Raw genomic sequence first — 225858 nt, forward strand, 5'->3', positions numbered from 1 at the left:
TATCCCGATGGCGCAGGTCACCCTGCAATACCTCGTCTATGTCGAGCAGATCCGCAAGAGCAATCTCGAGCTGGCCGCGGAATACCTGTTGATGGCGGCAATGCTGATCGAGATCAAGTCGCGCATGCTGCTGCCCAAGCGCCAGGACGAATTGATCGAGGATGCTGGCGACCCGCGCGCCGAACTGGTGCGTCGTCTGCTGGACTATGAGCAGATCAAGACCGCCGCCGTCGCGTTGGGCAATGTGCCGCAGGAAGGCCGCGACTTTGTCCGGCCCGAGCTGTTCGTCGAACAAGGCCTGGTCCAGCCGCTGCCCGATGTCGATCCATGGGATTTGCAGCGCGCCTGGCTCGATGTACTGCGCCGCGCGAAGCTGACCCAGCATCACCGGATCGGCCGCCAGGAACTGTCGGTGCGCGAGCACATGTCGGCCATCCTGCGCACGCTGCAGTCACAGCGCTTTGTCGAGTTCGGCGACCTGTTCGCGGGCCAGCACACGGTGCCGATTGTCGTCGTGCATTTCGTCGCGATGCTCGAACTTGCCAAAGAAACCCTGATTGAAATTACCCAGGCCGAACCGTTTGCACCGATCTACGTGCGACTGGCCTATTCGCCGGCATAACGCCGGCCTCTCCTGACCCGATCCATCATGAAAATCATCTCTTCCATCGACGAACTGCGCGACCAGCTCAGCGGCCAACTGCGCACGGCATTCGTGCCGACGATGGGCAATCTGCACGAAGGCCACCTGTCGCTGATGCGCCTGGCGCGCCGCCATGGCGACCCGGTCGTCGCGTCGATCTTCGTCAACCGCCTGCAATTCGGCCCCAACGAAGACTTCGACAAATACCCGCGCACGTTCCATGAAGACGTGGCCAAGCTGGAAAAAGAAGGCGTCTACGTGCTGTTCGCGCCGACCGAGAAAGACCTGTACCCGGAGCCGCAAGAGTACCGTGTGCGCCCGCCCGATGGCCTGGGCAGCACGCTGGAAGGCGAATTCCGTCCCGGCTTCTTCGAAGGTGTCTGCACGGTGGTCACCAAGCTGTTCTCGTGCGTGCAGCCGCGCGTGGCGGTGTTTGGCAAGAAGGATTATCAGCAGCTGATGATCGTGCGCAATATGGCGCGCCAGTTCGCCATGCCAACCCAGATCATCGGCGCCGAAACGTACCGCGCCGAAGACGGCCTGGCACTGTCGTCGCGTAACGGCTATCTGTCGGAGACCGAGCGGGCTGAAGCACCGACCCTGTACCAGAACCTGAATGCAGTCGCCGACAGCGTGCGCGCCGGCGAACGCGATATTGCGCAAGTCGAAGCGCGTGCGATGGCGGCGCTGGCCGAGCGTGGCTGGAAGCCGGACTATATTTCGGTGCGCAAGCGTGGCGACCTGCAGGCCCCGGACGCGGCCGACCTGACGAATGGCGCGCCGCTGGTCGTGCTTGCCGCAGCCAAGCTGGGCAACACGCGCCTGATCGACAATCTGGAAATCTGATCGCTTGAGCCGCCCCGCGGGCCTCAGCCCGCCGGGCAGCCCTGGCGCACCAGCGCTGCTTTCAACTCCCGCTTGAACCCGGTGTAATCGACGGCTTTCTGCACATAGTCGTCGACACCCAGCGCCTGGGCGCGTTCACGATCGGCCGCGAGGCCGGAGCCTGACACGACGATGACGGGCATCCCGGCCAGCGCCTCGGCGCGCAGACGCGCCAGCAGCTCGAACCCGTCGACCTGCGGCATCTTGATGTCGAGGAGCAGCAGATCGAAGCGCTGCTCGCGAAGCATCTCGTACGCCTGGGCGCCATCGCCTGCCACGACCAGTTGGTGGTCGAACGCGAATTCTTGCAGGGCAAGTCGCGTCAGCATGACATCGATGCCCAGATCGTCGACCAGGAGAATATTTTTCATCCGGCATGCTAGCAGAGCCACCAAACAGACGCCGCCACGTATGCACAGGGGGCGACAGACTAGCCGTCCAGCCCCACGCTCTGCGCCCACGCCAGCGCCGACAAATGCGCTTCATTGACGTCGGACGGACTCAGCCCCAGCGTCGCCGCCAGCGACGCCACCAGGTTCGAATTGAGCTCGCATGCTTCGGCCAGCGCCAGGTAGGGCCCGTAACTGCCTTCGCGCTTCGTCAGTGCCTTGACGACTTCGTCGGGCAACTGGATCGCATCGAGCACTTCCTGCATGGACAGGCCCAGCAGACGGTCGAGTAGCGAGAACATGCCGGCCACGAACAGGTGTTCACCGGCGCCCCGGCCCAGGGCTTTTTGCCCCAGCAATTCAGCCAGGCGACCGCGCACGACAGCCGTTTCCATCAGCACCGGCGAATAGCCGCTGGCACTGGCCGTGGCCAGCAGCAGCACCAGCCAGCGGTACAGCGGCGCGTAGCCCAGCAGCGAGATGGCCTGGCGCAGCGACTGCACTTCGCGCCCTGCCCCAAAGCCGGCCGTATTGATGTAGCGCAGCAGCTTGTAGGTCAGCGCCGGATCGCGTTTAAGCACGCTTTCGAGCCGGCCAACGTCGTCATTGGCCTGCACCATCTGCATCAGTTGCAGGATGATTTGCTGGCTCGGGTTCATGCCCTTGACGGGATTGCCCGGTCGCGGGGTCAGGTGCAGCTTGCCGACAAAGGCATCGAGCCCGAGCGCGGCGCAGGCATCGAAATCGGCCCACGTGCCCACCGGCCGCCCGACCATGCGCAGCGAAGAATGCTTCGCGCTCGCATAGGTCCGGGCCTGGTCCGCCACGTTGCTACCGGTAAAGCGTACTTCGACATACGAAGCGTACGGTGCCAGATTGCGACCCAGCAGCGTGAGGTCGCAGCCGCGAATGGCCACGCCCACGCCACCGGCGCGCACGGCCTGCACGGCCGAGCGCACGTCAACGTCGGTCAACTGGCGGATATCGAAGGCAAGGACGGTGCGTTCCGGCGGCAGCGCATGCAGCGCATCGGTCGACAGCATGGCGGGGACGGCGTCCAGGAACAGGATCTTGTCACGCAGCAGCCAACCCTGGTCGACATGGTTGACGTGCTCGGCGACAAAGCCGACCAGGCCTTCGAGGTCGGGACCAGTCGGGATACGGCCGTCGTGCTGTTGCCACGATAGCTCGTAACCGAGAACACGCTGCCTGGGATCGAGCAGCGGTTCACGGACAATGAAGTTGGTGCGATGCATGGAGGCGCCGTTTCAAATTGCTCGGCGCAAGCTCAAAACCCGAGACTGTCGAGCAGGTCGTCGACCTGCCCCTGGTTTGCCACGACTTCGGTACCCATCGGCTTGATTTGCGGACCGTTCATCAGGCCATTGTCCAGTTCGCGCTTGATCTCGCTTGGTGCGAAATCGATCAGGACCTGGACCAGCTGCTTTTCGAGGTTCTGTGCAATGCCCGTGATGCGACCGATGACCTGGCCCGTGAGATCCTGGAAATCCTGGGCCATCATGATGCTCATCAGTTCGCTGCGGGTGGCAACCGCCCCCGCCCGCGACTCGTCCAGGCCAGCGATCGTGCGCTGCGCCAGCGCGCGCCATTGCGCATCCGTTGCCTCACCTGCGGGCGCGTCGAGCAGTGCCTGCCAACCTGCCTTGAGCTCGGTCGAACGCGCTTCGATGGCATCCTGCAGCGGGCCGGCCGCGTCGGTTGCGTCCAGCACCTTCTTGGCAGCCTGTTCGGACAACTGCGCCACGTAGTCGAGCCGGTCGCGCGCATCGGGGATGTCGCTTGCGGCCTTCTCGATCAACTTGTCGAGGCCCAGACCGCGCAGATTCTCATGCAGCGCACGGGTCATGTGACCGACCCGGCTCAGCACCTCATCGTGCGTGGACGCGCCGGCAACAGGCGCGGTGTTCTGCTCAACCATTTCAGGCTCCGGCTTTGTCCAGTTTCTCGAAGATCTTGTTCAGCTTTTCGTCGAGCGTCGCGGCCGTGAATGGCTTGACGACATACCCGCTGGCGCCTGCCTGTGCTGCCGCGATGATGTTTTCCTTCTTCGCTTCGGCAGTCACCATCAGCACCGGCAGTTTGGCCAGCGCCGGGTCGGCGCGAATATTCTGCAGCATCGTCAGGCCGTCCATGTTCGGCATATTCCAGTCCGACACGACGAAGTCGAACGATTCACTGCGCAGTTTTGCCAGCGCCATGACGCCATCTTCTGCTTCGTCGACGTTGGCATAACCCAGTTCTTTCAACAGATTCCTGACAATGCGGCGCATCGTCGAGAAATCGTCAACAACCAGAAAACGCATCTTTGGATCAGCCATGAATTACTCCGTTTGAATCTACTAATTTGGTTTGTTGGGTAAGCTACTTTTACAGACGCAAGAATAGCATTTTTGTTGCTCTACGGCGATAAAATAGCCCACAAAGCATGGAAGGATGATGAATTCAGCTCAAACACGCAACGCCCGGCCACCTTGGGCCGCCAGATGGTCGAGTACAAGGCGCGGTAAAGCCTGCAATGGACCGACCTCATGTGCAGCGCCGATGGCAATCGCTTCACGCGGCATACCAAACACCACACAGCTCGCTTCGTCCTGAGCGAAGTTGTGGGCGCCGGCTTCACGCATCTCGAGCATGCCCGCCGCGCCGTCCTTGCCCATCCCGGTCAGGATAACACCAACGGCGTTTTTACCGGCCGCCTGCGCAGCGGAACGAAACAACACATCGACCGATGGACGGTGGCGATTGACGGGCGGACTCTGCTCGATGCGCGTCATGTAATTCGCACCGGAGCGCACCAGCAACAGGTGCGAGTGGCCGGGCGCGATATACGCGTGGCCGGGCAGCACCCGCTCGTTGCCAGCCGACTCGACCACGCTGATCTTGCACAGCGAATCGAGGCGCTTGGCGAATGACGTGGTGAAGCCCTCCGGCATGTGCTGGGCAATCAGGATGCCTGGGCAATCGGACGGCATCTGCATCAAAAATTCGCGGATTGCTTCGGTGCCGCCGGTGGAGGCGCCGATGATGATCAGTTTTTCGGAAGAAATGAGAGGGCTCCTCAACGCCGACAGTTGCGTGCTGGCCACCTGGGGCGTGCGGCTGCGCGGTGCGATGCGCGCACGCGCGGCGCCGCGAATCTTGTCAGCGATCATGTCGGCATACTCGCGCATGCCGCTCTGGATCGATATCTTGGGTTTGGTGACGAAGTCGACGGCGCCAAGCTCCAGCGCGCGCATCGTGATTTCCGAGCCGCGCTCGGTCAGCGACGAGACCATCAGCACCGGCATCGGGCGCAGGCGCATCAGTTTTTCGAGAAAGTCGAGGCCATCCATCTTCGGCATCTCGACGTCGAGCGTCAGCACGTCCGGATTGTGTTTCTTGATCAGCTCGCGCGCGACAAGGGGATCGGGCGCCGTGGCCACCACTTCCATATCGGGTTGCGAATTGACGATCTCGCTCATCACGCTGCGGATCAATGCCGAGTCGTCGACGATCAGGACCTTGATTTTCATGGTGTCTCCGTGGTTGCTCAGAACAGGTCGATCGCGCCGCCGACGGGTTCGACCTTGAGTCGCTTGGCGTAATCGAGTTCGCGCTTGGCCAGCGTGTCGTTATGGGTCTGCATCAGCTTCTTGACCAGCACCTTGCCCGTGCGCGGGAAGAAAAACACCTTGCGCGGGTAAATGTCATTCAGGTCTTCGGCCAGCACCGGAATCCGTTCGGTCTTCAGGAACTGCATGACGAACGCGGCATTGCGCTCGCCGACATTCATCGCGGTGAAGCCGCGCAGCACGGCGCCGCCGCCGAACACCTTCGCCTCAAGATGGTCGCGGCGCGCACCGGCCTTGAGCAGATCGTTGATCAGGATCTCCATGGCGAAGGTGCCATAGCGCATCGAGGCCGATACCGGGTTGTTGGGCTCGGCCGCGCCGTCAGGCAGCATGAAATGGTTCATGCCGCCCAGGCCCGTGACGCGATCGCGGATGCAGGCCGATACGCACGAGCCGAGCACGGTCGCGATCAGCATGTTCTCTTTGGTGTAGAAGTACTCGCCGGGCAGGATCTTGGCGGCATCGATCGCGAACGTGCGGTCGTGGTACAGATTGGTTGCGAATTGGCTGTTCATGGTCGCCCTTCGTTCTTACGCCGTGCGCGCGTCGAGTTCATACACGGTCTTGCCGCGCAGGCGCAGGGAATCGGACACATACAGGAAGTTCTCGGAGTGGCCGGCAAACAACAGGCCATGGCTCTTCATCAGCGGCACGAAGCGGCTCAGGATGGTGCGCTGGGTCGGCTTGTCGAAATAGATCATCACGTTGCGGCAAAAGATCGCGTCGAACTGCCCGTCCAGCGGCCAGCCATCGGCCAGCAGATTGAGCGGCTTGAACGTCACGAGCGAGCGCAGTTCGGGACGGATGCGCACCATGCCTTCGTGGGCGCCCTTGCCGCGCAAGAAGAAGCGGCGCAGGCGCTCCGGCGACACCTTCTCGATGCGCTCCATCGGGTACACGCCATTGGACGCCGTGGCCAGCACATTGGTGTCGATGTCGGTGGCGATGATCTCGACCTTCGGCGTGAGCGTGTTGAACGCTTCGCAGGCCGTCATTGCGATCGAATACGGCTCTTCGCCGGTGGACGCGGCCGAGCACCAGATGCGCAGCGGGCGCGAATCCTTCTTGTGCAGCGCCACGAGGTGCTCGAGCAGCAGCGGGAAGTGATGGGCCTCGCGGAAGAACGACGTCAGGTTGGTGGTCAGCGCATTGGTAAACGACTCCCACTCGCGGTCCATGCGCCCTGCTTCCAGGTCGTCCAGATAGCGCGTGAACGACTGGATGCCGGTCGCGCGCAGGCGCCGGGCCAGGCGGCTGTAGACCATCTCCTGCTTGCTGTCGGCCAGGGAGATGCCGGCGCGCTGGTGAATCAGCGCGCGCACCCGTTCGAAATCACGCCGTGTGAAATCGAACTCTTTGTTGGTTTCTGTTTTCTGCTGCGGCACTGTGCGTGACTTTCTTGGATACGATGGGCGGGCTCGACGAGCTTGCCGGATTGTTGTGCTTCGTGCCGACGCAGACGGGTGGCTTACGCCGCCAGCTTGTCGATCAGGCCCATTTCGCTCGACGACATCAGCTTGTCGATGTCGACCAGGATCAGCATGCGCTCGTCGACAGTGCCCAGACCAATCATGTAGTCCGAATTGAAGGCGCTGCCCATTTCCGGGGCTGGCTTGATCTGGTCTGGCGTGAGCGTGGTCACGTCCGAGACGCTGTCGACCACCATGCCCATGATGCGGCCACCGATGTTCAGGATGATCACGACGGTGAACTGGTCATACACCGGCGTGCCCAGCTTGAACTTGATGCGCATGTCGACCACCGGAATGATGATGCCGCGCAGATTGATCACGCCCTTGATGAATTCGGGGGCGTTGGCGATGCGGGTCACGGCTTCGTAGCCGCGGATTTCCTGCACCTTCAGGATGTCGATGCCGTATTCTTCCGAGCCCAGGGTGAAGGCAAGGAATTCGCTGCCGGCGCCGTCGTGCGCGGTGCCGTCGGTCGAGAGGGTGTTTGCCAGGTTGGACATGGTATTCCTTTGTTTGCAGTGAAAATAGAATTTATTGAACGACGGGATCGTCGGCCAGCTGGCGCGACGAGCGCACCAGCGCTGCCACGTCGAGGATCAGGGCAACACCACCGTCGCCCATGATGGTTGCGCCGGAAATCCCGGCCACTTTTCGGTAATTCGCTTCCAGGTTCTTGACGACCACCTGCTGTTGCCCGACCAGTTCGTCCACGAACAGCGCGGCCTTCTTGCCCTCGGTTTCGAGGATGACGACGATGCCGTCGGACGGGTCGCGGTGCACCGGTTCGATATCGAACATCTGGTACAGCGGGATCATCGGCAGGTATTCGCCGCGCACTTTCAGCACGCGCCCGCGGCCGGCGATCTCGCGCACGTCCTGCGGCGTCGGCTGCAGCGATTCGACGACAAACGACAGCGGCAAAATATAGATTTCTTCGCCGCTGCGGATCGACATGCCGTCCAGGATCGCCAGCGTCAGCGGCAGCGAAATCGAGATCGTCGTGCCGAAACCGGCCGCCGAGCGAATGTCGACCGTGCCGCCCATCGCGGTGATATTGCGCTTGACCACGTCCATGCCCACGCCGCGGCCCGACACGTCGGTGACGGTATCGGCGGTCGAGAAGCCCGGCGCGAAAATCAGTTGCCAGACTTCGGCGTCCGTCATCGTGTCGGTCACGGCCAGCCCGTTCTGGGCCGCCTTGGCGAGAATTTTTTCGCGATTCAGCCCGGCGCCATCGTCGGCCACTTCGATGACGATATGCCCGCCCTGGTGCCCTGCCGACAGGAACAGGCGCCCTGCTTCGCTCTTGCCCGCGGCAATGCGCGCGGCCGGCATTTCGACGCCATGGTCAATGGAGTTGCGCACCAGGTGCGTCAGCGGATCGACGATGCGCTCGATCAGGCCTTTATCGAGTTCGGTCGCGGCGCCATTGGTGATGAAATCGACCTTCTTGCCGAGCTTGCCAGCCAGGTCGCGCACCATGCGCGGGAAGCGCGAGAACACGAAGTCCATCGGCATCATCCGGATCGACATCACCGCCTCTTGCAGCTCGCGCGTGTTGCGGTCGAGCTGGCTGACCGACGACAGCAGGCGCTCGTGCAGGATCGGATCGAGTACGGCGCTGCGCTGTTCGAGCATTGCATTAGTGATGACGAGTTCGCCGATCAGATTGATCAGCTGGTCGACCTTTTCGACCGACACGCGGATGGATGACGACTCGTTCTTGTCGTCCTTGCGCGCGGCTTTCTTTTCCAGCGCCAGTTCGGCCAGGTGCTCCACCACGTTCTGGGCTTGTGTGGCAAGCGCCGCTACCGGTTCTGGGGCGCTGTCGACAATGCCGGCGGCAGCGCGGATCTGCTCGATCGGCTGGAAGAAGCCGTAGCCCAGTTCGTCTTCGGACGGCTCGCCCGCGGCAGGGGCGACATCGTCGTCCGGGCCGAAGAAACCGTAGCCCTGGTCATCTTCGATACGCTTGCGTTCGGCCGCTTCGATCAATCGCTGCTCGGGCGTCAATGCCGGCGCCTCGAAGATTTTCAGGTCATCGGGATCGAGCACGAACGAGCAGATGGCGATGATGTCGTCCAGGCTTTCCAGCGTCGTGATGATGACGGCAGTGCGCCCGCCGTCGAGCGGCGCGACCGAGATCCGGCCCATCAGGCCCAGCTCGTCGACCAGCGCATCGATGTCGCGCTGCGCCACTTGCGGCAATTCGATCTTGTAGCGGTGCGCGCCTTCGGTGGGCACGTCAACGCGTACCGGCGCCGACAGGTACGACGGTGCGACCAATGGTGCCGCCGGCACGAGGCCTTCGGCCAGGTCATGCAGCGCCATGCGCACGTTGGCGACGACTTCGTGGTCGACGTGCTTGCCATGGCGATGACCGTCGAGCTGCATCTTGAGCGCGTCCTTGGCCGCCAAAAACGCGTCCACGTGATTCGACGTCAGTGCCATCTCGCCCTTGCGGATGCGGTCGAGCAGCGACTCGAGCACGTGGGTGACGTCGCACATGTCGGTCAGGCCGAAGGTCGATGCGCCGCCCTTGACCGAGTGCGCGGTGCGGAAAATCGCGTTCAGGTCCTCGGCGTCGGGCGCTGCCAGATCGACGCCCAGCAGCAGGCGCTCCATTTCGGCGAGCAGTTCTTCTGCTTCGTCGAAAAAGACCTGGTAAAACTGGCTGATGTCGATGCTCATGGGGATGTCCGCTCGTGGTTGCCTAAGCCAAAATTCATGGCTTAACCGATCACTTTTTTGACCACCTCGATCAGGCGCTGCGGATCGAACGGCTTGACCAGCCAACCATTGGCGCCGGCAGCACGGCCCTTCGATTTCATTTCATCCGACGACTCGGTGGTGAGCATCAGGATGGGCGTCTTCGCGTAGCCGGGCAACGTGCGCAGCGACTTGATCAGCGCCAGGCCATCCATCTTCGGCATGTTCTGGTCGGTCAGCACCAGGTCAACCGCCTGCAGCTTCGCCTTGTCGAGGCCATCCTGGCCGTCCACGGCTTCCACCACATGGTAGCCGGCGGCTTTCAGACTGAAAGCCACCATCTGGCGTAGCGAACTGGAATCGTCGACTGCGAGAATCGTTTTTGCCATCTTGTGCTCCTGCTGTTTTTACACCGGGCGGACCCGGGTTGAATTGGTTGTTAAATAAATTCGGTGCTGCGGCGGCGCGGTCAGAACAGCTCGACGTCGCCGCTTTCCAGGTGTTTCTGTTCGACCGACCTGCGCAGCTTGCTGCGCAACTGAAGGGACTGGATCGCCAGCGCGACGCTGACCTGGCCCAGCCGGTCAACGATTTCGTCGCTGCCGTGGTCTGGCGTGATCCCTGCGCCATGGTCGTTCAGCGTGCCCAGAAAGTCACGCAAGCCCGCGACGCGGCGCAGTGTACGTTCGATCAGTTGCGCCGTCAGGTCCTGGAACTGCATGCTGGTAATGGCCGTGTTCACGTGCTCGCTCACGTCGTCCGACATCGAGCCCAGCAGCGCGCGATCTTCAAGCGACAGCACGCCGCCGGCGAGCATGCGGTCGATCGCTTCCTGGCGCGCGCCGACGACGGCGTGCACTGCCACGAAGCTGCCGGTGAGCTTGTCGATGGCTTCTTCAAGCAGCAATTCGGTCTGGAGGAGATCGGCTTCCACCTCGGTCAGGTGGCGCCGGCCATGCGCCGACACGCCTGACAGCAGGCGCTTGACGTGCGATCCGAGTATCTTTTTTCTTGTCATCGTGTTCTCTCCAAACCTGCCCGCACAGCGTCGGTCATCGCGGTTTCACCGCATTTAACGTTGCCGTCGCTGCCGCCTCGGCGTCCTCGGCCGGCACGTCCAGCGTGGATGCATCGCGCCGCACCGCGTCTTCCGTGCGCTTGTTCATGACGATGATGCTGATGCGCCGGTTGATCGGACTGAACGGGTCGGTGGCATCCAGGTGGGCGGCCGAGGCCAAACCCACCACGCGCAGTACCTTGTCGTCCTGCAAGCCGCCCAGGACCATCTCGCGCCGCGACGCATTGGCGCGGTCAGCCGACAGTTCCCAGTTGCTGTAGCCGGCGTCGCTGTGATACGGCGTCGAATCGGTGTGGCCCGAAATCCCCAGCTTGTTCGGCACTTCGTTGAGCACCATGCCGATGATGTGCAAAATTTCCTTCGTGTACGGCTGCAGTTCGGCCTTGGCCATCGCGAACATCGGACGGTTCTTTTCATCGACGATCTGAATGCGCAAGCCTTCGCTGGTGATGTCGAGCAGCAGCTGGTTCTGGTACTTCTTGAGCATCGGATTGACCTCGATGGCCGACTCGATCCGTGCCTTCAGGTTTTTCAGGCGCTCGCCTTCTTCGCGCGCCAGCGCAGCCTTGGCCGCCTGCAGGTCGTAGCTCTTGCTGACCGGCGCCGAGTCGCCGCGCTTGACCTGGCCGGCGGTGCGCGTCAGGTCTTCACCGCCGCCCTGGATCACCGACGACGAATCGCCCGAGCCCGAGCCGCCCTGCATCGCCACCTTCAGCGGGGTCTTGAAGTATTCCGAGATGCCCACCAGGTCGCCCTTGGCGGTCGAGCCCAGCAACCACATGAGCAGGAAGAACGCCATCATCGCGGTCACGAAGTCGGCGTACGCGATTTTCCAGGCGCCGCCGTGGTGGCCGCCGGCCACCTTCTTGATGCGCTTGATGACAATGGGACGTGCGTTGTCGTCAGCCACGCTCATGCTCCCTGGTGTACTCCTGCGAAAGATCGAATGCGGTCATCGCGGCTTACTTCTTCTTCTTGATGTGTTCTTCGAGCTCGGCGAAGGTCGGGCGCTCGGTGGAGTACAGCACCTTGCGGCCGAATTCGACGGCCAGCGCCGGCGCATAGCCGTTCAGGCTCGCCAGCAGCGTCACCTTCACGCACTGGAACATCTTGGTCGACTCTTCGAGCTTCTGCTCCAGCACGGTCGCCAGCGGGCTGACGAACGCGTAGGCCAGCAAGATGCCCAGGAACGTGCCGACCAGCGCCTTGGCGATCAGGATACCGAGCTCGGCCGGCGGCAAGCCGACCGATTCCATCGTGTGGACCACACCCATCACCGCCGCCACGATACCGAAAGCCGGCAAGCCGTCGCCGATCTTGGCGATCACGTGGGCCGGAATGGCGCCTTCGTGGTGGTGCGTCTCGATCTCGTTGTCCATCAGATTCTCGATTTGCATCGCGTCCATGTTCCCGGACACCATCAGGCGCAGGTAATCGGTCATGAATTCGATGATGTGATGGTCGGACACGACAGCCGGGTATTTCGAAAACAGCGGCGACGCGTCCGGGGCTTCGATATCGCCCTCGATCGACATCAGGCCTTCCTTGCGGACCTTCGACAGCACGTCAAATTGCAGCGCCATGAGTTCCATGTACATGTCCTTCGTGTACTTCGAGCCCTTGAAAATGCTGGGAAACGCCTTGAGCGTCGCCTTGATTGCCTTGCCGCTGTTACCGACGAACAAAGCGCCGAACGCGGCGCCGCCGATCATCAGCAGCTCGATGGGTTGCCACAGCGATGCAAGGTGACCACCCGCCAGGGCAAAGCCACCAAACACGCAGGCACAGACGATGATGTAACCAACAATAACTAACAAGGGATTTTGCTCCAGAAAACCCGCGCCGTGTCGCGACATGTCGACTCGGAACCGGTAATTTCAGAAAATGTTTATTCAGGGAATTACTTTAGCTGGAGAAGTGCTGTCCGGCAAGCAAAACCACCCCGAAAACTCACCGTTTGTCTCTTAAAAGTCCCATATATACAAAGCGGGCCCGCCTGTGTATGGATGCACAACACGCGTCGGTGTTTGTCCGACAACGATGAATTCGTAACTGAAAAGCATCGAACCGGGGCGCATCTCGCGCGCGGCCTTGCGCCACAGCGCGGTCATCGCGGCCGGCGACAGGTAGGCGAACACGGCGTCGTAGTCGCCCAAGTTCAATTGTTCATAGTCGCCACGGATAAAGGCGGCCGGACTGCGCGCCAGCTTTGCGCGCACGAAACTGGCCAGCCATGGCAGGGGCGCGAGTTCGATACCCTCGATGCGCGCATCTGGCCGGCGGCGCTGCAGCGCCAGCACCAGTCCGCCGATGCCACTGCCAATGTCGATCACGCGCAGTGCCCTGCCCTGCGGCAGCGCGGCGTCGACCGCCTCCCACACCTTGCGCCCGGACGGGTAATACGGCACTTGCGTGCGATAGGTCGACCAGTACAGCAGCAACAGGAAGACAAAGATGACGAGAAATGCCAGCGGCGGAATCGCCAGCGTACTGGTGGCCAGCAGCGCCAGCGGAAAACCGAACTGGATCGCGCGCCACCAGATGGCCAGGCCGCGCCACCAGGTCAGGCCTGCAGCGAGCAGGCCCTGGACCAGGGCCACGTGCCAGTATGAGACGACCAGGCCGCCTGTGGCGAGCAGGTAGACGACGGCGAGCGTAAGGGGAAAGGCCGCGAGTTGCAGCAGCAGCGCCCGGATCGCGGGCGCGCCCAGCAGGCGCCGGGGCGACGGGGAGGAAGGTGATGCTGGCAAGGGTGGCAGCCGGCGGGCTGGATCAGGCCGGGTCCAGGCCTTCGGCCTGCTGCCCCGCCTGTTCGGCTTGTTCGTCGGCCCGGGCCTGGTCGAGCGCTTCCTTGGCCTTGCGCGTCTTGCCGGCGCGTGAAGGCATGTGGCACAGCCCGCACAGGTAGTCGCTGTTCAGGTCGAGGGCATTGACGATGAACTTGCCCTGGCACTTGCTGCAGGGAGCCAGTTGCAGCATGCCGCCATTGAAGAAGCGCACGAGCGTCCAGGCGCGCGTGAGCGAGAGCAACGGCTCTTCGTTCGGCGCCGGCGGCATTTGTTCGAGGTAGAGTTTATAGGCCTTCATGACGGCCTGGATGCCGGTGGCGCCGGCATGCTCCACCAGAAACTGGTGGATATTGATGAACAACGACGAATGGATGTTCGGTTGCCAGGTCAGGAACCAGTCGGTCGAGAACGGCAGCATGCCCTTGGGTGGAGAGACACCCTTGAGCTCCTTGTACAGCTTGAGCAGGCGTTCGCGCGACAGCGAGACTTCGGTCTCGAGCAGTTGCAGGCGTGCGCCCAGGTTGATCAGTTCAATGGCGAGCTGGATTTCCTGCGCCTCGGTGACAACGCTCTTTTTACTCATGGCGATACGGCTCCCGGCACTGTCGGCCTTACAGCAAGACCGCTGACAGCGATTATACGATCTCTTCGACTGGCTGGCCGGCCATCAGGATGGCAGCGTGCGACTGGGCCAGGCTGCGTTCCTTGGTGTGGCTCGTCAGCATCGACAGGATTGCACTGTCGTCGAAGCGGAAGCGGGCCAGCATCATGTTGCCGCCAGCAAGCTTCAGGATTTGCGCATTGCTCATGCCTTCGATCAGGTCGGCGATGTCGGCCGAGACGCCCAGGCGGAAAATGGCAGTGACCTTGTCGGCACGGATCATTTGCTGAGCCAGCATCAGGTAGCTCAGGTTAGCGTCGCGAATTTCAGCCATCATGTCGTTCATCGTCATTTTCTCTCTCCAGTCGTTGTGTCGGCTGCCGTTGTGTTGCCGATGAGATAGATTCTGACCGTGGGGAAACTATTCTCAAATTGGAGAAAGTCTGTATTTTCAGTCAGTGAACGACGAGACGGAACCATAGGAGTTTGTCTGACAAACCCATCTGGTTCCCTATGAAGCCGCCGTGAAAATCGGGGCTGTTTGGTGCAGGAAAGCACCTTGATGATGTACAGCAACAAATCGCGTTTGTCGCAATTTTGCCACTCGGCAATTGCCGCTTATCTCTTTAACGGCAGCTCGCGGAGCAACTTTAGGGTCAGTTTGAAAAAATTTTCACTATTTTTGCTGACCACATAACCTGCCCGACGCCGCCTGCCCTTCCATTTACGGCAGCCTCGCCGCCAACTTTAGGGTAACCCGCAACTATTTTTGAATAATGTGCGCGGTTTGCTGCCTATCTGGGATTGTTATCGGATGGTCCTGCAGGAACTTTAGGGTTCGCTGCAAAAATTTTTGACTTTTTTTTCGACGTGTCCGTCCCTGGCCAAAAATCGTGCAATCGGCGTTTTGCTTTACTATTAATGCAATGCGCGCTCCTCCCATTTCCCTCAACCAGTCGTTCTCGGTGTACCTCGATCTGGTCCGCTTCCTGGCTGCGGTGGCCGTGGTGCTGATGCATATGCGCATGTTCAAGCTGGTCGATATTCCCGGCTCCCAGCACTGGATGCTGCTCGGCCGTGAATCAGTCATGGCCTTCTTTGTGTTGTCCGGCTTCGTCATTGCCTACACCACGCAGATGCGCCGCCCCGATGCAATCGACTTTACCGTCGCGCGCGCCGCCCGGATCTATTCGGTGGCCCTGCCCGTGCTCCTGCTGGGTTTCCTGTGCGCTTACCTGAGCCAGGGGCCGCATGTTCCCGGCATGGGCGCAAGCTATCAGGTGGCCAAACCCTGGTTTTATATACCGTTCCACCTGCTGTTCATGGGCGACTTGTGGACACTGTCGGAGTACCCGCCCTGGCTCGGCCCCTGGTGGTCGCTCAATTACGAGGTCTGGTTCTACGTGCTGTTTGGCGTCGCCTGTTATGTGCGCCAGCCATGGCGCCTGCCGGCGATTGGCCTGCTGCTGGCCATCATGGGCTACAAGCTGTGGCTCCTGCTGCCCGTCTGGCTGGCCGGCGTCGCGCTGTACCACTGGCAGGCGCGCTACAGTCTGGGCCGCACCACGGCGCGCGCCGGCTGGGCTCTGAGCATGGTCTTGCTGGTGGCGTACGAGGCATACGGCATGGAGGAACTGCTGCGCGCGGCAGGCAGGGCCAGCTGGCTCGGGCAGTACGTCGCACTCGGCAACGCCGACCGTTTCCTGGCCGACTACGCCTTCGGCCTGATCGTCGTCCTCAATTTCGCCTGCGCCCGCTTCGCCGACTTCAGAGGCCTGCTGCGCGTGGCGCGACCCATCCGGCTGTTCGCCGCCTATACGCTGACGCTGTACCTGTCGCATGCGCTGGTGCTGATCGGCTGGCCCGTGCTGTATCCGCATGATCCCGCCAGTGTGACTGACGTGCTGGCCCTGTCGGCCGCCGTCGCCCTCGCAACGGCCCTGCTCGGCATGGTGACCGAGCAACGCAAGGACGTGTTCAAGCGCCTGTTCGAGCACGCGCTGCGCCCGCTGCGGCGCCCTGCGCAGAGTGCAGTACTGGCGTCGGCGCCGACCAACCCCATCAAGGAGAAACAAGATGACGTGTGACGTATTGATCCTGCCCGGCCTGTTCAACTCCGGTCCCCAGCACTGGCAATCGCTGTGGCACGAACGCAATCCCGCGTGGCGCCGCGCGGCCCACCGCGACTGGACCAACCCCGACCGCGACGAGTGGGTGGCCGAGATGGAAGAAGCCATTGCCGGCTGCAGCGGCGCCCCGGTGCTGGTGGCGCACAGCCTCGGCTGCATGCTGGTGGCGCACTGGGCGCTGTCGGGTTCTCCCCTGAAAGTGGCCGGCGCCTTTCTGGTGGCGCCCAGCGACGTCGAGCGGCCATCGTTCCCGATCCCTGCCGGCAACTGGGCGCCGGTCCCGCGCACGCCGCTGCCGTTTCCCAGCATGATCGTGGCAAGCACGAACGATCCTTATTCCAGCCTCGAGCGCACCCAGTCGTTTGCCGACGCCTGGGGCAGCAAACTGGTCGAGATCGGCGACGCCGGTCACGTCACCACCGACTCGGGCTATGGCGACTGGCCCGAAGGCTTGCGTCTGCTGGATGTGTTTTGCGCTGATATCACGAAATAAACGATGACGGTCCTGAACAGCGCGCGGCTGCGCTTCGAGCCAATGCAGGACGCGCATTACGACGGCCTGCGCCAACTTAACAGTGACCCGCTCGTCATGCGCTTCATTTCAGGCCAGCCCGAAACACCCGACGACACGCACGCCGTGATCGCCCGGGTCAAGGCGCGCTGGGAAGCGCTCGGCTACGCGTGGTGGAGCCTGATCGAACGCGACTCGGGAGAGTTGATCGGCGCCGGCTGTATCCAGCATCTCGAGCACAACACATCCAACCCGCATGAAATCGGCTGGCGCCTGCGGCCCGATCGCTGGGGCCAGGGTTACGCGATCGAAGCAGCCGAGCGGATGGCACGCTTTGCCTTCGACGATCTGGGCGTGCTACTCCTCTGCGCGATCTGCGACCCCGCAAACGCCGCGTCACGGCGCGTGATGGAAAAATTGGGCATGACGTATCGCGGCGTGGAAACGTGGCATGGCACGTCCGTCACGGCGTACGGCATCGACCGTGCTACCTGGACGCGTCGTCATGGCGTGACTGCCTGAATGACCACCTTTCACGGCAGTTGCCACTGCGGTTCGGTACGCTATGAAGCCGACATCGACCTGGCCGCCGGCACGGTCAAGTGCAACTGCTCGATCTGCACCAAGCTGCGGTTCTGGGCCTGTGTCATCGCGCCCACGGCGTTTCGCCTGTTGGAGGGCCACGAGATGCTGCGCGACTACCGCTTTGGTGCACGCCGTGACGGCCACGCATTCTGCAGCGTGTGCGGCGTCCATGTCTTCACGACCGTTGCTGCGGGTCCGTTCATTGCCGTAACGGTCGCCAGCCTGGATGATCTACCGGTCGATGCGCTCATGGCAGCCCCGGTGCGCTATATCGATGGCCGCAACGACAACTGGCATACGGCGCCAGCCGAAGTGCGCCACCTGTAGGTCGACCAGCAGCGCCGATCAGCGCGCATAAAAAAAGCCGCCGCTCCCGGTAACGGGAACGGCGGCTTTCACACTAAGGGATCAAGCGCTTACTTCGCGCCAGCCAGCAGCATCTCGTTCAAGCGTTTCACGAACGACGCCGGATCGCTCAGGCTGCCGCCTTCGGCCAGCATCGCCTGATCGAACAGGATGTGTGACCAGTCGGCAAAGCGCGGGCTCGTCGTGTCTTCGTACTTCAGGCGCTGCACCAGCGGGTGGTCCGGGTTGATCTCAAGGATCGGCTTGGATTCCGGCGCGTCCTGGCCTGCTGCTTTGAGCATGCGCAGCAGATTGCCCGACAGCTCGTTGTCGTCCGCCACCAGGCAGGCCGGCGAATCGGTCAGGCGGAACGTCACGCGCACTTCCTTGGCCTTCTCGCCCAGCGCGCCCTTCATGCTCTCGACCAGTTCCTTGTAGCCGGCTTCGGTCTCGGCGTGTTCCTTCTTCTCGGCTTCGTCTTCCAGCGCGCCCAGGTCCAGGCCACCCTTGGCGACCGACACCAGTTCCTTGCCTTCGAACTCGGTGAAGAACGACAGCATCCACTCGTCGACGCGGTCGGTCATCAGGATGACTTCAACGCCCTTCTTGCGGAAGATTTCCAGGTGCGGGCTGTTCTTGCCGGCATTGTAGTTGTCGGCCGTGACGTAATAGATCTTGTCCTGGCCTTCCTTCATGCGGCCGATATAGTCGGCGAACGAGACGGTCTGGGCGTCCGAGTCATTGGCGGTCGACGCAAAGCGCAGCAGCTTGGCGATGCGGTCCTTGTTGGTCGCATCTTCGCCCACGCCTTCCTTGAGCACCTGGCCGAATTCCTTCCAGAAGGTCGCGTACTTGTCCTTGCCGGCCTGCTCATCCGAGTTCGCCATTTCTTCCAGCATCCCCAGCACGCGCTTGGTCGAGCCTTCGCGGATCACGCGCACGTCGCGCGACTCTTGCAGGATTTCGCGCGAGACATTCAGTGGCAGGTCGCTCGAGTCGATCACGCCCTTGATGAAGCGCAGGTAGGTCGGCATCAGCTGCTCGGCATCGTCCATGATGAAGACGCGCTTGACGTACAGCTTGATACCACCGCGCTTGTTGCGGTCCCACAGGTCGAACGGCGCGTGTGCCGGCACGTACAGCAGCTGCGTGTATTCGCTGCGACCCTCGACCCGGTTGTGGGTATAGGTCAGCGGTTCCTGGAAGTCGTGCGAGACGTGCTTGTAGAACTCGTTGTACTGTTCTTCAGTGATCTCGTTCTTCGAGCGTGCCCACAGCGCGCTGGCCTGGTTCACGGTCTCGACGTCGTCCTTCAGGACGGTTTCTTTCTTTTCTTCGTCCCACTCTTCTTTCTGCATCACGATCGGCAGCGAGATGTGGTCGGAGTATTTGCGGATGATCGACTTGAGCTTCCAGGCCGACAGCAGTTCTTCTTCGCCGTCGCGCAGGTGCAGGATCACGTCGGTGCCGCGACCAGTCTTTTCGATCTGCTCGATGCTGTAGTCGCCTTCACCAGCCGACTCCCAGCGCACGCCTTCGGATGCGTCGGCGCCAGCGCGGCGGGTCTCGACGGTGATTTTCGATGCGACGATGAAGCCCGAATAGAAGCCCACGCCGAACTGGCCGATCAGCGCTGCGTCCTGCTGCTGGTCGCCCGAGAGCTTGCTGAAGAATTCCTTGGTGCCCGACTTGGCGATGGTGCCCAGGTGCGAGATCACTTCGTCACGGTTCATGCCGATACCGTTGTCCGAGATCGTGATCGTCTTGGCGGCAGCGTCGAACGCCACCTTGATTTTCAATTCGTGGTCGTTGCCGTACAGGGCGTCATTGTTGATCGCCTCGAAGCGCAGCTTGTCGGAGGCATCCGACGCGTTCGAGATCAGTTCGCGCAGGAAGATTTCCTTGTTGGAGTACAAGGAGTGAATCATCAGTTGCAGCAGCTGTTTTACTTCAGCCTGAAATCCAAGGGTTTCTTTTTCGGCGTGTGCCATTTTGTTCCTCGTTAAAGACAAATAGGGGTTGGTCAGACCCGGACGCATATGTGGCCCTACCGGGGGATTTCAAGAGATATTTTTGATAAGCAATATCCAGGCATCCCGACGTCAGGCGCCGCGCGTCTCCAGAAAGCGCCAGACGGCCGGATCCTGAAGCGCCGCCAGGTTCAGGCGCATGCGGGTCGATGGCTGCTGGTCGGGCGAGAACAGGCTGCCTGGCGCCAGCAAGAGGTCCAACCCGAGTGCGCGCGCCGTCAGCGCGTTGGTATCGCAGCCGGCATCGACCCAGACGAACATGCCGGCAGCCGGTGCCGACTCAACCGCCAGGCCCAGCGTTTCAAGCCGGCGCAGCGCCCCGGGCCGCGCCTTGTCCAGGCGCGCCCGGATGCGGTCGAGATGCTTGCGGTAGTGGCCCTCGCTCAGGATCTTGTAGACGATCCGCTCGCCAAGGTCACTCGTGCTGAGCGTGGCGAGCATCTTGCGGTCCGACAATCGCAGAGCGCGCTCGCGCGAGGTGGCGATGAAGCCCACCCGCAGATTGGCCGCCATCGACTTCGAAAACCCGCCCAGGTAGATCACGCGCTGCAAGCCGTCCAGCGCAGCCAGGCGCGTGGCGCCACCCGGGTGCAAGTCGCAATAGATATCGTCTTCGACCACCAGAAACCCGTGCTGCTCGGCCAGGCGCAGCACCTGGAATGCCTTGGCCGCCGATATCGACGACGACGTCGGATTGTGCAAGACCGAATTGATGACGAACAGGCGCGGCCGGTGCAGTGCGGCCAGGTGCTCGAGCTGCGCCAGATCCGGCCCATCGGCCCGGCGCGGCACGCCGACCACCTTCAGGCCCAGGGCCGCGAACGATCCGAACATCAGGAACCAGGCCGGATCGTCGACCAGCACCGTGTCGCCCGGCTGGCAGAATTCGCGCGCCACCAGGTCGAGCGCCTGGGTCACGCCGAGCGTGGTCACAAATTGCTCCGGCACGGCCTCGATTTCCATCTCGGCCAGCTTCAACTGGAGTTGCTGGCGCAGCGGCAAAAAACCGTGCGGCGGGCCATAGCCCAGCAGGCCATCACAATTCTGGCGACTCAGTGCGCGCAGCGCACTGGCCACCGCCGGGCCATCGAGCCAGCCGGCCGGCAACACCCCGGAACCGGGCTGAGAACCGAGCGGCGCCTGGCGGAACATGCTGCGCACCAGCCAGGCGATGTCGAGCGAATCCGGCACCGCGGCTGGTTGCGTCGCCAGGCGCGCCGGCACAGGCTGGCGCTCTCGTACAAAGAAGCCGGCGCCACGGCGCGATTCCAGATAACCCTGCGCCACCAGTCGGTCGTAGCTGGCCACCACGGTGAATGGCGAGACACCGTGGCTGGCAGCGAACTGGCGAATCGACGGCATGCGCGCGCCAGGCCGCAGCAGGCGCTCGTCAACGTGCGCGGCCACCGCGCGCACGATTTGCTCGGCCAGCGGCTCGCCCTCGGCACGGGTGAAGGCAAACGCGGGTGTATTGGTCATCGCTCCACCACAGTGGGTAAATTATCGGGACAACTGTACTGGGACTGTATTGGTCGGTGGTCGTAGGATAGTCCCAAGTACTTGGATGACACAACCCCCGCCGAAGGAACCGCATGACCGCCATTGCCCACCCCGCGTCGTCCACCAGCCACAACGAAACCCGCGGCATGCTGCTCGGGCTGGCAGGCGTGGCCATGTTCAGCCTGACCATGCCATTCACCCGCATGGCGGTCATGGATCTCGATCCGCTGTTCGCGGCGCTGGCCCGGGCGCTGGGCGCGGCCGCGCTGGCTGCCGGCTGGCTTGCCTGGCGCCGCGCCCCGCTGCCGCCACGGGACGCCTGGTTGCCTCTCGGCCTTGTAATGCTGGGCGTGGTGATCGGCTTTCCCCTGCTCAGCTCGATGGCGTTGCGCGCCCTGCCCGCCGCGCACGGCGCCGTGCTGGCCGGCTTGCTGCCGCTGATGACAACGATCTATGCAGCGCTGCGTGGCGACGAGCGGCCTTCGCTGGCCTTCTGGCTCATCGCCGTGCTCGGCGCGGCGATCGTGGTGGCGTTCGCGCTGTTCCAGGGTGGCGGCGCGCTGGCACCGGCCGACCTCTTGATGTTTGCGGCGCTCGCTGCCGGCGCGATGGGCTATGCCGAAGGCGGCAAGCTGGCGCGCACGCTGGGTGGACCCGAGACGATTTGCTGGGCGCTGCTGCTGGCCGTGCCGCCCGCCGCATCGATGCTGGCATGGCATCTTGCGCGCCACCCGGTCGACGTTGCAGCCGTCGGTCCTGCCGCCTGGGTCGGGCTGGCGTATGTCACGGCGATCTCGATGTTCGTCGGCTTCTTTTTCTGGTATCGGGGCCTGGCGTTGGGCGGAATCGCGCGAGTCGGCCAGGTGCAGCTGCTGCAGCCCTTCATGAGCTTGCTCGGCGCGGCGGTGTTGGTCGGCGAGCGGCTGGCGTTGAACAACTGCCTGTTCGCGCTGGCCGTGATCGGCGTCGTATGCGCCGGCCGTCGGCTGCAGGTACGCCGTCAGGCCTCATGATCGGGTAGCACGACGGGCAGCACGGCGGCAGCACGACGGGCAGCATGGTTCGCTCGACAACCTGCGCTCGACGTACAATATCGGATTCATTCACGCACCCTGGAAATTCCATGACCGTCTACGACAAACTCAAAGAACTGAACATCACGCTGGAAGCGCCAGCCACCCCGGCAGCGGCCTACGTCATGTACGTCCAGACCGGCAACCTCGTGTTCATTTCGGGCCACATCGCCAAGAATGCCGACGGTTCGCCGAACGCCGGCATCCTGGGCCGCGACAAGACCACCGCAGATGGCCAGGCCGCTGCGCGCTCGGTCGCCATCGACCTGATCGGCACGCTGCAGGAAGCCGTCGGCGGCGACCTGACCCGCGTCAAGCGCATCGTCAAGCTTATGAGCCTGGTCGCATCGACCCCGGAGTACAACGAGCAGCACCTGGTCACCAATGGCGCTTCGGAACTGATCGGCGAAGTCTTCGGCGACGCCGGCAAGCATGCGCGTTCGGCCTTTGGCGTCGCATCGCTGCCACGCGGCACGTGCGTCGAGATCGAAATGATCGTCGAAGTGGCATAAAAACAGCATTTGCGTGGCAATAACCGGCGCACATTCGCCGGTGTTTCCTTTACTGTCATTACGGGTGGCGCTTACCCGGCGCCGTCCGCCGACAAGAGATCGCCTACCCGGCGTGTTCTATATAATGGCCCGGCACGACCGTGCCCCTTCCTGCGAGACAAGTATGAAAATCGAAAACCCCAATCCTATCCAGTGGCAGTTCTCGGAACGCGCCGCGCAGCTGCAAAGCTCCTTCATCCGCGAAATCCTGAAGATCACCCAGCGTCCGGACATCATTTCGTTCGCCGGCGGCCTGCCATCGCCTGCGACCTTCCCGGTCGAGCGCATGAAAGCGGCCTACGACAAGGTGCTGAGCGAAGCCGGCAAAGTGGCGCTGCAATATGGCCCGACCGACGGTTACGCGCCACTGCGCGAATGGATTGCCAATTCGTTGTCGACCGAAGGCTCGACCATCCTGCCGGAACAGATCCTGATGACGTCCGGCTCGCAACAGGCGCTCGACCTGCTCGGCAAGGTGCTGGTCGACGAAGGCAGCCGCGTGCTGGTCGAAACCCCGAGCTACCTGGGCGCGCTGCAGGCGTTCTCGGTGTACCGCCCAGAATTCAAATCGGTCGACACCGACGAGCACGGCCTGGTGCCCTCGTCGATCGATGCCGTCGCCAAGGGCGCGCGCATGCTGTACTCGCTGCCGAACTTCCAGAACCCGACCGGCCGCAGCCTGTCGCTCGAACGCCGTCGCGAACTGGTGGAAACCTGCGCGCGCCTGGCCATCCCGCTGATCGAGGACGATCCGTACGGTTCGCTGTCGTACCGCGGTGAGCCGATGCCGAAGATGGTTGCAATGAACCCGGACGGCGTCATCTACATGGGCTCGTTCTCGAAGGTGCTGACGCCAGGCATTCGCCTCGGTTACGTGTGTGCCCCGCTGCCGCTGGTGCGCCGCCTCGAGCTGGCCAAGCAGGCCGCCGACCTGCACACGGCGCAGCTCACGCAGATGGTCGTGCACGAAGTCGTCAAGGACGGTTTCCTCGACGAACACATCCCGACCATCCGCAAGCTGTACAGCGACCAGTGCCAGTGCATGCTCGACGCGATGAAAGAACATTTCCCGCAGAGCGTCAGCTGGACCGAACCAGAAGGCGGCATGTTCATCTGGGTCACGCTGCCACAGCAGATCGACGCGATGAAACTGCTCGAGCAGTCGCTGGCCGCCAAAGTGGCGTTCGTGCCGGGTGCGCCGTTCTATGCCAACGATCCGGCGTCGAACACGCTGCGCCTGTCGTTCGTGACGGTGCCACCGGAACGCATCCGCGAAGGCATCGCCATCCTCGGCAAGCTCATCGCCGGCATGCTGTAATACTCCCCGGTTGGCCCGCGATTCGTTCGCGGGCCAATAACGGTTCAGTTGCACTATTGCAACAACCGTATCATGTGGTGGGTTTCTGGCAAGATCAGTTGTCTGATTACCTCGGATTGCGGTTATGATTTCCGCACACTGATGAGGTCTTTCCGCAACTGATGATGTACCCTGCTCTAGCGCTTGCAGCTCCGGCGCGCCAATCCGCCATTTTGATCGTCGACGACGCCCCGGACAGCGTCGGCTTGTTGCAGGACATGATGCGACAGCAGGGTTACCAGACCTTCGTCGCCGGCACCGGCAAACGCGCGCTCGACATTGCGCTGCGCGTACAGCCCGACCTGATCCTGCTCGACGTACGCCTGCCCGACCTCGACGGGCTGGAAATCTGCCGCCGCCTCAAGCGCTCCCCTGACACCGCGCATATTCCCGTCATTTTCATCAGCGACTGTGGCGAGACCGATGACGTCGTCGCCGGCTTCGACACCGGCGCCGCCGATTACATCGCCAAGCCCGTGCGCATGGCCGAAGTCTGCGTGCGCGTGCGCGCCCAGCTGCGCCTGCGCAGCAGCAGCGACAGCCAGAAACAGCAGGCCGAGCGCCTCCAGCTGGTGGTCGACGGGATGGACGAAGGTCTGATGCTCGTCGATGCAAGCGGGTGCATCGCCTTTGCCAATCCGGCCAGCGAAGGCTTCCTGGCACAGCCGCGCAGCCTGCTCGTCGGGCGCCCGCTGTGCGATCTGCTCGAGCCGCCGGCGGCCCACGACTATGCTGCCTTCTTCGCCAACCCGTCGGACGAGCATGCTGCTGCGCGCTGCCGGGGCACGCGCGAAGTGCTGCTGCGCCAGCCCGACGGCGCGCTGCGTGCGATCGACATGGGGCTCTCGCCGATGGCCGGCGACGAAACCCTGTTCGTCATCCTGCTGCACGACATCACGCATCACAAGCAGTCCGAGACGGCGTTGCAGCATGCCGCCCTGATCGACCCGCTCACGCGCATCGCCAACCGGCGCCACTTCGATGCCTTCCTCGAAAAAGAATGGCAGCGCGCGATCCGCAATGGCCAGCCGCTGTCGCTGATCGTGATCGACGTCGACCATTTCAAGGGCTTTAACGACAGCCTGGGCCACGCCGCCGGCGACGCCTGTCTGCAGGCGATCGCCGAAGCGCTGCAATCGCATGCGATGCGCCCGACCGATCTGGCAGCGCGCTACGGCGGTGAGGAATTCGTCGTACTGCTGGCCGATACCAGCGCCGCAAACGCCGCGAGTCTCGGTGAAACCATCCGCGCCCACATCGAGCGCCTGGCCATGCCGAACCCGCGCGCCGACGGCGCCGGCGTCGTCACGGCCAGCCTGGGCGTGGCCTGCATCGTGCCGACGCTGTTCGACGATCTGCGTTCGCTGTTCATCTCGGCCGACCGGGCCATGTACGAGGCCAAGGCGCGCGGACGCAATCAGGTCGTCATGCTGCAGGCGGGGACGACGCTGGACACCGTGCGCGGTGGCCGCGCGCTCTGAGCCTGCGCGTTACGTGGAAGGCGGCACCGCGTGCTGCAACCGCCACGCAGCCAGATAACGTTTTTCCTGCGCCTCCCACTGCGCATCGTCCCACCCAAGCTCCTTCTGGCAGATCGCGCGTACCCGGCCCATGAGGGCGGCGCCGCCGTCGGTCAGCTGGATGCCCAGGCGCGTGCGGCGCAGCAGCAGGTCGTCGAGGCGGTACACCTGTTCGGCGCGCGCCGCCCAGCGCAGCTCGGCCCACAGCGTGTGCGTACCCGGAATGCATTCGAGCTCGCCCGCGTGGGCGGCGGAAAGCAGCGCCTTGACGTGCGCGCCGTGGCGGCCCGTCAGCCGGCGCAGTACATTGGGCGGCAGGTCGCGCCGCGCCGGCGCACTGGCCCGCGCGAACACGGCGCCGCGCTCGGTGCGCATCTGCCAGCCCGGCAACTGGCGGGCCGCTTCGCGCAGCACGTCGCGCGCGGCGAGGCGGAACGTGGTCAGCGTGCCGCCCGCGACCGACACCAGGCCGGGTTCGGACCACACCAGATGCTCGCGCTTGTCGCTGATCGATACGCCATCGGTGCCGCTGTCGAACACCAGGCGCACGCCGGCAAACGTGGCGAGCACGTCGGCATCGACCAGCGCCAGCGGCGCGAACTGGGCCTGCACGGCCGCCATCAGATAATCGAATTCGCCGCGCGTGATGCTCGGCTGGGCGTTGACGTCATCGGCCTGATCGATGTCGGCCGTGCCCACCAGCGTCACGCCTTCCCACGGGAAGGCAAACACGGGGCGACCGTCGACAGGATGCAGCAGACTGACGGCGTCGGTCAGTGGCAGGCGGTCGGCCGGCAGCAGCAGGTGGCTGCCGCGCAGCCAGCGCAGGCGGGGTGCTTTGTCGTTGCCGCCGGCGTTGGCAGGCGCCGGCGGCGCACCGGTGGCGTCGATCACCAGGCGGGCGCGCACGGCCGTCTCGGCGCCCGTACGTTCGTCGCGCAGCAAGGCCCCATGCACCTTGCCGCCATCGCGCACAAGCGATTGCACAGTCACGTAATTGCAGGCCACCGCGCCATGGGTGCGCGCCTCGCCCAGTACGCGCAGCACGAGGCGCGCATCGTCGGTCTTGGCGTCGGTGTAGCGGATGCTGCCGGCGCTGCGCGGATCGGGTGCATCCGGGGCCGGTTTGCGCAGGGCGTCCTGGCGCTGCCATTGCGGTTCGCGCCGGCCCGTGAGCAGGTCGACCACGCGCAGCATCGACAGCAGGCTCAGGCGGCGCGTGAGGTCGGCGCCATGGTTGGCGAACGCGAACGGCTGCGCATCCACCAGACCGGGCGCCGCGCGCAGCAGCGCTTCACGCTCGGCCACCGCGTCGCGCGTGCGGCGCAGGCTGCCTGCAGCCAGGTAGCGCAGGCCGCCGTGCATCAGTTTCGACGAGCGGCTCGAGGTGCCGCAGCCAAAATCGGCCTGTTCGACCAGCAGCGTTTTGAGGCCGCGGCGCGCCGCTTCGAGCAGGATGCCGGCGCCCGTGATGCCGCCGCCAATCACGAGCACGTCCCAGTCGCGTGGCGGCGGGAACGTCATCATGGCCGCACCATCGCGGTGGCGTGCATGCAGCCGTCGGGACCGGACCGGCGCGACACCACACATCGCCGGGCATCCAGCGCCCGGGGCTGGTCTTGCAGTCGCACTGCCATTACTTCGTTACTCCAGCCGTTCCAACGCCGCATCGATACGCTTCCCGTTATACTGGCACAAGTTGCCCTTTTTGCCAGACTAGTCAGGGCTTTGCCAACTGTATTGGGCATTCATGCCATCGCCTTGCTCCATCACGCCACACTTGCCGAATCCTGCCCGCGTGACTGGCGCCTACCTGCAGGCGCTGCTTGACGCTGCCCTCGCCCGCGGTGTCACGCGCGACGCGCTTGCCGCTGCCGCCGGCCTTGCAGCCGATGCACTCGATTCGCTTCCCGCCACCCTGTCGACAGCACGCTACATCGCCCTGCTCGATGCTGGCGCGCGGCTGGCGAACGATCCGTTCTTCGGTTTGCATGTCGGCGAACAGGTGCGGCCCTCAACCTATAGCGCATACGGCCTGCTGCTGCTGGCCTGCAGCAGTTTTGGCCATGCGATGGCGCTGACGCAGCGCTATGAATCGCTCGCGCACGACCTGGGCCGCAGCCGGCTGGGGATCGAGGGCCCGCAGGCACAATATGAATGGATCAGCCGCTATCCGGACGCCACGCGTCACCTGGCCGAGAGCGTGTATGCCGGCATTGCCGTGTTCGGCAGTTGGATGGCGGGCCGGCCACTGATACCGCAGGCGATGCGCTTCCGGCACGCCGATCCCGGCCACGGCCACGACGAATACCGGCGCGTGCTGGGCATTGCGCCCACCTTCGACGCGCCGCGCCACTGCGCCGCCTTCGACGTGGCGCTACTCGACATGCCGGTGCCGAACGCCGACCCCAGCCTCTACCCGGTGCTGCACCAGCATGCCGAGGGACTGCTGGCGCAACACGCCCTGGCCGCCGACGGCATCGTGGCGCGGGTGACAGCGGCGCTGACGCAGCGGCTGCCCGATGGCCAGGCACGCCTGGCGCCGGTGGCGGCAGAACTGGGATTGTCGGCGCGCACAATGCAGCGCAAGCTGGCCGAGGCCGGATCGAGCTTCCAGCAGGTGCTCGATGGCGTGCGCTTCGGGTTGGCGCAAGACTACCTGCGGCGGCGCGAGCTGAGCCTGGCCGATATCGCCTTTTTGCTGGGATTCCAGGACCAGAGCGCGTTCACGCACGCGTTTCGCGAGTGGAGCGGCATCAATCCAGGCGCATGGCGCGCGCAGGCTGCCTGACGACTCAGACCGGGCCGGTAGATTTCGTTCAGGCGTCGTGCCCCGCCCGCCGCCCACGCCCACGCCCGAGCACGCGCAGCGTGTCATCGACCACCGGCACGATCCCCAGCACGCACAGGAACGCCGCCAGTGGAATCGTCGACAGGTAGCCCAGGTGCTTGAAGCCCAGCGCGCCGGCCACGCCGCCGATGCAGAATGCAGCCAGGAGCGCCACCATCAGGCCCAGGCGGCCCAGATTGGCCGTGACCCTCGGCTGGTGCAGGCCGCCATCCCGGTTCCAGTACGCCAGCTTGCCCAGCTCGATGCCGATGTCGGTGACGATGCCGGTCATGTGGGTGGTGCGGATTTCGGCGTGCGAGACCTTGGTGATGACGGCGTTCTGCAAGCCCATCATGAAACACAGCAGCATCACGGTCAGCGGGGTGAACAGCGCATCGATGTCGTTGAGCCGCGCGCCCAGGATGCCGAACACCAGCAGCAGGATTGCCTCGAGCACCAGCGGCAGCGCGTAGCCGCTGCGCAGGCCCTGGCGCCGCACAAGATTGACGAGAATCGCGGTGCTGGCCGCGCCCAGCAAAAAGCTGAGCAAGGCACCCACCGCCGCGAGCACTAGGTCGGTCTGGCCGAGCACGAGATGGTCGGCCGCACTCGAGACGATGCCGGTCATGTGCGACGTGTACTCGCGCACCGCCAGGTAGCCGCCCGCATTGATAGCGCCGGCAACAAAAGCCAGCGCCACGCCCAGGTGGCGGTTGGCGCCCGGCGTGCGGGCGTGTCCAGTCAGGCTGCGCGCGTAATTGATCGGCACGGAAAATCGGCTTTCAGCGTGAACATCACGGGTGGGTATTGACGTTAGATGTTACCGCAAATCACTTTAATCGTATGCCCCGTGGCAGCGATTCCTGGCGCTATAATGAAAAATTAGCGAAAAGCGCACACTGGTATCGCCGTGAATCCCCATCTCGACAAACTCCACTCCTACCCGTTCGAAAAACTGCGCCAGTTGTTTGCCGGCGTGACACCGAACCCGGACTACGCACCCATCAGTCTCGGCATCGGCGAGCCGAAGCATCCGACGCCCCCGTTCATCGAGAAAGCGCTGATGCATGCGGTATCGGGCCTGGCCAGTTATCCGAGCACGATCGGCAGCGAGCCATTGCGCACCGCCATCGCCAACTGGCTCGAACGGCGCTACGGCTTGCCTGCGCTCGATGCGGCCACGATGGTGCTGCCGGTGAACGGCTCGCGCGAGGCGCTGTTTGCCATCGCGCAGTGCACGATCGACGCATCGAAGCCCGATCCGCTGGTGGTGTGCCCGAACCCGTTCTATCAGATCTATGAGGGCGCGGCCTACCTGGCCGGCGCCGCGCCGTGGTTCGTCAATTCGGAGCCGGGCCGCAATTTCGCCCCCGACTACGCGAGCGTGCCAGATGACGTATGGCCGCGCGTGCAGCTGATGTATGTCTGCTCGCCCGGCAACCCGACGGGCGCCACGCTGACACTGGACGACTGGCGCGACCTGTTCGCGCTGTCGGACCGCTGGGGCTTCTTGATCGCGGCGGACGAATGCTATTCCGAGATCTACACGGGCAGCGCGCCCCCGCTGGGCGCACTGGAAGCAGCGCACCAGCTGGGCCGCAGCAGTGGCGAACAGCCCTACCGCAACCTGATCGTGTTCTCGAGCCTGTCGAAGCGCTCGAACGTGCCGGGCATGCGCTCGGGCTTCGTGGCGGGCGACCCGGTCGCGATGAAGCGCTTCCTTCTGTACCGCACCTATTGCGGCGGGGCGATGTCGCCACCGGTGCAGGCGGCATCGATCGCGGCCTGGAACGACGAGCAGCACGTGCAGGACAACCGCACGCTGTACAAAGAGAAATTCCATCTGATCACGCCGCTGCTCAAGCAGGTGATGGACGTCGAATTGCCCGACGCCGGTTTCTACCTGTGGGCCGACGTGCGCCGCACCGGCCTGTCGGATGTCGAGTTCGCACGGCGCCTGTACGCCGACTATAATGTCACGGTCCTTCCGGGCAGCTACCTGGCGCGCGATGCGCACGGGCAGAACCCGGGCCAGGACCGCATCCGCATGGCCCTGGTGGCCAGCGTCGACGAAGGCCTGGAAGCGGCCAACCGCATCGTCCAGTTCTGCCAGGCCCTCTCCTGACGCCTGCGCACCCCTGAAATCATTCCAACCAAGACCAGCACCATGACCCAACAACTCCAGAACATCATCGACACCGCCTGGGAACAGCGCGCCGACATCAGCCCGAACAGCGCCAGCGCCGAACTGCGTGACGCAGTCGCTCACGTGCTCGCCGGCCTCGACGACGGCAGCCTTCGCGTCGCGCAGAAGGACACCGGCACCTGGGTCGTGAACCAGTGGCTCAAAAAGGCCGTGCTGCTGTCGTTCCGCCTCGAGAACAACGTGCCGGTTGTCTCGGGCGACATCCAGTTCTACGACAAGGTCCCGACCAAGTTCGCCGACTACACGCCTGAAGACTTCGCCCGTGGCGGCTTCCGTGTGGTGCCGCCGGCAGTCGCACGTCGCGGCAGCTTCATCGGCAAGAACGTTGTCCTGATGCCGTCGTACGTCAACATCGGCGCCTACGTCGACGAAGGCACGATGGTCGACACCTGGGCCACGGTCGGTTCGTGCGCGCAGATCGGCAAGAACGTCCACCTGTCGGGCGGCGTCGGCATCGGCGGCGTGCTCGAACCGATGCAGGCCAACCCGACCATCATCGAAGACAACTGCTTCATCGGCGCCCGTTCCGAGATCGTCGAAGGCGTCATCGTCGAAGAAAACTCGGTGATCTCGATGGGCGTCTACATCGGCCAGTCGACCAAGATCTATGACCGCGCCACCGGCGAAGTGTCGTATGGCCGCGTGCCATCGGGTTCGGTCGTCGTCTCGGGCAGCCTGCCGTCCGCCGATGGCAAGTACAGCCTGTACTGCGCCGTCATCGTCAAGCGCGTCGATGCACAGACGCGCTCGAAGACGGCGATCAACGACCTGCTGCGCGGCGACTGATTGCGCCGGTAGCCAGGAACAGCCGGTTGAACGGGGCAGCTTGCCCGCCCTCTTCAACCGGCGCTTGTAACTCCCCCGATTGACGGAGACGATGCCATGGCCATGGACCGCCTGTTCCAGCTGATGAAAGAGAAAAACGCGTCCGACATGTTCTTCGCCGTGAACTCACCGGTGCATATCAAGATCAACGGCGCGCTCATCCCCATCAATCAGCATCGCCTCGAACCCGAGAACATCCTGTCGCTGTTGTCCGAGATCGCAACGCCGGAACAGATCGACGAACTCCAGCGCGACAATGAATTGAACATGGGCGTGTCGGTCGCGAACGTGGGCCGGTTTCGCCTGTCGGCGTTCCGCCAGCGCGGCTCGATCTCGGCCGTGTTCCGCTTCATCCCGGCGACCATCCCGCCGCTGGCCGAGCTGGGCCTGCCACCGGTGCTTGCCGAACTGATCATGGAAAAGCGTGGCCTGATGCTGATCGTGGGCGCCACGGGCTCGGGCAAGTCGACCACCATCGCGTCGATGCTCGACCATCGCAACGACCTGCGCACCGGGCATATCCTGACGCTGGAAGACCCGATCGAGTACCTGTTCAAGAACAAGAAATCGATCGTCAACCAGCGCGAGATCGGCAGCGACACGCACGACTTCGGCATCGCGCTGAAGAACTCGATGCGCCAGGCGCCCGACTGCATCCTGATCGGCGAAATCCGCGACCGCGAAACGATGCAGGCGGCGCTGGCCTATGCACAGTCCGGCCACCTGGTGCTGGCCACGCTGCACGCGAACAACAGCTACAACGCGCTCAACCGGATCATCAGCTTCTACCCGCTGGAAAACCGCAACGCACTGCTGCAAGACCTGGCGTCGAGCATCAAGGCCATCGTCTCGCAGCGGCTCGTCAAGGCGGCTGCCGGCGGCGCACGCCGCGCCGCCGTCGAAGTCATGCTCAATACCCGCTACATTGCCGACCTGATCGAACAGGGCGAAATCAGCCAGATCAAGGAAGCAATGGACAAGAGCCTGTCGGCCGGTTCGCAATCGTTCGAAGGCGCCCTGTTCCACCTGATCAAGGAAGGCCATGTGACGCAGGACGAAGGCCTGGCCAACGCCGACTCGGCCACCAACCTGCTCTGGCTGCTCAACAACGGGCCCGATAGCCAGATCCAGCAGCAGCTGGACGACAAGGCCAGCGAACCCAAGGGCGGCGCCTCGTTTACCGAGTTCACGCTCAACTCCTGATGTTCCAGGGCGGCGCTGCCGCCCTCTTTTCCGCATATCCCATGACGACTACCCTCTACGGCATCCCCAATTGCGACACCGTAAAAAAAGCCCGCACCTGGCTGCAGGATCACGGCATCGACTTCACGTTCCACGACTTCAAGAAGCAGGGTCTCACGCCTGAACTGGTGAAGGCCTGGCTGCAAGATCTCGACTGGACCACGCTGGTCAACCGCAAGGGCACCACCTGGCGCAACCTGCCGGACGAGCGCAAGGCGGCCATCGTCGATGCCGACAGCGCCATGGTGCTGATGCTCGAGAACCCGTCGGTCATCAAGCGCCCGGTCGTGCAAGGCGCCGGCCCGGCGACGGTCGGTTTTTCGCCGGCTGCATTTGAAGAGAAATTTGGGACGGCAGCATGAGGCCGTCACGCACCCTGCTGCTCACCGAAGAACTGATCGCGCTGGACTCGATCACGCCCCAGGACAAGGGTTGCCAGCAGCGCCTGATCGAGCTGCTGGCGCCGCTGGGCTTCGTGTGCGAGACGATCGTTTCGAACGGCGTGACCAATCTGTGGGCGCGCAAGGGCGAGAACGCGCCGCTGTTCGTGTTTGCCGGCCACACCGACGTGGTCCCGGCCGGTCCGCTGCACCAGTGGACATCCGAACCATTCATGCCGACGCAGCGCGACGGCAAGCTGTACGGGCGCGGCGCCTCCGACATGAAGACATCGATCGCGGCGATGGTCGTCGCCTGCGAAGAGTTCATCGCTGCCTATCCTGAGCACCGCGGCTCGATCGCGTTGTTGATCACGAGCGACGAGGAAGGCCCGGCAGTCGACGGCACCGCCATCGTCTGCGACCTGCTCGAAGAACGGGGCGTCGCACCCGACTATTGCCTGGTCGGCGAGCCGACCTCGAACCACGTGCTGGGCGACACGATCAAGAATGGCCGGCGCGGTTCGCTGTCGGGCCACCTGACGGTCAAGGGCATCCAGGGCCACATCGCCTATCCGCAACTGGCGCGCAATCCGATTCACCAGGCCGCGCCGGCACTGGCCGAGCTGACGCTCGAAGTCTGGGACGAAGGCAACGAGTACTACACACCCACCAGCTGGCAAGTGTCGAACATCGCCGCCGGCACGGGCGCCAACAACGTGATCCCTGGCAGCGTCAGCCTGGACTTCAACTTCCGCTTCTCGACCGCCAGCACGGCCGAAGGCCTGCAGGCGCGCGTGCATGCGATCCTCGACCGCCATGGCCTGGACTACGATCTGGACTGGACCCTGTCGGGCCTGCCGTTCCTGACCGCGAAAGGCACGCTGTCGGACGCCGTCTGCACCGCAATCAGCGACGAACTGGGCGTGCATACCGAATTATCGACCTCCGGCGGGACCTCGGATGGCCGCTTCATCGCCCGCATCTGCCCTCAGGTGATAGAATTCGGCCCACCGAACGCCAGCATTCACAAAATCGACGAGCACATCGAACTGCGATACATCGATCCCCTGAAGAATATCTATCGCCGTACGCTCCAGCGCCTGCTGGCCGCTTGAAGCCCTACAACCCATCATCCAGGCCATGACCACCACCTCATTCTCCACGCCGCGCGACCTGCTGCGCTATGCGATCACCCGTTTCAATGGTGCCAAGCTGTTCTTCGGCCACGGCAGCGTCGAAGCGTTCGACGAAGCCGCCTACCTGATCCTGCACACCCTGAAGCTGCCGCTCGACCGCCTGGAGCCGTTCCTCGACGCCCGGCTGCTGGACGACGAAGTGCTGCAGGTGCTGGCCGTGATCGAGCGCCGCGTGACCGAGCGCGTGCCGGCGGCCTACATCACCAAAGAGGCATGGCTGGGCGAATACCGCTTCTATGTCGACGAACGCGTGCTGGTGCCGCGCTCGTTCATCGCCGAGCTGATTCCGCAGCAGTTCAGCCCATGGCTGGTGGACCCGGATGGCGTGGAAAACGTGCTCGAGCTGTGCACCGGCAGCGGTTGCCTGGCGATCATGATGGCCGATACGTTTGCCAATGCGGTGGTCGATGCGATCGACATCTCGAAGGATGCGCTGGCCGTGGCCGAAACGAATATCCGCGAATACAAACTCGAAGGGCGCGTGAACCCGATCGAGTCCGACCTGTACGAGAACGTGCCGTTCAAGAAGTACGACCTGATCATCACCAACCCGCCGTACGTGAACGCCGAATCGATGCGCACGCTGCCGCAGGAATACATGGTCGAGCCGCAGATCGCGCTGGCCGGCGGCGAAGACGGCATGGACCTGGTGCGCAAGATCATCGCTGGCGCCGCCGAGCGCCTGACGCCGGAAGGCATCCTGGTGGTTGAAATCGGCAACGAGCGCGAGTACGCCGAAGCCGCATTCGGCCACCTGGGCCTGACCTGGCTGACCACCAGCATCGGCGACGATGCCGTGTTCCTGCTGACGGCCGAGCAGCTGCAAAACGCGTAACAATACCCCTGGCAACATTGATCGTAGGGTGGTCGGCTACGCCGACCACGCGGTGATCGATACCAGCAAGATCATCCGGCTCAAAACCGGAACCCATCACAATCACCGCGTGGACGGCACAGCCATCCACACAACACGAAGCGACACCATGATCCGTATCCAGAACGTCAGCCTGATGCGCGGCACCAAGCCGCTGCTCGTCGATGCCGACCTGACCCTCAACCCGGGCGACAAGATCGGCCTGATCGGCGCCAACGGCGCCGGCAAATCGAGCCTGTTCGGCATGCTCCGTAACGAGCTGCACCCGGACCAGGGCCAGATCGACTTCCCGGCCAAATGGCGCATGGCATACGTGGCGCAAGAGACGCCAGCGCTGGACCGCGCGGCGCTTGACTACGCGATCGACGGCGACGTTGGCCTGCGCAAGCTTCAGGCCGAGCTGGAAGAACTGGAATCGCACCCGGACGTCGACGCCCACGGCATGCGTCTGGGCGAGCTGCACGGCATGCTGGCCGACGCTGACGGCTACACGGTGCAGTCGCGCGGCGAACAGCTGCTGCTGGGTCTGGGCTTTTCGCTGGCGCAGATGAACCAGCCGGTGGCAAGCTTCTCGGGTGGCTGGCGCATGCGCCTGAACCTGGCGCAGGCGCTGATGTGCCCGTCCGACCTCTTGCTGCTCGATGAACCGACCAACCACCTGGATCTGGATGCGATCATCTGGCTCGAAGACTGGCTCAAGCGCTACACGGGCACCCTGATCATCATTTCCCACGATCGCGACTTCCTCGACGAAGTGGTCAACGTGATCGTGCACATCGACGAGCGCAAGCTGAAACGCTACACGGCCAACTACTCGGGCTTCGAGCGCCAGCGCGCCGCCCAGATGATCCTGGCCGCCGGCGCACTCGAGAAGCAGCAGCGCCAGCGCGCGCACCTCGAGTCGTTCGTCAACCGCTTCAAGGCGCAGGCCTCCAAGGCACGCCAGGCCCAGAGCCGCATGAAGGCCCTGGCCAAAATGGAAGAGCTGGCGCCGCTGCGCGCTGCGGCCGAATTCTCCTTCGACTTCCGCGAGCCGCTGTCGGCCCCGAATCCGCTGCTGGTGCTCGACAAGGTCGATGCCGGCTACTTCCTGCTCGACGAACACGGCGACAAGGTCGGCAAGAAGACCATCGTCAACCACATCGACTTTTCGCTGACCATCGGCCAGCGCATTGGCCTGCTGGGTGTGAACGGCGCCGGCAAGTCGACGCTGATCAAGACCATCGCCGGCGAGCTGATGCCGCTGACCGGCGAAGCGACCATTGGTAAAGGCCTGTCGATCGGCTACTTCGCCCAGCACCAGGTCGAGATGCTGCGCCATGACGAGTCGCCGCTGTGGCACCTGGCCAAGATCGCGCCGACCGTGCGCGAGCAGGAGCTGCGCAACTTCCTGGGCAGCTTCAATTTCCCGGGCGATATGGTGACCAGCTCGATCAAGCCGTTTTCAGGCGGCGAGAAGGCGCGTCTGGCACTGGCCCTGATCGTGTGGCAGCGGCCGAACCTGCTGCTGCTCGATGAACCGACCAACCACCTGGACCTGGAAACGCGCGAGGCGCTGACGATGGCACTGGCGCAGTTCGAAGGCACGCTGATCGTCGTGTCCCACGATCGCCACCTGCTGCGCGCGACGACCGATGAATTCATCATCGTCGCCGACGGCCGCCTGCAACCATTCGACGGTGACCTGGACGACTACAAGGACTGGCTGTTCAAGACCAAGCTGGGCAAAGGCACCGACATCCTGCCGCTGGCCAAGGCCGCTGCGCCCGTCGCGCCGGTGCCAAGCGCCACGCCGGCCGAGCGCAAGGAACAGAAGCGCCTGGGCGCCGAAGAACGCCAGCGCAATGCCGCGCAGCGCAAACCGATCGAGAACAAGGTCAAGCGTCTGGACGAGCAGATGGCCAAGCTGCAGGCCAGGAAAGCCACGATCGATGCCGCCCTGCTCGATCCGACGATCTACGATGCGCAGAACAAGGACCGTCTCAAGACGCTGGTGGCCGACCAGGCATTCGTGGCGCGGGATCTGGAAACGTTCGAGATGGAGTGGCTGGAATTGCAGGAACAGCTCGAAGCGCTGGCGTAAGCTGGCAGAGCAACACGCCAACCTGGCAGTACGACGCCGTCAGGCGGCCCTGAGCGGCCGCCGCGGCGACAACGACATCAGGCCATCGATGTCGATCAGGATTACGCACCGGCCATCGATGCGGGCGATGCCGATCAGGTAACTGGCGCCGGCCTCGCCCGGCACGGTTTGCACGGCCTCCGGGCGCACGTGCACGATGCCCGTCACCCCTTCCACGACCATTCCCACCAGGCCGCTCGACAGGCGCAGGATGATCACGTCGGTATCGGGATGCACCACACCGCCGTGCGCATTCACCACTTGCGTGGCAGTGGCACGCATGTCGATCACCGGCAGGATCACGCCATGCGACAACGCCACGCCGCCGATGATGTCGCCGTCTTCCGCGAAGCGTTCAAGGGACTTGAGCAGTTTGAGTTCTTGCACGCGCGCGCAATCGAGTCCGTACTCCTGCCCGTCGAGCATGAAGCTGAGGTAATCCCGTGGTGCGCCAGACCGTGGCGCGCGCGATGTGGTGTGCATGGTGGATCCTTCGTCAGTCCGACCACCATCGTATGCCTGCCTCCCGGCCTGATGTTGACTACCATCAACTTGAACTGGCCGCCCCGGGGCGGAAAGGTTCATCCCGGCGAGGCGGGGGATGCGGAATCCCAGGTCCAGGCGCCGTCGCGGCCGGCATGCAGCAATTCGGTGCCGATGGCATCGCGCAGGCGCAGCCGGATGTCGCGCGGCCCCTGGTCCCAGATGCAGCCAAGATCCGGCTCGTACGGCAATGCGCGCACCTGCACCTCGCCGGCAATGGCCTCGAGTGCAATCTGCGCCGCGCCGACGCGGTCGTAACGCTGCGCTTCCAGGCGGCCCAGCACCGCCATCCCCGACTGCCGTTCGGCGTCGAGCTTTTTTGCTTCGTCCGACAAGCGGCCGAGCTCCTTGAGCGCGGGCCCTGCGGTATCGGTCATGCGCTGGAACTGCGGCACCTGATCGGGCTTGAGCACCAGATCGCCGCTGCGGATGCGCGGCGCGATTTTCAGGTACTTGCTCAGGTGCGGCTGGGCCGTCAGCGTCTCGATCGATGCGCGGTGGCGCGCCGCGAGCTGGCCGAACTGCCCGATGCGCTCGCGCACCTGGGCCATCGCATCGTCGATGCGCGCACAATCGGGCCGCAGCAGATATACCAGCATCTCGCCCTGCTTCCAGGGCGCGGCGCGGCCGATCCGGACGCGCCGGCCGGCAATCGCGCTGCCTTCGGCGTGCGTGACCTCGACGTCGTCGCCCATGATCTCGCAGTTGATCGCGGTCTCGACCCGGATGCGCGCGCCGGAAATCACGCAGTTCTCGGCCCGCCCCAGCACCACGTCGCCCTTGGCCGCCTGGATCGTGGCGCTGGAGGCCACGCCCAGCACACGCACGCCGCCGTTCATGTTGCGCGCGCTGCCGCCGACCAGGTTGCGCTCCAGGCGGATCGCCCCGCCGCGCGAGAGCACGTGGCCATACACGTCCGCATGCACGGTAATGCTGTCGCCTTCGATGGTGCGCTGCTCCTGCACCTCGCCGAATTCTTCGTAGTCGCCGCTCAGGTTCAGGTTGCCCGTGGTCCTGGCGCTGACGCCATCGCGGCTGACGATCTTGTCGGAGATCGCGATGCGACTGCTTTTCGGGTCGACATTCAGAAATCCGTCGCGGCGCGCGATCAGGAATTCGCCGGCAGGAACGACGTCGATCCCGGTGCCTTCGGCGGCATAGGCGGCCAGGTCGAGGTCCTTGCCGATTTCGGCCAGGAGCGGAATACCGGTCAGCTCGAAACCGGGACTGCCCGCCGTGCGGGGCACCTTGCGCAGCAGGCGCGTACCCATGCGCACTTGCGGAAAGCGATTCTGGAAGCTCATGAGGTCGAGCTTGCCATTGGCCAGTTGGAGCGGCGCATCGCTGCGGTGCAGTTCGTTCGTGACTTCCTCGACGCGCGCGGCGTCGCCGTCGACGGGCGGCAAACGGCGCGCCACCACGTAGAGTCCGGCCGCGCCCTTGCCGATGGCCTCCGCGATGGCGGCGACATCGGCGCCGAAGCGGATCCCCTTGATCCACATGTCGGCGACAAATTCGTCGGCATCGAGCGCGGTTGGCCGCTCGCCGCCGTCGGGATCGGGTTCGACCACCGGCTCGAAATAGTATTCGGCCTGGCCGTCCGTGATTTTCACTGAACGGTACAGCGCCTGGCGGGCCGGGGTGAACGGGAGAATGTCAGCGGCAATGCGCACCTGCACCCGGCCTGCGGCATCGCGCGGCAATGCCGGGCCATGGCCATACAGCGCCTTGATGAGTATCGGGTAATCGAGTCCCGCAAGGTAGTTGCCGGCGCGCAGCAAGCTGTCGAGCGCCGCTACGAGTGTCGTGCCGAGCGCTTCCGGGTCGGCATACACGCCGTCCTCGCGCCGGACGATGCAATGCTCGGGTCCGTCAGAGGCAAAGCGTGCTACAGAAGGTAAGGCGACATCGGACACGTTTGCGCTCCAGGTTGCGGATGTTGTTGGTGGCTAACCTTACCAACAGTAAGGCGCTCGCCAACATAGCATGTTGCGCTAACTAAATAAACATATAGCAATAAATTTTGCGAAAAAGAAAATGCACAGTGGTGGACAACGGAATAGCAAGGTGGGCTGGCCGCGTGCGATTGATACCGATCAAACGCCAGATACGACAACGGCGCCAGAGGCGCCGTTGTTTTGCTGAAGCAGCCGCGTGTCAGCGGCGGCGCGAATTGGGATACAGATCCGCACCTTCCTTGATCTGGCGGCGCAGGTCGCGCCGCTCGTCCGGCGACAGGCGCCCGCGAGGCCGCTCTTCACGCACCGTGTCCTGCTGGACCTCGGGATTGCGGCGGCCCTGCTCGCGCACTTCGAATGCGCGCGCGTCGCGCAGGGCCTGCATGTCGTAACGCTCGCGCGCCTGGACGTCGTCGCTGCGGCGGTTGCGGTCCTGGTCCTGGGCCAAAGCGCCGGCGCCGGTCGCTGCAAATGCGCAGGCGAAAACACCAAGGCGCACAAGCCGGGCGAGCCGGCCGCGAGCGGTACCGGGTGCTGCTGGATTGTCGTTGAGCGCGTGGTTCATGGTGTTCCTCTTCCGTGATGCCTGATAAACGGATAAGCTGTGTTGATCACTTGACGCCAGTGTAGGTTGATCGCGCAGGCGGGGTAAGACTAATTGGGTAAAGTTTGTAACACATTGTAATGGTTGAGCTGAGTCGTGCCTGCGGCGCCGCCATAAGAAGTTACCATAGCGACATTCATCTGACAATTCTGGACAGTTCCATGACTTCATCGACTTCGAACATTAACGTGGGTACGGGCACGCAGGGCGGCCACTCCGCCAAGATCATGGTCGTGGATGACGACGTGCGCCTGCGCGATCTGCTGCGCCGTTATCTGACCGAACAGGGTTTCCAGGTCGTGACTGCCGAAAGTGCGCCCGCCATGAACAAGCTGTGGCTGCGCGAACGCTATGACCTGCTCGTGCTCGACCTGATGCTGCCCGGCGAAGACGGCCTGTCGATCTGCCGCCGCCTGCGCGGCGCCGGTGACCAGACCCCGATCATCATGCTTACGGCAAAAGGCGAAGACGTCGACCGCATCGTCGGCCTCGAGATGGGCGCCGACGACTACCTGCCCAAGCCGTTCAACCCGCGCGAACTGGTGGCCCGCATCGGCGCGGTGCTGCGCCGCAAAGGCCCCGACGAAATCCCGGGCGCGCCATCGGAAACCCCGCAAACCTTCGAGTTCGGCGACTTCATCCTCGATCTGGGCACGCGCACGCTGAAGAAAAACGGCGAGACCGTGCCGTTGACCACCGGCGAATTCTCGGTACTCAAGGTGTTTGCGCGCCACGCACGCCAGCCGCTGTCGCGCGAAAAGCTGATGGAACTGGCCCGTGGCCGCGAATACGAAGTGTTCGACCGCTCGCTCGACGTCCAGATCTCGCGCCTGCGCAAGCTGATCGAACCCGATCCGTCCAGCCCGCTGTACATCCAGACCGTCTGGGGCCTGGGCTATGTGTTCATCCCTGAGGGTCAGCCGCGCTAGTGAAGCCTCCTGCATTTACGTCGCTCGCGGCGGCGCATCGCGCCGTGCGCTTTGCCTGGTTCAAGAGCGGCCTGTTCTGGCGCACGTTCTTCCTGATGTCGGTGCTCACCGCCGTCTCGATGGGCGCCTGGATCGGCATGATCAACGTCTACCAGCGTGGCCCGCAAGTGCAGCAGACGGCCGAAACGGTCGTGTCCGTCGTCACCATCACCAAGGCCGCGCTGACGCACTCGGCGCCCGACCTGCGGCTCGAACTGCTGCTCGAACTGGCGTCGAACGAAGGCATCCGCATCTTCACGCTCGAAGACACGGACATCATCGATCCGCCGCCGCACAATCCCCTGATGCCCGAGATCGCCGCCATCGTGCGCGAGCGACTCGGCGCCGACACCCGCTTTTCCAGTGGCGTAAACGGCGTGCCCGGCTTTTACATCAGCTTCAATATCGAGGATGACAAATACTGGCTGATGCTCGAGCGCGAGCGTCTGGCGGGCCTGACGCGCGTACAGTGGCTCGGCTGGGCCGTGGTCGTCGGCCTGCTGTCGGTACTGGGCGCAGCGCTGATCTCGAGCCTTGTCAACCGGCCGCTGGCGCGCCTGACGTCGGCTGCGCGCGCCATCGCCAAGGGCGAGCGCCCGGCGCGGCTGCCTGAAAAAGGCTCGCAAGAGATCATCGAGGCCAATCGCAGCTTCAACCAGATGGTCGAAGACCTGGCCCAGGTCGAGAAGGACCGCGCCGTGATCCTGGCCGGCATTTCGCACGATTTGCGCACGCCGCTGGCGCGCATGGGCCTCGAGGTCGAGATGGCCAACCTGTCGCAGGAAGCGCGCGACGGCATGCAGTCGGACATCGCGCAAATGGACGCGATCATCGGCCAGTTCCTCGACTACGCCAAGCCGACCGAAGCGGCCACGTTCGTGCCGGTGGATCTGTCCGAGTTGCTGGCGGACATCGGCCACCACGCGGGCCGCATTCCGAGCCTGCGTATCAGGACCGACCTGGTGCCGGACGTGCACGTGCAGGGCAACGCCACCGACCTGCGGCGCGTGATCAACAACATCATCGAGAACGCCCGCCGTTACGGCGTCACGCCGGGGCAGGACTATACCGAGATCGACATCGTGCTGCGCGTGAAAGCGACAGGCCACGGCCGGCGCGCCGTGATCGAGATCGGCGACCATGGCGTCGGCGTGCCGCCAGACCAGATCGCGCAACTGATGAAGCCCTTCACGCGCCTCGACAGCGCGCGGGGCCAGGCCAATGGCGCCGGACTGGGCCTGGCCATCGTCGAGCGGGTGCTCACGCGTCACAATGCGGGGCTCGAAGTGAGCAACCGCGACGGTGGCGGATTCCTGCTGCAGGTGGCGTTGCCGCTGGCGGCCTGAGAGTTTAGCGGGGTCAAGCCCCGATCAGGCTCGCAAACCGGGCCAGATCGATATTCCCGCCGCTGACCAAGACCCCGATCCGTTTGCCACGCAAGCTATCCTTCATCTTGCGCGCCGCCGCAAAGCCCAGGCACCCCGTCGGCTCCACGACGATCTTCATGCGCTCGGCAAAAAACCGCATGCACGCCACCAGTTCATCGTCGCTGACGGTCAGGATGTCGTCGACGTCGCGCTGGATGATCGGGAACGTCAATTGCCCCAGGTGCTGCGTCTGCGCACCATCGGCAATCGTGCGCGGCGTGTCGATGTGCACGATCTGCCCGGTACGGAACGACTGCTGGCCATCGTTGCCCGCTTCGGGCTCGACGCCATACAGCAGGCACCCCGGCGACAGGGCACGCGTGGCCAGCGCCGAACCCGACAGCAGCCCGCCGCCGCCCAGGCACACGAAGAACGCGTCGAGCGGGCCGACTTCGTCGAACAGTTCCTTGGCCGCGGTGCCCTGCCCTGCAATCACGTCCGCATGGTCGTATGGCGGGATCAGCGTCAGGCCATCACGCTCGGCCAGTGCGCGGCCGATCTGCTCGCGGTCCTCGGTATAACGATCATAGGTGACGACGGTGGCGCCATAGCCGCGCGTAGCGGCGACCTTCGCGGCCGGCGCGTCCTCGGGCATGATGATCGTGGCCGGGATGTCCAGAAGCCGCGCCGACAGCGCGATCGCCTGTGCGTGATTGCCCGACGAGAACGCCACGACGCCGGCGCGCCGCTGCTCAGGGCTGAATTTGGCCAGGGCGTTATAGCCGCCCCGGAACTTGAAGGCGCCCATGCGCTGCATGTTTTCGCACTTGAAGAACACCTCGGCGCCGAACTCCTCGTTGACAGTGCGCGAAGTCAGCACCGGCGTGCGGTGCGCGGCGCCGGCAATGCGTTCGGCGGCCTGGACGACGTCGTCATACGTGGGAAGCTGGAGCATGGTCATGCGGGTGGTCCTTTCAGGGGCATGGGTAAGGAAGACGATGGCGCAGTCTATCGGCCACCCGGACGAACGTCAAACCCGACGGCAAGGTGGCTGAACAATCGTATGCAGACGTTGCCAATTAGATAGTTTTACGATGTGATTGTTGGTACAGTCATCGATCGTCCCAGAAGACGCCACGTTGTACACACCGAGGAAGCATATGTATCCGTTGCATTTTGCCGTCACCAGTTTGTTCGCTTTTCTGCTGTTGGGGCAAGCTGCCCACGCCGCGCCCGTCATCACGAAACAAGCGCTGCAACAGGATATCGATCTCGTGCTCAGGACCGTCCGCGAACGACATCCGGACCTGGGTTTTTCGACGAGCGACGCGGCCGTGACTGCTGCGCTGGCAGCGATCGGGCGCGACCTGCCGGTGTCAATGACGCGCGATGAAGCGTGGCGCCAGCTGGCCCGCATCAATCCGCTGCTGGCCGACGGACATCTTGCGATCACGCTGACCGACTGGCGCGCCGATACCGCAGCGCACCGTGCTGCCGGCGGCGCCCTGTTCCCGTTCAACGTGGCGTTCGATCCGCAGGGCCGGCTCGTCATCGATGCTGCACTGGGAGGCGCAGCGTCCCCCCTGGCCGGCGCGCGCATCGTCGCCATCGACGGCATGCCGGTCGACACGCTCGTGGCCAGTCTGGCGGCCCGCGTCCATGGTGATACCGACGCAATGCGCATGGCCCTGCTGGCGCAGCGCTGGTGGCTGTATCACTGGAAAACGCTCGGCCCGGCGCAGCAGTACCGGCTCGTGATCGAACGCGATGGCCAGCGTAGCGAGGTTGCTGTCCCCGGCAGCACGGACCAGCCGCGCATGCTGCAGGACGAGGTGGACATCGCGCGCCTGTACCGGCTCGACACCGTGCCCGGCTGTTCGGCGGTCCTGACCGTCAACTCGTTCGATAGTGCCCACCTGGCCGATTTTGTCGCTTTTACGCAGGCCGCGTTCACGCGCATGCAGCGCGAACACATCAGGAACCTCGTTATCGACATCCGCGCCAACACCGGCGGCGACGACGTCATGTGGCTCGACGGCTTGATGCCGTATCTGGCAACGGCGCATTACCGTACCGGCTCGAGCGCCGTCAAGCGCGTGTTGCGCGCCAACCCCGAGCGCGGCGAACAGGTTGGCCAGATCATCCACACGCAGATCGCCACCTGGCGCGAACCGCAACCCGACCACCCCGCCCGCTTCAACGGCAAGGTCCAGGTGGCGATCGGTCCGCTGACCTACTCGTCGAGCGTGCTGTTTGCGAACGTGATGCAGGACTTCGGCTTTGCCACCCTGGTCGGATCCGGCGGCGCGGCCAGGCGCAGCCAGTCGGGCGGCGTGTATGGCGTGCCGCTGCCACAGTCGGGCCTGACGCTGTGGATACCGCGGTTCGTGCTCGATCCACCGGGCGGCGCACCGAAGGGCGCCCTGCTCAGCGCGCAGGGGCCGTGGGATCCGGGTGCCGCGCCTGCGTGTCAGGCGCTGTGACCGTGCGCGCCTGATCCGGCGAGACGGCAAGCAGCGCTCGCCCGATCCGGCGGTTGTGCAGGGCGCAGACAATGACGATGGTGCAGGAACCCCCCACCAGCGCAATGAACGCCACCAGGGCGGCCCAGGGCCCGCCGAACACCAAGGCCGCGGCAAGAAGCACGATGCCGCTGAAGCACATCTCCAGCAGCAGATCGGTGGCAATGAACCAGGGGCTGCGCTTGAGTCCGATTCTTGAGGACGAGAGGTCGCGCCAACCGATCACGTTCTGCCAGTTGCCTGGCTCGCTCAGCGCAACAGCGAAGGTGGATCCTGCGGTGGGCACGCTCTTGTGATCGAACACAACGGAAAACTCGCGTTTGCCGTTCGCTTGAAAACTGAACAGCCCCCCGTGGACGTCGAATACCCGCTCGAAGCGGACCGTCTCGATGTGCATGTGCTCTCCTCCATGGCTGCCTTGACCCGTGCACCGTAGCGCAGACCGGGTGGCCTGTCCAGCAAACGGGGCGATTCATGCGCCCTGCATCAGCCGGGAATGCGGTTGACCAGCGCTTCGCCGCGTTCGAAGGCGCTGATGCTGTCGATGGTGGTGCGCATGATCTGGCCAATCGCTTCGACCGTGAAGAACGCCTGGTGGCCGGTGACAATCACGTTCGGAAACGACACCAGGCGCTGGATCACGTCGTCGAGGATGATCGTCGACGACAGGTCCTGGAAGAACAGGCTCGCTTCCTGCTCGTAGACGTCGATTGCCAGCCCGCCCAGCTGGCCGGTCTTGAGCGCCTGGACCACGGCATCGGTATCGACCAGCCCGCCACGACTGGTGTTGATCAGCACACAGCCGCGCTTGACGCGCGCCAGTGCGGCCGCATCGACGATGTGGTGCGTCGCGTCCAGCAGCGGGCAATGGAGCGAGACCACGTCGCTGCAGGCGAGCAGCTCGTCCACGCCCATGTAGCGGCCACCCAGCGCCTCGAACGCCGGCGTCGGGTACAGGTCGTGGCCCACGAGCGTGCAGCCAAAACCGGCCATGATGCGGGCAAAGATCAGCCCGATCTTGCCGGTGCCGATCACGCCGACCGTCTTGCCGTGCAAGTCAAAGCCCATCAGGCCGTCGAGGTCGAAGTTGCCTTCGCGCGTGCGCACGCTGGCACGCGCGATCTTGCGGTTCACGGCCAGCAACAGGCCGACCGCGAACTCGGCGACCGAATTCGGTGAATAGTCGGTGACGCGCACGACTTCGATGCCGAGCCGGCGCGCGGCGGCGGCGTCGATATGGTTGTAGCCGGTCGAGCGCGTGGCCACGAGGCGCGTGCCCTGCCGCGCCAGGATCTCCAGCACGGCAGCATCGACCGTGTCGTTGACGAACACGCAGACCGCCACGCACCCGGCTGCCTGGCTCGCCGTCTGGACACTGAGCCGCTCTTCGATGAACAGCAACGCATGGCCGACGCCGTCGTTGGCCTGCGCCAGCATGGTCTTGTCATAGCGACGTGCACTGAATACGGCTGTTTTCAAACGATTCTCCTGCTGGATGATGGTCTGGTTCTTATACGCCCTCGGACGCGATAAGGACAGTCATACCGTCGCACGCTGTCAAACGGACGGCGCGCAGGCCTACAAGCCTGTGTGAATTGGCGCACAGAGTCCAAATGATGCAAATAAGACAATGAAATTGTCGAAATTAAAACAAAGCCGAGGAGTCGATCATGAAGCGTCATTTCTGCCAACTGTGCCTGCTGGCCGCCACCATGATGGCTGCACCGGTCGCGTTTTCCGAGACCAGCATCGTCAAGTGCGTCGATGACGAAGGGCGCGTGACGCTGACCGACCGGCCTTGTGAAGTCGGCGCAACGACCGTGCACATGGCGAGCGAACCAGCCAACGAAGGCGTGACCCGTGTCCACGCGTACCCTCTGGTCGCCGAGGCCAGCGTCTTGCCGCCTCCGCGCGCGATGCAACGTAGTTATGTTCCGACCCCGCGTGCAGCCGCAAAACCGCTGGCCAGTGACGTTGCCACGCTGAAGGCGGCGCGCGCCCAGTTCGTATTGAGTGACGTGCGGTCGACCCCGGCATTGGCGGGCCTCGACTGACGCCCAATGCAAAAAATGCCGTTCAGTGCAAACTGAACGGCATTTTTATTGGCTGAACGAGCTACTGTGAGCGTGACCGGTTAATGCAAGCGCGTGACGCTGGCCAGATGTGACGTGGGCGGCTTGTCCCACTCGCTCAACAATGCCAGCAACGCGGCATCCTGGATGAAGCTGGCGCTGGAGCGGCCCTCCAGAATGCGCTCGGGCGGCATCGAGCGCGCCACGACGAACCCCTGCACGTAATCGACACCGATTTCCTGCAGCGTCTGGACCGTGGCCGCGTCCTCGGCCCATTCCGCGATTGTCTTCATGCCCAGATTCACGGCAAGGCTCACGATCGCCTCGACGATCGCCACATTGGCCGGATGCGCATTGATGTTGACGATGAAATTGCCGTCGATCTTGAGCACGTCCGCCGGCAGCTCTTTCAGGTACGAGAACGAGGTGTAGCCAGCGCCGAAGTCGTCCAGCGCCACCTTCACGCCGAAGCCACGTACCTGGTCGATGAAGCGGCGCGTGTTGTCCAGATCGTGCAAGGCAACGCTTTCGGTGATTTCGAGACACAGGCGGCTGGCCACGTGCACATAGCGGCCGAGAATGTCGAACGTGTCCTGCACAAAGCGCTCGTCATTGAGGGATGCGCCCGACAGGTTCATGCAGACGAAGCGGGTATTGACCAGTTCGTCGTTGTGCTCGGCGATCCAGGCCAGCGTACTCGTGAGCACCCAGCGGTCGATCACGCTCGCGCGCCCACTCTTTTCGGCGGCGACAATCACGGCGCCGGCCGGCACGATGCGGCCATCCGGCTCGCGCATGCGCAGCAGCACCTCGAAATTGAGCGATTCGAACGGCGTGCGCAGCGACATGATCGGCTGCATCTCAAGCAGCAGGCCATCGGTGGCGGCCGGCCCCGACAGGCGCTCGACCAGGTCGAGTTCGGCGGCGCGCTGACGGAACGCATCGGCGTCGCGCTCGTACACGACCAGGCCGTCACCCGTGCCGGTCTTGGCTTCGCGGCAGGCGCGGTCGGCGGTGGAGACGGCATCCTTCATCGGCATGCCCGGCACCACTTCGATCAGGCCGACCGACGCGCGCACGTGGAACGCCTTGTCACCGACGCGGTATGGCGTGCTGCCGAGCCGGTCGACGATGCCGCGAATGATGATCGAGGCCAGCGGAATCGCTGTCTCGGGCATCACGATCACGAATTCGTCGCCGCCCACGCGGCCCAGTTGCTGACCGCCGGCCAGCATCGCGCCCATGCGTTCGCACACCTGCTTGAGCACTTCATCGCCGGCGCCGTGACCGAACAGATCGTTGATCAGCTTGAAGCGGTCGAGGTCGACATATGCCAGCGCCATCGGCCGGCCGGCGGCCAGGCTTGCGCTGGCATTGCTGAACTCGCGCTCGATGCCGCGCCGGTTGAAGACCTTGGTCAATGGATCGTTGTTGGCCATGAAGCGCAGTTGCTCGGTGGCCTTGTGTTTTTCGGTGGTGTCCTGCAGCACGCCCTCGATGCGCGACCTGGCCAGCGTGGCGCTGACCTGGAAACGCTGGCCGCCGTCGCGGCTCGTGAGCTCCATCTCGGCTTCGACTTTTGCATGGACCTGTTCGTGCAGCGCGGCCCAGCTCGCTTCCGTGAAGTACTGGCGCCACGCCGTACGGCCAGCCGTGAAGTCGGTCATGCCCAGCATTTTCTGCAGCGCCGGATTCACGCTCAAAAAGTGGCCGTAGATATCAAGCGTAAACAGGCCCACCGGCATCGCCTTGTACGCATGCTCGAGTTCTTCCTGCGCTTCCTGGCGCTTCTCGGTTTCCATGCGCATCTGTTCTGCCACCGCCAGCGCCGCCAGCAGGCTCGATGCGAGCGCGGCGGTGACGCTGTTGATCACGCCCAGCAGCTCGCGCATGCCGAACGCGGCCGACGCGACTTCGGCCAGCGACGCCATGAAGGTGACGGCGAACGACGCCGCGAACCAGGCCGCGACCCGCGTGCGCGATTCGACGATGATCTTGAACAGGCCGATCGTCATCAACGAGAAGCAGCACGCCAGGATGCCCCACATCAGCGGCAGGTACATGCCATACGGGACCAGGATGGCGGCGGCCAGCATCGGCATGCACAGCCATTGCATGACGCGCATCGGCACCACGTAGCGCATCTCGGCCAGGTGATCCTTCAGCAGCGCCTGGTACAGCGTCAGCGTCGCGATGCCGTACATCGTGAACGTGACGGCGCGGCTGCGCAGCAGCCAGTCGGACGGTACCGCCTGGCCGAGCCACTGGATGTCCCAGCCGGCCGACAGCGCCCCCACGCGCAGGTTCAGGATCAGCCAGCCGGCAAACATGACGTACACCGGCTGCCGGTTGATCAGGGCCGTGATCAGGATGAACAGCGCCAGCACGATCATGCCGCCATCGAGCAGCCCCGACTTGCGGTGGTACTGCTTGACCGACAGCGCGTACTGTTCGATGGGCCACTGCACGACCGTCAGGCGCGCCGGGCCCGCGAACGTGCCGCGGCACAGCAGCTGGCGCGGCAACGGCGCGACGCTCAGCGCGAAGCCGGCCTTGTCGGCGCGCAGCAGGCCGGTGCTGTCGCTGCGGCTGGCCGTGCCCAGCGGGGCCAGCGAGGCGGCATTCCAGCAGGCGATATCGAGTGCATGGCGCGACGGGAATTCGAGCACCTGTGCGCCCGGGCGCGGCATCGGTTCGACGACGAACCAGACCGGTGCTTCGGACAGATGGGTGTCATGGGTGTTGGTCAGCGGGCGCTGGCGCGCCTGCCCGAGTGCGCTGGCAGGATCGAGTGTGCCGGCCGGATCGGCCAGCACATGCATCGTCAACGGCACGTCGCCGCTGGTGCGGTATTCGTCGTGCCAGAAAACGAGCGCGATCAGCGACACCACCGCGATCCCGATCGGGATGAGGTAGTAAGAAAATATCTTGAGAATCAGTTCGACCGCCGCTTGCAACGCGGATGGCAGCGAAGCACGAAACTGATGGGAAAGCTTGGGCATGAGCGGCCTTGGTAATGCGCGTGACCACCGTGCAGACAACGACGGCCATTAAAGCGCAAGGATACAGCTTTAGCGTAGTGCCGTCATGCCCTTCGTAGTTGAACAAACGTCGATACCGCGCCGTGTGACAGGGTCTCAGGCAACGGCCAGTTCTTCCCGCGCCGGCCATTCCTGCACCGATGGGACGACGACCGGACCGATGTCGATATCCGGGTGCAGCGTGTTGAAGAAGAAGTCGAGCATCGGATGCCGCGCCTCGGTCCAGCGCTGCTGGAAGGTGGCGATCTCGAAGGCCATCACGCGGTGCGGGATATTGCCGACATGGCGCAGCGGCACCAGGCCATCTTCCGGGAACACGTCGACGAACAGCATCTGCTCGTACTGCCGGTCGACCGGCGGGCGGCCCGTCGCCACCGAGAAGTCGATAGCGTTGTCTTCGCAATACATGAAACACGCCTTGACCAATGCAATTTTTACCATGCGCCCCACCCGCCCTTCGTCGACGGCCAGCCGGGTTGCCTCGACCAGCCGCTTGCCCTGCAGCCAGTCAGGCAGCACCACCGATTCTTCGACACCCAGCGGCCGGTGCAAATTGGTACGGATGCGGGTACTGCCGATCGCCGTGCCATCGAGCTTGGACTCGGCCAGCAGCACGATCGTGTCGGCATCGAAGTCAGCCGCTTCAGGCTGCGCCAGCGTGCGTGCGAAATCCGGCACGTGGCGCGCATAGGCGGCGTGCCGGATCCGCACGGCCTTCTGCAGGTCGGCCTGGGTCTGTACCCGGCGGATCGTGAACGGCAATCGTTCGGTCACGCTGCCGGCGGCCGGGGGACGCACGGAACGTGGTCGCGACAGCGTGGCTGGGTTGATGACGGCGGCGGTGAACTGCTCCATGGCGGGACTCCTGGGTTGATTGATTGAAACAGAAATTTACTGGAGTCAATTATCAATCCGCTTACGGAGAATCTATTTGCGGAGCAGGCGTACTTTTCACCTTCAGTTTGAATGAGCGGGAAACCGGGAAAAATGGCTGCGTCACGAGGACCATGTGCACTGCATAACGGCGGCGATCATCACAGCATCCGCGCACTGCCCGAGACCCGTATCGAGCCGCCAGTTTCATTGCCGAATTCGGCAAAAATGAGCGAGCGCATGCCCATGTCTTCGCCCTGCACGACCTCGATCCGGCCGCCATGGGGCCAGCCGAGATCGCGCAGATAGCCGGCAAGCGCCGCCGTCGCAGCACCCGTCGCCGGATCTTCCAGCACGCCACCGGAGGCAAAAGCGTTGCGCGTATGAAACAGATTATCGTGTTCGGCCCAGGCCAGCACGATCGTGACCAGGCCGTGGGCGGCCATCAGCGTCCGGCCGGCGTCGAGCGCGTACGCCATCGCCGCCAGCGCAGCGCGGCTGGACAGCGCCAGAAACAGGTGGTCGGCGCCGGCGTGGATAGATGCGGGTGGCAGGCGCGGGTCGAGGTCAGCGTGCACGTAGCCGAACAACGCGAGCGCGGCGTCGACCAGATCGGCCGGCGCGGGCCGGCTGCGGGTGGGCGGCGACTGCAGGGCCGCCTGCAGCCGGGCGCCATCCTGCCACCCCTCGACGCTGATGGCGGCGGCGTTCAGCGTCAGCGCAAAGCGGCCAGCGCCATGTCGGCGCGCCAGCGCAGCGCCCAGGGCGATCGTCGCATGGCCACAGAACGGCACTTCGGAAGCAGGCGAAAAATAGCGCACGCGCCACCCCTCGCCTTCCGGCGCAGCAAACGCGGTTTCGGAAAAACCGACGTCGCGCGCCATCGCGGCCATCTCGGCAACCGGCGGCAAGGCAGCGCCGATCCAGACGCCGGCCGGATTACCGCCCTGACCGTGGTCGTCGAAGGCGGCGATGCGTTCAATGTCCTGGCGCATGGATGCTTCCTCAGTCGTTGGAAACACCCATCATAGCGCCAGGCAGCTAGCGCCGGGCGTCGATGCGCGGCAGCAGCACGGCCAGGATGCCCAGCAGTGGCAGGAACGAGGCAATCTGGTACACCTGCGCAATGCCGTGCACGTCGGCGATGGTGCCCATTGCGGCCGCGCCCACGCCGCTGATGCCAAACATCAGGCCGAAGAAGATGCCCGAAATCAGGCCGACCTTGCCGGGCACCAGCTCCTGCGCGAACACGACGATGGCCGAGAATGCCGACGACATCACGAGTCCGATCACGACCGACAGCACGCCGGTCCAGAACAGGTCGGCGTACGGCAGCGCGATGGTGAACGGCGCCGCGCCCAGGATCGAGAACCAGATCACGCGCTTGCGCCCGATCTTGTCGCCGATCGGCCCGCCCGCAAACGTGCCCAGCGCCACCGATGCCAGGAACAGGAACAGGTACATCTGCGCGGTGCCAACCGGCAGCTTGAACTTCTCGATCAGGAAGAAGGTGTAATAGGTCTGCAGGCTCGCCATATAGATGTACTTGGAGAACACCAGCAGCGCCAGCACCACCAGCGCCTGGATCACCTTCTTGCGCGGCAGCGCCGGACCGGCATGCAGCGCGGCCTTCTTGACCATGTTCATCAGGTGGTTGCTGTACCAGCGGCTCACGCCCACCAGCACCGCCACCGCAACGAGCACCAGCAGCATGAACCAGGCGATCTCGGCCTGCCCGCGGCCGACGACGATCGCCGCCGCCAGCAACGGCCCCAGGGCCGAGCCGGCATTGCCGCCAACCTGGAACACCGACTGTGCAAACCCGAAGCGCCCGCCCGACGCCAGGCGCGCCACGCGCGAGGCTTCCGGGTGGAAGGTCGACGAGCCCACGCCGATCATGCCGGCAGCCACCAGCAGCATCGGATAGCTGTTCGCCCACGCGAGCAGGCCCACGCCGAACAGCGTCACGCACATCCCGGCCGGCAGCAGGAACGGGATCGGCCGCTTGTCGGTGTACAGGCCGATCCATGGCTGCAGCAGCGAGGCAGTGCACTGGAACGTCAGCGTGATCAGGCCGACCTGGGTGAAGGTCAGGTTGAATTCGTGCTTCAGGAGCGGGTAGATCGACGGCAGCACCGCCTGCACGCAATCGTTGAGCAGGTGGACAAAGGCAACCGAGAGAAGGATTTGCATGACCGCACCCGGGACGGCCGGGGTGGTAGCGGAGGTGGTGCTGGACGGCGAGGAAGATGTGGACATGGACGACGCGGGTGGACAGAACAGTCCGACAGGATATGCGAAAACCGGCGCCCGCGGGCGCCGGTTCTTTGACTAACGGTTGGTCAGCCGGCCGGCACCAGCCGGACCGCCTGCCCACCGCCCGGCGCCAGCACCATCTTGATGGTGTCAGTGCTCTTCACATTGCGCTTCTCGATCACCAGGTCGAAGCGGCGCTCGCTGCGGTAATCCGCCTTGTCGCCATCGCGGTAGATTTCGGCCACATACGATTTGCCGGCATCGAGGAACGACAACGGCAGATCGAGCGTGCGCGCATTGCCGTCGGTGACCGAGCCGACGTACCAGGCGCTCGAGTTGCGGTCCTTGCGCGCGATGGTCGCGTATTCACCCACGGCGCCATGCAGCACACGCGTATCGTCCCAGTCGGTCGGCACGTCGCGGATGAACTTGAACGCGCCCGGATAGCGGTCGTAGTGCTCGATCAGATCGGCCGCCATCACCACCGGCGAATAGATCACGACGAAGTTGGCCAGCTGCTTGGCCTGGGTCGAGTTGAACGGCTTCTTGTCCTTGCCCTCCAGGCTCAGGATGCCCGGCGTATAGTCAAGCGGACCGCTGAGCATGCGGGTGAACACCAGATTGGCCTCGTGCTCGACGCTGTTGACCGGATTGCCCCAGGCGTTGTACTCCACGCCGCGCGCACCTTCACGCGAGATCCAGTTCGGATACGTGCGGCGCAGGCCCGTGTCCTTGACCGGCTCATGTGTGTTGATCGCGATCTTGTAGCGCGCCGCATCCTCGACCACCTTCTGGTAGTGGCGCACGCCCTCTTGCGAATCCGTATAGCCAAAGTGGACCTTGCCATTCTTGCCCATGAACTGGGCGGCGCCGCCGTCGGTCACGTAGCCGGTCTTGATGCTGTCCACGCCGTTCTTTGCATACAGGCGCAGCGCCGCATCCAGCTGCTTCTCGTAGTGCGCGATATTGCCGCCGGTCTCGTGGTGACCGATCAGGTGCACTCCCTTCTGCTTGCCATACGCTGCCAGTGCCGGCAGGTCGAAGCGCGGGGTGGAACGGGTGAAGTCCATGTCCGCACCGTTGCCGGCCCAGTCGCTGTCCCAGCCCGGATTCCAGCCTTCGACCAGCACGCCACGGAATCCGTTCTTCGCAGCGAAGTCGATGTAGCGCTTCGTGTACTCGGTGGTCGCACCGAGCCGATCGCCCGCGGCCCAGGTTTTGGTTTCGAGGTGCATGTCCCACCAGACGCCGACATACTTCGATGGCTTGACCCACGAGACGTCGCCCAGTTTGTTCGGTTCGTTCAGGTTCAGCACGAGGTCGGACATGTACAGGCCCGCCGCGTCACCCGCGATCTGCATCGTGCGCCATGGCGTCGTGAAGCTCCCAGTGCGCACGACCGGCGCGCCATTGGCGGACGGGGTCAGGTGCGCGCGCAGGCGCTGGCCTTCGACCCGGCGCAGCCACATCGACGCGTAGTCGACCAGCGCCGCTTCGTGGAAGGCGATGTGCGTGCCGTTTTCCATGCGCACCGTCATTGGGGTGTTGGCCATGCCCACTTCGCGCAGCGGCGTCTTCTGGATCGGGTATTCGAGCGCCCAGACTTCACCGGCCTGCTGCCACCAGGCGGTGGCTGGCTGCGCCACCACGAATTCGGTCAGCTCGTCAGCGATGTGCACGGCGCGGTTGTTGGCCTGCTTCGGGAATTCGTAGCGAAAGCCCACGCCATCGTCGAACACGCGAAACACGATCGCCAGGCGCCGGCCATCCTTCTTCTGGTGCACATCCACGCGCATCTGGCTGTAATGATTGCGCACCGTGCGGCGCTCGCCCCACGGCTGCTCCCAGGTGCTGTCATGGGCCGTGACCAGGTGACGCTCCATTGCGAAGCCGGCATCGAGCGGCTTGTCGCTGGCCAGCACGAAGCCCAGGCGCGACGGGGCGATGACCGGCTGGCCATTGCGCTCGACCTGGTACGACAGGCGCCCGTCCGGGGCGACCTGCAACGACACCTTGAGCACCTTGCCGGGCGACTCGACGGTGGCCATCAGATCTTCAGCGGCGAACGCGCCGGTACTGATCACCATGCCCAGCGCCACGAGGCTCATCTTCAATAAACTGGTACGCATCCTTCGTCTCCTGTCTCGTCTTGTTTTCTATTGCATTTTCAACCTGAAAGCGGTCGCCCCGGATAGTCCGGCATCGGGGATGCGCGGTCAACGTATGGCTAAAGCGAATCTGAAGATTCGCTGCGACGCCCGAAGCGCAGCGCACTGCTACACTTCCGGCATGAAAATTCTGATGATCGAAGACGATCTGGCGATCGGCCAGGCACTTTTGTCGGTGTTCCAGGACGAAGGCCACACGGCAGTCTGGCTGCGCCTGGCCCAGGGCGCGGCCGCGCGCATGCGCACCGAATCGTTCGACGCCGTGGTGCTCGACCTGGGCCTGCCCGATGGCGACGGCACCGACGTGCTGCGCGCGCTGCGCGATGAAGGTGTGCGCCTGCCGGTCCTGATCATCAGCGCGCGCGACAGCCTGCAGGACCGCCTGAAAGGGTTCGACCTGGGCGCCGACGATTACCTGATCAAGCCCTTCGAGATTCCCGAACTGCTGGTGCGCCTGCGCGCGATCGTGCGCCGCAGCCACGGCGCGCTCGAAGAAAACCTGTGGGTGGCGGGCGACATCGAACTGGACGAAAACCGCATGCTCGTCACGCGCGCCGGCCAGAGCGTCACGCTGTCAAAAACCGAATTCGCGCTGCTGCTTACCTTGATGAAGCAGGCCAACCGCGTGCTCACGCGCGTCGAACTCGAACGGCGCGCCCTGCCCTCCGGCGAAGGCCAGAGTCAGACGCTCGACGTGCACATCTTCAATCTGCGCAAGAAAGTGGGCGACGGCGTGATCCGCACCGTGCGCGGCGTCGGCTACATGGTGCAGCGTGACGTTTAGGCAGTCCTCGCTGTTCCGGCGCCTGATGTTCAGCTTTGCCGGCGTAATCGTCAGCGTCGCGATCATCGGCGTGCTGTGGATGTTCTACGAAGCCAAGGTCACGCAGCGCACACGCACCTTCAGCGAAAACAAGGCGCACACGCTCAACATCCTGTCGCACCTGGTCGACACCGGCGCCCGGCCCGAACGCATGCTGCCGGCCCTCGCCGCGGTCGAGGTGAACCGCGAGCGCATGTTCAAGGAGCTCGATTACCACTCGCGCGTGCGCGTACGGGTCTGGCTCGATGGCCGCCTGCTCTACAACTCGATGCCAGAGCTGCCGGACGTGCTGCCCGAGGTGGCCGCGCGCGGCGCCTACGCGTGGGTGGGCTGGACGGCGCATGACGCGGCCAACCGCATCGTCGTCGAGCGCCGCCACGAAGTCGATGACGAGTGGATGCTGACCATCTGGGGCGTGAGCTTCCTGCTCTCGTCGACCTTTTTCAGCCTGCCGCTGCTGTTGATTCCGGCGTGGCTGATCGTCGGCATCGGCCTGCGGCCGCTGCGCTCGATCGCATCCAGCATCGCCCAGCGCACGGACGCCGACCTGACGCCGCTGCCCGACTCGAAGTACAAGGAACTCTCGCCGCTGGTGGTGGCAATCAACGGCCTGATGCATCGCCTGAGTCAGCGCATCGAGCACGAACACGAGTTCCTGACCGATGCCGCGCACGAACTCAAGACGCCGCTGGCGGCCATCCAGATCAACGCCCACGTCTTGATGAGCCGCGCCGGCGCCGAAATGGCCGAGCGCTGCGCCGAACCGGCGGCCGGCTTGCGCAGTGGCGTCGCGCGCGCCACGCACACGGTGCACCAGTTGCTGGCGCTCGAACGCGCCCGGGCCGAACCGCAGGTGGCGCAGGCGTGTCCGCTGACGGACGTAGCCGACTTCGTGCGCGAGCGCGTGGCGACGGCGGCGCACCTGGCGGTGCAGCGCAATATCGAGATCGAATTCGACGCTGCCCCGGACGCCGGTGGCGCGCTGCCGCTGCACCTGGAAAGCATGGCGTCGGCGGTCGATAACCTGATCAGCAATGCAATCAAGTATTCGCCGCGGGATGGCCGCATCACCGTGCGCCTGACCCGCGCGGCTTCTGGCTACCGGCTGGCGATCTGCGATGGAGGGCCGGGCATTGCGCCCGATCTACGCGACAAAGTGTTCGAGCGGTTCTACCGGGTGCCGGGGCAGGAGCAGCTGGGTTCAGGACTGGGGCTGGCGATTGCGGAACGGGGCGCAGCGAGAAACGGCGGGACGATTTCGCTGGAGGATGGCGAGCATGGGCGCGGGGTGTGCGCGACCATCACGCTCACTGGCGCTGTGGGCTAATTTTCCTATCAAGCTGACGCATTGAGATCGGCTTGCTCCTCCCTCGTAAGACCGGGAAGGGATACCGACTTTACTATAACGTCACCTGCTGCCTTTATCTTGGCAAAATTGGCCTTGACGGCTTCAGCATCGGATCTACTGTCCAGCAGGCTTTGGTGAATGTGTGCTGCCGCATATGCGGATGAGAAAGCCTCACGTGCTGACGGCTCAAGGTACAGGCAATTATCTTCCCACCACGTTTGGCACTCCAGGACGACAGCAGCGCAATGGCGAGAGTGAGTCGAATTAACCAATTCGCGCCATAGCGTAAAGGCTTGTTGCGCCTTTTGCAGACGGGCATCCAATGCAGCCACGCGAAGTTGATTGTCGACCTTAGCTGCCTCTACTAGAAGAGCGTACTGTGCTTTTATCGCTTCGATCTTGTCAGTAATGTGCCCGATGTCTTCCTTTGTTGCCAGGTTTTTCCCCTTCTCTCCCAAATAACCAGGTAGGAGGAATTTCAACATAACCCCGATAATTGAGGATGCTACAACACCACCGATCGCGGCTGCAGACAGTAAGTCGACGTTCATCCTTGGTCTTTTCCGGGCTCAGTTTGGCTTATGCTTTTTAACGATTGCCACAATCTCGGCGTTCAGCCGATTTTGCTCGTCTTCGAGTCGGTTTGCAGCTTTCTGCTGCAATTCACGTTGCGAGTTGACGGCTGCAGGATCGAATTTCCCGCCCACATAGTTGCCCGGATTTTCCTCTGAAAAGTCCTCAAAATATTCTGACCACTCGCCCATGTCTTTTCTCCAGATTACCGGCAACCGGCCGGTGCGGGGCGCCGTGGCGGCGCCAAGGAGTTTTCCTAGTTTGGCCGGGTAGTCGTGGGGTAATCCCTCCCCCCAAACAAAAAAAGCGCGATCAGAAATAGAATTTTCTACTTAAGGCACAGAAAGCTCTGCATGAAGACCTCCCGCTCTACCGACAGCCAGATCATCGCCATCCTCAAGCAAACCAAAGCCGCCAGCCCAGTACCAGAGCTGTGCCGCGAGCACGGCATCAGCAATGCTACATTCTACAAGTGGAACTCCAAGTTCGGTGGGATGGATGTCTCGCTGATGGCACGCATGAACGAGCTAGAAGAAGAAGAAAACCGTCGCCTCAATAAGATGTATGTCAAGGAACACCTCAAGGCCGAGATCGTCTCGGAGGCACGCAAAAAAGAAATGGTAGCGCTATCTCAGGAGTGAGAGATGGCCCAATAGGCCGTGACAGAGCGGTCAGCTACGGTGAAGCTCGCGTGCGCAGCGTTTGGCATCAACCAGACCTGCAACCGGTACAGCCGGCTTCCTCGGAAAAGCTTGCTATAGCTGGGAGAGAGTCCGATCAGCAACTTGGACTAGCTTGTGGCAAGCCAAATTTCACTGCAAGGGATGAGTTCAAAATTTGCTACCTCCCATTTTTTGAAAGCTCAACATGGCAATCGACGTCTATTTGCATATCGAGGGTATCAAAGGTGAGTTTGCCGATTCCACGCATTCAGGACGGATCGAAATTATGTCAGTCCAATGGAGTGCGAAGCAACCTTTAATATCGGCCGGCTCGGGTGTCGGCGGACGCACGGCGGGCCGCAGCGAGTACTGCGGCATGTCGCTGGCTAAGTCGTCGGATCTAGCGTCACCGGCGCTGATGCAGCATTGCGCAAACGGAAAGACGATCCCTAAGGCTAAGCTCGAATTCATGCGTGCCGATGGAGACAAGCGCGTGAACTACTCCGAGGTCGAACTGGAGAATGTAATGATCGCGGACATGGAACAGATGGCGACCGAGGGGATGCTTCTGCTTGACCACGTCTCCCTGCAATTTAGCGAAAAAAAATGGAAAAACTCGCAGCAGAGAATCGGCGACGGCGTAGTCGGCCAAACTGCTGATGGATGGGATCTGTCCTGCAACAAATCGTGTGCTTAGCCGGAGTGATCATGACTGATCTGAAACCTGATCCGCTGCGACCCACCCAAGATTCGTGCGGGTTCTTCATGCTGCCGCGAGCGGCTCGTGACGTTGGTTATTACACCTACGGCACGATGGATAAAAGACCTGATCGTGGCGGGTACCAATACGCCCACCCGATTATGATGACCGCCATCCTGCGTGTAGCGCACGAATGGCAGAAGATAGACCCGCGCCGCGTTGGTGTTGGCAATATCAGCCGAGCCGACATGCGCGACGATGGCGAGCATGCTACTCATTTGGATGGGCTACAAGTTGACTTACGGCCTATTCGCAAAGACGGCGTCGAATGTCCGGTAAGCTGCTTCTCTCCAGAGTAAGACCGAGCAGCAACGACCAAAATTATCGAGTTGTTTCGTGCGTTCACACCAGTCCAAGTGGTCTGGTTCAACGACATGTTGATACCGTTCGTTCGCACTATGCGGGGCCATCACGACCACTTTCATGTCGGACTAAGGGGATGATATGCGACGCGCTATCTCAGCAATCGCCGTGTGCGGATTGGCCACGCTGTCTGCGCTGGCGTCCGATACGCTAGGAGGGTGGACTCCGATACCCGGGGCGAATTATCGAATATTTTCCGGTGAAACTGTCGCGTACAGTGAGCCCCCTACGGCGAAAGATCGCAAATTGAGCATCCTGCTCAGGGGGCAGGCGGCCAAGGAAATTTTTGACTCGATTGGTCCCGACGCACGTGCGCAAGATATGTGCAGCACATCGAACGGCGACCGTGAGCGGGCGAAAGGGGCAGTTCAGTGTACCTTCACAGCGCTCAAGGCTTCGGAGACGGGCATGGGCTATCGGTGCTGGGTCGGTGTCGATCTAATCAGTGGAGAGGGTATTCCTAGCGTGCCCTGTTAGAACAACGCCGACATGGTCAAAGTTATCTCCCACCTAACCCGGACCCGGACTATGCGATCTCGGGAGAACAAGCAGGTGCACTTTAGCAGGCCTCTATGTCGTCAGCGCTACCATCATCGTTGGCGGTGAGCTGAGCCACGTCGATCTGGTGCGCGCGGAGCAAGGGGCCGACGGCGGCCTGGCCGGTCAGGTTTCCGCCGACGGATCTACTGGCCAACAAGGCGCTCGCACAGAATCGCATGCTGGCTGTCGTTTTTTATTCAAGCAGACACCAAACGTGTTTTCGCGAATACCATTCGTGATCGCGAAATGCTAGGGCGATCGCGCAAGTTTTTCGTGCTCGCCGACAAGCCACTCCGCCCCGCATTCGGTGAGGGTCGCTACTGCGCAGATATCGACTGCCTATCTCGATGCTGTTTATCCTCAGGTTCAGTGTTGCGCGAGAAACGGCAGCACCCGTTCAAGCAGCATATCCGGCGCTTCCTCGGCAATGTAGTGCCCACACGGCAGCGCCCCGCCCTGCACATCAGCCGCCACCCGTTGCCACTCCGCGAGCGGATCAAAGCAGCGTCCGACCACGCCCTGCTCGCCCCACAGCACCATCAGCGGCAGCGCCAGACGGCTCCCGGCATCGCGATCGACCCGATCGTGCTCGAGGTCGATCGTCGCCGCAGCGCGGTAGTCTTCGCAGATGCCGTGCGCGGCGCCTGGCAACGCCAGGCAGCGCTGGTACTCGGCCAGCGCGCGCGGGTCGAACGGCGCCAGGCCCGCGCTGCGCTTGCCCATCACATCGCGCACGTAGGCGGCGGGGTCAGCCTCGATCAGGCGCTCGGGCAGCGGCGCCGGCTGGATCAGGAAGAACCAGTGCCAGTAGGCGCGCGCAAAGGCGTCCGACGTTTGCTCGTACATCGCCAGAGTCGGCGCGATGTCCAGCAGCGCCATCCGCTCGACGGCCTGCGGATGGTCCAGCGCCATCCGGTGCGCAACGCGCGCGCCGCGATCGTGGGCCAACACGTGGAAGGTGGCAAATCCCAGTGACTGCATCACCGCCACCATGTCGGCCGCCATCGCACGCTTGCTGTAGTTGGCGTGGTCCGGCGCGCCCTGCGGTTTGGACGAATCGCCATAGCCGCGCAGGTCGCAGGCCACCACCGTGAAGTACTCGGCCAGGCGCGGTGCGACGCGGTGCCAGATGGCGTGCGTTTGCGGGTGGCCGTGCAGTAGCAGGAGCGGAGGGCCCGAGCCGCCGACGATGGCGTTGATGGTAACGGTCGGGTCGACCTCGACTTGCAGGGCGCGGAAATTCGGGAACAGGGCTGTCATCGTCTCTGGTGGTTGGTTTCTGGTTGGCGGAACCTGCCGCGCTATCGAATATACACGGGGCCGGCACGAAAAAAAAAGACCGGTCCGCGCGTGCGCCTTTGCCCTTACACGAACCTGACATTCGGCAACTGTTGTAATTACGTCATTCGCGATTAGCACGAATTGACACCCCGGCGAGCGCTGTCCAGTATGGAATCGAGGTCCCGGCCTCGACCTTCCCAGTGGACTACCGTGTCAGAACAAAAAGGATCAGCACCATGCAGAGAGCAAAGACGGAAAAGACAGCAGTTGCCCTTGCCATTGCCGCGCTGTGCGCAGGCTTTGCCCACGCCCAGGAGGCGCCCCAAGCCGAGACCACCGCAGCGTCCGCGACAGTCGTCGTCACCGGCACCCGGGTGGCCAACCGCACCGTGCTCGATACCACCGCACCTGTCGACGTGATCTCGGTCGAAACCCTCAAGAACTCGGGCAGCACCGAACTGACGCAGGCGCTGTCGATGGCCCTGCCTTCGCTGAATTTTCCGCGCCCGGCGCTGACCGACGGCACCGACACCATTCGCCCTGCCACGCTGCGCGGCATGTCGCCCGACCAGACCCTGGTGCTGGTGAACTCCAAGCGCCGCCATGCGTCGTCGCTGGTGAACGTGAACGGCTCGATTGGCCGCGGTTCGGCAGCGGTCGACCTGAACACCATCCCCACCGCCATCGTCAAATCGGTCGAGGTGCTGCGTGACGGCGCTGCGGCCCAGTACGGCTCGGACGCGATCTCCGGCGTCGTCAACATGCGCCTGCGCACCGACCGCACGGGCGGCGAAGCGACCGTCAACTACGGCACCAACAAGACCGAATACGATCTGTACAACGCAGCGCCACCGGCCGGCGGCACCTGGACCGCGCCGGCCTCGCGCAAGCGCACCGATGGCCAGACCGCCACGGTCAGCATCTGGAAAGGCCTGGCGCTGGGCGAGACTGGCTACCTGACGATCGCCGGCGAATTCCGCGACCAGAACCGCACCGAGCGTGCCGGCTACGACATGCGCCAGCAGTACGCACTGGTCAACGGCGCGTTCGATCCGCGCGAGAACACGATCAACCGTTTCAATGCGTGGACCGGTGAACCCGACATGAAGCAGTCCACGCTGTTTGCCAATGCGGGCAATGACATGGGCGGCGGCGTCAAGGTGTATGGCTGGGCGAGTTACCAGGACCGCGATGCCACGTCGGCCGGCTACGCCCGCATCCCGCAGGACGCGCGCAATATCCAGTCGATCTACCCGGACGGCTTCCTGCCATTGATCTCCCCGACCGTGAAAGACTTCTCGGCCACCGGCGGCGTGACCTGGGTTGCCGGCGCGTGGGACATGGATGCTTCGCTCGGCTACGGCAAGAACAAGATGGAGTACACCATCGAGAACACGCTGAACCGCTCCCTTGGGCCGACCAGCAAGACGGCGTTCTATGCGGGCGGCTATTCGTACGACCAGGCCGTGCTGAACCTGACCGGTGTGCGCAGCGTCGAGATGGCGTCAATCTCGTCGCCGCTGAACGTGGCCGTCGGTATCGAAGCGCGCCGCGAAGGCTATGAGCTGTTTGCCGGCGAAGAGCAGTCGTACAGCTTCGGTGGCGCGCTGCTACCGAACGGTACGCCGACGGCGCCGGGCGCCCAGGTGTTCCCGGGCTTCCGGCCATCGAATGAAGTCGATGCGCACCGCAATGCCATCGGCGCCTTCATCGACCTCGAAGCGAATGTCACACCCGAGCTGCTGGCATCGGTGGCCGTGCGCGGCGAGCGCTATTCGGACTTCGGCAACAGCCTGGCCGGCAAGCTCGCGCTGCGCTACGACTTCAACCCCAACTTCGCCGTGCGCGGCGCGATCCAGAACGGCTTCCGCGCGCCGTCGCCGCAGCAGCAGAACTTCACCGCGACCTCGACCAACTTCATCAACGGTGTACCGTTCGAGATCACCACCTTCCGCCCGGACGATCCGGTCGCCGTCGCGCTGGGCGCCAAGCCGCTCGACGCCGAGAAATCGATCAACGCGTCGCTCGGTGCCGTGATGCGGTTCGGCGCCGTCAGCCTGACGGTCGACGCCTACCGCATCGACATCGACGACCGCATCATCCTGTCCGAGAACCTGACGCAGACGAACGTGCGCAACTACATCGCCAGCCAGGGCTTCATCGGCGTGGGCGGCGGGCGCTTCTTCATCAACGGCGTCGACACCACCACCAAGGACGTCGACATCGTGCTGAGCATGCCGTACAACGCCGGCGATGCGGGCAAGCTGGACTTTACGCTGGCCGCCAACTTCACCGATACCAAGGTGACCAAGACGCCGACGACCGAGCAGCTCTCGAACCTGAGCCCGGCACCGGTGCTGTTCGATCGCCTCAACGTGCTGTCGCTTGAAAAAGGCCAGCCGAAGAACAAGGTCAGCGCCAACGTGAACTGGAAGCTGGGCCAGTGGGGCGCGACGCTGCGCGCCACGCGCTACGGCGAAGTGCTCTCGCCAGGCACCACGGCGGCATTCGACTTCGAGATGGGCGCCAAGACTACGGTCGACCTGGAAGGCCGCCTGGCGGTCACGCCGAAGCTGACCCTGGCGCTGGGCGCGGACAACGTGTTCGACCAGTATCCCGAGACACTGCCGCCGTCGCTCAACACCACCGGCAATACGCCATTCTCGACGTATGCGCCGTTCGGTCGGTCGGGCCGCTATATCTACGGCCGCGCCACCTACGCGTTCTGACCTAGCGTTCCAGCACCTCGCCCAGCCTGTGGGCGAGGAAGTCCACCAGCGCCGCCACCCGCGGCGCCAATGCACCCTGCTTGTAGAACACGGCCCACACGGGCTGTGTCCACGGCAGGGTGTGTTGTTCCAGCACCGGCACCAGCCGCCCCGCCGCGACATCCGCGCGCGTCAGAAAATCCGACAGCGATGCAATCCCCGCGCCATGCAGCGCCAGCTGCCGCAGCGTCTCGCCGCTCGACGCCACCACCTGCGGCGTGATCGTCCAGCCTTCGCCGCCACCATGACGCAGCGGCCAGGTATTCAACAACGCCGGCGCCGTGAAGCCCAGCGTGCGATGCCTCGCCAGCGCCGCAGTGTCAGGCGGGGCGCCATGGCGTTCGAGATACGCGGGTGAGGCCAGCACGCGCAGCCGCGCCGTGCCCAGGCGGCGCGCATTGAGCGTCGAATCGGGCAGCGCGCCGATACGGATCGCCAGGTCGGCCCGCTCTTCGATCAGGTCGACATAGGTTTCGCCGCTGACCAGTTCCAGCGCGATCAGCGGATACGCATCGAGGAACTCGGCGACCAGCGGCGCGAGCAGGTGGCCCAGCGCCGGCGTGGCGGCATTCACGCGCACCAGGCCCGCCGGCTGCGAACGGCGCGCCGCCGCTTCGGCCTCGGTATTGGCCAGGTCGGCCAAAATCGTCCGCGCCCGGCCCAGCAGCCAGGCGCCCTCTTCGGTCAGTTGCAGGCGCCGCGTCGTGCGCTGGATCAGCGTCATGCCCAGGCTGCCCTCGAGGCGCGAGATCGTGCGCGAGACACCCGACGGCGTCTGCCCCAGGCGCTCGGCAGCACGCGAAAACGAGCCCGTATCCATGACTGCCGAAAACACAATCAGCGCATCCACGTCGATCATTGATGACTCCGAATCAAAAGTCCATTGTAGCCGGACCTGTTTTTCCGGGCTGGCAAAGGCGGCACACTGCACGCCTGCCATCTCTCAGAAAGAACACCATGCCACTCGCACTCTGGGCGCTCGCATTGAGCGCTTTCGCCATCGGGACGACTGAATTCGTCATCGTCGGCCTGATCCCCACCATCGCCGCCAGCCTGCAGGTGTCGGTACCCTCGGCAGGCCTCCTGGTCAGCCTCTACGCACTGGGCGTAGCCATCGGCGCGCCCCTGCTCACGGCCATGACGGGCCGCGTGCCGCGCAAGCAGCTCCTGCTTTGCCTGATGGTGCTGTTTACGATCGGGAACCTGGTGGCCTGGATGGCGCCGGACTACACGGCGCTGATGGCCGCGCGCGTGCTCACTGGCCTGGCGCACGGCGTGTTCTTCTCGATCGGCTCGACCATCGCCACCAGCCTGGTGCCGAAGGAAAAAGCGGCCAGCGCGATCGCGCTGATGTTCACCGGCCTGACCGTGGCGCTGGTCACCGGCGTGCCGCTCGGGACCTTCATCGGCCAGCACTTCGGCTGGCAGGCGACGTTCCTGGCGGTGTCGCTGCTGGGCGTGATTGCCGTCATCGGCAGCGCCATCCTGGTACCGTCCGATATCGCCGGCAGCAAGCCGGCGCCGCTGTTGACGCAACTGGCGGTGCTGAAGAAGCCGCGCCTGCTCTTGGTGTACGCGATCACGACGCTCGGCTACGGCGGCAGCTTCATCGCCTTCACCTACCTGGCGCCGATCCTGCAGCAAGTGTCCGGCTTCGCCGCGTCGACCGTCAGCCTCGTGATGCTGGTGTATGGCGTGTCGGTCGCGGCCGGGAATATCTGGGGCGGCAAGCTGGCCGATCGTCTCGGACCGGTGCGCGCACTGCAGATCGTGTTCGCGCTGCTGGCGCTGGTGCTGTTCGTGCTGACCTTCACAGCGCCCAGCAAACCGCTGGTGCTGATCACGGTATTGGCCTGGGGCGCGGTCGCTTTCGGCAACGTGCCGGGCCTGCAGGTGTATGTGGTGCGGCGCGCCGAACGCGATGCGCCGCAGGCGGTCGATGTGGCGTCCGGCCTGAACATCGCCGCCTTCAATGTCGGCATCGCGCTGGGTGCCTGGGGCGGTGGCCTGATTGTTGCGCACCTCGGCCTGATGGCCACGCCGTGGATCGGTGCGCTGGTGGTCGTGGGCGCCCTGCTGCTCACGACGCTGGCCGGGTGGCTCGACCGGCGCGATGGCGTGCCAGCTAAAGGTGTGACCACCGCAGCGGTCGTACTGCACTGACCTGCTTACGCGTCCAGCTCAGGATAGCGGCGGAAGATGCCGTCCTGGTTGAACGGTATGCGGCGCGGCGATGCCAGGTAGGCCGCAATCCTTGGCCGCGCCGCCACCCGGTCGCGCAGGCCGGTGAGCTCGGGATGCTCCTGCTCGACCTTCTTCATCGCGTTGGGAAATGCATAGCGCAAGCCCTCGATGACCTGGAACAGCGACAGGTCGGCATAGCTCACGCGCTCGCCCAGCAGGTAATCGCGTGGCTCGGGATTGGCCAGCAGTCGCGCAAAATAGGCCATGAACTTGGGGATGCGCGTCTCGACGAAATCGGCCGCGCGGCGCTTGGCCTCGGGCTTCTGGTCTTCGTAGTACAGCATCGAGGCGATCGGGTGGTGCGTGTCGTGCGCCTCGGTGACCAGGTCGGCGATCGTCAGTTGCAGCTGGTGGACCCAGAGCCGGCCAGGTTCGGTGCGTGGCGCCAGGCCATGCTGCTCCCCCAGGTACAGCAGGATGTTGGCCACCTGGCCGATGGTCTGCTCACCGGCTTTCAGGAATGGCGGGGCAAAGGAAGGATGGTCGCCGACTTCGAGCGCGGACATCAGCAGATCGACACCGCCATCGCGGCGCGCCACGTCGACGTAATCGGCGCCCGCTTCTTCCAGCGCCAGTCGTACGAATTCGCCGCGGCCCTGGATTGACGGCCAGTAAAACAGTTCGTAGGGTTGCACCATGATTGCTTTTCCTGTTGATGGAGAAAAGTCATGGTAGACCGAACAGGAAGGCCGGGAAGCACGGTACGCCGGCCATGCGGACTTTGCCTGGCTTCAGGCGACTGCGCACCACCGTTTGGCGATCGTTGGCGGCAGGTTGAAATGCTTGGCCGTTTCTGCAATCGAGGCCTTGTTTTCTTTCTTCCATGCCGAAACCTGGGTGGCGTTCGGCCTTTGCGGACTGCCCGTGCTGTCCTTGTCCTTGCCCTTGGCCGTCTTGGCGGTCGCAGCGCGCGATGCCTGGCCGACGACGCGACTGGACGCCGTGCGGTGCATGCTGCGGGACTGCGTGTCATTCACAGATTCGTTCTCGGTCACAGGGCCCTGCGCGAGGGCGCCGTCCGGCGGCTGGTTGTGCGTCATGGATGTTCTTTCGTGCTGATAAATAAGTGCCGCCATTATGACCTGCTCCCGATGGCAAGCGGGTATTCGCGGCGGTCAACGTAACCCGACAAGCGTGGCGCGCCACAGACATGGACCGATTGTGGCTATTGAGCAACGTCCTTTCGGGCACTGAACCCCGTCAGCAGGGCCACTGCCCCGAATCGTGTTGGTTCCTGACGAATCATTACACTTTCTCCAAGCACACGTTGGCAATCGGGAACATAATTGCACTGAGGAACTAATTTAATAAAGTTCGCCCGTCACTTTCTGTCCAATGGAGCGCCCATGATCATCGCGCGATTGACCCAACGCTGGCACGCCCTGCGCCACTGGCGCGCGCACCAGTCCCTCGATTCCCACGGCCGCTTCGAGGAGACGACCTTCAACCGGACGTACCGGGATGCGGTGCATGGCAGTGCCGGCCTGATCTTGTGGCAGCACGATAGCGAGCATGGGCGCTTTGCGCTGCAACTGCGCACGGCGCAGCGCGACGATTCGCAGAATGGGTTGACCTTGACGCTGCTCGCCAATGACGCGGTGTTGCATCGCCTGTCCTGGACCTGGACCGACGGCGCGCAACTCGCGCTGCCGGTGGCGAGCGTGCCGCTGGTGACCCACAACGCGGGCCTGTGGCGCAATGCCGGTCCGGCCTTCGATGCGTTCGAACGCGCCTTCCCGAATAACTCGCCCAGCTTCTTCGCGTTCGCCGCCCTGCAGGGCGCGGCGCAGGCGCTGGGCATCGACCGCGTGCTCGCGCTGCGCGCCACCGCGCACCCGGCGTACCGGGCAGACCAGCACGCGACCTTCGAGAGCGGCTACGATGGCTTCTGGCGGATTCTCGGCGGCGCCGAACACGATGCGCGCCACTACCAGATCACGCTGCCGTTCTACCTCAAGCCACTGGCCGACATGCCATCGAAGCACCGCAAGCGCGCCGCCCAGCGGCGCGAACAATGGCGCGCGATTGCCGAAGCCGCCCACAGCGCGCTGCTGCGCTGCATGGCGTCGGTCCCCACGACTGCCGCCGCGACCAGAGCGCCCACTACCGCACAAGCCTGAAGCTTCACGACGCTTGCCAGATTCACCACGGCCGCCAAGCGCCGTGCTACACTCGCGCCTTCGCTAGGGGTCCTGGAACATTGTTCCGGGTGAGACATACCCTTCGTACCTGATCTGGATAATGCCAGCGAAGGAAAGCGCAAAGCAGCCCTCCCGTTCGTTTGCCCTTCCCCCACGTTGGCTCCGGCTTGAATTTAAGCGGCGCGCCCTCGTGGCGCGCAAACACGAGCACACCATGACCTTCACTCTGAAGCACCCAGTCCTTGCCTGCGCCATCGTGCAGGCCTTCGTTGTCACGCCTGCTGCATTTGCGCAGGACGCCATCCCCTCGGTCGTCGTCACCAGCAGCAAATGGATCGCGCTCGACCGCGCCAGCGTCGGCGGTTTCGCCGAAACGCAGCTGCTCGACGCGCCGGCGTCGATTACCTCGATCGGCCAGGGCCAGATGCAGGACCTGTCGATCCGCAGCGTCAGCGATGCGAGCCGCTACGACGCCTCGATCGGCGACGCCTACAACGCCATCGGCTACGCCGAACAGTTTTCGGTGCGCGGCTTTACGCTCGACAATGCGACCAGCTACCGCAAGGACATGATCGCGATCTCGGGCGACACGCAGATCCCGCTCGAGAACAAGGAGCGCATCGAAGTCCTGCGCGGCCTGGCCGGCCTGCAGGCGGGCGTCGCGGCGCCCGGCGGCATGCTCAACTTTGTCACCAAGCGCCCGACCAATGCGCCGCTGCGCTCGGCCACCGTCGAAGTGCGCGAACGCGGCACCGTGTACGGCGCGGTCGACCTGGGCGGACGCTTCGCCGACCGCCGCTTTGGCTACCGCTTCAATGCGGCCGCCGAAGACCTGAAATCCTACGTGCGCGGCGCCGACGGCAAGCGCCAGTTCATTTCGGCCGCCTTCGACTGGCAGATATCGCCCGACGCGCTGTTCCAGATCGACGTCGATCACCAGCACAAGGAGCAAGTTACCGCCCCCGGCTACCAGTTGCTGCGCAACGAAGTCCTGCCCACCGGGATCTCGGCGAAAACGCTGCTCAACGACCAGCCATGGACGCGCCCCGTCGACACCGACAGCAGCAACCTTGGATTGCGCTTCGAGTACCGCATCAGCGACGGCTGGACTGCGACCGTCAATGCCAACAAGCACTGGTTCAAGCGCGACGACTTCACCGCCTTCCCGTACGGCTGCAGCAACGAGGGCGACGGCTACTATCCGGGCTACTGCTCGAACGGCGACTATGACGTGTATGACTTCCAGAGCACCGGTGAGCGCAAGACGCCGTGGGGCGCGCAAGCGATGCTGCAGGGCCGCTTCGACACGGGCGCCGTGCGCCACGCGCTGACGATCGGCAGCGCTTACGCCGAACGTCACGACAGCTTCGGCGAATACGTCTACGACTACGTCGGCTCGAGCAATATCTGGCAGAACCAGATCGTGCCGCCGGTGGACAGCAGCCGCGTCACCGGCCCGGTGATAGAGCGCCGCGCGACCGAAGAACGTTCGCTGTTTGTGCAGGACATCCTGACCTTGTCACCGGCCTGGACGCTGCACGCCGGCGTGCGCTACGTCCAGCTCAAGCTCGACGCGCTGGAAGAAATCGACCAGGCGCGCGTGAAATCAAAAGACTCGTTCGCGCTGCCGAACGTGGCGCTCGTGTATGCACCGGCGCCGGACTGGCGCGTGTACGGCTCGATCAGCCACGGCCTGCAATACGGCGGCATCGCACCGATGGAGACCGTCAACCAGAACACAGTGCTCTCGCCAAGCCGCTCGAAGCAATTCGAATTTGGCGTCAAGCGCAATGTGAACGAACAGCTGGCGCTGTCAGGCGCCGTGTTTGAAATTACCCAGGGCCTCGAATACACGAACGCCGCCAACGTCTTCGTGCGCGCGGGCGAGCAGACGCACCGCGGCGTCGAACTGTCGGCGCAGGGCCGCGCCCTGCCCGGCCTGAACTACAACCTGTCGCTGATGGCGCTCGACACGGACCAGAAGAACACGGGCGACGCCAGCACCGAAGGCAAGCGCGTGACCAATGTGCCGGAACTGCGCACGTCTGCGTGGATCGAGTACGAAGTGCCGCAAGTGGCGGGGCTCAAGCTGGACGCGCAGTGGCAGTATTCGGGCAACAAGGTGTTCGATCCGGCCAATCGCGTCAAGGTGCCGGGCTATCACGTGGCCGGGTTTGGCGCATCGTACCTGCTGCGTGCGGGTGGTTTGAACACGATCATCCGGGCGCGGATGGACAATGCGTTCGACAAATTCTACTGGCGCGACGTGACGCAGTCGCTGGGTGGGTATTTGCTGCCGGGGGCACCGAGGACATTCAGGGTGTCGGCGCAGATTGATTTTTGATGTTCAGGAATCGATCACCGCTTATTTGACGGCCAGCGCAGTTGCTTTCTTAAGCAATTGCATGGCCTTTGCTAGCACGGGGATCAGTAGCGTTTCGACCATTATGCTCGTCTGAATAGACGCCAGTAACCGCCGTTCACCGATTACTTCGCCGATCGTTTTGACGCTTCCACCCCGATTTTTACCCAACGGGCCATCTCTTCAGCATCGTGGTAAGCGCTGTCGGGAACCGACCAGTAGGGCAAGTAAATCTTCTGGCGGTGGCCTCTACGACTTCGGTAGAACATGCGCGTGCCGCCTGCCTTCTCGATCTTCGCAGCGACCTTTTTGTCGCCTTTCACCAGCAGCTCGTCCTTACGCTGAAAGGCGATGATCTTGCCATGAAGGTAGATGCCCTTCCCACCAAAAACGGGTTTGATCGATACTTTCCCGACCGAGACGAAGAAGTCGGAGATGCGTGTATCGTCCATTACGCCGCCGCTTCTACGTCAAGCAGTACACGGCCAACCGGACGCTCGTTTTCGGCGTAGGCGTGAGCATCGCCTGCATCCGCCAATTTGAAGGATCGTTCGATAGGCATGGTCAGCTCATCCGCTGCAGCACGCGTCATCAGGTCAGCGATCAGGGCGCGCACACGTGGCGTGCCCATTTCTTTGCCGAACATGAAGCTGAACACGGTGAGACTTTGCGGTAGCAATTCCTCGAAGCCGAACTTGGCAGATGCGCCCCCCGATGCTCCAATGAGGCCGTAACGGCCTTTGAACGCGCACGCGCCAAACAGGGGATTTCCGCCCGCCATATCGAGCACGAGATCGACGCCACGACCGTTGGTCAGCGCCTTCACGCGCTTTACCACATCCTCGACCTGATAGTCGATCAGGTAGTCGGCGCCCATCGTTGCGATGCGTTCCAATCGTTCCCGCGTTCCTGCGACTGCGATCACCTTGGCGCCGGCTTGATGTGCGAGCTGCACCGCAGCGACGCCGACACCGCCTGCTGCACCTCGCACCAGTACCGTTTCGCCCGGCTTCAGCCGGCCATACTCGAATAGCCCGTCATGTGCGGTGCCGAACTCGACCGGTATTGCGGCGGCAATCGCGAGATCCAGCCCATCTGGCACCGCATAGGCATGATCGCGCTCGACCGCAAACAGTTCAGCATGACTCCCAGAAAAGGCGAAGCCCGCCACACGGTCGCCCGGCCGTAGGTCGGTAACCTCTGTACCAACTTTCTCGATTACACCTGCTGCCTGATAGCCGACGACATGCGGGGCGTCGCCTGGCGGAGGCGTGTTGCGGCGGTTGAGCAGGTCGCCGCCCTGGAGCGCGGCGTGCACGACGCGAATCAATACGGTGCTCGGGCTGATTTCAGGGTCCGTGACATCCTGATAGGCCAACACGTCTGGCTCGCCATTGCGGTAATAAGCTGCAGCTTTCATATTCGTGTCTCACCCTTCTTTCAGGTTATCAGCAGAAAAGTTCGCAGCCAAATAATCGGCAAAACGCTGTGGAGGACGGCCGGTAATGGTCTCTACCGAGTCACTGACAGGTGCGTCGCGGCGGTCAGCGAAAGGCATTAAGGTTGCCGTGGTAACTTCCGCTTCCATCTTCGTCATTGGTGTGTGCTCGGTCAGCCAGTCGACATAGCTGTCGGGTGTCAGGTCGGGCACGTCGACCGGGCAGTCGAGGGCGGCGGCATAGTGGCCTGCGATTTGGTCGATGGTCAGTGCCTCTGGTCCAGTCAGCGGCAGGATGCGCGTTTCGGGCGTAGGACTGAGCAGCAGCGCAGCGATCGTTGCCGCAACGTCGTCGGGCGCGATCGGTGCGAGCGACGTGTCCCGGCGTGGCCAAGCGAATACGTGTTGCGCCAACCCCACCTTGACTGAGGGCAGCTGGTCCAGACTTGCCCACCAAGTTGGTCGCACGATGGCGTAGGAGGTGAAGAGCCGTCGTACATCCGCCTCGTTAGCAGTATGGCGCGCGGCGACCGGATCGGTTTCGCCAGGTCGTCCCTCAGTCAGCGGCACTGATTCACTGGACAGCTTCACTGCATAGCTGACACCGGCCTTTGCGGCGGCCTCCAACGCATTGCGCTCACGATCGGGCTTAGCGTCCCCAGCGGTAATGACACACACTGCGTCCGCACCGACGAACAGGTCTGCAAGGCCATCAGGCTGGTCGAGGTCGACGACGTGCGTCTCAGCCGCGCCCTGCGCTTTTTCTCGGCCTTCTTCCGAGCCAACCAGTGCAATGACATGTGCTTTGCCAGCGATTAGCGTACAGACTCGCGCACCGATATGGCCGCTCGCTCCGGTGATGACGATTTTCAGGCTCATAGTTCATCCTTTTGCTGTAATTACTGATTCTAGGGGGAGAGAATTGGAACTTCAGAACGCTGCTTAGAGTGCTAACGCCAACAGTGGCGCATCGACGAAAGACTGAATAAACCAGGGGCGACCACGCAGATCCCAAGACATTTGCGAGGGCATTTCTCACAAAAGCTTATTACCTGACATGCAAGTCTCTTGCTAGCAAGGTAAATGAGTCTAGAAAATGTGTCAAGGCGCGCACGAATGCAAAACGGCTTCACACGAAATTTCTTGTGAGTTAAGCCCTAGTACAATAGAGAGTATGACTTCGAGACAAAATCGCCTTCGCAAGCAACTGTCGTTCGCCCTGTACAGCGCGGCGAATCGCATGGTGCGTATGCATAGACCTCTACTGGAACCATTGGGTCTTACATTTTCGCAATACTTAGTAATTCTCGAATTGCTGGATAGTGCGCCGGTTACTGTTGGTGAATTGGGAAACCGGCTGGGAATGGATACAAGCACGATTACACCGCTGGTCAAACGTATCGAGATAGCTGGTTTCGTCACTAGAACCAGAGACGTAAACGACGAGCGTCGTGTGATGGTGGACTTGACGGTAGCAGGGCGTGCCCTTGAATCGGACGTTCGTGGTATTCCGGATAAGATCGAGTCGGTCTGTCGGCTTACCGAAGACGATGTCGAGCGCCTGCATGCAGACCTCGATGAGCTTGGGCATCCGACAACTAAATAGTTGCTTTCTACCCTCACGGGCGGTTGTGGAAGGCTTAGGAGACGGTTTAATGTCGGCTCCCGGCCGAACCAGGCCGTGTACGCTTTGATGAAGGACTCACCCATCCGCGGCCAAGGTTGAAGGACCTTAATGACCGGTTGCAGACAGTTGGCAGAGCTCAATCTACTCGGCTTTAGTTTACTGACCAACTAGATGGTTTGTCAGACGCACTTAATCGGACAACTCCAACAACTTCCCCAAACACCGCCGCTCAAACCCATTCAACCCCTGCATCACCAGCGGATCATCATCACCGATCACGCCCGCGTCCAGCAGCAAGCGCAACGTGGCAATCCGGTCACCCAGCGCCAGCGCCTGCGCCGGATGCGAGCCCTCTGGCTCATGTGCATGCGCGATCGCCTTGACGACATCCGGCGGAAAATCCCAGTGGCTGGCGATCACCGATGACAGCTCGCGGCTGGCGGCAAAGAACGCGATGCCGAATTCGCCGGAGCCCGGCACCTTGCCTTGGCAGACGCGGTCGGCCACCTGAAACGCCACCTGCAAGCCGAGGTTCTGCATCAATCCGGACAGGTAGGCTTCGAACACGCCGGCCGACAGCCCCGGCGCCATGACGCTGGCGGCAAACGCGCAGCGTTCGGCATGCTTCCACACGATCGGTGCAACCTGGCGCGCCACGCCCTGGGTCGTCACGCGCAGCAGCGGGCGGAACGCGATGCGCGCAAGCAGCATGCGCAGGCCGTTCAGGCCCAGCATCGTCACCGCGCCTTCCAGCGTTTCAATCGGCGTCACCGGGCGGTAATAGGCGCTGTTGGCTTCGCGGATCACTTCGGCGACCAGCACCAGGTCTCGTCCCACCTGGGCCGACAGCGCGCCGGTCGAGATGTTCTCGTCCGACAGCGAGGTCAAGAGCTGCGCGATGAGTTCGGGGATACGTGGCACCAGGCCGGCCGCGCAGACGGGATCGGCGGCGAGCGAGCGCACTTCGCGCAGGATTTGCGCCTCCTGTTCGGGGGACGCCTTGCAGCGGCTGCTGGCCGCCAACCAACGGTAATAGGTGGCCTGGACCTCGGTCGCGACGGCTTGATCGTCGTCGAACGTCAGCGTTGCGCTGACCGGCGTCGGCGCGATGGTTTCCTTCTCGGCGCTGCCCAGCAAGCGACCAATCCAATTTTTCATCGCGTCCCGCCCCGTGTTCAGAAAGTGGCATATTGTAATGCCACAAAGAAACAAAGCGACGTGGCCATGAAACTATTTGCCGTCACCCTGCACGTCTCTGTCTTATCGGCGCAGCGCGCGACAAGCACATGATGGCGATCAAACGTCGTGGCAAGCTTGCCGACGATATGACTTACGGTGCGCCGAGCAGCTGTTCCACCTGCCCCAAGCGTTGCGGCAGGTCCCCTGCCAGCAAGGTATACGCGATGCCGCGCGCGTCGAGCGTCTCGAGCAGCAGCCGGTGCACCATCTGGCGCACCTCTTCCGATTCGCGCTGCAGGCCATCCGGTTCCCACGGACCATCGGGCGCCGTCACCAGCGTGATGGCGTAGGCGTGATCCGCGGCGAGCTGCGCCAGTTGCGCGTCCACACGGTCCCAGTACACGCGGCTGTACAGCACCGTCATCAACGCGGTCGTGTCGCAGAACAGGTAGCGCTGCGCGACACGGGCTGCCGCATCTTCGCGCGCCAGTTGCGTGCGCGCGATGCCGAACTGGTCTTCTTCGCGCGGCACGCGCGCATGGACGTCGACGAATTCGCGCAGGTACTCCGGCACCCACACAGTGCTGTAGCGGCGCGCCAGCGCTTCGGACAAGGTGGACTTGCCCGACGATTCCGCGCCCAGGATCGCAATCCTGGCTACTCCGTCAACACCGGCAACGGGCATCTTCATGCCCGCTGCTCCACATGCGCCGCCCAGGCGCGCAGCCCGGCGATGGCCAGCAGCACGAACACGCCATACAGCACGGCGGTGAGCATCAGGCCCTTGTAGACATACAGGCCGACATACAGGATATCGACCGCGATCCAGATGTGCCAGTTCTCGAGCTTCTTGCGCGCCAGGAGCAGTTGCCCCATCAGGCTGCCGGCGGTGAGGAAGCCATCGGCGTGTGGCACGTCGGTGTCGGTGAAATGATCGAGGAAGGTCGAGAGCACCACGAAGCCGGCGAACCAGGCGACGAGTACCCAGGCGCGGGTGCCCGGGTTAAGGCGCTTGACGACCAGCGGCCCATTGCCGGCGCCGCGCAGCCACATGGTCCAGCCCCAGATCGACGCGACGATGAACACGAACTGCAGTCCCATGTCGCCATACAGCCGCGCGTCGAAAAACACCACCGCGTAGGTGGCGGACGACGCGATCGAGAACAGCCAGGCCCAGTGTTTCTGGCGGATGTTGAGCACGACGGTGATGACGGCCAGCAGGAACGAGATCAGTTCGAGTGGCGACGTCGTCAGGCCGGCAAGGACAAGGGGTTCGTTCATGCGTGGATGTACCCGGCTTACTTCTTCGCTTACTTCGTCGGATACTTGATCGTCATTTCCTTGAGCAGGTTGTCGGCATGGTCGACCTCCTTCATCACCCACAGCATGTAGCGGATATCCACGTGGATCGCGCGCGTGATGGCGGTGTCGAAGTACCAGTCCTTGGTGATCGATTCATAGGTCGAATCGAAGTTCAGGCCCACCAGTTCGCCCCGCCCGTTCATGACGGCCGAACCCGAATTGCCGCCCGTGGTGTCGGCGCTCGACAGGAAGTTGACCGGCACGGTGCCCAGTGCCTTGTCCTTGAACACGCCGTAGCGCTTGCCCTGGATGGCTTGCTTGAGCGCGGCCGGGACGATGAACGGATCCTTGTCGGTTTCTTTTTCAAGAATGCCTTCGACGGTCGTGAACGGCCCTTTCAGCAGGCCGTCGCGCGGTGAGTATGGCGACACCGTGCCGTAAGTCACGCGCAGCGTCGAGTTGGCGTCCGGGTAGACCGGCTTGCCCTGCGACGTCTTGAATGCGATCACGGCCGCCATGTATTGCGGGATCACGCGTTCGAGGTTGCCGTCGATCTCGTTGCGCCCGTTTTCCAGCGCCATGCCGGCGTCGTGCAGGCGCACGGCCAGCGCGATGAACGGATCGTTCGAGGCGCGGAATGCCTGCGGGTCCTTGCCGATCCAGGCCAGGCGCTTGGCGGTGTCGGCCAGCTCGCTGCTGCGGTACATCGCCGGCAGCGCCGCTTCGGTCGGCAGCAGTGCGCCCAAGCCCTGCGGGCGCACGGCGCCGTCGATGCGGGCATAACGGGCCAGCGCGGCCTTGTAGCGCGCTTCGTCCACGCTCGGCACGAACGATTGCTCGAGCCGCGTCAGGCGCGCCTTGATGAACGACAGGTCGCGTTCCTGGTAACCGCCTTCGCGCTCTGCATCCGGCTTCTGGCGCTCAAGGGCCAGGCGATACAGCGTGCGCGCGCTCTTGAGCAGGTCGCTGTGGGTCGCCTCATTCCAGGCGGCTTCCTGGCGTTGCAGCGCCATGTCGCGGGCGATCACGGCGTCCAGTTCGGTCAGCAGGTTCTTGTTGGCGCCGGCATGGCTTTGCTGCCAGGTGCGGAACTCGGCGTCCTGCACGTCCTTGATGGCGGCGATGTCCTTGCGCGCAAAGCCGTCCATCAGGCCCTGCGTCTTTTTCAGCACGTTGTTCAGGCTCTTGGCCACGCTCGCATAGCGCACGTCCCAAGCGGGATTATCCTTGGTTGCAGCGGCGATGATGGCCAGGTCGGCGGTGATCGTGGCTGCCTTGGCCGGGAAATCGACGTCGCGCGCGAAGCGGATCTCGCTTGGCAGCTTGTAGCGGCTGGTGCGGCCCGGATAGCCGGCCAGCAGGATCGGATCGCCGTTCTTCAGGCCTTCGGCCGACACCACCAGGAAGTCCTTCGAGCGGTACGGCACGTTGTCCGGCGACGGGTCGGCCGGGCGGCCGTCCTTGCCGACGTAGGCGCGCAGGAACGAGTAATCGCCCGTCTGGCGCGGCCACTCGTAGTTGTCGATGTCGCCGCCGAAGTTGCCGATGCGGTCGGATGGCGCGTGCACCAGGCGCACGTCGCGGATCATCAGCTGCTTGATGCGGTAATACTCCAGGCCGCGGTGAAAGGCCGGTACCGAGCAGCGCGTCGATTTGTAGGTCTCGCATTCGGCGATCAGGGCTTTCACGCGCGCGGCCACCAGCGCATGGCGCTCGCTGCCCGACAGCGTGGGGGTCAAACCATCCAGCACGCGCTTGGTGACGTTCTCGACCTTTTCAGTCACGTAGATCAGCGTGTTCGGGCCGCCCGGCAGTTCTTCGGCGCGGGTCTTGGCCAAAAAGCCATTGACGATGTAGTTCTGTTCCGGGGTCGAATTGCGCTGGATCGCGCCGTAGGCGCAGTGGTGGTTCGTGACCACCAGGCCATCGGGCGAGACGAACGAGGCCGAGCAGCCACCGAGCGACACCATGGCGCTCATCGGATGCTTGCTCAGGTCGGCCAGCTTCGAGGCCGGCATCGTGATGCCGATGCGCTTGAGTTCGGACGAGAGCTGCGGCAGCTGGTGCGGTTGCCACTGGCCTTCGTCGGCGAAGGCGGCGGTCGCGGCGCCCAGGAGGGCGACAGGCAGGAAAATCGATTTGAACAAGACAACACCCTGGATGAAAAAAGCAATGCGGGAGTATATCGCCGTTGTATCCCAACCGTGTCGATTTATGGCGATGCGACCGCCGCACCGGTCGCGTCAACACTGCGTCATATTGGTCTGGCAGGATGTAATATTGTCGTTTTGCAAGACGGGCATCCAGGAAAGGCATGCAAACATGACAAGCGAGGCATCACTGTACCGACATACTGTTCTGTATCTTTGCCAGAGTTTCTTCATCAAGGACAACCGGGCAGAGTTGCTGCTGCACGCGCACAAATACGATTTCGACATCCGCTTCTTCAGCGAACTGGCGCAATTTATCGCAGCCATCGACGCCGATCGCGGCAACAGCCTGTTCGTAATCGACCTCGACACCCTGCACAATATGCAGGCCGACCTGCAGGATGCGCGCAAGACGCTGATGCTGGGTGAATTGCTGGCGCGCCTGCCGCCCGGTCACAGCTATGTGTACCTGCAATCGAGCCGCCAGGGCAGCCGCTTCCTGCTGCAGCAACGGCTGGTCGACAGCCATTGCCTGGCGTATGCCGAAAAACCGATCGCCAACGATGTGCTGGTCGACAAGCTGTTCAACCTGTTCGTGCAGAGCAAGCGGGGCGACGCCGTCACACTGGTCACGCTCGGCCTGCCCGGCAGCCTGGATGACGCGGCGCTGCGCGACCAGCGCATCGACGTCAGCTACCACGCCGACCCATCCACGTTGCACCTGCGCGTCAAGGAATTGCAGCCCGACCTGGTCTTGATCCCCGATAGCGACTACCTGCGGGCGGATGCCCTGGCACGCGTGATGCAAAAGAATATCGAGGCCGACCCGGTGCGCGAAATCGTGCTGCTGCAGCGCCGGCCCGACGACGCCCTGGCCCGGCGCGCACTGGGCGATGGCTTTGACGCCGTCCTGCCCGACACCGGCTCGGGCATGCTCGAAGCGCAACTGGCCAACCGCGCGGCCAAGATCCGCGTCAACAAGGATTTGATCGGCAAGGACCGCGCTACCGGCCTGCTCAACAAGGTCGGGCTGCGGCGTAAAACACAGGACCTGATCCGCCAGGCCACGCTGGAAGACAAGCCATTGGCCTTCGGCGTCATCGACATCGACAAGTTCAAGACCATCAACGACACCTGGGGCCACCATTTCGGCGACATCGTCATCAAGCGGCTATGCCTGTGCCTGGCGCCGCAGATGGGCGAGCGCGATCTGCTCAGCCGCTTTGGCGGCGAGGAGTTCGTGGTGGTGTTCTGGGATTGCACGCTGGCGCAGGCCTGGCCGCGGCTGGACGCCCTGCGCGCCGCCTTCGGCGCCATCGCGTTCCAGGTGGCCCCGGGCAACGAGCGGCGCTTTTCGTTCAGCGGCGGCCTGGCCGCGTTTCCCGCGCAGCGCAGTGAAAACGAACTGTTCGTACAGGCCGATGCGATGCTCTACACGGCCAAGCAGGATGGGCGCAACCGGATTTGCCCGGCGCCTTGAGCTCAAGCGCGGCCGTCGACCAGCTTGCCCAGGCAGCGCCGTTCGAAGCTGTTCAGGCCAGCGGTGACGAGGCTGTCGTCCTCTGCGACGACGTGCGCATCGATCAAGAGGCGCAGCTTGGCGATCTGGTCGCCCCGCTCCAGCGCCCGGGCCAGCGCCGATGCGGCCGGCGTGCTGGACGTAGCGATGGCCTGCACGACATCCGGCGGGAACTCCCAGTGCGCCGCAATCGACGCCGACAGCCCCCGGCTGACGGCAAACAGCCGTGCGCCGAATTCGCTCGAGCCGGGAATCTTGCCAGCTTCAGCCGCGCGCTCGGCCAGGCGGAAGGCCACCAGCAAGCCCAGGTTCTGCATCAGGCCGGCCAGGTAGGCCTCAAAGACGCCGGCAGCCATGCCCGGCGCCATCAGGCTTGACGCCAGCGCACACTTCTCGGCCTGGTGCCACACGAGCGGCGCAGCGTGGCGCGCAAAGCCAGTGTCGGCCATGCGTAGTAGTGGCCGGAACGCGATCCGCGCCAGCAGCATGCGCAGACCGTTCTGACCGAGCATCAACAGCGCCGCATCGAGTGACTTGATGGGCTGCAGCGGGCGGTAATAGGCGCTGTTGGCTTCGCGGATGACCTCGGCCACCAGCACCGTGTCGCGCTCGACCGAGCGTGCGAGCGCGCCCTGCGACACGGTGTCGTCAGCCAGGTCGCGCAGCAGTTCGGGGATCAGCTCGGGAATCCGCGGCACCAGGCCGCTGGCCGCGCCAGGGTCGAGCGCCAGCGTGCGCACCAGATCCAGCAGGTGCTCTTCGACCTCGGGCGTGGCATCGTAGCCGGCCGAAGCGGTCAGCCAGCGGTAATACGCGGCGTCGACCTGTACGGCAAGGTCGTGCGCCGCTTCGCCGGCCGGCACTTCGCTGGCATCAGGGGCCGGCGTCTTGTCGGCGCCCAGCATACGGTCAATCCATTTTTTCATAAAGTCGCTCGGGCCTCGGATGCGTCATTGTAAGCCCTGGCGCGGCTTAATTGACAATTGGCGGTGCGTTGTTGACGCTACCCTCGATCCAGCCGCCGCCCAGCGCCTGGATCAGCGATACCGCCGCCGTCTGGCGGTCGGCCTGCACCTGCACCAGCTGGCGGCGCGCATTGAGCGCCGTGACCTGCGCCTGCACTACCTCGGTATAGCTCACCTGCCCCGCCTGGTAGCGGTTCAGTATCTGCTGCTCGACCAGGCCCGCCGCTTCAGCGGCTTCGACCCGCAACTGCTGTTGCTGCTCGAGCACGCGGGTGGCGGCCAGGCCATTCTCGACATCGGCGAATGCCGTCAGCACCACCTGGCGGTAGTTGGCCACGGTAGCCTGCTGGCGCGCCTCGGCACCTTCGACGCTGGCGCGCGTGGCGCCGGCATTGAACAGCGTCTGCGCCGCCGACAGGCCGAACGACCAGGCCGCATTCGACAGCGAGAACAGGTCGCCCACGCGGCTCGTGTTGTTGCCGTACGAAGCCGACAGGCCGAAGGTCGGGAAGTAGGCCGAGCGGGCGATGCCGATGTTGGCATTGGCCACGGCCACATCGCGTTCGGCGGCGGCGATGTCGGGCCGACGCTGCAGCAGTGTGGATGGCACGCCGACCGGTACGGCCGGCACCACGACCTGCCATGGCGTGCTTGCCAGCGCAAAGCTCGACGGACTCTGGCCGACCAGCACCGCGATCGCATGTTCGAGTTCGGCGCGCGAGCGCTGCAGGCCAAGCGCATCACTGCGCGCCGTGGCCAGCTGCGTCTGCGCCTGCAGCACGTCCGAGCGCGCCGAGACGCCGGCCGCAAAACGGTTCGACGTGATTTGCAGCACGCGTTCGTAACCTTCGATGGTCGTCGCAAGCATGCCGATCTGCGCATCGGTCTGGCGCAGCGAAAAATAGTTGATCGCCAGTTCGCCAAGCGCCGCAAGGCGCACGCTGGCCAGGTCGGCGGCGCTGGCCTGGGCGCTGGCTTCGGCCGCATCGACCGCCGTGCGCAGGCGGCCGAACAGGTCCGGCTCCCAGCTTGCGCCGATCTGCAGGCGGTAGGCGCTGGCCGCGCCGCGGTTATTGTCCCCGCTTCCGCCACCAGCGCGGTCGCCCCCGGCGCCAAGCGACACCACCGGGAACAGCGATGCGCGCTGCTGCGCGACGATCGAGCGCGCCTGGGCATAGTTGGCCACGGCGACGGCGATGTTCTGGTTGGCCGCTTCCACCTGGCGGCTCAGGCGATCGAGTTCCGGGTCGTTGAACAGCTGCCACCAGGGACCGCGCTCGAGCGCGTCGGCGGGCGCGGCAGGCTCCCAGCCCGGCAAGGGCGCGTTGACGCCCTTGTACGATTCGGGTACCGGGCCGGCCGGCAGCGCGGCAGGCCGTTCATAGGCCGGACCGACGGCGCAGCCGCCAAGGCCGAGGGCCATGGCAAGGAGGGTCAGGCGCAGGGAGGTAGAAATTTGCATGGGCATCATGGTTTGGCGAGCGATGGACCGGCCCCCGGCGTCGGATCGACGTCGTGCGGATGGCGGGTCAACGCGTGTTCATCGGGTTTGCGGGTGCGCAGCTTGTCGAGCAAGACATACACAACCGGCGTGGTGAGAAGCGTCAGGAGCTGGCTGGCGACCAGGCCGCCGATGATGGCGATGCCCAGCGGCCGGCGCAATTCGGAGCCTTCGCCGAAGCCGATCGCCAGCGGCAATGCGCCCAGCGCGGCGGCCAGCGTCGTCATCAGGATCGGGCGGAAGCGCAGCATGCAGGCCTCGCGCACCGCTTCCATTGCGGTGAGGCCCCGCGCGCGCTCGGCCTCCAGCGCGAAGTCGATGATCAGGATCGCATTCTTTTTCACGATGCCGATCAGGAGGAACACGCCGATCAGCGCAATGATCGAGAACTCCATCTTGAACATCAAGAGCGCCAGCACGGCGCCCACGCCGGCCGACGGCAGCGTCGAGAGCACGGTGATCGGGTGGATCAGGCTTTCGTACAGAATGCCGAGCACGATGTAGATGACGACGATCGCGGCCAAGATCAGCAGCGGCTGCTCCTGGCTCGACGCCTGCGCTGCCGCAGCGGTGCCCTGGAAGCTGCCGCGCACATTGATCGGCATGCCGATGTCGGCTTCGGCCTGGCGCACGGCGGCTTCGCCGTCGGTCAGCGTGAAGCCTTCGTTCAGGTTGTACGATACCGTGGTGGCCAGTTCGCCATCCTGGTGGCTGACTGACGTTGCCGTGGCGCTGTCGGCGAAGCTGGCAATCGCCGACAGCGGCACCATCGTCGCGGCGTTGTCGGCCAGCGCCTGGCCACCGGACGGATCGCGCGCCGCCGTCAGGCTCGCTGTCGCCGAGGTCGCCGCACCCGCAGCACCGGCAGCAGCGGCCGTGCCGGTACTGGAGGACACGACGTTTTCGCTTCCGCCAGCGGCCCGCGCCGGCACGTACACGTCCTTCAGGGCTTCGGGCGACTGCGCATACTTCTGCGCCACGCCCATCACCACGTGGTACTGGTTCAGTTCATCGTAGATGTTCGCCACCTGGCGCTGGCCGAACGCGTTATAGAGCGCATTGGTGACGTCGCGCGTGGTGATGCCCATGCGCGCGGCGCTTTCCTTGTCGATCGTGACGTAGGTTTCCACGCCGTTTTCAGCCTGGTCGGTGTCGACGTCGACCAGCGCGGGCTGCCCTTTCATGGCCTCGGCCAGTTTGGCGGCCCATTGTTTGAGGTCTTCGGCGTTGTCGCTCTTGAGCGTGTACTGGTAGGTCGAGTTGCTCGAACGCCCGCCCATGCGCAAGTCCTGCACCGGGTTCAGGAAGATCGTGATGCCGGTGACCTTGGCCAGTTGCGGCCGCAGGCGCGCAATCACGGCCTGCGCCGCGACATCGCGCTCGCGCACTGGCTTGAGGTTGACGAACATGAAGCCGCCACCGGCGCGCCCGCCGCCCGTGAACGCGACGACCGTCTCGACCGCCGGATCCTTGCGGATGATCTCGACGAGCTGGTAAATCTTCTTCTGCATGGCCTGCGACGAGATGCTCTGGTCGGCGCGGATGCCGCCATTCATCTGGCCCGAATCCTGCTGCGGGAAGAAGCCCTTGGGCGCATTGGTGAACAGGTAGATGTTCAGGCCAACCGTAAACAGCAGGATGACCATGACCAGCACCTTGCTGGCCAGTGCCCAGTCCAGGGCATGCTCGTAGACGCGCAGCACGCGCGCAAAGCCGCCTTCGGACCAGCGCGCGAGGCGCCCCGGCTTCTTGTCCTTGTCTTCGGGACGCAGCAGCCAGGCGCACATCATCGGCGTCGTCGTCAGCGAGATCACGAGCGAGATCAGCACCGCAGCCGACAGCGTGACGGCGAACTCGCGGAACAGGCGCCCCACCTGCCCGCCCATGAACAGCAGCGGGATGAATACGGCCACCAGCGACAGCGAAATCGACAGCACGGTGAAGCCCACTTCGCGTGCGCCAAGCAATGCAGCCGCCATGCGGTCCATGCCGTTCTCGATATGGCGCGCCGTATTTTCCAGCACCACGATGGCATCGTCGACGACAAAACCGGCCGCCACCGTCAGCGCCATCAGCGACAGATTGTTCAGCGAAAAGCCCAGCGCATACATGACGCCAAAGGTGCCCAGCAGCGAGACCACCGTCGCCACCGCAGGAATTACCGTGGCGCGCAAGCTGCGCAGGAACACGCTGACCACGGCCACCACCAGCACGATCGACAGCACGAGCGTGAATTCGATCTCGTGCAGCGAGGCGCGGATCGAGTTGGTGCGGTCCGATGCGATCGCCAGCTGGATGTCGCCAGGCAGCTGCGCCTGCAGCGATGGCAGCAGGTCGCGGATGCCGTCGACGGTTTCGATGACGTTGGCGTCGGGCTGGCGCGTGACCAGCACGATCACGGCGGGCTGGCCGTTGAACAGGCCCAGCGTGTAGATGTTCTCGGGCCCGTCGAACACGGTGGCCACGTCGGACAGGCGCACGGCGGCGCCATTGCGCCACGCGACCACGAGGTCCTTGTAATCGGCGGCGCTGCGGCCATCGCCCCCGGCCGGCTGCGAATAGATCTGCAGGCGGTTGCCATTGCTGTCGATCTCGCCCTTGGGGCGGTTCGGGTTCGTGGCCTGGATCGCGGCGCGCACGTCCTCGGCCGAGACACCATACCGGTTCAGCGAATACGGCACCAGCTCGACCCGCACGGCCGGCAGCGAACCGCCGCCGATTTCGACTTCGCCCACGCCTTTGACCTGCGCCAGGCGCTGCTGCACGAGATTCGAGACCGATTCAAAAATCTCGGCCGGCGCCTTGGTTTTGGACGTCAGCGCCAGGATCAGTACCGGTGCATCCGACGGGTTGGCTTTGCGGTAGGTCGGATTGCTGCGCAGCGTGGCCGGCAGGTCGGCGCGCGAGGCGCTGATCGCCGCCTGCACTTCGCGCGCGGCGGAATCGATCTGGCGATTCAGTTCAAACTGCAGGTTGATCCTGGTCGAGCCGGTGCCGCTGCTGGACGTCATTTCGTTGACGCCGGCAATCGCGCCTAGACGCCGCTCGAGCGGCGTGGCCACGCTCGATGCCATCGTGTCGGGACTCGCGCCCGGCAGCGAGGCCGACACCGAAATGGTCGGATAGTCGACCTGCGGCAGCGGCGCCACTGGCAGCACGAAGAAGGCGGCGATGCCGGCCAGCGCGATGCCGATGGTCAGCAGGACCGTGGCGATCGGCCGTTCGACGAAGGGGCGCGACAGGTTCATGCGCCCGCTCCCTCGGTTTTGTGCGGGGCTTTACCCGTCAGGCGCCGCGCGGTGCGGTCGAACGCCAGGTAGATCACCGGCGTGGTGAACAAGGTCAGGAGCTGGCTCAGGACCAGGCCACCGAACATCGCCAGGCCCAGTGGGCGGCGCAGTTCGGCGCCCTCGCCCGTGCCCAGCATCAGTGGCACCGCCGCGAACAGCGCCGCCAGCGTCGTCATCAGGATCGGGCGGAAGCGCAGCAAGGCCGCCTGGCGGATCGCGTCCAGCGGCGACTTGCCTTCTTCGCGCTCGGCCTCGATCGCGAAGTCGATCATCATGATCGCGTTCTTCTTGACGATGCCGATCAACAGGATCATGCCGATGATGCCGATCACACCCAGCCCCTGGCCGCTGACCCACAGCGCCAGCAGTGCGCCCACGCCGGCCGACGGCAGCGTCGACAGGATGGTCAGCGGGTGGATATAGCTTTCATACAGCACGCCCAGCACGATGTAGACGCAGACGACGGCCGCCATGATCAGCCACAGCTGGTTCGACAGCGACGACTCGTAGGCGCCGGATGCGCCCAGGAACGTCATGCTGACCGACGCCGGCATCCCGATGTCCACCGCAGCGGCGCGGATCGCAGCCACCGCATCGCCCAGCGAGGCACCGGCTGCAGTATCGAAACCGACCGTGGCAGCCGGGTACTGCGCCACGTGGATCACCTGCAGCGGCGCCTGGCGTTCAGTGATCGTGGCCACCGCCGACAGGGGCGTCGACTGGCCCGAGCCGGTGCGCAGTTGCAGCCGGCCCAGCGCGGCGATCGACATCGCCTCGTCCCGCTGCGCCTCCAGAATCACGCGATATTGATTGGTCTCGGTGAAGATGGTCGAGACGATGCGCTGGCCGAAGGCGCTGTAGAGCGCATCGTCAATGGACGCGGCCGTGATCGACAGGCGCGACGCCGTGTCGCGGTCGATGTCGATGAAGGCGGCGGCGCCGGTCGCGCCGGCATCGGTCACCGCCGTGCGCAGCTCGGGCAAGGTGCCGATCTTGGTCGTGAGCTTGCGCGCCCATGCGTTGACCAGCTCCGTATCGGCGCCTTCGACCGAGAAGCGGTACTGGGTCGGGCCGCTTTCGGCATCGATCGTCAGGTCCTGGGTCGGCTGCAGGAACAGCTGCAGGCCCGCGACATTGGCGACACGCTCGCGCAGCCGCAACATCGTCTCGGCCTGGTCGCCGCGGTCCGCCTTCAGGTTGATCAGCATGGTGCCGGTATGGAGCATCGTGTTGTTGGCGGCGTCGACGCCGACATACGACGCGACCGACTCGACCGCCTCGTCCTGCATGATGCGGCGCGCCGCTTCCTGCTGCAGCTTGGCCATGTCGGTGTACGAGATCGACTGGCGTGCCTGCACGCGCGCCTGCAGCTGACCGGTGTCCTGGGTCGGGAACAGGCCCTTCGGGATGACGGTCCACATGACGGCGGTCAGCACCACGGTGGCCAGGGCCACCAGCAGGGTCAAGCCCTGGCGCTTCAGCACCCAGCCCAGCATCACGTCGTAGCGCGCGATCACGCGGTCGAAGAAGGCCTGGAACTTGACGGCAAAGCGGCTCGGCTTGTCGTTCTCGTGGCTGCGCAGCCAGCGCCCGGCCATCATCGGCACGAGCGTGAGCGACACGACGCCCGAGATCAGGATCGTGATGGCCAGCGTGACGGCAAATTCGCGGAACAGGCGCCCGACCACGTCGCCCATGAACAGCAGCGGGATCAGCACGGCGATCAGCGAAACGGTCAGCGAAATGATGGTAAAGCCGATCTGCGTGGCGCCCTTGATTGCGGCGGCCATCGGGGCCTCGCCCTTTTCGATGTAGCGCGCGATGTTCTCGATCATGACGATCGCATCGTCGACGACAAAGCCGGTGGCGATCGTCAGCGCCATCAGCGACAGGTTGTTCAGGCTGTAACCGAGCAGGTACATCACGCCGAAGCTGCCGATCAGCGAGATCGGCACGGCCAGGCTGGCAATCACGGTCGCACGCAGGTCGTGCAGGAACGCGAAGATCACCAGCACCACCATGATCACGGCCAGCACCAGCTCGATCTGCACATGCTTGACCGAGGCGCGGATGCCCGTGGTACGGTCGCTCAGCACATCCATGCGCAGCGCGCTCGGCAAGCCGGCCTGCAGTTCGGGCAGGCGCGCCTTGATCGCGTCAACGGTGGCGATCACGTTCGCGCCCGGCTGGCGCTGCACGTTCAGGATGATCGCCGGCTTCATATTGGCCCAGGCGCCCAGGCGCACGTTCTCGGCGCTGTCGACGACCTTGGCCACCTCGAGCAGCTTGACCGGCGCGCCATTGCGGTAGGCGACGATCAGGTTCTGGTAGTCGGGCACCGTGACCAGCTGGTCGTTGGCATTGATCGCGTACGAGCGCGTCGGGCCGTCGAAGCTGCCCTTGGCGCTATTGGCGTTGGCGGCGGTGATCGCGGTGCGCAGCGTGTCGAGGCCCAGGCCATACGATGCGAGGGCGTCGGTATCGGCCTGGATGCGCACGGCCGGCCGCTGGCCGCCCGACAGCGACACCTGGCCCACGCCGGAGACCTGACTGATCTTCAGGGCCAGGCGCGTGTTGACGAGGTTCTGGACTTCGGTCAGCGGCAGCGTGTCGGACGTGATCGCGAGCGTGAGCACCGGCGCGTCGGCCGGGTTGACCTTGGCATACACCGGCGGCGCCGGCAGGTCGGTCGGCAGCAGCGAGCCGCCGGCATTGATCGCGGCCTGGACTTCCTGCTCGGCCACGTCGAGCGTCTCGCCCAGCGCGAACTGCAGCGTGACCATCGACACGCCGGCGGCGCTGGTGGAACTCATGCGGGTCAGGCCGGACATCTGACCGAACTGGCGTTCGAGCGGCGCGGTAACGGTGCGCGCCATGACCTCGGGGCTGGCGCCCGGATACAGCGTCTGCACCTGGATGGTCGGGAAGTCGACCTGCGGCAGCGCGGCCAGCGGCAGGAAGCGGTAGCCCACCAGGCCGGACAGCACGATCGCCAGCATCAGGAGGGCCGTGGCGACCGGCCGCTGGATGAAGGGGGTCGAGGGACTCACGCGTTGCTCCCCTGCGCCGGATACGGCACCATCATTGCGGTGCTCCCCGCGCTGGCCGGCCTGCGCCCTCGCGCCCGCCCTGCCCCGCGCCACGCGCGCCGCCTGGCTTGTCGCCCGGGAGCACCACGCTAGCGCCATCGCGCAGGCGGTCGGCGCCTTCAGTGATGACCTGCTCACCGGCTTTCAGGCCGCTGGCGATCTGCACCTTGTCCACGGTCGCCTGGCCGCGCTTGACGGTGCGCAGCAAGACGGTGCGTTTGGCGGCGTCGAGCACGTAGACGAAGTCGCCGTCGGTGCCGTGGCGCAGCGCCGTGACCGGCACCTGCACCGCATTCTGGATCGTGTTGACGGTCAGGCGCAGGTTGACGAACTGGCTCGGGAACAGCTTGCCATCGGTATTCGTAAAGCGGGCTTTGGCGCGCACGGTGCCGGTCGACGTATCGACCTGGTTGTCCAGCGCGATGAAGCTGCCCGTGGCCAGTGCATCGGTGCGGGTGCGGTCCAGCGCGGTGGCCGGCAGCTTCGCGCCCTGCGTGATGCGCTGCTGCAGCACCGGCAAGCCATCCTGCGGCACTGCGAATTCAACGTCGATCGGGGCCAGTTGCGTGATCACGGCGATGCCGGCGGTGTCGCCGCTGCCCACCAGATTGCCCACGTCGACCGTACGCAGGCCAACGCGCCCGCCGATCGGTGCACGCACCGTGGCGTAATCGAGATTGAGCTGGGCCGTGCCTTCATTGGCGCGGTCGATCGTCGCCGTGCCTTCGAGCTGCTTGACCAGCGCGGCTTGCGTGTCGACTTCCTGGCGCGCGATCGAATCCTGTTCGAGCAAGGTCTGGAAGCGCTTGAGCGTGACGCGCGCGCTGTCGAGCTGCGCTTCGTCGCGCTGGCGCTGGCCACGCGCCTGCAGCAATGCCATCTGGAACGGGCGAGGATCGATCGTCGCGAGCACCTGGCCCGGCTTGACCAGCTCGCCTTCGGTAAAGTGGATCTTCTGGACCACGCCCGAGACCTGCGGACGCACCGTCACGATCGCGGCCGGCACCACGGTGCCCAGCGCTTCGAGCGTGACCGGGATGTCGGCCACGGTTGCAGTGGCGACACCGACCGTTGTCGCCGGGCCGCCCCGTCCGCCACCGGGGCCACGACCACCGCCGCCACCACCGCCAGGCCCGCCTGCTGACATTCCCGGTCCGCCCGGGCCGCTGGCAGGTGCCGGGTTGATCAGCGTCCAGGCCAGGTAGCCCAGGGCGGCCATCGACAGCACGGCGATAGTGCCGCCAATGACACGGGTGCGCTTCTTGCGCGGCGGGCGGCTGGTGGCGGGAGGGATCGGAGAATGCTGGTCCATGCTTGTCCTTGTCGATTTTTTTTTGTCAATGCGCGCTACGCACTACTACTCACGCCGACTGTAGCATGCGAATTTCGCATGGAATGTTTCGTAACGTACATAGAATAGGGGGCGAACCGGCCTTGAAACGCCGCCCTGCCATCCTGGTTAACGCCGATTTACACGGTTAGCCCCTGAATGACGGCAGTAAACAGCAAACGGGCGCGACACCAAGGTGTTGCGCCCGTTCCGGCCTTGTATTAATCAGTTACAAAGTCGCTACATGTGGACCATGCGCGCGCTGCCGTGCTTTACCAGTTGCCGCAGAAGCAGTGCGTGACGGCCGCAAACGGTTTGCGCTCGGTCGTCAGCTCCGACAGGAACGCCATGTCGGCCGCGACCTGGTTCACGGGGCCTGCCGGAATTGCGTTCTCGATCAGGCCCAGCTTGACCTGAATGGTCATGGCCTGGACCGCCGAGGCGCCCGCCATCTGCAGGAAACGCTCGACGCGCGTGACCGGCCGCTCGACATACACGACGCGGTAATCCTTGCCCAGCTTCGCGCGGCCCGCAGCCGATGCCAGTGCATCGTTGTAGCCACCCAGGCGATCGACCAGGCCGCGTTCCTTGGCCTGGACACCAGTCCAGACGCGGCCCTGCCCCACTTCATCGATCCTGGCCGGCGTGGTCTTGCGCGCTGCCGCCGCCTTGGTGGTGAAGTCGCTGTAGACGTTGTTGATGCTCGACTGGACCAGCTGCTCGAAACGCGGATCGAGCGGACGCAGCGGATTGTAGGCATCGGCCAGCCAGGTGGTGGTGACGCCATCGGTGTGGATGCCCAGCTTGGCGGCGGCCTTGTCGGCCGTCGGCAGCAGCGCGAACACGCCGATCGAACCGGTGATGGTGGCCGGGTCGGCGATCACTTCATCCGACGCCATCGAGATCCAGTAACCGCCGGACGCTGCCACACTGCCCATCGACACCACCACCGGCTTGCCGGCGGCGCGCGTCAGTTCCAGCTCGCGCCGGATCAGCTCTGAACCGTAGGCACTGCCGCCCGGCGAATCGACGCGCAGCACGAGCGCCTTGATATTGTCGTCCTCGCGCGCCTGGCGAATCAGGTTGGCCATGCTGCGCCCGCCGATCACGCCGGGACCGCCGTCGCCATCGGTGATGGAACCGGCGGCAACCACGACGCCGACCGCATCGCCGAACTGCTTCTGCGGATGGCGCGACAGGTAGTCATAAAAGCCGATCTGGCGGAACGACTTGTTGTCGTCGTCCGGCGCGCCGCGCTTGATCATCAGGTCGCGCAGTTCGTCGCGGGTTTTCAGGCCATCGACCAGTTTTGCCTGCAGTGCCACCTTGGCGGCGCTGCCGCCGGCATTCTCCATGCGCTCCGGGAGCGATTCGATCATGCCCGCGATCGCGCCATCGGGCAGCTTGCGGTTTTTCTCGACCAGGCCCGTGTAGCCGGACCACAGCGCGTTGTACAGATAGGCGTCGGCTTCGCGCGCGGCGTCGGACGGGCCGTTGGCGATGTACGGCTCGGCGGCGCTCTTGTAGGTGCCGACCTTGATCAGGTTGACCGTGACGCCGACCTTGTCGAGCGCATCGCGGTAATAGTTGCGGCGCCCGCCGAAGCCTTCGATCATGACCACGCCCATCGGATGGACATAGACTTCGCTGGCGTGCGAAGCCACCAGGTAGCGCTTCTGGTCGTAGCTGCCGCTCCAGGCCACGACCGTCTTGCCGCTCTTCTTGACACGGTCGACCGCCGCGCCGATCTCGCGCAGCATGGCCATGCCGCCGCCCTGCATCTCGTCGAGCAGCAGCACGACGCTCGAGATGTTCGGATCGCGCGCGGCCGCGTCGAGCACGACGATCACGTCGCGCAGGCGCACGGTGCGCTTGGAATCGCCGCCGACGTTGTCGAGCACCGCGTCGCGCAGCGTGGTTTCATACTGCTCAACCAGGTCGCCCCGGATTTCGAGCACCAGCGCCGTCTTGTTCGAGAGCGGCTTGACGCCGCCGCTGAAGAACAGCGAGACGACGATGATCACGATCAGCAGGAACAGCAGGTTGACGAAGGTGCGGCGGGTCACGTCGAGCGCGGTCCACAGCATGACGAACCCGCGCCGCAGGGCGCTCAGGGGCTTGAAGGCCATCGATACTCCATAAAAGGTTGATGCATGGAAGGTTGATGCATGATTAAGCAGACTGCATGGAATGACGGCCCTGGTGGCGCAGCGAAATCGCGTACAGCCCCGCAAACACCAGCATGCCGTTGATCATCAGGAGTTCCAGCCCGAGCCGGTACGAGCCGAGCAGATACGCCTGATTGTACTCAAGGATCGCGCACAGGACCGGCGCGCCGATCGTGACCAGCGGTACAAGGCGATTGCGCGGCACGCGCGCCGTGAACATGCCGAACGCGAACAGGCCGAGCAACGGGCCGTAGGTGTACGCCGCGAGTTTAAGGATCACGCCGATCATGCTGGGATTGTCGGCCGCCTTGAAGCCCATCACGAGCAGCAGGAACAGGAACGCGTAGCCCAGGTGCACGCGACGGCGCAGGCCCTCGGCCTGCGCCTGGGTCAGGTCGGTACGCCGTTTGATGCCCAGCAGGTCGATGCAGGTCGACGAGGTCAGCGCCGTGATCGCGCCGTCGGCGCTCGGGAACAGCGCCGAGATCAGCGCGATCAGAAAGATGATCTGCAGCGCCGGTGGCAGGTGGCCCATCACGACGGCCGGGAAGATCTTGTCGCCGGTGGCTGTCACGCCCACGGTCGGCGCGTACAGATACAGCAGGCCGCCCAGGAACAGGAACGACAGCAGCACGACGACCAGCACCCCCGTCAGCGCCAGCAGGTTCTTTTGCGAGTCGGCCAAGGTCTTGACCGAGATGGTCTTTTGCATCATCTCCTGGTCCATCCCCGTCATGGTGATGGTGATCAGCGCGCCTGCGACGATCTGCTTGAGCCAGAAATTCGGGCTGTTCAGGTCTGTCGTGAACACGCTGGCCAGGCCGCTCGAGCGCATCTGCTCCAGGCTATCGGGCACCGACAGGTTCAGTTCACCCAGCAGGAACCAGGCGCACGCGAACAGGCCGAACAGCATGCCGGTCGTTTGCAGCGTGTCGGTCCAGACGATGGTCTTGACGCCGCCCTGGTAGGTGTAGAGCAGGATCATCCCCAGCACGACGAGGGTGCTGAGCCAGAACGGCACGCCCAGGCTGTCGAGGATGACCGCCTGCAGGATGTTGACCACCAGGTACAGGCGCGCAGTGGCGCCGAGCAGGCGCGAGATGATGAAGAACCCGGCCCCGCTCTGGTAGGCGCGCCGGCCAAGGCGCACGTCGAGGTAGTGGTAGATGGAGGTCAGCTGAAGGCGGTAGTACAGCGGCAGCAGCAGCCAGGTGACGGCGAGGTAGCCGATCACGTAGCCGATCAGGATCTGCGCGTAGCCAAAGCCATCGGCGCCAACCGCGCCCGGCACGCTGACGAACGTCACGCCCGAGAGCGTGGTGCCGACCATGCCGAAGGCGACCAGCACCCAGTTGCTGCTCTTGTTACCGATGAAGAAGCTGTCGTTGTTGGCGCCGCGCGAGGTGGCCCAGGCCACGGCCAGCAGCAAGGCGAAGTAGCCGATGAGAATGCAAAACAGGAGTAACGGGGACATGAAAAGCCGGGGATGATCGTTTTGCCCAGCAATATACACTGCCGGGCAACCGGCGCTCAAACCTCTTCGCTACGCACCCGCCGGAATGGCCCGATACAGGTTTGCATCGTCTGGTCGGCGCACATCAGGAAAATTGTGCGTGACGGGTGAAACTGAATGAAGTTGATGACCTGCGCGCCCGGCTTCATGACGTTGCCCGAACAATCGGGCTTGCCATTGTCTTTGACGATGCGGTCCTGCAGGCGATAAAAGCCCTGCTTGTCGGGCTGGGCGGAAACGGTGTACACGCTTTCGGAGACTTCGGCGGCGCTGGTGACGAACGTGGTGCCGTCGGCGCGAAAGCGGTAGGTCTCGGCGCATTCGGTGCCCGGCACCGTCAGTCGCCAGATGCCCAGGATCGGATGACCGGCGGCGACGTCCGCCGGCGCAGCGGCCAGCGCAGGCGCGCCCAGGCAGGACAGCAGGAACAGGACGGCACGTGTTCGCATGCGAGGCTCCATCAAACGACAACGCCTGCCCGAAAACCGGACAGGCGTCGTGATTATGGCATCGCGCAGCGGTGCGCGGCGCGCGGCAGTCTGTGATTAGCCGTTGTCGGAACCGGCCTTTGGCTTGGCCGGACGACGGCTGCGCGGCGCGGCCTTGCGCGCCGGGCGGGCGCCCTTGGTGCGTGCCGGCGTGGCCGATTCAGCATCCGCTTCTGCTTCTGCTTCTGCTTCAGGCGCGACCTCTTCCTGCGCTGCGGCAGCCGCAGCTTCGGCTTCAGCCGCAGCAGCAGCTTCGGCCGCAGCCTGCTCCGCCAGCTTCTTGGCCGACGGCTTGCGTGGTGCGCGGCGACGCTCCTTCTCGACCGGCGCCGGCGCTGCTTCAGCTTCCACCGGCTCGGCGTCGCTCACGACCAGCGTCGGTTGCGATGCCGGTTCGTCGAAGGTGTCGTCCTGTGCTTCCGGTTCGAAAGCAACCGGCTCCAGCAGCGCCGGCACGTTCGACGCGTCGTTGCGGTTGCCGCCCTTGCGCCCGCCTTGACCACGGCCACGACGGCCGTCGGTCCTGGCCGGTTGCGCTTCCAGTTGCGCTGCCGGTTCCTCGAACAGTTCTTCCTGTGGTTCCAGCTCGACCGCCACCGGTTCCATCAGCGCCGGCACGTTCGACGCTTCATTGCGGTTGCCGCCCTTGCGGCCACCGCGGCCACGGCCACGACGGCCATCGTTCTTGGCCGGCTCGTCGTTGCCCTCGACCGGCGCTGCCGCGTCGAGCATGTCCTGCACCACGGCGTCCGGCGCCTGCGTGCCGTCCTGCTGGGCTTCCTGGCTGGATGCCACGTTGCCCGCATGCGCACTGCGGAACACATAGGTGCCGGATTTTTCGTCGCGGCCGAATTCGAACAGGCCACGGGTCTGCGCTTCTTCGAGCAGGTTGCCAAAGGTACGGAAGCCGTAATAGGTTTCCGAGAAATCGGGACGGCGGCGCTTGAGCGTGTCCTTGAGCAATGAAGCCCAAATTTTGCCGGTGTCGCCACGCTCGGACGTGAGCGCATCGAACGTCTCGACCACCATGTCGAGCGCCTGCACCTTGCGCGCTTCGAGTTCTTCCTTGCGCTTGTCGTCGCCGACATTCGTGTTGGTGTTGTTGCTGGCATTCGAGCGGCGCGGTTGCGGCGCGGCCTTGCGCTCGTCGCGCTTGGCGGCGGTGCGGCGCTGTTCGCGCACGAGGTCATCATAGAAGATGAATTCGTCGCAGTTTGCCACCAGCAGGTCGGAGGTCGACTGCTTGACGCCCACGCCGATCACCTGCTTGTTATTTTCACGCAGCTTCGACACCAGTGGCGAGAAGTCGGAGTCGCCGCTGATGATGACGAAGGTGTTGACATGCGACTTCGTGTAGCACAGATCGAGTGCATCGACGACGAGGCGGATGTCGGCCGAATTCTTGCCCGACTGGCGCACGTGCGGGATCTCGATCAGCTCGAAGTTCGCTTCATGCATCGCTGCCTTGAAACCCTTGTAGCGGTCCCAGTCGCAGTACGACTTCTTGACCACGATGCTGCCCTTGAGCAGCAGGCGTTCCAGCACTGGCTTGATGTCGAATTTTTCGTAATTGGCGTCGCGAACGCCCAGTGCGACGTTTTCAAAGTCGCAGAACACCGCCATGCTGATGTTGTCGGAAGAAGAGGCCATGAGTTGTTTTTTCTGTAGTGATAGGGCAAACGTATGGCGATTATACGCACGCCCTTCCGTTTCGCGCCGTATGACATTGCCTGGCGGCCAGTTTCAGCGATTGGGTGTGGTGCGTGGGCAGCATCGGCCAAGGTTCTTTATGCTATGCCATCCGATCCACTCGAAGGAGCTCAACACATGACCGCAACAACCAACCGCCGCATCGTCCTCGTGTCGCACCCGAAGGGCAAGCCGACCGCAGAGAACTTCCGCATCGAGGATGCACCGATCCCCACGCCGGGCGACGGCGAACTGCTGCTCGAAACCCTGTTCCTGTCACTCGACCCGTACATGCGCACCCGCATGAACGGCACCGCCACCTACGCCGCCGCCCTGGAGCTGGGCGACGTGATGGTCGGCGGCACCGTCGCCCGCGTCAAGCAGTCGAACCACCCGGACTGGAAAGAAGGCGACATCGTCGTGGCCTACTCCGGCTGGCAGTCGTTCGCCATCTCGGATGGCAGCAACCTGCGCCGCGTCGATCCGGACAGCGCGCCCGTCTCCACCGCCGTCGGCGTGCTCGGCATGCCGGGCTTCACGGCGTATGCCGGCCTGCTCGAAATCGGTCAGCCGAAGGCAGGTGAAACCGTCGTCGTGGCCGCTGCCAGCGGCGCCGTCGGCTCGGTCGTTGGCCAGATCGCCCGCATCAAGGGCGCGCGCGCCGTGGGCATCGCCGGCGGGCCCGAGAAATGCGCGTTCATCAAGGACGAGCTGAAATTCGACGCTGTCGTCGACCACCGCGCACCGGACTTCGCCGAGCAGCTGGCCAAGGCCTGCCCGGACGGCATCGACGTGTATTTCGAGAACGTCGGCGGCCAGGTGCTCGAAGCGGTGAAGCCGCTGCTGAACAACTTCGCGCGCATTCCCGTGTGCGGCCTGGTGTCGCATTACAACGATGCGGGTGCGGGCGCCTCGATCGACCTGAGTCTCACGCTGTTCAAGAGCCTGACCGTGCGCGGCTTCCTGCAGAACGAATTTGTCGAGCGGCTCGAGCCGACCTTCCTGAAAGAAGCCGCAGGCTGGATCAAGGATGGGTCGCTGCGCTACCGTGAAGACATCGTCGAAGGGCTGGACAAGGCGCCCGAGGCGTTCATTGGCCTGCTCGATGGCAAGAATTTCGGCAAGCTGGTGGTACGCGTCGCAGAATGATCAAAGGCCACAATTGACGTTTGGAATTGGTGCAGCATCCGTCAAATGTGGCCTATAATTATTTAACCTTTTGCAACCATTTGTCGAACATCGATGCTGCCCACCAACCTGTTCGAGTCTGTCTTCAACCGATCGCCCTTCGGGCATTACCTGCTGTCTCCTACGCCCGAAGCGACGATCCTGGCCGTGAACGACGCTTTCCTGAAGGCCTCGGCGCGCACGCGCACCGAACTTGTGGGCCTCAGCCTGTTCACGGCATTCCCCAATAATCCGGCCGACCCGGCCGACTTCGGCGAGGCGCTTCTGCGCGACTCGCTGGCCCGGGTCCGCGCCAGCAGGCATCCCGACACCCTGCCCGCCCTGCGCTATCCGATTCCGGTCGTGCTGCCCAACGGCGAAACGGGGTTCGAAGAACGCTTCTGGACCGCCACCAGCACGCCGATCTTCGGCGCCGATGGTGAACTGGTCTGCATTTCCCACAGCAATATCGACGTCACCGACCAGGTCAACTCGGAAGCGGCCGTGCGCGAAAGCGAGAAACGCTTCCGGGCGCTGACCAATGCGACGGCCGACGTCATCTACCGCATGAGCGCCGACTGGTCCGAGATGCGCCGCCTCGAAGGACGCGGCTTCATGAAGGACACCGATGCGCCCACGGGTGATTGGCTCGACGCGTACATTCCGCCTGGCGACCATGCGCTGGTCCAGGCCGGGATCGCACGGGCAATGGAGGGTGGCGCGGTCCTCGAACTTGAGCACCAGGTATGGCGCAGCGACGGCAGTTGCGGCTGGACGTTGTCACGCGCCGTGCCGATGTTCGACGCGGCTGGCAACATCTATGAATGGATCGGCGCCGCCAGCGACATCAGCGAGCGCAAGGCCTGGGAAGACAAGCTGCGCGAAGCCGACCGCCGCAAGGACGAATTTCTCGCGATGCTGTCGCACGAGTTGCGCAACCCGCTGGCGCCGATCGGCGCAGCGGCCGAACTACTGCAGCGCACGAAGCTCGACGATGGCATGCTCAAGCGCACCAGCCAGATCATCGGGCGCCAGGTGAAACACATGACAGCGCTGATCGACGACCTGCTCGACGTCTCGCGCGTCACGCGCGGGCTGGTGGAGCTCGACCAGGCCGTGCTGGACGTGGGCGCCGTGCTGCACGAAGCGGTGGAACAGGTCACGCCGCTGATCGATTCACGTGGCCATTCGCTGGCGCTGAACCTGCCCCCGCCCGGCACGCAGGTGCTGGGAGACCGCAAGCGCCTGGTGCAGGTGGTGGCCAACCTGCTGGGCAATGCCGCCAAGTACACGCCCGAGGGCGGCCGCCTCGCCGTGAGCGCCTTCGCGCGTGGCGACCGCCTGCACATCGATGTCCTCGACAACGGGATCGGCATGGCGCCCGAGCTGGCAGCGCGCGCTTTTGACCTGTTCACGCAGGCCGAGCGCAGTTCGGACCGCTCATCGGGCGGACTGGGGCTGGGCCTGGCGCTCGTGAAAAGCCTGATCGGGCTGCATGGGGGCGAGGTCGCCTGCGACAGCGCAGGTGCGGGCCAGGGCAGCCGGTTCTCGGTCTGCCTGCCACTGCTGCAGGCGCCTGAGGCGGCTGCGCCAATGCCCGATGCGCAGCCGGGCGCGGACACGGCGCTGCTGCGCGTGCTGGTGGTCGACGACAATGTCGACGCTGCCGTCATGCTGGCGATGCTGCTGGAAGCAAACGGGCACCAGGTGCAGGTCGAACACGATCCGCTCGAGGCACTGGCCGCCACGCTGGCCAGCCCGCCGCAGGTTTGCCTGCTCGATATCGGCCTGCCCGGCATCGACGGCCTCGAACTGGCGCGCCGCCTGCGCGCCCGCCCCGGCACCGCCCACGCGCTGCTGATCGCCATCACCGGCTATGGTCAGGACAGCGACCGCCAGCAGATCATGCAGGCCGGATTCGACCATCACCTGGTCAAGCCGATCGATATCGCACAGTTGTACACGCTGCTGGACGGCGCCTACTCAGCAGCGCTCCCTGCCACGTGACCTTGCGCCGCAGCCACAAAAGCTGCCAGGTCACGTGAAAAGCGTTCCGGCTCTTCCGCGAACGGTGCATGTCCGGCCGCGGCGTAGATAAGTTGCGTCACGCGCGGATTCACCTCCCGCGCACGCGCCATGGCAGCGTCGGGATCGACCAGCGCATCGCGCGCGCCATACAGCAGCAGCACCGGCACGCGCGCCTGCGCCAGGCCGCCCAGCGGCGCATCGAGCTTGAACACCGCTGCCTGCATGTCCCACGACGCCATCGCCGCGGCGCCCAGCAATCGCTCGAACGTGGGCTGGTCCGGCCGTGTGGCAAAGCACAGCGCGAGAAAGGCCCGCTGTGCGTCCAGCCGCGTGGTCAGCACGCTTGCATTCAGATCGCGATACACCGCCGGATGCGGCTTGATCTGCTGGGGGTGGCCCAGCTCGATCACGCCATCGACATAGACCGCCCCGCCAATACCGCGGTCGCCGTGCGCCGCCAGATAGTTCGAGATCACGACGCCGCCCAGCGACCAGCCGACCAGTACCGGCCGGCGTGCGCCGGTAGCAGCGATGACGGCGGCGAGGTCGTCGCCCCAGCGTCGTCCTTCGCTGTACGCAGTGGCGGCGCGCGGCTGGCCGGAGCGGCCATGGCCGCGCAGGTCGTAACTGATCAGGCGGTACCCCTGCAGGGCCGGACTGGCGCGCTGCGCCTCCCAGTTCATGTGGCTGCCCAACAGGCCATGAATGAAGACGATCGCCGGGCCGGCTGGATTGCCGGACTCCTGGACCGCCAGCGTCACGCCGTCGGGGGCGGTGACGGTGAACTGCCGCGTTGCCGCGTGCACGAGCGACGACGCGCCAAGCAGCGCAAGAAACAATATCTGCGCCAGGGCGCGGATGGGTGAAGAAAGCAGAGGCATGATGTACTCCAGAGTCGATGAACTGCTATCCTCGAGCCTGACATTAGTGTGAGGGTCAAGCGATATGTGTGCAATGCCATCGGACGAGCAGACTCGGCTGTCGATCGGCGAACTGGCGCGCCGCAGCGGCGCCAGTGTACGGTCGATTCGTCACTACGACGCGCAGGGCTTGCTGACATCGGGCCGGGCAGACAACGGCTATCGGGTGTTCCCGGTTGCAGCCGTCACGCAGGTGCGCCAGATCGGCCGCCTGATCGCGGCCGGGTTCAGCCTGGCCGACATCGCGGCATTCCCGAACTGCATGCTGGCCGTCGACGGCGCCGCCATGTGCCCGGAAACCGCGCCGGCACGACGCAAGCTGCTCGCCGCCATTGAAGCCGAAATGAGCGCGCTCGAACACCGGCGCCTGCGCCTGCGCGCCATGCTGATCGATGGCAGCATCCCCGCCGATTGAGCACCGGCGATCGTCGCAGCGCCCGCCAGCTGCGATAATGACGCCTTTGAACCACCGACCCGGCACCGACACCATGCAAGCCAAAGCCCATTACCTGCAACTACGCCCACACGACGCCCTGCCCGACCTGACCGCCCTGGCGCCGTTCATGGCCATCGTCGTCATCGATGACGACAGCGACGAAATGTGGCGCTGGGAGGTGGCGCGCTGGCTGGTCGCGTCGGGCTGCCGCAGCATGCTGGCCTGGGGCAAGGAATGCGAAAGCTGGCACGACGCTGTCGAGGATGCCGCGCTCGAAGCATTCGACTACGACGACATCCCGCCCGAGCAGATCGTGACGGTGTCGCAGCACGCCGACGAAGACCTCGACGAGGTGTTCTGGTTTGCGCGCCACCGCGCGAGCCATCCGGCGCTGCGCCTGAACACGGCAGTGATCCTGCACGTGGCCATGCGCGGGCGTCCGGACGACCTGCTGGCGCAACTGGCCGAGGCCTGAGCGCCCCGGCAGCTACCCGGTTACAGCCGGTCCAGCGTAGCCGGGTCGGCCTGGCCGTCGAAGTATTTGTCGATGCAGGCCTGGAACACGGCTTCATCCGGCGCCACGTCGGCGAACAGCGTCATCGACGAGTGAAATTTCAGCTCGTCCGGATGGCTGAAGATGGCGCCGGCTGAATCGGCGTCGAGCGCGGCGACGATGCCGGCGCACTCACGCAGGCGCTTTCCCAGCACGGGGTGCGCCAGATACGCGGCCGCCTCGTCAGCGGACGCAATGGCATAGCGCTGCGCCATGGCGCTCGTGCCCAGGCCGGCGATTTGCGGAAACACGAACCACATCCAGTGCGTGCGCTTGTGGCCGGCGCGCAGCTCGGTCAACACCGCGGCATATACCGGATCCTGCGCCTGCACAAAACGGTCGAGATCAAATTGATTGTTCATGGTGGCCTCCCTTGTCATCGAAATGCTACAACGTCGCCGTTGTTTGCTAAAGTGCCGCACAATGAATGCTGACCATTTAGCCCTCCTGTTGGTTCGGGAAATGCCTTACGGTAAATACAAAGGCCGCAAGATTGCCGATATGCCCGGCCATTACCTCGGCTGGCTCGCCCGCGAGGGCTTTCCACGCGGCGAACTGGGCCAACTGCTGGCCCTGATGTATGAACTCGATCACAACGATTTGCGCGGCTTGCTCGATCCACTGCGCGGCGCGCCCGGCCGTCGCGGGTAATTGATACTTTGTGGCAATTTTCGTGGCATACCGGGCATCCACATCGGTATAATCGAACATTCACTGACGGGTTCATCATGCCGAACGAACAAGCATCATCGCCGCTGGTTCTGGTTGTCGAAGACGATGACCATATCGCACAGGTACTGCGCTTCATGCTCGAACGCCAGGGCTACCGTGTCACGCACCTGGCCGATGGCCGTGTCGCGAGCGCGCACATCGCCGCCGCTGCCGAAGCCCCGGCCCTGATCCTGCTCGACGTGATGCTGCCCTACCTGGACGGCTTCGAGCTGGTCGCGCTGGTGCGTGCACGGCCCGACTGGAACGCAGTGCCAATCCTGATGCTGACGGCAAAAAATACCGAACGCGATACGGTGCGCGCGCTCGACGCCGGCGCCAACGATTTCGTCAGCAAGCCGTTCGAACCCAATGCCCTGCTGGCGCGCGTGCGGCGCCTGATCCAGGTCCAGGGCGCCTGAAGGGGTCCGAACCGTACGCGCCGATTCGGGCTCTTGACTTAAAATCAAGTCATGTCCCGTTCGCTCCCACTCCTGTTTGTTGTCTCGCTGTCGATCACACCCGCGTTTGCTGCCAGCCTGCAGCTGTGCCCGGGTCCGCTGGTCGTCTCCCCTGGCGCCATCACCGCGCAGACCACCGCGCCCGACGGCACCATCCTGCACGCCATCGTGACCGAAGAACCTGGCAAGCAGCAGGCGAATTGCCGCGCGCTGCCACTGCCGACGGCCGTCATGGGTGTGCAGGCGCTGCACTTCCTGCCGCCCGACGCCAGCCCTGGCAAGACCATCCTGCTGCGCGGGATCGAGGCCGACAAGGGCAAGTCGTTCAGCGTCAGCGAACACACGCTGGTGAGCGACCAGCCGGCGCCGCGGCCCCAGACCCCGATGCCGTTCGGCGCCAGCCTGCTGGGAGCGATGCAGACCCGCACCCATGGCGATACGGCGCGCATCAGCGCCGACGTCAAGGATGGCCGGCTGTACCTGACCTGCCGCGCCGGCGCCAAACCGGCCAGTGTCACACTGCTCGGTCCATGGTTCATGCCACGCGCACGCGCCGTACTGCAGGCCGCGTATTCCGGCGAAGGCCGCTTTGCGCTGCAGGTTTCAAGCGGCGCGCCGGGCAAGCCGGACCAGACGTTCGACCTGGGTAGCCTGGACGCCGGCCAACCCGTGCAGACAGCGCGCTTCGACCTCCCCGAAAAACTGGACCGTGCCAATTGGCGCGCGCTGTCGCTGGCCTGCCCGCAAGGCGCCGCGAAACTCACGCTCGCCGCGCTGACGCTCCAGCCTGCCGGTGACGCCGATGCGGCTGCGGCAGCGCGCGCGACCTGGACCTGGAGTCCGAACGAATGGCGCGAACGCGGCGCAGCGTTTCTGGACTGGGCGACCGAGCAAAAGATGGGCGCGGTCTTCATTACGGTCCCGCTGCGCGATGGCAGTGTCGATGACGCGGCGCAGCTGGGCGCCTTCGTGCGTCAGGCCGGCAGCCGCGGCATCGCGGTCAGCGCGATGGAAGGCGCCCCCGAGATGGTGCTGCCTGCATCCCAGGACGCGGCCATCGCCCGCATGCGTGCCTACGCCGCCTACAACGCGTCTGCCGCCGAAGGGGCGCGCCTGAAAGGTGTCCAGTATCACATCGAACCGTACCTGGTCCCGGCCCACGTGCTGCCGCAGGCGCAGCGCGACCGGCGTTACCTCGAACTGGCGGCAAAACTGCGCCAGGCGGCCGGCCCGCTGACACTGGACTTCGTCGTGCCCCACTGGTGGGCCGACAAGGGCGCGCTGCTGACCGGGCTGGCAAAGCACGCTGACATCCTGACGGTCAAGAGTCCCCGCACCGATCCGGGGCAGATCTACCGCCTGGCCGTCCCGTTCCTCGACTGGGGCGTCGAGCATGGCAAGACCGTGCGCGTGGCGCTCGATGCAGGGCCGATTGGCGCCGGTGTCCAGCGCCGCTATGAACGTCGCCCACCCGGGGCGCGCGGCGACCTGCTCGTGTTCACACTGGGTGGCCAGAAGATCCTGCTGCTGCAGCAGGTGCCGGCGGCGCACGACAAGGCGCAGGCCTATGCGCTGGCCGCCAGCCAGGAGATCGATGCCGCCGACGCCAGCTTCCATTCGGACAAGGGCGCGCTGATGCGGCTGTTGCCGCAGCTCGAACGCACGTTCGGCGCCTGGGAAAGTTTTGGTGGCATGGCGCTGCACGACCTGCGCTAAGCCACGGTCACGCCAGCGGTAACTCCACCGTAAACCGCGTCCCTGCGCCGGCGCGGGTTTCGAACCCGATCGAGCCGCCATGCTCTTCGACGATCGCCTTGCTGATGGAGAGGCCCAGGCCCGAGCCGCTGCGCTGGCGCGAGTCGGCGGCGTCGGCTTGCGCGAAGCGTTCGAACACCCGGCTCTGGAACGCCGGCGGGATGCCGGGCCCTTCGTCGGTCACGCTCAGGCGCGCCCAGCCCGGCCGCTGCGCCAGGCCCAGAATGACGTCCCTGCCGCCAGGTGTGAACTTGATCGCATTCGATACCAGATTGGTTAGCACCTGCACCATGCGGTCGTGGTCGATCTCGGCCTGGACAAATTCGGCGCCTGGCGGCATGTCGAGGCGCAGCGTCACGCCCGCCTGGCGCGCCTGGCCTTCCATTGCATCGGCCACGTGATGCATCAGCGGCGCCAGCAACTGGGCGGTGCGCTGGTATTCCATATGCCCTGCTTCGATCTTCTGGATGTCGAGCAGGTCGTTCACCATCCGCATCAGCCGATCGCAGCTCTGGCTGGCAATTGCGACCAGCCGTGCCGCATCGGGCGGCAGGTTGCCGGCCATGCCGCCGTCGAGCATCGACAACGACGCGTGGATCGACGTGAGCGGCGTGCGCAGTTCGTGCGAGACGGTCGAGACGAATTCGTTCTTCATGCGCTCGACCTTCTTGCGCTCGGAAATATCGTGCAGGAAGATCGAGAAGAACGCATCCTCGCCCTCGCCAGCCAGCGTCACCGTACTCTCGACCGTGAACTCGAAGCCCTGGCGGTTGATCACGGTGCGTTCCATGCGGCGGGCGAGCATGAACTGGCCGTTCTGGCGGAATGCCTGCAGCGCCTTGCCGATGCTGTCGCGGTAGCGCTCGGGCAGGATCATTTCTGCCAGCGGCCAGCCCACGGCCTCGTGCCGGGTCCAGCCAAACATGCGCTCGGCGGCCGGGTTCCAGTCCACGATCATGCCGCGCAGGTCGACCGCAATGAATGCATCCTGCGCCGCCTCGACGATGGCGATGATGCGGCCCTCGCTGGCGCGCACCGCCACCAGCGCGCGTTCCAGTTCGCGGGTGCGGCGATCGACCCGCTGTTCCAGCGTGTCGTTCAGGGTCTGCAGATCGGCGCGGCGTTGCACCAGCGCCGTCACCAGCGCATTGAGCGCGCCCGACAGCTGATGCACTTCGGTATAGCTGCTCCCGGCCGGCACCAGTTCATGCGTGTCGCCGCGGCGCAGGCCGTCGGCCGAATGGGCCAGCGCCGCAAGCGGGCGCGTGATGCGGCGTGCCAGCAGCCAGCCGCCCAGCGAGAACAGCAGCGCCAGCGCGCCGCCGCTCCAGAGGGCGCGCGAGCGTAATTGCCGTACCGGCGCGTAGGCGTCCTCGAGATCCTGGCGCACCAGCACGTGCCAGCCCAGGCCGGGGTAGTCGCCCACAGCCTTGGTGGACGTGTAGCCGACCAGGTAGTCGCGCCCGTCCGGCCAGTGCTCGACCGTGTATCCGGTGCGCCCTTCGCGCGCCGCGTTCAGGCTGCCCAGTCTGACGGTCGTGTCGAGCAGGTCTTCGGGGCCGAGCAGCACCACGCCTTCAGCGCTGACGATCAGCGCCTGCACCTTGTTGCGGGTCTGAACCGGCGCGATGATCGAACGCTCGACCTCGCGTGCCCATTCCCACGACAGGTGCGTGCCCATCACGCCGGCCGGCTGGCCATTGGCATCCAGGTAGGGAAAGGCAACGTCGACAAACCGGCGCGGCTCGCCTTTCTGCACCGGCAACAGCTTGGCCAGCAGCACCGCCTCGTGCACGTCGCCGACATGTTTACCTGCCAGGGCATTGCTGAACCAGGGCCGCTTGGCGACGTTCTTGCCTTCGAGCAGCCCGCGCGCCTCGACCAGCACCGTGCCGTCCATGGCGGCCAGGCCGATCCATTCGTAATAACCGTAGGTGGACTGCATGTCGGCCAGGATGCGGCGCCGTTCAGCCTGGCTCGTCGCGGGGGAAATCAGGTCGTTGCGGCGCGCCATCAGGCGCACTTCGCGGAACCGTTCGTACATGCCGCGATCGAGCTTGTCAGCGGTCTGCATTGCCATCTCGCCCAGGCCCCCGCCGATACTGGTCTTGACCTGCGCCGTCGCGGAACGTTCGACCACTTCGACGAGCAGCAGCGTGAGGATGCCGCTCATCAGCGTGAACGCGAGAGCAAGCCGTGCACCCAGCCCGCGCGGGGTCAGGCGCTGCCAGAAGGATTGTGAATTCTGCATGGAAGACATGAGAGTATCGATTGTCCGAGCGTAGCACGCAGATGATGTTCCAAAGCAATACTACACTTGGTAATCGACCGAGAATTACAGGAAAATCTGACGCAATTACCCAATTTGCTTAAAAGTGTTGCGATAGTGTCTTGTCAGGTCATCTCCACGTCAGGTGGCATTGCAGCGTCGGCCGGGGTGATTCCGCACGGCCACGCCCGATTTCCGATAAACTTGCGCCTTACAAGTCTATCGTCATCGATTGGAAACACCGTCATGCAAGCCGCCGCCATTCCCGCCAACGTCCCGCCCGCCCTGCTCGACTACGCCACTTCGTGCGCGCTGCCGACGCCGTGGGCCGAGTTCACGCTGCACGCCTGGGTCGAGGCTTCCACCGGCAAGGAACACCTGGCGATGGCACTGGGCGACCTGGGCAACGGCGAGCCGGTGCTGGCGCGCGTGCATTCCGAATGCCTTACCGGCGACGTGATGTTCTCACAGCGCTGCGATTGCGGCGCACAACTGGAAGGCGCACTGCGCCGCATCGCCGAAGAAGGCCGCGGCATTGTGCTGTACCTGCGCCAGGAAGGGCGCGGCATTGGCCTGCTCAACAAGATCCGCGCCTACCGGCTGCAGGAAGCCGGCGCCGACACGGTGGAAGCCAATCTGCAACTGGGGTTTCACGCCGACGCCCGCAACTATGAACTGTGCCGGCCGATGCTGGCCCAGTTCGGCATTGGGGCCGTGCGCCTGATGACCAATAACCCGCGCAAGATCGACGCCCTGACCCGCCTGGGGATCACGGTCACCGAACGCGTGCCGCTGCTGGTGAACCGCAACGCCCACAACAACAGCTACCTCAATACCAAGCAGGCCAAGCTGGGCCACATGATGGCGCCCCTCACATCGCTCGAGCAGGGCGAGCCGGTCGCCCCGGCCACGCCTGCTCCGGTTGCCTGACCGTGGGCGCGCTAACGCGCGCAGCGCTGGCCGCCCCGATGGCAAGATAGCGGCTTCCCTCTGCTTCCTGGTAACCGCATGAACCGGACCGTCGTGGCACGCCTGGCCGCACTCCTGACCACCTGCCTGGCGCTTGGCGCGGGGCTCGATCTCGTCACGCGGCCAGCGAGCGCGCAGACGGGCGCGGGCACCGTCGCGCGGGCCGGACTGGCTGCGCCGGCAGGTGCCCCCGTCGCCGCGCCCGTGCCGCAGATTGCCGTCGACACGCCGCCGGCCGCGACGCCGACCGAGCTGATTGCGGGCGAGGCGGACACGCAGGACGCCCTGCCCCAGCCTTCGTCGGCCGCGCAGGACCTGTATGAATCGGCGCGCAGCGACCTGCTGCAGATCCGCATGCTGCTCAAGAATGGCCGCACGCAGTCTACGGTCGGGTCGGGCTTCTTGGTCGGCACCAGCAATCTCGCGCTGACCAATTACCATGTGGTGTCGCAAATGGCGCTTGACCCGGCCATCTACACGGCCGAATACATCGACACCGACGGCAATACCGGCCCGGTCGAACTGCTGGCGGTCGACGTGCTGCACGATCTTGCGGTCGTGCGCATCAACCGCAATGGCAGCGGCTTTTTCAAGGTGCCCGAGCAGAAAGTGAAACTGCGCCAGGGCCAGCCCCTGTACTCGCTGGGCAATCCGCTCGACCTGGGATTTGCGATTTCCGAAGGCGCCTACAACGGCGTGCTCACGCGCAGCTTCTACGACCGCCTGATCTTCAGCGGCCCGATCAACTCGGGCATGAGCGGCGGCCCGAGCGTGACCGCCAGCGGCACCGTGGCCGGCATCAACGTCTCGCGCCGGCGCGATGGCGAATCGGTCAGCTTCCTGGTGCCCGTGATGTACGCACAGGAGCTGCTGCGCAAGGTGGCCGAGCAGGCCGCGCCACCGCCTGATTTCAATCCGCTGATCGGCAAGCAGCTGCTGGCGCATCAGGCCGGCATGGTCGACCGGCTGCTCGAAGAGCCGCTGACGCTCAAGGGCATGGGGCCGTACCTGGTGCCGGTGCGCGAGTCCGGCCAGGTGCGCTGCTGGGGGCGCTCCAATGCGCGCGGCGCCGCCTACGCGGTCGACGCCATGAGCTGCGTGATGCAGTCGGCGGTGTTCGTCTCGGACGTCCAGCAGACCGGTAATGTCTCGATGACGCACCGCTACATCCGCTCGGGGACGATGGACCCGATGCGCTTTGCCGCGCTGGCCACCGACATCTTCCAGGTCGATAACCTGGGCAGCACGGGCGATCCGCGCCTGACCAAGCCGTTCTGCACCGAGCGCTTCGTGCATACGCGCACGCTGCCGCTGCGCGCCGTGACCTGCGTGCGCGCCTACCGCAAGTTCGAAGGGCTGTACAACTTCACGCTGCTCACGGCCAGCACCGACGCCTCGCAGGCCAGCCTGCAAAGCCGGCTGGATGTCTCGGGCGTCTCGTACGAAAACGGCATGCGCGTCACGCGCGCCTATCTCGGCGCCTTCGGGCGCCCGGTGCGCAAATGAGCGGCCCCTGGACCATCGAGACGCTGGCGCGCAATGGCGAGGTGCTGCACCGGCATCGCGTGACCACGCTCCCGATCCGCCTCGGTCGCGCCTACGACAACGACTTCATCGTCGACGACGAGTACGCCGCCGCGCACCATGCGCTGGTCGAGCTTGGCGCCGATGGCGCCCTGCTGCTGCGCGACCTCGATACCCGTAACGGCATCAACCACAAGGGCCGGCGCGTCAAGGAACTGACGCTGGGCGGCGACACCGTCGTGCGCATGGGGCACACGTCGCTGCGCATCCGCTCGGCCGCGCACCCGGTGCCGCCCGAACTGGTCGACCGCACGATGCACGGCTGGGAAGGCATGCTGCCGGGCGGCGCCGGCATCGTCCTGTGCCTGCTGACCGCGCTGTTCGTGGCATGGCTGCTCGACGCCGGGGGCGACCCCGAACGCTACGGGGTGTACCCGGCGGTGGCCGTGGGCGCGGGCCTGGCATGGAGCGGCATGTGGGCGTTTTCCAACCGCCTGTTCGGGCGCCGCGCGCGCCTCGGGCGGCATCTGTTCATCGTCGGCTTTGGCCTGGCCGCGCTGGTCGGTGTGCGCCTGCTGGCCAGCGTGGTGGCCTATGCGTGGTCGCTCGAATGGCTGACCGGCTATGGCTCGCACGCGGTCGTGGTGACGGTGTCAATGATGATCTACTTCCACCTGGCCACTGTGACGCCGCAGTTCCGGCGCCGGCTGCGCCTGTCCTGCGCCGGGATCGCGGTGCTCGTCTCGCTGTTGATCCTGGCCGGGAACATGCAGCGCAACGGCCGCACCGCCGACGAGCTGTACATGCCGGTGCTGCTGCCGCCCGAACTGCGCGCCAGTCCCGCTGTGCCGGTGGCCGAGTACATGGGCAGCGTGGGCGCGATGAAGCGCGAGATCGACGCCGAGCGCCGTGGCAACGCCGAGTAAAGTAAGGACCTAGTCCAGTGCCGCCAGCAGGCGGCTCACCGTTTCGGCTGCGATCGGCTTGGTGAAGTGCTGGTCGAACCCGGCCTCGCGCGAGCGCGCCTGGTCTTCTTCCGAACCCCAGCCGGTCACGGCGACGATGGTCATCCGCGCCAGTTCAGGTATCGCGCGCAGGCGCGTGGCCAGCTCGAAGCCCGTCATGCCGGGCATGCCGATATCGAGGAACGCGACGTCCGGCACGAACGCCTCGGCCAGGGCCAGCGCATCGCGGCCATTGGTCGCGGTGCAGATCTCGTGCGAGTTCAGTTGCAGCAGCAGCGACAGGCTTTCGGCGGCGTCGGTGTTGTCGTCGACCACCAGGATGCGATAGGTGCGGCGCTGCGCCGTGCGGCGGTCCTGGCGCGCCGTGTCGTCACCCGCCACCGCCATGCGCGCGCCCAGCGGCAGGCGCACGGTGAATGTGCTGCCAAGGCCGGTGCCGGGACTCTCGGCGCTGACGCTGCCGCCATGCAGCGCCACCAGCTGGCGCACCAGCGACAGGCCGATGCCCAGCCCGCCCTGCGCCAGGCCCCTATTGCGGCCGACCTGATTGAACATCTCGAAAATCGTGTCCTGGTGCTCGGGCGGAATGCCCACGCCGCTGTCGGTCACTGCCACCACGGCCTGTCCGCCATCGCTCCGGTCCTTGTGCACCGTGAGGCGGATGCTGCCGCCGGGCGGCGTGTACTTGGCCGCATTGGTCAGCAGATTGTTGATCACCTGCGCGACGCGGGTCGGGTCGATGTCCAGCAGCAGCGGCTCGGCCCACATATCGACGTCGAGCACATGGCGCGCGCCCTGGATCATCGGGGTACTGGTCTCGACCGCGCTCGCCACCACGCGATTGAGGTCGACCAGCTGCTTGCGGATCTCGATCTTGCCGCTGGTGACACGGGCGACGTCGAGCAGGTCGTCGATCAGGTGCGTCATCTGGCGCGTCTGGCGCTCGAGCATTTCGCGTACGCGCTCGATCGTCTCGGGACTGTCGGCGCGCAGGCGCATGATTTCCAGGCCGGTGCGGATCGGGGCCATCGGGTTGCGCAGCTCATGGGCCAGCACCGCCAGGAATTCGCTGCGGTGGCGGCTGGCCTCGGCCGATTCGTGCGCCTGGCGCTGCAACGCTGCTTCGACACGGCCATGTTCGCCGGCGTCGCTCGCGAGTGCGGTATGGAAGAAGCCGTGCACGGTGCCGGCCGCGTCGCGCAGTGGCGAGAAGGCGGTGTCGACGTGGCGCGCGCTAGGCCCGAGCAGCACATCGTCGAGCCAGGCCGGCGTGCCGGCAAGCGCAGCGTCGACCAGCGGCGCGAGGTGCGGCCAGGCGGCGGGCAGAATGTCGGCCAACGGCTGGCCCAGCGCCTGCGCGGGTTGCTCGCCCAGCAGGCTGGCGTAGGCATCGTTGAACAGTACCGGCATGGCGTCCGACGCAGGGGTACGCCAGCCAACCAGCGCCGGATGCCGCGCGTCGAGCATCAGATCGACGGCCACCCGCAGTTCCGGCGGCCAGCCGGCCGCGTCGCCCAGTGGGGTTGCTGCCCAATCGTGGTTGCGCACCAGCGCGCGCATGCCTCGATTGTCGGAGGACATGGAAGAAGGTCGGCCCGGATCGCTCATGGTTTGATTGTCGCATGAAGTCCAATTGACGGTAGGCAATTGCTTTCTCGATGATGCAATTGCACACTGCCGGTACGCACCATGCATGGCGCTTTGACATGCGCCCGGGAATGCTTGAAGATCGGCCGTTCCCCTTCCGGTCTGCCCCATGCCATCACGCCGCACCATGCTCGTCGCCGGCATTGCCTGGCTCCTGTTCTGGACGCTGATGGTGCTCGTCGCCGTGGAAGACTACCGGCGCGACGGGGGCAGCGCGCCCTGGCAGCCGGTCCTGTGGGAGACCTCCTCGGCGCTGGTGGCGACCTGTCTGTTCGCGATCCAGCGCCGCTTCAGTGCGCAGCATGACGTGCTGGTCGCCACGCCCTGGCGCTGGTTCGGCCAGCAGGCGCGCTGGCTGCCGCTGTACTGGTTCGGCTTCACGCCGGTCGTGTTTGCGCTGCGCCACGCCGTCTATGCCCTGGCCGGCACTCGCTACGAACACGAGGCCTGGGCCGAGGTATTCGTCTACGAGGCGCTCAAGATTTCGCTGTTCTTCGGGCTGTTTACGACGATCGGCTTCGGCCTGCTCTCGTACCGCGAGATGATGAAGGAACGCGTGCGCGCCGAACAGGCCGGCGCCCTGCTGCGCGAAGCCCAGCTCGAACGCCTGACGCGCCAGATGCAGCCCCACTTCCTGTTCAATGCGCTCAACACGATTTCCTCGCTGATGCATACCGATGTGGCGCGCGCCGATGCAACCCTCGTGCGGCTGGCCGACGTGCTGCGCGCGACACTGGCGCTGGGTGACAAGCCGCAGGCGAGCCTGGAAGACGAATTGCGCCTGGCCCAGGGCTACGCCGCCGTGATGCAGGAGCGCTTTGACGGGCGCGTGACGCTGACCTGGGCCATCGCGCCGGCGGCCCTGGCGGTGCGGCTGCCCGCCATCAGCCTGCAGCCGCTGCTCGAGAACCTGTTCAAGCACACGGTAGCGCACCGGCGCGCGTCGACCGCGATCCGGGTCGAGGCCCGGATCGTCGACGGCGCGCTGCACTTGTCCATCGAGGACGATGGCGGCGTGTTGGCGCCATTCGGCACGCCCGGCACGCCCGGCATCACGGTGGTCAACCTGCGCACCCGCCTGGCCGCGCTGCATGGTGAGCGCGCGGGCCTGGCGCTCAGCGCCCTGCAACCGGCCGGCGTGCGCGCCGAACTGAGGGTGCCATGCGTCTCCTGATCGTCGACGACGAACGGCCGGCGCGCGAGCGCCTGCGCCGCATGCTCGCGCACGAACCGGGCGTCACGTCGGTGACGGAAGCGGCGGACGGCGTGGAAGCGCTGGCGCTGATCGCGCGCGACGCGCCCGACGCGCTGCTGCTCGATATCGAGATGCCGGAACTGTCGGGCATCGATGTGGCTGCCTCGCTGGTGGCGCCGGCGCCACTGGTGGTGTTCGTGACCGCGTATGACGACTACGCGCTGCGTGCGTTCGATGCCGAAGCGGTCGACTATCTGCTCAAGCCGTTCGATGGCGCGCGGCTGCGGCGCACGCTCGACCGGCTGCAGATTCGGCTGCAGAGCCGGCTGACCGCAGCAGCAAGCGCGCCGGCACTCACCTGGACGCCACCGCGCCAGTTGCTGGTGACCGAGCGCGGGGCCACCCGCATCGTGCAGGTCGCCGATATCGAATGGCTCGAAACAGCCGACAACTACGTCGCGCTGCACACACGCGACGGCGCGCCGCTACTGCGCCAGTCCCTGGGCACGCTGCTCGGGCAACTCGGCCCCGCGTTCGTGCGCTGCCACCGGTGCGCGGCGGTGCGCCTGACCGCTGTCAACCGCATCGTCCCGCACAGCAAGGGCGATTGCACACTCGTGCTGCATAGCGGCGCCGTCGTTCCGTGCAGCCGGCAATACCGGGCCGCCCTGCTCGATCCGCTTCGCCCCGTCTGAAGTCCGGTTCACCCCATCGCGCTGGCGCCGTCATGCACGGCTGCGCGATGCTGGGGCCTTCACATTCCGAGGACACCCCATGCAGCCATCTGTTCCTGCCACCAGCGAGCGCCTGTATTTTCTCGACTGGGTACGCATCCTGGCGTTTTTCGTGCTGATCGCCTATCACGTGGGCATGTATTACGTGAGCTGGGACTGGCACGTGAAGAGTCCGTACGCCAGCGAAGCGGCCGAGCCCTTCATGCTGCTGTCGTCGCCCTGGCGCCTGACGCTGCTGTTCTTCGTCGCCGGGGTGGCCTCGCATTTCATACTGGGGCGCCTGGGCCCGCGGATGTTCCTGCGCCGGCGCAGCCTGCGTTTGCTCGTGCCGCTGCTGTTCGGGATGCTCGTGATCGTGCCGCCGCAGCCCTATCTCGAAGTCGTCGAAAAACTCGGCTACACGGGCGATTACCTGGCGTTCATGCGACTGTATATCGTCGGCTACGACGGCTTCTGCCGCGAAGATTGCCTGTCGCTGCCCACCTGGAACCATCTGTGGTTCGTGCTGTACCTGTGGTGTTACACGGCGGTGCTCGCTGCCGGCGCGGCGCTGCTGGGAGAAGCGCGCAGCGCCGCGCTCGCGCGCCGGGTCGGCGCCGTGCTGGATGGCTGGCGCCTGATACTGCTGCCGGTCGTCTTCCTGGGCCTGGTACGCATCCTGTTGCTCGACCGTTTTCCGCAAGACCATTCGCTGACGAACGACTGGTACAACCATGCCACTTACCTGCCCGTCTTCGTGCTCGGCGCGCTGCTGGCGCACACGCCACGGATCTGGGCCATGATGACGGCGCAGCGCTGGCCTGCGCTATGCCTCGCCCTGGCGGCCTGGGTCGGGATCGTGCTGTGGCTGCTGGGGCCACACGAGACCAGGGCGCCGCACGACATCGAACGCTGGCGCACTGGCATGCGGTTCGTGTACGCGCTGTGCGCCTGGAGCGCCATCATCGCTGCCTGCGGCTTCGCCCGCTTCCACCTGAACCGTGACGGCCCGGCCCGGCGCTACCTGACTGACGCCGTGTTCCCCGTCTATATCGTGCACCAGACGCTGATCATCGTGATGGCGCACGCCTTCAAGCCGCTGCAACTGGCGCCTGGCCTTGAAGCGGTGCTGTTGATGATCCTGACCGCCTGCGGCAGCTTCGCGCTGTACGAGACGGTGCGGCGCGTGCCGCCCATGCGGCCGCTGTTTGGACTGGCGCGGCAAGCGCGCCCCGTTCGGCCGAGCATATCCGTGACGGGAACCGCAGTGCCGCAGTAAGCAGCATCCCGCGCATTCGGCGTGCACCAAAAGTGGTCGCATCAAGGCGGGCCAGTCGGTCAACCGGGCTGGCCCGATCCTTGCATATATAAAAGCACACTGAACTGCGGGAGAAGTCGATGTTTACCCAAAACGATGTGCTCGAATACACGGGCATGCAAGGCCATCTGATTCGCGTGCTGTGGATCGACCGTTCGCAGGCGCTGGCCTGGACGTACCGCCTGGGCAGCCACTCGGCCCTGCCCGAGCCGGTGCTGTTGCACGAACTCGAGGAAGCATTGCATGCCGGCGGAGTGCGCCGGTTGCTGGTCGATCCGTTCGCGGCCGCGCCGCCCCAAGAGCCGGTACCGCAAGGCTATCTGGCCCTGCAGGCCAAGGCCTGGTCGGCCGTGCGCGCCCTGCACGCCGACCGCCAGGCGCTGTACCAGCCGCGCGAGCGCGCCATCCTGATGGCCGGGTACGCCGCTGCGCACGGCATCTCGAAGTCCAGCATCCTGCGCTACCTGCGCCGCTACTGGGAACGGGGCCAGACACCGGACGCGCTGCTGCCGGACTATGGCAACTCGGGTGCACCGGGCCGCACGCGCGCCGTCACCGCCGGCATCAAGCGCGGCCGGCCACGCAAGGGCGAGGCCACCGGCACCAATGCCGATGAACGGATGCGCGCCATCTTTCGCGCCGCTGCGGCGCGCTACGCGGCGAGCCACGACGATTTTTCGCGCCGCGCAGCGTACCGCCAGATGCTGGGCGACTTCTTCCAGGGCCAGGATGCAGGCGGCCTGCCGAGCTTCGGCCAATTCAATTACTGGCTCGAACGCGACGCCGCTGCCCCGCCAGCGGTCACGCTGACGCGCCCGTGTGCACCATTGCCGGGCCGCGCTGCACCACGCTTTGCCCACCACGCGGCCATGCCATAAGCCACCAATCCGGTGCGCCGCACGCCACCGTGGTGCGCACCGGACACTCGTCTAACGTGGCCGGTGCATCTGGAACAACTGTTCCGGCCCGACCGAGAAGTAATCGGCCGGGCCGCCCGCGCGCAGGATGTGGCCGGCAGTGGCCGTGTCGTAGATGCCGTCCTTCAGCGACGCTGCAGCGATGTGCACGCCCACCACTTCACCCAGTACCAGCCAGGTCGGCACCGTCTCGCCGCTGACCTGCTGCAACTGGATGATCTGCGTGACCTTGCATTCGAACGCGACCGGGGTTTCGGCCACGCGCGGCGCTGCGACCAGGCGCGACGGTGCGGGCGTCAATCCGGCCAGCGTGAATTCATCGACCTCGGGGCCGACGGCGGCGCACGACGCGTTCATTGCCTCGGCCAATGGGCGGGTCGCGAGATTCCACACGAATTCGCCCGTCTCCTGCACATTGCGCAGCGTGTCCTTGGCGCCGATGCTGGCAAATCCGACGATCGGCGGCACATAGTTGAACGCGTTGAAGAAGCTGTACGGTGCCAGGTTGCGCACGCCGGACTGGCTCAGCGATGAGATCCAGCCGATCGGGCGCGGTCCGACGATGGCATTGAAGGGATCATGGGGCAGCCCGTGGCCTTGACGGGGTTCGTAGAAATGGATCGACATGGTTTGGTTTTTCGTGAAGGGTTCGGATTGGTGTGCGCTCAAGCCCCGTTGATCGCGCGGGCCGCATCGGGGCTCAGGCAACTGGCCAGCAGCCTGACCGGGGCCGGCAGCGCCAGCGTGCTGCGCAGCGCAAGCAGCAGCGTGCGCTCGGCCCAGTCGTCGGTCAGCGTGATCAGCTTCAGGCCCATCGAGCGCACGTGGGGTTCGGCGGCCAGGCGCGGCAGCACGCCGATGCCCAGGCCGACCATCACCATGCGGCAGACGGCGTCGAAGCTGCGCACCTGAATACTGAGCTTCAACGGCTTTTCAAGGCGGCTGCATTCGGTGCGCAATCGTTCGGCCAGCGACGTGGCTTCGGACAGGCTGACAAATTCATAGTCCAGCGCATCGGCCAGCCGTACGCTGTCGTGCGTGGCCAGCGGATGATCGTGCGACACGATCAGGACCAGCCGGTCCTGCCGGTAATCGAAGACATCGATGTCGCCGACAGCGGTGCGGTCGGCGAACAGGCCGATGTCGGCGCGGTTCTCGCGCACTGCCGCTACCACGTCGCCGCTGTTGCGCTCTTCCAGGCTGACGCGGATGCCCGGATGCTCGCGCCGAAAGCGCGTCAGGTCGTCCGGCAGGAACTGCGTGACCGCGGAGGTGTTGGCCCAGATGCGCACCTGGCCCCGGCCGCCGGCTGCGAAGTCGGACAGGTCGCCCGACATCCGGTCGACATCCTGCAGGATACCGAGCGCATGCTGGAAACACGAGCGGCCCGCCTCGGTCAGCGTGACGCCATTGGCGTGGCGGTACAGCAGCCGCGTGCCCAGGTGCGCCTCCAGGTCGGATACACGCTTGCTCGCTGCGGCAACGGCGAGATTGGATTGCTGGGCGCCGCGCGTGATGCTGCCGGTGCGCGCAATCTCGATGAACAAGTTGAGCGTGACCAGATCAAAACGCGCGTAGTTCAACAGCACTCTCCTTGGATGGCCGACAGGGTGGACAGCGTGCATCTTGCCACAAGCAGGCGCAGTCGTTGCGCGCCGCTTCAGAACACCCAGTCTTCTTCCTTCCTGCGCCATGCTTCGTAGGCCTTGATCTTGTCGGCGTGGCCGATCGTCAGCGCGATATCGTCGAGGCCATGCAGCAGGCGATCCTTGCGGGCCGGGTCCACCTCGAACCGGCTGACGCGTGCTTCGCCCGGCCAGGTGACGGTCTGCGCCGGCAGGTCGACCTTCAGCGAAAATCCGGGCGTGGCATCACATGCCGTGAACAGCGCATCGACCTCGTGGTCCGCGAGCACGATCGGCAGCAAGCCGTTCTTGAAGCAGTTGTTATAAAAAATCTCGGCGAACGACGGCGCGATGAGTACGCGAATGCCAAAGTCGGCCAGTGCCCACGGCGCATGCTCGCGCGAACTGCCGCAGCCAAAGTTGTCGCGCGCGAGCAGGATGCTGGCGCTCTGGTAGCGCGGCTGGTTCAGCACGAAATCCGGGTTGAGCGGCCGGCCGCTGCAGTCCTGGTCGGGTTCGCCGGTATCGAGATAGCGCCAGGCATCGAACAGGTTCACACCGAAACCGGCGCGGCGGATCGACTTGAGAAACTGTTTGGGGACGATGGCATCGGTATCGACGTTGCCGCGATCGAGCGGCACGACCAGTCCTTCGTGTACGGTAAATTGTTCCATCAGCACCACTCCCGGATATCGACGAAATGCCCCATGACGGCAGCGGCCGCTGCCATTTCCGGACTGACCAGGTGCGTGCGACCGCCCGCGCCCTGCCGCCCTTCGAAATTGCGGTTCGAGGTCGAGGCCGCGCGCTGGCCGGGCTGCAGCTGGTCGGCGTTCATGCCCAGGCACATCGAGCAGCCCGGCTCGCGCCATTCGAAGCCGGCCTGACGGAAGATGGCGTCCAGCCCTTCTTTCTCGGCCTGCTGCTTGACCAGCCCCGAGCCCGGCACCACCATCGCCAGTTGCACGTTGTGCGCGACCTGCCGGCCGCGCACGATGGCGGCTGCAGCGCGCAAATCCTCGATGCGCGAGTTGGTGCACGAGCCGATGAAGACGACGTCGACATGGATATCGGTGATGCGCGTGCCTGGCGCCAGGCCCATGTACGACAGCGCGTGCACGATCCCGGCGCGCCGGGTCGGGTCCGGCTCGTGCGCCGGATCGGGCACCACGCCGTCGACGGTCGTGACCATCTCGGGCGACGTGCCCCACGTCACCTGGGGCTTGATCGTGGCCACGTCGATCGTCACCACCGCATCGAACACGGCCTCAGGGTCGCTCACGAGGGTGCGCCAGTACGTCACGGCCCGCTCCCATTGCGCACCGCGCGGCGCTTCCGGACGGCCCTCCAGGTAGGCGAGCGTCTTGTCGTCCACTGCGATCATGCCGCAGCGCGCGCCTGCCTCTACCGTCATATTGCACAAGGTCATGCGGCCTTCCATCGACAAGGCGGTGACTGCCGCGCCAGCATACTCGATCGCATAACCCGTCGCGCCTGCGGTGCCGATCTTGCCGATCATCGCGAGCGCCATGTCCTTGGCCGTCACGCCAGGTGGCAGCACGCCGTCGTAGCGCACCAGCAGGTTCTTCGACTTCTTGCCGAGCAGGCACTGGGTCGCCAGCACATGTTCGACTTCGGACGTGCCGATGCCGAATGCCAGGCAGGCAAACGCGCCGTGCGTGCTCGTGTGGCTGTCGCCGCAGACGACGGAGAGGCCCGGCAGCGTGACGCCCTGCTCCGGCCCGATCACATGCACGATGCCCTGGCGACGGTCCGTCATGCCGATTTCGTCGATCCCGAATTCGCCGCAATTTTTCGTCAGCGTTTCCACCTGCAGGCGCGAGACGGCATCGTCGATGCCGGCAGCGCGGTCGGTGGTGGGAATATTGTGGTCGGCCACGGCCAGGTTCGACGCGATGCGCCAGACCTTGCGCCCGTGCGTGCGCAGGCCTTCGAAGGCCTGCGGGCTCATGACTTCATTGAGCAGATGGCGGTCGACGTACAGCAGCGTGGTGCCGTCGTCCTCGACATGCACTTCGTGCCGTGCCCACAGTTTATCGTACAGCGTGTCGCCTGGCTTGTCTGCCATGATCTGTCGTCTCCATCGCGATCGTTCGATTGCCGGCACTGCCCGCTCTGCGGCGGGGTTGCCGGTGGACCGAGTGTGGCCCGAATTGCGATGGCCAGGGAATCCCTGAATCGGCAATTCCCGTTTCGCGGATGACGAAGGCTTCGCGGAATGCGAAGACTGCACGACCGATAATACGAATGCCGGCCCGGCGATAAGTCAGTACATTGGCTTGTACCTTGCTGCACCCAAAGCCCGCCCCAGAGAGCGGGTCATGACAGACATATTCACAGGAGACGTACGATGCTTCGCACCCTTGCCGGCAGCCTGCTGCTGCTCGCTTCAGCCACAGCCCTTGCCCAATCGCTGCCATCCAAGCCGATCACGCTGATCGTTCCCAACCCGCCCGGCGGCGTGGTCGACACGGCCGCGCGCGTGGTCGCGCAACCGCTCGGGCAGCTGCTCAAGCACACGGTCGTCGTCGACAACCGGCCTGGCGGCAGCGGCAATATCGCCTACCAGACGGTGGCCCGCTCGGCGCCGGACGGCGCCACGCTGCTGGTATCGTATTCGGCGTATCACACTGCCAATCCGTCCCTGATGACGAAGCTGCCATGGGCGCCGAAGGATTTCACGCCCGTCGCGCTGCTGGTCACCGCGACCAATGTCGTGGCCGTGCACCCGTCCCTGCCGGTGGGCACGCTGGGTGAACTGGTGGCGTACCTGAAAAAGAATCCCGGCAAATTCAGCTATGCGTCGCAGGGCAACGGTTCGCTGTCGCATATCGGCACCGAGCTGTTCAAGCAGCAGACCGGCACCAATATGCTGCACGTCCCGTACAAGGGTTCGGGCCAGGCGATCGCGGACGTGCTGTCGGGGCGCGTGCACGTGTTCATCACGACGCCACCGTCGGTGATGCAGCATGTCCAGTCCGGCAAGCTGAAGGCGCTGGCCATCGCCGGCAAGGCGCGTCATCCGATGCTGCCGCAGATACCGACGACGGCCGAAGCGGGCTATCCCGAGTTCACACTCGAAGCCTGGGTGGGCCTGTTCGCGCCGGCGGGCACGCCGCCGGCCCTGGTCACGCAATTGACCAATGGCGTGAAGGGCGCGCTGGACACGCCGGAGGCGCGAAAGCAGGCCGATGCACAGGGTGTCGAAATCCACTACCTGAATCCGCCTGCCGTCGCCAGTCTCGTGACAGGCGAACTTGATTACTGGAACAAAGTCATCAAGAAGGCGAACATCACGCTGGATTGAAGCCCCTGCCGTCAGGCCTGGTCCGCCGCCAGGCCCGCGCCGCAATCCTTGCAGAACTGCGCGCGCGGATCGTGCCCCGTGCTGCCGCAGGCGCTGCAGCTGCGGGGTTCGCCGCGCGGCGCATGGCGCGACAGCTTCTGTGACGTCATCTCGGCGCTGACGATCCCGGTCGGCACCGCCAGGATGCCCCAGCCGAGCAGCATCATGAACGAGGCAATCGCCTTGCCCAGATGCGTGTGCGGCGTGATGTCGCCATAGCCGACCGTCGTGATCGTCACGGTGGCCCAGTACATCGCCATCGGGATGCTGGTAAAGCCGCTTTCCGGTCCTTCGATCACGTACATCACGGTGCCCAGGATCAGGATCAGCATCAGCACGACCGACAGGAACACCATGATCTTGCGCTTGCTGGCCACGAGCGCCTCGCCCAGGCGCGTATATTCCTCGACGTAGAGCGTGAGCTTGAAGATGCGGAAGATACGCAGCAGGCGCAGGATGCGCACATCAAGGAATACCTGGCTGCCCGGGACCAGCAGCGAAATCCAGGTCGGCAGCACCGAGACCAGGTCAATCACACCATAGAAGCTGCGCACATAGCGCATCGGGCGCTGGACGCAGACCAGGCGTGCGATGTACTCGAGCGTGAAGAAGAGCGTGAACGTCCACTCGAGCACCGACATCTGCACCGCATAGCGCCGCCCGATGCCCGGTACGCTGTCGAGCACCACGGTGAGGATGCTGAGCAGGATGATCACCACCAGCGCAATGTCGAAGCGACGGCCTGCCGGCGTGTCGATACCGAAGATGACGTCGAACATGCGCGCGCGCCAACCACCTGGCGGCCGGCCCAGCAAGCTGTTCAGGTCGCGCGGCGCGGTCGGAACGATCTGGCTGTCGGTCGCCCGGCTCATCGCGCGTGCTGCGTGACCCAGGCGCCAAATGCGGCCATGAATTTTTCAAAGAATGCGCGCGCGCTGTCGTCGACCAGCCGGTCGCCTTCGTACTTGCTGGCGACGCCGCCAATATAGGCCTCTGGCGCCGGCATCGTCGGCATGTTCAGGAACGGCAGCATCTGGCGCAGGTGGTGGTTGGCGCCGAAGCCGCCCAGGGCGCCGGGCGAGACGCTGACCACGGCGCACGGCTTGTCGGCGAACGCCGCCTTGCCATACGGGCGCGAGCCGACGTCGATCGCGTTCTTGAGCGAACCTGGCACCGAACGATTGTATTCGGGCGTGCAGAACAGGATACCGTCCGCGCTCTGGATCGCCTCGCGGAACACCGTGAATGCCGGCGGCGGCGTGTCGGTTTCGTCGTCCTCGTTGTACAGCGGCAGGTCGCGCAATTCGACGATCGTCAGCTCAAAGCCGTCCGGGGCCACGGCGATGAGGCTGTTGGCAACGCGGCGCGTGAACGATTCCTTGCGCAGGCTGCCGACGAGGACGGCGATTTTCTTGGTGGTCATGAGGATCCTTTGATTGTGCATGATGTGTTATCGATCTCTCATGATACCCATTTTCCTTGCGGCGCTGGGCCGTTACAGGCGCAGGCGCCGGTACATCTGCAGGAAGCGCTTGCGCCGTGCCTTGGTCAAGACCACCACCGGATCGCCATGCCACGCGTACAGGAACGGCGCACCACCCTGGCGATCGCTGATCCGCACCGACAGTAGAAAGCTCGTGCCAAGCGGGTACTGCGCCAGGTCGAGCAGGCGGCGCGAGCATTGCACCCGCATGCCCGTCGAAAACGCCTGCCCCGAGACAGGCGAAATGCACGGCCGGCCGCGCCAGTCCAGCCTTGACTCCACCGCCACCTCGCGGTATGCCCACGCATCGCGCGCCATCGTTACGCCTTCGCCAGCGCGGGTGCGCGCACCACGTGCGCCTCGCGGATCGGCAGATTGATCAGTGCGGCAGCCGCCGCCAGGACCATATCGGCGTACCACATCCAGCTGTAGTCACCCGTGTGCACAACAGCCAACCCGCCCAGCCAGGCGCCGAAGAAGCCGCCGATCTGGTGCGAGAGCAAGGTCATGCCGAACAGTGTGGCCAGGTAGCGCACGCCGAACAGTTTGCCGACCAGCCCTGCGGTTGGCGGCACCGTGGCCAGCCAGGTAAAGCCCAGCGCGCCGGCGAAAATATAAAAGGTCCAGGCCGTCTTGGGCGCCAGCAGGTACAAGGCGACGATGACGACGCGGCTCGCGTAGATCCAGAACAGCAGCGACTTCATCCGGTAACGCGAGGCCAGCATGCCAGCCGACAGGCTGCCGGCGATGTTGAACAAGCCGATCAGCGCAAGCGCCGTGGCCGACACGGTCGTCGGCAAGCCGCACATGGCGACTTCACCCGGCAGGTGGGTGACGAGAAAGGCGATGTGAAAGCCGCAGGTGAAGAAGCCCGCATGCAGGCACAGGTAGCTGCGGTCGCGCAGTGCCTGGCGCAGTTGCTGGCCGAGGGCGACAGGTGGTACCGCCGGTGCTGCCGGTGCTGCGGCCGTCAATGCGGGTGCGACAGCAGCGCGTTTGCGCCGCAGCGGCCAGGCCAGCGGAATGGTGAGCAAGGTGGTTGCCGCCAGCGTCAGCATCGCCACGATCCAGCCAGCGCCGGCGATGATCGCGCCCATCAGCGGGGCCAGCGCGAACTGGCCGAAGGATCCACCCGCATTGATGAAGCCGGATGCGAACGCGCGGCGCTCGGGCGGCAGGCGCTGGGCGGTAGCGCCGATCAGGATCGAGAAGCTGCCCGCCCCTGCCCCGGCCGCCGACAGGAAGCCCATCGTCAGCAGCAGCGCCCACTCGGACCCGACGAACGGCGTGGCGGCCGTGCCGACCGCCAGCATCACGCCGCCCAGCGCAATCACGCGGCCCGGACCATACTTGTCGGCCACGGCGCCAAAGACCGGCTGCGCCACGCCCCACATCAGCTGCGCTACCGCCATCACGAAGCTGATCGTGGCCACGCCCAGGCCGGTGGCCGTGTTCAGTGGCGGCAGAAACAGGCCGCTCGTCAGGCGCGTCCCCGTCGTGATCATCATGACGGCGCTGGCGACCAGGATCAGTGTCCAGGCCGCGCGCGGCGACAGGTGGGCGGGGGTGTTTGTCATTTGGCAATTATAGAGCCACCGCCCCGGCCATGGGCAACGATCGGTTGACCGATCAGTCGACCGATTAGTCGGCTGGCGTGCGGATCAGCAACGCGGTCGATTGCGCGGCCATGCCTTCTTCGCGTCCGAGATAGCCGAGCTTCTCGTTGGTCTTGGCCTTGATGTTGACCTGCTGCGGCGAGACGCCCAGGTCTTCGGCAATGCGCGAGACCATCAGCGGGATGTGTGGTGCCATCTTCGGTTGCTGCGCGATGATGGTCGCGTCGATATTGCCGATCGTGTAGCCGGACTGCAGCACGCGGTGTCCCACTTCGCGCAGCAGCGTGCGCGAATCGGCGCCGGCGAACATCGGGTCGGTGTCCGGGAAGTGCTTGCCGATGTCGCCCAGTGCGGCCGCGCCCAGCAGCGAATCGATGATCGCGTGCAGCAGCACGTCGGCATCCGAATGGCCTTGCAGGCCCAGGCGGTGCGGGATGGTCACGCCACCGACGATGAGCTTGCGCCCTTCGACGAGCGCGTGGTTGTCATAGCCGGTGCCGATGCGAAACGGTGGAGTGGGATTGTAGGATGCGAGTGCCATGATGGTCGTTTCTTGTCTTGGTCAAATGGAGTCGTCGGCGGCCAGGTACATCTCGGCAATGCGGATGTCCGATGGCAGCGTGACTTTGAGGTTGCGCGGGTGCCCTTCGACCAGCCTGGGGGCCAGGCCGAGGGCTTCCACGGCGCTGGCGTCGTCGGTGATCGCGGCAGGGTCGGTCGCCGCGTCGAGCGCGCGGCACAGCAGCGCGTAGGTAAACATTTGCGGGGTCTGGGCCAGCCACAGGTTGGCGCGGGCGACGGTGGCGACGTCGCCGTCGCTGCGCCGCTTGACGGTGTCGACCACCGGCAGGGCCAGCAGCCCGCCGGCCGGATGGTCGCCCGTCTCGGTGATCAGGCGTTCGATCAGCGCGGCATTCAGGCCGGGACGCGCAGCGTCGTGCACCAGTACGTGGTCGGCATCGGCCAGCGCGGCGCGCACGGCGTGCAAGCCATTGCGGATCGATTCCATGCGCGTCGCGCCGCCGCAGCGCAGGACCGTGACGCGGCTCGCGTCATCGCTGGCGTTTGGCAGCACGGCGTCGATGAACGGGTCGTCGGCGCTGACGACCACATACGTGTGCGCAATGAGCGGGCTGGACAGAAAGGCATCGACCGTGTGCCGCAGCATGGGCTTGGCGCCGATCGGCAGGTATTGCTTGGGACTGCCGGCAGCCATGCGGGCGCCGACACCGGCGGCCGGAATCAGGGCCACGTGGCGGCGGGTCAGGTCGGATTGTTCATTCATGTTCTCAACTGCCTATCAACGACGTTTTTTCACTGCGTTTTTTCATCCACTGCGGCGAGCAGGTCTCAGCAACGACTGTACCTCACCTGCACAAACCTTGCCCAGGCGGGCGTACTCCTGCGGCGTATCGATCGCGGCCTGCAGCACTTCCACTTTCGCCATCTCACCCTTAATGTAGGGCATCCAGCTGCGGTCGATCTCGCGCTGCAGCAGACCCCGCGCCTGGCCGATGGGCGCATACAGCGGCTTGCCGGCAAAGCGCGCCGCCAGCCGGGCGCGCACGGTGGCTTCGGCTTTCGGCATGAAGGTCTGGTAGGTCGTCAGGTGGCGCATTTCGTGCGCCAGCACTTCGCGGTAGGCGCACGACGCGGGCGGAAATTCGCGACTCACATACACGACGATGGGCGCGTAATCGAGACTGACGTCAATGCGCGGCGCCACGCATTCATAGCCCGTCGCCGCGTCGATCAGCATGCGACCGTCGACCTTGATGCGCACGCGTGCTTCGGTGTGGGTCAGGCCCAGCACCCACGAGCCGCGCCGCACGCTGGGCATCAGGCGCGTGAGGTCGTGGTACGAGCGCGTGTTGTCGATGCGATAGCCCTGCTCGCGCGTCGACAACACCGAGATGCTCTCGCCGATCGTGTCTTCGCAGCGTGCCTGCAGCGGCGTGCGGGTCTGGGCCGACGCCGCCGAAACCAATAACGACAGCAGTGCTGCCAACAACAGGTGCTGCATCGTGATCAGGCGGGGGTCCAGTCGCCGGCCAGGATCTTCTCGAGCCAGAACGTGCCGATGATCGTCTTGACGTCGGTGATCTCGCCGCGGCGCACGAGCTCCAGCAGTTCGGGCAGCGTGACACTGAACAGTTCGAGGAATTCGCCGGCATCGAGCTGTTGCTCGCCGTGCGTCAGGTCTTCGGCCAAGAAGATCTCGAGGTGCTCGTCCGAGTAGGCGATGGCATTGTGGATGGTGCAGACGAAGCGCCACTTGGCAGCCGTGTAGCCGGTTTCTTCGACCAGTTCACGTTTGGCGCAATCGAGGTGGTCTTCGCCCGGATCGATTTTACCGGCCGGGAATTCGATGAAGACCTTGCCGTTCGGGTAGCGGAACTGGCGTTCGAGCAGAATGCGCCCATCGGGCAGTAGCGGGAGGATGACGACGGCGCCGGGGTGGCGGATGAATTCGCGGTGGCTTTCCTTGCCATCCGGCAGACGAATGCGGTCGCGTTCGACCTTCAGGAAGTGACCATCGTAGACGACGCCACCGTCGAGGCGGGTTTCTTTCAGTTCCGACACTATGTGCTCCTTATCGTTGAGGCTGCGATACGAAGCATCATAAGCGAACGGCTCGATCTCTACCTGCGTGGCTTGTGCAGATACCGCAGCACGAAGCCGGGAAACGCCAGTACCAGGAACAGGCACCCGGTCACGGCATGAAACTCCCAGGTCTGCACGGCCACCGACCCGATGCGCGATTCGAGCAGGCGGGCAATGAAGCCCACCACGAAGTACAGCACGATCAGCTCGAGCAACCGCACCGGGAACGGCTTGGTGCGGCGCTCCCCGGCCGGCTTGCGGCTGGGGAGCGTCACGAGCCCGAACAGGCGCTCGTTGATGAACGGCAGGTTGGCGGCGGCCAGTGCAAGCAGCACCACCAGCCAGGCGGCCAGGTTCAGATCCACGCCTTATTTGGCCAGCGTGGCTTGCATGGCGGTGTAGCAGACGGCCAGCAGGCTGCCTGGAATCACGCCCATCACGACAATCGCCACACCGTTGAGCGACATGATGATGCGCATGTCCAGCGGGGTCGAGATGGCCGAGGTGTCGACGGCTTCGTCGAACCAGATGGTCTTGACGATGCGCAGGTAGTAGAACGCACCGATCAGCGAGAACATCACGGCGACGACCGCCAGCCACACCATGCCGGCATTGGCCACGGCCTGCAGCACCGCGTACTTGGCGATGAAGCCCACCATCGGCGGCACGCCAGCCAGCGAGAACATCAGGATGGTCATGACAATCGCGAACCATGGGCTGCGCTTGCCGAGACCCTTGAAGTCGCTGATCAGCTCGGCTTCATGGCCGGCACGGGCCAGCATCATGATCAGGCCGAAGGTACCGACCGTCGTGAGCACATAGATGATCGTGTAGTACATACCGGCGCTGTAGGCAGCGGCAGCATCGGTCGTATCGCCACCGATATTGCCCACCACCAGGGCCAGCACGACAAAGCCCATCTGGGCAATGGTCGAGTACGCCAGCATGCGCTTGAGATTGGTCTGCGCGATCGCGGTGATGTTACCGAAGGCCAGCGACAGCACGGCCACGACCATCAGCATCTGCTGCCAGTCGAATGCCATCGATGGCAGTGCTTCGACCAGCAGGCGGATGATGATGGCGAACGTCGCCAGCTTCGGCGCGCCACCCAGCAGGATCGTGACGGCCGTCGGGGCGCCCTGCACCACGTCCGGCACCCACATGTGGAATGGCACGACGCCGAGCTTGAACGCCAGGCCAGCCACCAGGAACACCAGGCCGAAGACCAGGATCATCGGATCGGCCTCGCCGGTGCTGGTGACCTGGCCGATCGTGGTGATATCCAGCGAACCGGTGGCACCGTAGATCATCGACATGCCGTACAGCAAGAAGCCCGAGGCCAGTGCGCCGAGGACGAAGTACTTCATCGCCGCTTCGGTCGAGATCGCGTGATCGCGGCGCAAGGCCACGAGGGCGTAGGTCGACAGCGACATCAGTTCCAGGCCGAGGTAGATCGACAGCATGCTGTTACCGGAGATCATGATCATCTGGCCCAGCATCGCGAACAGCGCGAGCACGTAGAACTCGCCGCCCAGGTTGCCCGACATCATGTCGCGCTCGCCAATGTACTGGCGCGAGTAGACCAGGGTCATGGCCGTGGCTGCGTAGGTGAACAGCTTGAGCAGGTTCGACATCGGATCGGACACGTACATCCCGTTGAAGGTGAAGACGGTCGTGCCGGCATTGAAATCGACGAAGGAGAACACGGCGCAACCGGCGATTGCCAGCAGCGACAGCGCATACGTCAGATTGCGCTTGCCGGCCTTCAGGTACATGTCGATCAGCAGGATCGCCGAGGTGGCGATCAGGAGGAAGATCTCGGCGTAGACCGGCACCAGATTGGTGTCGACCGCCGATAACAGGGTTGTGTTCATCTCGTTCATGGCGTTTTATTGAGGCACTTTGCTGACTGCGACATGTTGCAGGAGATCGGTGACCGACACCTGCAGGGTCTCGGCGATCGGCGCCGGGTACAGGCCCATGGCCAGGGTGGCGATGGCCAGCACCGACAGGATGGCGAACTCGCGGCCGTTCAGGTCGACCAGCTCGGCGACATGCTTGTTGGCGACCGGGCCGAAGATGACGCGCTTGACCATCCACAGCGAGTAGGCGGCGCCCAGGATCAGCGCGGTGCCCGAAGCAAGACCGGTCCAGAAGTTGAACTCGACCGCGCCCAGGATGACCATGAACTCGCCGATGAAGCCCGACGTCGCCGGCAGGCCGGCATTGGCCATCGAGAACAGCACGGCGAACGCAGCGAACTTTGGCATCGTGTTGACGACACCACCGTACGCAGCGATTTCACGCGAGTGCACACGGTCGTACAGCACGCCGATACACAGGAACATCGCGCCCGACACGAAGCCGTGCGAGATTGCCTGCATCAGGCCGCCCTGCACGCCCAGGTCGTTGAACATGAAGAAGCCCAGCGTGACGAAGCCCATGTGAGCAATCGACGAGTACGCCACCAGTTTCTTCATGTCTTTCTGGACCAGTGCCACCAGGCCGATGTAGATCACGGCGATCAGCGACAGCACGATGACGACCGGCGCCAGGTACTGGCTTGCGTCCGGGGTGATCGGCAGCGAAAAGCGCAGGAAACCATAGGCACCGAGCTTCAGCATGATCGCAGCCAGCACGACCGAACCGCCGGTTGGCGCTTCGACGTGGGCATCCGGCAGCCACGTGTGCACCGGCCACATCGGGACCTTGACGGCAAATGCCATGAAGAACGCGCAGAAGATCAGGATCTGCTCTTTCATCGTCAATGGCAGCAGGTGCCACTCGAGGATGTTGAACGAGCCCGACGCATTGTACAGGTAGATGATCGCGACCAGCGTCAGCAGCGAGCCGAAGAACGTGTACAGGAAGAACTTGAACGCCGCGTACACGCGATTCGGGCCGCCGAACACGCCGATGATGATGAACATCGGGATCAGCGTCGCTTCGAAGAAGAAGTAGAACAGCAGGCCGTCCAGCGCACAGAACACGCCGATCATCAGACCCGACAGGATCAGGAACGAACCCATGTACTGGGCGACACGTTCCTGAATCACTTCCCAGGCCGCCAGCACGACGATGATCGTGATGAAGGCGGTCAGTGGCACGAACCACAGCGACAGGCCATCGACACCCAGGCGGTAGAAGATGTTGAAGCGATCGATCCAGGCCGCTTCTTCAAAGAACTGCATGCCGTGGGCGGCGTTGTCGAAGTTCGTGATCAGGGGAATCGTCGGCAACAGGCTGACGATGGCGCCCACGAGCGAGAGCATGCGTACCATGCCGGCGTTCTTGTCGCGGCCGACGGCCAGGACCAGCACGCCGAACAGGATCGGGAGCCAGATGGCCAGGCTCAGGTACGGTGGAAATGTTGAAATTGTAGACTGCATCATTTTTCGTTATCTCTGCCTGTGATTAACCGCGCCAGAACGGGAAGAAGTACAGCATGGCCGCCAGCACGCCAACGATCATCACGAACGCATAGTGGTAGATGTAACCGGTCTGTGCTTTACGGGTGATGGTCGAGAACCAGCCGACTGCCTTGGCGCTGCCGTTGACGACCAGGCCGTCGATCAGGCCGCGGTCGCCCACTTTCCACAGGCCGCCGCCCAGCAGCAGCGAGCCGCCGGCGAAGACTTTCTGGTTGAACGCATCCATGTAGTACTTGTTGTCCAGCAGGGTGTGCAGCGGCTTGAACTTGGCATAGAACCAGGCCGGCACGCGTGGGTTGATCATGTAGCAGTAGTAGGCAGCAACGACGCCAGCCAGTGCCAGCCAGAACGGTGCGGTCTGCAGACCGTGCAGGGCCATCGCGGCAGCGCCGTGGAACATCTCGCCCAGTTCGGCCATGGCCGGGTGGTTCGGGTTCACGGTGATGACGCCATCGAAGAACGTGCCATGCAGCATCGGCTGGATCGTGAAGAAACCGATCAGCATCGATGGAATTGCCAGCAGGACCAGCGGCACCGTCACGACCCAAGGGGACTCGTGCGGCTTCTGGCCCGGGGCCAGGCCGTGGTGGCCATGGTCGTCGTGCGCGTCTTCTTCGTGGTGCGAACCGGAATCGTGCAGTGCGTGCGGATCCGAATGATCGTTGGCAGCTGCCTTGTGATGCGCGTGATCGTCATGATGATCATGTGCATGGGCTTTGCCGAAACGCTCTTCGCCGTGGAACACGAGGAAGTACATGCGGAACGAGTAGAACGCCGTGACGAACACGCCGGCCAGCACTGCGAAGTTCGCAAAGCCGGTGCCTGGCAGGTTACTTGCGTGCACTGCCTCGATGATCGAATCCTTCGAGTAGAAGCCCGAGAAGAACGGCGTACCAATCAGGGCCAGCGAGCCGATCAGCGAAGTGATCCAGGTGATCGGCATGTACTTGCGCAGGCCGCCCATATTGCGCATGTCCTGGTCGTGGTGCATGCCCATGATGACCGAGCCGGCGCCAAGGAACAGCAGCGCCTTGAAGAACGCGTGCGTCATCAGGTGGAATGCGGCGACCGAGTAGGCCGACACGCCCAGTGCAACGGTCATGTAGCCCAGCTGCGACAGCGTCGAGTATGCGACAACGCGCTTGATGTCGTTCTGGATGATGCCCAGGAAACCCATGAACAGCGCGGTGATCGAACCGATGACGATGATGAACGACAGCGCGCCGTCGGACAGCTCGAACAGCGGCGACATGCGCGACACCATGAAGATGCCGGCGGTAACCATCGTTGCGGCGTGGATCAGTGCCGAGATCGGGGTCGGGCCTTCCATCGAGTCAGGCAGCCAGACGTGCAGCGGGAACTGCGCCGACTTGCCCATCGCGCCGATGAACAGGCAGATACAGGCGGCGGTCAGCAGTGGCCAGTCGGTGCCCGGCACGGTCATCAGGGCCAGCTGGTCGGCCTGGGCGAACACTTCGGCGTAATTCATCGTGCCGGCAGCGGCCAGGATCAGGCCGATACCGAGGATGAAGCCGAAGTCGCCGACGCGGTTGACCAGGAACGCCTTCATGTTGGCGAAGATCGCCGTTGGACGCGTGTACCAGAAGCCGATCAGGAGATACGAGACCAGGCCCACTGCTTCCCAGCCGAAGAACAGCTGCAGGAAGTTGTTGGACATGACCAGCATCAGCATGGCGAACGTGAACAGCGAGATGTACGAGAAGAAGCGGTTGTAGCCGTCATCCTCGGCCATGTAGCCAATCGTGTAGATGTGGACCATCAGCGACACCGACGTGACGACGCACATCATCATCGCGGTCAGGGTGTCGATCTGGAAGCCGACGGCCAGCTTGAGCGTGCCGACGGTCATCCAGGTGTACAGGTCCTGGTTGAGCGTGAAGCCGTCGAGCGCGGCCATCAGGGTCATGACCGAGATGACCAGCGCGATCGCCACGCCGAGGATGGTCGCGGTATGCGACACCTTGCGGCCGACGACATTGCCCAGGAACTTGGTACCCAGCAGACCGGCAATTGCCGAGCCTGCGAGCGGTGCCAGTGGCACTGCCAGTAAGAGTGAGGTTGAAATTTGCCCCGCCATGTTGAACCTTATTCGTTATAAGTTATCGAGCGAGACCGATCAGCCCTTGAGGCTGTCGAGGTCTTCCACGTTGATCGTGTCCAGATTGCGGAACAGGACCACCAGGATCGCCAGGCCGATTGCGCTTTCGGCGGCCGCGACGGTCAAAATGAAGAACACGAAGATCTGCCCCGCCGCGTCGCCCAGGTAGTGGGAAAACGCGATGAAGTTCAGGTTCACCGCCAGCAGCATCAATTCGATGGCCATCAGCAAGATGATGATGTTCTTCCGGTTCAGGAAGATACCGACCACCGAGATCGCGAACAGGATCGCGCCCAGGATCAGATAGTGTGCGAGGGAGACGGTCATTTGCTTTCCTTCGGTTCGGCTGGCGCGGCTGCAGCAGCGGCTGCAGCGGCCTTGGCCACGTTCGCGGCATCGATCGCCGGCTGGTTCACGGTCGCGACCTTGATGATCTTCAGGCGGTCGTTGCGTTTCACACGCACGGCGTCGGCCGGATCGATGGCCTTGCTGTCCTTGCGGCGGCGCAGCGTCAGGGCGACAGCAGCAATGATCGCCACCAGCAGCACCACGGCGGCAATTTCAAAGCCGTAGATATAGCGGGTATAGATCTGCAGGCCCAGTTCCTTGGTGCCGCCGATGTTCAGGGCAGCCGCTTCCGGCGTTTGCTGGAAGTTGCTGTAGCCATGCCACAGCACCGCGCCCATCTCGAGAACGATCAGGGCGCCGACGCCGGCTGCCAGTGGCAGGAAGCCCCAGAAGCCTTCGCGCATGCGGTCGATATTAATATCGAGCATCATGACGACGAACAGGAACAGCACCATGACGGCGCCGACATAGACCAGCACCAGCACGATGGCGAGGAATTCGGCCTTCAGCAGCAGCCAGATACCGGCGGCGTTGAAGAAGGCCAGCACCAGGAACAGCGCGGCGTGAACCGGGTTCTTGGCGGTGATGACGCGCAGGCCTGCCAGCACCATCACGGCCGCGAACACGTAGAACAAAATATCAGTAAATGTCATGACTAACCCAGGAGCCTCTTGTAATTAACACTTAGCGGAACTTGGCGTCCGCCTCGCGGGCAGCGGCAATCTCGGTTTCGTAGCGGTCACCCACGGCCAGCAGCATCTCTTTGGTGTAATAGAGGTCGCCGCGTTTTTCGCCGTGGTATTCCAGCACGTGCGTTTCGACGATCGAATCCACCGGGCACGATTCTTCGCAGAAGCCGCAGAAGATGCACTTGGTCAGGTCGATGTCGTAGCGCGAGGTGCGGCGGGTGCCGTCTTCGCGCTGTGTCGACTCGATCGTGATCGCCATGGCCGGGCAGACTGCTTCGCACAGTTTGCAGGCGATGCAGCGCTCTTCCCCGTTGGGGTAGCGACGCAGCGCATGCAGACCGCGGAAGCGGTTCGACATCGGGGTCTTTTCTTCCGGGTACTGGACCGTGATCGAGCGCGACAGAGCGTAGCGGCCGGTCAGGGCCAGGCCCTTGATCAACTCGGTCAGCATCAGGCTGCCGAGGATTTCTTTCATACGTGACATGTGCGTCCCCTTACTTCCAAATATTCCACGACGTCTGCATCCAGGCGGCGATGAACACCAGCCAGATCAGCGTGATCGGAATGAACACTTTCCAGCCCAGACGCATGATCTGGTCGTAACGGTAACGTGGGAACGTACCGCGCACCCAGATGAAGAACGTGACCAGGCAGAACGTTTTCAGGAACAGCCAGAAGAAGCCGATGAAGCCGCCCAGGGTGCCGCCCACTTCGAGGAAGCTGAATGGTGCCGACCAGCCGCCGAGGAAGAACAGCGATGCCAGGCAGGCGATCAGGATCATGTTGCCGTACTCGGCCAGCATGAACATCGCGTACGACATGCCCGAATATTCGACCATGTGACCGGCAACGATCTCGGATTCACCTTCGATCACGTCGAACGGGTGACGGCCGCACTCGGCCAGGCCCGAAATCAGGTAGATGATGAACAGCGGGAACAGCGGCAGCCAGTTCCACGACAGGAAGTTCACACCCATGCCGGCGAACATGCCAGTCTGTTGCGCGAAGACGATGTCCGACAGGTTCAGGCTGCCCGTCACCATCAGCACGACCACCAGCACGAAGCCCATCGGGATTTCGTACGAGATCATCTGGGCCGATGCGCGCATGGCGCCCATGAACGAGTACTTCGAGTTCGACGCCCAGCCGGCGATGATGATGCCGTAGACCTCGACCGAGGTAATTGCCATCAGCAGCAGCACGCCGGCGTTCACGTTGGCCAGTGCAAACTGCGGACCGAACGGAATGACCGACCAGGCAGCCAGTGCCGGCATGATCGTCATGACCGGACCGATCACGAACAGGCTCTTGCTGGCCTTGGCCGGGATCACAATCTCTTTGATCAGGAGTTTCAGGCCGTCGGCCATCGGCTGCAGCAGGCCGCCAGGACCGACACGGTTCGGGCCGACGCGGATCTGGATCCAGCCGATGAACTTGCGTTCCCACAGCGTGGCGTAGGCAATCGCGATCATCAAAGGTGCCAGCACCGCGATGATCTTGATCAGGGTCCAGGCAATCGGCCAGACCGGGCCGAGCAGGTCTGCACCGCCGGCGTTGAATGAATCAATGTAACCGGGCGCGGCCATTACTTGCTCTCCCCTGCTTTTGCAACTTGGATGGAACCGAACATGGCGCCCAGGCCTGCCACGGCCGGATGGCCGGCGGCGACCCGCACTGCGTTCGATGGCAGCGTGGCGTCGACATCGGCCACCAGCACGGCCGAACCACTGCCTTGCGTGACGGTGACGCTGTCGCCGGCCTTGACGCCGATCGATTCAGCCACCGCTTTCGACAGCGTGACCAGCGGCGCGTTCGCGTCGGCGGTACGCTGCAGCGGCTCGGCGCGGCGTGCCAGCGCATCGGTGAAGTACACCGGCACGTCAGTCACGCGCTCGAGCTGGCCCGCTGGCGCGTAGGCGCCAACGGTCGGTGCCAGCGTGGCTTTGTTGTTCAGCTTGCCCGACAGGTCGGTGACACCCTTGCCGAACAGCTCATCGCGGATCGATTCGGACGTGTCGTAGTCGAAGCCTTGCAGGCCCAGCAGGTTACCCAGCACGCGCAGCACTTTCCAGGCAGGACGGGTGTCGCCCAGCGGACGCACGGTGCCGTTGAAGCTTTGTGCGCGGCCTTCGCAGTTGACGAACGTGCCCGAGGTTTCCGAGAACGGTGCGATCGGCAGCAGCACGTCGGCGTAGTCCAGGCCATGCTTGAAGGCCGACATGACGACGACCATCTCGGCAGCAGCCAGCGCAGCCGTGGCTTGCTGCGGGTTCGCGGCGTCCAATTGCGGCTCGGCGTTCAGCAGCACGTAGGCTTTTTTCGGCGTGGCGAACGGTGCTTCGTTCTTGCCCGACGTGGCGCCCACAAGGTGGCCGCCGATCGTGTTGGCCGATTCGACCAGGTAACCGAACGAGCAACCGGTCTGCTCGGCGATCCACTGCGCGGCGGCGTGAATTTTCGAGGCTTGCGGATGTTGCGCAGCAGCGTTGCCCAGCAGGATTGCGCCTGGCAGTTCAACGTCGCCGACGACGACCAGCGAGGCGGCGATGGCTTTTGCGATGTCCGATGCTTCGATCTGTTCGAAACCGGCTGGCGCCGCGATGCCCTTGTCGGCAGCGATGGCAACGACGATTTCCGACAGCGCGACGAGCCAGTCGCTCGGTGCAGCGATCAGTTTGTGCGCGACCTTCATCAAGAGTTCGTCGTCCGCGCCGGCAACCAGCGACAGGCGCAGGCCCGACTTGGTGGCGGCGCGCAGACGCGTCGTGACCAGCGGGTGATCCTTGCGCAGGAACGAACCGATGACCAGCGCGCGCTTGAGCGTGCTCAGCTGGGCGATCGGCATGCCGAGCCATGGCGTGACCTGGCCGTCGAGCGAAAAATCGCTCTGGCGCAGGCGGAACTCGACGTTGTCCGAACCCATGCCACGTATGGCCTTGTTCAGCAGGTGCAGTTCTTCAACGGTCGAGTGCGCAGTCGCGACAGCAGCGATCGCATCGGCGCCGTGCTCGTGACGGATATTGCGCAGGCCGTGGGCGACGTATTCGAGGGCGGTCTGCCACTCGGCTTCCTGCCACATGCCGCCCTGCTTGATCATCGGCTTGGTCAGGCGGTCGGTGTTGTTCAGCGCTTCGTACGAGAAACGCTCTTTGTCCGACAGCCAGCACTCGTTGACCGCTTCGTTTTCGAGCGGCAGCACGCGCATGACGCGGCCACCCTTGACCTGGACGATCAGGTTCGCGCCCAGCGAATCGTGCGGCGAGACCGACTTGCGGCGCTGCAGTTCCCATGGACGGGCCGAATAACGGAATGGCTTGCTGGTGAGCGCGCCGACCGGGCACAGGTCGATCATGTTGCCCGAGACTTCCGAGTCGACGGTCTTGCCGACAAACGTCGTGATCTCGGAATGCTCGCCGCGGCCCAGCATGCCGAATTCCATGACGCCGGCCACTTCCTGGCCGAAACGCACGCAACGGGTGCACTGGATGCAACGCGACATCTCTTCCATCGAGATCAAAGGGCCCGCTTCTTTCGGGGCCACCACGCGCTTTTCTTCTTCGTAGCGCGAACCGCTCTTGCCATAGCCCACGGCCAGATCCTGCAACTGGCATTCGCCGCCCTGATCGCAGATCGGGCAGTCGAGCGGGTGGTTGATGAGCAAAAATTCCATCACCGACTTCTGTGCCTGCACGGCCTTGTCGCTGTGGCTGCGCACGATCATGCCCGGCGAGACCGGAGTCGCGCACGCTGGCAAAGGCTTCGGCGCCTTTTCCACTTCGACGAGGCACATGCGGCAGTTCGCAGCGATCGACAATTTCTTGTGATAGCAGAAGTGCGGAATGTACGTTCCGAGCTTGTTTGCGGCGTCCATCACCATCGAACCCGGTGGGACTTCAACTTTCTTGCCGTCTAATTCAATTTCAACCATGGGATCGTTACCTGACCTGGTTTAAAGGTATGAGGGCACGAGGCAGTGCTTGTGCTCAATGTGATATTCAAATTCTTCGCGGAAGTGCTTGATCATGGCCTGCACTGGCATCGCGGCCGCATCGCCGAGCGCGCAAATCGTGCGGCCCTTGATGTTGTCAGCGATGTTGTTCAGCAGATCCATGTCGTCCGGTCGGCCCTGGCCATGCTCGATGCGGTGAACCATGCGGTACATCCAGCCCGTGCCTTCACGGCATGGCGTGCACTGGCCGCACGATTCTTCGTAATAGAAGTACGACAGGCGCAGCAGAGACTTGACCATGCAGCGCGTCTCGTCCATCACGATCACGGCGCCCGAACCCAGCATCGAGCCGGCCTTGGCGATCGAATCGTAGTCGAGATCGGTTTGCATCATCTGCTCGCCCGGCACGACTGGCGCCGACGAACCGCCCGGAATCACGGCCTTGATCTTCTTGCCACCGCGCATGCCACCCGCCAGTTCCATCAGGGTCGCAAATGGCGTACCCAGCGGAACTTCGTAGTTGCCTGGCCGCTCGACGTCACCCGAGATCGAGAAGATCTTGGTGCCGCCGTTGTTCGGCTTGCCCAGCGCCATGTAGTTCTCGGCGCCGATGTTCAGGATGAACGGGACCGCAGCGAAGGTCTCGGTGTTGTTGATCGTCGTTGGCTTGCCGTACAGGCCGAACGAGGCCGGGAACGGCGGCTTGAAGCGCGGCTGGCCCTTCTTGCCTTCGAGCGACTCGAGCAGCGCGGTTTCTTCGCCGCAGATGTAGGCGCCGTAACCGTGGTGCGCGTGCAGCTGGAACGAGAACGTGCTGCCCAGGATGTTGTCGCCCAAAAAGCCCGCGGCGCGCGCTTCTTCCAGCGCTTCTTCAAAGCGCAGGTAGTCTTCGAAGATCTCGCCGTGGATATAGTTGTAACCCACGGTGATGCCCATCGCGTAGGCGCCGATGGCCATGCCTTCGATCAGCGCATGCGGGTTGTAGCGAATGATGTCGCGGTCTTTGAACGTGCCCGGCTCGCCTTCGTCGGTATTGCAGACGAGGTATTTCTGGCCCGGGAACTGGCGCGGCATGAAGCTCCACTTCAGGCCGGTCGGGAAACCGGCGCCGCCGCGGCCGCGCAGGCCCGACGCCTTCATGTCGGCGATGATCTGCTCGGGCGTGATCTTTTCTTCGATGATGCGGCGCAGCGCCGAGTAGCCGCCACGGTTGACGTAGTCGGACAGGTGCCAGTTGGTGCCGTTCAGATCCTTCAGGATCAGCGGCTTGATGTGACGATCGTGCAGGCTGGTCATTTGTTCAGTTCCTCAAGCAGGGCGTCGATCTTGGCGTCGCTCATGAACGAACACATGCGGTGGTTGTTCACCAGCATGACGGGTGCGTCGCCGCAGGCGCCCATGCACTCGCCTTCCATCAGCGTGAACTTGCCGTCCGCCGTGGTGTCACGGAAGTCGATGTTCAGGGCGTCCTTGATGCGCTGGGCCGCGCGTTCGCCGCCCGACAAGGCGCATGGCAGGTTGGTGCACACGGTGATCTTGTGCTGGCCAACCGGCTTGACGTTGAACATATTGTAGAAAGTCGCCACCTCTTGCACGGCAATGGCCGGCATCTCGATGTAGTCGGCGATTTCCTGCATCGTCTCTGGCGACAGCCAGCCCAGTTCGACCTGGGCGTGGGCGAGCGAGGCCATCACGGCCGACTGGCGTTGATCGGCTGGGTACTTGGCCAGCTCCCGATCGATTTTTTGATAGCACTGCGGGGATAACATATTCTTCTCTGCCTTTCGGACTAGCGATCAATACTGCCGAACACGATGTCTTGCGTACCGATGATGGCGACGGCATCAGCGATCATGTGTCCGCGTGCCATTTCGTCGAGGCTCTGCAGGTGGACATAGTCCGGCGTGCGGATTTTCAGGCGGTATGGCTTGTTGGCGCCGTCGGAGACGATATAGATGCCGAACTCGCCCTTCGGATGCTCGACCGCAGCGTACGCCTCGCCCTCTGGGACGTGGAAGCCTTCGGTGAACAGCTTGAAGTGGTGAATCAGCGATTCCATATTGGACTTCATGTCCATCCGGTTCGGCGGCGCAATCTTGTTATTGTCGATCATGACCGGGCCCGGATTCGCGCGCAGCCAGGTGATGCATTGCTTGATGATGCGGTTCGACTGGCGCATCTCTTCCACGCGCACCAGGTAGCGGTCGTACGAGTCGCCGTTGGTGCCGACTGGAATGTCGAACTCGACCTTGTCGTACGCTGCATACGGCTGCGTCTTGCGCAGGTCCCAGGCGATGCCCGAACCGCGCAGCATGGCGCCGGTGAAGCCCATGGCTTTCGCATCTTCCGGCGTCACGACACCGATGCCGACCGTACGCTGCTTCCAGATACGGTTATCGGTCAGCAGGGTTTCGTATTCGTCGACGTAACCATCGAAGCGCTTCGTGAACGCATCGAGGAAGTCGAGCACGGAGCCCTGGCGGTGTTCGTTCAGTGCGTCGATTGCCTTGGCGCTGCGGATCGGCGAAGCCTTGTGCTGTGGCATCGTGTCCGGCAGGTCGCGGTACACGCCGCCCGGGCGGTAGTAGGCCGCGTGCATGCGCGCGCCGGATACCGCTTCGTAGACGTCGAACAGGTCTTCGCGGTCGCGGAAGCAGTACAGGAACGGGCCCATGGCGCCGATGTCCAGCGCGTGCGCGCCCAGCCACATCAGGTGGTTCAGGATGCGGGTGACTTCGTCGAACATCGTGCGGATGTACTGGGCGCGGATCGGCGCCTGGATGCCGAGCAGCTTTTCGATCGCCAGCACGTAGCCGTGTTCGTTGCACATCATCGACACGTAGTCGAGACGGTCCATGTACGGCACCGACTGCAGGTAGGTGCGGGTTTCGGCCAGCTTCTCGGTGCCGCGGTGCAGCAGGCCGATGTGCGGGTCGGCGCGCTGGATCACCTCGCCGTCGAGCTCGAGCACGAGGCGCAGCACGCCGTGCGCTGCCGGGTGCTGCGGACCAAAGTTCAGGGTGTAGTTCTTAAGCTCAGCCATTATTTCGTCCCGTAAGTCTCTTCGCGAATCACGCGGGGAATGTTCTCGCGCGGTTCGATCGTGACGGGTTGATAGATCACGCGTTTCTGCTCGGGGTCGTAGCGCATCTCGACATAGCCCGAGATCGGGAAGTCCTTGCGGAACGGGTGACCGATGAAACCGTAGTCAGTCAGGATGCGGCGCAGGTCGCCGTGGCCATCGAACAGGATGCCGAACAGGTCGAACGCTTCGCGCTCGAACCAGTTGGCGGCGCGCCAGATCGGCGTGATCGATTCGACCAGCGGCATGTCGTCGTCCGGGCAGAACACCCGCACGCGCACGCGCCAGTTGTGGGTCAGCGACAGCAGGTGCACGACGACCGCAAAGCGCGGTCCTTCGTAAGTGCCTTCGCCATATTCCGAATAGTCGACGCCGCACAGGTCGATCATCTGCTCGAACGCCAGCGCAGGGGTATCGCGCAGGGCCGTCATCGAGCGGATGTAGTCGGCGGCCTTGACCACCACCGTGACTTCACCCAGCGCCGCCGAGATCACGGCGCCCTCGCCCAATGCAGTCTGCAGGGCGAGTTGAAGGGTTTCGAGTTTTGTCGTCATGGAGTACGCCGTCCGTTTTTAGCGCGCGATGGTATTGGTGCGCTTGATCTTGTTCTGGAGCTGCATGATGCCGTACAGCAGAGCTTCGGCGGTCGGTGGACAGCCTGGCACGTAGACATCGACCGGCACGATGCGATCGCAGCCACGGACGACCGAATACGAATAATGGTAGTAGCCGCCACCGTTGGCGCAGGAGCCCATCGAGATGACCCAGCGCGGCTCGGCCATCTGGTCATAGACCTTGCGCAGTGCCGGCGCCATCTTGTTGCACAGCGTGCCGGCAACGATCATGACGTCGGACTGGCGTGGCGACGGGCGGAACACGATACCGAAACGGTCCATGTCGTAGCGGGCCGCGCCCACGTGCATCATCTCGACCGCGCAGCAGGCCAGACCGAACGTCATCGGGAACATCGACCCGGTACGTGCCCAGTTGACCAGCTTGTCGGCTGTGGTGGTGATGAAACCTTCGTTTAGTACGCCTTCAATAGCCATGGCTTATTCCCAATCAAGGGCACCTTTCTTCCAGATGTACCAGAAGCCCACGACGAATTCGGCGATGAACACCATCATCGTGATGAAACCGGTGAACCCCAGTTCGCGCATCGAGACGCCCCATGGGAAGAAGAATGCCGTTTCAAGATCAAACAAAATAAACAGGATCGCGACCAGGTAGTACCGGACGTCGAACTTCATGCGCGCGTCTTCGAAGGCTTCGAAGCCGCATTCATACGGAGACAGTTTGGCATCGTCGGGTTTGTGCGGCCCGAGCAGGCGACCAAGCACCTGAGGGGCGACACCGACACCGATGCCAACCAGGATAAAGAGAAGAACGGGGAGATAACTTTCGAGGTTCACGATGAAGCCTTCTGAACGATCGGTTAATGGAACGCTGCAGAGATGCAGCACCGAATCGTGCGAACCTGGCTTCGAGCCTGCCGCCAGGATCGTACGACAGATCCTCGTAAAAAAGCCAGCTCAGGCATGAGGTAAAAACTCGTGCGCCCTTGCTGGCTTTCTTTCTAAATTTTGGTGCCGACGGCGAGACTCGAACTCGCACAGCTTGCGCCACTACCCCCTCAAGATAGCGTGTCTACCAATTTCACCACGTCGGCTGGAGAACAGTATTTTAACCTGCTTTAGCACTATCTTTCAATGCTCAAATTGCGCAATCACAAAGATATTTGCCAATTATTTGAATCATATCGCCGAACAATCTATTGGACGCTCTTTTACTGACATGAGCATGACAAAGTTCGTTGCGACACGACCGTCAATATTGCGAGGCTGCACAGACCGGTTGTTCAACCCTGTCACGCGCCGCAGTATTCTACGCCTAAAAACGACAATGCGCCCGATAAAAAGGCGCATTGTTCTGGAACAGCATTGGCGCGCATGGCGCCGGGACTGCGTGGCTTAGTTCGTGGCTGGTGCCGGGGCTGCCGGGGCTGGCGCCGGGGTTGCCGGAACAGCCGGGACACCCGCTGCCGGCGCTGCCGGAACGGCGCTGCCCGCTGGCAGCGTCGGAACGTCGGCTGGCGCCGTCTGCACCGGGGCCGTGACGGGGATGCCGGCTGCAGGCGCCTGGGCACGGCCCATCACGCCGGCGTTGTCGCCGCCGCTGCGGTCGTTGCCGATGTAGGCCAGCGTCAGCGTGGTGCCGAAGAACACCGCGGCAGCCACTGCCGTTGCCTTGGACAGGAAGTTCGACGATCCGGATGCACCGAACAGGCTGCCAGAGGCGCCGGAGCCGAAGGCCGCACCCATATCAGCGCCCTTGCCATGCTGCATCAGGACCAGGCCAATAATGGACAGGGCCGAGATAACCTGCACGACGATAATAAGATTAGACCAGATCATTGCAATTCCATTCCAAGGTTTAACAGCGTTTCAAATTTTTTGTAATTCCAAAATCTTCGCAAAACTATATGCGCGAGATTATGTCGTTATGCGGCGCGCAGAATGGCGAGGAAATCGGCCGCTTTCAGTGCCGCCCCGCCGATCAGGCCGCCATCGATATCCGGTTGCGCCAGCAGCTCGCGTGCATTCTCCGGCTTCATGCTGCCGCCGTAAAGGATTTGTACGGTTTCCGCGGCATCAACGTTGCACTTGCGCACTAACGCGCGCATGTCGGCGTGGACTTGCTGCGCCATCTCGGGCGTGGCCGTCTTGCCGGTACCGATTGCCCACACCGGCTCGTAGGCGAGCACCAGGCGTGCGACATCTTCAAAGCCCACCAGTTCCAGCACCGCGTGCAGCTGGCCACCGACAACGTCGTTGGTCTCGCCCGCTTCGCGCTGCTCCAGTGTTTCGCCGATGCAGACGATCGGGGTCAGGCCGGCGTCCAGCGCTGCTTTCGCCTTGCGCGCGACCAGCTCGTTCGACTCGCCGTGGTAGCCGCGGCGCTCGGAATGGCCGACGATCACGTAACGACAGCCGAAATCCTGCAGCATCGAGACGCACACTTCGCCCGTGAAGGCGCCGCACGGCTCGGTCGCGACATCCTGCGCGCCCCAGGCCACGCTGCTACCGGCCAACAATTGCTCGCACTGGAACAGGTACGGCGCGGGGACGCACACCGCGCACGACGCCTGCGTGCCAGCGCCAGCATCAGCGTCGAGACCAGCGAGAATGCCTTGCAGCAGCTCGGCATTGACTGCCCGGCTGCCGTTCATTTTCCAGTTACCTACTACGAGTGTGGGACGCATACTACCCCATGTCAAATAACCCGCTATTCTAGCGGTCGATATTGTGGCGGTCAAACAATGGCTGGGAGCGCCAATCTGCCTGAAACCGCCCGTGGATGCGCCGCGCAGAGCTTGTCGTCCCCGCCGGCGCGCCTGTTGTTTTTATGGTCAGTCGGCCAGCACTTGCAGGACGATCTTGCCCACGTGGGTGCTCGATTCCATCATCGTGTGCGCTGCGGCGGCTTCTTCGAGCGGAAACACGTGGTGAATCACCGGCTTGATCTTTTTCTGCGCAAACAGCGGCCAGACCTGCTCGCGCAACTGGCGCGCAATGGCCGCCTTGAAGGCAACCGGACGCGGACGCAGCGTCGAACCGGTGATCGTCAGGCGGCGGCGCAGCACGTGGTTCATGTCCAGATTGGCCTGTGCGCCACCCAGCAGCGCGATGACGACCAGGCGACCATCGTCGGCCAGGCACTCGATCTCTCGCGCCACGTAGTCGCCCGCGACCATATCCAGAATCACATCGACACCACGGCCGTCCGTGAGTTCCTTGACCACGGCGACAAAATCTTCATCGCGGTAATTGATGCCCCGCTCCGCGCCGAGCGCCTCGACGGCGCGGCATTTGTCCTCGCTGCCGGCCGTGATGAACACGCGGTGACCCAGTGCGCTGGCGACCTGGGTGGCGGTCACGCCGATGCCCGAGCTGCCGCCCTGCACCAGCAGGCTCTCGCCTTCGCTCAGGCGCGCGCGGTCAAAGACATTGCTCCAGACCGTGAAATAGGTTTCCGGCAAGGTCGCCGCTTCCAGTGGGGTCAACCCTTCTGGTACCGGCAGGCATTGCTCGAGCGGCGCGGCGCAGTATTCGGCGTAACCACCGCCCTGCACCAGAGCGCAGACGAGGTCGCCCTTGGCAAAACCGCTGTCACCCAGGTCGCCGTCGACGATCTCGCCGGCTACTTCGAGGCCCGGCAGGTCGGAGGCGCCCGGCGGCACCGGGTATTTTCCCAGGCGCTGGAACACGTCGGGGCGGTTGATACCGGCAGCATGGACCTTGATCAGGACTTCGCCGGTTTTCAGGACCGGCAATGGCCGTTCACACAGTTGCAAGACGTCGGGCTGGCCCGGTTTGGTGATCTCGATGGCGCGCATGGAAAGCTCCCGCATTAGCAAAACCGCAATTGTACGGGAGTCGGCGGCGGCTTGCCGACGGCCGGGCGATCGTACGCGCCGCGAGTGAAGCGTCTACGAATAGGTCGTGACCGTCACGCCCTGCTCGACCGCATCGAGCGCCTGGCGCGCCATGATGCGAATGCCGTCGTAGCTGCGCGCGGCGGCAATAAAGCGCCCCGTGTGGCAGAACACGGCGTCCGGCACGCCCGTCACGGCGGCCAGGTCCGCTTCGCGCAGGCCTGCCCAAGTTTCAGGCAGGTCGGCGCGTGCATCGAAGCTTTCGGTGTCGACCGACACCGTGTGCAGGATGTAGCGGTTTTCAGTCAGGCTGTGGCTGATGACGAACAGGATCTTCGGCATTTCCTTGCGCACGATGCTGCTCCACGGCAGCGCCGCGTTCTTCAGGAACAGCAGCTTGCCGCCCTCGAGCACCTCGGCCTGGCGCACTTGCGTGACGGCCAGCATGGCGCCCACGCGGTAACGCACGGCATTGCCCATGATATCGGTGAGGAACTCCACGGCGCGCATGAACTGGCCCATGCGGTATACGTCGACCGCTTCGCCATAGCCCAGGCGCTGCTCGTCGAGCCAGCCCGGATTGAAGCCCGAGACCACAGCCGACAAGCCATAGCTGCCCGGCGCGTTCTTAGCCACGCCGACGTCCGACAGATCGAGGTATTGGACGATATCGACGTCGATCGCGTACGCGATCTGCTGCGCGGTATCGTCGGATAATGTCTCGCCTGTGTGCCGCAACGCGAGCGCAGCGACGCAGCGCGCGCCGTGGTCACGCCAGACGAGGCCGGCGCTGGCATACGGCACGCCGGACGGCCGGGTGGCATTGAATTCCTTCTGGTGGTGGTCGAACCGGCCGGTGGCCGGGTCCCAGACCCCGCCAACGTCGATCGCAAAGTCGGCGGCATCGATCCGGGCCTGCTCGCGGGTGCGAATCACGTCGGCATCGGGGAACAACACCTTCAGGACGGCGACGGCCCACGCATCGTCTGCGTGAAATTTGCCGCCGTGAGTGGCAATCAACATACAAGCTCCAAATTGCTGCAACGCCGCGATGCAATCGGGCGCGCGAATGAGTCAAAGCCGAAGCCTACCATGCGGGGACGCATCTCAGCCTGTCTCAGCGTGCTCTGCCGGCTGCGCCACGGGCTGCGACAGTAGCTCCACGGACACCCAGCGCCTGCGCCAGCTTCTTGTGACGGTGCGCGAAAAACAGCTTGACGAGGTAGCGCACGACCGGCGTGGCCAGGCGTGGCGTGAACGCCAGATGGTCGGTGACCTGGGCGCCCCGGCCATCGGCCGACGGCGTGATCACACGTTCATGGCGCCAGGAACGCATCGACAGCAGGTCGGATTCTTCGACGAAGCGATGGCCGGGTTCCATCTCGGTAAAGCGCAGCTTGGACATGTCGATGGGAAACAGACCGAACAGCAAAAACTGGCAGCGGCCCAGGACCGTGTTGAGCGCGGTATCGGGGCCAATATGCGTCATTGCCTTGGGAAAGACGACCTTGAGCAACGGGCGCATTTCGGTGCGCACGCCTTCGAGCGATGTCGACCAGGCCCAGGCTTCGCCGGTCGAGACCGGTACGTGGGTCGTCATCGTCAGTGTTACCTTGGCCATCGGGGACTCCTTGACAGTGTGTTCACACCATCATGGCTTGCCCTGCACCCCGGTTCGGTTCGCCAACCCGCATAACGGGACGATTGCCAGGCGATTACGCATGCCGCCCTGACGCGTCACGCGTCGCCGCCCGTTTTCGACGTCGTCGGCAGCGGCGTGCCCGGTTTCCAGGTACGCGACAGCGCCTGCGCTTCTTCGATCTGTTCCTGCGTCATACGTTTGGCGATGGCAGCGCGCTGGTCGACGGCGTTGCGGTTGCCGCCGGCCGCGGCCAGGTTATAGAGCATGTACGCCAGCACGACATCCTGCGGCACGCCGGCCACGTGGTAGCGGTACATCAGCCCGAGGGCGTTCTGCGCCTCGGCATGCCCCTGCTCGGCGGCCTTGCGGAACCAGGTCACGGCGTGCTTCTGGTCTTGCGGCACCGAATTGCCCGTGTAATACATGGCGCCGACGACGTACTGCGCATCGGCCTTGCCCTGGAGCGCGGCCTTCTGATGCCAGGCGAATGCCTGCTTGTAGTCGCGCGCCACGCCCCGCCCCATGTAGTACATGAGCCCCAGCAGATGCTGCGCTTCGGCGTGGCCGGCCTTGGCCAGCGGCGTGACTTCCTTCAGCGCAAGCGCATAGTTGCGGGCGTTGTAGGCACTGGCGCCTTCGGGAAAACCGGCGTGGGCGCTGCCGTGCAGGCCGAACTGCAGGCACAGCGCCAGGAGAACTGCAAAGAATGGTGTCTTCATGGTTCGCACACAGAATCCAGGTCGTTGCCGATGCCGCCGGGGTATCCCCGGCCAGCGTGGTTGTCGCGTGTCCGTCATTTCCAGTTGACCTTGCCCAGCCCGTCGAGCGCTACCTTGCGGTTGACCGGCTTGCCCAGTACCGTCACCGATCCCATGCCCGACAGCGATACATTGATGCTCTGGCGCACATTCACGGTGGCATTACCCAGCCCCGACAGATCGAGCGCGACCGAGTCGACGCTGCAGCCCTGCGCATCGAGCCCGCCCAGGCCGCCCAGCTCGGCCTTCAGGCGTTTGCTGCGGCCGGTCAGTGTCACGAAGCCGGCGCCGCCCAGGTTCAGGTCGATGCCCTCGCTGTCGATGCCATTGATCTTGAGGTTGCCCACGCCGCCCAGGTTAGCGGTGATAAAACGATAATTCGATGATGATACCGACATTGACCCGGCGCCATCGAGATTGATGTCCAGTGACTGGCCGGCAAACCCGCTGACCGTGGTGGCGCCGATACTTTCGGACGAAACGGCGCGCAGGTTTGGCAGCACGAGTTCGGCCTGGATGCCCGATGAACGCCCGAAGTTGAAGCCCCCGCGGCGGCCTTCGGTCTCGATATTGAGCGTGTCACCGCGCTGCGTGGTCGTGGTGCGCGACAGCAGGCGCGCATCGCCTGTCAGCACCAGCGTGGCCGTCGCACCCTGGCGGATGACCAGATCCCCGACCCCTTCGAGCGTCACGCGCACGACTTGCGCATCGACGGGCCGCGTCTCGCTGGCCGTGTCCGGCGCGGCGCGCACGAGGCCGGCCGTGGCGCCCAACAACGCCGCCACGGCGCCCAGCTTGAAAAGATGATTCATCGAGGTTCTCCAGTGTGTTGCGGCCCGGGCCAATGCCGAGACTTGTCATGATGAAACTATAGCCGGAAAGTCAAGCGCAGCCGCCGCCCATGCGATGAACTGCAAAAAACGGCGCCCGAGCTGCGCGGCGGTGGCGGTTTGCCTCAGAACGATGGGGGCCCATGCGGCACGCATCCCCCCAGATTATCCTGCGCTGCAACAACAAAAACATTCTTTTAAAGCATGCCATTGCGCTAAGATGTTTCGCCGGTGGCGCACCCCGCCCCGGTCACATTCATTTCATTGCGATCCATTTCGAGGTCCCCATGCGCATGCGCCACTACCCCGCCCTGCTGGCCGGGTTCACCCTGTCGATGTCGGCATTTGCCGCACCGGCCGACGGGTGGACCTTGCCGGTCACCATGAAAAAACTCGACAACGGCCTGACCGTGATCGTGTCGGAAGACCGCACCTCGCCCACCGTCGGCGTCTCGGTCGTCTACCACGTCGGCATGCGCCTCGAGCCGAAGAACCGCACCGGCTTTGCGCACCTGTTCGAACACCTGATGTTCCAGGGCACGCCGAATGCACCAAAGGGCGTCTTCGACACGACGATCACGGGCGGCGGCGGCTGGAACAACGGCTCGACCCGCCCCGACTTCACCAACTACATCGAGACCGTGCCAAGCTCGGCGCTCGAGCCCATCCTGTGGCTGGAAGCGGACCGCATGAAGACGCTCGACTTCAGCGCAACCACGCTGAAGAACCAGCAGGACGTCGTCAAGGAAGAAATCCGCGTCAACGTGAAGAACCAGCCGTATGGCGGCTTCATGTGGATCGACATCAGCCAGCACGCTTTCCAGAAATGGGAAAACAACCACGACGGCTACGGCAGCTTCGAAGACCTGGAAAACGCCAGCCTGGACGACGTGCGCGCGTTCCACCGCGATTACTATGGCCCGAACAACGCAGTGCTGGCCATTGCCGGCGACATCACGCCGCAGCAGGGCTTCGCGCTGGCCCAGAAATACTTCGGCGCCATTCCCGCGCGGCCGGTACCGAAAGGAACCGATTTCAGCGAGCCCCTCAACACGGCCGAAAAACGCCTGCAGCAAAGCGATGCGCTGGCCCAGGTGCCGGCGATCGCGGCAGCCTGGAAGGTGCCGGAACGCGGCAGCCGCGACCAGGCGCCGGTCGCCGTGCTGGCCGAACTGCTGGGTGGCGGCGATGCGTCGCTGTTCTACCAGGGCCTGGTCAAGGGCCGCGAAATCGCGCTGAACGTCGACATCCTGTTTGGCCTGACCAGCCCATGGGAATACAACGGCCCTACCCTGATGACCGTGCATGCGCTGTACAAGCCCGACAGCAGCGCGGATGCCATCCTCAAGGCCATGGATGAAGAGATCGCCAAGGTGGCAAAAGACGGCGTCGACGACGCCACGCTCAAGCGCGTCAAGACGCGCATGCTGGCCGACTGGAACAACAAGCTGGAAAGCTTCGTCAACCGCGCCGACACGATGGCCAAGCTGCAGGTACTGTGGGGCGACGCCAATGTCGTCAACAAGATTCCGGGCTGGATCGATGGCGTGACCTCGAGCGACATCCAGCGCGTCGTCAAGACCTATCTCGTGCCAACCAACCGCACCGTCATCGACCGCAAACCGGCTGCGATGATCGAGGCCGCAAAGACCGCCGCCACCGCCACCACTGCGCCTGCTGGCGCGAACAAATAAGGAGCGCATCATGAACAAATTGATGCTCGCGCTTGCCGTTTCGCTGGCGTTCGCGCCGCCACTGCATGCACAAACCAAGGCGCCAAACGGCATGCCTGCCTATGGCCAGGAAAAATCGATTCCCGCACCGAAGATCGCCAAGCAGACGCTGGCCAACGGCTTGACCGTCTGGGTCGTGCCGCGCCAGGGCTTGCCCCGCGTGGACTTCGTGCTGGCGCTGCGCGGCGCCGGCTTCGCTGCCGACGCCCCGGCCCAGGGCGGCTTCGCGGCGATGCTCGCCGGGATGCTCAACGAAGGCACGGCCAAGCGCGATTCGCGCGCGATTGCCGAAGCGGCGCAAGGCATGGGCGGTGAAGTGGCCGCCAGTCCGGCTTCCGACGGCATCATCCTGTCGGCCAACGCCGTCGCCTCGCAGGCGGGCGGCATGCTGGATTTGATGGCCGAGATCGCGCGCCAGCCATCGTTCCCCGAGAACGAAGTGGCGCTGGCGAAAGCCAATGCGCTGCAGGCGCTGCGCGTGGCCGAAACCCAGCCGGGTTTCCGCGCCGAGCGTGCGATCAAGAAAGCCGTCTACCTCGATCACCCTTACAGCCGCACCGATCCGACGGTCGAGTCGATCAATGCCGTGAATGCCGCGCTGCTGCGCACCGAACACGCGAAACGCTTCCGTCCGGACCGCGCGCTGCTGGTCATCACCGGCCGCATTACCGAGGCCGAAGCAATGAAGCTGGCGCAAGCTGCGTTTGGCGACTGGAAGGCCAGCGGCGCCGCATTGCCGGACACGCCGGCCGTCGCCACGAACGTGAAGCCAGCGCGCATCCTGCTCAAGCGCGACGGCAGCGTGCAGTCGACACTGCGCGTGGGCAGCCCCGGCATCGCGGCCAGCGCCGCCGACCAGATCCCGCTGCGCCTGACCAGCACCATCATCGGCGGCGGCTTCTCGAGCCGGATCAACACCAATCTGCGCGAAGAAAAAGGCTACACCTATGGCGCCTCGGCCGGGGCGCGCATGAGCCGCGCGGGTGGCATGATGGTCGGCGGCGCCGACGTGCGCAACGAGGTGACGGGCGCAGCGCTGGCCGAATACTTCAAGGAGTACAAGCGCCTGGGAAGCGAGCTGGTCACGACAGCCGAGATGGACATGAACAAGCGCTACGTCGCAGGCGGCTACCTGCTGAATAATCAGTTGCAGCGCTCGGTGGCCAACACGCTGGCCGCGAACTGGCTGGTGGGCTTGCCGCCCGAGTTCCTGGGCGACTACGTGCCGCTGATCCGCAAGGTCACGCCGCAGCAGGTGCGCACGGTGGCACAGAAATATTTCGCGCCCGAGAACCAGTCGATCGTGATCGTTGGCGACCCTTCCAAGCTCGATGCGCAGCTGGCGCCGTATGGCGAGTTTACGGTGCAAGACAAGTAACCCGACCAGCGCAGTCACCATGCATGCCCCGTGTCACTCACGGGGCATTTTTTTTTGGGGCGCAGTCAACGTTAAATAGAGGCGAGCTTTGAACTGATGAGCAGCCCGGTGGTCCAACCCCTGTCCCCAAGCCAGGAGTCGATCATGAAAGCGCCACGTTTCAAGAGCTGGTTCGCCAGGCTGCCATCGCTGAATCAGCCGCAGCGCCGGCAAGTGCTCGACGCCTTGCATCCTGTGGCCGGCCTCGCCCAGGTGGTAGCACTGATCGCCCAGGCCAGAGCGCCTGGCCGTTGCTGTCCCAGCTGCGGCAACGGGCGCTGCCACCGGCATGGCTTCGCCAACGATCTGCAGCGCTTTCGCTGTTGTGCTTGCGGCCGCACATTCAACGACCTGAGCGGCACACCGCTGGCACGGCTCAGGCTCAAGGCCAGGTGGCTCGCGTATTCCCAGGTGCTGCTCGATTCACTGTCCGTGCGCAAGGGCGCAGATCGGGTTGGCGTGCACCGCAATACCGCCTTCCGGTGGCGCCACCGCTTCCTTGATTGGGTCAAGTTCGACCGGCCTGCATCCCTGAATGGCATCGTCGAGGCTGACGAGACGTTCCTGCTCGAATCACAAAAAGGGTCGCGCACGCTTGATCGCCCGCCACGCCGGCGCGGCGGGCACGCCACCCAGCGTGGCATTTCAACGCAGCTCGACTGCATCCTGGTGACGCGCGACCGCAACGGTCGCACGGTCGATGCCGTCACCGGCCGCGGCGCACTGACCGCGGCCCAACTCGAGCGCGATCTGCTCCCCAGGCTCGATCCCCAAGCGCTGCTGGTCAGCGACAGCCATGCCGCGTATCGCGCCTTTGCACGCAAGCACCAAATTGCGCACGAGGCGGTCAACCTGCGCGCCGGGGTCAGGGTCCGGCATTCGGGCAGCCGCGCCATCCACGTACAGAACGTGAATGCCTATCACCAGCGCTTCAAGGACTGGCTGTTGGGTTTTCGTGGTGTTGCGTCACGTTACCTGCCCAATTATCTGGGTTGGCGCTGGGCACTGGACGGCGGGCGAGTTAGTTCCGCAGAACAATTACTAAGCATCGCAATCGGCGTCATCAACAGATAACGTTGAATGCGCCCTTTTTTCTCGTCTCGATCTTTATTGATCGACAAGTATGCAAATGGAATAGTCGTGCATATTTAGCATGATGAAACGCCATGAGCCAGCGCCACAATTGACCAAACCAATTATTTCAACAGGATTACAACAAGAAAGTATTTACTTGCGTTCAATATCAATGCAGCAATAATATCAATGCGCCCGCATTGCATTATTTTCATCGCGAAATTCGATGTGCAACGCATCGCTGGCACCACGAGGAAGCTCCGGAAGACGCATCAACGCTTACCACACCGACACACGCCCACCAGTCGCGAAAGGACTACGCATGAGAACGAAGCCTTCGAGCTCGCCGTACCACGGCAAGCAAAGCCAGCTGCACACCGCCCCCCTGAAAAAAGGTTCGCTCGCGCTCTGCGTCGCGCTGGCCCTGGTCGCCGGCACGCCATCCGTGCTGGCGGCGCAGGTCGGCCCTGTGCAGGTGCAGAACCAGCGCGCGGCCGCGTTCTGGCAAGACGTGACGGTGCCGGCTGCATCAACCACGGCACGCACCAGCGGCGCCAGGACGCCGGCGTTGCAACTGCGCCGGGTACGCGCTGCAAGCCTCGATCTGGCCGGTATGCGGGGCGTTGCCCGCGAAGCGCCGATGGCGCGTGCGGGCGACCTGTCGGCGAGCAGCCTGACCATCTCGCTGCCGCATCCGGACGGTGGCTACCAGCGCTTCACGCTCGAAGAGTCGCCGGTCATGGAGCCGGGCCTGGCCGCCAGGCACCCCGACATCAAGACCTATCGCGGCAAGGGCGTCGACGATCCGCGCGCCACGCTGCGCATGGACATCACCCAGCTTGGCCTGCACGCATCGGTGCGCTCGCCGAACGGCGGCTGGTATGTCGATCCGTACTACCGTAATGACACCAGCGTGTATGCCAGCTACACGCGCGCCGACCTGATCAATCCACGCGGCCCCCTGATCGAGGACTCGATCGAGCCGCAGCTGAGTCTGTCGCGCTCGTTCTACCAGGAAGGCGACAGCGTCGTGGTCACCGGCGCCGGCTTTGCCCCGGGCGCAAGCGTCAGCCTGAACATCGCGGCCGATGGCGATGGCGTGGCGCTGCACAATGCCACAGCCACTGCCGACAAGAACGGCGCGATCAACGTGACACTGCCGGCCGCCGCAGCGCGCCAGGGCGCGTTCGACATCACCGCCAGCGACGGCCGCAACAGCACCAGCGCGCCCTACCGCGTGGTCGACGCCAGCATGGCGGCCAATGCCGTCGTCGGCAACGCCCTGCGCACCTACCGCCTGGCACTGGTGACCGACCCGAGCTACGCGACCTACTTCGGCCCTGCCAACGTCACCGCTGCCAAGGTCACGCTGATCAACCGCGTGACCCAGGTCTATGAAGACGAAACCTCGATCAGCCTGGTGCTGATCGACGCCACCGATGCGCTCAACCTGAACACGGCGGCCCAGATGACCGGCACCAATGGCCCCTGCGGCGGCGCGGCCTGCTACACGCCAGCCCAGGCATCCGGCTGCACGGGCAGCACCCTGTCCCGCAACCGTATCGTCACCGGCCTGCTGGCGGGCGCCAGCAACTTCGACGTGGGCCACATCGCCCTCGGCCTGAACGGCGGCGGCGTCGCCAGCCTGGGGGTTGTGGGCGGCAACGCCAAGGCCCAGGGCTGCACCGGCATCCCGACCCCCGTCGGCGATTTCTTCGCCGTCGATTACGTCGCGCACGAACTCGGTCACCAGTTCTCGGGCAACCATACCTTCAATGGCACGGTAGGCAATTGCAGCGGCGGCAACCGCAGCGCCACCACCTCGGTCGAACCCGGCAGTGGCTCGTCGATCATGGCGTATGCGGGCATCTGCGGCACCGACAACCTGCAGCCGCACAGCGATCCATACTGGTCGCAGCGCAGCTTCGACGAGATCGTGGCCTATACCTCAAGCGCCGAGATCAACCTCAACGAAGTGCAGGCAGGCGCCCTGACCGGCTTTGCCACCGACGGCCAGCAGTTCCAGCTAAGCTATAACGGCAACCTGTCGGCCCCGATCGTGCGCGGCCCCAACTACACCGCTGCGGCCGTCAAGGCGGCCATCGAAGGCATTGCTGGCTGGCCAGCCGGCGCCACCGTGTCCGTCACCGGGCTGTCCGACACGGCCTTCACCGTGACGTTCAACGGCACGCTCGCCGGCACCGACGTGCCTTCGCTGATGGTGAGCAATGTCACCGGCGGTGGCGCCGGCTTCATCGGTGAAGTCGCACGCGGCGGCCCGACCACCCGCGGCGGCAGCGTCGCGGGTACGACCAATTCGGCGCCGAGCGTCACCGTGCCACCGAGCTTCACGATCCCGGTGCGCACGCCATTCGCCCTGACCGGCAGCGCCGTTGACGGCGACGACGATACCGTGACGTATATGTGGGAGCAGAACGACCGGGGCGGCAGCGCCGGTACCTCGCTGATCGATAACGTCAAGCTCAACGGTCCACTGTTCCGCCAGTTTGGCACGCGTGCCGTCGTGACCAGCGCCGGTACGCTCGAGTACTCATCGCCAGGCCAGAACCAGGTGACGACCGATCCGACCCGCGTGTTCCCGGACATGGCGCAAATCCTGGCCAACAACACCAATGCCGCGACCGGCGCCTGCCCAGCGGCCAGCACACCGCTGACGGCTGCACAGATCGACTGCTTCTCGGAGTTCCTGCCAACGGCCGCCTACGTGGGCTTCGGGGCCAACGCTGCGCCGGCGTCGCTGAACTTCAAGCTGACGGCGCGTGACGGTCGCGGCGGCGTCAACAGTGCCACCACGACGCTGGTGCTGGCGCCTGCGGCCGGTCCGTTCCTGGTCACGTCGCCCAACACGGCAGCCACCATCAACGCCGGCCCGCAGACCGTGACCTGGAGCGTGGCCAACACCAACGCGGCGCCGGTGAGCACCGCGAACGTGAAGATCACGCTGTCGACCGACGGCGGCGCGACCTGGCCACACCTGCTGGCGGCGAGCGTGCCGAACACGGGCAGCGCCAATGTCACGTTCCCGGCACTGCCAACCACGCAGGGCCGCATCAAGATCGAGGCCGTGGGCAATGCGTTCTTCGACGTCTCGGACGCCAACTTCACGCTGGCGAATGCGCCGGTCGCGGGTGACGTGACCGGTGACGGCGTGGTCGATTGCGCCGACGTGGCAGTGGTGCGCGCATCGATGAACAGGCGCACCGGCCAGGCTGGTTTCGACGCGCGCGCCGACGTGAACGACGATGGCGTCGTCAACCTGCGGGACTTGAACGCCGTAACGCAGCGCGTGCCGGCAGGTACGGTCTGCGCCTGATGCGACCGGCCGGCCGGGTGACGACATCCGGCCGGCGTCAACCATTCAACAAAAGGGATACACAATGAGCACATGGAAACACTTCATCGCCGCAGTCCTGCTTGGTGCCAGCACGCAAGCCTGGGCTGCGCCCATCCTGAGCATCAACACCGGCCCTGCCGCGCAGGTGGGCACGACGGTGACCTATAACGTGGAAATTGCCGATATCGCCGATCTGGCGGGCTACCAGTTTTCGCTTGTCTACGATGCGCGCTATCTGCGCGCACTGGACGTGACCGAAGGCGGCTTTCTGGCCACTGCAGGCACCACCACCAGCGGCGTCGACGCAGTCGGCAACGAGCCGGGACTGATCTCGTTCATCTACGGCTCCCTGTTTGGTTCTGGCCCAGGCGCTTCGGGCAGCGGCCTGCTGGCGAGCATTCGTTTCGAAGCAATTGGCGTCGGCAGTTCGGCACTGTCGTTCCTGACAGCTGATACCTTGTTCCTCAGTACCACCAATGACATCGCCGTGATCGAACAGTCCGGCATCAGCAATATCATCGGACCGGACCTGCCCGTCGATGTGCCGGAACCGGCCAGCATCCTGCTGTTCGGCGCCGGACTGGCGGGCGCCGCCGCGCTGCGTCGCCGCAGCACGGGCGCCCGCGTCTAAATAGCCACGCGCACAAGCAAACAGGCCTGCACCGCGGTGACGCGGTGCAGGCCTGTTTTCAATGACACTACTGTCGTTACGCCAGTGCTTCCTTGGCCGCCTCTTCAGGCGTGAGCGAATCGTAGAACTGGTCGGTGAACCATTCGATTTCTTCCTCGATATGGTCTTGCGCCTGCCGTACGGTCGCGCCGCCCGCGACTAAAAACCCCTCGACCTCGATACACCAGTTGACGAACGCCAGCGTTTCTTCATCGAGTTCTTCTTCCTTCTTGGCCATGGCAAATCCCCGTATCACGTTACCGCCGGTCGGCGCGACCGGCGTTGGCGTGATTCTACCGTAGCCGGTCAGCGCTCGGTGGCCACTTCCGGCATCAAGCGATTCATGACGCTGTAGTTAATCGCCGTCCACCACTCCGAGCCTTCGCCGGTCAGCGCCGCTTCGGATTGCGCGATCGCTTCGTGGTCGTTGCTGACCAGGTAATCCTCGACATCGTTCAGTGACGCGAACGACAGGATCGAGACGGCATCGATCTTGCTGCCTTCCGGGTCCTTCTGGGTCGAGCCGATATTGAGCAGCACCGCGTAGCGCTTCACGAACTCGGTCGTCGCCGACTGGCCCATGACCAGCGGCGCGTGCTCGTCCAGCAGGCGGCGCTGGAATTCTTCGCGCGACAGGTCGGGGTTGCGCATGTGGATCTTGACCAGGCTGATCGGATCGCGGTGACGCGCGCTCGGGATCAGGATGTATTCGCGCGTGATTTCACGCGTGACCATGCGAAACGCCACCTGCTCGTCGGCGATGATTCGCTCGGCAAATTTCTCCTGGCCCAGCACGCGCTCGATATCGTCCTGCTCGGCATACGTGATGTAGGCCAGGCCATCCCAGCGCGGGCGGTTGTACGGCGGCACGCACTTTTCTGGCTCGGCCGGCAGCTTGCCGTCCTCGCCGATCATCGCGCGGTACGGTGGCGGGAAGAACGACGACGGGCCCGATGCGATACGGTGCACCTGGTCGTAGCGCAGCACGCGCTCGGACGAACTGCCCGGCTCATCCCACGCGAATTTCGGGCCGTGGACCTTGCGCCAGTATTCGTCCCAGTGCTCGAACGCCAGGTTTTCATTGCCTTCCAGCGCCAGCGCGCCGGGACGCCAGTTCGGCAGATGCACCTCGTTGCCGTGCTTGCTTTTGGCCGAGCCGGCGTCTTGCGGACGCTCGCCCCGCGGCGTGCTGTCGACACGGCTGACGAAGGTCGCCGTGACGATCAGTGGATGCGTAATCGGATCGCGGGTCTGGCCCATCGGTGGGCGTTGCAGGTTGTCGCTACGGTCGAAATCAATGGTCATGACATTCCTTTTCTTGATCGTGCGTTAAAAGACAATGGTAAAAAATCAGTCAGCGTTAAACAGCGGCAGCACGTGCTCCGCGAGTTCGGCCAGCGCGTCCTGCGCCGGCCGGCGCAGCGGCTTCAGGTTCAGCGCCACGTGGCTCACGCCTTGTTCCTGCTGATGGTAAAACAGCTCGACCAATGCATGGCGGCCGCTACGAATGCCATTGCGCACGAAGCGCATCGGCTCATCCGGGTCTTCCGCCAGGTCGAACATCGTGCCGTAGCCGTACGGGCGCACCCACTGCCCCGGCTCGTGGCTGGCGCGCCATGCCTCGATCAGTTGCGCGAGGCGGGTAAAGTCGCTCAGGTGCCAGATCCAGCCGTCGCTATGACGGGCGATCCATGCCATGTCCTGGCGTGCACGGCCGACGACAATCATCGGCAGGCGCGGCGCCGCCGGCTTGGGCACCAGATCAATGCCCCCATCGAGGTTGCCGTAGTGCGCCGTGCGCGCATGCGGAAAGTCCTGTTGGGTGACGGTCTTGATCAAGCCAAACGCTTCGCGAAAACGCTCACCGCGGTTATCGAAATCCAGGCCAAACGCCGGATACTCGACGGGCCGGTCACCGGTCGACAGGCCCAGCACCAGGCGCCCGCCCAGCAGCTGGTCGACCGACACGGCCTGCTTGGCCACGATCAATGGCTCGCGCAGCGTCGCCACGATGCCGGCGGTGCCCAGCGCGATGCGGCTCGTGTGCGCTGCCAGAAAGCCCATGTACACCATCGGATCGAGCACCTGGCCGGTGTCGCCGAAGTTCGGGTCATAGAACGGCACATCGCGCAGCCACAGGGTCGAGAAGCCAGCCTCATCGGCCATGCGCGCCATCGTCTGGTGATTGGCCAGCGTCGGAAACGGCGAATCCGGATAACCTTCGAGCGGCATGATGAAGCCGAAGGTCAGCTTGCCCGGCTTGAAAATCCGCTGGTAGCCGGCATGGCTTGCCAGTTCGGCCGGCAACGGGCCAATGGGTGCAATCGTCATGATCGTTACGCCTTGGCTGCCGGGGTCATACGCGCGACCAGGCTGGTCGCCAGTGCAGCCAGCACGGCGATGCCCGCAGCCACGTAACCGAAATTGCCCGCGCCCCAGTTGGCCACTGCAAGGCCACCGATCACGGCGCCCAGCGCGATGCCACCGTTGGCTGCCGACACATTGATCGTGCCGGCCAGCGCCTGGGCGCCGGTTGCCGCCTTCATCACGCGGATCTGGCAAATCGGATACAGCGCGGTATTGGCGATACCCCACACGCCCAGCGCGACGGCAAAGCCGATGCTCAGGCCGGCGAACAGCATCGACGCGGCCATGCCGGCTGCCAGCACGAGGCTGAAGATGGCGGTGGTGGCCAGCGGTTTCTGGTCGACCCAGAGACCACCCAGCCAGTTACCGATCAGGCCAACCGCGCCAAAGCCCATCAGCCACCAGCCCACCTGCGCCGGCGCCACGCCGGCCGATTTCTCCAGCATCTCGGCCAGGTAGGTGTAGCCCGTGAACATGGCGGTAAACACCAGGATCGACAGCGCCACGTTGGCCATGAAGAACGGGCTTTTCAAAATCTTTGCCTGTTCGCGCATGGCAACCGGCTGCGATGCACGCACCGTCGGCATGCTGAAGAACATCAGCACGGCCACGAGCAGCGACAGCGCGGCCAGCAGGCCGAACGCGCCGCGCCAGCCGATCGCGTCCGCTGCCAGCGTGCCGAGCGGAATACCAAACAGCATCGCGGCCGAAATGCCGAGATACACGGTCGAGACAGCGCGACCGGCTTTTTCTGGGCCAGCGATCTGGGCTGCGGTGTCGCTCGCAGTGCCCCAGAACACGGGCAGCGCCAGCGCCGGCAGCAGGCGCGCCAGCGCCAGCACCCAGATGTTTTGCGCGACAGCGGCCAGCGCATTGGTTGCCGCAAACAGCACCAGCACGGCGATGAACAACTTCTTGCGGTCGACGTTGGCCAGCCACGCCGTCAGGAACGGGCCGCATACCATGACGACCACGGCAAACAGCGTGACCAGCTGCCCGGCCGTGGCCACCGTGATGGACAGGTCGCGTGCCAGTGCCGGCAGCAGGCCCACGATCAGGAACTCGGTAGTCACGATCACGAACGCGGCGATGGCAAGAATCGTGATCGATAGCGCGCCGCCGGTGGCCTGGGGCTTGTCGGCCATCGCGTCGACGGTGGTAGTAGATGAATTGGGCATTGCAAAAAACTCCTGTGGATAGTTGTCTAACATGATATAAAAGATAAAAATTCTCGTGTTGGATAAGAATTCCTGCATCATGTGGAATAAATTTCCAGGAGTAAGCCAATGACGCCCGCAGAACGCCTGAAAGGCCTCGAAACCTTCGTCGCCGTCGCCGACGCCGGCAGTTTTACGGCGGCCGCTGACCGGCTCAACCTGACCAATTCCGCCGTCGGCAAGGCCATCGCCCGACTGGAAGGGCGATTGAAACGGCCGCTGTTCGACCGCACCACCCGCAAGCTGGAGATGACGGACGCCGGCAACGTCTTCTACAAGGTCTGCGTGCGCGTCCTGGACGAACTCGAAGCGGCCGAGCGGCTGCTGGCACACGACCATATCGCCCCGTCGGGCCGACTGCGCGTGGACATGCCGGCCACCTTCGGCCGCATGCACGCCGTGCGGTCATTGCTGGCGTTTGCCGAGCAGTATCCGCAGGTGCAGCCGCACGTGTCGTTCACCGACCGCTTCGTCGATCCGGTTGAGGATGGCCTGGACGTCGTGGTGCGCATCGGCGGCTCGGACACCTGGCCGGCGGCACTGTGCTACCAGCACCTGGGTGACGAAGAACTCGTCTTCTGTGCGTCGCCCGCCTATGTGGCGCGCCACGGTGCGCCGGCGACGCTCGAAGCGTTACTGGGCCACGACGCCATTCTGTACGGTCGCGCGGACGGCAGCACGAGTCCATGGCTGATCAAGGATGGCGAGCTGCCACTGGCGCGCCAGCACGTGAAGAGCCGCATCGTGCTGGGGCAGGCCGAGGCGCAGGTCACGGCGGTGGAGATGGGATTGGGAATCGCGCAACTGGCGACCTGGCTCGTCGAGCAGCAGCTGCGCGATGGCAGCCTGGTGAAAATCCTGCCCGAGCTGGCCACGTCCGGCCTGCCGCTGTATCTGGTGTGGCAGCGCAGCCGCCAGCACGCGCCCAAGGTAACGGCGCTGATCGCGCACTTTGCGCAGACGCTGACGATCCGGCCTGCAGCGGCCGACGCGCCGGGCGCGCTAGCGCCGCAGCCTGTCGCGCCAGCCTGACGGGGTCACGCCGACACAGCCCTTGAAGCGCCGGGTCAGGTGACTCTGGTCGGCAAAGCCGCATTCGGGCGCCACCGCCGCGAGCGGCATCCCGCCCCGGATCAGCGTGCAGGCATGGGCGACGCGCACCGAATTGAGGTACACGTGCGGCGGCGTGTGATACGTCGCGCTGAACGCGCGCGTGAGATGCGTGCGCGACATCCCGGCCACGGCGGCCAGGTCGGCCACCGTGATATCGCGCTGGAAGTACGTGCGGATATAGTCCCTGACCTGCACCATGCGCGCATCGGCGGCGAACGCGCCGGCACATGCGAGGGACACCTCGCGACGCTCGCCATGGCGCGCCAGCATTGTGCCAAGGAACGCACGCAGCAGCGTTTCCGCCCGCAGCGACTCGGCTGGCGTCGCCAGCAGGTTGATGGACAGCTGCGCAAATGCCGCAGCCATCCGGTGGTCGGTCACGCATGGCCGGGTGAAATACCGGCCGTCGGCGCGCTCGCCCTCGGGCGCGATGCAGCTTGCCACTAACGCATCCGGTACATACCAGATCGCATAGCGGAAACCGTCGGCGCTGCCGGCGCTGCCATCATGGTCTTCATCCGGGTTGAACAGGACCAGGTCGCCCACCTGGCTGTCGTACTGCGCGCCCTTGCAGCGAAACCGCTGCACCCCGGCGGTGGTCACGCCGATCGCGAAACCATCGTGGCTATGGCGCTCAAACGCGTGATCGGTGAAGCTTGCCTGCATCAGCGTGACGCCGCCGGTCAGCGCCGAAAAGGTGGCATCGTTAACTGGCCGGGCGGGTGCGGGGTGCATGCAACAATTGTACAAGACCCCTGGCCACCCAAAGGCGCACCATGACGTTTTCACTTTTTCACTTAAGGAGAACGCATGAACGCTGCAATCGACCTGGCCGGCAAACTGGCCACATTCAACGAAGCCTGGCAACCGCGCACGGTCAGCCTGTTCAACGGCCACGACGTCATGGTGGCCAAATTGCGTGGCGAATACCACTGGCATGTGCACGACGATTCGGACGATTTTTTCCTGGTGCTGGCCGGCAGTCTGGAGATCGACCTCGACGACGGCACGACCGTGGCGCTGGGGCCGGGCCAGTTGTATGTCGTGCCGCAAGGCGTGCGGCACCGGCCCCGTGCGTCCCATGAGGCGCAGATCATGCTGATCGAGCGTACCGGCACGCCCAACAGCGGCGACCTGGCCACGGCGGCCACGCGTCGCGTCATCTAGCGTCATTACAGAACAGGCTGATTTTCGATTTTGTGTTAAAAATAAGGCAACTGAATCAATCTCGCATTCAGTTGAACAACGTATCGAATAACACTACTCGCTTAGGAATTACCATGAAATCTACCAGCCTGCTTTCTTCCGCCCTGATTGGCGCCGTCGCCAGCGCCCGCTCGATGACCCCCATGGCCACCCTTGCCGCGGCACGCCTTGCCGGCCGTCACACGTCTGGCAACCTCATGCTACTGGACCGCCCGCTGTTCAAGTACGGCGCACTGGCCATGGGCGCCGGTGAACTGTACGGCGACAAAATGAAGTCGGCGCCGGACCGCACCGTGTTCCTGGGTCTGCTGGCGCGCATCGCCAGCGCGGGCATTGCCGGTGCGGCGCTGGCGCCAGAGGGTCGTGAAAAGGCAGGCGCTGCGGTTGCCGTCGCGACCGCCGTGCCGTTGGCCTATGCCACGCTGGCCGCTCGCAAGCAGGCGATCGCAAAAATTGGCCAGACCCGCAGCGGCCTGATCGAAGATGCATTGATCGTCACGGCAGGCATTGCCGTGGTGGCGCTGGCAACGCGCGCTGCACGCGACTACTGATGTACCTGGGCCGGCATCAGCCGCCGGCCCGCTTCGCCCGATGCCCGAGTTTGGCCAGTGCCTGCAGAACGGTGTCGCAATGGTCACCCTGCACTTCGATCACACCGTCCTTGACGGTGCCGCCAGCGCCGCAGGCCGTGCGTAATTGCTTGCCGAGCACGGCCAGGGCCATCGGATCGAGCGCCACGCCCTTGACGAGCGTGACGCTCTTGCCGCCCCGCCCCTTGCTCTGCAGCGATACACGCACATTCCCATCACCGACCGGCGCAGCACTGGCGCCCGCCTTGCACGTGCACTGCGCCACAGGCTGGCGACAGGTTGGGCACATGCGGCCCGTTTCCGTGGAGTAGACGAGACCGCCGTTCGAACTACGCATGGCGATCAGTCCAGCCGCTTGAGGCGCTGCCCCATGATGCCCCAACGGCAATCCACGCCGTCGACCCGGCCGATCAGCGCCCAGCCGGTGCCGATCTTTTCGACAGTGACGCGGCTCTCGATTTCTTTCGCAAGCTTCTCGGCCCAGCCAGTGGCGGCGCCCTGCCCCTTGAAGAGTTCCTTGCCGTCGTAAATCACGGTTGCATCGAAGACGGACATGGCGAATATGGTCATTGCTTCCTCTGGACTTCTGAACGAAAGCAGCATCCTACCACCGGTCACCGTCGCGTAACCTCGCCATGCATGACGCATCGCAGGCACGCTGCCTGAACGTCGATTGATCTTCGTTGCATGGCAATCGACTTATTCGGCGGCATCGATCAATTTGAGGAGATTCGCCTTGCCGGTGTCTGACCAGCCGGTGCGCCGGTCGACGACCTTGCCGTTCCTGAGCAGATAAAAGGACGGTATGCCTGTCACGTCGATGCTCTCCCATTGCGCGGCACTATACGGCGCGTGGATTGCCATCGACGGATTGACGCCGTTCCACTCGCTGATCAGATGCGTGTCGATAGGTGCGTTGGGGGCAGTGACCAACACGAGATGTACCTGTTGCAAACGCCGCTGGAGTTCGGGGTCAGCCTGTAGCGCTTGCAGCGCGTTGGCGGAATGATGGCAGCCAGCGCCGACGACCATCACGAGTTCCGTACCGGACCGACTCGGCATGGCAACGCGGGTCAGGGTATTGTGCTTCGCGTCGTACGCGAACGCGCTGCGGCCTGCGAAAGCTGGGCCAAGCGAATCCACGACCTGAGGGATCGTGACGTCCGCGAGATCGGGACGCACGGCAGCAAACGCCTGCGCATTCGCGAAACGACGCGCAGCGAGCAAGGCGTACAGCATGGCGTCATCCAGCGTGCGCCGGGTATTGATGGCGCGTGCGGTGAGTTCGTGATGCAGCTGCAGCATGTCGTCGACTGCTGACGATGCCGGGTTGTCGTTAGCGGCCAGGCTGGCGGCGTCGAACAGGGCCACGAGATTGCCTGACGGCTCGTTGCTCAACGTTGCCGGGTTCAGACGGTTTCCGAATAGCTGCTGGTAGCGCCGGAGGACAGCCGGCGCGCCGATCCCGGTCGCGGTCACTGAAGCTGCAGCGCGTCGTGTCGCTTCGGCATCCGCGAATTGACGGAGGCGTTGAAGATCCTGCTCCGTCTGGCTGGATAGCGCCGACAAGCGCAGTGGCGGGCCAACCAACTTTTTTTCCAGCATGGGCAGATATTCGCTGGCGCCGAGGAAACTGAGCAGCGCTGCAAGTTGTCCGTGGCCCAGTTTACGGATCAGGGGCGTACTACTAAAACCAGCCAGGCCGTTTTCGTTCCAGCGGAGTTGTCGAACGACCTCGCGCTTGCCATAGGGTGTCAGGGCATCCAAGGGCGTCGGTTTGCCTGAAGCAATCGTTGCGCGCAGCGCCTCCTGCGTGTACACAGCCAATGGCGCAGGCGGCGTCACAACCGGTTCAGCTGATGTACAGCCGGCCAGCTGGCAACACAGGCAGAAAAGCAGGTGACGCGCTGGGAAATTCACTGACACTGCGTCTCTTGGCTTACTTTTCTCTGTTTTTGCCAGGCCATATAGCCAAGCATATTCCACAGAAAATCCCCACGAATGCAGCACGGCCCCAATCGAGCTCGTCTGTACTGCTCAGGAAACCGGTGTAAAGAAGTGTGCCAACGGCAACTCCTGACGCATTAAGAAAAAAGTTTTTCATCGTTTGCAAAAGTCATCTGGACGTGAAGTCAGTAATCTGCCAAGAGCAGATATTCAAGATCTTTTTCTATTTCCAAGTAATAAAAAGGTGACTGATGCAAAACCGCAAAGTATTCCTATACCAATACCTCGCACCAAAAAATTGGCAGATATCGGTCCAACGACATGCTCGTAGACGAGAACAAGCAGCGCTACAAGCAATCCAGCAAGCACGCTCTGGACAATCAATTTTTTTGTAATATTCATGCCCTGTTTTCCGTACTGAATCTGCGTTGTTCTTTGTTTCAGAAATGAGCGCTAAAGTCATCCGACTTTATCCAGCATAGCAGACACACAAGTTCCATAAGTCACAGAATGTCACAATGACTGCCTTTGGCGCTGGATTAGAATGTCGATAGGCTTTGTTGCACAAATAGGCCCCGTTCAGCGGTCTAGCGTGGGTGCGGGGTAAACTGACGGCATGACTGCCCCAGCAAAACCAAAGTACCGAACGACCAACTGGAAAGACTACAACACGGCGCTGAAGGCGCGCGGCTCGCTGCTCATCTGGCTGGAAAAGGACATGCGCTGGCACGGCAGTGCCAGCGGCAAGCGGGGCCGGCGACCGAAGTACAGCGAGGCGGCAATCCAGTTCTGCCTGACCATCAAGGGCTTGTTCAATCTGGCCCTGCGCCAGGCGATGGGCATGGCGCAAAGCCTGCTCAAGCTCGCTGGCCTGGACTGGCAGGTGCCTGACTTCAGCACCGTTAGCCGGCGCCAGAAATATCTACCGGTAACGATCGGAGCGCAGCCGACTGTAACCGGATTGCACCTCCTAGTCGACAGCACGGGCATTAAGATGCTGGGCGAAGGCGAGTGGAAGACCAAAAAACATGGGACCGACTATCGTCGTCAGTGGCGTAAGGTCCACCTTGGCATTGATGCGGCCACGCTGGAAATCCGGGCCATTGAAGTGACCGACAACGCCACAGGCGATGCGCAGATGCTGCCATACCTGCTCGACCAAATTCCCGCCAGCGAGACCGTCGCAAGCGTCAGCGGTGATGGTGCCTACGACACCAAAGACTGTCATGAAGCGATCGCGCAACGTGGGGCACAAGCGGTTATTCCAACTCGTAAGAACGCCAAGCCATGGAAGGATCGGCGCCCAGGCGCCACAGCCCGCAACGCCATCCTGGCGGCCACGCGTCTACTGGGCAGGAAAATCTGGAAGAAGTGGAGCGGCTATCACCGGCGCAGCCTTGTCGAGACCAAGATGCGTCGTTTCAAGCTGCTCGGTGAACGCGTTATGGCACGTGATTTCGACCGTCAGGTCGCGGAACTACAGGTCCGTGCCGCCATTCTCAATCGGTTCACCCGGTTGGGCACGCCTACGACTATGGCGGTGAGCATGCCGTAATTCCGCCTGGGGTTTGGGGAATTACGAACTCTGCTGATTTATGCAACAAAGCCATGTCGATATATCAACAGCGAATTGCTGGTCGCGCTGGAAAATGGCCGACCAGCCATTATCGGCATGGCTGTTGTTTGAATTCTCCGCGTTAGCGCAGCACGGCCAGCCTGACCTTCTTGCCTTTGCGGAAGGTATAGATCGTCATCGCGGCGTCGCGCAAATCGCCCTTCTGATCGAAGGCAATGCTGCCAGTGACACCTTCGTGCCTGACGGCCGCCAACGCCGGCAGGAACCTGGCTGGATCGCTCGAATTTGCCGTCTGCATCGCTTTGGCGAACACCATCACCGCATCGTAGGCATAGGGCGCATACGTCTGCAGCGGGATCTTGTAGCGCTGCTGGTAACGCTGTGTGAATGCATTCAGGCCCGCTTCCTGCGCAGCGCCAACGCCGCCCGCCACGACGCAGTACACCTTGTCGTCGACCAGCGCGTCACCTGCCAGCAGCGGCATTTTTTCCGAGCAGACGCCGTCGCCCGAGATAAGCTTGGCGCGCAGACCGAGCGCCTTCATCTGCTTGAGCATTGGCCCGGCCACCGCGTCCATGCCGCCATAAAAAATCACGTCCGGATCGCGCGCACGGATCTGGGTCAGGATGGCGCTGAAATCGGTGGCCTTGTCACTCGTGAACTGGCGACTGACGACGCTTGTGCCCGCCCCCGCCTTCTTGACGCCCTTGACGAATTCTTCCGCCAGTCCCTGGCCGAAGGCGGTGCGGTCGTCGATCACGGCAATTTTCTTTGCCTTCAGGGTGCCGAGCGTGTACGTGGCCAGCGTACGGCCGATCAGGTTGTCGTTGGCGACGACGCGAAACGCTGTCTTGAAACCCTGGTTGGTGTAGACGGGCGTCGTGGCCGCCGGCGAAATCTGCGGAATGCCGGCGTTGGCGTAGATCTTCGAGGCCGGCACGGTCGTGCCCGAATTGAGGTGCCCCACGACGGCCGCCACTTTCGCATCGACCAGCTTTTGCGCGACCGTCGTGCCGGTGCGGGGATCGGCGCCGTCGTCCTCGGGCTGCAAGACCCATTGGACCTTGCTGCCGCCAAGCACGATCCCTTTCGCGTTGAGGTCATCAATCGCCATGCGGGCGCCGTTTTCGATGTCCTTGCCCGCATGGGCGCTGGGGCCGGACAGTGGAGACACCGTACCAATTTTGACTTGCACAACCTTGCCTGCAGGCTGGGCCTGGGCAAGCGGTACGGCGGCAAGGACGAGCGAGGACGCAGCGGCGAGGACAAGAAAATGCATGACGGGCCTTATGATGATGCGCTTAGCGCTGCGGTGCCATCAGGTCGAGCAGGATCGCCGTCTCGGCCTTGATGGTATTGGTGAGCGTCGGCTTCAGATCCGGCGCCCATTGTGGCGAATGGGTGCCCGGCAAGGGTTTGCCAGCCTTTTTCGCTGCCTCGAGACGGCCGGCATCGACCGCGCCCACATGCAGCAGCAGCGCTTTGACGCCGGGCTGCTGGCCGTACATGGCGAAGTCTTCGGACGTCATCTTGGCCAGCATTTCTTTCACAAAATCAGGGCCGACGGCCTGCTCGACCGCCTTGACGGCGCGCGCCACCAGTTGCGGATCGTTGACCACCGAGTCAGTGCCGGTCTTGACTTCCACCAGCGGCTCCTTCGGCGCGCCGGCGGCGATCGCTTCGCCTTTGGCTTCGCGGGCGATGCTGGCCAGCACGCGCTGGCGCACTTCGGGCCGGAAGGTACGCACGGTCAGCGCGAGCTTCACCTGATCCGGGACGATATTGGCCTGGGTGCCGCCCTGGATGCTGCCGACCGTGATCACGACCGGGTCGAGCGGATTGTTTTCGCGCGAGATCAGGGTCTGCAGCGCCATGACCAGCCGCGCCGCCATCACCACCGGGTCGCGCGTTTCATGCGGCACGGCGCCATGGCCGCCCTGCCCGAACATCGTGATGGTGACGGTGTCGGCCGAGGCGCGAAATGGCCCGGCGTGCCACATGACCGTGCCCGATGCCATCGACGCGTCGTCGTGCATCGACAGCGCGTAATCCGGTTTCGGGAAGCGCGTGAACAGTCCGTCCTTGAGCATGGCGGCGGCGCCGGTCAACGCTTCTTCGGACGGCTGCCCGATCAGCATCAGCGTGCCGCTCCAGGCCTTGCGGTTCTCCGCCATCAATTTTGCCGTGCCATACCAGGCAGCCATGTGCAGGTCGTGACCACAGGCGTGCGCTACCGGCACGGTGTCGCCAGCGGCATTTTTTGTCGTGACCTTGCTGGCAAACGGCAGGCCGGTCTTTTCCAGCACCGGCAGCGCATCCATCTCGGTGCGCAGCATCACGGTCGGCCCCGGACCATTCTTGAGGATCGCCACGACGCCGGTGCCGCCGACGCCGGTGGTCACCTCGAAGCCGAGCGCCTTGGCCCGTTCGGCCAATTTGGCCGCGGTCTTGTGTTCCGCAAACCCGAGTTCGGGGTTGGCGTGCAGGTCACGGTAGAAGGCTTCGAGCTTGGGAAAGTCGGCCGCCAACTGGGTGTCGAATGGCGCCGGAAGCGACGCGGCGTGCGCGCCTGCCTGGGACAGGCCGGCCAGCAGGCTGGCGGCAAGAATGGTGTGGCGGAAGGTGCGTGAAAATGACATCGTGACTCGCTTCAAGAGTTGGGAAGAGGCAGTTCCGATTCATTCTACCTGCATGCTGCCGCGCACGATTACCTGGCAAATCGAGGGCAATTCAACACCAAGCGGCGTGAAAACTTATGCCTGCTCCTGCTGGAACTGGTCGCGCTGCATCGCGATTTCCTGCATATAGCCCTCGAATTCGGCTGACGTCTCGATGCGCCGCACGACCTGGTCGTTGCTGTCTTCTACCGTGAAGGTCCCACCGCTTTCCAGCACGCCGAGAATCGCGGCCCGTACGTTGTCCAGCGATGCATCACTGCCTGTCGTCGCCAATGCGGTCCAGGTATCCTGGTCGATTGCGACGTTATTCTCAAGAAATTTAAGGTTGAACATCATGGTGCTTGTACTCCGGAAGGAAATGGGAACCCAACATAGCATGGACACACCAGCCGCACGCTTGCAGGCAGCCGTACCGAATCGGGGGCTGCATCGACAAGGAGGATGCGGCTGCTGACTGGCTCAATCGAACGATTTGGTTGTACCGACGTCGCGATCTGCCCGGACCACAAAACGCAAGCTGTAATTGTCCAGCGTTCCCGGCAAGCGCGCCGGGTCCAGCCGCCCCTGCTGCGACGGCGTCAGCCCGTGGATCCCGTCATCCTCGCCAATCAGCGCGCCGAGCATCACGCTGGTCAGCATCAGCACCAGATTGCGCGCCGGGCACATCACCGGCCCGCTGCTGAACGGCACCAGCGGCCAGTCGCGGTCCTGCACATCGCGTACCTTGTCATCCTTCAGCCACAGCTCGGGCGCAAAGCGGTCGGCGCACGCCATGCGCCCGTCGTCGCGGTGGAAGAACGGCGTGAACAGCAGGATGCCGGTGCCCTCTGGCATCGTGCCCCCTTCCCACTGCGTTGCGCGCGTGCTCTGGCGCAGGATCGCCGGCGTCGTCGGCCACAGGCGCAGCGACTCCAGCACGGTCGAACGCAAAAATGGCAGGTACTGGCGCTCGATGCCGGGATGGCTGCGCAGCTCGGCGCGGGCGCGCGCTGCCTGCTCGGGATGCGCCGCCAGCAGCGCCAGCGCGCGGAAGGTGGCCATGCCGGCAGCATCGAACGCGAACAGCCACTGCGGCACCTGATGGTTGGCCATCGTGTCGCCGCTCTGGGGCACGCTGGCCGCGACCGCCGCCAGGCTGCCCGGCTCGGCCCGGTCGAGATAACCCTGGATGCGCGCCAGGAAGCGTGACCGCAGGCCGGTCTTCTTCGGATGCATGAAGGCCCAGTTGGCCGCCTTGCGCAGCTCGATGATCATGTCGCTGATGGTCTGGTCGCCGGCAGCAGCGTCGCCGAACACGACGCGGCGCACCATGCGCGTCCAGCCGGCGTTGAAGGTTTCCCAGTCGAGCTCGCCCTGGGTACGCGCCTTGGCCAGCAGGCGCCCTGCTTCGTCGTCGACCACCGGCAGGAATCTGTCGACCATGTGGTGCACCGCGCGTTCATGCTCGAGCACGTCTTCGTTGAAACGGCGTCGTGCAGTCCGCTGGGGACATTGCGAGATCAGCGAACCGTGCGGTTCAAAATGCGACAACGCGGCGCGCTTCTCGCTGCTGGCGGCGGAAAACGGTTCGGGCGACTCGTCCAGCACGCGCCGCGCGTGTTCGGGCGTCAGGATGACCGCCTGCTTGCGGATCGGCAGTGGCAGCATCAGCGGGCCGCTGCCATATTTGTTGCGCAGCTTTTGCATGCGGCCAATTGCGCGCCGGTCGAGCTCCAGCCGTTCGGCCAGCGCCACCACGGCCGGGCGGCGGATGATCACGCCCTTGGCAAAGGTCGGGGCCAGCACGTCCACGGCCAGGGCCAGCGTGTCGAGCACGCCGGCGGTCGGCAGCTCGCCCTCCCGGGCGCCTGGGGCGCCGCGCGAGCGCGTCATCAATTTGGTGGCAACCAGGCCGCCAGCCAGGCCAAGGGCACCTGCGAGCAGCAGGTTACGATGGTGTTTGTTCATCTCAGCATCTCTTTCAAAACAGCGTGTTAATCGGCGCTCTCCGGCTCGGGCCCGCGCGTCTTGCCCGCCGGCGGCTTGAGCTTGACCACCCGGCCGCTACGCGCCGATTCGTAGATCGCGTCCATGATGCGCTGGTCCTGCAGCCCCTCCTCGCCCGGCGTGTGCACGTCCTTGTTTTGCTGGATGCAGCTGGCGAAGTGGTCGATCATCAGCGTGAACTGGTTGGTCTTGCCGGCCGGGATCTCGGTGGTCTGGTCCTTGCCATCGACCACGCGCGTGATCCGCAGCTTGTTGCCGTGATAGGCGTAGGCAGGGTCCATGTCGGCCCATGCTTCAAACCCGTTCAGGCGGAACATCTGGGACTTGTGCGCCGAATAGCTGGTGCTGCAGGTGGCCGAAAAGCCGCTGGGAAAGCGCAGGACGAACTGGCACGATTCCTCGACTTCGCGAAAGCGCGCATCGCCTGGCGTCGACCAGATGCTGCCGAATACCTCGGTCGGTTCTTCGCCGCTGAGAAAGCGCGCGGCATTGATGCAATAGATGCCGATGTCCGGCAGCGCGCCACCGCCCGCCATCGCCTTCTTGAGGCGCCAGTGCTGCGGGTCGCCCATATTCTGCGAATTGACCGAGTTGAATTCCTTCAGCGCGCCCAGCTTTTTGTCGCGGACCATTTTTATCAGTGTGCGATCAAGTGCTTCGTACTGGCTGCGGTAAGCGATCATCAACTGGCGCCCGGCCTTGCGGCAAGCATCGATCATCTGGCGGCACTCGGCGGCGCTGTTGGCCATCGGTTTTTCGCACAGCACGTGCTTGCCGGCACGCGCCGCGCGCACGGTGTACTCCAGATGCAGATGGTTGGGCAGCGCGATATAGACGCTTTTCACATCGGCCATCTGGGCCAGCTTGTCGTAGTCCTTGTAGTCGAGCACTGCGCTCTCGGGGATGTTGTACTGGCGGGCGACCTTCAGTCCCTTGTCACGGTCCCCTGTGACCAGCGCCACGACTTTTGCATGCTTGCTTCGCTGGAACGCCGGCAGCATCTCGTCGATGGCGATGCGGCCCAGGCCCACCACGGCAACGCCCACCCGCTCATCCCACGAGTCGCCCGGCGGCTCGGTCTTCTCGGGCTTTTCGGACTTGTCGAAGATGGGCGGGAAGCTGACCCGGTTCTGTTCGCTGGCCGCGGCCTGCAGCGCCGGCGCGGACAGGGCGGCCATGGTACCGACATAGCGCAGAAAATCGCGGCGCGGCGGCTGATCGTGCTTCATGAGGATTCCTTTCGCGTAGAGGGGATGGATCCTCGCATGCGATTCGGAACAGCAGCGCTCGCTTGCCGGGCGGAAAATGGCGGTCGCATCTCCAAAACAAAGGCGTGACCGTGGCGCGATACGGGGCGTGTAAAAGTAGTGTCGCACGGCATGGCGCCCGGCTGTTGCCGCAGCCGGCCTCTCCCGCGCTCCTGCCGTCTCCGGAATCGGTACGGTCCTTGCCAGCATCTGAATGTTCCGCCCGGAATCGTGAGGCCCCGGTGAGCAGGCATCCATTAGAATTGTTGGCGCGCTGATCGACGGGCAACCGGGGATAAACAAGGACGATATGGCCTTGGACTGGCCGCGGTCGAGAGTCCATATGGATTGCACATGCCTGTTGGTTTGCCGGTCGGTGTCGCCCAGCCAGACCAACAACCCGGATGTCAACCGGGGCGTGTCCGCCCGCTTCTGTCATGCACACGGACTTATCTGAAAGGACCTGAGCTTCAATGCGTCGAATTACACAACTTCATCTCGACCATCTCCAGGCGTTGTTCATGAGCGAGCGCTCCCGTCGCGAACAAATACGCGGTAGTCTCAGCACCCCGGTTGCTTCCATTTCTTTCGCCGTGTTCGCCTTCAGCAGCCTGTCGGTCGAGGTGAACCCGGAGCAGTGGCGTGACGTTCCCACGCTTCTCATCTTCTTTCTTGGCGGCATCGCTGCGCTTGCCCTGTTTGCGTCGGCCTGGCAGGTTCTGATGGCCGAATGGCTCTTTGTCTACCACGAGCCGCCCCGCTTGATCGACCTGGTCGACGATACAACCGGCCGCAGTGTCGAACAGGAAGAAGAACATGTACGCTCGCTGCTTGCTGCCAGCTATTCCGTGGCGTATGAGCAATACCTTCAAGGCAATGCCATTAGCGCCCGCCGCCGTACATGGGCTTTGCGACTGATCCTGCTGTCGCTGCTCACCCAGGCATTGGCGTTCGTGGTGCTGCCATTTCATCGTCTAGGTTGATCCATGCGATTTATCGACAAATTCATGACCAGGGGACGGCACCGGCCCCGCTTCGCCACCTTGGCAAAACGCGTCCAGGATCGGCTTGCTCCCGTCTGCCAGGATCTGGGCAAAGCCGAGCAGGCGCTGGCGGAGCACCTGGATATGCCGCAGCCTCCGCGGCTACTGATCATCGACGAGGAAAATGCTGCCGTCCTCACCTACGATGAGCGTCCCGGAACTGACTGAGAATCCTTCCATCAACAGCTTTCTGGCATCGCTGCGCCTGATGGCCCGGTTTTGCGGCGGCGTTCATCGGCCGCCTGATTCTGATATCGGTTCGACCGGGGCCGGGTCGTGAGGCCGGCAAAAGCCGGCGTGACGCTCGATACCAGCGGCTCTGCCGTGCGCGTCTCCGGATTGCCATCATCACGGGGTAATTTCGCTAGTTGCAGAAGATGCGAAGCTAATGATCGCTAAGCTATTGCCAATTTTTTGATGGAAACGCGAACATCACAATAACCCGGCCTATAGCGGAAAAAAGGCGGTTGAGGGCGTAAAAACACATGAGGAAAACCAGCCCCTGAGCCAAGCCGGTGACAGGCCACGTGCCAGCGCCAATTAGCAAGGGAATCGACGTAAGCGCAGTGGCAAAAGAGACCATGCCAATGAACCACCATTTCTTTTCAATATTCAAATCCATACTCCGTGAAAGCTAAGTTTGGTATATCAGGCTGAAAGTACGAAAAAGTCGCAGACGCCTCAACACGGCCCGGACTGCCCCAGCCCTGAGCCTGCGGAACTGTCGTCGCCGTCGGATACACCATGGTTCTGTAGCGAGCCTTCCAGGCCCGCCACCACCCCCTGATCAGTTGTGAATGTACTTGGTGTACACGTCGCTGAAATCGCGCTTGGTATAGGTATCGAGCATCGCAGTATTCAACGCCGTCAGCAATTCATCGAACTGGCTGACGAGACCACCGGCGCCCGGTGCGATATTGAGCTTGTGCACCGATGCAGTAGCGTCCAGCGTGCGCAGCGCATTGTTGCGGCAAACCGCATCGCGCTGCTGGCGCTTGCCGATCGAAATCAAGGCTTTATAGATGTCCTTGAGCTGTTCGATGAACGCTTTCTTGACGTCGATGGAGAACTTCGTGTCGTCCAGATTGAATTTGAGCTCGATATCCATATCGAGCGTGCCAGCGGTTTCGATGGTCACGCCACTGATCTGGTGCGACGCATAATCGTAGCGCTTGATCGCGCGCTTCGACGAAATGGCCGAGTCGCCATCCACATGGATCAGGCCAAGATTGGTAAAGCAGTATTCGTCTTTCTTGCTTTTGATGAGAAAGAAGATCTGTTCGCCGTCCTCGGTGAACAGGTAGTCATCCGCATCGACATTGCCGTAGTCGGCCGGGCCGACAATGATGCCGATATCGCTGATGCCGAGTGCCTCTGCCGCCATACGCTTGAACATGATCGCCTTTCAGTGGTGGGGAAAAAAGATACATTACCACCGTTTATTCGGGCACCCCGAGAATCACGCTCGACGCCTTGAACAGGGCGGTTGCAGCCAGCCCTTGCGCCAACCCCAGCGTATCGACACTCTCGTTGGTCACGGTCGCGGCGACCGTGCCGCCACCGCCCAGTGCAATCACCACCTCGGCATTGACGGCGCCGCGCGTCAGGCGCGCAACAGTACCGGCGAGCTGATTGCGCGCCGACAGCCTCACGCCCTCGCCGGCCGTCATGACGATCACTGACGACGACTTGATCAATGCAAACACTTGCCGGCCCGGCGCCAGCGCCAGGTTGTCGGCGCTCTCGCGCGTGACGATGGCGACGATCTTCTGCCCGCCGGCGATGGCAAGTTCGATCTCGTCATTGACCGCGCCCGGCACCACGCGCGTCACGGTGCCAAAGAACTGATTGCGCGCGCTCGTTCGCATCCTGAACCTCGTGAATAAGGCGACATCGTCGGCCACGCCCTCTGCCTGCCGATTGAGCCGCTCCAGAAAATCATGGTGCAGTTGCTCGACCATGGTGAAGTTCTCGACCAGTTGCGCGCCGCGCGCCGTCAGCCGCGTGCCGCCGCCGCCCTTGCCGCCGGTCGAGCGCTGCACGAGCGGTTCGCCGGCCAGGTTGTTCATCGTGTCGATCGCTTCCCACGCCGCCTTGTAGCTCAGGCCGACCTGTTTCGCGGCCGCGGTGATCGAACCGCATTGCGCGAGGGCTGCCAGCAAGCCGACCCGGTTCGTGCCGCCTAGCTGCTCGCCACCGACCGTCATCCAGACGGTGCCCTCGAGAGCGATGTGCCTGTCATCCATGTGCGCTCCAGAATCCGTTATATACTTTCGACTATAACGCTTTTTACGACTCGGGGATGACATGAAATTCTTTGCCAGTGTGCTTGCCGTGGTGACCTGCCTGGGAACGGCGCATGCTGGCGAAGTCCAGGTGGCGGTGGCCGCCAATTTCGCCGGGCCGATGGAAAAGCTGGCCGCGCAATTCCAGAAGGACACGGGCCACAAGGCCATCCTGGCGAGTGGCGCCACCGGCAAATTCTATGCGCAGATCCGCAACGGTGCGCCGTTCGAGGTGCTGCTGTCGGCCGATGATGAAACGCCGGCGCGGCTGGAAGCCGAAGGTCATGCCGTCGCCAAAAGCCGCTTCACCTACGCGGGAGGCCGCCTCGTGCTGTGGTCGGCCAGGGCCAACTACGTCGATGCGGCTGGCGCCGTGCTCAAGACCGGCAACTTCAAACACCTGGCCATCGCCAATCCGAAGACGGCCCCGTACGGCGCGGCGGCAACCGCCGTCATCGACAAGCTGGGCTTGACCGCGCATTTGCAACCACGCCTGGTCCAGGGCGAAAACATCGCGCAAGCGTTCCAGTTTGCCAGCACCGGCAACGCCGAACTGGGCTTCGTGGCGCAGGCGCAGGTCTGGCGCGATGGCAAATTCACGGCCGGCTCGGGCTGGATCGTCCCCGCGACGATGCACGCGCCGATCCGCCAGGATGCCGCGCTGCTGACCAGGGGTGCCAGGAACCCGGCCGCGCAGGCGCTGCTGGACTATCTGCGCACCGACAAGGCCAAGGCGCTGATCCGCGCCTACGGCTACGAAGTCTAGGCACATGCTGGACGCGTCCGACTTCGCCGCGATCTGGCTGACGCTCAAGCTTGCGACCCTCGTCACGCTGCTGTTGCTGCTGTTTGGCACGCCGCTGGCATGGTGGCTTGCGCGCACCCGCTCGCGCGCCAAACGCGTCGTCGGCGCGCTCGTCGCCCTGCCTCTCGTGCTGCCACCGACCGTGATCGGCTTCTACCTGTTGCTGGCGATGGGCCCGAACGGCCCGCTCGGGCAGCTGACCGGCGCGCTGGGCCTGGGTACCCTCGCCTTCACCTTCACGGGCCTCGTGATTGCATCGGTCTTCTATTCGCTGCCATTCGTCGTGCAGCCCCTGCAGAATGCGTTCGAAGCCATTGGTGAACGCCCGCTCGAAGTGGCCGCCACGCTGCGAGCCGGGCCGTGGGACACCTTCTGGTCGGTGGTCGTGCCGCTGGCGCGTCCCGGCTTCGTCACCGGCGCGATCCTGGGCTTTGCACACACGATCGGCGAATTCGGCGTGGTGCTCATGATCGGCGGGAACATCCCCGACAAGACGCGCGTCGTCTCCACCCAGATTTACGATCACGTCGAAGCGATGGAATATGCGCAGGCCCACTGGCTCGCCGGCGGCATGCTGGTGTTCAGCTTTGTTGTGCTGCTCACCTTGTACACGCTGTACCCGCAGTCGATGCGGGGGACGCAGCGATGACGCCCATCTCGCTGGCATGCCGGATCGAGCGCGGCGCGTTCAAGCTCGATGTCGACCTGGCCCTGCCCGGGCGCGGCGTGACCGCGCTGTTCGGGCACTCGGGCTCCGGCAAGACCACGCTGCTGCGCGTGCTGGCGGGCCTGGAGCGCGTGGCCGGCGCCCGTGTCGCGCTGGGCGACGAAGTGTGGCAGGACGATGCGCGCAAGGTGTTCGTGCCGACCCACGAACGCGGTATCGGCTACGTGTTCCAGGAAGCGAGCCTGTTCCCGCACCTCTCCGTGCGCGCCAATCTCGAGTTCGGGCGCAAGCGCCTCAAGCCCGCCGAGCGCCGCTTCGACCTGCTGGCGGTGGCCGACCTGCTCGGCATTGAACGCCTGCTCGATGCCAGTCCCGCCACGCTGTCCGGCGGCGAGCGCCAGCGCGCGGCCATTGCGCGCACGCTGCTTGCCTCGCCCCGCCTGCTGTTGATGGACGAGCCGCTCGCTGCGCTCGACATGCGGCGCAAACTCGAGATCCTGCCCTACCTCGAACGCCTGCACGACGAACTGGCGCTGCCGGTCGTGTATGTCAGCCACGCGGCCGACGAAGTGGCGCGCCTGGCCGATCATCTGGTGGTACTGGAAGAAGGCCGCGTGCTGGGCAGCGGCCCGTTGGCCGCGACGCTCGCGCGGCTGGACCTGGCGGCGAATTTTCAGGACGATGCCGGCGTGATGATCGAGACCACGCTGCAAGCGCACGACGCCGATGGCCTGTCGCACCTGGCCTTTGCCGGCGGCGTGCTGCTGGTGGGCCAGCGTAACGCCGCCGTCGGCACCCGCGTGCGCTGCCGCATTCACGCACGCGATGTGAGCCTGGCGCTGGAACGGCCACGCGGCAGCAGCATCACGAACATCCTGCCGGCGCGGGTCGATGCCGTGGGCCCGAGCGGCACGCCCGGCCAGGTGCTGGTGCGCTTGCTGGTCGGTGACACGGCGCTGCTGGCACGGATCACCGAGCGTTCGCGGCGCGAACTGGCGATCGCGCCGGGCTGCGCGGTGTGGGCACAGGTGAAGGCCGTGGCGCTGCTGGCCTGAGCCTGAACCGGGTTAGCCCCGGAGCGCCGCTTCCAGATCCGACAACTCGGCCGGCTTGACCAGGTGCGCATCGAATCCGGCCTCGTGCGCGCGGCGGCGGTCTTCCGGCGACCCGTAGCCGGTATGCGCCACCAGCCGGATGTGCGCCAGTTGCGGATTGCTCTTGATGCGGCGCGCCACCTGATAACCATCCACACCGGGCAAGCCGATATCGAGCACGATCACGTGCGGCTCGTGGCGCGCGGCCAGCTCTTCGATCTCGTTGGCGTCGGCCGTGGTGTGCGCCTCGTAGCCCATCTCGGCCAGCAAAAAGCCCATCATCTCCATCGCATCGACATTGTCGTCCACCAGCAGCACGCGCATGCCGCCGCTCTGCGACTCGGGTGCGGATGACGGCGCTGAAGCATCATCCGCGCCGGCGCCAACATGCAGCAGCGGCAGGTCGACGGTGAACGTGCTGCCAAGGCCGATGCCTTCGCTGGTGGCCGACAGGTGCCCGCCATGCAGTTCAAGCAGGTGCGACACCAGCGACAGGCCGATGCCCAGGCCTTCCGGCGCGCGGTCGGGCGGCACCTCGACCTGGGTGAACATGCCGAAGATGCGCGGCAGGTTGTCCCTGGCGATGCCGATGCCGTTGTCGCGCACCGAAATGCACACGCGCGCACTGTCGGTAACGCGTACGGCCAGGTGGATTTCGCCGCCAGTGGGCGTGAACTTGGCCGCGTTGTGCAGCAGGTTGCCGACCGACTGGGCCAGGCGTACCGGGTCGCCCGAGACCCAGATCTGGTGGTCCGGCTGCTCGACGCTCAGGTGGTGCCCGCGCGCGTTGATCAGCGGTGCGGCCGTCTCGATGGCCTGGGCGATCACGCCGTTGATGTCGACTTCTTCATTGCGCAGCACGATTTTTCCTTCGGAGATGCGGGCCACGTCCAGCAGGTCGTCAACCAGGTGCGCCAGATGATCGACCTGGCGCGTGATCACGTCGCGTGCATGCGCCTGGCGCTCGGCCGCCCCTTCACCGATGGCACCCAGCAGCGCGGCCGCGTTGCGGATCGGGCTCAGGGGATTACGCAGCTCGTGCGCCAGCGTCGCCAGGAACTGGTTCTTGTTGCTGTCGGCGGCGCGCAGCAGCGCCTCCATCTCGCGCCGGCCCGTGATGTCGCTGGTCACGCGCGCCACCCGCACCACCTGGCCGCGCGCATCGCGCACCGGGAACACGCGGTCGCGTACCCAGCGCACCTGGCCGTCGGCGCCGGCGATGCGAAACTCGTCATCGTAGTGGGCTTCGAACGCCACGCGTTCCCAGCGCGCCGCCATGCGCGCACGGTCGTCCTCGTGCACGGCGGCGAGCCAGTCGTCGGGCTGCTGGCCCAGCGCCTCGGCGCTGCGGCCCCACACGGTGGCATACGCCGGGCTGACATACACCACCTCGCGCGCCGGCACCGAGAACATCCAGAACACGTCGTCGATATTGTCAGTCAGCTGGCGGAAGCGTTCTTCGCTGTCGCGCAGGTCGACCTGGATCTGGCGCATGCGCAGCAGCGCGTTGACGTTGGCGATCAGTTCATCGGCCTCGATCGGCGCGGCCAGGTAATTGTCGGCGCCGCCTTCCAGGCCGCGGATCTTGTCGGCGCGGCCCGTCAGCGCGGCCGACGTCTGCAGCACCAGCACCGTGCTGCTGTCCGATTCGGCCTTGATGCGGCGGCACACTTCGATGCCGTTGATGTCGGGCAGCTTCACGTCGAGCAGCACCAGCGCCGGCAAGGTGTTGCGCACGATTTCCAGCGCATCGGTGCCGTTGGCCGCTTCCAGCACCTCGAAGCCGGCGCTTTGCAGGATGCGGGTCTTCGCGTAGCGCGCGCCGTCGTTGTCGTCAACGTTGAGAATCTGGGTCGGATGGGAGTTCATGATCCTGTGGTATCAAATGCTGATGGCGTCGGCGCCAGGCTGCGCGGCAGGGTCAGCGTGAAGGTCGAACCGACACCGACGGTGCTGGCCACGTCGACCCGCCCGCCAAGCAGCTCGGCCAGCTTGCGGCACAGGGGCAGACCGAGACCGGTGCCCTTGCTGCGCCGTTGCAGCGGATGCTCGATCTGGCTGAATTCTTCAAAAATGAGTTGCAGGTTGTCGTGGCTGATGCCGATGCCGGTATCGGCCACGGCAAATGCGATGGTGTCGGCCTCGGGATCATGCGCGGCAAACACCAGCACCGAGCCCTGCTCGGTGAATTTCAGCGCGTTCGAAATGAAGTTGCGCAGGATCTGCGAAATCTTGCCTTCGTCCGAGTACAGGGGCTCGTTCACGCCCGACGGCTCGAACACGAGTTCGACGCGCGCCTCGTCCACCAGCGGGCGCAGCATCCCCTTGAGCGCGCGGAACAGGTTCTCGACCACCACCGGCTCGACCTGCACCTGCACCCGCCCCGCTTCGATCTTGGCCAGATCGAGCAAGTCATTCACCAGCTCGGACAAGTCGCTGGCCGCGGTGGCGATGAAGCTCACCTGGCGCTCCTGCTCTTCGGTCAGGTCGCCATCCATCCGGTTGAGCAGCAACTGGGCCAGCGCGCGGATCGACGACAGCGGCGTGCGCAGCTCGTGGCTCGTGTTGGACAGGAAGCGCGACTTCATTTCGTCGGCGCGGCGCAGGCGCTCGGCCTTGTCTTCGATCTCGGCGTACAGCGCCACGATGCCGCGGTTGGTGTCTTCGAGTTCGCGCGTGAGCGACATCAGGTCCTCCTGGCGCTCGCGCAGCTCGGCCAGTGTCGACAGCAGTTCCTGGTTCTGCATCTGCAGCTCGTGCAGGGGACTCGCGTCCGGGCTGTCGGCCAGGCGCGCGCCGATTTCAGCCAGCCGCGCCGGCGTGATACGCTCATGCGCCGGCAGCGCCTTGCGCACCGTGACGTTGGCCGCGCCGGTTTCACCGGGGTCGACTTCGCACGCGTCCATCAGGCGATGGGCGGTGACGATCGCCAGTTCGCGCAGCGACTCGGGACCTGTTTCGCCGAACGTCGGATCGCTCGAGCGGCCATTGCGCGGCCGCCCGGCGCTGACCAGGACTTCGAGATGCTGGCGCCCGTCGCGTTCACACAGCTGGAACACGGCGCGCCCGCCGGGGCCCTGGTAGCTGGCGCCGCGCGCTACTTCGGACACCGCCGTGCCAACGCGCACCTGGTCCTGTTGCGACAATCCCAGCATGGCCGAGATCTGGCGCGCACGCTGGCGCACCAGCACCACATCCTGCTCGCTGTCCAGGCCAACGCTGAGGATGCGCAGAGATGTCATGCGAGGCCTGCTACCCGGCGCACGACAACGACCATCGCGTCGTCACGGCCGCGAATGAAGTCGCGCATCAGCACCGCGGCGATCAGCGCCGGCGCGCGCCCGTGCAGGCCCGGATACTTGTGCAGATCCCACTGGGTCTGGATGCCGTCCGAGCACAGGATGCACAGCGCCCCGGGCGGGAACGGCACCGAAAACTCCTGCACCTTGCGCATATTGGCGCCGACGATGCCGTTGTGCGACACCAGCGCGCGCCGGTCGTCGTCGATCACGACGCCAGCAATATTGCCCACGCCGGCGAAACTCAGTTCGTCCTTGTAGAAATCGATGCGCGCCGCCGCCAGCGCCGCGCCGCGCGTACCGCGCAGCGCCTCGTGCGCCACGTGCACCATCTCGCCGGCGCCGACCGGGCCACGCTCGGCCAGCGCATCGATCGCTGCATTCGTGGCCGCCGCTGCGTTCGGGCCGTGACCCAGCCCATCGCACGCCAGGATGGTGGCGCCATCGTCGCCGCACGAGACGGCCCAGCCGTCGCCGCATTCGTCTTCGCCGGCGATCGGCGCCCACAGCGCGCCCACTTCCACGCCGCTCGGATGCGGGGCCGGCTCGTCACGCCACAGGCGCATGAAGAATGCCGTGCCTTCGCCGCGCCGCGTGTACACGTCGAACTCATCGGACAGGCGCAGCAGCGCGCCCAGACCCGTGCCAGAGGTGCCGGCACTCGAAACGCCATCGAGCAGACAGTTATCGATGTCGGCGATGCCGGGGCCCTTGTCGAGAGCCAGCACGTCCACACCAATGCCGGCCGGCGACTGCGCCGGACCGACGTGCATGGCGCCTTCGCCGGCGTGCTTGAGGATATTGGTGGCCGCTTCGGTGATGATCAGGGCCAGCTGGCCGGCCTTGACTTCATTGAAGCCCAGCGAGTCGGCGACCTTCTGGCCGGCGCGGCGCACGGCCGCGACATCGCTGGCATGGGTGAGGTTGAAGACGAAGTGCGACGACTGAGAACTGATCAGCGTTTCCATTTGATAATCAGCACCGCGGTGCCCTCCTTCGGACGGCTGTCGATGTCGAATTCGTCGACCAGCCGCTTGGAGCCGCCCAGGCCGAGGCCCAGGCCGCCGCCAGTGGTGAAACCGTCACGCAGTGCGCTTTCGATATTCGGGATGCCCTGGCCGGCGTCGACGAACAACAGCCCGATGCCAAGGCGCGCGCCGTCGTCGAAGGCATCGAGATGCACCTCGCCGCCGCCGCCGTATTTGATGGTATTGCGTGCGAGTTCACTGGCCGCCGTCACCAGCTTGGTCTGGTCGACCAGCGAGAGACCGATCGCCACCGCGCGTTCACGCACCTGCTTGCGCACGCCCACCACATCTTCATCCGAGCGCAGGCGCAAGGTCACGCGGCCGGTACGCTGCGCGCGGCGATGCTCCAGCAGCGGTGTCTCGAACAGCACCGTCTGGGTTTGCGCGTCGACCATTATCGATAGCTCTTTCCGAGCAGGGCCATGCCCTTCTCGACATTGAGCGCCGTCTGAACGCCATGCAGGGTCAATCCGAGTTCGACGAGCGTGATCGCCACTGCCGGCTGCATGCCCACCACCACGGTACGTGCATCGAGCACGCGCGCCATGGCGGCGGTGTTACTGATCATGCGGCCGATGAAGGAGTCGACCAGGTCGAGCGCCGAGATGTCGATCAGGACGCCTTTGGCGCTGTCGCTGACGATGCGCTGGGTCAGGTCGTCCTGCAGTTGCATCGCCAGGCGGTCATGCATGTCGACCTGGATCGTCACCAGCAACAGGTCGCCCATGCGCAGGATCGGGATACGTTCCATAGCAATCGCCTCAGGCTGCGTTCTTGATCATGATCGACGCGCCGGTGCGTTCGAGCGCGACCAGGAAGGCGTCGGCCAGCGTGGCCTTGGTGATCACGTCTTCCAGGTTCACGCCCAGGTGCACGATGGTTTGTGCGATCTGTGGCCGGATGCCGCTGATGATGCAGTCGGCGCCCATCAGCCGCGCGGCCGCGATGGTCTTCATCAGGTGCTGCGCGACGAGCGTGTCGACGGTCGGCACGCCGGTGATGTCGATGATGGCGATGATGGCGCCCGTGTCGACGATCTTTTGCAGGATGTTTTCCATCACCACCTGGGTGCGGGCCGAATCGAGGGTGCCGATCAGCGGCAGCGCCAGGATGCCGTTCCACAGCTTGACCACAGGCGTGGACAGCTCGAGCAGCTCCTGCTGCTGGCGCACGATGATCTGGTCCTTCGTTTTCTGGAACACTTCGATCGTGTACAGGCCCAGCTTGTCGATCAGCGTGTTGACGGTCCAGGAAGCGATGGCCAGGCCATCGGCATCGGTCTCGAACACGTCGCGCAGGCGCGCGAACAGCGGCTGCTTGAGCGAGAACACGAGCGTTGCCGTTTCGGCCGGGGTGGAGCCGGCCTTGGCGCGGGTGGCCGAGATTTCGCTGAGCAGGTCGCGCACTTCGTCCCACGAACGGTGCTCGATGTTCTCGAGTTCACCGCTGCGGGTCGCGACAGCGAACGCCTTCAGCAGCTGCTGGCAATGGGCGCGCAACTGCTCGCGCGCCGCGCCGCTGCTGCGCACCGTGATCGACTCCAGCTGGGCGAGCCATTCTGCGCCAATCCCTGATTCTTCTGCAAGAATCGCCTGGCTGATACGGTCCGCATAATCGTTCATGCTCATCTGTCGTGTCCTCAAATAATAGGTGGCGCCGCACAATATCCCGCCCATTCCGGGCTGATGTGGCAGAGTGCTGGTAAAAATCCAACTATACCATTTTCAATGTAGACAATCCTCCTTGTTCTGTTGGCTAGAGGATATTTTTGCGCACCCCGCGCACTCTTGCGCGATGGGCCCATTCATACAGCACGGGCAGCAATAACAGGGTCAGCACGGTCGACGACAACACCCCGCCGATGACCACGGTGGCGAGCGGGCGCTGGACCTCGGCGCCGGTGCCGGTCGCCAGCGCCATCGGCACGAAGCCCAGCGAGGCCACCAGCGCCGTCATCAGCACCGGCCGCAGGCGCGCCAGGGCGCCATCGCGCACCGCCTCGGGTAGCGCCATTCCCTCTTCGCGCAGGCTGCGAATGAACGCGATCAGCACCAGGCCATTGAGCACCGCCACACCCGAGAGCGCGATGAAGCCCACCGCCGCCGACATCGACAGCGGGATATCGCGCGCCCACAGCGCGGCCACGCCGCCGGCCAGCGCAAACGGAATCCCGGTAAACACAAGCAGGCCATCGCGCAGGTTGTTGAAGACCAGGTAGAGCAGCACAAATACCAGCAGCAGCGAGGCCGGCACGATCAGGCGCAGGCGCTCGGCGGCGGCGGTCAGGTGCTCGAACTGGCCGCCCCAGGCCATCCAGTAGCCGGGGGCAATCCGTACGTCTTCGGCGATGCGTGCCTGCGCCGCGGCGACGAACGAGCCGATGTCGCGCCCGCGCACGTTGGCGGTGATGACCACGCGGCGCTTGCCTTCTTCGCGACTGAGCTGGTTCGGGCCAGGTGCGACGTCGAAGGTGGCGATTTCGCCCAGCGTGATGAAGCTGTGTCCTGCCTCCCTCGTGCCGGGCAATGCCACCGGCAGCCGGCGCAGCGCGTCGATGTCGCCGCGCAGGTCTTCCGGCAGGCGCACGACGATGTCAAAGCGGCGGTCACCTTCGAACAGGGTCCCGGCCACGCGCCCGGCGGTGGCGGTCGCGATCATTTCCTGCACATCGCCGATGTTCAGGCCCATGCGCGCGGCGCGTTCGCGGTCGACCCGGATCTGCAGGATCGGCAAGCCGGACGTCGCCTCGACCTGCACCTCGCTCGCACCGGGCACAGTGCGCAGACTGGCCGCGATCTGGCCGGCGGTTGCTTCCAGCACCGCCAGGTCGTCGCCGAACAGCTTGACGGCGACGTCGCTGCGCACGCCCGAAATCAGCTCGTTCACGCGCAGCTGGATCGGCTGGCTGAATTCGTAGCTGTTGCCGGGCAGGCGTTCGAGCGCCGTGCGGATCGCCTCTTGCACGGCGGCGCGCGAACGCCTCGGCTTGGGCCACGCGGATTCGGGCTTGAAGATGATGAAGCTGTCGGCAACGCTCGGCGGCATCGGGTCGGACGCGATTTCGGCCGTGCCGATGCGGGCGAACACGCGCGCGATCTCGGGCACCTCGCGCATCAGCGTCGTCTCGATCTGCTGCTGCATCCTGACCGACTGGGTCAGGCTCGTGCCCGGCACACGGACCGTCAGCACGGCCATGTCGCCCTCATCGAGATTCGGCGCAAATTCGGTACCCAGGCGCGTGGCCATCAGCACCGCCAGAGCGATCACCAGACCGGCGAACACCAGCACCACGGCGCGGTTGGCCAGCGCATAGTCGAGCGCCGGCGCGTACCAGCGGCGCGCGGCCAGCATGACGCGGCTGTCCTTTTCGTCGACCTTGCGGCCGATGAACAGCGCCACCGCGGCCGGCACGAACGTCACCGACAGGATCATCGCGCCCAGCAGCGCGAACACCACCGTGAACGCCATCGGATGGAACATCTTGCCCTCGATGCCGGTGAGCGCAAAGATCGGCAGGTAGACGATCATGATGATCAACTGGCCATAGATCAGGGGCCGCCTGGCTTCGCGCGCCGCGGCGAAGACTTCGGCAAAGCGCTCTTCGCGGCTCAAGAGGCGCCCGAGCCGGTGCTGGGCGCCCGCCAGCCGGCGCACGCAGTTTTCGACGATGACGACGGCGCCGTCGACGATGATGCCGAAATCGAGCGCGCCCAGGCTGAGCAGGTTGGCGCTGACACCACCGGCCACCATGCCCGAGAATGTAAACAGCATCGCCAGCGGAATCACCAGCGCGGTGAGCAGCGCCGCGCGCAGGTTACCGAGGAAGAAAAACAGCACCGCGATGACGAGAATCGCGCCCTCGACCAGGTTCTTGCGCACGGTGGCAATCGCCTTTTCGACCAGCACCGTGCGGTCGTAGACGGTGACCGCCTTGACGCCCTTGGGCAGGCTACGGTTGATCTCGAGCATGCGCGCGTCGACCGCCTGCGCCACCTTGCGGCTGTTCTCGCCGATCAGCATGACGACGGTGCCCAGTACCACCTCGACGCCGTTCTCGGTGGCCGCACCGGTACGCAACTCGCGCCCGATGCCCACTTCGGCGACGTCGCGCACGCGCACGGGAATCCCGTTGACGCTGGTGACGACGATATTGCCGATGTCGTCCATCGACGCGGCCTGGCCCGGTGCGCGCACCAGGTACTGCTCGCCCTCGCGCTCGATGTAGCCGGCGCCGACATTGCTGTTGTTGCGCTCGAGCGCGTGCACGATGTCGATCAGTTCCAGCCCGTACGACGACAGCGTGGCCGTGTTCGGGGCCACCAGGTATTCCTTGTCGAAGCCGCCAATGGAATTGATGTCGGTGACGCCCGGCACCGTGCGCAGCTGCGGCTTGATGATCCAGTCCTGGATCTCGCGCAGGTCGGTCGGTGTGTAGGGCGTGCCATCGGGCTTCTTCGCCCCCGGCTCGCTTTCGACCGTCCACTGGTAGATTTCACTCAGGCCCGTGGCGATCGGGCCCAACGCCGGTACCACGCCGGCCGGCAGGTTCTCGCGCGCGTCCTGCAGGCGCTGGCTCACGAGCTGGCGCGCAAAGTGGATGTCGGTGCCTTCGTCAAACACCACCGTCACCTGCGACAGGCCGTAACGCGACAGCGAGCGGTAGGTTTCCAGGTGCGGCAGGCCGGCCAGCACCGCCTCGACCGGATACGTGATGCGCTGCTCGACCTCGAGCGGCGAGTAGCCCGGAGCCGCCGTGTTGATCTGCACCTGGACGTTGGTCACGTCGGGCACGGCGTCGATCGGCAGGCGGCCATAGTTGTAGATGCCGATGGCGGCCATCGCCAGCACGGCCAGCAGTACGAGCCAGCGCCGTTCGATACTGAGCGCAATGAGACGGTCAAACCACGTGGTGGCTTGCAGGTCAGTGTTCATGGCTGGCCTCACCCTTGCCCTGCTCGGCCTTGATCGTGAAGCTGCCGCTGGCGGCGTAGGTGTCGCCCGCGCTCAGGCCTGCCGTGATTTCGGTGAAGCGTCCGTCCGAGCGTCCCGTGCTGACAGGCTGCGCGATGAAGCCTTCCTTGACGCGCTTGTAGACCACCTGGCGTGCATCGAGCGTCTGGATTGCTTCGCGCGCGACCGCCACCGGCACGTCGCTCGAACCGGTCACGATGTCGACGTTCACGGCCAGGCCTGGCCGCCACGCGGCGCCCGGATTGGCCAGCACCACGCGTGCCTTGGCCGAGCGCGACGCCTCGCCTACCAGTGAACTGACAAAACTCACCTTGCCGGGCGCCGTCGTGCTTGATGCGATCGAGCGGATCACGGCGGTCGTTCCGACGCGCACGATGTCCAGGTCGCGCGCCGGCACCACCACATCGGCCCACACGGTCGACAGGTCGGTCAGCGTGAACACACGCGTATCGGCGCCCACCACTTCGCCCAGCGTGATGTGCTTTTCGACGATGATGCCGTCGAACGGGGCGCGGATGGCGAGCAGGTTCGAAGCGCCGCCACCGCCCGCGCCCAGCGCCTGCAATTGCTGGCGCACGGTGTCGCGCGCAACTTCGGCCTCGATCAGTTCCTGCTCGGCTTTCAGCAGATCCTGGCGGGCCGTGATCTTTTCTTCCCACAGCGTGCGCTCGGTCGCAACAATCCTGCGCGCATAGTCGACGCGCTTTTGCGCGGCCGTCAGCGCGCCCCGCTGGCTGGCGATATCGGCGCTGGCGATGCTGGCAAGGATCTGGTCCTTGTGTACCTGCTGGCCCAGGTCGGCGCTGACATCACGCACCGAACCGGCTGCGCGCGGCGTGACGTGGGCGGTGCGGTCTTCGTTCAGCGCGATCTGGCCCGGCATGCGGATGAAGGTGTCCAGGTGCTTCGGGCCGGCCGTGGCAACCGTGATACCGGCCACAGTGATCTGGTTGGGCGTGAAGTGGATGACGCCATCGTCGGCGTGCGCTTCTTCTTTTTCCTCAGCGTGTTCGGCATGCTCGTCCCCTGCCGGCTGCGCGCGCTCGCGCAGCATGACAAAGGCGGCCAGCGCCAGCGCGACGGCCAGCATGATGACGATGATGCGGGTTTGCTGCTTGTTCATGGGTTCTCCTGCACGGCTGCCTGCCCCAGCAGGCGTGCGATATCGGCCTGCGCGCGATGGCTTTCGGCGACGGCATTGAGGTATTGGTAGGTGGATTGCGCCAGCACGCGCTGGGCGTCGAGCACGTCGATCAGGCCGAACTTGCCAAGCTCGAAGCCGCGGCTGGCGGCGCGCTGCGCGTCCTGCGCGCCCGGCAGGATGTCGGTCGCGATCAGCGCGCATTCGGCCAGCGCTGTAGCAAGGCGTGCATGCGCCTGACCCAGTTCAGCGCGCAGGCGCGCAGCTTGCGCATCCTGTTCGTCCTGCGCCTTGTCGACGCGGCGCAGCGCATCGAGGACGGCGCCGTCGTTGCGATTGAACAGTGGCAGCGGCACCGACAGGCCCAGCACGGTGCGGTTACGGGCATCCGGCCCTTCGCGCTGGGCGCCGACGATCACGCTGACGTCCGGCGTGCGGCGCGCCTGTTCGAGCCGGGCCAGCGCCTGCCTGTGCTCGATGTTCACCTTGGCCTGGCGCATGCCGGGTGCGGCGTCCAGTTGTGCCAGCAACCGGTCGAGCGGCGGCAACGTGGGCAGCGTGACGGTATCCGGTTCGACGACCACGAGTCCGCGTGCATCGCCTGCCCACAGCGCCGCGAGCTGGATCCGCGCGGCCTCCAGCGCGCGCGCCGCCTGCAGCGCCTCGATGCGCGCGCTACCCTGCGCCACACGGGCGCGGGTCTGCTCGACCGGTGACAAGGTGCCGGCATCGACCCGCTTGCCGGCGGCATCCAGCGCGCGGCCAGCGAGATGCACCAGTTCCTGCGCCATGCGTTCGCGCGCCAGCGCAGACACGACGTCGTGGAACGCGGCAATCACATCGGCGCGCACGCGTGCCTGCTCGGCGTTCAGCGCCAGCGCCGCCAGCTGGCCTTCCTGGCGCGCCGCATCGATGCGCGCGGCGCGCTTGCCGCCCAGTTCCACTGGAATGGTCAACAACGCCGTGGTCGTGCGGCTGTCTCCCCGCGTTCCCTCACGCAGCAGCTCGAGTTCGGGGTTGGGGCGCGCCCCGGCCTGGGTCAGTGCGCCCTGTTGCGCGGCGACTTCCTGGCCGGCCGCGCGCAGCGTCGGGTTCAAACGCAGGGCCAGCGCGACGGCGGCGTCGAGCGTCAAGGGCTGCATGGGTACGGCCACGGCGGCAGCCATGGGCGCGGCCTGGGCGGCAAGTGGCAGGCCAATGGAGGCCAGCGCGCACGCCATGGCGAACGCCGCCAGCGGCGGTGTCAAACGGTGTTTCATGATGGTGCTCCGAACGGGTGAATGTCCGGCGAAGGCAATCGGGCGGCCGCGCGTGGCGGGCCGGCGATGGATGTTCGCCGCGCTAGATGCGCAGCAGGCGGTCGGGCGGTGGGATCAGGTCGGGCACGTGCGAGACGTAGCGCCGTGTTTCGCCGCGCAGGTGCGGCGCCCCCTTGGGCAGGGGCAGATTGGGTTGCGACGACAGGACCGCACTGGCCGACAGATGGTGGCAGGCGTCGCAGTCGTTGCAGGGGTCGACCGGGCTGGCGTCGTCCTGGCTGGCAGCCGATGACGCGCTCGCGGTCGAGGACGAATGCTTGTGGGTATGGTGGCCCGGGTGCATGGTCTTTTCACTGTGCGTGCAATAGGCAGCGCCCGCCGCCCAGGCAGCCTGGAAAGGCATGGCAAACAGCAGCAGGATAAGGAAAAGACGGCGCATCGGATCGGTTGTTGTCGAATGGCGCGCGACCGGATGATCGCGCGCCAGATGCCATTAAATACCCTGTAGCGGCTTGAGGGTCAAGGATTATCGTCAGGCCGCGCCATACGCGTTGCAGACAGGCTCCGCTTAACCGACCAGCACGCTCGCACGCGACTGCGGTACAGGCTGCGCTGATTGCGGTACAGGCTGCACTTCCTGGGCGCTGCTGCGTGCAGGCACCGGCACATCGAACTGATAATCGGCCGCGGCATGCACTTCCCAGCCGCCGTCGCCCGTCAGCCACAGCACATGGGTATGGTGGCGCAGCACGCCGGCGCGGTGCGCGACGCTCACCAGCGTCGTGCCCTTGTCGCGCAGGCGCTTGTACAGCGACGATTCGTTGGCACTGTCGAGCGCGCTGGTGGCTTCGTCCAGGATCACGATGGCTGGCTCGTGCACCAGCACGCGGCCGAATGCCAGGCGCTGCTGCTCGCCGATGGACAGCAGCTTTTCCCAGTCGAGGACGGCGTCCAGCCCCCCGACGCGCCCGGCCAGGTATGGCAGGTGCACCTGCTCGAGGATGTCGGTCAGCTGCGCGTCGCTCAGCGACGTGCGGGTGCTTGGATAGATGAGCTGGCTACGCAGGGTGCCCGGCTGCAGATACGGTTGCTGCGGCAGGAAGAAGAAATCCTCGCGCGGCGGATGATGAATCACCCCGCTGCCCTTGTGCCAGAGCCCGGCAATGGCGCGCAGCAGCGAGCTCTTGCCGCAGCCGCTGTCGCCGTTGATCAGCAACGCGTCGCCCGGCTTCAGGGACAGCGTCAGATCCTTGATCAGCACGCGGTCGGACTGCGGCGGGCACAAGGTCAGCGACTCGAGTGCCAGATGGTCGCCAGGGGTGCGCGTGATGCGGGCCTGCGTGTCGCACGGATTGCCGGCCGGCGGCTCGGGCATCACGTGCATGGACAGAGTCTGCAGGCGGCCGATGCCGGCGACGAAACGGCTCAGGCTCTCGAAGTTGTCGACGATGACGCCCACCGCCGCCAGCACCGCCGTGAACGCGCCGGCCGCCTGCACCGCACGACCCACTTCGAGCTCGCCCGACAGGACGGCATCGGCCAGGATCACGAACGGCAGCACGAGTGTGAGCTGGCTGAAGGTACGCTGAAACAGGTTCAGTGCGCGCTGCTTCTTGATCAGGCGCGAAAAATTATGGATGACCTTGTTGAACTTGCTGTCGATGTGCGCGCGCTCCTGCGCTTCGCCGCCATAGAAGGCAATCGACTCGGCATTCTCGCGCAGCCGGATCAGGCTGAAACGGAAATCGGCTTCGCGCCGCAACTGCCAGAAGTTCAGGTGGATCAGCGGATTGCCGAAGACCACCAGCGCGATGATCGTGCCCAGCAGCGCATACCCCACCAGTACGGCCACCAGTACATGAGAGATCGACCACAGCACGGCGCTGAACGCCACCAGCTGCATCAGCGACCCCAGGAAGATCAGCATGAAGTGGACCGAGCGGCCGGTGAACGTGTTCACATCCTCGCAGATGCGCTGGTCGGGGTTGTCAATCTCCTGGTTCGAGCCCAGCTCATAGTATTTGCGGCCGCCCACGTAGCCATCGAGAAAGCGCCGCGTCAGCCAGCGGCGCCACTTGTTCGCGAACAGGTCGCGCATATAGTAATAGAACGCATAGATCGGCACGGCGAACGCCAGCACGATCAAGCAGGCCTGGACCGCGCCCCAGAAGCGGTTGCGGTCCTTGCCGGCCAGCGCCGACGTCAGCTCACCGGCCTGGTCATTGAGCATCACGGCGAGCTTGGTTTCCACCAGCATCAGCACGATCAACAGCGCCAGCAGCAGCCAGGCCCGCTTGCGCTCATCACCCAGCCAGTACGGCTTGGCGACGCTGACGAACTGCTTCCACGCTGCCACCGACAAGGGCGGGCCTCTACGCTTTTTCTTCGTGTTGCCAGGAATGCCGCGTGGCGTTCCCTCGTCAAGCGTCTGTGTATGGTCCGTCATGATTCTGCAATGCCTGTTCCCGGCGCGTCCGACCACGAAAACGCGTCCGGTGGTACGTTGATTCGTGCTGGCATCGGCAGCGGTGATCGCCGATGTCTGCAAACCTGCGAACTGTATTTACCCAGTTCACGTACGCAGCATACGGTCGTGTCAGGAAGTAATCCGTGCGGAAACAGACATAACTACACTATCTTGATGGAATCCTTACGGGACGCAACATCAACGGCGGCGAGCGGATCGACGCGCGTACCGTCAATGCACTTTTAGCAGGGCCAGGTCGGGAAACTGCGTGACGCGGTAGCGGATCGGGTAGGTGTCGGGCTGCGGTGTCATCAGGTGCCCCGCGACCGCGCTCACCGTATCCCAGTCATAGGTGCCGGCACGCTGCGCCTCCCCCTGCTCATTGAAGCGTACCAGGGCGATCCTGTCTGCTTTGGGAAGCAGCGCATCGACACCCTCTGACCAGGTACAGAGGCTGAATTCCTGGCGCGCATGGTTGTCTTGTGCCAGCATGAAGCTCGCGACGAACAAGTCGAGGTCGTGCTTTTCATGCAGATCGTCGAGAAGTGTTTTCTGGTCCGCATAGTCTTCGGCCAGATAGCGTTGGCGCAACTGGGCCAGGCCGCGTGCAACTTCCTCGTCTTCAGGCATATAGATTTGTGCGCTGCCGTTCCGAAAATGGTACATCGCCGCCGATACCGTGCGGCCCTGCTCTTCACTGGCAGTGTGGGCCAGGGCAAGCATGGCCAGTAACGCACGGCGATCTCCAGCCGGGGCCAGCAAGATGCTGTCGCGCGTGGGAATCATCGCGACCGGGTCGCTGATGCCGGCGCGGTGGATCACGTCCGACAGCAGAAGGCGCGACGAGTCGTAGGCATCGTTCCAGTCGCCGACCATCACGCCATCGGGTTGGCGTACGAATCCGCCACCCGGCATGGCACGCAGATTGTCGAGCGCCACATCCAATGCCACTGCAAACGACACCCCCCATGCTTCGAGCTGCGTTGCAGTCACGATGCTCATCGAATCGGCGTCATCGACGGCAATCACGGTCACGACATCGTCGCCAAGTGGCGCCGCGGACGTACCCGGCAATGCCGTTCCCGCAAAACGAGCCGACAGACGTAGCGACTCGGCGTACGAGCGCGCCCGAACGGCCGGCAGCAGGTTGGCCCTGACATCCTCGAAGCGCTGCGGAAGCGAAGTGTCGCGCAAGATGGCCATGCACATCTCGAGAAAGCGCGGGCGATCGGCGCGCGCAGCATCACAATATTGTTTATGCAGGTTGGTGAGATTGACGATCTGGTCGCCGTTTGCACCGGTGAGGATGCGGGCCCGGTCCGCGTCAAAGTGCATCGGATGGGCAAAGCTGCTGTGCTGCGCATGTGCCATCAGCGCCTGAGCGAACTTTTTCAGGGATGGCTTGAACTGGAAGAGTGTCAGCATGGCGCGCCTTGATCGTGGTGATCCACGAATGTAGCGTATTGGATTGCCGGCGTCGAATCACCTTGCATAACGCATCGATCCGGCGCGTCAAGCTGGCAACGCCGTCCGATTTTCTCCCGCACACCGGTGTAAAAAAACCGCCAGGCTCACGCACTGGCGGTTTTTTCACATTGCAGGGTGATTAGACCGCTGCGCCTTCGACCGGATCGGCAGCCTTCATCGACAGCTTCAGACGACCGCGCTCGTCGGTCTCGAGGACCTTGACGCGCACTTGCTGGCCTTCTTTCAGGTAATCGGCAACAGCGTTGACACGCTCGTTGGCGATCTGCGAGATGTGCAGCAGGCCATCCTTGCCTGGCATGACTTGCACGATCGCGCCGAAGTCCAGCAGTTTCAGCACGGTGCCGTCGTAGGTCTTGCCCACTTCGACCGACGCGGTCAGCTCTTCGATGCGGCGCTTGGCTTCCTGGCCTGCAGCAGCGTCGACCGATGCGATCGTGACCACGCCTTCGTCGCTGATGTCGATCTGGGTGCCGGTCTCTTCGGTCAGCGCGCGGATGACGGCGCCGCCCTTGCCGATGACGTCACGGATCTTCTCTGGGTTGATGCGGATGGTGATCAGGCGTGGCGCGAAGTCCGACAGTTCGGTCTTCACGGTTGGCATGGCCTTCTGCATTTCGCCCAGGATGTGGTGACGGCCTTCTTTGGCTTGCGCCAGTGCCACCTGCATGATTTCCTTGGTGATGCCCTGGATCTTGATGTCCATCTGCAGCGCGGTGATGCCTGCTGCGGTACCGGCCACCTTGAAGTCCATGTCGCCCAGGTGATCTTCATCGCCCAGGATGTCCGACAGCACGGCGAACTTGCCGCCTTCCTTGATCAGGCCCATGGCGATACCGGCCACGTGCGATTTCATCGGCACGCCGGCGTCCATCAGTGCCAGGCAGCCGCCGCAGACCGAAGCCATCGACGACGAACCGTTCGACTCGGTGATTTCCGAGACCAGGCGCACCGAGTAGCTGAAGTCTTCCGGATCCGGCAGCGCAGCGATCAGCGCGCGCTTGGCCAGACGGCCGTGGCCGACTTCGCGGCGCTTCGGCGTACCGACGCGACCGGTTTCGCCGGTGGCGAACGGAGGCATGTTGTAGTGCATCATGAACGAATCGGTGTACTCGCCCATCAGCGCGTCGATCTTCTGGCTGTCGCGGGCGGTGCCGAGCGTGGCAACGACCAGCGCCTGGGTTTCACCGCGGGTGAACAGGGCCGAACCGTGGGTGCGTGGCAGGACGCTCGAACGGATCGAGATCGGACGCACGGTGCGGGTGTCGCGACCGTCGATGCGTGGCTCGCCTTCGAGGATCTGCGAACGCACAACCTTGGCTTCCATGTCGAACAGGATGTTGCCGACGTCGCCAGCATCTGCCGTCACGCCAGCGGCGTTCAGGTCAGCCATCACTTCGGACGACAGCGACTTCAGCTTTTGCTGACGCGCCGATTTTTCGCGGGTCTGGTACGCATCGCGCACTTTCGCGCCGGCCAGTTCGCCGATACGGGCGATCAGCTCTTCGTTCTTCGGCGCCGGCGCCCATTCGACTTCCGGCTTGCCGCCTTCGGCGACCAGATCGTGGATCGCATCGATCACGACTTTCATCTGGTCATGGCCGAACACGACGGCGCCCAGCATGATTTCTTCGGACAGTTGCTTGGCTTCCGATTCGACCATCAGGACGGCGGTTTCGGTACCGGCCACGACCAGGTCCATCTGCGAAGTCTTCAGCTCGGTGGTGGTCGGGTTCAGGATGTACTGGCCATTCGCGTAGCCGACGCGCGCGGCGCCGATCGGGCCGCTGAACGGGATGCCGGCGATGCACAGGGCAGCCGAAGCGCCGATCATCGCAGGGATGTCCGGATCGATTTCAGGGTTGACCGACAGCACGTGGATGATGACCTGGACTTCGTTCAGGTAGCCTTCCGGGAACAGCGGACGGATTGGACGGTCGATCAGGCGCGAGGTGAGCGTTTCTTTTTCGGAAGGACGGCCTTCGCGCTTGAAGAAACCGCCCGGGATTTTACCCGCAGCATACGTTTTCTCGAGGTAGTCGACGGTCAGCGGGAAGAAATCCTGGCCCGGCTTGGCATCCTTGCGTGCGACCACGGTTGCCAGCACGACGGTATCTTCGACCGACACCACGACGGCGCCGCTTGCCTGGCGCGCGATTTCGCCCGTCTCCAGGGTGACAGTGTGTTGACCGTACTGGAAGGTTTTCGTAACTTTGTTAAACATGGGGTATCCCTTTCATTTTGCCGACAGATTTTCAGGTGCTGTCGTTCACCTCTCACCACGGGCCGTTCACGAGCAGAACAGCCTTGCAACAACAAACAAACCGCTCAAAAACGAAAAATGCCCGCGACAGAGAACTGGCGCAGGCATCTTCAGACTTAAACCGTCTGGCGCAAACGAATTACTTACGCAGGCCCAGTTTGGCGATCAGGTCGCGGTAACGGTTCAGATCCTTGTTCTTCAGGTACGACAGCAGGCTCTTACGACGGTTGACCATCATGATCAGACCACGACGCGAGTGGTGATCTTTCTGGTGGGCCTTGAAGTGGCCGTTCAGGTCGTTGATGCGTGCGGTCAGCAGTGCAACTTGCACTTCTGGCGAACCGGTGTCTTTTTCGCCGCGTGCGTTGTCCGCGATAATCGCGGCTTTGTTCAGAGTTTCTACGGTCATGATGTTACCTTTCACATGCGGTGCAAGAGTCGCAACCCAGCGCACCGTGATTGATTGAATGCCTGCCCGGATTCGGACAGACCGGCAAGTATAGTGCAAAACGCGGGTACCCACCAGCGTTTGCCTGCCCTGCCGCCACGTAAAGGACAAAATAATGCACCCAATGATGAAAATAACAACGCTGGCCGCCACGCTGCTGCTGGCGGCGTGCGCCACCCGCCCTGCCCCGCTGCCGGGTGAAACAGCCGATGTGGTCCAGGCCAAGCTCGGCAAGCCGACGTCCATCTATGTCGATCCCGATGGCGCGGCGCGCTCGCTCGAATACGCGACGGGGCCGATGGGCCAGTACACGTGGATGGCGCGCATCGGGCCCGATGGCCGCTTGACGGCTTACGAGCAGGTGCTTTCCGGTGAAAAATTTGCCACGCTCAAGGTCGACCAAGCCACCAAGGAGCAGGTATTGTGCACGATCGGGCGCCCTGCCGAACGCTCGCGCGTGGCGATGCAGAACTACGAGGTATGGTCGTATCGCTACAAGGAGGCTGGCGTCTGGAACTCGATGATGCACGTTCACTTCGACGAACAGGGCGTCGTGCGCCAGATGATGAACGGGCCGGACCCGATGTACGAGCCAAGGGAACGCAGCCCCTGGTAGGGGCTGCTGTTTAAAGCGACTAGCGCGCGGGCGGCAGCTTGCGCCCGCCGTCGCTGTGCACGAAGTCTTCGATCGCGTCGAGCGATGGCGCCAGACGGCGCAGCGAGCTCGATAGCGTCGCGAGCAGCGTGACGTGATTCACGCCGGTGAAGCTCACCTCGCGCACCGGCACACCCGTCGCGCGCAGCCGGTCTGCCAGCGCGCCCGTATTGCGCTCGGGGTCGACCGTCGAATCGTTACGCGCCGCGATCAACAGCGCGGGCGGCGCATTGACCGTCACGTGGTTGATCGGCTGGGAGTCGCGCGGTGTATTCGGGTACAGGAACACCGGGCGCGTCGTTTCATTTTCTACGGGCAGGAAGTTATAGGGGCCGGCCATGCCGATCCAGCCACGCAGGATGCTCGGCGCCGTACCCTGCGCCCGCAGCCAGCGCGGGTCGAGCGCCAGCATTGCCGCGTTGTAGGCGCCGGCGCTGTGGCCCATCGCATAAATGCGCTTCGGATCGCCGCCATACGCCTTGATCCGGCGCGACGTCCAGGCCAGCGCTTCGGCGCTGTCGGTCAGGAAGTCCGGATAGCGCACTTGCGGGTACAGGCGATAGTCGGGAATGACCACGACGAAACCACGCGCGGCCAGCGCACGGCCGACGAAGGCATAGTCGCCCCGCTCGCCGTCGACCCAGTTGCCACCGTAGTAGAACACGATGACGGGCGCCGGGCCGGTCCAGTTTTCAGGGCGGTAGATATCCAGCACGTGGCGCGGATTGGTACCGTAGGCGGCCGAGGCCACCGTGCGCGTGGCGCCGCTCGGCGAGACCGCATTGACCAGCGACAGCGGCGAGCAGGCCGCGAGCAGCCCGGACAGCAGCAGGACGGTGGCGGCGCAGGCGGCGAAGTAAGGAGCTCTCATGGTTCAGGCAGCCTGTGATCAGCGGTGGAGGTCGTCGTCGGCGTCGTCGAGCGGGATGATGCTGACCCGCTTGCCCTTTGCACGCTGCCACACATACACGGCGTAACCCGACAGGCCGTAGATCACGAAGATCGGCCACAGTACCTTGGGCGGATCGATCGCCAGCAGCGCCAGCACCAGCGCGATCAGGAACACGGCGATGAATGGCACCGACTTGCGGAAGTTGATGTCCTTGAAACTGTAGAACGGCACGTTCGACACCATCGTCAGGCCGGCGAAGACCGTGATGCCCCACGACACCCACTCGACCTTGCGCGGGATGACGCTGATATCGGGATCGATCATCATCATGATGAAGCCGATCACCAGCGCCGCTGCAGCCGGGCTGGGCAAGCCCTGGAAGAAGCGTTTGTCGACCACTTCGATATTGGTATTGAAGCGTGCCAGGCGCAAGGCGGCGCAGGCGCAGTAGATGAAGGCGGCGACCCAGCCGACCTTGCCAAGGCCGTTGAGCGACCATTCGTACATCACGAGCGCCGGCGCGGCCCCGAACGAGACCATGTCGGCCAGGCTGTCGTACTGGGCGCCGAATTCGGACTGGGTATTGGTCAGGCGGGCGATGCGCCCGTCCAGGCCGTCGAGGATCATCGCGATGAACACGGCCCAGCAGGCCTGATCGAAACGCTGGTTCATCGCCATGACGATGGCGTAGAAGCCGCAGAACAGCGCGGCGGTGGTAAAGGCATTGGGCAGCAGGTAGATGCCGCGGCTCCGCTCACCGGCCGCGCGTGCTTGCGTACGGGGCGCGAAACGCTTTTTCAGGCGGGAGAATCGTGGACCTTTGGGCGGGGTCCCTGGCTTTCTTCTTCGTGGAAAAGTTGGCATAAGCAATCGTATTCAAGTGAGCCGCCGAGCGACTGTTCCCAACCATTATAGAGGCGGGACCCGTGTTAGCGAAACACTACGCTAACCCAGCTGGCAATTGCATGGCGCCTACTTGAAGGCGCAGTCAACGTTAAATGGAGCCAAGCCATGAACTGATGAGCGGTTTCGTGGTCCAACGCCGGTCCCCAGCGTCAGGAATCGCTCATGAAAGCGCCCCGTTTCAAGAACTGGTTTGCCAGGTTGTCAGCGCTGAACCAGCCACAGCGCCGCCAAGTGCTCGACGCCCTGCATCCCGCAGCCGGCCTCGACCAGGTGGTCGCGCTCATCGCGCAAGCCAGAGCGCCAGCGCGCTGCTGCCCCAGTTGTGGCAACGAACGCTGCAATCGGCACGGGTTCGCCAACGATCTGCAGCGCTTTCGCTGCTGCGCCTGTGGGCGTACGTTCAACGACCTGAGCGGCACGCCGCTGGCGCGGCTCAGGCACAAGGCCAAATGGCTCGCGTATTCGCAGGTGCTGCTCGATTCACTGTCCGTGCGCAAGGGCGCAGACCGGGTCGGCGTGCACCGCAACACGGCATTCCGGTGGCGTCACCGCTTTCTCGATTGGGCCAAGCTCGACCGGCCTGCATCGCTCAATGGCATCGTGGAGGCCGATGAGACATTCCTGCTCGAATCGCAAAAAGGATCACGCACGCTCGACCGCCCGCCACGCCGACGGGGCGGCCGCGCGCCCACACGTGGCATTTCCCGCCATCTCGATTGCATCCTGGTGGCGCGCGACCGGAATGGCCGCACTATCGATGCCGTCACTGGCCGTGGCGCACTGACGGCCGCGCAACTCGAACGCGATTTGCTGCCCAGACTCGATCCGCAGGCACTGTTGGTCAGCGACAGCCACGCCGCGTACCGGGCCTTTGCACGCAAGCACAGGATTGCGCACGAGACTGTCAATCTGCGCGCCGGCGTGCGCGTCAGGCATTCGGGTAGCCGCGCCATCCACGTACAGAACGTGAACGCGTACCACGGGCGCTTCAAGGCCTGGCTACTGGGCTTTCGCGGGGTGGCATCGCGCTACCTGCCCAACTACCTGGGGTGGCGCTGGGCACTGGATGGCGGGCGGGTCAGCTCCGCAGAACAATTGTTTTGCATCGCAGTCAGCGTCATCAACAGACAACGCTGACTGCGCCTTATTTGAACTTGACCTTGCCCACCAGGCGCATCTGCAGCGTGGTTTCGCCTGGCTCAAAGCTCGGTTCGGCCATGCCGTCATCCATCTCGCGCTTGGCGCTCGAACGCATCATCATCGGCGCAGGCGCGGCTGCATCGCCGGCGTAATTGCCCGAGCCTTCGAAGTCGACCGTATCGAGCACCGCGTCGCCCGGCTGGCGGCCCATCGCCTTGGCGATCGATACGATGCGCTCGTTCAGGTTCTGGTACGTGGCGGCGATGCGCTGGTCGTCGAGACGCTTCTCGGTCGCCGGGGTCAGGCCGAAGTTGATGTTATTGATCTGCAGGACCTTCTGCGCGGCGGCGGCCGTTTTTGGCAGCGCCGCCAGGTTCGTGGTCTTGACTTCCAGGTACTGGCCGACGCGCCAGGCGATCGGCACCGGCTTGACCGGCGCAACCACGCGCCCAACCGGCTGTGGCTGCACTTCCGGGTACACCGGGTACGTGTAGTAGCCCTGGGTTTTCAGTTCGGCTTTCGGATCGGCGCGGCGCACGATCTCCGTGCCCTCTTTCATCTTGCGGTTGACGCGGTCGGCGGCGGCGTTCTTGTCCTTGTCGTGTTCTTCGACGGCGAAGGTGATCGTTGCTTCGTCATTGACATGCTTGACTTCGCCGAAGGCGGGGACGATGACCATGGTGCCGGTGGTCGCAGTCGACGGAGCGGTCTGCGCCTGGGCAGCGCTGAAGGCCAGCACGAGGGCGGCGGCGACGAGGGATTTGGTGAATGCCATTGTTGTTCTCCTGTGAGTTGCGACGTATGTCCGACTTGGTTATACGATACCTTGCACAGGGAAAACATCGGTATTTTGTAATGGACAGTTGTAAATGAGTAGCTTTTGAAACGTGTTGGCACCGTCAGACGAACGCGTGGACGGGAGACCCGTCCACCCTACGGTCGGGCGTGGCGTGGAGAACCCGGCCATACGCAGGTCGTAGGGTGGACGGCTCGCCGTCCACGCGTTGATCGCCAACGCCACACCACCGCACGCTATGGTCTGGCCACAAACTTAATTCTTCGACTGATCCACCAGCTTGTTCTTCGCAATCCACGGCATCATCGCGCGCAGCTTCGCGCCGACTTCTTCGATCGGATGCTCGGCGGTCAGGCGGCGACGCGAGATCAGGGTCGGTGCGCCGGCCTTGTTTTCCAGGATGAAGCTCTTGGCATATTCGCCGGTCTGGATGTCCTTCAGGCACTGGCGCATCGCGTTCTTGGTGTCTTCGGTCACGACGCGCGGGCCGGTCACGTACTCGCCGTATTCCGCGTTGTTCGAGATCGAGTAGTTCATGTTGGCGATGCCGCCTTCATAGATCAGGTCAACGATCAGCTTGAGTTCGTGCAGGCACTCGAAGTACGCCATCTCCGGCGCGTAACCGGCTTCGGTCAGCGTCTCGAAGCCCGCCTTGATCAGTTCGACTGCGCCACCGCACAGCACGGCCTGCTCGCCGAACAGGTCGGTCTCGGTTTCTTCGCGGAAGTTGGTTTCGATGATGCCGGCGCGGCCGCCGCCGTTGGCCATCGCGTACGACATGGCGATGTCACGGGCAGCGCCCGATTTGTCCTGGTACACGGCGATCAGGTGCGGCACGCCGCCACCTTGCGTGTAGGTGCCGCGCACCGTGTGGCCCGGCGCTTTCGGTGCGACCATGATCACGTCGAGGTCGGCGCGTGGAACGACCTGGCCGTAGTGCACGTTGAAACCGTGGGCGAAGGCCAGCACGGCGCCCTGCTTCGCGTTTGGCTCGATGTTCTGCTTGTAGACCTCGGCGATGTTTTCGTCCGGCAGCAGGATCATGATGACGTCGGCGTTCTTCACTGCTTCATCGACTTCCGCCACTTTCAGGCCGGCTTGCTCAACCTTGCCCCACGAAGCGCCGCCGCGGCGCAGGCCGACGGTGACGTTGACGCCCGATTCGCTCAGGTTCTGTGCGTGCGCATGGCCTTGCGAGCCGTAACCGATGATGGCAACGTTCTTGCCCTTGATGAGGGAGAGGTCGCAGTCCTTGTCGTAGAAAACGTTCATTTTTTTATCCTGTTATTTAATTTGAATTGTGTAATGTTGAGCGTCGCTCAAACTTTCAGAATGCGTTCGCCGCGGCCGATGCCCGAGCCGCCGGTGCGCACCGTCTCGAGGATCGAGGCGCGGTCGATGGCGTCGATGAAGGCATCCAGTTTCGATTTGGCGCCGGTCAGCTCGATCGTGTAGGTCTTTTCGGTGACGTCGATGACGCGGCCCCGGAAGATATCGGCGGTGCGCTTCATTTCTTCGCGCTCCTTGCCGACCGCCCGTACCTTGATCAGCATGAGCTCGCGCTCGATATGCTGGCCTTCGGTCAGGTCCACCACCTTGACGACCTCGATCAGGCGGTTCAGGTGCTTCGTGATCTGCTCGATGATGTCGTCCGAGCCGGACGTCACGATCGTCATGCGCGACAGCGTCGCGTCTTCGGTCGGCGCCACGGTCAGCGTTTCGATGTTGTAGCCGCGCGCCGAGAACAGGCCAACCACCCGCGACAGCGCACCGGCTTCATTCTCCAGCAGGACAGAAATAATATGGCGCATTTACAGGTCCTCCGAGCCGAGCAGCATTTCGTTCAGGCCGCGGCCCGCCTTGACCATTGGCCACACGTTTTCACTCTGGTCGGTAATGAAGTTCATGAATACCAGGCGGTCTTTCATCGCGAATGCATCGTGCAGCGCGCCATCGACATCGCCCGGTTTCTCGATCTTCATGCCGACGTGGCCATAGGCCTCAGCCAGCTTTTCGAAGTCGGGCAGCGAATCCATGTACGACTCGGAGTAGCGCGAACCGTAATCGATCTGCTGCCACTGGCGGACCATGCCCAGGAAACGGTTATTGAGCAGGATGATCTTTGGCGTCAGGTGGTATTGCTTGCAGGTGGCAAGCTCCTGAATGCACATCTGGATCGAACCTTCGCCGGTAACACAAGCGACGGTGGCGTCCGGATTGGCCATCTGCACGCCCATCGCGAATGGCAGGCCCACGCCCATCGTGCCCAGGCCACCGGAATTGATCCAGCGGCGCGGCTTGTCGAACGGGTAGTACTGCGCGGCCCACATCTGGTGCTGGCCGACGTCGGACGTGATGAACGCGTCGCCATCGGTGACCTTGTGCAGCTGCTGGATCACGGACTGCGGCTTGATCAGCGTGTCGGAGCTCGCATACGCCAGGCAATCGCGGCCACGCCATTCGGCGATCTGCTTCCACCAGCTTTGCAGCGCAGGCGCATTCGCGTGACCAGTACCGGCCTCGAGCTGCGAGAGCAGTTCGATCAGCACGTCCTTGACGTTGCCGACGATCGGGATATCCACTTTCACGCGCTTGGAAATCGACGACGGGTCGATGTCGATATGGATGATCTTGCGCGGATGCGAAGCGAAGTGCTTCGGGTTGCCGATCACGCGGTCGTCGAAGCGGGCGCCGATGGCGATCAACACGTCACAGTGCTGCATCGCCATGTTCGCTTCATACGTGCCGTGCATGCCCGGCATGCCGACGAAGTGCGGATCGGACGAACGCGACCCGCCCAGGCCCATCAGCGTATTCGTGATCGGGAAGCCGGTGGTCTCCACCATGCGGTTGAGCTCATTCGAGGCATTGGCCAGGATGACGCCGCCGCCCGCATAGATCATCGGCCGCTCGGCGTTCTGCAGCAGCGCGACGGCTTTGCGGATCTGGCCGGCATGGCCCTTGTCAACTGGACGGTACGAGCGCATCTCGATCTCGCGCGGGTACTCGAACAGGCATTTGTTGACCGTGATGTCCTTCGGAATATCGACCAGCACGGGACCGGGCCGGCCGGTGCGGGCGATGAAGAAGGCTTTCTTGATCGTTGACGCCAGATCGCGCACGTCCTTGACCAGGAAGTTGTGCTTGACCACCGGACGGGTGATGCCGACCGTATCGCATTCCTGGAACGCATCCTGGCCGATCGCGTGGCTTGGCACCTGGCCGGAAATCACGACCATCGGTACCGAGTCCATATAAGCGGTCGACAAGCCGGTGACGGCATTGGTGACGCCCGGACCGGACGTGACGAGGGCAACGCCCACGGTGTTCGAGCTGCGCGAATAGGCGTCGGCGGCATGCACCGCGGCTTGTTCGTGGCGAACGAGAACGTGCTGGAATTTATCTTGCTGGAAGATCGCGTCGTAGATATACAGAACTGCGCCGCCCGGATAACCGAAAACGTGCTTGACGCCCTCTTCTGCCAGACAACGGACAACGATTTCAGCGCCCGTGATGGGGACTGTTGGATCGAAACTCATAACCATTCCTTTCAAAACCCATAGGGTTGATTGATCGGATGCTCGTTCCTGGCGATATGCGTGCTGCGCTTACAACCCTCAGGCTCCACTTCTTTCTGCGTGCACGTCGATGGTTCGGGTCGCCGTAGGGACCGTACGCATTGACGCTGGGCGCAACTCGTTAGGCTTGAGTGTTTGTAGCGGTTGGACGCATCTCTCGCGCTTGTGGCACGGGTCGGAGCAAACTGCCTACAAATGAAAGCGTGCCATGGCGGACGGGGCGTTGTGGGCGACTCCCGCATGACGTTGATGCTTTGAGGGTGCAAAGCGTGAGGAACACCATACCGCGCCGCACCATTCTGGTCAAGCTTTGTCTTTCGACAAGGTGCGACCTTTGTTGGCGCAATAACTGCAGGGCGCTCTTGCAGAGTGGCCGCTGTAACCGAAGCACCGCACTGCGGCGTAGCGCGCAGGATGCTGACCCGCTCGTTTTTGGTGCAAGTCACGTGCGCGTGTTGTAAATCGGGCGCAACGCAGTAAAATTCGATCTATTGCTACATGGAAATCATACCCTAAAGAAAAAAACGCTTAAGATTATTGCCTCGGAAATGCCGTTTTTTTTGCTCACCTTCTGCCCCGGATTCAGCTATGCAAGCGCCCCACGACAATCTCCAGGAAATGGCCATCGCCGCGATGACGGCCATCGACCGCGCACAGGCGGTGATCGAGTTCGATCTCGAAGGCCGCATCCTGCACGCCAATCGTAATTTCCTGCTCACCCTCGGTTACGAGCAGGATCAGGTCATCGGGCGCCAGCATGCGATGTTCTGCGAACCCGCCTACCAGCGCTCGCCCGAATACAAGATGTTCTGGCACAGCCTGGCCAAGGGCGAGTTCCATACCGGCGAATTCAAGCGCATCCGCAGCGATGGCGCACCGGTCTGGATCCAGGCTACTTACAGCCCGATCTTCGACGCCGACGGCAAGCCGGTCAAGGTGGTCAAGTTCGCCACCGACATCACCGAGCAGAAGCTGCTGGCCGCCGAATCGCGCGGCAAGCTCGACGCGATCGGACGCTCGCAGGCAGTCATCGAATTCGATATGCGCGGCAATGTCTTGTCTGCTAATGAGAATTTCTTGCGCACCATGGGCTATACCGAAGACGAAATCGTCGGCTCCCACCACACGCTGTTCTGCGACCCGGAACTGGCAAAAAGCGCCGAATACCGTCACTTCTGGGCCGATCTGGGCCAGGGCCGGTTCCAGGCCGGGCGCTTCCAGCGCCGTGGCAAGCACGACGCCGACATCTGGATCCAGGCCACCTATAATCCGATCCTCGATGCCACCGGCAAACCATACAAGGTCGTCAAGTTCGCGATGGACGTGACGGCCCAGGTGCGGCGCGAAGAACTGGTGAGCGCCAAGATCGACGCCATCGGTACGGCACTTGACGGCCTGGGCCGCTCGATCACCACGATCGCCGACGGCGCGCGTGACTCCGCCGCGATGGCGGCGCGTACCCAGGACGGTGCGGCCAACGGCAGCCGCCTGCTGGAACGCTCCAAGGGCGCCATGCAAGCCATCCAGACATCGTCCGGCGACGTGCGCGAAATCATCGACACCATTACCAGCATCGCCGGCCAGACCCATTTGCTGGCCTTCAATGCTGCGATCGAGGCAGCGCGCGCGGGCGAACATGGGCGCGGCTTTTCGGTGGTGGCCAACGAAGTGCGCAAGCTGGCCGAGAAATCGGCACTGGCGGCGCGCGAGATATCCAAGCTGATCAACGAGACGGTCAGCCGGGTCGACGAAGGCACCCGCCTGGCTGGCGATGTGGAAGATGCGTTCGAGCGCATCCTCGAGTCGGTCGCCGCTACCAGCAGTTCGATCGCCGGCATTGGCAATGCCACCCACCATCAGGCCGACTCCACCCGCGACGCTTCACGCCTGCTGGCCGAGCTCGAGGCAGTGGCGCGCGAGCGCTAGGCCATGCCGGCCACTTGCAGCGCGCAGCTGACGCTGGCGCGCATCAGGATCGGCGAGGTCGGGATCGGCGTACGGATCGAGGCCGTGCTCCAGGCGCTGCCATTGCCAGAGAATTTCAGTCGCTTGCCCCTGCGCACCCACGCCCTGCTCGGCATGGTCGACCACGACGGCATGGCCGTGCCGGTGGTCGACCTGGCGCGCTGGCTCGACGTCGGTGCGGCGCCGGCGGGCGCCGTCCCGCAACTGCTGTTGCTGCGCGACGGGGACCGCACGGTCGGCCTGCGCGTCGATGCGCTCGAGGAGCTGGTCGAGGTCGAGGCAGCGGCGCTGCAGCGCCTGCATCACGGCGACGATCCGGACGACGTGTTTCACAGCGCCGTGCCGGTCGGGAACGGCGTGCTTCTGAGCCTGCTGGAAGTGACCCGGCTGACCGATCTGGCGCTGTGCTGGAGCACGGACCCGGCGGCCACCACCGCCGCTGGGCCCGCTGCCCCGCCCGCGGCCGACACGCTGCAACGCACCTGCTACGCGCTACTCGACACCGGCCACGGCCTGATCGGCGTGCGGCCGGACGCGCTGGCCGAAGTGCTGGCCTTGCCGGCGCTGACGCATATCGGCAGCAGCGCCTGGTGCCGCTGGCACGACAGCCAGCTGGCGCTGATTGCCAGCGCAGCGCTGTTCCACGAGTCAGGCATCGACACGCGTGTCGCTGCTGCGCCCCTGCTCGCCGTGCTGCAGCAGGCAGACCTGACGCTTGGCGTGCCGGTGCAGGCCGTGCTGCGGCTCGAGGAATTCGGGCCCGGCGTGCCCAGCACGGACGGGGTTGGCGAGAATGTGATTGATGCCAGCGGCGCTACCGTGCTGCTGGTCGACGTCGCGCGCCTGCTGGCGCGGCATCCCGAGGCGGCGCTGGCGCGCGGCGACAGCGTGACGTCCACCGCCAGCACCAGCGCCGGCACCAGCAATGCCGAAGCCTATGTCGTGTTCGATGCCGCCGGCCTGCAGGCGCTGCCGCTCGCCGCGATCGAACAGATCGTGCCGCTGGACGCACCGCTTGGCACGACGATGGCCTGGCATGGCGCGGCCATCCCGCTGATCGACCTGCGCGGGGATGCGCCAGGCACGGATGGCGGGGATGGCACGGTACTGGTGGCGCAGGGCACGCAGGGGCTGGCCGGTCACGTCGTGCGCCGCGTGCAGTCGCTGATTCCGGCCGGGGCCGGCCGCATGTTCAACATGGGCGCTGACGGCACCGAGTTCATCATGACCGACGACGGCGGACAGAAAGCCACTTACCGGATTGCGTCGCTGGGCTCTGCAACGGGCATGCCGCAACGGGGGACCTGAACCCGCCCATCTGCCAATCAGGCACGGTGGTCCCGATGCAGCGGGCATGGCGGAACTGGCGGCTGAGCGATTCCGATGCAGGCCGGGTGGTTTTTTGCTAGGATGCGACAGTTTTCCCTAAAGCACGACCCACTTGCGCGCCTCCCCCTGAACCTGCATGGCCACAGACAAAGAACTTAACGACTTTCTGCAGAATGTCGAACGGCGCGCGTTCAAGCAGGCAGTCTATGCGGTTCGCAAGGACGAATCGGCGCTGGACATCGTGCAGGACGCGATGATCAAGCTCGCCGAAAAATACGGCGACAAGCCGGCAGCCGAGCTGCCGATGCTGTTCCAGCGCATCCTGCAGACGACGATCCTCGATTACTTCCGCCGCGAGAAAGTGCGCAATACCTGGGTCAGCCTGTTCTCGGGCTTCGGGCGCGGCGACGGAAACGACGATGATGACTTTGATATACTCGCCTCACTCGAGGCCGAGCAGGGTTCGGCGGCCGCAGAGTCGAGCGCGGACCAGGTCGAGCGTACCCAGACCTTGCGCTTGATCGATGACGAAGTACAAAAACTCCCGACGCGTCAACGGGAAGCCTTCCTCATGCGTTACTGGCAAGATATGGACGTCGCCGAAACGGCGGCAGCAATGGGATGCTCGGAGGGCAGCGTCAAAACGCATTGCTCGCGCGCCACCCACGCCCTCGCGGCAGCGCTCCAGGCCAAGGGAATCACACTATGAACATCGACGACATCAATCTGGCGTACAAGATACGCCACGCGCTGGACGAACAGCTCGACCACCTGCCGGCTTCGACGGTTGACAGGCTGGCCGCCGCACGCGCTGCGGCCATGGCGCGCAAGAAGCCCGACGCCAGAGCCGGCTTCGGCTGGCGCGGGTTGGGCGCATTTCTTGCCGGGCCGGCCGTGTCGCGCCTGGCCATCGCCGTGCCGCTCCTGGCGCTGGTCATTGGCATGGGTGGCTTCTACGAGCATGAACAACAGCAGCAACTGGCCGCACTGGCCGACATCGACGCCGCTGTGCTGGCCGACGAATTGCCGCTGACGGCCTATCTCGACCCGGGTTTCAACGCCTATCTGGAGTCGCAGCAGCGCCAGCAATGACCAAGAAGAACGTCTCGACATCGCGTTTCCCCGTGCTGAAGACCGTCATCGGTGTGGTAGCCGCTGCTGCGCTGGCCTGGGTGATCGTCGATCGCTTTGAGACACCGTCCATCCTGCCTGCAGCCACCGAGACGATCGCGAGCGTGCGCCCGCTGCGCAAGGCCCCTGACAAGCCGCTGTGGCGCGACCTGAGCAGCGCCCAACAGGTGGCGCTTGCACCGCTCGCCCCCGAATGGGACCGCATGGAAGGCGCGCGCAAGCGCCGCTGGATCGAGGTGTCGGCCCGCTTTGCCTCGATGGCTCCGGCCGAGCAGCAACGCGTGCAGGAACGCATGCGCCAGTGGATGAAACTCACGCCCCAGCAGCGTGACCTGGCGCGCGAGAACTTCAGCAAGACCAACAAGCTGGCCCAGGGCGACAAGGCCGCCAACTGGGAAAACTACAAGCAGTTGTCGGCCGAGGAAAAGCGCAAGCTGGCTAGCAAGCCTTCCACGCTGCAAAAGAGCGTGCCGATCGCGTTGCCGGACTCGCCGCAACTGGTCGTGCCGATGCCGTGTGCGGCAAACACGACGCGCCGTGGCGCCGAGTGCGTGCTGATCGGCACGCCCGATGCGGCGCCGCCGTCGGCGATTGCCGTCGTACCGGCGCCCGTAGCGCCCACACCGAGCACCGTGCCGCCGCCCGCGCCTGCCCCGGCAGCGCCCGTGAATGGCGGCGCTGTCGCCACATCAGGCGTCCAGCCCGGTACCGCGCAGGCCGCCAATGCCAGCAACTGAGCCGCCGGTCGTGCTGCCCGAGGCTGCGCTGGCGGCCTCCGGCACGCCCACGATCAAGCGGCGCCTGACGGTGATGGTGTATGAATTTTTCCTGCTATTCGCGGTCGAGATGCTGGCCGTCCTGCTGTATCTGCTCGTTACCGGCAACCGCCAGGATCCCCTCTTCCAGCACGGCCTGAAGGTCTACCTGTTCGTGATCACGGGCCTGTACTTCACCTGGTGCTGGCGCGACAGCGGGCATACGCTGGCGATGAAGACCTGGCGCATCAAGCTCGTCAAGCCCGGCCATGCCCGCCTGCCCTGGCGCGTCGCCATCGTGCGCTACCTGGCAGCCTGGGGCTGGTTCGCGCCCGCGCTGATCGTCTGCGCGGCCTTCGGGCTGCATGCAAAAACCGACATTGCGATCGCGCTTGCACTCGGCGTTGCTGCCTGGGCGGCAACGGCCTGGCTCGACCGCGACCGGCAGTTCCTGCATGACCGCCTGGCCGGTACGCGCCAGATCAGCCTGCCCAAACCGGTACGGCGCGACGGCAAGCAGTGAAGCCGACCTGCCAGCGCCGTCCGGCATCATGCACCTGGCATGACCAGCGTGGCATCCACGCACCAACGCAATGATCGTCGCAACAAGGTGGCCAGGCTGTGACATCATGCGGGTCGCGAAATACCAATCAGCGCGAGTTTGCTTTGTCTTCTACCGCGCACCCCACGTTCTTAGAATCAGAATCAGCCAGCATGCCCGACACCCGTTTCCAGGCCCTGTTCGAACAGGCGCCAATCAGCATCCAGATCCTCGCGCCATCGGGGCGCACCACGCGTGTCAACAAGGCCTGGGAAAACCTGTGGCAGATCCACGAAGGCACGCCACTGATGGCGTATGTGCTGGGCGAGTACAACGTGCTGCACGACCCGCAACTGGCCGACAACGGCATCGCCGCGCTGCTGGCGCGGGCGCTGCAGGGAGAGCGGGTTGAATTGCCGGCGGCGCTGTACGACGTCAGCGCGCTCGATGGTCACGGTCCGAAGCGCTGGGTTACCGCGAAGGCGCGGCCGATCAAGGACAAGGACGGCAATACGCTCGAAGTAATGCTCATGCACGAGGACATCACCGAGCGCATGGCGGCCGACGGAGCGCTGCGCCTGCGCGAGCAGCGCTTCCGCTCGCTCGTGATGGCCACGTCGCAGATCGTCTGGTCGAATACTCCGGATGGCCGGGTGCTGGAAGACTCGCCGTCCTGGCGCGCCTATACCGGCCAGACCTACGACGAGTGGAAGGATTTCGGCTGGGTCGATGCCTTGCACCCCGACGACCGCGCACCGGCCCAGTCTCTGTGGCTGGCCTGCGTTGCCGCGCGCTCGGTGTTCGAGACGAAGTACCGGCTGCGCAGTGCCGACGGCAGTTACCGCTGGACCGCGGTCAAGGGCATCCCGATCCTGGCCGACGACGGCACGATCCGCGAGTGGATCGGCGCCAACAGCGACATCCACGACATGATCTCGGCCGAGCTCGAACTGGCCCAGCGGCTCGACCGCGAAAAACGCAACAGCGCCCTGCTGGCCAAGGTCGCGCAGGCAGCCCGCACGCTGCACACGGTGCTGGCGGCCGAAGACATCGCGCAGGCGCTGGTGACGGCCGTGCGCGACATCCTGCAGACCCACCAGGCGGTCGTCTCGCTGACCGAAGCGGGCGGCTGGACCCAGGCAATCAACGCCGTCTCGCTATCGGACAAGTACGCCGCTTACCGTGGCTACGATGCCAAAACAGATGGCTCCGGAATCTACGCGCAGGTGTGCCGCGACAACCGCGTGATGCGCCTCACGCAAGTGCAGCTCGAGGCGCATCCGGCCTGGCGCGGCTTTGGCGAGCATGCCGGTGCGCATCCGGTGCTGCGCGGCTGGCTGGCCGTGCCGCTGATCGACCGCATGGGCAAGAACATCGGCCTGATCCAGGCATCCGACCGGTTCGAGGGCGACTTCACCGACGAGGACGAAGCCATTCTCGTGCAACTGGCGTCGATCGCCGCGACCGGTTTCGAGAACGCGCGGCTGTACGGTTCGCTGCAGGATCAGGACCGCCGCAAGGACGAGTTCCTGGCCATGCTGGCGCACGAACTGCGCAACCCGCTCGCGCCCATCGCCGCAGCGGCAGAGATGCTCAAGTTCGGCACCGCCAACGAAGAGCGGGTACGGCGCTCGAGCGAAGTGATCAGCCGCCAGGTGCGCCACATGACGTCGCTGGTCGATGACTTGCTCGACGTGTCGCGCGTGACCCGGGGCCTGATCAAGCTGGACCGGGCGCTGCTCGACCCGATGCAGCTCGTGGCCAATGCCGTCGAGCAGTCGCAGCCGTTGATCACGGCGCGCGGCCATACCCTGAGCGTGACGGGCGACGCCGCCGGCGCCCACATTGCCGGCGACGCGCACCGCCTAGTCCAGGTGCTGGCCAACCTGCTCAACAACGCAGCGAAGTACACGTCCCATGGCGGACGCATCGAGGTAACGGTGGCGCGCGAACCGGACACTGTGGCGATTACCGTGCGCGACAATGGCGTTGGCATCGATGCGTCGCTGTTGCCGCGCATGTTCGACCTGTTCACGCAGGCCGAACGCTCGCCGGACCGGGCCCAGGGCGGCCTGGGTATCGGGCTGGCGCTGGTCAGGAGCATCATCGACCTGCATGGCGGCGACGTCATCGCCGCCAGTGACGGTATCGGCCGCGGCAGCACGTTCACGGTCCGGCTCGCGATTGCCGACACGGTCACCGGCGCCGTCGATGCGACGGACGCGCTGCGCTTGCAACAGCGTTAACTTGTCACGCGGAATTCGAAATACGTCGTCGCGGAAATACCCCAATAATTGAACGGTCTACGAACTCGTCAATTATTGAATAAGGGTACGCCATGCACCAATCACATCTTCGCGTCGTCATCATGGGCGGCTCCAGCGGCATCGGCGCCGCCACTGCCATCGCCTTCGCCCGCCAGGGCGCCCATCTCGTGCTCGGCGCCCGTGGCAAGGAAGGCCTCGACGACGTCGCCCGGCGCTGCCGCCAGGCCGGTGGCCATGCCGACGTGCTGGTCGTCGACGCTACCGATGCCGACGCCGTGGCCGCGTTTGCGCAGGATGCACGCGACCTTCTCGGCCAGATCGACCTCTGGTTCAGCAATGTGGGCAGTGGTGTCGTCGGCAAGTTCGCCGATGTGCCGATCGCGCACCACCGCCAGGTGATCGAGACCAACCTGATCACGCACATGAACGACGCGCACGCCGTGATCCCGATTTTCCTGGAACAGGATTACGGCATCTGGGTCAACATGATTTCGTCGGGCGGCTTCGTCGCCACCCCGTACGCAGCGGCCTACGGCGCCAGCAAGTTCGGGCTGCGCGGCTTCAGCGAGGCGCTGCGCGCCGAACTGGGCAAGAAGCGCGACATCCACGTGTGCGACATCTACCCGTCGTTCGTCGACACGCCGGGCTTCAAGCACGCCGCCAACTATACGGGCGCCAAGCTGTCGTATCCGCCGGGCGTGCTGGCCCCTGAAAAAGTGGCCAACGCCGTCGTCGCCCTCGTGCGCAAGCCGCGCGCCGTCACGCTGCTGGGCGCGCCCGACGTGACGAAAAAGCTCACGCAACTGGCGCCCGACCTGCTGGCATCCGGCATGAACCGCTTCATGGAAACCTGGGCCAAGCGTGCTGACCCGACCGAAGACACGGTGGGCGCGCTGTACGAGCCGCAGCAAGGCGCCAGTGGCGTGCACAGCGGCATGGTGAAGCGCCCTGCCCCTGCCCGGCCACGGCGCGACGTTCAGCCAGCTGCGCCCTCGAATGACCGCACGCTTGCCGTGGGCGCCGCGTTGATCGCGGCCGCCATCGGTGTCAGCCTGCTGGGCAAACGCTCTGACAATTAATACGTCAGATTGACCTGCATGACGGCAGTCGTTCCGCTGACCTCGTTACCGACGATCAGCAACGGCTTGCCGTTGGGTGACTTGTGTGCCGGGATGAATGTCAAGCCTTCCGGTCCCAGGTCGCCCTTGTCGCCATCACGCGTGTTCAGGTAGGTCACGAACGATGCCGACGCCGGTTTCGTGATGTCGTAGACCATCACGCCGCCGATGCGCTCCAGGCCGACGAACGCATACTGCTTGTCGCCGAACTTGCCGACCACGACGCCTTCCGGCTCCGGGCCTTTCGAGCCACTGCGGTCTTCGAGATTGTTGTTGTCGTTGCTGGCGTTGAAGCGCGCATTCGTTAGCGTGCTGGTGCGGCGCTCGAACTCGTCGCCCGAATCGTAGACGCGCTTGATATCGGTGTCCCAGATCGAGAATGAACGGCCGCCAAACGTGTACAGCTCGGTGCATTGGCCGGCGGCGTTCTTGCCGGTCATGCCGCCACCGTTGGGCGTCGTCGTCACGCGCAGCCGGCCCAGGTTCGAATCGAACGTCGCGTTGCCGGCGTTCGGGAACACGCTCGGGTCCAGCCCTGCCGTGCAATGGGCGCGGATGCGCGTCTCTTCATTGAAGCCCGGCCAGTCGGCGCGGGCGTCGCCTTCGTTTGCAGTCAGCAGGTAATGCTTGCCGTCGACCGTGTAGCCGGCAATCGCGTCCGGCAGATACATGCCCTTGACTGGCTGCGGGCCGATCTTCGTGGCCGGCGTGCCGCTGTTGGTATTGGTGCCGCCATCTTCGTCCGATGCGTCCAGACCGAAGCCAGCAACGTTGTGGTCCTTGAAGCCGAGCGGCTTGATCGACGTGACCTTCGCGCTTGCCACGTCGACGATGGCAATGGCATTGTTTTCCTGCAGCGTGACCCAGGCCTTCTTGCCGTCTTCGCTGACGGTGATGTATTCCGGCTCGAAGTCCTGCGCCGCGCTGGCATTGGGGCCAAAGATGCGGATGCCCTGCGCGCGCAGCGCCGTTTCCTGGCCATTGAAGCTGCGAAAGTCAGCAGTGGCGACACTTGGCGCGCCGCCGCGATTCACGGTGATGATGCTGACCGCGCCTTCCGGATCGCTGGTACCGGCCACGCCGTAGCCGCTTGGCTCGCCTTCATTCGCGACCAGCACCTTGCTGCCGTCCGGCGTGAACACCAGCATGTCGGGCAGCGCGCCAACCTTCACGCTGTTGATCAGCTTGAGGTCGGCCGCATTGTAGAACGCCACGGTGCCGGGGTCGGTCTTGACCGCCGCTTCGATGGCAAGTGCGACCAGGCCGTCATGCACGGCGACGCTGTTGACGGCCTTGCCGAGGCCCGCCACGCTGATCGTGCCCAGCAGCTTGGGCGCATTCGGCGCGCTCAGGTCCAGCACGTCGACGGTGCCATTGGCGCCGTTGACGACGAACAGGCGCTTGCTGGCCGCATCGTAGGCGGTGATTTCGGCCGCGCCAACGGCGCCGCCGTTGTAGCTGCCGATTTTTTCCAGCGTCAGCGTGGTGGGCGTCGGTTCGTCGTCATGGTCGCCGCCGCAGGCTGCGAGCGTGCAGGCCAGCGCAATCGTGGCAATCATCGGAAGGTAGCGGGTGGTAGCAGGGGCAGCAGGGGCAGCAGGGGCGCGGTGCAGCATGATGGTCGGTTTTCCAGGGATGAAAAACCGCCAGCATAGGACGCGTCGATGACACCAGCATGACATGTCATCAACACGTTCCCCGTCACGGGATCAGAACTGGTCGGTGTCGCGCAGGAAGCGCCAGCCGCCGGCCGGCATCGGGCCCATCGAGATGCGGCCGATGCGCAGGCGGCGCAATGCGGTCACGCGCAGGCCGACGTCGCCGCACAGGCGCTCGATCTGGCCGCGCTGGATGTTCTTGCCGGCGATGCGCAGGCGCTGCTCGCTTTGCCAACTGGCCTTGAACATGCGGCCGAGTTTGGCCATGCCATTGTCGGCGATCTGGCCGTCGACCTCGACGACGTATTCGGACTCGTTGCGCGATGCATCGTCGACCAGCTTGCGGATCACGCGGAAATCCTGGCTGAACACGATCAGGCCCGAGGCCATGGTCTCGAGCGGTGTGGCGGCCGTGGTCTTGAACAGGTGCCGCCGCAGGAACGGCTTGCCGCGCCCGTGTTCCAGTACCTGGTTCTCGGAGGTGATGCTCGCGAGCGCCGCCTCGATTTCCATACCGGCCGGCTTGTGCATCAGGATCGTCACCGGATCCGGTTCAACGGGCGTCGCGCCCGGCAGCAGCTCGACCTTTTGTTCCGGCGTGACGCGGGTGGCAGGATCTTCGGCCACGGTGCCATCGACGCTGACCCAGCCGCCGGCGATATAACGCTCGGCATCGGCGCGCGAGCACCCTGCCACGTCGGCCACGCGCTTGGCCAGGCGGATTGCTTCTTCAGTTGTCATGCACGCCAATCAGTAAAAAATGCGGTGAAGACGTCGACCGTGCGCTGGACATCGCGCGCGGAGACATCGAGGTGCGTCACGAGACGCATTCTGGGGCCGACCGTGGCGCGGATCTGCGCCCGTTCGAGCGCCGCGCGCAGCGGTGCGCAGGCGGCAGCCGGCACGTCGATCCAGAAGATATTCGTTTGCGGGGTGCTGACGGTGAGCGCCGGGATCAGGGCCAGGCCACGCGCCAGTTCGGTGGCGTTGTCATGGTCCTGCGCCAGCAGCGCGACATTGTGTTCGAGCGCGTAGTGCGCGGCGGCGGCGATCACGCCGGCCTGGCGCATGCCGCCGCCCAGCATCTTGCGCCAGCGCTTGCCCTGCTCGATGAAGGCCTTGGGGCCCAGCAGCACCGAGCCGACCGGCGCGCCCAGGCCCTTGGACAGGCAGACCGACACAGTGTCGAAGCCCTTGACGGCGTCCGCAAGGCTGATGCCCTGCTTGACGGCGGCATTGCAGATGCGCGCGCCGTCCAGGTGCGTGGCCAGGCCCTTCTCGTGCGCCAGCGTCGTGGCCGCAGCCACGTACTCCTGGCTCAGCACACGGCCGCCGATCGTGTTTTCCAGCGCCAGCAGGCGGGTGCGCGCGAAGTGCATGTCGTCGGGCTTTATGTAAGCCTCGATGTCGGCAAGCAGGATCGAGCCGTCCGGCTGGTTGGCAATCGGCTGGGGCTGGATACTGCCCAGCACTGCGGCGCCGCCGCCTTCGTACTTGTAGGTGTGCGCTTCCTGGCCGACCAGGTATTCGTCGCCGCGACCGCAGTGCGTCATCAGGGCGATCAGGTTCGTCTGCGTGCCACTCGGCGCGAACATGCCGGCCTCGTAACCGAACAGCTCCGCCGCATAATCCTGCAGGCGGTTGACCGTGGGGTCGTCGCCATACACATCGTCGCCGACGTGGGCAGCCACCATCGTGGCGCGCATCGCGGCGCCCGGCTGCGTCACCGTATCGCTGCGCAGGTCGATCCAGCCTTGCGTGTTGTCGCTCATGCTTGTTGTCACTCCGTGGTGGCGGCTTGTGGGGCGTAGAAACGTTCGGTCATCTCTGCCAGGCCCAGTTCGCCCAGCACCTCGTGCAGGCGTTCGGTCGGGCGGCGGCGCGGCAGGTTCTTGTAGGTGGCGATGATCAGTTCGTTCTTCATCGAGTGCTCCCAGCCCACCAGCTCGGTCACGGTGACCTGGTAGCCATGGGCCTCGAGCTGCAGGCAGCGCAGCACATTGGTGATCTGGCTGCCGAATTCGCGCGTGTGGATCGGGTGGCGCCAGATTTCGGTCAGCGCGTTGCGTTTCACGTCCTTGCCCTTGTTCTTGCGCAGGACAGTGGCGACTTCGGCCTGGCAGCACGGCACCAGCACCATGTGCTTCGCGTTCTTCTTCAGTGCAAAGTCGATGGCGTCATCGGTGGCGGTATTGCAGGCGTGCAGCGCGGTGACGATGTCGATCGATTCAGGGAGCGCGCTCGACGTGGTCGATTCGGCCACCGACAGCGGCAGGAACGACATGCCCTTGAAGCCCAGGCGCGCGGCCAGCTCGGTCGATTTGGTGACCAGCTCTTCGCGCGTCTCGATGCCGTAGATGTGCGAGCCTTCGCCTTGGGCTTTCACGAACAGGTCGTACAGGATGAAGCCGAGGTAGGACTTGCCGGCGCCATGGTCGACCAGCGACACACTGCCCTTCGCCCCCTGCACATCGCGCAACAATGGCTCGATGAAGTTGTACAGGTGGTAGACCTGCTTGAGCTTGCGGCGGCTGTCCTGGTTCAACTTGCCGTCGCGGGTCAGGATGTGCAGCTCCTTGAGCAGCTCGATCGACTGGCCCGGGCGAACCTCGGGTGGCAGCTCCGGCGCAGCCGGGGCTTTCTTGACGTTCTCGACACGCTTCATGAAGATCAGTGGTTCTTTTCGGCGGCGTGGTTGATCGTGTACTTCGGGATCTCGACGACGAGGTCTTCGTCGGCGACAATCGCCTGGCACGACAGGCGCGAATTGGGCTCCAGGCCCCAGGCCTTGTCGAGCATGTCTTCTTCCTGCTCTTCTTGTTCGTTCAGCGAATTGAAACCTTCGCGCACGATCACGTGGCAGGTGGTGCAGGCGCAGACGCGGTCGCAGGCGTGTTCGATGTCGATGTCGTTTTCGAGCAGGACGTCGCAGACCGATTTGCCGCTAGGCGCGTCAAGCACGGCGCCTTCTGGGCACAGCACTGGGTGGGGGAGGATGACGATTTGTGGCACTTGGGTTACCTCGGTTGATTGTTGTAGTTTACGGTGTGCGGATCAGATTTCGTCCAGCGACTTGCCCGACAATGCCTTGCGCACGCTCTTGTCCATGCGGCGCGCCGCGAATTCTTCGGTGCCGTGCGCCAGCGCCTGGACCGCATCGTGTACCACGTTCTGGCGCAGGCCCGGTTCGAGCGTGGTGTCGTTCGACATCGCCACCGCGTCGCGCACCATTTGCAATTGCCCGGCAATCGTGGCCTGCTCGTCGGGCGACAGCAGATCGGTATCGCTGTCCAGCGCCGACTGCGTCGCCAGCAGGATGCGCTCGGCCTCGACCTGCTCTTCGCGTAGCGCGCGCATCTGCATGTCGCTCGAGGCCGACGTGTACGAATCCTGCAGCATGCGCGCCACCTGGTCGTCCGCCAGACCGTACGACGGCTTGACCGTGATCGATGCCTCGACGCCCGAGCGCATTTCGCGCGCGGCCACCGCCAGCAAGCCATCGGCGTCGACCTGGTAGGTCACGCGGATGCGCGCCGCGCCGGCCGCCATCGGCGGGATGCCGCGCAGCTCAAAGCGCGCCAGCGAACGGCAGTCCGACACCAGCTCGCGCTCGCCCTGCACCACGTGCACTGCCAGCGCCGTCTGGCCATCCTTGAAGGTCGTGAATTCCTGTGCGCGCGCGACCGGAATCGTCGAGTTGCGCGGAATGATTTTTTCGACCAGGCCGCCCATCGTCTCGATACCGAGGGACAGCGGGGTCACGTCCAGCAGCAGCCAGTCTTCGCCGTCGGCGCGGTTGCCGGCCAGCAGATTGGCCTGGATCGCCGCGCCCAGCGCTACCACGCGGTCCGGATCGATATTGGCATGCGGGATGGTCTGGAAGAATTCCGACACCGCCCGGCGCACATGCGGCATGCGCGTCGCGCCGCCGACCATCACCACGCCGTCGACGTCTTCGACGCTTGTGTCGGCATCGCGCATCGCCTTGCGGATCGCATTCATCGTCTTGCCGACCAGGTGCTTCGTGATCTCGACAAACTCGGTGGCCGTGATCGTGACCTGCACCAGCTCGCCCGATTTCAGGATCGCCTCGATCGTCGTTTCTTCATTCGTCGACAACAGTTCCTTGGCCTGGCGGGCCTTGACCATCAACGTTGCGGTGTCCTGGTCCGACAGCGGCGCCAGGCGCGCTTTTTCCATGATCCAGCAGAACAGTCGATGGTCGAAATCGTCGCCGCCCAGGGCCGAGTCGCCACCGGTGGACAGCACTTCGAACACGCCTTTCGAGAGCTTGAGGATCGAGATGTCGAACGTGCCGCCGCCCAGGTCGTAGACGGCGTACACGCCTTCCTTGCCCTGGTCGAGGCCATACGCGATGGCGGCGGCGGTCGGCTCGGACAGCAGGCGCAGGACGTTCAGGCCGGCCAGCTGGGCCGCATCCTTGGTTGCCTGGCGCTGTGCATCGTCGAAGTACGCCGGCACCGTGATCACGGCGCCAACGAGGTCGTCGCCGAGCGAATCTTCGGCGCGCTGGCGCAGCGTGGCCAGGATCTGGGCCGAGATTTCGACGGGGCTTTTCACGCCGGCGACGGTGTTCAACTGAACCATGCCCTCGCCATCGACGAAGTCGTACGGCAGGTTTTCTGCGTGCGTGATGTCTTTGAGGCCACGGCCCATGAAGCGCTTGACCGAAACGATCGTGTTCTTCGGGTCGGTGGTCTGGTGCGCGCGCGCCTTGTGGCCGATGTGGGCATGGCCGTTGTCCAGGTAGCGCACGATCGACGGCAGCAGCGAGCGGCCCTCCTCGTCGCTGAGCACTTCAGGGCTGCCGCTGCGAACGGTGGCGACGAGCGAATTGGTGGTGCCCAGGTCGATGCCCACGGCCAGGCGGTGCTGGTGCGGGGCGGTGGACATGCCGGGTTCGGCGATTTGGAGGAGTGCCATAGTCGTGATACCAGTGTTATTTTTGCGTGCCGGGACGGTGCGGACGCTATTTTACGCGTACGGCCGGAATAGCGGGGCGTGGACGACACCGCCGCCCACGATGAAGAGCAGGAAGGTTATGCCTCGATCGCTTCGAAGGCGTACTGCACTTCGTCGCCGAACTTGTCGAGGAACATCAGCGAGCGCACGCCCTGCGCGGCAGCGGCGTAGTCGCCCGCATCGAGCTGCTGGCCAACGGTGACCAGCATCTGCTTGCGTTCGGCCCGCACCTGCGCATCGAGGGCGTCGAGCGCGGCAGCATCCTTGCCAGCACGCGCATCGCCAAGTTCTTCGCGCCATTCCATCTGCTGCATCAGGAACGCGGTGGGCATCGCGGTATTCGATTCGGTCTGCAGGTCGACGCCGTTCAGCTCGCATAGATACTGCGCGCGCTTTTGCGGATTGCGCAGGGTCTGGTAGGCGTCGTTGGCGCGCGTGGCCCATTGCATCGCGACGCGTTTTTCGCCGTCGCTGCTGCCGACAAAGCGGTCAGGATGGACACGGCCCTGGATCTCGCGGTAGGCGGCATCCAGGGCGCTCTGGTCGACCTCGAAGCGGGCCGGCAGTTGAAACAGTTCGAAGTGATTCTGCATGCGCGATCAGATGCGGAAGCTCTCGCCGCAGCCGCAATTGTCCTTGACGTTCGGATTATTGAAGCGGAAGCCCTCGTTGAGGCCTTCGCGGGCGAAATCGAGCTCGGTACCGTCGATGTACGGCAGGCTTTTCGGGTCAACGAATACCTGCACGCCATGCGATTCGAAGACGCTGTCTTCGTTGGCGCTTTCATCGACGTACTCGAGCTTGTAGGCCAGGCCGGAGCAGCCGGTGGTGCGCACACCGAAACGCAAGCCAATGCCCTTGCCCCGGCGTTCGAGGTAACGGTTGACGTGCTTTGCAGCTTTTTCGGTCAGGGTGATTGCCATGTTGTGCTTCTCCAGCTCAGTTCTATTACCAGGGATTACGCTGCTACCAGGGATTACGCTGCTGCTTTGTCGGCGTGCTTTGCCTTGTAGTCGGCCACAGCGGCCTTGATCGCGTCTTCTGCCAGGATCGAGCAGTGGATCTTGACTGGCGGCAGTGCCAGCTCTTCAGCGATCTGCGTGTTCTTGATGGCCAGTGCTTCGTCCAGGCTCTTGCCCTTGACCCACTCGGTGATCAGCGAGCTCGATGCGATGGCCGAACCGCAGCCATACGTCTTGAACTTTGCGTCTTCGATCAGGCCCTGGTCGTTGACCTTGATCTGCAGCTTCATGACGTCGCCGCAGGCCGGCGCGCCGACCATGCCGGTGCCGATGTCATCGTCGCCCTTGTCGAACGCGCCGACGTTGCGTGGGTTTTCGTAGTGGTCCAGTACTTTGTCCGAATATGCCATGGTGATGCTCCAGTATGTTTAGAAAATGCGCGCTCGGTATGAGCAGATCAGTGTGCAGCCCACTGGATCGAGCTGATGTCGATCCCGTCCTTGAACATGTCCCACAGCGGCGACAGTTCACGCAGCTTGCCAACTTTGCTCTTGAGCAGGTTGACGGCAAAATCAATTTCTTCTTCGGTCGTGAAGCGGCCAATCGAGAAGCGGATCGAGCTGTGCGCCAGCTCGTCGCTGCGGCCCAGGGCGCGCAGCACGTACGATGGTTCCAGGCTGGCCGAGGTACAGGCCGAACCGGACGACACGGCCAGGTCCTTGATCGCCATGATCAGGGACTCGCCTTCGACATAGTTGAACGAGACGTTCAGGTTATGCGGCACGCGGTGGTCCATGTCGCCGTTGATATAGACTTCTTCGATCTCCATCAGGCCACGGGCCAGGCGATCGCGCAGTGCGCGCACGCGTGCCAGCTCGCTGTCCATCTCGACCTTGGCCAGGCGGAATGCTTCGCCCATGCCGACGATCTGGTGCGTCGGCAGCGTGCCCGAACGCATGCCACGCTCGTGACCGCCACCGTGCATCTGCGCTTCGAGGCGCACGCGCGGCTTGCGACGCACGTACAGGGCGCCGATGCCTTTCGGGCCATAGGCCTTGTGCGCGGTGAAGGTCATCAGGTCGACCTTCAGGACTTCGAGGTTGATCTCGACCTTGCCAACGGCCTGGGCCGCGTCGCAATGGAAGATGATGCCCTTCGAGCGCAGCAGTTCGCCGATTTCGGCGATTGGTTGCACGACGCCGATTTCGTTGTTCACGAACATGACCGACACGAGGATCGTGTCAGGGCGGATCGCCGCTGCCAGCTGCTCGACGGTGATCAGGCCGTTGGCCTGCGGCTCGAGGTAGGTCGCTTCGAAGCCGACGCGTTCGAGTTCGCGCACGGTGTCCAGCACGGCCTTGTGCTCGGTCTTGACCGTGATGATGTGCTTGCCCTTGGTCTTGTAGAACTGGGCCGCGCCCTTGATCGCCAGGTTGTTGCTTTCGGTCGCGCCGGAGGTCCAGACGATTTCGCGCGGATCGGCACCGATGATCGCGGCGACGTGGCCGCGTGCTTCTTCGACGGCCGCTTCGGCGTTCCAGCCGTAGGCGTGGCTGCGCGACGCAGGATTACCGAACTGCTCGCGCAGGAACGGGATCATCTTGTCGGCGACGCGTGGATCGACCGGCGTCGTGGCCGAGTAATCCATGTAGATCGGAAAATGGGGAGCTGGCGCGAAGCTTTGCTCGGTGGTCTTGTCCATAGGCGCGTTCATCTGATTTACTCCGGTAGCTTTAGTTATGTCCGACTGCGGCGGGGGCGCCGCGGTGCACGTGCACGACGTTCTGTTCTTTCTGGCGCTGCTGGTCGACGAGGTCTTGCAACGATACCGAATCGAGGTAGTCGACCATTTTTTCGTTCAGCGTGGTCCACAGTTCGTGGGTCATGCAGCGGGCGCCGTCGGTGTGGGCGCCATGGCAGTTCTCTTTACCGCCGCACTGGGTTGCATCGAGCGGCTCGTCGACGGCGATGATGATGTCCGCCACCGTCACCTTGCCTGCCGCGCGGGCCAGGCTGTAGCCGCCGCCCGGACCACGGATCGATTCGACGATCTCATGACGGCGCAACTTGCCAAACAGCTGCTCGAGGTACGACAGCGAAATGGCCTGGCGCTGGCTGATGCCCGACAGCGTGACCGGACCATTGCCTTGACGCATGGCAAGGTCGATCATCGCAGTGACAGCAAAACGGCCTTTGGTGGTCAGACGCATTTCAACCCCGGTGAATGATAAAATATTTCTCTTGTCCAAGTACCAAGTCGGCACCGCGGTCTGCAGCACGTTTCCCTCTGAGAGCGGGGAAAGACCTGATTAGTTGAACGATTTAGTCAAGTATAGCAAATCGCAATGATCTTGTCTTGGACCACCCCAAAAACGGCGGGTCATCTCATTGACGAATAGGCGGTCTCCACGCCCCCTCAACGGGCGCGCAACAATGCCATCGGCCCGAACAGCGCCTGCATGCCCGGATGCCCGATGAAGCTCAGGTTGTAAGGATGTTCGGCCACTGCCTGCGGGAACGCGGCCGTTTCTGGCAACTTCTGCAATTGCTCGGCAATCTTGCCCCACAGGACCAGCGTCGGCACCTGCGGCTGGGCGGCCAGCGCCGCCAGTACCGTCTGCAGGAACGGCAACCAGGCGCGCGCATCGATGACCGGCTTGACATGCTTGCGAAACACCAGCGCGGCATTGAGCAGCAAGAAGCCCTCATGCATCAGATTGTCCTGCAGTTGCGCCAAGGTCTGGATCGAGCCATCAACCCGCGCGGCCTGGGCGATCGGCGCCAGCGCCTCCCCGCTCGTCGCATCGGGCTGCAACTGGCCGCCTGCCACCAGCAGCATTTTCATGAAGTTGCGCAGTGACGTCGCCCGGTTCACCGGCTTGGACAGTCCGGCATCGCTCCACAGGTCGCCAACGGCGCCGTCCATGAAACTCACGCCAGTGGCGCTTGCAGCGCGCGGGTACGGCCCCTCCCCCACCAGCACGTAGCGCACCTTGTCCAGCGGCTGGGCGAAGGCGGCGAACATGCGGTGTTCCGTGGGGACGTAATCGTCCTGCGCCAGCGCCGGCAAATAATCAGGATTGGCGCGGGCCACCGCCTGCAGGCCCGCTTCGAGAATCGGACGCCATGAGGCGTCGGCCAGGTCGAGGGCCTGCAGGATCGGTGCAGGGATGGCGATGGGACTGGAGGCAGGCGCGGCAGTGGCGGTCATGGCGAAATGGCAATCGAAGGAGGCGGCGATTGTAGCGCGCCGCCGCCCTTCGCATCCACCCGCGCGCTATTCGGAATCGGGCTGGCGCGACGGGTGCGCCGCCTGGAACGCGGGCAACGCGATGCACAGCGCATTGATGCGCTCGATATTCGGATAGGCCGCCACATCGATATTGAAGCGCTGTGCATTGAATACCTGCGGCGCCAGGTAGCAGTCGGCGATGGTCGGATGGTCGCCATGGCAGAACGGCCCCGCGCCCGGATCGCGCGCCAGGTGCGCTTCGAGCGATTGCAGGCCCTCGATCACCCAGTGGCGGTACCACTCGGTCTTGGCCTGATCGGGCACGCCGATGTCGCGCGCCAGGTAATTGAGCACGCGCAGATTGGTGATCGGGTGGATGTCGCAGCCGATGATCTGGGCCAGCTCGCGCACGCGCGCCCGGCCCGGTGCATCCTTCGGCAGCAGCGGCACGTCCGGATACACTTCTTCGAGATACTCGATGATCGCCAGCGACTGTGACAGTGTGATGCGGTCATCCTGAAACGCCGGCACCAGGCCGCTCGGATTGATCTGGCGATAGTCGTCCTGCAGGTGCTGCCCGCCATCCTTGAGCAGGTGCACCGGCACCGCATCGTAAGCCAGCCCTTTCAGGTGCAGCGCAATGCGCACCCGATACGCGGCCGAGCTGCGAAAGTAGGTATACAGTTTCATGGTTGTCTCTCGTGGTAACGGACGACTTCCTGATCGATGGCGCCAAAAATGCTGGCCCCGCTCGCATCCAGCATTTCGATGCGCACCGTGTCGCCGAATGACAGGTACGGCGTCTTGGGTGCGCCGCCTTCGATGGTTTCGTACATGCGCACTTCGGCCAGGCAGCAATAGCCCACGCCGCCATGCTCGACGCTCGAGCCATACAGCCCGCCCTGCTTGTTCGACACGGTGCCCGAGCCGATGATGCTGCCCGCGCACAGTTCGCGCGTGGTCGCCGCGTGCGCGATCAGCTGGGCGAAGCTGAAGGTCATGTCTTCGCCGGCGTTGGGTTTGCCGAACGCGGCGCC

Annotated in this window: 212 protein-coding genes, 1 tRNA gene, 1 pseudogene and 1 riboswitch (2 of these 215 only partly in view); of the genes and pseudogenes, 72 read left to right on the top strand and 142 right to left on the bottom strand. The window is 64.2% G+C overall.

The features are described from left to right. Positions 1-622: the 3' portion of a segregation and condensation protein A gene (locus AC1MGT_RS03205; protein ID WP_499502977.1), read on the top strand. The gene continues 248 nt to the left of window position 1, outside the view; only the last 622 of its 870 coding nucleotides appear in the window; its start codon lies off the left edge, out of view; it ends in the stop codon at positions 620-622. A gap of 27 nt (positions 623-649) precedes the next feature. Further along, complete coding sequence (gene panC / locus AC1MGT_RS03210; RefSeq protein ID WP_499502978.1) at positions 650-1489, top strand: pantoate--beta-alanine ligase; 840 nt, start codon at positions 650-652, stop codon at positions 1487-1489. Between the two features lie 23 nt (positions 1490-1512). Here panC and AC1MGT_RS03215 read toward each other — a convergent pair whose 3' ends face one another. The 16 genes from AC1MGT_RS03215 to flhD all read right to left on the bottom strand — a co-directional run bounded on the left by AC1MGT_RS03215 (position 1513) and on the right by flhD (position 14550). Next, the gene (locus AC1MGT_RS03215; RefSeq protein WP_499502979.1) at positions 1513-1899 is read right to left on the bottom strand and encodes a response regulator; all 387 of its coding nucleotides are present in this window, start codon (positions 1897-1899) and stop codon (positions 1513-1515) included. Positions 1900-1958: 59 nt separating this feature from the next. Next, on the bottom strand, positions 1959-3173 hold the full coding sequence (locus AC1MGT_RS03220; RefSeq protein ID WP_499502980.1) for an EAL and HDOD domain-containing protein: 1215 nt from the start codon (positions 3171-3173) through the stop codon (positions 1959-1961). Positions 3174-3205: 32 nt separating this feature from the next. After that, positions 3206-3856, bottom strand: coding sequence for a protein phosphatase CheZ (locus AC1MGT_RS03225; protein WP_499502981.1), 651 nt, complete (start codon positions 3854-3856; stop codon positions 3206-3208). 1 nt (position 3857) lies between these two features. Further along, complete coding sequence (gene cheY, locus AC1MGT_RS03230; RefSeq protein WP_005666673.1) at positions 3858-4256, bottom strand: chemotaxis response regulator CheY; 399 nt, start codon at positions 4254-4256, stop codon at positions 3858-3860. A 129-nt stretch (positions 4257-4385) separates the two neighbouring features. Continuing rightward, on the bottom strand, positions 4386-5450 hold the full coding sequence (locus AC1MGT_RS03235) for a protein-glutamate methylesterase/protein-glutamine glutaminase (RefSeq protein WP_332531150.1): 1065 nt from the start codon (positions 5448-5450) through the stop codon (positions 4386-4388). A 17-nt stretch (positions 5451-5467) separates the two neighbouring features. Continuing rightward, positions 5468-6064: a chemoreceptor glutamine deamidase CheD gene (gene cheD, locus AC1MGT_RS03240; RefSeq protein ID WP_499502982.1), complete on the bottom strand. Its 597-nt coding sequence runs from the start codon at positions 6062-6064 to the stop codon at positions 5468-5470. Positions 6065-6079: 15 nt separating this feature from the next. Next, positions 6080-6934, bottom strand: a complete 855-nt coding sequence (locus tag AC1MGT_RS03245) for a CheR family methyltransferase (protein ID WP_499502983.1) — start codon at positions 6932-6934, stop codon at positions 6080-6082. Positions 6935-7017: 83 nt separating this feature from the next. Beyond that, positions 7018-7521, bottom strand: a complete 504-nt coding sequence (locus AC1MGT_RS03250) for a chemotaxis protein CheW (protein WP_183558070.1) — start codon at positions 7519-7521, stop codon at positions 7018-7020. 31 nt (positions 7522-7552) lie between these two features. Next, on the bottom strand, positions 7553-9712 hold the full coding sequence (gene cheA, locus AC1MGT_RS03255) for a chemotaxis protein CheA (RefSeq protein ID WP_499502984.1): 2160 nt from the start codon (positions 9710-9712) through the stop codon (positions 7553-7555). A 41-nt stretch (positions 9713-9753) separates the two neighbouring features. Then, positions 9754-10119 (bottom strand): response regulator, encoded by a 366-nt coding sequence (locus tag AC1MGT_RS03260; protein ID WP_332531146.1) that lies wholly within the window; start codon positions 10117-10119, stop codon positions 9754-9756. Positions 10120-10199: 80 nt separating this feature from the next. After that, a complete protein-coding gene (locus tag AC1MGT_RS03265) occupies positions 10200-10748 on the bottom strand; it encodes a chemotaxis protein (RefSeq protein WP_499502985.1) in 549 nt (182 codons plus the stop codon). Between the two features lie 34 nt (positions 10749-10782). Continuing rightward, a complete protein-coding gene (gene motB / locus AC1MGT_RS03270) occupies positions 10783-11718 on the bottom strand; it encodes a flagellar motor protein MotB (protein WP_332531144.1) in 936 nt (311 codons plus the stop codon). Positions 11719-11770: 52 nt separating this feature from the next. Next, positions 11771-12625 carry a flagellar motor stator protein MotA gene (gene motA / locus AC1MGT_RS03275; RefSeq protein WP_332531143.1) on the bottom strand — a complete coding sequence of 285 codons (855 nt, stop codon included), beginning with the start codon at positions 12623-12625 and terminating at the stop codon, positions 11771-11773. A gap of 147 nt (positions 12626-12772) precedes the next feature. Beyond that, positions 12773-13558, bottom strand: coding sequence for a class I SAM-dependent methyltransferase (locus AC1MGT_RS03280; RefSeq protein ID WP_499502986.1), 786 nt, complete (start codon positions 13556-13558; stop codon positions 12773-12775). A 22-nt stretch (positions 13559-13580) separates the two neighbouring features. Further along, complete coding sequence (gene flhC, locus AC1MGT_RS03285) at positions 13581-14180, bottom strand: flagellar transcriptional regulator FlhC (RefSeq protein WP_332531141.1); 600 nt, start codon at positions 14178-14180, stop codon at positions 13581-13583. Between the two features lie 52 nt (positions 14181-14232). Then, complete coding sequence (gene flhD, locus AC1MGT_RS03290; RefSeq protein WP_332531140.1) at positions 14233-14550, bottom strand: flagellar transcriptional regulator FlhD; 318 nt, start codon at positions 14548-14550, stop codon at positions 14233-14235. Between the two features lie 574 nt (positions 14551-15124). On the opposite strand from flhD, the gene AC1MGT_RS03295 reads away from it, so the two are divergent. From AC1MGT_RS03295 to AC1MGT_RS03310, 4 genes are read left to right on the top strand one after another with little or no spacing between them, the layout of a single operon-like run. Next, complete coding sequence (locus AC1MGT_RS03295) at positions 15125-16285, top strand: acyltransferase family protein (RefSeq protein WP_499502987.1); 1161 nt, start codon at positions 15125-15127, stop codon at positions 16283-16285. Next, positions 16275-16820 (top strand): RBBP9/YdeN family alpha/beta hydrolase, encoded by a 546-nt coding sequence (locus tag AC1MGT_RS03300; protein WP_499502988.1) that lies wholly within the window; start codon positions 16275-16277, stop codon positions 16818-16820. The genes AC1MGT_RS03295 and AC1MGT_RS03300 overlap by 11 nt, the downstream gene beginning before the upstream one ends. Before the next feature lie 3 nt (positions 16821-16823). Then, positions 16824-17360 carry a GNAT family N-acetyltransferase gene (locus AC1MGT_RS03305; RefSeq protein ID WP_499502989.1) on the top strand — a complete coding sequence of 179 codons (537 nt, stop codon included), beginning with the start codon at positions 16824-16826 and terminating at the stop codon, positions 17358-17360. Further along, on the top strand, positions 17361-17750 hold the full coding sequence (locus AC1MGT_RS03310) for a GFA family protein (RefSeq protein ID WP_499502990.1): 390 nt from the start codon (positions 17361-17363) through the stop codon (positions 17748-17750). Between the two features lie 89 nt (positions 17751-17839). On the opposite strand, the gene htpG is transcribed toward AC1MGT_RS03310, so the two are convergent. Both htpG and AC1MGT_RS03320 read right to left on the bottom strand, forming a co-directional pair. Continuing rightward, positions 17840-19759, bottom strand: a complete 1920-nt coding sequence (gene htpG, locus AC1MGT_RS03315; RefSeq protein WP_499502991.1) for a molecular chaperone HtpG — start codon at positions 19757-19759, stop codon at positions 17840-17842. 111 nt (positions 19760-19870) lie between these two features. Then, complete coding sequence (locus AC1MGT_RS03320; protein ID WP_499502992.1) at positions 19871-21277, bottom strand: aminotransferase-like domain-containing protein; 1407 nt, start codon at positions 21275-21277, stop codon at positions 19871-19873. Positions 21278-21390: 113 nt separating this feature from the next. Between AC1MGT_RS03320 and AC1MGT_RS03325 the strand changes: the two genes are divergently transcribed. The 4 genes from AC1MGT_RS03325 to AC1MGT_RS03340 all read left to right on the top strand — a co-directional run bounded on the left by AC1MGT_RS03325 (position 21391) and on the right by AC1MGT_RS03340 (position 25760). Then, the gene (locus tag AC1MGT_RS03325; protein ID WP_499502993.1) at positions 21391-22311 is read left to right on the top strand and encodes a DMT family transporter; all 921 of its coding nucleotides are present in this window, start codon (positions 21391-21393) and stop codon (positions 22309-22311) included. A 110-nt stretch (positions 22312-22421) separates the two neighbouring features. Next, positions 22422-22883 carry a RidA family protein gene (locus AC1MGT_RS03330; protein ID WP_258834787.1) on the top strand — a complete coding sequence of 154 codons (462 nt, stop codon included), beginning with the start codon at positions 22422-22424 and terminating at the stop codon, positions 22881-22883. 163 nt (positions 22884-23046) lie between these two features. Then, the gene (locus AC1MGT_RS03335; protein ID WP_499502994.1) at positions 23047-24240 is read left to right on the top strand and encodes an aminotransferase-like domain-containing protein; all 1194 of its coding nucleotides are present in this window, start codon (positions 23047-23049) and stop codon (positions 24238-24240) included. A 161-nt stretch (positions 24241-24401) separates the two neighbouring features. Next, positions 24402-25760, top strand: a complete 1359-nt coding sequence (locus AC1MGT_RS03340) for a diguanylate cyclase (RefSeq protein ID WP_499502995.1) — start codon at positions 24402-24404, stop codon at positions 25758-25760. 9 nt (positions 25761-25769) lie between these two features. Here the strand turns inward: AC1MGT_RS03340 and AC1MGT_RS03345 are convergent, their stop codons facing one another. Next, the gene (locus AC1MGT_RS03345) at positions 25770-27326 is read right to left on the bottom strand and encodes a glycerol-3-phosphate dehydrogenase/oxidase (protein ID WP_499502996.1); all 1557 of its coding nucleotides are present in this window, start codon (positions 27324-27326) and stop codon (positions 25770-25772) included. A gap of 223 nt (positions 27327-27549) precedes the next feature. Between AC1MGT_RS03345 and AC1MGT_RS03350 the strand changes: the two genes are divergently transcribed. Continuing rightward, positions 27550-28590 (top strand): AraC family transcriptional regulator, encoded by a 1041-nt coding sequence (locus tag AC1MGT_RS03350; RefSeq protein WP_499502997.1) that lies wholly within the window; start codon positions 27550-27552, stop codon positions 28588-28590. Between the two features lie 28 nt (positions 28591-28618). Here the strand turns inward: AC1MGT_RS03350 and AC1MGT_RS03355 are convergent, their stop codons facing one another. Next, positions 28619-29398, bottom strand: a complete 780-nt coding sequence (locus AC1MGT_RS03355; protein ID WP_499502998.1) for a YoaK family protein — start codon at positions 29396-29398, stop codon at positions 28619-28621. Positions 29399-29539: 141 nt separating this feature from the next. Here AC1MGT_RS03355 and dapC point away from each other — a divergent pair, with 141 nt between their 5' ends. The 7 genes from dapC to AC1MGT_RS03390 all read left to right on the top strand — a co-directional run bounded on the left by dapC (position 29540) and on the right by AC1MGT_RS03390 (position 37435). After that, positions 29540-30754, top strand: coding sequence for a succinyldiaminopimelate transaminase (gene dapC / locus AC1MGT_RS03360; RefSeq protein WP_499502999.1), 1215 nt, complete (start codon positions 29540-29542; stop codon positions 30752-30754). 42 nt (positions 30755-30796) lie between these two features. Then, positions 30797-31621 carry a 2,3,4,5-tetrahydropyridine-2,6-dicarboxylate N-succinyltransferase gene (gene dapD / locus AC1MGT_RS03365; protein ID WP_258834795.1) on the top strand — a complete coding sequence of 275 codons (825 nt, stop codon included), beginning with the start codon at positions 30797-30799 and terminating at the stop codon, positions 31619-31621. Positions 31622-31717: 96 nt separating this feature from the next. After that, complete coding sequence (locus AC1MGT_RS03370; RefSeq protein WP_499503000.1) at positions 31718-32863, top strand: PilT/PilU family type 4a pilus ATPase; 1146 nt, start codon at positions 31718-31720, stop codon at positions 32861-32863. A 41-nt stretch (positions 32864-32904) separates the two neighbouring features. Next, complete coding sequence (locus AC1MGT_RS03375; protein ID WP_499503001.1) at positions 32905-33264, top strand: ArsC family reductase; 360 nt, start codon at positions 32905-32907, stop codon at positions 33262-33264. After that, positions 33261-34397 (top strand): succinyl-diaminopimelate desuccinylase, encoded by a 1137-nt coding sequence (gene dapE, locus AC1MGT_RS03380; protein WP_499503002.1) that lies wholly within the window; start codon positions 33261-33263, stop codon positions 34395-34397. The genes AC1MGT_RS03375 and dapE overlap by 4 nt, the downstream gene beginning before the upstream one ends. A gap of 25 nt (positions 34398-34422) precedes the next feature. Further along, a complete protein-coding gene (gene prmB, locus AC1MGT_RS03385) occupies positions 34423-35313 on the top strand; it encodes a 50S ribosomal protein L3 N(5)-glutamine methyltransferase (RefSeq protein ID WP_499503003.1) in 891 nt (296 codons plus the stop codon). 148 nt (positions 35314-35461) lie between these two features. Further along, positions 35462-37435, top strand: a complete 1974-nt coding sequence (locus tag AC1MGT_RS03390; RefSeq protein WP_499503004.1) for an ATP-binding cassette domain-containing protein — start codon at positions 35462-35464, stop codon at positions 37433-37435. Positions 37436-37474: 39 nt separating this feature from the next. On the opposite strand, the gene AC1MGT_RS03395 is transcribed toward AC1MGT_RS03390, so the two are convergent. From AC1MGT_RS03395 to AC1MGT_RS03405, 3 genes are all read right to left on the bottom strand, one after another. Next, positions 37475-37957: a chemotaxis protein CheW gene (locus AC1MGT_RS03395; RefSeq protein ID WP_499503005.1), complete on the bottom strand. Its 483-nt coding sequence runs from the start codon at positions 37955-37957 to the stop codon at positions 37475-37477. 98 nt (positions 37958-38055) lie between these two features. Beyond that, on the bottom strand, positions 38056-39933 hold the full coding sequence (locus AC1MGT_RS03400) for a flagellar assembly protein A (RefSeq protein WP_499503006.1): 1878 nt from the start codon (positions 39931-39933) through the stop codon (positions 38056-38058). 241 nt (positions 39934-40174) lie between these two features. Beyond that, on the bottom strand, positions 40175-40540 hold the full coding sequence (locus AC1MGT_RS03405) for a hypothetical protein (RefSeq protein ID WP_499503007.1): 366 nt from the start codon (positions 40538-40540) through the stop codon (positions 40175-40177). Between the two features lie 200 nt (positions 40541-40740). Between AC1MGT_RS03405 and ompR the strand changes: the two genes are divergently transcribed. Next, positions 40741-41508, top strand: a complete 768-nt coding sequence (gene ompR, locus AC1MGT_RS03410) for an osmolarity response regulator transcription factor OmpR (protein ID WP_258834804.1) — start codon at positions 40741-40743, stop codon at positions 41506-41508. Then, the gene (locus tag AC1MGT_RS03415; RefSeq protein WP_499503008.1) at positions 41508-42893 is read left to right on the top strand and encodes a sensor histidine kinase family protein; all 1386 of its coding nucleotides are present in this window, start codon (positions 41508-41510) and stop codon (positions 42891-42893) included. The genes ompR and AC1MGT_RS03415 overlap by 1 nt, the downstream gene beginning before the upstream one ends. 13 nt (positions 42894-42906) lie before the next feature. On the opposite strand, the gene AC1MGT_RS03420 is transcribed toward AC1MGT_RS03415, so the two are convergent. Continuing rightward, complete coding sequence (locus AC1MGT_RS03420) at positions 42907-43875, bottom strand: threo-3-hydroxy-L-aspartate ammonia-lyase (protein WP_499503009.1); 969 nt, start codon at positions 43873-43875, stop codon at positions 42907-42909. A 199-nt stretch (positions 43876-44074) separates the two neighbouring features. Between AC1MGT_RS03420 and AC1MGT_RS03425 the strand changes: the two genes are divergently transcribed. Continuing rightward, on the top strand, positions 44075-45397 hold the full coding sequence (locus AC1MGT_RS03425; protein ID WP_499503010.1) for a S41 family peptidase: 1323 nt from the start codon (positions 44075-44077) through the stop codon (positions 45395-45397). Here the strand turns inward: AC1MGT_RS03425 and AC1MGT_RS03430 are convergent. Both AC1MGT_RS03430 and AC1MGT_RS03435 read right to left on the bottom strand, forming a co-directional pair. Beyond that, on the bottom strand, positions 45342-45833 hold the full coding sequence (locus tag AC1MGT_RS03430) for a hypothetical protein (RefSeq protein ID WP_499503011.1): 492 nt from the start codon (positions 45831-45833) through the stop codon (positions 45342-45344). The two genes, AC1MGT_RS03425 and AC1MGT_RS03430, sit on opposite strands and share 56 nt — an antisense overlap. Before the next feature lie 89 nt (positions 45834-45922). After that, complete coding sequence (locus tag AC1MGT_RS03435; protein WP_499503012.1) at positions 45923-46915, bottom strand: 2-hydroxyacid dehydrogenase; 993 nt, start codon at positions 46913-46915, stop codon at positions 45923-45925. Positions 46916-47106: 191 nt separating this feature from the next. On the opposite strand from AC1MGT_RS03435, the gene AC1MGT_RS03440 reads away from it, so the two are divergent. After that, entirely contained in the window at positions 47107-47490 is a 384-nt protein-coding gene (locus tag AC1MGT_RS03440) for a DUF4124 domain-containing protein (protein ID WP_499503013.1), read from the top strand. Between the two features lie 80 nt (positions 47491-47570). Here AC1MGT_RS03440 and AC1MGT_RS03445 read toward each other — a convergent pair whose 3' ends face one another. The 5 genes from AC1MGT_RS03445 to AC1MGT_RS03465 form a co-directional block, all read right to left on the bottom strand. After that, entirely contained in the window at positions 47571-50510 is a 2940-nt protein-coding gene (locus AC1MGT_RS03445; RefSeq protein ID WP_499503014.1) for a putative bifunctional diguanylate cyclase/phosphodiesterase, read from the bottom strand. A 135-nt stretch (positions 50511-50645) separates the two neighbouring features. Next, entirely contained in the window at positions 50646-51404 is a 759-nt protein-coding gene (locus tag AC1MGT_RS03450) for an N-acyl amino acid synthase FeeM domain-containing protein (protein ID WP_499503015.1), read from the bottom strand. A 179-nt stretch (positions 51405-51583) separates the two neighbouring features. Further along, positions 51584-52417: a PhzF family phenazine biosynthesis protein gene (locus AC1MGT_RS03455; protein ID WP_499503016.1), complete on the bottom strand. Its 834-nt coding sequence runs from the start codon at positions 52415-52417 to the stop codon at positions 51584-51586. Positions 52418-52463: 46 nt separating this feature from the next. Beyond that, positions 52464-53615, bottom strand: coding sequence for an MFS transporter (locus tag AC1MGT_RS03460; protein WP_499503017.1), 1152 nt, complete (start codon positions 53613-53615; stop codon positions 52464-52466). A gap of 149 nt (positions 53616-53764) precedes the next feature. Beyond that, on the bottom strand, positions 53765-55807 hold the full coding sequence (locus AC1MGT_RS03465; protein ID WP_499503018.1) for a glycoside hydrolase family 97 protein: 2043 nt from the start codon (positions 55805-55807) through the stop codon (positions 53765-53767). A 172-nt stretch (positions 55808-55979) separates the two neighbouring features. On the opposite strand from AC1MGT_RS03465, the gene AC1MGT_RS03470 reads away from it, so the two are divergent. Together AC1MGT_RS03470 and AC1MGT_RS03475 are read left to right on the top strand one after the other, a co-directional pair. Beyond that, the gene (locus AC1MGT_RS03470; protein WP_499503019.1) at positions 55980-56630 is read left to right on the top strand and encodes a response regulator transcription factor; all 651 of its coding nucleotides are present in this window, start codon (positions 55980-55982) and stop codon (positions 56628-56630) included. Beyond that, positions 56620-57996 carry an ATP-binding protein gene (locus tag AC1MGT_RS03475; protein ID WP_499503020.1) on the top strand — a complete coding sequence of 459 codons (1377 nt, stop codon included), beginning with the start codon at positions 56620-56622 and terminating at the stop codon, positions 57994-57996. The genes AC1MGT_RS03470 and AC1MGT_RS03475 overlap by 11 nt, the downstream gene beginning before the upstream one ends. 8 nt (positions 57997-58004) lie before the next feature. On the opposite strand, the gene AC1MGT_RS03480 is transcribed toward AC1MGT_RS03475, so the two are convergent. Both AC1MGT_RS03480 and AC1MGT_RS03485 read right to left on the bottom strand, forming a co-directional pair. Further along, positions 58005-58568, bottom strand: a complete 564-nt coding sequence (locus tag AC1MGT_RS03480; protein WP_499503021.1) for a hypothetical protein — start codon at positions 58566-58568, stop codon at positions 58005-58007. A gap of 18 nt (positions 58569-58586) precedes the next feature. Beyond that, the gene (locus AC1MGT_RS03485; RefSeq protein WP_499503022.1) at positions 58587-58781 is read right to left on the bottom strand and encodes a hypothetical protein; all 195 of its coding nucleotides are present in this window, start codon (positions 58779-58781) and stop codon (positions 58587-58589) included. Positions 58782-58943: 162 nt separating this feature from the next. On the opposite strand from AC1MGT_RS03485, the pseudogene AC1MGT_RS03490 reads away from it, so the two are divergent. The 3 genes and pseudogenes from AC1MGT_RS03490 to AC1MGT_RS03500 form a co-directional block, all read left to right on the top strand. Then, positions 58944-59321, top strand: a pseudogene (locus AC1MGT_RS03490) (transposase); the annotation flags it as partial. A 136-nt stretch (positions 59322-59457) separates the two neighbouring features. Continuing rightward, positions 59458-59949 carry an Hcp family type VI secretion system effector gene (locus AC1MGT_RS03495; protein WP_499503023.1) on the top strand — a complete coding sequence of 164 codons (492 nt, stop codon included), beginning with the start codon at positions 59458-59460 and terminating at the stop codon, positions 59947-59949. Between the two features lie 11 nt (positions 59950-59960). Beyond that, positions 59961-60311, top strand: coding sequence for a hypothetical protein (locus AC1MGT_RS03500; protein ID WP_499503024.1), 351 nt, complete (start codon positions 59961-59963; stop codon positions 60309-60311). A gap of 970 nt (positions 60312-61281) precedes the next feature. On the opposite strand, the gene AC1MGT_RS03505 is transcribed toward AC1MGT_RS03500, so the two are convergent. Continuing rightward, entirely contained in the window at positions 61282-62175 is an 894-nt protein-coding gene (locus tag AC1MGT_RS03505) for an alpha/beta fold hydrolase (protein ID WP_499503025.1), read from the bottom strand. Positions 62176-62432: 257 nt separating this feature from the next. Between AC1MGT_RS03505 and AC1MGT_RS03510 the strand changes: the two genes are divergently transcribed. Continuing rightward, entirely contained in the window at positions 62433-64925 is a 2493-nt protein-coding gene (locus AC1MGT_RS03510) for a TonB-dependent receptor plug domain-containing protein (RefSeq protein ID WP_499503026.1), read from the top strand. Position 64926: 1 nt separating this feature from the next. On the opposite strand, the gene AC1MGT_RS03515 is transcribed toward AC1MGT_RS03510, so the two are convergent. Then, complete coding sequence (locus AC1MGT_RS03515) at positions 64927-65823, bottom strand: LysR family transcriptional regulator (RefSeq protein ID WP_499503027.1); 897 nt, start codon at positions 65821-65823, stop codon at positions 64927-64929. Between the two features lie 98 nt (positions 65824-65921). On the opposite strand from AC1MGT_RS03515, the gene AC1MGT_RS03520 reads away from it, so the two are divergent. Beyond that, a complete protein-coding gene (locus AC1MGT_RS03520; protein ID WP_499503028.1) occupies positions 65922-67127 on the top strand; it encodes an MFS transporter in 1206 nt (401 codons plus the stop codon). A gap of 5 nt (positions 67128-67132) precedes the next feature. On the opposite strand, the gene AC1MGT_RS03525 is transcribed toward AC1MGT_RS03520, so the two are convergent. Together AC1MGT_RS03525 and AC1MGT_RS03530 are read right to left on the bottom strand one after the other, a co-directional pair. Continuing rightward, positions 67133-67846 carry a glutathione S-transferase gene (locus AC1MGT_RS03525; RefSeq protein WP_332531101.1) on the bottom strand — a complete coding sequence of 238 codons (714 nt, stop codon included), beginning with the start codon at positions 67844-67846 and terminating at the stop codon, positions 67133-67135. A gap of 93 nt (positions 67847-67939) precedes the next feature. Continuing rightward, positions 67940-68248, bottom strand: a complete 309-nt coding sequence (locus tag AC1MGT_RS03530; RefSeq protein WP_499503029.1) for a hypothetical protein — start codon at positions 68246-68248, stop codon at positions 67940-67942. 306 nt (positions 68249-68554) lie between these two features. Between AC1MGT_RS03530 and AC1MGT_RS03535 the strand changes: the two genes are divergently transcribed. Next, positions 68555-69328, top strand: coding sequence for a DUF535 family protein (locus AC1MGT_RS03535; protein WP_499503030.1), 774 nt, complete (start codon positions 68555-68557; stop codon positions 69326-69328). A 55-nt stretch (positions 69329-69383) separates the two neighbouring features. After that, positions 69384-69481, top strand: a riboswitch (TPP riboswitch). Between the two features lie 82 nt (positions 69482-69563). Continuing rightward, a complete protein-coding gene (locus tag AC1MGT_RS03540; protein WP_499503031.1) occupies positions 69564-71693 on the top strand; it encodes a TonB-dependent siderophore receptor in 2130 nt (709 codons plus the stop codon). 143 nt (positions 71694-71836) lie between these two features. Here AC1MGT_RS03540 and AC1MGT_RS03545 read toward each other — a convergent pair whose 3' ends face one another. Genes AC1MGT_RS03545 through AC1MGT_RS03555 form a run of 3 tightly spaced genes read right to left on the bottom strand, consistent with a single transcriptional unit; the run spans position 71837 to position 74028 of the window. Then, the gene (locus AC1MGT_RS03545; RefSeq protein WP_499503032.1) at positions 71837-72163 is read right to left on the bottom strand and encodes a TfoX/Sxy family protein; all 327 of its coding nucleotides are present in this window, start codon (positions 72161-72163) and stop codon (positions 71837-71839) included. Next, on the bottom strand, positions 72163-73131 hold the full coding sequence (locus AC1MGT_RS03550) for a quinone oxidoreductase family protein (RefSeq protein WP_499503033.1): 969 nt from the start codon (positions 73129-73131) through the stop codon (positions 72163-72165). The genes AC1MGT_RS03545 and AC1MGT_RS03550 overlap by 1 nt, the downstream gene beginning before the upstream one ends. Positions 73132-73140: 9 nt before the next feature. Continuing rightward, complete coding sequence (locus AC1MGT_RS03555; RefSeq protein ID WP_499503034.1) at positions 73141-74028, bottom strand: NAD(P)H-binding protein; 888 nt, start codon at positions 74026-74028, stop codon at positions 73141-73143. A gap of 295 nt (positions 74029-74323) precedes the next feature. Here AC1MGT_RS03555 and AC1MGT_RS03560 point away from each other — a divergent pair, with 295 nt between their 5' ends. After that, positions 74324-74755, top strand: coding sequence for a MarR family winged helix-turn-helix transcriptional regulator (locus AC1MGT_RS03560; protein ID WP_499503035.1), 432 nt, complete (start codon positions 74324-74326; stop codon positions 74753-74755). A gap of 210 nt (positions 74756-74965) precedes the next feature. On the opposite strand, the gene AC1MGT_RS03565 is transcribed toward AC1MGT_RS03560, so the two are convergent. The 4 genes from AC1MGT_RS03565 to AC1MGT_RS03580 form a co-directional block, all read right to left on the bottom strand. Then, a complete protein-coding gene (locus AC1MGT_RS03565) occupies positions 74966-75934 on the bottom strand; it encodes an HDOD domain-containing protein (RefSeq protein WP_499503036.1) in 969 nt (322 codons plus the stop codon). A 172-nt stretch (positions 75935-76106) separates the two neighbouring features. After that, positions 76107-76640: an AAA family ATPase gene (locus AC1MGT_RS03570; RefSeq protein ID WP_499504246.1), complete on the bottom strand. Its 534-nt coding sequence runs from the start codon at positions 76638-76640 to the stop codon at positions 76107-76109. A 2-nt stretch (positions 76641-76642) separates the two neighbouring features. Continuing rightward, positions 76643-77236: a nicotinamide riboside transporter PnuC gene (gene pnuC / locus AC1MGT_RS03575; protein ID WP_499503037.1), complete on the bottom strand. Its 594-nt coding sequence runs from the start codon at positions 77234-77236 to the stop codon at positions 76643-76645. A 29-nt stretch (positions 77237-77265) separates the two neighbouring features. Continuing rightward, positions 77266-79404, bottom strand: a complete 2139-nt coding sequence (locus AC1MGT_RS03580; protein WP_499503038.1) for a S46 family peptidase — start codon at positions 79402-79404, stop codon at positions 77266-77268. A gap of 175 nt (positions 79405-79579) precedes the next feature. Here AC1MGT_RS03580 and AC1MGT_RS03585 point away from each other — a divergent pair, with 175 nt between their 5' ends. Further along, a complete protein-coding gene (locus AC1MGT_RS03585) occupies positions 79580-80887 on the top strand; it encodes a GGDEF domain-containing protein (protein WP_499503039.1) in 1308 nt (435 codons plus the stop codon). Positions 80888-80889: 2 nt separating this feature from the next. On the opposite strand, the gene AC1MGT_RS03590 is transcribed toward AC1MGT_RS03585, so the two are convergent. The 9 genes from AC1MGT_RS03590 to AC1MGT_RS03630 form a co-directional block, all read right to left on the bottom strand. Continuing rightward, positions 80890-81852 (bottom strand): HDOD domain-containing protein, encoded by a 963-nt coding sequence (locus AC1MGT_RS03590; protein WP_499503040.1) that lies wholly within the window; start codon positions 81850-81852, stop codon positions 80890-80892. Positions 81853-81898: 46 nt separating this feature from the next. Continuing rightward, positions 81899-83353 carry an efflux transporter outer membrane subunit gene (locus tag AC1MGT_RS03595; RefSeq protein ID WP_499503041.1) on the bottom strand — a complete coding sequence of 485 codons (1455 nt, stop codon included), beginning with the start codon at positions 83351-83353 and terminating at the stop codon, positions 81899-81901. A 5-nt stretch (positions 83354-83358) separates the two neighbouring features. Next, positions 83359-86640, bottom strand: a complete 3282-nt coding sequence (locus AC1MGT_RS03600; RefSeq protein ID WP_499503042.1) for an efflux RND transporter permease subunit — start codon at positions 86638-86640, stop codon at positions 83359-83361. Then, complete coding sequence (locus tag AC1MGT_RS03605) at positions 86637-89732, bottom strand: efflux RND transporter permease subunit (RefSeq protein ID WP_499503043.1); 3096 nt, start codon at positions 89730-89732, stop codon at positions 86637-86639. The genes AC1MGT_RS03600 and AC1MGT_RS03605 overlap by 4 nt, the downstream gene beginning before the upstream one ends. A gap of 31 nt (positions 89733-89763) precedes the next feature. After that, positions 89764-91083 carry an efflux RND transporter periplasmic adaptor subunit gene (locus tag AC1MGT_RS03610; protein WP_499503044.1) on the bottom strand — a complete coding sequence of 440 codons (1320 nt, stop codon included), beginning with the start codon at positions 91081-91083 and terminating at the stop codon, positions 89764-89766. A 290-nt stretch (positions 91084-91373) separates the two neighbouring features. Further along, the gene (gene sppA, locus AC1MGT_RS03615) at positions 91374-93230 is read right to left on the bottom strand and encodes a signal peptide peptidase SppA (RefSeq protein WP_499503045.1); all 1857 of its coding nucleotides are present in this window, start codon (positions 93228-93230) and stop codon (positions 91374-91376) included. 43 nt (positions 93231-93273) lie between these two features. Further along, on the bottom strand, positions 93274-94743 hold the full coding sequence (locus tag AC1MGT_RS03620; RefSeq protein WP_499454755.1) for a sodium:solute symporter: 1470 nt from the start codon (positions 94741-94743) through the stop codon (positions 93274-93276). A gap of 56 nt (positions 94744-94799) precedes the next feature. Continuing rightward, the gene (locus AC1MGT_RS03625) at positions 94800-95231 is read right to left on the bottom strand and encodes a hypothetical protein (protein ID WP_499503046.1); all 432 of its coding nucleotides are present in this window, start codon (positions 95229-95231) and stop codon (positions 94800-94802) included. A 96-nt stretch (positions 95232-95327) separates the two neighbouring features. Continuing rightward, complete coding sequence (locus tag AC1MGT_RS03630) at positions 95328-96920, bottom strand: NYN domain-containing protein (protein WP_499503047.1); 1593 nt, start codon at positions 96918-96920, stop codon at positions 95328-95330. Positions 96921-97097: 177 nt separating this feature from the next. Between AC1MGT_RS03630 and curA the strand changes: the two genes are divergently transcribed. Both curA and AC1MGT_RS03640 read left to right on the top strand, forming a co-directional pair. Beyond that, positions 97098-98108: an NADPH-dependent curcumin/dihydrocurcumin reductase gene (curA, locus tag AC1MGT_RS03635; RefSeq protein ID WP_499503048.1), complete on the top strand. Its 1011-nt coding sequence runs from the start codon at positions 97098-97100 to the stop codon at positions 98106-98108. Between the two features lie 93 nt (positions 98109-98201). After that, a complete protein-coding gene (locus AC1MGT_RS03640; RefSeq protein ID WP_499503049.1) occupies positions 98202-100133 on the top strand; it encodes a PAS domain-containing hybrid sensor histidine kinase/response regulator in 1932 nt (643 codons plus the stop codon). Here the strand turns inward: AC1MGT_RS03640 and AC1MGT_RS03645 are convergent. Next, a complete protein-coding gene (locus AC1MGT_RS03645) occupies positions 100106-101035 on the bottom strand; it encodes an alpha/beta fold hydrolase (protein WP_499503050.1) in 930 nt (309 codons plus the stop codon). The genes AC1MGT_RS03640 and AC1MGT_RS03645 overlap by 28 nt on opposite strands. A 64-nt stretch (positions 101036-101099) precedes the next feature. On the opposite strand from AC1MGT_RS03645, the gene AC1MGT_RS03650 reads away from it, so the two are divergent. Together AC1MGT_RS03650 and AC1MGT_RS03655 are read left to right on the top strand one after the other, a co-directional pair. Then, the gene (locus AC1MGT_RS03650) at positions 101100-101489 is read left to right on the top strand and encodes a MerR family transcriptional regulator (protein ID WP_499503051.1); all 390 of its coding nucleotides are present in this window, start codon (positions 101100-101102) and stop codon (positions 101487-101489) included. A gap of 73 nt (positions 101490-101562) precedes the next feature. Next, on the top strand, positions 101563-101985 hold the full coding sequence (locus AC1MGT_RS03655) for a DUF7684 family protein (RefSeq protein WP_499503052.1): 423 nt from the start codon (positions 101563-101565) through the stop codon (positions 101983-101985). A gap of 20 nt (positions 101986-102005) precedes the next feature. Here the strand turns inward: AC1MGT_RS03655 and AC1MGT_RS03660 are convergent, their stop codons facing one another. Then, positions 102006-102425 carry a DUF1810 domain-containing protein gene (locus tag AC1MGT_RS03660; RefSeq protein ID WP_499503053.1) on the bottom strand — a complete coding sequence of 140 codons (420 nt, stop codon included), beginning with the start codon at positions 102423-102425 and terminating at the stop codon, positions 102006-102008. A gap of 61 nt (positions 102426-102486) precedes the next feature. Between AC1MGT_RS03660 and AC1MGT_RS03665 the strand changes: the two genes are divergently transcribed. The 3 genes from AC1MGT_RS03665 to AC1MGT_RS03675 all read left to right on the top strand — a co-directional run bounded on the left by AC1MGT_RS03665 (position 102487) and on the right by AC1MGT_RS03675 (position 104948). Beyond that, positions 102487-102714 carry a DUF3820 family protein gene (locus AC1MGT_RS03665; RefSeq protein ID WP_499504247.1) on the top strand — a complete coding sequence of 76 codons (228 nt, stop codon included), beginning with the start codon at positions 102487-102489 and terminating at the stop codon, positions 102712-102714. 77 nt (positions 102715-102791) lie between these two features. Next, positions 102792-103193 carry a response regulator transcription factor gene (locus AC1MGT_RS03670; protein ID WP_332531072.1) on the top strand — a complete coding sequence of 134 codons (402 nt, stop codon included), beginning with the start codon at positions 102792-102794 and terminating at the stop codon, positions 103191-103193. Positions 103194-103244: 51 nt separating this feature from the next. Then, a complete protein-coding gene (locus tag AC1MGT_RS03675; protein WP_499503054.1) occupies positions 103245-104948 on the top strand; it encodes a hypothetical protein in 1704 nt (567 codons plus the stop codon). A gap of 7 nt (positions 104949-104955) precedes the next feature. Here AC1MGT_RS03675 and AC1MGT_RS03680 read toward each other — a convergent pair whose 3' ends face one another. After that, positions 104956-107247 (bottom strand): ATP-binding protein, encoded by a 2292-nt coding sequence (locus tag AC1MGT_RS03680; protein ID WP_499503055.1) that lies wholly within the window; start codon positions 107245-107247, stop codon positions 104956-104958. A gap of 255 nt (positions 107248-107502) precedes the next feature. On the opposite strand from AC1MGT_RS03680, the gene ribA reads away from it, so the two are divergent. The 3 genes from ribA (at position 107503) to AC1MGT_RS03695 (ending at position 110675) form a co-directional block, all read left to right on the top strand. Next, complete coding sequence (gene ribA, locus AC1MGT_RS03685) at positions 107503-108186, top strand: GTP cyclohydrolase II (RefSeq protein WP_499503056.1); 684 nt, start codon at positions 107503-107505, stop codon at positions 108184-108186. A gap of 78 nt (positions 108187-108264) precedes the next feature. Further along, the gene (locus AC1MGT_RS03690) at positions 108265-109731 is read left to right on the top strand and encodes a S1 family peptidase (protein ID WP_499503057.1); all 1467 of its coding nucleotides are present in this window, start codon (positions 108265-108267) and stop codon (positions 109729-109731) included. After that, positions 109728-110675 carry an FHA domain-containing protein gene (locus AC1MGT_RS03695; protein ID WP_499503058.1) on the top strand — a complete coding sequence of 316 codons (948 nt, stop codon included), beginning with the start codon at positions 109728-109730 and terminating at the stop codon, positions 110673-110675. The genes AC1MGT_RS03690 and AC1MGT_RS03695 overlap by 4 nt, the downstream gene beginning before the upstream one ends. A gap of 9 nt (positions 110676-110684) precedes the next feature. Here AC1MGT_RS03695 and AC1MGT_RS03700 read toward each other — a convergent pair whose 3' ends face one another. Beyond that, positions 110685-112295, bottom strand: a complete 1611-nt coding sequence (locus tag AC1MGT_RS03700) for a hybrid sensor histidine kinase/response regulator (protein WP_499503059.1) — start codon at positions 112293-112295, stop codon at positions 110685-110687. 175 nt (positions 112296-112470) lie between these two features. On the opposite strand from AC1MGT_RS03700, the gene AC1MGT_RS03705 reads away from it, so the two are divergent. The 4 genes from AC1MGT_RS03705 (at position 112471) to AC1MGT_RS03720 (ending at position 116465) form a co-directional block, all read left to right on the top strand. Further along, the gene (locus AC1MGT_RS03705; RefSeq protein WP_499503060.1) at positions 112471-113535 is read left to right on the top strand and encodes a sensor histidine kinase; all 1065 of its coding nucleotides are present in this window, start codon (positions 112471-112473) and stop codon (positions 113533-113535) included. Continuing rightward, positions 113523-114251 carry a LytR/AlgR family response regulator transcription factor gene (locus AC1MGT_RS03710; RefSeq protein ID WP_499503061.1) on the top strand — a complete coding sequence of 243 codons (729 nt, stop codon included), beginning with the start codon at positions 113523-113525 and terminating at the stop codon, positions 114249-114251. Before AC1MGT_RS03705 ends, AC1MGT_RS03710 begins: the two co-directional genes overlap by 13 nt. 79 nt (positions 114252-114330) lie before the next feature. Then, positions 114331-115548: an acyltransferase family protein gene (locus tag AC1MGT_RS03715; protein WP_499503062.1), complete on the top strand. Its 1218-nt coding sequence runs from the start codon at positions 114331-114333 to the stop codon at positions 115546-115548. Between the two features lie 119 nt (positions 115549-115667). Next, on the top strand, positions 115668-116465 hold the full coding sequence (locus AC1MGT_RS03720) for a hypothetical protein (protein ID WP_499503063.1): 798 nt from the start codon (positions 115668-115670) through the stop codon (positions 116463-116465). A gap of 51 nt (positions 116466-116516) precedes the next feature. On the opposite strand, the gene AC1MGT_RS03725 is transcribed toward AC1MGT_RS03720, so the two are convergent. The 4 genes from AC1MGT_RS03725 to leuC form a co-directional block, all read right to left on the bottom strand. Beyond that, entirely contained in the window at positions 116517-117131 is a 615-nt protein-coding gene (locus AC1MGT_RS03725; RefSeq protein WP_499503064.1) for a flavin reductase family protein, read from the bottom strand. A gap of 38 nt (positions 117132-117169) precedes the next feature. Next, the gene (locus AC1MGT_RS03730) at positions 117170-118087 is read right to left on the bottom strand and encodes a LysR substrate-binding domain-containing protein (RefSeq protein ID WP_499503065.1); all 918 of its coding nucleotides are present in this window, start codon (positions 118085-118087) and stop codon (positions 117170-117172) included. A gap of 77 nt (positions 118088-118164) precedes the next feature. Further along, positions 118165-118803 (bottom strand): 3-isopropylmalate dehydratase small subunit, encoded by a 639-nt coding sequence (gene leuD / locus AC1MGT_RS03735; RefSeq protein ID WP_499503066.1) that lies wholly within the window; start codon positions 118801-118803, stop codon positions 118165-118167. After that, positions 118803-120218: a 3-isopropylmalate dehydratase large subunit gene (leuC, locus tag AC1MGT_RS03740; protein WP_499503067.1), complete on the bottom strand. Its 1416-nt coding sequence runs from the start codon at positions 120216-120218 to the stop codon at positions 118803-118805. Before leuC ends, leuD begins: the two co-directional genes overlap by 1 nt. A gap of 282 nt (positions 120219-120500) precedes the next feature. On the opposite strand from leuC, the gene AC1MGT_RS03745 reads away from it, so the two are divergent. Beyond that, entirely contained in the window at positions 120501-121457 is a 957-nt protein-coding gene (locus AC1MGT_RS03745; RefSeq protein ID WP_499503068.1) for a Bug family tripartite tricarboxylate transporter substrate binding protein, read from the top strand. Between the two features lie 11 nt (positions 121458-121468). Here AC1MGT_RS03745 and AC1MGT_RS03750 read toward each other — a convergent pair whose 3' ends face one another. The 31 genes from AC1MGT_RS03750 to AC1MGT_RS03900 all read right to left on the bottom strand — a co-directional run bounded on the left by AC1MGT_RS03750 (position 121469) and on the right by AC1MGT_RS03900 (position 148464). Beyond that, entirely contained in the window at positions 121469-122368 is a 900-nt protein-coding gene (locus AC1MGT_RS03750) for an ion transporter (protein WP_499503069.1), read from the bottom strand. Then, complete coding sequence (locus AC1MGT_RS03755; RefSeq protein WP_499503070.1) at positions 122365-122919, bottom strand: NADPH-dependent FMN reductase; 555 nt, start codon at positions 122917-122919, stop codon at positions 122365-122367. Before AC1MGT_RS03755 ends, AC1MGT_RS03750 begins: the two co-directional genes overlap by 4 nt. Before the next feature lie 72 nt (positions 122920-122991). Further along, a complete protein-coding gene (locus AC1MGT_RS03760; RefSeq protein ID WP_499503071.1) occupies positions 122992-123297 on the bottom strand; it encodes a hypothetical protein in 306 nt (101 codons plus the stop codon). A 2-nt stretch (positions 123298-123299) separates the two neighbouring features. Beyond that, complete coding sequence (locus tag AC1MGT_RS03765) at positions 123300-124556, bottom strand: MFS transporter (protein WP_499503072.1); 1257 nt, start codon at positions 124554-124556, stop codon at positions 123300-123302. A gap of 64 nt (positions 124557-124620) precedes the next feature. After that, positions 124621-125136, bottom strand: a complete 516-nt coding sequence (ispF, locus tag AC1MGT_RS03770; protein ID WP_499503073.1) for a 2-C-methyl-D-erythritol 2,4-cyclodiphosphate synthase — start codon at positions 125134-125136, stop codon at positions 124621-124623. A gap of 21 nt (positions 125137-125157) precedes the next feature. Then, the gene (gene ispD, locus AC1MGT_RS03775; RefSeq protein WP_499503074.1) at positions 125158-125880 is read right to left on the bottom strand and encodes a 2-C-methyl-D-erythritol 4-phosphate cytidylyltransferase; all 723 of its coding nucleotides are present in this window, start codon (positions 125878-125880) and stop codon (positions 125158-125160) included. A gap of 42 nt (positions 125881-125922) precedes the next feature. Beyond that, positions 125923-126618 carry a hypothetical protein gene (locus tag AC1MGT_RS03780; protein WP_499503075.1) on the bottom strand — a complete coding sequence of 232 codons (696 nt, stop codon included), beginning with the start codon at positions 126616-126618 and terminating at the stop codon, positions 125923-125925. 5 nt (positions 126619-126623) lie between these two features. Next, a complete protein-coding gene (locus tag AC1MGT_RS03785) occupies positions 126624-127181 on the bottom strand; it encodes an NUDIX domain-containing protein (RefSeq protein WP_332531169.1) in 558 nt (185 codons plus the stop codon). 56 nt (positions 127182-127237) lie between these two features. Further along, positions 127238-127564 carry a DUF2818 family protein gene (locus AC1MGT_RS03790; protein ID WP_499503076.1) on the bottom strand — a complete coding sequence of 109 codons (327 nt, stop codon included), beginning with the start codon at positions 127562-127564 and terminating at the stop codon, positions 127238-127240. 3 nt (positions 127565-127567) lie between these two features. Beyond that, positions 127568-129082 (bottom strand): NADH-quinone oxidoreductase subunit NuoN, encoded by a 1515-nt coding sequence (gene nuoN / locus AC1MGT_RS03795; RefSeq protein WP_499503077.1) that lies wholly within the window; start codon positions 129080-129082, stop codon positions 127568-127570. A gap of 6 nt (positions 129083-129088) precedes the next feature. After that, on the bottom strand, positions 129089-130591 hold the full coding sequence (locus AC1MGT_RS03800) for an NADH-quinone oxidoreductase subunit M (RefSeq protein ID WP_332531048.1): 1503 nt from the start codon (positions 130589-130591) through the stop codon (positions 129089-129091). A gap of 22 nt (positions 130592-130613) precedes the next feature. Continuing rightward, a complete protein-coding gene (gene nuoL, locus AC1MGT_RS03805) occupies positions 130614-132728 on the bottom strand; it encodes an NADH-quinone oxidoreductase subunit L (protein ID WP_258834887.1) in 2115 nt (704 codons plus the stop codon). Positions 132729-132767: 39 nt separating this feature from the next. Continuing rightward, positions 132768-133076: an NADH-quinone oxidoreductase subunit NuoK gene (nuoK, locus tag AC1MGT_RS03810; RefSeq protein WP_183557698.1), complete on the bottom strand. Its 309-nt coding sequence runs from the start codon at positions 133074-133076 to the stop codon at positions 132768-132770. Next, the gene (locus AC1MGT_RS03815; RefSeq protein WP_499503078.1) at positions 133073-133750 is read right to left on the bottom strand and encodes an NADH-quinone oxidoreductase subunit J; all 678 of its coding nucleotides are present in this window, start codon (positions 133748-133750) and stop codon (positions 133073-133075) included. The genes nuoK and AC1MGT_RS03815 overlap by 4 nt, the downstream gene beginning before the upstream one ends. 31 nt (positions 133751-133781) lie before the next feature. Beyond that, positions 133782-134270 (bottom strand): NADH-quinone oxidoreductase subunit NuoI, encoded by a 489-nt coding sequence (gene nuoI / locus AC1MGT_RS03820; RefSeq protein WP_183557692.1) that lies wholly within the window; start codon positions 134268-134270, stop codon positions 133782-133784. Positions 134271-134280: 10 nt separating this feature from the next. Continuing rightward, positions 134281-135372, bottom strand: a complete 1092-nt coding sequence (nuoH, locus tag AC1MGT_RS03825) for an NADH-quinone oxidoreductase subunit NuoH (protein WP_499503079.1) — start codon at positions 135370-135372, stop codon at positions 134281-134283. Continuing rightward, complete coding sequence (nuoG, locus tag AC1MGT_RS03830; RefSeq protein WP_499503080.1) at positions 135372-137714, bottom strand: NADH-quinone oxidoreductase subunit NuoG; 2343 nt, start codon at positions 137712-137714, stop codon at positions 135372-135374. The genes nuoH and nuoG overlap by 1 nt, the downstream gene beginning before the upstream one ends. 21 nt (positions 137715-137735) lie before the next feature. Then, on the bottom strand, positions 137736-139031 hold the full coding sequence (gene nuoF / locus AC1MGT_RS03835; RefSeq protein ID WP_258834890.1) for an NADH-quinone oxidoreductase subunit NuoF: 1296 nt from the start codon (positions 139029-139031) through the stop codon (positions 137736-137738). Next, entirely contained in the window at positions 139028-139504 is a 477-nt protein-coding gene (gene nuoE, locus AC1MGT_RS03840; RefSeq protein ID WP_258834891.1) for an NADH-quinone oxidoreductase subunit NuoE, read from the bottom strand. The genes nuoF and nuoE overlap by 4 nt, the downstream gene beginning before the upstream one ends. A 20-nt stretch (positions 139505-139524) precedes the next feature. Continuing rightward, a complete protein-coding gene (locus AC1MGT_RS03845; protein ID WP_183557677.1) occupies positions 139525-140778 on the bottom strand; it encodes an NADH-quinone oxidoreductase subunit D in 1254 nt (417 codons plus the stop codon). Continuing rightward, entirely contained in the window at positions 140778-141371 is a 594-nt protein-coding gene (locus AC1MGT_RS03850) for an NADH-quinone oxidoreductase subunit C (protein ID WP_499503081.1), read from the bottom strand. Before AC1MGT_RS03850 ends, AC1MGT_RS03845 begins: the two co-directional genes overlap by 1 nt. An 18-nt stretch (positions 141372-141389) precedes the next feature. After that, on the bottom strand, positions 141390-141866 hold the full coding sequence (locus tag AC1MGT_RS03855) for a NuoB/complex I 20 kDa subunit family protein (protein WP_147933132.1): 477 nt from the start codon (positions 141864-141866) through the stop codon (positions 141390-141392). A gap of 3 nt (positions 141867-141869) precedes the next feature. After that, positions 141870-142229 carry an NADH-quinone oxidoreductase subunit A gene (locus AC1MGT_RS03860; protein WP_183557670.1) on the bottom strand — a complete coding sequence of 120 codons (360 nt, stop codon included), beginning with the start codon at positions 142227-142229 and terminating at the stop codon, positions 141870-141872. Positions 142230-142401: 172 nt separating this feature from the next. Continuing rightward, positions 142402-142486: transfer RNA gene (locus tag AC1MGT_RS03865), tRNA-Leu, on the bottom strand. A 301-nt stretch (positions 142487-142787) separates the two neighbouring features. Then, positions 142788-143231: a preprotein translocase subunit SecG gene (secG, locus tag AC1MGT_RS03870; protein ID WP_332531042.1), complete on the bottom strand. Its 444-nt coding sequence runs from the start codon at positions 143229-143231 to the stop codon at positions 142788-142790. Positions 143232-143317: 86 nt separating this feature from the next. After that, positions 143318-144079 carry a triose-phosphate isomerase gene (tpiA, locus tag AC1MGT_RS03875; protein ID WP_499503082.1) on the bottom strand — a complete coding sequence of 254 codons (762 nt, stop codon included), beginning with the start codon at positions 144077-144079 and terminating at the stop codon, positions 143318-143320. Positions 144080-144226: 147 nt separating this feature from the next. After that, positions 144227-145213: an NAD(P)H-quinone oxidoreductase gene (locus tag AC1MGT_RS03880; protein WP_499503083.1), complete on the bottom strand. Its 987-nt coding sequence runs from the start codon at positions 145211-145213 to the stop codon at positions 144227-144229. Positions 145214-145306: 93 nt separating this feature from the next. After that, on the bottom strand, positions 145307-146275 hold the full coding sequence (locus AC1MGT_RS03885; protein WP_499503084.1) for an MYG1 family protein: 969 nt from the start codon (positions 146273-146275) through the stop codon (positions 145307-145309). 94 nt (positions 146276-146369) lie between these two features. After that, complete coding sequence (locus AC1MGT_RS03890) at positions 146370-146873, bottom strand: Rv1443c family protein (RefSeq protein WP_332531038.1); 504 nt, start codon at positions 146871-146873, stop codon at positions 146370-146372. Between the two features lie 116 nt (positions 146874-146989). After that, positions 146990-147613, bottom strand: coding sequence for a tetratricopeptide repeat protein (locus AC1MGT_RS03895; RefSeq protein ID WP_332531037.1), 624 nt, complete (start codon positions 147611-147613; stop codon positions 146990-146992). Positions 147614-147687: 74 nt separating this feature from the next. Further along, a complete protein-coding gene (locus AC1MGT_RS03900) occupies positions 147688-148464 on the bottom strand; it encodes a GIN domain-containing protein (protein ID WP_499454816.1) in 777 nt (258 codons plus the stop codon). A gap of 305 nt (positions 148465-148769) precedes the next feature. Between AC1MGT_RS03900 and AC1MGT_RS03905 the strand changes: the two genes are divergently transcribed. The 5 genes from AC1MGT_RS03905 to AC1MGT_RS03925 all read left to right on the top strand — a co-directional run bounded on the left by AC1MGT_RS03905 (position 148770) and on the right by AC1MGT_RS03925 (position 156692). Next, positions 148770-150176 (top strand): M16 family metallopeptidase, encoded by a 1407-nt coding sequence (locus AC1MGT_RS03905; protein ID WP_499503085.1) that lies wholly within the window; start codon positions 148770-148772, stop codon positions 150174-150176. 10 nt (positions 150177-150186) lie between these two features. Beyond that, positions 150187-151593 carry a M16 family metallopeptidase gene (locus AC1MGT_RS03910; protein WP_499503086.1) on the top strand — a complete coding sequence of 469 codons (1407 nt, stop codon included), beginning with the start codon at positions 150187-150189 and terminating at the stop codon, positions 151591-151593. A gap of 144 nt (positions 151594-151737) precedes the next feature. Further along, positions 151738-152706: an IS1595 family transposase gene (locus AC1MGT_RS03915; RefSeq protein WP_499503087.1), complete on the top strand. Its 969-nt coding sequence runs from the start codon at positions 151738-151740 to the stop codon at positions 152704-152706. A gap of 322 nt (positions 152707-153028) precedes the next feature. Further along, positions 153029-156040, top strand: a complete 3012-nt coding sequence (locus tag AC1MGT_RS03920; protein ID WP_499503088.1) for a M12 family metallo-peptidase — start codon at positions 153029-153031, stop codon at positions 156038-156040. 64 nt (positions 156041-156104) lie between these two features. Then, complete coding sequence (locus AC1MGT_RS03925) at positions 156105-156692, top strand: cohesin domain-containing protein (RefSeq protein ID WP_499503089.1); 588 nt, start codon at positions 156105-156107, stop codon at positions 156690-156692. Between the two features lie 76 nt (positions 156693-156768). On the opposite strand, the gene AC1MGT_RS03930 is transcribed toward AC1MGT_RS03925, so the two are convergent. The 4 genes from AC1MGT_RS03930 to AC1MGT_RS03945 form a co-directional block, all read right to left on the bottom strand. Continuing rightward, positions 156769-156969: a globin family protein gene (locus tag AC1MGT_RS03930; RefSeq protein ID WP_183557631.1), complete on the bottom strand. Its 201-nt coding sequence runs from the start codon at positions 156967-156969 to the stop codon at positions 156769-156771. Between the two features lie 68 nt (positions 156970-157037). After that, the gene (locus tag AC1MGT_RS03935; protein ID WP_499503090.1) at positions 157038-158036 is read right to left on the bottom strand and encodes an EthD domain-containing protein; all 999 of its coding nucleotides are present in this window, start codon (positions 158034-158036) and stop codon (positions 157038-157040) included. A gap of 45 nt (positions 158037-158081) precedes the next feature. Then, positions 158082-159062, bottom strand: coding sequence for an LLM class oxidoreductase (locus AC1MGT_RS03940; RefSeq protein ID WP_499503091.1), 981 nt, complete (start codon positions 159060-159062; stop codon positions 158082-158084). A gap of 5 nt (positions 159063-159067) precedes the next feature. After that, complete coding sequence (locus AC1MGT_RS03945; protein ID WP_499504248.1) at positions 159068-160243, bottom strand: MFS transporter; 1176 nt, start codon at positions 160241-160243, stop codon at positions 159068-159070. 141 nt (positions 160244-160384) lie between these two features. On the opposite strand from AC1MGT_RS03945, the gene AC1MGT_RS03950 reads away from it, so the two are divergent. After that, on the top strand, positions 160385-161347 hold the full coding sequence (locus tag AC1MGT_RS03950) for a LysR family transcriptional regulator (protein ID WP_499503092.1): 963 nt from the start codon (positions 160385-160387) through the stop codon (positions 161345-161347). Here the strand turns inward: AC1MGT_RS03950 and AC1MGT_RS03955 are convergent. Continuing rightward, a complete protein-coding gene (locus AC1MGT_RS03955) occupies positions 161318-162163 on the bottom strand; it encodes an AraC family transcriptional regulator (protein WP_499503093.1) in 846 nt (281 codons plus the stop codon). The genes AC1MGT_RS03950 and AC1MGT_RS03955 overlap by 30 nt on opposite strands. Before the next feature lie 75 nt (positions 162164-162238). Here AC1MGT_RS03955 and AC1MGT_RS03960 point away from each other — a divergent pair, with 75 nt between their 5' ends. Together AC1MGT_RS03960 and AC1MGT_RS03965 are read left to right on the top strand one after the other, a co-directional pair. Then, positions 162239-162595 carry a cupin domain-containing protein gene (locus AC1MGT_RS03960; protein ID WP_499503094.1) on the top strand — a complete coding sequence of 119 codons (357 nt, stop codon included), beginning with the start codon at positions 162239-162241 and terminating at the stop codon, positions 162593-162595. 113 nt (positions 162596-162708) lie between these two features. Beyond that, positions 162709-163185, top strand: a complete 477-nt coding sequence (locus AC1MGT_RS03965) for a hypothetical protein (protein WP_499503095.1) — start codon at positions 162709-162711, stop codon at positions 163183-163185. A gap of 16 nt (positions 163186-163201) precedes the next feature. Here the strand turns inward: AC1MGT_RS03965 and AC1MGT_RS03970 are convergent, their stop codons facing one another. The 4 genes from AC1MGT_RS03970 to AC1MGT_RS03985 all read right to left on the bottom strand — a co-directional run bounded on the left by AC1MGT_RS03970 (position 163202) and on the right by AC1MGT_RS03985 (position 165573). Continuing rightward, positions 163202-163561: a translation initiation factor Sui1 gene (locus AC1MGT_RS03970; protein ID WP_499503096.1), complete on the bottom strand. Its 360-nt coding sequence runs from the start codon at positions 163559-163561 to the stop codon at positions 163202-163204. A gap of 5 nt (positions 163562-163566) precedes the next feature. After that, the gene (locus AC1MGT_RS03975) at positions 163567-163794 is read right to left on the bottom strand and encodes a hypothetical protein (protein ID WP_499503097.1); all 228 of its coding nucleotides are present in this window, start codon (positions 163792-163794) and stop codon (positions 163567-163569) included. Between the two features lie 129 nt (positions 163795-163923). Next, on the bottom strand, positions 163924-165150 hold the full coding sequence (locus AC1MGT_RS03980; protein ID WP_499503098.1) for a hypothetical protein: 1227 nt from the start codon (positions 165148-165150) through the stop codon (positions 163924-163926). A gap of 231 nt (positions 165151-165381) precedes the next feature. Next, positions 165382-165573, bottom strand: a complete 192-nt coding sequence (locus AC1MGT_RS03985) for a hypothetical protein (RefSeq protein WP_499503099.1) — start codon at positions 165571-165573, stop codon at positions 165382-165384. Between the two features lie 214 nt (positions 165574-165787). On the opposite strand from AC1MGT_RS03985, the gene AC1MGT_RS03990 reads away from it, so the two are divergent. Then, a complete protein-coding gene (locus AC1MGT_RS03990; protein WP_499503100.1) occupies positions 165788-166726 on the top strand; it encodes an IS5 family transposase in 939 nt (312 codons plus the stop codon). A gap of 142 nt (positions 166727-166868) precedes the next feature. Here the strand turns inward: AC1MGT_RS03990 and AC1MGT_RS03995 are convergent, their stop codons facing one another. The 5 genes from AC1MGT_RS03995 to AC1MGT_RS04015 form a co-directional block, all read right to left on the bottom strand. After that, positions 166869-168026 carry a branched-chain amino acid ABC transporter substrate-binding protein gene (locus AC1MGT_RS03995; protein WP_499503101.1) on the bottom strand — a complete coding sequence of 386 codons (1158 nt, stop codon included), beginning with the start codon at positions 168024-168026 and terminating at the stop codon, positions 166869-166871. A 22-nt stretch (positions 168027-168048) separates the two neighbouring features. Further along, entirely contained in the window at positions 168049-169386 is a 1338-nt protein-coding gene (locus AC1MGT_RS04000) for an amidohydrolase (RefSeq protein ID WP_499503102.1), read from the bottom strand. Positions 169387-169500: 114 nt separating this feature from the next. Beyond that, the gene (locus AC1MGT_RS04005; protein ID WP_499503103.1) at positions 169501-169761 is read right to left on the bottom strand and encodes a hypothetical protein; all 261 of its coding nucleotides are present in this window, start codon (positions 169759-169761) and stop codon (positions 169501-169503) included. A 123-nt stretch (positions 169762-169884) separates the two neighbouring features. Next, positions 169885-171372 carry a cytochrome P450 gene (locus AC1MGT_RS04010; RefSeq protein ID WP_499503104.1) on the bottom strand — a complete coding sequence of 496 codons (1488 nt, stop codon included), beginning with the start codon at positions 171370-171372 and terminating at the stop codon, positions 169885-169887. Positions 171373-171398: 26 nt separating this feature from the next. Then, positions 171399-172640, bottom strand: coding sequence for a Gfo/Idh/MocA family protein (locus AC1MGT_RS04015; RefSeq protein WP_499503105.1), 1242 nt, complete (start codon positions 172638-172640; stop codon positions 171399-171401). A 539-nt stretch (positions 172641-173179) separates the two neighbouring features. On the opposite strand from AC1MGT_RS04015, the gene AC1MGT_RS04020 reads away from it, so the two are divergent. Beyond that, positions 173180-173641, top strand: coding sequence for a hypothetical protein (locus tag AC1MGT_RS04020; RefSeq protein WP_499503106.1), 462 nt, complete (start codon positions 173180-173182; stop codon positions 173639-173641). Between the two features lie 3 nt (positions 173642-173644). Then, positions 173645-173869 (top strand): hypothetical protein, encoded by a 225-nt coding sequence (locus AC1MGT_RS04025; protein WP_499503107.1) that lies wholly within the window; start codon positions 173645-173647, stop codon positions 173867-173869. Positions 173870-174488: 619 nt separating this feature from the next. Here the strand turns inward: AC1MGT_RS04025 and AC1MGT_RS04030 are convergent. Together AC1MGT_RS04030 and AC1MGT_RS04035 are read right to left on the bottom strand one after the other, a co-directional pair. Next, entirely contained in the window at positions 174489-175097 is a 609-nt protein-coding gene (locus AC1MGT_RS04030) for a PH domain-containing protein (protein WP_499503108.1), read from the bottom strand. Positions 175098-175140: 43 nt separating this feature from the next. Continuing rightward, positions 175141-175947, bottom strand: coding sequence for a TOBE domain-containing protein (locus tag AC1MGT_RS04035; protein WP_499503109.1), 807 nt, complete (start codon positions 175945-175947; stop codon positions 175141-175143). 61 nt (positions 175948-176008) lie between these two features. Between AC1MGT_RS04035 and modA the strand changes: the two genes are divergently transcribed. From modA to modC, 3 genes are read left to right on the top strand one after another with little or no spacing between them, the layout of a single operon-like run. After that, the gene (gene modA / locus AC1MGT_RS04040) at positions 176009-176752 is read left to right on the top strand and encodes a molybdate ABC transporter substrate-binding protein (RefSeq protein ID WP_499503110.1); all 744 of its coding nucleotides are present in this window, start codon (positions 176009-176011) and stop codon (positions 176750-176752) included. Positions 176753-176756: 4 nt separating this feature from the next. Next, positions 176757-177440: a molybdate ABC transporter permease subunit gene (gene modB, locus AC1MGT_RS04045; RefSeq protein ID WP_258834921.1), complete on the top strand. Its 684-nt coding sequence runs from the start codon at positions 176757-176759 to the stop codon at positions 177438-177440. Further along, positions 177437-178513, top strand: a complete 1077-nt coding sequence (gene modC, locus AC1MGT_RS04050; protein ID WP_499503111.1) for a molybdenum ABC transporter ATP-binding protein — start codon at positions 177437-177439, stop codon at positions 178511-178513. Before modB ends, modC begins: the two co-directional genes overlap by 4 nt. Positions 178514-178525: 12 nt before the next feature. Here modC and AC1MGT_RS04055 read toward each other — a convergent pair whose 3' ends face one another. The 14 genes from AC1MGT_RS04055 to rpsO all read right to left on the bottom strand — a co-directional run bounded on the left by AC1MGT_RS04055 (position 178526) and on the right by rpsO (position 196874). Beyond that, complete coding sequence (locus tag AC1MGT_RS04055) at positions 178526-180421, bottom strand: ATP-binding response regulator (protein WP_499503112.1); 1896 nt, start codon at positions 180419-180421, stop codon at positions 178526-178528. Then, positions 180418-181794 (bottom strand): ATP-binding protein, encoded by a 1377-nt coding sequence (locus tag AC1MGT_RS04060; RefSeq protein ID WP_499503113.1) that lies wholly within the window; start codon positions 181792-181794, stop codon positions 180418-180420. The genes AC1MGT_RS04055 and AC1MGT_RS04060 overlap by 4 nt, the downstream gene beginning before the upstream one ends. Then, positions 181791-182819: an ATP-binding SpoIIE family protein phosphatase gene (locus tag AC1MGT_RS04065; protein WP_499503114.1), complete on the bottom strand. Its 1029-nt coding sequence runs from the start codon at positions 182817-182819 to the stop codon at positions 181791-181793. Before AC1MGT_RS04065 ends, AC1MGT_RS04060 begins: the two co-directional genes overlap by 4 nt. Further along, entirely contained in the window at positions 182807-183274 is a 468-nt protein-coding gene (locus AC1MGT_RS04070; protein ID WP_332531010.1) for an anti-sigma regulatory factor, read from the bottom strand. The genes AC1MGT_RS04065 and AC1MGT_RS04070 overlap by 13 nt, the downstream gene beginning before the upstream one ends. Beyond that, positions 183274-183630 (bottom strand): STAS domain-containing protein, encoded by a 357-nt coding sequence (locus AC1MGT_RS04075; RefSeq protein WP_183555342.1) that lies wholly within the window; start codon positions 183628-183630, stop codon positions 183274-183276. The genes AC1MGT_RS04070 and AC1MGT_RS04075 overlap by 1 nt, the downstream gene beginning before the upstream one ends. Before the next feature lie 10 nt (positions 183631-183640). Beyond that, entirely contained in the window at positions 183641-184507 is an 867-nt protein-coding gene (locus AC1MGT_RS04080; protein ID WP_183555343.1) for an STAS domain-containing protein, read from the bottom strand. Between the two features lie 127 nt (positions 184508-184634). Beyond that, on the bottom strand, positions 184635-187811 hold the full coding sequence (locus tag AC1MGT_RS04085) for an efflux RND transporter permease subunit (protein WP_499503115.1): 3177 nt from the start codon (positions 187809-187811) through the stop codon (positions 184635-184637). Continuing rightward, a complete protein-coding gene (locus AC1MGT_RS04090) occupies positions 187801-188973 on the bottom strand; it encodes an efflux RND transporter periplasmic adaptor subunit (protein WP_499503116.1) in 1173 nt (390 codons plus the stop codon). The genes AC1MGT_RS04085 and AC1MGT_RS04090 overlap by 11 nt, the downstream gene beginning before the upstream one ends. Further along, a complete protein-coding gene (locus AC1MGT_RS04095) occupies positions 188970-190250 on the bottom strand; it encodes a TolC family protein (RefSeq protein WP_499503117.1) in 1281 nt (426 codons plus the stop codon). Before AC1MGT_RS04095 ends, AC1MGT_RS04090 begins: the two co-directional genes overlap by 4 nt. 82 nt (positions 190251-190332) lie before the next feature. Then, positions 190333-190689 carry a cation efflux protein, CzcI family gene (locus AC1MGT_RS04100; RefSeq protein WP_499503118.1) on the bottom strand — a complete coding sequence of 119 codons (357 nt, stop codon included), beginning with the start codon at positions 190687-190689 and terminating at the stop codon, positions 190333-190335. A gap of 129 nt (positions 190690-190818) precedes the next feature. Beyond that, positions 190819-192696, bottom strand: coding sequence for an ABC transporter ATP-binding protein/permease (locus AC1MGT_RS04105; RefSeq protein WP_499503119.1), 1878 nt, complete (start codon positions 192694-192696; stop codon positions 190819-190821). A gap of 252 nt (positions 192697-192948) precedes the next feature. Beyond that, positions 192949-194142 carry a DUF1444 domain-containing protein gene (locus AC1MGT_RS04110; protein ID WP_499503120.1) on the bottom strand — a complete coding sequence of 398 codons (1194 nt, stop codon included), beginning with the start codon at positions 194140-194142 and terminating at the stop codon, positions 192949-192951. 181 nt (positions 194143-194323) lie between these two features. Further along, positions 194324-196426, bottom strand: a complete 2103-nt coding sequence (pnp, locus tag AC1MGT_RS04115) for a polyribonucleotide nucleotidyltransferase (protein WP_332531003.1) — start codon at positions 196424-196426, stop codon at positions 194324-194326. Positions 196427-196604: 178 nt separating this feature from the next. Beyond that, complete coding sequence (gene rpsO, locus AC1MGT_RS04120) at positions 196605-196874, bottom strand: 30S ribosomal protein S15 (protein ID WP_183555352.1); 270 nt, start codon at positions 196872-196874, stop codon at positions 196605-196607. Positions 196875-197037: 163 nt separating this feature from the next. Between rpsO and bamE the strand changes: the two genes are divergently transcribed. Further along, the gene (gene bamE / locus AC1MGT_RS04125; RefSeq protein WP_499503121.1) at positions 197038-197529 is read left to right on the top strand and encodes an outer membrane protein assembly factor BamE domain-containing protein; all 492 of its coding nucleotides are present in this window, start codon (positions 197038-197040) and stop codon (positions 197527-197529) included. A gap of 19 nt (positions 197530-197548) precedes the next feature. Here bamE and AC1MGT_RS04130 read toward each other — a convergent pair whose 3' ends face one another. Then, positions 197549-198439 (bottom strand): alpha/beta hydrolase, encoded by an 891-nt coding sequence (locus AC1MGT_RS04130; protein WP_499503122.1) that lies wholly within the window; start codon positions 198437-198439, stop codon positions 197549-197551. Between the two features lie 18 nt (positions 198440-198457). Then, positions 198458-199324 (bottom strand): CDP-diacylglycerol--serine O-phosphatidyltransferase, encoded by an 867-nt coding sequence (gene pssA, locus AC1MGT_RS04135; RefSeq protein WP_332531001.1) that lies wholly within the window; start codon positions 199322-199324, stop codon positions 198458-198460. Positions 199325-199528: 204 nt separating this feature from the next. On the opposite strand from pssA, the gene AC1MGT_RS04140 reads away from it, so the two are divergent. Continuing rightward, entirely contained in the window at positions 199529-200503 is a 975-nt protein-coding gene (locus tag AC1MGT_RS04140) for an IS1595 family transposase (RefSeq protein ID WP_499503123.1), read from the top strand. Between the two features lie 7 nt (positions 200504-200510). On the opposite strand, the gene AC1MGT_RS04145 is transcribed toward AC1MGT_RS04140, so the two are convergent. The 4 genes from AC1MGT_RS04145 to AC1MGT_RS04160 form a co-directional block, all read right to left on the bottom strand. Beyond that, positions 200511-201281: an SIMPL domain-containing protein gene (locus tag AC1MGT_RS04145; RefSeq protein WP_499503124.1), complete on the bottom strand. Its 771-nt coding sequence runs from the start codon at positions 201279-201281 to the stop codon at positions 200511-200513. A 276-nt stretch (positions 201282-201557) separates the two neighbouring features. After that, the gene (ilvC, locus tag AC1MGT_RS04150) at positions 201558-202574 is read right to left on the bottom strand and encodes a ketol-acid reductoisomerase (protein ID WP_183555357.1); all 1017 of its coding nucleotides are present in this window, start codon (positions 202572-202574) and stop codon (positions 201558-201560) included. Between the two features lie 47 nt (positions 202575-202621). After that, positions 202622-203113 (bottom strand): acetolactate synthase small subunit, encoded by a 492-nt coding sequence (gene ilvN / locus AC1MGT_RS04155; RefSeq protein WP_183555358.1) that lies wholly within the window; start codon positions 203111-203113, stop codon positions 202622-202624. Further along, positions 203114-204841 (bottom strand): acetolactate synthase 3 catalytic subunit, encoded by a 1728-nt coding sequence (locus AC1MGT_RS04160; RefSeq protein WP_499503125.1) that lies wholly within the window; start codon positions 204839-204841, stop codon positions 203114-203116. A gap of 627 nt (positions 204842-205468) precedes the next feature. On the opposite strand from AC1MGT_RS04160, the gene AC1MGT_RS04165 reads away from it, so the two are divergent. From AC1MGT_RS04165 to AC1MGT_RS04200, 8 genes are all read left to right on the top strand, one after another. Beyond that, the gene (locus AC1MGT_RS04165) at positions 205469-206806 is read left to right on the top strand and encodes a methyl-accepting chemotaxis protein (protein ID WP_499503126.1); all 1338 of its coding nucleotides are present in this window, start codon (positions 205469-205471) and stop codon (positions 206804-206806) included. A 3-nt stretch (positions 206807-206809) separates the two neighbouring features. Beyond that, positions 206810-208153: a chemotaxis protein CheW gene (locus AC1MGT_RS04170; protein ID WP_499503127.1), complete on the top strand. Its 1344-nt coding sequence runs from the start codon at positions 206810-206812 to the stop codon at positions 208151-208153. A gap of 157 nt (positions 208154-208310) precedes the next feature. After that, positions 208311-208883 (top strand): RNA polymerase sigma factor, encoded by a 573-nt coding sequence (locus AC1MGT_RS04175; protein ID WP_183555366.1) that lies wholly within the window; start codon positions 208311-208313, stop codon positions 208881-208883. Next, complete coding sequence (locus AC1MGT_RS04180) at positions 208880-209266, top strand: DUF3619 family protein (RefSeq protein WP_332530991.1); 387 nt, start codon at positions 208880-208882, stop codon at positions 209264-209266. The genes AC1MGT_RS04175 and AC1MGT_RS04180 overlap by 4 nt, the downstream gene beginning before the upstream one ends. Further along, complete coding sequence (locus AC1MGT_RS04185; RefSeq protein ID WP_499503128.1) at positions 209263-210042, top strand: DUF3106 domain-containing protein; 780 nt, start codon at positions 209263-209265, stop codon at positions 210040-210042. The genes AC1MGT_RS04180 and AC1MGT_RS04185 overlap by 4 nt, the downstream gene beginning before the upstream one ends. Next, positions 210029-210583 (top strand): RDD family protein, encoded by a 555-nt coding sequence (locus tag AC1MGT_RS04190; protein ID WP_499503129.1) that lies wholly within the window; start codon positions 210029-210031, stop codon positions 210581-210583. The genes AC1MGT_RS04185 and AC1MGT_RS04190 overlap by 14 nt, the downstream gene beginning before the upstream one ends. Before the next feature lie 191 nt (positions 210584-210774). Continuing rightward, positions 210775-212847: a PAS domain-containing sensor histidine kinase gene (locus AC1MGT_RS04195; RefSeq protein ID WP_499503130.1), complete on the top strand. Its 2073-nt coding sequence runs from the start codon at positions 210775-210777 to the stop codon at positions 212845-212847. Between the two features lie 92 nt (positions 212848-212939). Next, entirely contained in the window at positions 212940-213947 is a 1008-nt protein-coding gene (locus tag AC1MGT_RS04200) for an SDR family oxidoreductase (protein ID WP_499503131.1), read from the top strand. Here the strand turns inward: AC1MGT_RS04200 and AC1MGT_RS04205 are convergent. The 14 genes from AC1MGT_RS04205 to AC1MGT_RS04270 form a co-directional block, all read right to left on the bottom strand. Continuing rightward, positions 213944-215602 carry a choice-of-anchor I family protein gene (locus AC1MGT_RS04205; RefSeq protein ID WP_499503132.1) on the bottom strand — a complete coding sequence of 553 codons (1659 nt, stop codon included), beginning with the start codon at positions 215600-215602 and terminating at the stop codon, positions 213944-213946. The genes AC1MGT_RS04200 and AC1MGT_RS04205 overlap by 4 nt on opposite strands. A gap of 93 nt (positions 215603-215695) precedes the next feature. Further along, complete coding sequence (locus tag AC1MGT_RS04210) at positions 215696-216385, bottom strand: RNA pseudouridine synthase (RefSeq protein WP_499503133.1); 690 nt, start codon at positions 216383-216385, stop codon at positions 215696-215698. Continuing rightward, positions 216382-217416: a low-specificity L-threonine aldolase gene (gene ltaE / locus AC1MGT_RS04215; RefSeq protein WP_499503134.1), complete on the bottom strand. Its 1035-nt coding sequence runs from the start codon at positions 217414-217416 to the stop codon at positions 216382-216384. The genes AC1MGT_RS04210 and ltaE overlap by 4 nt, the downstream gene beginning before the upstream one ends. An 8-nt stretch (positions 217417-217424) precedes the next feature. After that, positions 217425-218309 (bottom strand): class I SAM-dependent methyltransferase, encoded by an 885-nt coding sequence (locus AC1MGT_RS04220; RefSeq protein WP_499503135.1) that lies wholly within the window; start codon positions 218307-218309, stop codon positions 217425-217427. A 5-nt stretch (positions 218310-218314) separates the two neighbouring features. Then, positions 218315-218656, bottom strand: a complete 342-nt coding sequence (gene fdx, locus AC1MGT_RS04225) for an ISC system 2Fe-2S type ferredoxin (protein ID WP_499503136.1) — start codon at positions 218654-218656, stop codon at positions 218315-218317. Positions 218657-218698: 42 nt separating this feature from the next. Further along, the gene (gene hscA / locus AC1MGT_RS04230) at positions 218699-220588 is read right to left on the bottom strand and encodes a Fe-S protein assembly chaperone HscA (protein WP_499503137.1); all 1890 of its coding nucleotides are present in this window, start codon (positions 220586-220588) and stop codon (positions 218699-218701) included. Positions 220589-220704: 116 nt separating this feature from the next. Further along, positions 220705-221220, bottom strand: a complete 516-nt coding sequence (gene hscB / locus AC1MGT_RS04235) for a Fe-S protein assembly co-chaperone HscB (protein ID WP_183555378.1) — start codon at positions 221218-221220, stop codon at positions 220705-220707. Positions 221221-221226: 6 nt separating this feature from the next. Continuing rightward, positions 221227-221550, bottom strand: coding sequence for an iron-sulfur cluster assembly protein IscA (gene iscA / locus AC1MGT_RS04240; RefSeq protein WP_183555379.1), 324 nt, complete (start codon positions 221548-221550; stop codon positions 221227-221229). A gap of 53 nt (positions 221551-221603) precedes the next feature. Next, the gene (gene iscU, locus AC1MGT_RS04245) at positions 221604-221999 is read right to left on the bottom strand and encodes a Fe-S cluster assembly scaffold IscU (RefSeq protein ID WP_332530981.1); all 396 of its coding nucleotides are present in this window, start codon (positions 221997-221999) and stop codon (positions 221604-221606) included. Between the two features lie 47 nt (positions 222000-222046). Continuing rightward, complete coding sequence (locus tag AC1MGT_RS04250; RefSeq protein WP_183555381.1) at positions 222047-223303, bottom strand: IscS subfamily cysteine desulfurase; 1257 nt, start codon at positions 223301-223303, stop codon at positions 222047-222049. A 19-nt stretch (positions 223304-223322) separates the two neighbouring features. Beyond that, positions 223323-223799: a Fe-S cluster assembly transcriptional regulator IscR gene (iscR, locus tag AC1MGT_RS04255; RefSeq protein ID WP_332530980.1), complete on the bottom strand. Its 477-nt coding sequence runs from the start codon at positions 223797-223799 to the stop codon at positions 223323-223325. 206 nt (positions 223800-224005) lie between these two features. After that, entirely contained in the window at positions 224006-224800 is a 795-nt protein-coding gene (locus AC1MGT_RS04260) for a uracil-DNA glycosylase family protein (protein ID WP_499503138.1), read from the bottom strand. A 66-nt stretch (positions 224801-224866) separates the two neighbouring features. Further along, positions 224867-225511, bottom strand: a complete 645-nt coding sequence (gene maiA, locus AC1MGT_RS04265; protein ID WP_499503139.1) for a maleylacetoacetate isomerase — start codon at positions 225509-225511, stop codon at positions 224867-224869. Further along, a protein-coding gene (locus AC1MGT_RS04270) for a fumarylacetoacetate hydrolase family protein (RefSeq protein ID WP_499503140.1) crosses the window boundary here: on the bottom strand, positions 225508-225858 show its 3' portion. The gene runs 675 nt beyond the window's last position; 351 of the gene's 1026 nt are visible here — the last part of the coding sequence; the start codon falls outside the window, past its right edge; the stop codon is at positions 225508-225510. The genes maiA and AC1MGT_RS04270 overlap by 4 nt, the downstream gene beginning before the upstream one ends.

It is taken from the genome of Telluria sp. BA11 (assembly GCF_056680305.1).

Coding starts and splice junctions, on each gene's coding strand:
- AC1MGT_RS03455 (WP_499503016.1), bottom strand. CDS start 52,417: ATGCGCCAGGACATTGAACGCATCGCCGCCTTCGACGACCACGGTCAG.
- AC1MGT_RS03755 (WP_499503070.1), bottom strand. CDS start 122,919: ATGACCACCAAGAAAATCGCCGTCCTCGTCGGCAGCCTGCGCAAGGAA.
- AC1MGT_RS04220 (WP_499503135.1), bottom strand. CDS start 218,309: ATGAAGCGTGTCGAGAACGTCAAGAAAGCCCCGGCTGCGCCGGAGCTG.
- AC1MGT_RS03220 (WP_499502980.1), bottom strand. CDS start 3,173: ATGCATCGCACCAACTTCATTGTCCGTGAACCGCTGCTCGATCCCAGG.
- AC1MGT_RS03725 (WP_499503064.1), bottom strand. CDS start 117,131: ATGTCGATCCATTTCTACGAACCCCGTCAAGGCCACGGGCTGCCCCAT.
- bamE (WP_499503121.1), top strand. CDS start 197,038: ATGATGAAAATAACAACGCTGGCCGCCACGCTGCTGCTGGCGGCGTGC.
- AC1MGT_RS03720 (WP_499503063.1), top strand. CDS start 115,668: ATGTTTACCCAAAACGATGTGCTCGAATACACGGGCATGCAAGGCCAT.
- iscA (WP_183555379.1), bottom strand. CDS start 221,550: ATGGCAATCACCCTGACCGAAAAAGCTGCAAAGCACGTCAACCGTTAC.
- AC1MGT_RS03670 (WP_332531072.1), top strand. CDS start 102,792: ATGCCGAACGAACAAGCATCATCGCCGCTGGTTCTGGTTGTCGAAGAC.
- AC1MGT_RS04010 (WP_499503104.1), bottom strand. CDS start 171,372: ATGAACAAACACCATCGTAACCTGCTGCTCGCAGGTGCCCTTGGCCTG.
- AC1MGT_RS03705 (WP_499503060.1), top strand. CDS start 112,471: ATGCCATCACGCCGCACCATGCTCGTCGCCGGCATTGCCTGGCTCCTG.
- AC1MGT_RS04000 (WP_499503102.1), bottom strand. CDS start 169,386: ATGTCATTTTCACGCACCTTCCGCCACACCATTCTTGCCGCCAGCCTG.
- tpiA (WP_499503082.1), bottom strand. CDS start 144,079: ATGCGTCCCACACTCGTAGTAGGTAACTGGAAAATGAACGGCAGCCGG.
- dapD (WP_258834795.1), top strand. CDS start 30,797: ATGACCCAACAACTCCAGAACATCATCGACACCGCCTGGGAACAGCGC.
- AC1MGT_RS03745 (WP_499503068.1), top strand. CDS start 120,501: ATGCTTCGCACCCTTGCCGGCAGCCTGCTGCTGCTCGCTTCAGCCACA.
- leuD (WP_499503066.1), bottom strand. CDS start 118,803: ATGGAACAATTTACCGTACACGAAGGACTGGTCGTGCCGCTCGATCGC.
- prmB (WP_499503003.1), top strand. CDS start 34,423: ATGACCACCACCTCATTCTCCACGCCGCGCGACCTGCTGCGCTATGCG.
- ilvN (WP_183555358.1), bottom strand. CDS start 203,113: ATGCGCCATATTATTTCTGTCCTGCTGGAGAATGAAGCCGGTGCGCTG.
- AC1MGT_RS03445 (WP_499503014.1), bottom strand. CDS start 50,510: ATGCCCAAGCTTTCCCATCAGTTTCGTGCTTCGCTGCCATCCGCGTTG.
- AC1MGT_RS04170 (WP_499503127.1), top strand. CDS start 206,810: ATGCCGGCCACTTGCAGCGCGCAGCTGACGCTGGCGCGCATCAGGATC.
- AC1MGT_RS04190 (WP_499503129.1), top strand. CDS start 210,029: ATGCCAGCAACTGAGCCGCCGGTCGTGCTGCCCGAGGCTGCGCTGGCG.
- AC1MGT_RS04200 (WP_499503131.1), top strand. CDS start 212,940: ATGCACCAATCACATCTTCGCGTCGTCATCATGGGCGGCTCCAGCGGC.
- leuC (WP_499503067.1), bottom strand. CDS start 120,218: ATGGCAGACAAGCCAGGCGACACGCTGTACGATAAACTGTGGGCACGG.
- AC1MGT_RS03765 (WP_499503072.1), bottom strand. CDS start 124,556: ATGACAAACACCCCCGCCCACCTGTCGCCGCGCGCGGCCTGGACACTG.
- AC1MGT_RS04130 (WP_499503122.1), bottom strand. CDS start 198,439: ATGAGAGCTCCTTACTTCGCCGCCTGCGCCGCCACCGTCCTGCTGCTG.
- AC1MGT_RS04145 (WP_499503124.1), bottom strand. CDS start 201,281: ATGGCATTCACCAAATCCCTCGTCGCCGCCGCCCTCGTGCTGGCCTTC.
- AC1MGT_RS04260 (WP_499503138.1), bottom strand. CDS start 224,800: ATGACCGCCACTGCCGCGCCTGCCTCCAGTCCCATCGCCATCCCTGCA.
- nuoI (WP_183557692.1), bottom strand. CDS start 134,270: ATGTCACGTATGAAAGAAATCCTCGGCAGCCTGATGCTGACCGAGTTG.
- AC1MGT_RS03920 (WP_499503088.1), top strand. CDS start 153,029: ATGAGAACGAAGCCTTCGAGCTCGCCGTACCACGGCAAGCAAAGCCAG.
- AC1MGT_RS04085 (WP_499503115.1), bottom strand. CDS start 187,811: ATGAACACTGACCTGCAAGCCACCACGTGGTTTGACCGTCTCATTGCG.
- AC1MGT_RS03945 (WP_499504248.1), bottom strand. CDS start 160,243: ATGGCCGACAAGCCCCAGGCCACCGGCGGCGCGCTATCGATCACGATT.
- AC1MGT_RS03510 (WP_499503026.1), top strand. CDS start 62,433: ATGCAGAGAGCAAAGACGGAAAAGACAGCAGTTGCCCTTGCCATTGCC.
- curA (WP_499503048.1), top strand. CDS start 97,098: ATGACCGCAACAACCAACCGCCGCATCGTCCTCGTGTCGCACCCGAAG.
- AC1MGT_RS03910 (WP_499503086.1), top strand. CDS start 150,187: ATGAACAAATTGATGCTCGCGCTTGCCGTTTCGCTGGCGTTCGCGCCG.
- AC1MGT_RS03905 (WP_499503085.1), top strand. CDS start 148,770: ATGCGCATGCGCCACTACCCCGCCCTGCTGGCCGGGTTCACCCTGTCG.
- AC1MGT_RS03335 (WP_499502994.1), top strand. CDS start 23,047: ATGAAAATCGAAAACCCCAATCCTATCCAGTGGCAGTTCTCGGAACGC.
- AC1MGT_RS03250 (WP_183558070.1), bottom strand. CDS start 7,521: ATGTCCAACCTGGCAAACACCCTCTCGACCGACGGCACCGCGCACGAC.
- AC1MGT_RS04095 (WP_499503117.1), bottom strand. CDS start 190,250: ATGAAACACCGTTTGACACCGCCGCTGGCGGCGTTCGCCATGGCGTGC.
- AC1MGT_RS03895 (WP_332531037.1), bottom strand. CDS start 147,613: ATGAAGACACCATTCTTTGCAGTTCTCCTGGCGCTGTGCCTGCAGTTC.
- AC1MGT_RS03370 (WP_499503000.1), top strand. CDS start 31,718: ATGGCCATGGACCGCCTGTTCCAGCTGATGAAAGAGAAAAACGCGTCC.
- AC1MGT_RS03815 (WP_499503078.1), bottom strand. CDS start 133,750: ATGACATTTACTGATATTTTGTTCTACGTGTTCGCGGCCGTGATGGTG.
- AC1MGT_RS03715 (WP_499503062.1), top strand. CDS start 114,331: ATGCAGCCATCTGTTCCTGCCACCAGCGAGCGCCTGTATTTTCTCGAC.
- AC1MGT_RS03235 (WP_332531150.1), bottom strand. CDS start 5,450: ATGAAAATCAAGGTCCTGATCGTCGACGACTCGGCATTGATCCGCAGC.
- AC1MGT_RS03440 (WP_499503013.1), top strand. CDS start 47,107: ATGAAGCGTCATTTCTGCCAACTGTGCCTGCTGGCCGCCACCATGATG.
- AC1MGT_RS03260 (WP_332531146.1), bottom strand. CDS start 10,119: ATGGCAAAAACGATTCTCGCAGTCGACGATTCCAGTTCGCTACGCCAG.
- AC1MGT_RS03595 (WP_499503041.1), bottom strand. CDS start 83,353: ATGCAAATTTCTACCTCCCTGCGCCTGACCCTCCTTGCCATGGCCCTC.
- AC1MGT_RS04060 (WP_499503113.1), bottom strand. CDS start 181,794: ATGACATCTCTGCGCATCCTCAGCGTTGGCCTGGACAGCGAGCAGGAT.
- nuoE (WP_258834891.1), bottom strand. CDS start 139,504: ATGTTATCCCCGCAGTGCTATCAAAAAATCGATCGGGAGCTGGCCAAG.
- AC1MGT_RS03760 (WP_499503071.1), bottom strand. CDS start 123,297: ATGGCGCGCGATGCGTGGGCATACCGCGAGGTGGCGGTGGAGTCAAGG.
- AC1MGT_RS03610 (WP_499503044.1), bottom strand. CDS start 91,083: ATGGACCAGCATTCTCCGATCCCTCCCGCCACCAGCCGCCCGCCGCGC.
- AC1MGT_RS03295 (WP_499502987.1), top strand. CDS start 15,125: ATGCGCGCTCCTCCCATTTCCCTCAACCAGTCGTTCTCGGTGTACCTC.
- flhC (WP_332531141.1), bottom strand. CDS start 14,180: ATGAGTAAAAAGAGCGTTGTCACCGAGGCGCAGGAAATCCAGCTCGCC.
- AC1MGT_RS04065 (WP_499503114.1), bottom strand. CDS start 182,819: ATGGAAACGCTGATCAGTTCTCAGTCGTCGCACTTCGTCTTCAACCTC.
- AC1MGT_RS03965 (WP_499503095.1), top strand. CDS start 162,709: ATGAAATCTACCAGCCTGCTTTCTTCCGCCCTGATTGGCGCCGTCGCC.
- AC1MGT_RS03225 (WP_499502981.1), bottom strand. CDS start 3,856: ATGGTTGAGCAGAACACCGCGCCTGTTGCCGGCGCGTCCACGCACGAT.
- AC1MGT_RS03940 (WP_499503091.1), bottom strand. CDS start 159,062: ATGACGATTGCACCCATTGGCCCGTTGCCGGCCGAACTGGCAAGCCAT.
- AC1MGT_RS03650 (WP_499503051.1), top strand. CDS start 101,100: ATGTGTGCAATGCCATCGGACGAGCAGACTCGGCTGTCGATCGGCGAA.
- AC1MGT_RS03570 (WP_499504246.1), bottom strand. CDS start 76,640: ATGCCCGTTGCCGGTGTTGACGGAGTAGCCAGGATTGCGATCCTGGGC.
- AC1MGT_RS04080 (WP_183555343.1), bottom strand. CDS start 184,507: ATGAGCATGAACGATTATGCGGACCGTATCAGCCAGGCGATTCTTGCA.
- AC1MGT_RS04210 (WP_499503133.1), bottom strand. CDS start 216,385: ATGACAACTGAAGAAGCAATCCGCCTGGCCAAGCGCGTGGCCGACGTG.
- ilvC (WP_183555357.1), bottom strand. CDS start 202,574: ATGAACGTTTTCTACGACAAGGACTGCGACCTCTCCCTCATCAAGGGC.
- AC1MGT_RS03540 (WP_499503031.1), top strand. CDS start 69,564: ATGACCTTCACTCTGAAGCACCCAGTCCTTGCCTGCGCCATCGTGCAG.
- AC1MGT_RS03515 (WP_499503027.1), bottom strand. CDS start 65,823: ATGATCGACGTGGATGCGCTGATTGTGTTTTCGGCAGTCATGGATACG.
- cheY (WP_005666673.1), bottom strand. CDS start 4,256: ATGGCTGATCCAAAGATGCGTTTTCTGGTTGTTGACGATTTCTCGACG.
- AC1MGT_RS03300 (WP_499502988.1), top strand. CDS start 16,275: ATGACGTGTGACGTATTGATCCTGCCCGGCCTGTTCAACTCCGGTCCC.
- AC1MGT_RS03985 (WP_499503099.1), bottom strand. CDS start 165,573: ATGAATATTACAAAAAAATTGATTGTCCAGAGCGTGCTTGCTGGATTG.
- ompR (WP_258834804.1), top strand. CDS start 40,741: ATGACTTCATCGACTTCGAACATTAACGTGGGTACGGGCACGCAGGGC.
- AC1MGT_RS03690 (WP_499503057.1), top strand. CDS start 108,265: ATGAACCGGACCGTCGTGGCACGCCTGGCCGCACTCCTGACCACCTGC.
- sppA (WP_499503045.1), bottom strand. CDS start 93,230: ATGGCCTTCAAGCCCCTGAGCGCCCTGCGGCGCGGGTTCGTCATGCTG.
- AC1MGT_RS03850 (WP_499503081.1), bottom strand. CDS start 141,371: ATGACGACAAAACTCGAAACCCTTCAACTCGCCCTGCAGACTGCATTG.
- AC1MGT_RS03500 (WP_499503024.1), top strand. CDS start 59,961: ATGACTGATCTGAAACCTGATCCGCTGCGACCCACCCAAGATTCGTGC.
- AC1MGT_RS03565 (WP_499503036.1), bottom strand. CDS start 75,934: ATGAAAAATTGGATTGGTCGCTTGCTGGGCAGCGCCGAGAAGGAAACC.
- AC1MGT_RS03480 (WP_499503021.1), bottom strand. CDS start 58,568: ATGAACGTCGACTTACTGTCTGCAGCCGCGATCGGTGGTGTTGTAGCA.
- AC1MGT_RS04075 (WP_183555342.1), bottom strand. CDS start 183,630: ATGGAACGTATCCCGATCCTGCGCATGGGCGACCTGTTGCTGGTGACG.
- AC1MGT_RS03970 (WP_499503096.1), bottom strand. CDS start 163,561: ATGCGTAGTTCGAACGGCGGTCTCGTCTACTCCACGGAAACGGGCCGC.
- hscB (WP_183555378.1), bottom strand. CDS start 221,220: ATGCAGAATCACTTCGAACTGTTTCAACTGCCGGCCCGCTTCGAGGTC.
- AC1MGT_RS03460 (WP_499503017.1), bottom strand. CDS start 53,615: ATGCAAATCCTTCTCTCGGTTGCCTTTGTCCACCTGCTCAACGATTGC.
- pnp (WP_332531003.1), bottom strand. CDS start 196,426: ATGTTTAACAAAGTTACGAAAACCTTCCAGTACGGTCAACACACTGTC.
- nuoN (WP_499503077.1), bottom strand. CDS start 129,082: ATGAACGAGATGAACACAACCCTGTTATCGGCGGTCGACACCAATCTG.
- AC1MGT_RS03450 (WP_499503015.1), bottom strand. CDS start 51,404: ATGGAGCAGTTCACCGCCGCCGTCATCAACCCAGCCACGCTGTCGCGA.
- AC1MGT_RS03710 (WP_499503061.1), top strand. CDS start 113,523: ATGCGTCTCCTGATCGTCGACGACGAACGGCCGGCGCGCGAGCGCCTG.
- AC1MGT_RS04175 (WP_183555366.1), top strand. CDS start 208,311: ATGGCCACAGACAAAGAACTTAACGACTTTCTGCAGAATGTCGAACGG.
- AC1MGT_RS03915 (WP_499503087.1), top strand. CDS start 151,738: ATGAAAGCGCCACGTTTCAAGAGCTGGTTCGCCAGGCTGCCATCGCTG.
- AC1MGT_RS03330 (WP_258834787.1), top strand. CDS start 22,422: ATGACCGTCTACGACAAACTCAAAGAACTGAACATCACGCTGGAAGCG.
- AC1MGT_RS03995 (WP_499503101.1), bottom strand. CDS start 168,026: ATGCATTTTCTTGTCCTCGCCGCTGCGTCCTCGCTCGTCCTTGCCGCC.
- AC1MGT_RS04020 (WP_499503106.1), top strand. CDS start 173,180: ATGAGCGAGCGCTCCCGTCGCGAACAAATACGCGGTAGTCTCAGCACC.
- AC1MGT_RS03780 (WP_499503075.1), bottom strand. CDS start 126,618: ATGCAGCACCTGTTGTTGGCAGCACTGCTGTCGTTATTGGTTTCGGCG.
- AC1MGT_RS03555 (WP_499503034.1), bottom strand. CDS start 74,028: ATGAGCCTGAAAATCGTCATCACCGGAGCGAGCGGCCATATCGGTGCG.
- AC1MGT_RS03320 (WP_499502992.1), bottom strand. CDS start 21,277: ATGACCAATACACCCGCGTTTGCCTTCACCCGTGCCGAGGGCGAGCCG.
- AC1MGT_RS04250 (WP_183555381.1), bottom strand. CDS start 223,303: ATGAACGCGCCTATGGACAAGACCACCGAGCAAAGCTTCGCGCCAGCT.
- AC1MGT_RS03505 (WP_499503025.1), bottom strand. CDS start 62,175: ATGACAGCCCTGTTCCCGAATTTCCGCGCCCTGCAAGTCGAGGTCGAC.
- AC1MGT_RS03430 (WP_499503011.1), bottom strand. CDS start 45,833: ATGCACATCGAGACGGTCCGCTTCGAGCGGGTATTCGACGTCCACGGG.
- AC1MGT_RS03845 (WP_183557677.1), bottom strand. CDS start 140,778: ATGGCTGAGCTTAAGAACTACACCCTGAACTTTGGTCCGCAGCACCCG.
- AC1MGT_RS03885 (WP_499503084.1), bottom strand. CDS start 146,275: ATGTTGATTGCCACTCACGGCGGCAAATTTCACGCAGACGATGCGTGG.
- AC1MGT_RS03890 (WP_332531038.1), bottom strand. CDS start 146,873: ATGGCCAAGGTAACACTGACGATGACGACCCACGTACCGGTCTCGACC.
- AC1MGT_RS03375 (WP_499503001.1), top strand. CDS start 32,905: ATGACGACTACCCTCTACGGCATCCCCAATTGCGACACCGTAAAAAAA.
- cheD (WP_499502982.1), bottom strand. CDS start 6,064: ATGAACAGCCAATTCGCAACCAATCTGTACCACGACCGCACGTTCGCG.
- AC1MGT_RS03640 (WP_499503049.1), top strand. CDS start 98,202: ATGCTGCCCACCAACCTGTTCGAGTCTGTCTTCAACCGATCGCCCTTC.
- nuoK (WP_183557698.1), bottom strand. CDS start 133,076: ATGACCGTCTCCCTCGCACACTATCTGATCCTGGGCGCGATCCTGTTC.
- ribA (WP_499503056.1), top strand. CDS start 107,503: ATGCAAGCCGCCGCCATTCCCGCCAACGTCCCGCCCGCCCTGCTCGAC.
- AC1MGT_RS03470 (WP_499503019.1), top strand. CDS start 55,980: ATGATCGAAGACGATCTGGCGATCGGCCAGGCACTTTTGTCGGTGTTC.
- htpG (WP_499502991.1), bottom strand. CDS start 19,759: ATGGCACACGCCGAAAAAGAAACCCTTGGATTTCAGGCTGAAGTAAAA.
- nuoF (WP_258834890.1), bottom strand. CDS start 139,031: ATGACCAGCCTGCACGATCGTCACATCAAGCCGCTGATCCTGAAGGAT.
- modB (WP_258834921.1), top strand. CDS start 176,757: ATGCTGGACGCGTCCGACTTCGCCGCGATCTGGCTGACGCTCAAGCTT.
- ispD (WP_499503074.1), bottom strand. CDS start 125,880: ATGAATGAACAATCCGACCTGACCCGCCGCCACGTGGCCCTGATTCCG.
- AC1MGT_RS03545 (WP_499503032.1), bottom strand. CDS start 72,163: ATGGACGATACACGCATCTCCGACTTCTTCGTCTCGGTCGGGAAAGTA.
- AC1MGT_RS03560 (WP_499503035.1), top strand. CDS start 74,324: ATGACTTCGAGACAAAATCGCCTTCGCAAGCAACTGTCGTTCGCCCTG.
- AC1MGT_RS03495 (WP_499503023.1), top strand. CDS start 59,458: ATGGCAATCGACGTCTATTTGCATATCGAGGGTATCAAAGGTGAGTTT.
- maiA (WP_499503139.1), bottom strand. CDS start 225,511: ATGAAACTGTATACCTACTTTCGCAGCTCGGCCGCGTATCGGGTGCGC.
- AC1MGT_RS03620 (WP_499454755.1), bottom strand. CDS start 94,743: ATGTCCCCGTTACTCCTGTTTTGCATTCTCATCGGCTACTTCGCCTTG.
- AC1MGT_RS03325 (WP_499502993.1), top strand. CDS start 21,391: ATGACCGCCATTGCCCACCCCGCGTCGTCCACCAGCCACAACGAAACC.
- AC1MGT_RS03345 (WP_499502996.1), bottom strand. CDS start 27,326: ATGATGACGTTCCCGCCGCCACGCGACTGGGACGTGCTCGTGATTGGC.
- pssA (WP_332531001.1), bottom strand. CDS start 199,324: ATGCCAACTTTTCCACGAAGAAGAAAGCCAGGGACCCCGCCCAAAGGT.
- AC1MGT_RS04110 (WP_499503120.1), bottom strand. CDS start 194,142: ATGCTGACACTCTTCCAGTTCAAGCCATCCCTGAAAAAGTTCGCTCAG.
- AC1MGT_RS04055 (WP_499503112.1), bottom strand. CDS start 180,421: ATGAACTCCCATCCGACCCAGATTCTCAACGTTGACGACAACGACGGC.
- AC1MGT_RS04015 (WP_499503105.1), bottom strand. CDS start 172,640: ATGAAGCACGATCAGCCGCCGCGCCGCGATTTTCTGCGCTATGTCGGT.
- nuoL (WP_258834887.1), bottom strand. CDS start 132,728: ATGGCGGGGCAAATTTCAACCTCACTCTTACTGGCAGTGCCACTGGCA.
- AC1MGT_RS03395 (WP_499503005.1), bottom strand. CDS start 37,957: ATGCACACCACATCGCGCGCGCCACGGTCTGGCGCACCACGGGATTAC.
- nuoG (WP_499503080.1), bottom strand. CDS start 137,714: ATGGTTGAAATTGAATTAGACGGCAAGAAAGTTGAAGTCCCACCGGGT.
- AC1MGT_RS03530 (WP_499503029.1), bottom strand. CDS start 68,248: ATGACGCACAACCAGCCGCCGGACGGCGCCCTCGCGCAGGGCCCTGTG.
- AC1MGT_RS03680 (WP_499503055.1), bottom strand. CDS start 107,247: ATGTCTTCCATGCAGAATTCACAATCCTTCTGGCAGCGCCTGACCCCG.
- secG (WP_332531042.1), bottom strand. CDS start 143,231: ATGATCTGGTCTAATCTTATTATCGTCGTGCAGGTTATCTCGGCCCTG.
- AC1MGT_RS03645 (WP_499503050.1), bottom strand. CDS start 101,035: ATGCCTCTGCTTTCTTCACCCATCCGCGCCCTGGCGCAGATATTGTTT.
- AC1MGT_RS03350 (WP_499502997.1), top strand. CDS start 27,550: ATGCCATCGCCTTGCTCCATCACGCCACACTTGCCGAATCCTGCCCGC.
- AC1MGT_RS03525 (WP_332531101.1), bottom strand. CDS start 67,846: ATGGTGCAACCCTACGAACTGTTTTACTGGCCGTCAATCCAGGGCCGC.
- AC1MGT_RS04005 (WP_499503103.1), bottom strand. CDS start 169,761: ATGATGTTCAACCTTAAATTTCTTGAGAATAACGTCGCAATCGACCAG.
- iscU (WP_332530981.1), bottom strand. CDS start 221,999: ATGGCATATTCGGACAAAGTACTGGACCACTACGAAAACCCACGCAAC.
- AC1MGT_RS03600 (WP_499503042.1), bottom strand. CDS start 86,640: ATGAACCTGTCGCGCCCCTTCGTCGAACGGCCGATCGCCACGGTCCTG.
- iscR (WP_332530980.1), bottom strand. CDS start 223,799: ATGCGTCTGACCACCAAAGGCCGTTTTGCTGTCACTGCGATGATCGAC.
- AC1MGT_RS04205 (WP_499503132.1), bottom strand. CDS start 215,602: ATGCTGCACCGCGCCCCTGCTGCCCCTGCTGCCCCTGCTACCACCCGC.
- modA (WP_499503110.1), top strand. CDS start 176,009: ATGAAATTCTTTGCCAGTGTGCTTGCCGTGGTGACCTGCCTGGGAACG.
- AC1MGT_RS03550 (WP_499503033.1), bottom strand. CDS start 73,131: ATGAAAGCTGCAGCTTATTACCGCAATGGCGAGCCAGACGTGTTGGCC.
- AC1MGT_RS03675 (WP_499503054.1), top strand. CDS start 103,245: ATGTCCCGTTCGCTCCCACTCCTGTTTGTTGTCTCGCTGTCGATCACA.
- AC1MGT_RS03485 (WP_499503022.1), bottom strand. CDS start 58,781: ATGGGCGAGTGGTCAGAATATTTTGAGGACTTTTCAGAGGAAAATCCG.
- AC1MGT_RS03655 (WP_499503052.1), top strand. CDS start 101,563: ATGCAAGCCAAAGCCCATTACCTGCAACTACGCCCACACGACGCCCTG.
- AC1MGT_RS04195 (WP_499503130.1), top strand. CDS start 210,775: ATGCCCGACACCCGTTTCCAGGCCCTGTTCGAACAGGCGCCAATCAGC.
- AC1MGT_RS04180 (WP_332530991.1), top strand. CDS start 208,880: ATGAACATCGACGACATCAATCTGGCGTACAAGATACGCCACGCGCTG.
- pnuC (WP_499503037.1), bottom strand. CDS start 77,236: ATGAACGAACCCCTTGTCCTTGCCGGCCTGACGACGTCGCCACTCGAA.
- AC1MGT_RS03930 (WP_183557631.1), bottom strand. CDS start 156,969: ATGGCCAAGAAGGAAGAAGAACTCGATGAAGAAACGCTGGCGTTCGTC.
- AC1MGT_RS03265 (WP_499502985.1), bottom strand. CDS start 10,748: ATGACAAGAAAAAAGATACTCGGATCGCACGTCAAGCGCCTGCTGTCA.
- ispF (WP_499503073.1), bottom strand. CDS start 125,136: ATGGCACTCGCATCCTACAATCCCACTCCACCGTTTCGCATCGGCACC.
- AC1MGT_RS04100 (WP_499503118.1), bottom strand. CDS start 190,689: ATGCGCCGTCTTTTCCTTATCCTGCTGCTGTTTGCCATGCCTTTCCAG.
- hscA (WP_499503137.1), bottom strand. CDS start 220,588: ATGGCACTCCTCCAAATCGCCGAACCCGGCATGTCCACCGCCCCGCAC.
- AC1MGT_RS03625 (WP_499503046.1), bottom strand. CDS start 95,231: ATGCGAACACGTGCCGTCCTGTTCCTGCTGTCCTGCCTGGGCGCGCCT.
- flhD (WP_332531140.1), bottom strand. CDS start 14,550: ATGACGATGAACGACATGATGGCTGAAATTCGCGACGCTAACCTGAGC.
- AC1MGT_RS03960 (WP_499503094.1), top strand. CDS start 162,239: ATGAACGCTGCAATCGACCTGGCCGGCAAACTGGCCACATTCAACGAA.
- AC1MGT_RS04165 (WP_499503126.1), top strand. CDS start 205,469: ATGCAAGCGCCCCACGACAATCTCCAGGAAATGGCCATCGCCGCGATG.
- rpsO (WP_183555352.1), bottom strand. CDS start 196,874: ATGACCGTAGAAACTCTGAACAAAGCCGCGATTATCGCGGACAACGCA.
- AC1MGT_RS03420 (WP_499503009.1), bottom strand. CDS start 43,875: ATGACCATGCTCCAGCTTCCCACGTATGACGACGTCGTCCAGGCCGCC.
- AC1MGT_RS03310 (WP_499502990.1), top strand. CDS start 17,361: ATGACCACCTTTCACGGCAGTTGCCACTGCGGTTCGGTACGCTATGAA.
- AC1MGT_RS04105 (WP_499503119.1), bottom strand. CDS start 192,696: ATGACGGACCATACACAGACGCTTGACGAGGGAACGCCACGCGGCATT.
- AC1MGT_RS03405 (WP_499503007.1), bottom strand. CDS start 40,540: ATGAACCACGCGCTCAACGACAATCCAGCAGCACCCGGTACCGCTCGC.
- AC1MGT_RS03855 (WP_147933132.1), bottom strand. CDS start 141,866: ATGGCTATTGAAGGCGTACTAAACGAAGGTTTCATCACCACCACAGCC.
- dapE (WP_499503002.1), top strand. CDS start 33,261: ATGAGGCCGTCACGCACCCTGCTGCTCACCGAAGAACTGATCGCGCTG.
- AC1MGT_RS03750 (WP_499503069.1), bottom strand. CDS start 122,368: ATGAGCCGGGCGACCGACAGCCAGATCGTTCCGACCGCGCCGCGCGAC.
- nuoH (WP_499503079.1), bottom strand. CDS start 135,372: ATGGCCGCGCCCGGTTACATTGATTCATTCAACGCCGGCGGTGCAGAC.
- AC1MGT_RS04140 (WP_499503123.1), top strand. CDS start 199,529: ATGAAAGCGCCCCGTTTCAAGAACTGGTTTGCCAGGTTGTCAGCGCTG.
- AC1MGT_RS03990 (WP_499503100.1), top strand. CDS start 165,788: ATGACTGCCCCAGCAAAACCAAAGTACCGAACGACCAACTGGAAAGAC.
- AC1MGT_RS03305 (WP_499502989.1), top strand. CDS start 16,824: ATGACGGTCCTGAACAGCGCGCGGCTGCGCTTCGAGCCAATGCAGGAC.
- AC1MGT_RS03390 (WP_499503004.1), top strand. CDS start 35,462: ATGATCCGTATCCAGAACGTCAGCCTGATGCGCGGCACCAAGCCGCTG.
- AC1MGT_RS03950 (WP_499503092.1), top strand. CDS start 160,385: ATGACGCCCGCAGAACGCCTGAAAGGCCTCGAAACCTTCGTCGCCGTC.
- AC1MGT_RS03660 (WP_499503053.1), bottom strand. CDS start 102,425: ATGAACAATCAATTTGATCTCGACCGTTTTGTGCAGGCGCAGGATCCG.
- AC1MGT_RS03630 (WP_499503047.1), bottom strand. CDS start 96,920: ATGGCCTCTTCTTCCGACAACATCAGCATGGCGGTGTTCTGCGACTTT.
- AC1MGT_RS03900 (WP_499454816.1), bottom strand. CDS start 148,464: ATGAATCATCTTTTCAAGCTGGGCGCCGTGGCGGCGTTGTTGGGCGCC.
- AC1MGT_RS03425 (WP_499503010.1), top strand. CDS start 44,075: ATGTATCCGTTGCATTTTGCCGTCACCAGTTTGTTCGCTTTTCTGCTG.
- AC1MGT_RS03800 (WP_332531048.1), bottom strand. CDS start 130,591: ATGATGCAGTCTACAATTTCAACATTTCCACCGTACCTGAGCCTGGCC.
- AC1MGT_RS03590 (WP_499503040.1), bottom strand. CDS start 81,852: ATGAAAAAATGGATTGACCGTATGCTGGGCGCCGACAAGACGCCGGCC.
- AC1MGT_RS03585 (WP_499503039.1), top strand. CDS start 79,580: ATGACAAGCGAGGCATCACTGTACCGACATACTGTTCTGTATCTTTGC.
- AC1MGT_RS03695 (WP_499503058.1), top strand. CDS start 109,728: ATGAGCGGCCCCTGGACCATCGAGACGCTGGCGCGCAATGGCGAGGTG.
- AC1MGT_RS03340 (WP_499502995.1), top strand. CDS start 24,402: ATGATGTACCCTGCTCTAGCGCTTGCAGCTCCGGCGCGCCAATCCGCC.
- AC1MGT_RS04030 (WP_499503108.1), bottom strand. CDS start 175,097: ATGTTCAAGCGTATGGCGGCAGAGGCACTCGGCATCAGCGATATCGGC.
- AC1MGT_RS03975 (WP_499503097.1), bottom strand. CDS start 163,794: ATGACCATATTCGCCATGTCCGTCTTCGATGCAACCGTGATTTACGAC.
- AC1MGT_RS03880 (WP_499503083.1), bottom strand. CDS start 145,213: ATGCGCGCCATCGAGATCACCAAACCGGGCCAGCCCGACGTCTTGCAA.
- AC1MGT_RS03925 (WP_499503089.1), top strand. CDS start 156,105: ATGAGCACATGGAAACACTTCATCGCCGCAGTCCTGCTTGGTGCCAGC.
- modC (WP_499503111.1), top strand. CDS start 177,437: ATGACGCCCATCTCGCTGGCATGCCGGATCGAGCGCGGCGCGTTCAAG.
- AC1MGT_RS04160 (WP_499503125.1), bottom strand. CDS start 204,841: ATGAGTTTCGATCCAACAGTCCCCATCACGGGCGCTGAAATCGTTGTC.
- panC (WP_499502978.1), top strand. CDS start 650: ATGAAAATCATCTCTTCCATCGACGAACTGCGCGACCAGCTCAGCGGC.
- AC1MGT_RS03520 (WP_499503028.1), top strand. CDS start 65,922: ATGCCACTCGCACTCTGGGCGCTCGCATTGAGCGCTTTCGCCATCGGG.
- AC1MGT_RS04025 (WP_499503107.1), top strand. CDS start 173,645: ATGCGATTTATCGACAAATTCATGACCAGGGGACGGCACCGGCCCCGC.
- cheA (WP_499502984.1), bottom strand. CDS start 9,712: ATGAGCATCGACATCAGCCAGTTTTACCAGGTCTTTTTCGACGAAGCA.
- AC1MGT_RS03215 (WP_499502979.1), bottom strand. CDS start 1,899: ATGAAAAATATTCTCCTGGTCGACGATCTGGGCATCGATGTCATGCTG.
- AC1MGT_RS04185 (WP_499503128.1), top strand. CDS start 209,263: ATGACCAAGAAGAACGTCTCGACATCGCGTTTCCCCGTGCTGAAGACC.
- AC1MGT_RS03935 (WP_499503090.1), bottom strand. CDS start 158,036: ATGACCATTGATTTCGACCGTAGCGACAACCTGCAACGCCCACCGATG.
- AC1MGT_RS03665 (WP_499504247.1), top strand. CDS start 102,487: ATGAATGCTGACCATTTAGCCCTCCTGTTGGTTCGGGAAATGCCTTAC.
- AC1MGT_RS03700 (WP_499503059.1), bottom strand. CDS start 112,295: ATGTCCTCCGACAATCGAGGCATGCGCGCGCTGGTGCGCAACCACGAT.
- AC1MGT_RS03535 (WP_499503030.1), top strand. CDS start 68,555: ATGATCATCGCGCGATTGACCCAACGCTGGCACGCCCTGCGCCACTGG.
- ltaE (WP_499503134.1), bottom strand. CDS start 217,416: ATGAGCGACAACACGCAAGGCTGGATCGACCTGCGCAGCGATACGGTG.
- AC1MGT_RS03955 (WP_499503093.1), bottom strand. CDS start 162,163: ATGCACCCCGCACCCGCCCGGCCAGTTAACGATGCCACCTTTTCGGCG.
- AC1MGT_RS04070 (WP_332531010.1), bottom strand. CDS start 183,274: ATGGTCGACGCGCAAACCCAGACGGTGCTGTTCGAGACACCGCTGCTG.
- AC1MGT_RS04090 (WP_499503116.1), bottom strand. CDS start 188,973: ATGAACAAGCAGCAAACCCGCATCATCGTCATCATGCTGGCCGTCGCG.
- AC1MGT_RS04035 (WP_499503109.1), bottom strand. CDS start 175,947: ATGGATGACAGGCACATCGCTCTCGAGGGCACCGTCTGGATGACGGTC.
- AC1MGT_RS03465 (WP_499503018.1), bottom strand. CDS start 55,807: ATGCGTACCAGTTTATTGAAGATGAGCCTCGTGGCGCTGGGCATGGTG.